Consider the following 188736-nt stretch of genomic DNA (forward strand, 5'->3'; position numbering starts at 1 on the left):
TTTCCTCATTCAGCGCATTTTCTGTGAACGGTTTGGGATTGATCGTGCTCGGTGGCGTTGAGGGGTCGTTATCCAAGTCGAACGGTTGCGCATCGTTGGGTAATCCAATGGCCTGGCGTTCAAAGTTTTCCACCGGTCCCGATTTGCCCGGCCCAAACGACTCCTGAGTCTCACCACTCAGGAACGTGCCGGTTGCGCCGTTGTAGGCATGGGCGATTTCATGGAAGAGCCCAGTCACCGGTACGGATATATTGGAGCGGTCCATACTTTCAAGCGTCGACGGCGGGTCGTAGTAAATCGTTGCGCGGTCGGCACGTGAGCCTGGCACCCCATTTTTGATGACGCCCAAGGCTGACTCGTCAATGTTTCCTTCGGCTTCAGCGGCAAGCTCTTCCAGTTCAGCGCTGTCAAAAACATAACTGGTGCCACCGAAACTGATCGGCTCGACAGTCACCTTGCCGCCGTTGACGCCAGCCAGCGCGTCCATTTGTGTGAGCGCTTGTTGCCCTGTGGGTGAACTGCGCAGGAACTCGAAATCGTCGGCGACCCGTTGCTTGAAGTCCGTTGAGTCTTGCGGCGAGACGCTGATCGTGAATCCCTGCTCGCCAGCGCTGCTGGGTATCACCGGCGTGAAGGTGGACCCTCGGGTTCGGTCAAAGTGATCGCTGGCATTGGCAAAAACGCGATCGCCGACCTTGTTCTGCCAGATTCTGTCGTGGCCTTTGCCTGTATAGAAGGTGGTGCGGTCGTGACCGATCAACTGGTCATCGTCATTGCCACCGTGCATGACAGTATGGCCGTTGCCTGCGTAAAGCCGGTCATTACCGTCACCGCCATCCAGGTGGCTTTGTTTAGTCGCGGCGCCTGCGCCTGCGTAAATGCGGTCATTGCCCTTGTTGCCGTACATGACGTTATTGCCGCTGCCACCCATCAGCGTATCGTCGCCGTCGCCGCCTTCGGCATAGCCCAGGCCGCTGCCCAGTCGCAGAACGTCGTTGCCGCCCTGTCCGTAAAGCCGGGTTCTGCCGCCGCCGGCTTGTACCTGATCGTCGCCATCACCGGCGTCTACATCCACGCGAATCTTTACGTCATCGTCGATCTTTATCCTGTCGTTGCCGCCTTTGGTCTTGATCCATAGGCCTTGCGGCGGGCCTTGCTGTTCTTCAGCGTTGAACAAATACGGCGTGCCATTGACGAAGATTTGCAGCTTGCCCCCAGGCCAGCTGCGCACATGGATATCGTCCGCGTTGTTGCCGGTTTCCACGACCAAACGGCTCGACATAATCTCCGGATCGTTGGGGTCCGATGGGTCCCAGACAATTTCCCGGCTGATCTTCACGTCTCCGTTGACGTGCAACGGATGCATTTTGACGTTGAGTCTGCCTGGCGTCAGATCGGAGGGTGTGGCATAGGGCGACGGCGCAGGTTTATCGAGGGCCGCTGGCGGGGTTGAATGATTGCGGGTTGGCGCGGAATAAGCGTGTGCAGACGAAAGCATCGGCTTGACCTTCACGTTGATTGGCAGTGGGTACCTGATTGCGCGTCAGGGCTACCCATTACGTGGAGGACTGTACGAAAACGTTCCCTGGCTCCGTCGGCGTCCTACTGCGCAAAGGGGCTTGCCCCTTGCGATAGGCGCCCGGCTGTTGCCCGGTGACTTTATGAAACGCCCGCGTAAACGCCGCCACCGACTGATACCCCACCGCTAGCGATACGTCTGCCACGGTCTGGTCAGCCTTGAACAACCGGCACGCGTGGCGCATGCGCATCATCAACAACACTTGCCCCGGCGACTGCCCGCTCAGTTCATTGAACCGCTTGAAAAACGCCGAGCGCGACAGCCCGGTGCAGGCCGCCATGCTTTCCAGGGTCCAGGCCTCGGCGGGGCGTGCGATCAGTTGTTCCAACAGGTTGGCGAACGCGGGTTGCCGGCCGAGTGCCGCCAGGCCTCCCAGGGTTGTGTTATCGAGCACTTGCTGGCGCAGCACATACAGAAACAGCAAGTGACAGAGGCGTTCGAGCAACGCGCAAGAGGGCGCCGGTGTGCATTCGCACTCCTGCAGGATCAGTTCGAACAGTTTGCGTGCTGCGGTCAGTGAAGGATCGCCGGCCCGCAGGATGATCCAGGCGGGCAGGGTGTCGACAATCATCGCCGACAGGCCGGACTGAAAATGAAAGAACCCGCAGACCAGGCCCACGCCGTTATCGGCCGCGACGTCCAGCGGCAACATCGGCCGGCGTGGGCACTGCTGTGCGCCCGCCGCCGTAGCTTCCCCGGACAGCCGATATTCAAGGTCGCGCAGCAGAAACACCGCATCCCCATTGTTGAGCAGTTGAGGGACCGGTTCGCCTTCGATATGCAGCCAGCACTGGCCTTGGACAATCAGATGAAAACTCGCACTCGCCAGGCCGTGGGTGCTTGCGTGCCAGTCGCCACAATAACGACCGACGTGAAACAAACGGGTGTTGAGTTCGAGGCTATCTAATAACCAATCGACAAGTGCACTGGACGAATTCATCTAATGGAAAGACTCAAGAGCAAGTAATCGCTACTTTAGCCTATTGAGGCGTTTTTTTATAACCAACAGACTTAGGACATCAACCCATCCATCAGGAGACCACTCCATGTCCCGTGTACCGTTGCTCACCCCTGAGACCGCCCCGGAAGCCGCCAAACCGTTCCTGGAAAACGCGCTGAAAGGCTCGGGGTTCATCCCCAACCTGCTGGCGGTACTGGCCAATGCACCGGCGGCGTTGGAAACCTACATCACCGTGTCGGGCCTGAATGCCAAGGCGGAGCTGAGCCTGGCCGATCGTGAAGTGGTCCAACTGATTGCCGCGACCACCCACGGTTGCGATTTCTGCGTCGCCGGCCACACGGCCGTAGCCCGCAACAAAGCCAAGCTGCCGGAAGACGTGATCGACGCCTTGCGCCAGCGTGGGGAATTGCCCAACGCCCGCTATGAGACACTCGCCGCGTTCACCCGTGAAGTGATCGCTACCCGTGGCGATGTGAGTGACGCAGGTTACGACGCATTCCGTGCCGCCGGGTATTCTGATGGTCATGCGCTGGAAGTTATTCTGGGTGTCAGCCTGGCAACCCTGTGCAACTTCGCCAACGTGTTCGCTCGTACCCCGCTGAACCCGGAGCTGGCGCAATTCCGTTGGGAAAAACCGGCAAGCTGAAGGCGCGCGCGCATCGGTGATGGTCCCTCTGCTTTAACAAGGAGAAACATGAATGCTTGACCCAATCTTGAGCCGTTGGCTCGATGTTCAAGCGCAGGCCCTGGACGTGGGCAGTTGCGATCCACAGGAAGTGCTGCCACGGCTGGCAGAAGCCAATGTGTTAAGAATCGGCGTGCCGAAATCGCTCGGTGGCCTGGGCGGCGATGTGAGCGGTGCCGTGGAGGCCATCGCCAACATCGCCAGTCATTCCCTGGCGGCGGCGTTTGTGTGCTGGGGCCAGCGTTCGTTTATCGAGTATCTGTTGCAGAGCCCCAACGAGCGGTTGCGCGAGCAACTGTTGCCCGACCTGCTCAGCGGCAAGCTGGCCGGGGCGACCGGGTTGTCGAATGCGATGAAATTTCTGTCGGGTATCGAGGCGTTGCAGATCAGCGCCGAGCCGAACGATCACGGCTGGACGCTCAACGGTCGGCTGCATTGGGTGACCAACCTGCGCAAGAACGGCTTCGTCGTCGCCGCAGCGATTGAGCATGCTGGAGGTGGCGCGCCGTTCATCCTGGCGATCCCGGATTCGGTGGCGGGTTTGCAGCGCTCTGGTGATCTTGAATTGCTCGGGCTGCAATCCAGTAACACTGCCGCGCTGGGCCTGGAAGGCGTAGAGCTGAGTCGCGACTGGTTGCTGCATGAGGACGCGCGCAAGTTCCTGCCGGCCGTGCGCCCGGCGTTCCTGGGCTTGCAATGCGGCATGTCGATTGGCCTGGCCCGTCGCTCGTTGGCCGAAGTCGCCCACCATCTGGGTGCGGCGCGCACGGTGTTGCGTGACGAGCTGGAAGCGCTGCGCGTGACGCTCGATCATCTGGTCACGGAACTCAAGAATGGCCTGCTGGCCGGGCGCTTTGCCGCAGGGCCGGTGCCGTTGTTCAAGCTGCGCATCGCCCTCGCGGAAACCGCCGCCAGCGCGGTGCAACTGGAACTGCAAGCCAGCGGCGGCAAGGCCTACCTCACCGCCCACGGCAGCGGCTTCGCGCGGCGTTGGCGTGAATCGGCGTTTGTACCCATCGTGACGCCGAGCCTGGTGCAACTGCGCACCGAGCTGCAACGTCAGGCTGCTCTATGAGCCAGGCGGTATTAAGTGCCCAGGGCATTTGCCTGGGGTATGCCAGCGGCCCGGTATTGCAAGGCTTCGACTTGCAGTTGCAGCCCGGCGAAGTGGTATCGATCCTCGGCCCCAGCGGCGTCGGCAAATCCAGCCTGTTGCGGGTGCTCGCCGGTTTGCAGGCGCCCCAGGGCGGTAGCGTGCGGGTGCTCGGCGAGCCGTTGAGCGGTCCGCACCCCCGCGTCGCGGTGGCGTTTCAGGACCCGAGCCTGTTGCCCTGGCTTAACCTGGAAAAGAACGTTGCCTTCGGCCTGGATTTCGCCCGTCAGCCTTACCTGACGGCTGACGAGCGCCGCCAGCGCGTCGACCACGCCATTGCGGCAGTCAACCTGGAACACGCGCGCCAGCAGTTCCCCGCGCAGTTGTCCGGCGGTATGGCCCAGCGCACTGCGTTGGCCCGCTGCCTGGCGCGCCAGCCACAAGTGTTGTTGCTGGATGAACCGTTCGGTGCCCTTGACGAAGTGACCCGCGCCGACATGCAGCACCTGTTGCTCAAGGTCAATCGCGAACAGGGCTCGGCAGCGGTATTGATCACCCACGACATCGACGAAGCGCTATTGCTGTCCGACCGCATCCTGCTACTGGGTAACCGCCCGGCGCGGACCCTGGGCGAATGGCGGATCGACCTGCCGCAACCACGCGAAGAGCAGGTCGAGGCCATTGGCGCGTTGCGTATCGACATTCTTAAAACCCTACGGCAGGCGAGCCGCCCTCAACCCAACCCCCTTGATCTGCTGGAGCCTAGCCATGTGTCTGGATGACCTGACCCACTCGCGCCGTGACTTTCTCAAACTCTCTGCGGTGCTCAGTGCCGCCGGTGCCTTGCCGCTGTTGAGCAGCCTGCAGGCCCGTGCCGCCAGCGACCCGGACGCACCGGTACGCATCGGCTACTTGCCGATCACCGATGCCACGCCGCTGTTGGTGGCGCATAACAATGGCCTGTTCGAAGCCGAGGGCATCAAGGCCGAGCGCCCTGTGCTGCTGCGCAGTTGGGCCCAGGTGATCGAGGCCTTTATTTCGGGTCAGGTCAACGTGATCCACCTGTTGTCGCCGATGACCGTTTGGGCACGCTACGCCAGCAAGGTGCCGGCCAAAGTGGTGGCCTGGAACCACGTCGGCGGGTCGGGCTTGACCGTGTCGCCAGGGATTACCGACGTCAAGCAACTGGGCGGCAAGTCGGTGGCGATTCCGTTCTGGTATTCGATCCATAACGTGGTGGTGCAACAGCTGTTCCGTGACAACGGCCTGACGCCGGTCGCGCGTGCGGCGGGCAGCGAGATCGCCGCCAATGAAGTGAACCTGATCGTGCTGCCCCCCTCGGACATGCCGCCGGCGCTGGCCAGCAAGCGTATCGACGGCTATATCGTCGCCGAGCCGTTCAATGCCCTGGCGGAAAACCTCAAGGTCGGTCGCGTACAGCGCTTTACCGGCGACGTGTGGCGCAACCACGCGTGCTGCGTGGTGTTCATGCACGAACACGACCTGACCAACCGCCCGGAGTGGTCGCAGAAAGTGGTGAATGCCATCGTCAAGGCGCAAGTCTGGACCCGCGACAACCGCGAAGAGGCGGTGAAACTACTGTCCAAGGACGGCCCGAACCGTTACACGCCGCATGCCGAACCGGTGTTGAGCAAGGTACTCGCACCTGCAGCAAGCGACCGCGCCGCTTACCTGGCTGACGGTGCGATCCAGCATGCCAACTGGGACGAACACCGCATCGACTTCCAACCCTATCCTTTCCCGAGCTACACCGAGGAACTGGTGCGGCGCCTGAAAGACACGTTGATCGAAGGTGACAAGAAATTCCTCGCGGACCTCGATCCAGCCTTCGTCGCCAAGGACCTGGTGGACGACCGCTTCGTGCGCAACGCGATTGCGGCGGTAGGCGGCATGAAGACGTTCGGCTTGCCTGAAGGCTTTGAGCGGACCGAGGAGATTGGCGTTTGAACAACGGCAAAACCGTAGCGTGGCCGGGCTGGTTGCTCGGTGTTGGCGGGCTGGGCGGGTTGCTGTTGCTTTGGTGGCTGGGGGTGAAGGTGTTTGGCGAGGCGGACGGCTTGTCCGCGCGTTTTTCCCTGGCCGCAACCCTCGGCAGCCTGTGGGAATTGCTTGGGCGCGGTGAGTTGTATCTGCACATCGCCGTGAGCCTGAAGCGCATTTTCGTCGGGCTGTTCCTGGCGCTGCTGGTGGGGGTGCCGTTGGGGTTGTTGGTGGGCAGTTCGCGCAACCTGGAAGCGGCGACCACGCCGGCCTTCCAGTTTCTGCGGATGATCTCGCCGCTGTCCTGGATGCCCATCGTAGTGATGCTGATGGGGGTAGGGGACCAGCCGATCTATTTCCTGTTGGCGTTTGCCGCCGTGTGGCCGATCATGCTCAACACCGCTGCCGGCGTGCGTCAGCTCGACCCGCGCTGGTTGCAGTTGAGCAAAAGCCTGAGCGCCACGCGGTGGGAGACGTTGCGCCGGGTGATCATTCCTGGCGTGGTGGGGCATGTGTTGACCGGGGTACGCCTGGCCATCGGCATCCTGTGGATCGTGCTGGTGCCGTGCGAGATGCTTGGGGTCAGTGCGGGGCTGGGCTATTACATCCTCGACACCCGTGACCGGCTGGCCTATTCGGAGTTGATGGCGATGGTGTTGCTGATCGGGTTGCTGGGGTTTGCCCTGGATGCGTTTGCGCGGTGGCTGCATCAGCGCTGGGTGCACGCGGGCTGATTACACGCCGTCTCGCGCTCCGGTGGGTGCGCGAGACGGCGAGGAGGATCAGCTATGGTAGTACCCCGGGCCGCCGCCATAGTAGCGATGGTCATGCCAGCCACCGCCACCGTGCGGGAAGATGATGCAGCCGCTCATGCTCAACATGATCAGCAAGGGAATCAGCAGTGTGATTCGACGGAACATTTCGAAAATCCTCCAGGGTACTCATAAGGTCAATCAGGCGCCGGACAAGCCAAAGCTTTTCATCGCCTGTAACATGAGACCCTGCCGACCCCGATCCATCCCCGCCACAGGGTATGTGCTTGGCATCGTCGGCGATACACAGTGGATACATTCTTAAGGTTCAGGAACCCGTCATGACCCAAAAGCAACGTTTGAAATACTCGATTCTGATTGCCCTGGTAGTGCTGGGCTCTATGTTTGGCCTGTCCTACCTGCAGAACACCGGGGCGATCAGCGAAAAAACGTTCCAGTACATCGCCATTGCGATCGCCGTGGTGGTGGTTGTGATCAACGGCGTGATGCGTCGCAAGGTCAAGCCTGGCGTCTGAGTCAGTCGCGGCGCTCGAGTACTTTGGCAGCCTCCTCATGGAGGCTGTAGCTTTTATCCGCATTGAGGGTGATCACGCCCTCGCTGCACAGGCGCTTGAGCACCTCACGCACGCTGAGAAACGACAACGGGATGCCCAGCTCCAGCAAATGGCTGTGCACGCCGCGCACACCCAGGGTGCGCTGGTTGTTGGCAGCAGTGAGTAAAGCGTCGATGACCTTCAGCCGAATCAGGCTGGTGCGCAAACCGAAACACTTGAGCAAATGGCGAATACGCTGGTTGCCTTGCTGTTCGGGCGCTTTGCCGAACGCTTGTGTGCCGTTGCCAAACGCGGCGTCGGCGAGCGGTGAATGTCCGTCCTTGGGCTGTTGCGAGTTGTACATGCAAAAAAACTCCTTATCAGAGCCTGATCAGGAAAATGATGGCGCTCTTATCTAATAAGACGAACGAGCAGCCGAAATCATGAAGTGCAGGATGTAGAAATTTTGTCGGTATCGGTTTTGTCACACCTCGGACATCCTGAATAAACGCGCTTCGCAGCTAAATTTTTCCCGGTCTTTTGCGTTCTTACGGTGGGGTGGTTGCCCCTGGTGAGGGTGTTCAATTTGACTGTGGAGTCTGCGTGATTATTTCCAACGGGTTGTCCAGGATGTGCGTGGCAGGGTTGCTGCTGGGGCTGTGCCTTGCAGCATCGGCGCGGGAACAGGCGACGCAGGCGTCGGCGGAAATCCGGCGTACCAGTTTTGGCGTACCACATATCCGCGCCAGCGATGAGCGCGGCCTGGGGTTTGGTATCGGTTACGCCTACGCCCAGGACAACCTGTGCCTGCTGGCCAATGAAGTGGTCACGGTGAATGGCGAGCGGGCGAAGTTTTTCGGGCCCGATCAGTCGACCCTGGAAGAGCGTAACAACCTCACCAGCGATGTGTTCTTTACCTGGCTGAATACGCCGGAGGCGGTCGCCACGTTCTGGAAGGCGCAGACCCCGCAGATCCGCCAGCGTATCGAAGGCTATGTGGCCGGCTACAACCGCTATCTGAAAGAGCAGGGCGCGCCGGCGCAGTGCCAGGCCGCGTGGGTACGGCCCCTGGTCGTTGAAGATCTGGTGAAGCTGACCCGCAGGCTGCTGGTCGAGGGCGGTGTCGGCCAATTCGCCGAAGCACTCGTCGGCGCGACGCCACCGCAAGCGACTGCCAGTGTGCAACCCAGCGCCAAAGCCTTTGAACTGGCTGCTGCCAATCAACAGCGCTTCAGCCTCGACCGTGGCAGCAATGCCGTCGCCGTGGGCCGCGATCGTTCGTTCAACGGCCGAGGCATGCTGCTGGCCAACCCGCATTTCCCGTGGATCGGCGGCATGCGTTTCTACGAGATGCACCTGACCATTCCCGGCCAGCTGGATGTAATGGGCGCCGCGTTGCCGGGCCTGCCGGTGGTGAATATCGGTTTCAACCAGCATGTGGCGTGGACGCATACGGTCGATACGTCCAAACACTTCACCCTGTATCGCCTGACCCTCGACCCCAAGGATTCAAAGCGTTATCTGCTGGACGGCAAATCCGTTCCGCTGGAAAAAACCTCGCTGAAGGTGCAGGTCAAACAGGCCGACGGCAGCGTCAAAGACGTCACCCATACGGTCTACAGCTCGCAGTTTGGCCCGGTGGTGCAATGGCCCGGCAAGCTGGACTGGGACAGCCATTACGCCTTCAGTTTGCGCGACGCTAACCTCGGCAATGACCGCGTATTGCAACAGTGGTACGCGATGAACCGCGCCACCAGCCTCAAGGAACTGCAAACCTCGGTGCAGACCCTGCAAGGCATCCCGTGGGTCAACACCGTGGCCGCCGATGACCAGGGCCAGAGCCTGTACATGAACCTGTCTGTGGTGCCCAACGTCAGCGCCGCCAAACTCGCCCAATGCAGCGACCCACGGGCCGGCCTGCAATTGATCATGCTCGACGGCGCCCACAGCGCCTGCGCCTGGGACGTCGACCCACGTGCCGCCCAAGCCGGCATCTTCCCGGCCGAGCAACTGCCGCAGCTGCAACGCACCGACTACGTACAGCACTCCAACGACTCAGCCTGGCTCGCCAACCCCAAGGCGCCGCTGACTGGCTTCTCGCCCGTGATCAGCCAGGACAACATCGGCCTCGGCCCACGCGCCCGCTTCGCCGTGCAACGCCTGCACTCCCTGGAAAAACACCCGATCAGCGTCGCCGACCTGCAAAACATGGTCATGGACAACCAGGTCTACCTGGCCAGCCAAGTCATGCCCGACCTGCTGGACTACTGCGCCAAACAACTCGGCACCGACGCCGTTGCATTGCAACCGCTGTGCACCAGCCTCAAAACCTGGGACCAGCGCGCCAACCTCGACAGCGGCGTGGGCCTGGTGCACTTCATCAACCTGCTGGAACACCTGCAGCAAAGCCCCGACGCCTGGCGTGTAGCCTTCGACCCGGCCCAACCCCTGACCACCCCACGAGGCCTGGCGATTGACCGCGCGCCCGTCGCCAAGGCCCTGCGCGAAGCCATGCTGGCGTCCACCGCCGACGTCGCCAAACTCGGCCTGACCGCCAACAGCCGTTGGGGTGACATCCAAGTCTGCGGCCAAACCCCCATCCACGGTGGCCCGCAAGAACTCGGTATCTACAACGCCATGCAAACCGTGCCCCGCGCCGATGGCAAACGCGAAGTCGTCAGCGGCAGCAGCTACCTGCAAATCGTCACCTTCGACAACAACGGCCCCAGCGCCCTTGGCGTGCTGGCGTTCTCCGAGTCCAGCAACCCAGCGTCCAGCCACGCCAAGGACCAGACGGAAGCCTTCTCCCAGAAAAAACTCCGCCCACTGCCGTTTACCGAAGCCCAAATCAAGGCCGACCCGCAGTACCAGCAACAGCTCATCAAGGAGTAGGGCAGACACGCAAACCCTTGATGCCAATGCGAAATATTTTTGAAATCAAGGGGTTGCAGGCAAAAGCAAATGAGTACATAATGACGCCCATCGAACGCAACGAAGTATTAAAAACTTCAATGTATTCAATGAGTTAGAGTAGAGGCAGGGTTTTATAGCCCACTCAAGTTTTTATGCGGTGAATGTCAGTGGTAGGGGCGTTGATCGTTTGAGGCCGAGTAGCAAAATGGTTATGCAGCGGATTGCAAATCCGCCTACGCCGGTTCGATTCCGACCTCGGCCTCCACTCTTAAAAACCCCGTAGATTAACGTCTACGGGGTTTTTTATGGCCTTAAGGAAAGTGCAGGAGTTCCGACAGTACCTTCTGGGTTGGAGGCCAAAAGCTACTACTGAAAGCAGGCAGTGCGTTACTGAGGACTCGTAAAGGCAACATCCATTAATCCAAATGAATGCTCCGCCAGCTAGTGTATGAGCGTATGGTTGATTGAACCCCTCAGATTAGGCATTCCACATGGACGGAAATTTAGGGACGCGCTTGAAGGAAGAGCGCAAACGGCTTCTTCTCTCCCAGCATGATTTTGGTGCGGCTGGCGGTGTGGCCGAGAATGCTCAAGGCCACTATGAGCGCGGAGAGCGGCTTCCAAAGTCAGACTACTTAATGGCCGTCCGCAAAATTGGGGCTGATGTCTTGTACGTGCTGACAGGTGAGCACGAGTCAGTCAGCTCTGCCAGCCTCAGTAATGCTGAAGCAAAGATTGTTGGCCATTATCGCGAGCTTGATTCGATCGATAAAAGTTCGGTCTCTCGCATCGCCTCGTCACTGTCTAAGGAGTAGCTCGCACTTCTTGCTTCCCGTACATGCTGTATGCCTGGCCAGGGTGGGGTCCATTAGGGCTGGGCATAGATTCCATTCAACACCACCAACTCCACAATCGCGACGAACGCACAAAGCGTGACAAACCCCGGCGTAAATACGCGTTTGCGGTTTTAGCTATAAGACTGCAAGTTCAGCGCATCAAGCAAATCACTCAGGATCGATAGAAAATCTATCAACCGTCGACCTCTGACCTGACGATACGCTGGTCCCTGACTTCCCCCGCGTAAGCGCCAATCCTTTCCTGCTGAGCAGCGAGCAACGCGCATATTTTCATCAGCGCCACCGCTTCACCGGGTGTCTTGTCACTCGCCGCCAGTGCAGTTAGTTCAACCACCGACCAGCCAATAACCGCCGCTGCGTCTTCAAGGTCGTAAAACAGTTCCTGCTGAGCCGTTCTGGGGCCATCGAGTCCCTGTATCAATTCTTCCATTTACTCACCCGTCGGTCGCTGTTTCAGTTGAAGCCCCATGACCACCATTCCGATTTCCGCCAGGTCCGTATTGAACGGTATTTCACCGATCTCTTGGAAGCCATATGCCTCGTAAAAGCGTCGGGCATTTGAATTGGTCTTGAGCACATCAAGCCACACCAAACGTTCTCCACGTTGTATCGCCCGGTCGCAAATGGCGTGCAGAAATTGTTTCCCGTATCCGAGCCCGGCGGCGGATTTGAGGAAATAGATTTTTTGCAGCTCTGCGCCCGGTTCAGTCGCCCCTCACTTGCCCCCAGTCACATCGAGAAACGTGCCGGTATAAAAGATGCCTCTGCGCTGGCCAGCCATAGTATCGCGCGGGCGACTTCTTCGGGTTGTCCGCCTCGGCCCATGGGGATCGATTCCTTGACGCGGTCCGCGCGTCCTGGCTCCCCGCACCGATGCACGCCTGCCGCCTGTGATCAGGATCAGCGGTGCTTGTGAGATTCGGAAGCCTTCTTGGGGAGAGGACATACGGGCGGCGTTCAGCCGATCAGGATCGTGCCGGTGGCAATCACCACACACGCGAGCACTTTTCGGACAGTGAGCGTCTCGCCCAGGAAAAAATAACCAATTAATGCCGCAAACAAGACGCTGGTTTCCCGCAGCGCCGACACTGCGCCCATTGGCGCGCCAGACATGGCGTAGATCACGATGCCGTAGGCCAGCAACGAGACCAGCCCGCCTATAAAGGCCGTGATGAATCCGGGACGCGGTGTGAACAAGCTCTTTGCGCTGCGCATGCCCACATAGACCATCGGCATCAGCACGCCCCACAGCGCGCACATCCACACCGTGTAGGCCAGCGGCGCGCCCGATAGCCTCGCGCCGACACCATCGGTCACGCTGTAGGCCGCAATAAAAACGCCGGTGCCCAGCGCGTATGGAAGGCTGGGGACGGCCAGCCGGCGCCCTTTGAAGGCCAGTGAAATGATGCCGCCTGACACCAATGCGATGCCCAGCAGCGCGCCAGGCCCGACCGTCTCGCCGGCAAAGAGCGAGGCGAAGAGCGTGATCAGGATTGGCGATGAGCCACGGGAAATCGGATAGGTTTGCCCAAGGTCGCCCACCTTGTAGCTGCGCACCAGGAAGAGGTTATAGCCAACATGCAGGACCGCCGACAACACCACATAAAACCAGCTGGCTGGGTCGGGCGCCGGCAGAAACACGGCGATGCCTGTGCTTGCGATAGCTACCGCCAGGCACATGACCGTCATCGACCAGAGCCGGTCGGCTCCGCCGCGCAGCAGTGCGTTCCAGCTTGCATGCAAGAGGGCGGCGAACAGAATGAGTAAAACGATGTGAAAAGGCATGCGCCATCCTAAGCAACCGGCTGCGCCGATTAAAGCGAAGTCCTTTCATTGCGTCACGAACAAATCCTCACACAATCAGCGATAACGCTGCTGCGCATGACCGGATTCTGCCAACAGCCAATCGGGCAAGCTGACGACATGGGGCAGGGATTCGATGCCTTTGGGGCAGACAACATGCACGGCAACCGATGCGATTGCCAACAAAATACTGGACACGTTCGACCTGGCGATCGCCAAGTCGGCTTAGATCATCGAAATCCCACCGGCAAAAAGTCGAACTGGATTCGACCAGGCAACGGCCGCAGAACCAAGTTAAGGGCCAGGGACTGAGTTGTACCATCGCCCATACAAACTCTACCAACGGGTTACACGAAACCTGTGACGCACTTCATTTTGAACGGTCATACACAGCGAGTATTAAAACTTGTTGAGTAGAGAGTATTTGCATGAAGTTGAATAACCTAACCAAGGCGGCTGTGGTTGTCGCGCTGTTGTCGTCCTTGTCGGGCTGCTGGATCTTCATGCCACCACCGGGTGGTGGTGGTGGTGGTGGTGGCGGCGGCCACCATGGTCAAGGCGGCGGCCCTGGCGGCCCGGGCGGTGGCGGGCAGCGTTAACGTGTAAGTGAAAGGGGCAGGCCACGACCGTCATTTTGATGAGTCGTGGCCTGCCCTTTTTTTGTCCGGCTCAAATCACAGGCAAAGAAAAGCCCGCGATGGGGAGTGCGGGCTAAAAGGTGTTCGCTTAGGAGCTGGAATGACCATAAGCACTCGCTCGTGAAAGGTTTGTGAAAGCGAAGTCGCAAAAGTGTATTCCTCGATCCGCTTCCAGCTGTACGGGGCGGTTGCACCCGTAAGCCACTACTGTCGCAGGCATACCACCACCGTTTGGATACCGCGCCATGTTTATGTCTACCAGCCTGCTGTCAGCCTTTGTGCTGTTCGCCTTTGTGTCGTCGATCACTCCCGGGCCCAACAACACCATGTTGCTGGCGTCGGGCGTGAACTTCGGGTTTCGCCGGTCGATGCCCCATGCGCTGGGGATCAGCATTGGGTTCATGCTGCTGGTGATTTCGGTCGGCCTGGGCCTGGGTGAAGTGTTCAAGGTGTTCCCGTGGGCCTACACGCTGTTGCGCTATGTCGGCGCAGCTTACCTGTTGTACCTGGCGTGGAAGATTGCGACGGCGGGAGGCATGTCCGACAGCAGTGATGAGCAGGCCAAACCCATGACCTTCCTCGGCGCGGCCGCGTTTCAGTGGGTCAATCCCAAGGCCTGGGTCATGGCGCTGGGGGCTATCACCACCTATACGCCGGCCGAAGGGTATGTCACCAATGTGCTGGTGATCGCGCTGGTGTTTGCCGTGGTCAACCTGCCGAGTGTGTGCGTGTGGGTCGGTTGTGGCAGCGGGCTGCGCAATGTGCTGCGCGAGCCACGCTGGTTGCGGCTGTTCAACGGGGCGATGGCTGGCTTGTTGGTACTGTCGCTGTACCCGATGCTGTTCGCGAGCTGACAGCCCGGCGATCAGACCGGCGAGATAGTCGCCAACAGACCAATACCGATGGTCAGCACCAAAAAGCCAAACAGAAAAATCGCCATCTTGGTCATAAGGCCTCCGAAGGGAAGGGGACGGCAGGAGCATTCCTGTCGCGCTCGACAAGGGTGTCGGGAGTGAGAGCATTGTCCGCCTCCGGCGCGTTTCGATACAGACGCAGATAGCAAAGAAAAAACCGTATCAGATACGGATCCGGGGCCTGAGCCTGGGGCTTCAGGAGCACTGATTATTTAAAGATCAGCCAATAAATCCGCCTTGTGGCTGAAGCGAACAGCACTGCGCACCACCTGAGACAGCTGCGGCATTTCCCCCTAAGATGGCGCCCACAGCCTCAACAATAACAGTGGGCCAACCCTCGATGGAAAGACGTCAATTCAGCGGTGGCATGAAGGGCAAGAACCTGCGCTACCTCAATGAGCACCCCACGCAGCTTGCGTCGGCCACCCGCGTCGGCTTCCTGCTGCTCGAACACTTCTCCCTGCCCGCATTCACCCAGGCCCTCGACACCCTCGTCACCGCCAACCTGCTGCGCCCCGAGCTGTTCGCTTCGCGCACCTTTGGCTGGGGCGACGGTGAAGTCATCAGCGACCTGGGCCTGGTCATCCGCCCCGACGCACGCCTCGACGTGACGGCCCTGCATGACCTGGAGTTGCTGGTCATCTGCGGCGGCTTTCGCACCGAACTCAAGGCCAGCGAAGACTTCATCCACGTGCTGCGCACCGCTGCCGAACTGGGCGTCAGCCTCGCCGGTGTGTGGAACGGCTCATGGTTCCTCGGCCGCGCCGGCCTGTTACAGGGCTACCGCTGCGCGATCCACCCCGAACATCGTCCGGCACTCGCCGAAGTCTCCAAGGCGGCCCACGTCACCAGCGAACCCTACGTGATTGACCGCGACCGTCTCACCGCCTCCAGCCCATCCGGCGCCTTCCATATGGCCCTGGACTGGATCAAAAGCCTGCATGACAAAGCGCTGGTCGAAGGCATCGAAGACATCCTTGCGTTCGAAGAGTCTCGCTACCGGCGCATCAAACCCACGGAAAACGTTTGCGTGAGCGCACCGCTGCGTGAAGTGGTGAAACTCATGGACGCCAACCTCGAAGAACCCCTGGAACTCGACCAACTCGCCGTCTACGCCGGCCGCTCCCGCCGTCAGCTCGAGCGCCTGTTCAAGGAACAACTGGGCACCACGCCACAGCGTTACTACATGGAATTGCGCGTGACCGAGGCGCGGCGGTTGTTGCAGCACACTGAATTGTCACAGGTGGATGTGCTCGTGGCGTGCGGGTTTGTGTCGCCGAGCCATTTCAGCAAGTGCTACAGCTCGTATTTCGGATATCGCCCCTCCAAGGAGAAGCGTTTGGTCAAGTAGAGTGCCCACCCAGGCGTGCGCCTCTGCACCCGCTTATTCAAGGAAGACCCATGTCCCTCACCCTTTCAGATCGTTATCGCGGCAGTTTGCTCGGCCTTGCCTGCGGTGACGCAGTCGGCACCACTGTTGAATTCATGCCGCGCGGCACCTTTGCGCCTGTCATTGATATGGTCGGTGGCGGCCCGTTCAACCTGAAGCCTGGCCAGTGGACGGATGACACCTCGATGGCGCTATGTCTGGCGGAAAGCTTGTTAAACAAGGGCGGCTTTGACGCGCAGGATCAGATGGGGCGCTACCTGAACTGGTGGAAGTGGGGGTATTGGAGTGCTACCGGAGAATGCTTTGATATCGGTATGACTGTTCGTGAGGCGCTGTCGGAATTTGAGCGCAATGGCAACCCCTTTGCAGGTTCAACCGATCCGTATTCCGCCGGCAATGGTTCGATGATGCGGCTTGCGCCGGTGGTGTTGTTCTACTTTCCTGATCGTCAACGCGTCCATACATTTACCGCCGAAAGCTCCCGCACGACTCACGCCGCCCAGGAGGCAATCGAGTGTTGCCTGGTGCTGGCGGAGGCCATCAGCAACGCCCTGGCTGGCGGCTCAAAAGCGCAGGTATTGCAACTGTCGAGTACGCACCTGATTGCCCCGAAAGTCGCAGCGATTGCGCGTGGAGATTATCGCGACAAGCAGCGCGCAGGCATCGTTGGCTCAGGCTATTCGGTGGCCTCGCTTGAAGCCGCGCTCTGGTGTTTCCATCATACGGACAGCTTCGCAGAAGCCGTATTAATGGCTGCAAACCTGGGTGATGATGCCGACACCACCGCCGCCATCGTCGGCCAATTGGCAGGCGCGCATTACGGTGTGCACAGCATCCCGCTGGCGTGGATGGATAAGCTATGGATGCGCGACGAGATCCAGGATATCGCTGACTCATTGCTTCAGGCAGCCCTAAAACCGGCCCAGCCGATAGGCCCCCAGCGCCGGTAAACCACTCGGCACACTTTCAACGCTCGCCAATTGCGCGATCAACTCAGCGGTGATCGCCGCCTGCGTGAGCCCCAAATGTTGATGACCAAACGCAAGCAACACCTTGCCCTCAACCACCCGATCAATGATCGGCAGCGAATCCGGCAAGCTCGGCCGAAACCCCATCCACGCTGTGGCATCAGCCGCGTTCAGATCCTGGCGAAACAAGCCCTGGCTCAGTCGATGCAACTGCCATGCACGTGCCATGTTCGGCGGGCAATCAAGCCCGGCGAACTCCACGGTACCGGCCAGGCGCAAACCCTGCGTCATGGGCGTCATGATGAATTTTCGCTCCAGGGAGGTGACAGCGAACGGCAACCGGCCGTGTTCATGGGGCAGCATCAGGTGATAGCCACGCTCGGTGTCCAGCGGGACCTTTTTCCCGGTCAGCGCGGTTGTGAGTTTCGCGGAGTGCGCACCGCAGGCGATCAGCAGCCGGCGCGCCGCAAAAGGGCCCTGATCGGTGATCAGCTCGACGCCCCGTGCTTCAACCCGCCCATCCAGCACCTGGCGTTTGAGAAACTGCACGCCGCTGGCCTTGGCGGCGGCCACTAACGCACCCACCACCTGATAGGGATCAATAAAGTGCCCGGTGCCGGGGAAGAACAGCCCGCCCTGGATTGCATCGCTCAACTGCGGCGCGACGGTGCGTATGGCATCACCCGACCAGGCATCCACCGGCACGCCTTGTTGCTTCATGCGCTGTTGCAGCGCGTCAATGGCTTGCCGCGAGTCGGCGCGTTCGAATACCAGCAACGAGCCGTCTTCGCGCAGCAGGTCCGGCCGTTCGATGGCTTGGAGCAACCGCTGCCATGCACCCAGGCTGGCTTCGTTGAGCGCACGAAGGCCCGCCACGGTCCGCAGATAGTGCGTCGGGCGCAGGTTCAGCAGCAGCCGAATAAACCAGGGCAGGGCGCGCGGCAGGTATTTCCAGTCCACACGCAGCGGCCCCATCGGGTCCATCAGCATGGCCGGCAGCCGTTTGAGGATCGACAGGTCAGCGATGGGGAACACTTGCTCAGTCGCCAGGTGGCCGGCATTGCCATAGGAGGCGCCCATGCCGGGATCCTGCTGGTCGATCACCACCACGTGGCGGCCCTGGCGCGCGAGCTGCAAGGCGCAGGCGACGCCGATGATGCCGGCGCCGACTACGACGAAATCCGCTTGGTTGCCCGCCACGGTCATGGCGTCAGCCTGTGTTCGGCCGACCAGCTGGCGTACCACTGACGGAACAACGCGTATTGGTGCTCGGCATACCGGCGCTGGGCGTCCGTCAGCACGTCGGTTTCATTGAAGTGCAGCGCGTAGCCCTGGTCACCGTTAAGCACCATCAAGTGCTTGTAAAACAGCACCAGGTCGCAGCCTTCATCGAACGACGACAGCACGCCCAGTGCGGCTTCCAACTCGCGGGCCAGGCGGCGGGCCTTGGCGTCGCCCTTGGCGGCTTGCTGGCTTAGCGCGACCAGTTGCAGCACTTCCCGTGGCAGGGCGTTGCCGATACCGGTGATGGCGCCGGTGGCGTTGCAGTTGACGAAGCCGTGCACCACTTGGGTATCGACGCCGACCATAAGGCTGACGTTATCGTCCTGCGAGGTGATGTTTTCAGCGGCGTAACGCAGGTCTGCGCCGCCGCCGAACTCCTTGAAACCGATCAGGTTGGGGTGCTCACGGCGCAGTTCGAAGAACAGGTCGGCGCGGGTCGCGAAGCCGTAGTAAGGGCTGTTGTAGATCACCGCTGGCAGGCTGGGCGCAGCGTTGAGAATCGCTGCGAAATGCGCCTTTTGTGCAGTGGCGGAGGCGCCGCGAGACAGCACGCGCGGAATCACCATCAAGCCATGGGCGCCGACCTTGGCGGCATGGGCCGCATGAGACACGGCTTCACGGCTGTTCACTGCACCGGTGCCAACGATGGTCGGCACGCCGGCGGCGACCAACCGCGCTACGCCTTCCTGCCGCTGGGCTTCGGTGAGCAAGGGCCAATCCCCCATCGAGCCGCAATACACCACCGCCCTCATGCCGATGTCGATCAATTCGCGACCCTTGGCGACCAGGGCGTCGAAGTCCGGCGTGCGCGCAGCGGTGCACGGGGTCATCAGGGCGGGGATGCAGCCGGTGAAGACAGTGTCGCTCATGGTGCTGACTCCTAGAAAAGGTGAGGGCTCAGATGCCCCAGGCGAAAGGGTCCTGCTCGTCGATCAGCAAGGTGCTGTCGGCGGTCATGTAGGCGCGGCCAGTGATGAAGGGGCGCACGCGGTCGCCGTCCCATTCATATCGGGCCTCGAATTGGCTACCGGTGATGCTGGCTTGCACCCACGGTTCACCGGGGCTCAGTTTTCCATCGGCGGCCAGGCAGGCGAGTTTGGCGCTGGTGCCGGTGCCGCAGGCCGAGCGGTCGTAGGCTTTGCCGGGGCACATGACGAAGTTGCGGCTGTCGGCGTGGTCGTCGTCGGCGAACAACTCTACATGGTCGATCAGCGCGCCGTGTTCACCGTGGACCCCTTGGGATTCGAGGGCTTTGAGCATCGCCCAGGTGTAGTCGGTGAGGGCGTCGACGTTGCTCATCTGCAACGTATGACCATGGTCCGACACCAGGAAAAACCAGTTGCCGCCCCAGGCTATGTCACCGTAGACCACCCCATGCCCCGGCACGTCCACCGGCACCTGTTGGCGATAGCGGTAGGCGGGAACGTTGCGCAGGGTGACCGCGCCGTCTTCGTGCAGCGTGGCTGCCACCGGGCCCACGGGTGTGTCGAGGGTGTGCACGCCGGGCGCGATGCGCCCCAGATGGTGCAGCGAGGCCACCAGGCCGATAGTGCCGTGCCCGCACATGCCGAGGTAGCCTGCGTTGTTGAAGAAAATCACCCCGCAGGTGGCGCCCGGTGTGACCGGCTCGCAGTACAGCGCGCCGACCAGTACGTCGTTGCCGCGCGGTTCCAGCAGGCAGGCGCGGCGCCAGTGATCATGCTCGGTGCGCAGCTGTTCAAGCTGCTCAGCGATGCTGGCGCCAGTGAGTGCGGGAAAACCGGTCAGCACCAGTCGCGTGGGTTCGCCGCCGGTGTGGGAGTCGATGACGTGCAGTCTTTTCATAGCGCGCTCCATTGAGGACTGGCCTATCGTGTACGCATCAGCCGTGCGCCGATTGATGTTTTACGCCCTCATGGATGACGAATTCAGCACAATTCCCCGCGCTCGACAGCGCACCGGGCATGCGGCAATCTGCTCGACGTCAACGCGAAAAATGGGGAGTGACCGTCATGCTGCACAGCGCATTTGCGACCCTGAGCCAAGGGAGCGAGGCGAATCGCCCGCACAGCATCGAGCAACTGTTGGCCGGTGTGGCGCAGCTGTTGCCCCTGCTGGATGTGATCCCCAATGCGGCGATCTTCATCAAGGATGTCGACGCCCGCTATGTGCTCGCCAACCGCACACTCGTGCAACGCTGCGGCCTCAAGCAGCTGCAACCGCTGCTGGGCAAGACCAGTGCCGAAGTGTTCCCTGTGCAACTCGGCCCCGGCTACACCGACCAGGACCGCCGCGTGCTGGAGCAGGGGTTTGTCCTCGAAGACCAGCTCGAATTGCACCTTTACGGCAGCCGCGAACCGGGTTGGTGCCTGACCCACAAATGGCCGCTGTACAACCACGTTGGCCAGATCATCGGCCTGGCCGGCATCTCGGTCGACCTGCAATCGGCCAGCGAAGCCCACCCTGCTTACCAGCGCCTGGCGGCTGTGGATGACTACATTCGCGCGCACTTCAACCGGCGCGTCACCTTGGGTGAGCTGACGCGCATCGCCGGGATTTCAGTCGCGCAGCTGGAGCGTTACTGCAAGCGCGTGTTCCACCTGACGCCCCGGCAAATGATTCAGAAAGTTCGGCTGGAGCACGCCCATTGGTTGTTGCACACCGAAATGCCGATCACCGAAGTGGCGCTGCACTGCGGCTACACCGACCACAGTGCGTTTACCCGCCAATTCAAGGCGTCGACGGGGTTTACGCCGAGGCAGTATCGGCAGGCGACTGCTGGCCAGGCGTCGTTGCTCTCGATGTAATGCAACGATTAGCCCCGTCGCCCCTCATATGCTTACGAGCAAACTTTTCATCACGACAGGTATCGGGCTTATGACGGCAACGGACAACGACCATGTGAACAGGCTGGTGCAACAGTCGATGCTGCACGCGGCCCGCCAGCGCGCGAAGCTCTATTCGGGGCAAGGGCGGTTGTGGCAACAGCCGTATGCGCATACCCGCCCGCGTGATGCGACTGCTTTGTCGTCGGTGTGGTTTACCGCTTATCCCGCCTCGATTGTCACCCGTGAGGACGGCACCGTGCTGGAAGCCCTTGGCGATGAAGCCTTGTGGCACGCGTTGTCGAAAATTGGCATCCAGGGTATCCACAACGGCCCGTTGAAAAAGTCCGGCGGCCTGTCCGGGACCGAGCACACGCCAACTATCGACGGCAATTTCGACCGCATCAGCTTCGACATCGACCCGCAACTGGGCACCGAGGCGCAGTTGCAGGCCTTGACGCGCATGGCCGCGGCGCACAATGCGGTGATCATCGATGACGTCATCCCATCGCACACCGGCAAAGGCGCGGATTTTCGCCTGGCCGAGATGGCGTATGAGGACTATCCCGGCCTTTACCACATGGTGGAAATCCGCGAGGAAGACTGGGCGTTGCTGCCCGACGTCGCCGAGGGGCGTGATGCGCAGAACCTCAGCCCGCTGCAGGTGGATGCGCTGCGCGACAAGCACTACATCGTCGGCCAGTTGCAGCGCGTGATCTTCTTCGAACCCGGCGTCAAGGAAACCGACTGGAGCGCTACGCCCGTGGTGCTCGGCGTGGACGGCAAGCCGCGTCGCTGGGTGTACCTGCATTACTTCAAGGAAGGGCAACCGTCGCTCAATTGGCTGGACCCTTCGTTCGCCGCGCAGCAGATGATCATCGGCGATGCCTTGCACGCTATTGATGTGATGGGCGCGAAAATCCTGCGCCTGGACGCCAACGGTTTTCTCGGTGTGGAGCGCAAGCTGGACGGCACGGCCTGGTCGGAAAGCCACCCGCTGTCGATCACCGGCAACCAGTTGCTCGGCGGGGCGATTCGCAAGGCGGGCGGTTTCAGCTTCCAGGAGCTGAACCTTACTGTCGACGACATCGCCGCCATGTCCCACGGCGGCGCCGATCTGTCCTATGACTTCATCACTCGCCCGGCTTACCAGCACGCGCTGCTGATGGGCGATACTGAATTCCTGCGCCTGATGCTGCGCCAGATGCATAACCTCGGTATCGACCCAGGCTCGCTGATCCACGCCTTGCAGAACCACGATGAACTGACGCTTGAGCTGGTGCACTTCTGGACCCTGCACGCCCACGACACGTTCCTCTATCAAGGCCAGACCTTCCCCGGCAACATCCTGCGCGAGCACATCCGCGAACAGATGTACGAGCGCCTGGCCGGTGAGCACGCGCCATATAACCTCAAGTTCGTCACCAACGGCGTGTCTTGCACCACTGCGAGCATCATCACGGCGGCCCTGGGCATTCGTGACCTCGACGCGATCACACCGGCGGATATCCAGCAGATCCGCCAGATCCATTTGCTGCTGGTGATGTACAACGCCATGCAGCCCGGGGTGTTTGCATTGTCCGGTTGGGACCTGGTGGGCGCGCTGCCGCTGGCAGCCGAAGAGGTCGCGCATTTGATGGAGGATGGCGATACGCGGTGGATTCATCGAGGTGCTTACGACCTGGTCGAGCTGAACCCGCAGGCCGAGTTGTCGGCAGGCCAGATGCCGCGCTCGAAAACCTTGTACGGCAGCCTTACCAGCCAACTGCAGGACCCGGAGTCATTCGCCTCGCAGTTGCAAAAAATCCTCGCCGTGCGCCGCGCCTACGACATCGCCGCCAGCCGCCAGATTCTGGTACCGGAAGTCGAACATCCGGGCCTGCTGATCATGGTTCACGAACTGCCGGCCGGCAAAGGCACGCAAATCACCGCGCTGAACTTCGGCGCCACGCCGATCACCGAAACCCTGCACTTACCCGACATCGCACCCGGGCCGGTGGTGGACATCATCAATGAACGGGTCGAGGGCGATCTCACGCCAGAGGGTGAGTTCACCATCACCCTGGATGCCTATGAAGGCTTGGCGCTGCGCGTGGTCAGCACTTCACCGATGATTTAGCGCGATCAACTGAGCGTGGGCGGCCCAGTCACAGGAGGATGTATCGGGTTTCGCCTGCGCCATGAATCATTCAAGCACCAGGAATTCCGGCAGGCCTGCGCGGCAGTAACGTTCTTGACCAGGTCCGGAATCCTTCGCAGTCTGGCAGCGTGCATTGCTCACCTACGCCGCGTCGCGCGTTGCACCGGACAAAGTGTTGTCGGGCTTGCCCACCTACGGCTACGACTACAGTCCCGAAAACCAGGTGCACCGTTCGTCCAGTGCCCGGCACTCTCGCCGCCAGGCCGTTTCTCATGTGTAAGCCCGGATACCCCCGCGCGTCACACTGGAGAGGCAGCATGGACATCGACAAGAACGCTCCCGGCAACAAATCCCAGCAGCCCGTCACACGCGATACAGACAATGAAACCGGCCTGAATCACACGACTGAGAAGGGTGGTACTGCGCGACCTCCTGAGGATGGCGCACCGCTTGAGGAAGATATGTCGGATGTTGACGCCGCCAGCTCGGTGTCGAGTGAGCATCCTGATTCGTGATGATTGCCTCGAGCTGATGAACCCGGCCGCTGTGCCGGGTTTTTTTTGAGCTTCGAGCAAGCATTGGGTGCACACTGAGTGTGGTGGATGGCGCATGGGTCGGTATTAGCATCGGGCCTGGCAGTGATGGAGGTGCATCGCGCGGATGTCCTCGATGTTTCTGCAAAGGTAACTTCAAAATGGGATTGCGCTTCGTTCGCGGCCGCATCCACTAAGCATGCTATCTTGCTCTTGCGAGCAGATGCAGTAGTTACATTAAGCGATTTACGCAAACACTCAATCGCACTCAGTTGTGCGCCCGCTGCCAATTATTAAGCAAATGGGCTGGAAGGTATGAAAAACGGATCGTCCAACCACCAAGCGATGGCGTATCTATGAAGATTTTCCCATTTTTCTCAAAGAGGCTCACACCCGCGGCCTTGCCCCGTGCGCTGATTTGCTTCATTGCTCTCGTCGGTTTGTCGATGGTTTTCGCTACTGGCTGGCAGATGAACCAATCCAAAATCGAGCGTATAGCGACCGTTAAAGTTTCGGTTTCTAATATCGTTCGAGCGGCGGAGCAGCAAGCACAAGACACTGTGAATCTGGCAGATAATACGCTGCGTGATCTCGCTGAACGCGTAGAGCATGACGGGATCGGCCCCGAGCAAAAAGCTCGTTTGGCAGCGCTGTTGGTTCAAGATGTAGCGAATATTAAGGGAATACAGGGACTGTTCATCTATGACGCCCAAGGTAACTGGGTCGCTAATTCCTTTTCCCAAGGCCTACAGACTAAAAACAATAGCGACCGTGCTTACTTCATTTATCACCGAGATAATGCTGATGAGTCCGTCCATATAGGCTCAATTGTGGAAAGCCGAACGACAGGGGACATGATTATCCCTATCAGCCGTCGCGTTAAAACCACGGAGGGTAAGTTCGCGGGCGTTGTCCTCGCTACGGTGCCAGTCTCGTATTTTCAGGCGTTCTTTGAGCGTATGGATGTCGATGATAACGGCGTCATTTTCCTCGCGCTTGACAATGGTGACCTGCTTGCTCGGCGACCAACGCCGGCCTCTCTGATGACGACCAACGTGTCCAAGGGCGATATTTTTAGCCTTTATCTACCGAAAAGTGACAGTGGCACAGCGATCATCAAATCCATAATCGATGGAGTCGAGCGGATATACGCTTATCGGCGCGTCTCTGGATTGCCCATCGTTGTAGCCGCCGGTGTGTCCTATCAGCATGTATTCGCACCCTGGTGGGCGTACGCATACCGATCCATTGCTTTGATCGGCGTGATCATTCTGACTTTATCTTTGCTGGGTGGTTTGTTGTACCGGCAAATTCGGCAGCTGATCGCCGCGGAGAACGATTTGAGTATCGCCAGGGCCGACTTGGAGATCATTGCTCGCACGGATAGCCTCACACAACTCGCAAATCGGCGCTGCTTCGACAGTGCGTTGCAAAAGGAATGGGCACGTGCCAGCCGGAACCACTCCGATATAGCGCTTATTTTATTGGATATTGACTGGTTCAAGCAGTTCAACGATCACTATGGGCACCTGCAAGGTGACGAGTGCTTGAAGCAGGTTGCGCAGCTCATCAGCGTCAATGTCAATCGGGCGGGCGACCTCGCGGCGCGTTTCGGAGGTGAAGAGTTTGTGATTTTGCTGCCGGAGACGGATCTGGCGGGGGCGCTCAGCATTGCCGAGAAAGTCAGGTCGGCCATTGCAAATACGCTGATAGAGCATTCAGCTAGCCCTATTGGCTGCGTCACAGTCAGTGCGGGCGTTGTGGCAACGTACGCCCCCGAAAAGGATGGGTATGAGGTTGCGTTGGCTGAGGCGGATCGATTCCTTTACTTCGCTAAATCAAAAGGGCGTAACCGTGTAGAGGGGCAATTAATACAAGGTAAAGGCGAATCTATTCATCTTGCCGAACCTTTGCCCTCAACGACCGACATCTGAAAATAGTGGTGTTTTGCTTTTGTAGATATTGAACTCACTCGCTGCGAAATCAGTTTGGCGATAGTTGGAACGTTTTCACTGCTCTTTTCGGTTTTCGAGTTATTTGCCGGAAGAGATGCCCTGTTTGCCGTGGCGAAATCAGCCGTGTTTGTGGTGATTGGCGTTTTGCTGGTCAGGAACTCAGTAAAGGCCTAGTTACACCCCCATGTGGCAGTTTCGCGCAAATGGCGACGTCCCCTAGCGGATGCAGCGAGTAGGGTGGGTTAAGCGGAACTAGAGTCGGCAATACCGTCTACATTTCAAGGGGTATTCCCTTTCGGAGAAGACGTTCATGTTTAGATCTCGCTCACTTGTAATCGCCGTTACCTGCCTTGCTTTGGCCGTAGGCTCAGTGACAGCTCTGGCCGACCCAGGCAATGGCAAGGGGCAGGGCAATGAAAAAGGCAACTCCCAAGGCGGCCAAGGGCATGGCAACCAAGGCAACAAGGGGAAAGGTTCCAGCGGAGGCGATTGGAGTCATGGTCCCAGCATTGATCGAGGCGGCGTATTGGGAGTGCTTGGCGGCTACCGTGACTATTGGAGCCCAGGTCCTTCACTGCCACCAGGGATACAAAAGAACCTAGCCAGAGGAAAGCCCCTTCCTCCAGGCATCGCCAAGAAGCTGGATGGCCGGTTGCTGGGCAGGCTGCCCCATTACGACGGCTACGAATGGCAGCAGGCAGGCACTGATCTGATCCTTGTAGCAATTGCTTCCGGCATAATTTACGAGGTGCTCAACGGAGCATTCGATTAAGGCGATAATGGTTCGATGATCTCGTCGCCAGGATCTTTCTGTATGGCCAGCAGACTTTTATTGCGGAATTCCCGCGCCACGTTTGCGGATATCTGGATATTGTGGCGCGGCGTATCAAGCAGGAATTGAGCTTTTGAGCCAAGCGCATGAAGATGATGAAACCTCAAAGTCCACCTCACTGCGTCGTAACGCCTCTAGCTGCGCCAAGCACTGAAAACCCTGCCGCCCACCCACCTATTTGGCATCGCGGCCCGGACTCACCGATCATTGGCAGCACGGGTGCGGCCATTTTGGGGTTCTGCTTTTCGGTGCTTGGGTTGTTGCCGGCCTTCGGGCTGGCGATATTGCTCATTATCGGGCTCGGCGCGATGCAGGGTGTGCCGTCCAGCGAAGAGTCGAGTTTCACAACGTCGTCGCTCATCCTGTTCCTGCTTGGCTTTGTAGTGCTTATGGGGTTTGTCTTTGCGTGGATTTTCTCTGAACCTAAAGTGCAGGCCTTCACGCTCGACGAAAGCCAGCAACTGATTACCCTCACTGTCACCCGTCGCGGCCGTAAACCCACCGAATTGCGTGTGCCATTTAGCGACATTATTCACATCTGTCCATACGTGCTCGCTACGTTTGACCGCGATGGCCATTTTAGCGTTGTGTATCAGGGACCGAAGGGCAAGGTGTTCGAATACCGATTTGCTGAGGGTACTTCTCTGGAAGAAATGGAGTTTCATGCTGCGTGGTTGCGAGGAGTAATAGGCGAACGGATGCACGAACTACTGAATCTGGACAAATGAACTACTACATCGCTTGATACGGGCTATGCGGCGCATGAATCGAATTTCACCTGGCGCCAGGCGCCGACCGCTTCGAAGATCCGCACGGCGTGCGCCTTATCCAGCGACAGGGCTTCGGGAATGGTGATCCAGCCTGACCCCACACGCTCTGCCCTTGAAATCGGAGGCTTGCGACGCTTCAGGAGGGTTTCTGGATCAATCTTTTCCGAACGTTTGGCCGGATCTGGATTGATCGACGGGCTCTCGCCGATGGTGAGCATTCGAGTGATCATCCGTTGCACGACGACCTGGGCGCCGGGCTCGCTGGCGGCATGTGCCAAGCATTCAAGCGCTTCATCGAGTGCTCATAGACCAGCATCCACGTCGTCTTCTGCCTCTTCCCGCTCCGCTGCTACAGCTTCGGCGGCGTACCTGCGTAAGTTGGGCCTGATCGCGCCTGAGCTAACCGACTTGCAGATCGACGGCGAATTGCAGGACCGTCTGAGCCGAACCAGACTCAGACTCAAACGTCTGCTATTGGCCCAGAGTGTGTAAAAACGCCTTCGCCAAAATTGAAGTGTGCGCGTCTACGTTAAATCTGAAATTTATCGGCACGTCAGCAGATGTGGATTTCGCGGAGAAGCGCGATTTTCAGTCCGGTTTTGAGTACCTGTCGCGCTCAAAAACGTTTTTACACTGCCTCGGCCGAAAGCGGTCCCGATGTGTCTCATAAATCATTGGTTTTTTGGTGGTTTGTGTTCGTTCGGCAGAACGCCGGGGGAATGAAAGTTGCGCAACAAAAAAGATAAGGGCCTGCATGAAGTTCATCATGCAAGCCCTTGATATATTTGGTGCCCGAACCCGGAATCGAACCGGGACGCCCTTACGAGCGGGGGATTTTAAGTCCCATGCGTCTACCAGTTTCGCCATTCGGGCGGCAGCGCGGTGCAGCAGGGTTGGGAATATATAGATCCAGAGGCTTCGGCGCAAGGTCGACGGGTGCTTTGTTGTCCAAATGCATCAATGAAAAAGCTCGATAGATCAGTGATCTACAGGCCCTTTCAAACAAAAATTGTAGCGTTGACCAGAGTGGTCTGTGGCGAGCGGGCTTGCCCCGCGTTGGGCTGTGAAGCAGCCCTAATAGCCTGACACTGAGTTTTATTGATTAAAACGCGGTGTCTTTAAGAGGGGCTGTTGCGCAGCCCAACGCGGGGCAAGCCCGCTCGCCACAACAGGCCCGCTAGCCACAGGAGGCCGGGCTGCCATAACAAGCCTGCCCGGCACAACAAACAGAATGACTAGACAAAAGGCTGACCACTGAAACCCCGTGGCAAGCGCTGCAACCCGGGCAGGTCGGTCAGGCGTTGTGTCCAGGCGCTGCGCCAGTCGCTGGAGGTATGGGTTTTGGCTTTGCGGGAGGCACGGCGAGCGGCGTTGCGCTGGGTGCGGCGCGCTTCCTTGTAGGCTTCGGTGTTGCGGCAGGTTCGGCATTTGACACGGTTCAGCTCGGTGCTGGACGTGAGGTTGGTGCCATGGTGGCCACAGGCTAGATGCCCGGCGACCTTGAAGTGAGTGACCATGTAAGCGTCTCCTTCTTATAGGGTACGCGCATCGGCAAACTCACGATGCACGCGGAGAGGGCGGGGCTGCAATTTATCCCGGCACCTATGTTTACGACCTCACTCGCAGGGCAGCGTTCGGTTTTTCGCGTGCCTGTTCAATCAGGGGGCGCGACGTTAACCTGCCACCACCCCAATCATAAAAAGGAGTGAGTGATGAGTGTCGAACCCCTGCCGCAAGAAGGTGGCTGCCGTTGCAACCGGGTGCGCTTCAGCGTAAGCCAGGCCCCGGTCATTACGATGGCGTGCCATTGCACCGGATGCCAGAAGATGACCTCCAGCGCGTTCTCCCTCAGCGCGCTGGTTCCCGCCAATGCGTTCACCGTCACCCAGGGCTGCCCGGTGGTTGGAGGCCTGCATGGGGTGGACCGCCACTACTGCTGCCCGCACTGCATGAGTTGGCTGTTTACACGCCCCCACGGCATCGATGAATTCGTCAATGTACGTGCGACCTTGCTCGATAACGCCCTGGTCTACGTGCCCTTTATGGAGACCTGGACCTGCGAGAAATTGCCTTGGGCCTCGACCCCGGCAGTCGAAAGCTTCGAGCAACTGCCCGAACCACAGGATTTCCCGCGCTTGCTGCAGGCGTATGCCGAGTTCAGCGCCCGCTGAGTTCAGTCGATCAATGCCAGCAGGTCCGTGTCGCCCACATCGTGCCCGGCCTGGGTCAGCAGCGTCGTCACCTGGCCCCGGTGGTGGGTCTGGTGATTGAAAAAGTGCAGCATCAGGCTGAAAAACGGTTTGTCGGCCGCCGCGCCGCGCATGTTGTGGTAATGCAGGCGCTGGTCTAGGTCGGCTTCGTTGATGCTGTGGGCCCAGTCGATGATCAGTTGATCCAGCCAGGCACGGCGGGTTGAGAGTTCGCCCAGATCATCGAAGGCCAACTGCCTCAAGTCGGAGGGCGTGGTGATGGCGCTCAAAGGGGCAAGCGCCGAATAGCCGGCAGGATGCTCGGCAAAGCGCTTGAGCCAGACGGTATCGCCCAGCACCAGATGGTTCAGCGTGCCGAGGATCGAGCTGAAAAACGCCTGCCGATCCTCGACCAGCGCTACGTGGCTCAGCTTGCCGGCGGCGTCATAGACCTTGCGGTTCATCCATTGGTTGTAGGTCGCCATCAGCACAATCTGTTCGATGCGGTGCACGTGTTTTATCCCTCAACGGAGCGTTGGCGCCATCATAAGGCGTGCCCGCCCGGCGGTCATGCTGTTCCAGCAGTGGCGGGCTATGGTTGTTGAACGCCAATACTGCGCCCCGGAGGGTGACACCATGAACACCAGCGATCTACTGGAACAGCTGCTGCGCGCCGGCAACACAGGCGGCGCGTCCTCGGGCGGTGGCCTGGGCGGGCTGCTCGGCGGGTTATTGAAAGGCACCAGCACCGGCAATGCCTCGGCCGGTGGCGGTCTGGGTGGGTTGTTGGGCGGCCTGGGCGGCATGCTGGGTGGTGCGTCTGCGACGCGTCCTGCGCAAGGAGGGCGTGCCGGCGGGATGAACTACGCGGCACTGGCGTCGCTGGGGATGATGGCGTTCCAGGCGTATCAGACCTGGCAGCGTCAGCAGGCTTCTGCGCCGCAGCAACCGTTGCAGACCGTGGATCAACTGTCGGGCCCCGAAGCCGAAGCCCATAGCCATGCGGTGTTACGCGCGTTGATCGCTGCGGCCAAAGCCGATGGCCGGATCGATGAAAAAGAGCACCAAATGATCTCCGCCGAACTGGGCAAGCATACCGACGATCCGCAATTGCAACAGTGGCTCGACGCCGAAGTCGCCAAGCCCCTGGATGCTGCGGATTTTGCCGAGTTTGCCCACGACCCGGCCGTGGCGGCCGAGGTGTATCTGGCCAGTGTGATGCTGGTGGACGACCAGCAGGACGCGGAGCGCAATTACTTGGATGACCTGGCGGGGCAACTGCAAATCGACCCGCAATTACAGCTGCACCTGGAGCAACAGACCAAAGCCTAGAACCTCACTGTGGCACCTGTGGTCAGCCATTGCGCACGATCACCGATCAGGCTGCGCCCGACCACCAGGTCCACGTCGACAAACTGCCCGACGTGGAACCTTGGCCCGGCTTGCCACGCCTGGTCACCACCCTCCTGGCCGTAGCGCTCGGCAATCAACGTCAGCGATTGCGCCACTCGGTATTCGAAGCCGGTGCCCCAGGTCAGGCGGTGTTTTTGCTCGCCGTCGTTGTAGGCATGGGTCCAGCCGGCGTTCAGATTCAGGCGCAGCGGCTCCCACGGTTGCCACGTCAACGGCACACTGAAATCCGCCCCGTCAAATGCGTGCTGCCGGTCGAGGGCAAAGTGCGCCCCGGCGGAGATGGCCATTTCCAGGCCAAGGTCTTGCCGCGACAGCAGCTGCGCCTTGAGCTGCGGGCTGATCTGAGTCTCGCCTTCGCCTGTGTTAGTGGCACGTGACAGCGCCGCGCCCCACTGCACCCAAGGCATCGCGCTGAACGTGCAGGCCGGGGACAGGGTTTCGTTGTGCGTACTGCCATCGTGGCGATTGGCGGCGTACCAGGCGTCGACGTTGCATGCTCCCGGCGCGTTGATGGCGCCGTCGTCGACCCCATACGAGCCACCCGCTGCATGAGCCGTGGAAAACACCGCGATAAGCAGCAGGCTGACCAGGGTCAAGCCGATAAAGACCAGGTTACGCTGCAACGCGCGCCGTTTTGCGTGCGGCAACAGCAGCAGCGTGGCCCGAGCCCCTCGATAGTTGCGCGCGCGGTATTTGGCAAACCCGTCGGGACGATGCGGGGTGTGTTTTTTGTGCATGATGCACCTCGCTTGAATTCAGCTTTCTACGGTCAGCACCGAAATGCCGCTGGCTTTGGCCTGGCAGACCAGCTCGGATGTGTCATCACCGCCCGGCAAGGCGATGACCACATCGGGGCGGCTGTCGGTCAGCATGAAATGGTTGCGCTGGCGTTCCGCCTGCTTGCCGTGGCGTTGCCAATTGGGTGGGTAACGCACCACATCGATGCCGATCTCCCGCGCCCATTCCTCGATGTCGCTGCCGAGGAACTGGTTGCCGCCGTGGATCAATACCTGCACCGGACGCAGGCGGTGGTAAGCGTCCAGCACTTGGCGAGACATTTTCGTGTCGGCGTAATGACGACCTGCACAGATCAAGACGCGCATGGTTGAAATCCTTGTAATGCACGGTAGCGGTCGGGCGACCGCCACCGTTTAAACGGCGGGGGTGATCAGTACCACTGCTTGAAGCGGCGGATGTAGATCGTCTTCATCAGTTGGGCGACGCAGCAGTAGCTGAGCAAGGTGCCCACCAGCCATGGGAAGTAAGCCAGCGGCAGCGGTTGCAGGCCCACCAGGCTGCCCAGCGGCGAGAACGGCACGTAGATCCCCAGGGCGATCACCACTCCCGTCATCATCAGCACCGGCCAGGCCGCCGTGCTCTGGAAGAACGGGATCTTGCGGGTACGCAACATGTGCACCACCAGGGTTTGCGAGAGCAGCCCCTCGATAAACCAGCCGGACTGGAACAGGGCCTGCATTTCCACACTGTTGGCGGCGAACACGTACCACATCAGCGCGAAAGTGGTGATGTCGAAGATCGACGAGGTTGGCCCGATCCAGATCATGAAGCGGCCGATGTTTTTCGCATCCCACTTGCGTGGCTTGGCCAGGTATTCCTTGTCCATCTTGTCCCACGGCAGGGCCAGCTGGGAGATGTCGTACATCAGGTTTTGCAGCAGCAGGTGAATCGACAGCATCGGCAGGAAAGGAATGAACGCACTGGCCACCAGTACCGAGAACACATTGCCGAAGTTGGAACTGGCGGTCATGTTCAGGTACTTCATGATATTGCCGAAGGTTTCACGGCCCTTGAGCACGCCTTCTTCCAGCACCATCAGGCTCTTTTCCAGCAGGATGATGTCGGCCGATTCCTTGGCGATGTCCGTGCCGCTGTCCACCGAGATACCCACGTCGGCATCGCGTAGCGCCGGCGCATCGTTGATACCGTCTCCCAGGAAGCCCACGGTATGGCCGTTGGCTTGCAGGGCTTTGAGCACACGGGACTTCTGCAGCGGTGTGAGCTTGGCGAACACGGTGCGTTCTTCCACGCGGCGCTGCAGGGTAGCGTCGTCCATCGCTTCGATTTCCACGCCCAGCAGCGGCTGACCGGGTTCGAGGCCGACCTGGCGGCAGATTTTGCGGGTGACCACGGCGTTGTCGCCGGTCAGCACTTTCACCGCCACGCCGATTTGTTGCAGCGCAGCAATCGCCGGGCCTGCAGTTTCCTTCGGTGGATCGAGGAAGGTCAGGAATCCCTGGATCACCAGGTTGCGCTCATCGGCAGTGGTGTACTGCTGACGCGCCAGCGCCTTGGGGATAGTGCGGGTCGCTACCACCAGTACGCGGAAACCATCTTCGTTGTAGTCGTTGGCAATCGCCAGCAACTCCTGGCGGCGGCGTTCGTCCAGCGCTACCGCAGTGCCAGCCTCCATCACATGGGTGGAAATGCTCAGCATCTCTTCCACGGCGCCTTTGCACACCAGCAGATGGTCGGCAGCCGCGTCCTTGACCACGATCGACAGGCGACGGCGTACGAAGTCGAACGGCAATTCATCGACCTTGCTGTAGGCAAACGGCACGTGGAACTTCGGGTTCTGCCCCGAGAACTGCACCACGGCCTGGTCCATCAGGTTCTTCATGCCGCTCTGGTGGTAGCTGTTCAGCCAGGCCAGGGACAGCACCGCATCGTCGCGCTGGCCGAAGGCGTTGACGTGATGCTCAAGGATGATCTTGTCCTGGGTCAGGGTGCCGGTCTTGTCGGTGCACAGCACGTCCATCGAGCCGAAGTTCTGGATTGCGTTGAGGCGCTTGACCACCACTTTGCGCTTGGCCATGGCCGTGGCGCCCTTGGCCAGGTTGGCACTGACGATCATCGGCAGCATTTCCGGGGTCAGGCCGACGGCAACCGCCAAGGCAAAGAGGAAGGCATCGCCCCAGTCGCCCTTGGAGAACCCGTTGAGGAAGAACACGATCGGCACCATCACCAGCATGAAGCGGATCAGTAGCCAGCTGACGCTGTTCACGCCACGGTCGAAGGCGGTTTGCGAGCGGGAGCCGACAATCGCTTTGGCCAGCGAGCCAAAGTAGGTGCGCGGCCCGGTCGCTACCACCACGGCTTTCGCCCGGCCGCTGACCACGTTGGTGCCCATAAAGCAGATGTTCGGCAGGTCCAGCAGGTTGCCTTGATCGGCGGCGAGCGGTGCGGCGGATTTTTGCGTGACATCGCCCAAGGTGTCGTACTTCTCGACCGGCAAGGCTTCGCCGGTCAGCACGGCCTGGCTGATAAACAGATCACGGGATTCGATCAGGCGGATGTCGGCCGGGATCATGTCGCCGGCGGACAGCTGCACGATGTCGCCGGCCACCAGCTCGCGCATCGGTACTTCACGCAGGGTCGGCTGGCTGCCCATTTGCTCGCGGCGCAGCACGGTTGCGGTGGTGCGCACCATGGCTTTCAAGGCTTCGGCGGATTTGGCCGAGCGGTGTTCCTGCCAGAAGCGCAGCAGGCTGCTGAGCAGGACCATGAGCATGATGATAATGACTTTGGTCGGATCGACCTCTTCGCCATCCTGCATCGGCAGCCAGATGTCGGTGAAGAAACTGATGGCCGCCAGGGTCAACAGCACGTAGATAAACGGGTTGTTCAGTGCCTGCAGGAACTGGACGATGGCGTGAGGCGGCTTGTCATGGGCGACTTCGTTGTGGCCTTCCCGTAGCAGACGGGCAGAGGCGTCCAGCTCGGTCAGGCCATCCTGGGTGGCGCGTACGTTGGCCAGGGTGGCCGACAGGCCGTTGTGGGCTTCGCGGGCGGCACGCATCGACAGCCTGGTGTCGGCGTCGGTGCCCTTTTTCTTGTGCAGTGGCGTGTTTTTTACGGCGCTCATTGTCTGTACTCCTGTCGCCAATTCTCGACAAAACATACCCGGTACTTACCTGAATACAGGCGAGCGAAAGCATGCCGAGCCGCGGACTTCGCGATCGGTTCAAATAGGGTGTTGAATAACTTTTATAGGGCCCGCTAACAGCGCGTTAATTAACTTGCGCGCAGCGGGCTACTACTGGATTGGTTCATAAAGAACTCCAGAACATCAATAAGGAAGTTGCTGTTTCCAGCCGGGTTAAGCGGCGCGAGCGCTCACGTAAAGACCGAGCAACAGGCTAGCTTGCGCCAGGCTGGAAACCTTCGGTCTCTGTGGGTCTTGCGTGTCGGTGTGATCCCAGTGCTGCTGCAGTTGGCCAGTGGTTGGGCAAATACGCCAGTGCGCCAGCGGGTGAGCCGGGCGCACTTGAGGGGAGGGTGTGGCAAAGGCCACGCGGGCAGGGGAAAAGCCTGCGGGCTCGCGGCACAGCTTGGCGCGCAGGGCTGCGGCCAGTGTACGTACATCGGGCAAAGCAAGGAGTTGGAAGGTCATAACACACCTCGGGACCGGACGGGCGACCGGCGAGGCAGTTACGGTGGAGCATCAAGCTCTAGCGCAGCTTACCGGACCTGGAAGGCGAGTCCTGTCATATTCTGGGTTTGTTGCCCGACGCCCGCAGAGGCGGTGCTCGGACAGCGACTAGATACTGTGTCCATTGGCTTCTTTTGTGAGGTTTAAAAAAGGCCCCAGTTGCGGGCAGGGGCAATCTACTTAGGCAGTTACAAAATGTCAACGCATGATTAATTAAAATCTTTGTTGTTCAGAGTTTATTCAGGCAAGAGGCACTCCCGAGTTGCCGGATATATAAGTTCATATGCCAAGGGCTGCGAGTATCGCCAGATAGATCAACACCAAACCGCAGAGCGCATAACTGATGCGCTGCCAGGTCGGTGACGCGTTCTGGCGTAACAGGTTCACCAGCGCTGCAATCAGAAAGCACGACAGCACAGAGGCCAACATGAACCCGGCAAAAAACATCAGCGTCTGCCCGTGGCTGGGCGTGGCGCCGACGATGCCGGATAAAGCGCTACCCAACGCGCCCCAATAAACAATGTTTTTCGGGTTGGCCAGGGAAATTGCCGCGCCCACCGCCAACGCGTTTTGCCGGGAGCTCGCGGGTGCGTCGCCTGGCTCGGGCAAGCGCCAGGCGTCGATCAGGCTGCGCACACCCAGCCAAGCCAGGTACAGCGCACACGCGATGGTCAGCGGCACGCGCACGGCGTCATGCTGGATCAGCAGGGCGATGCCGGTGAGGCCGATCACAGCCCATACAGCATCGCCCACCAGCGAGCCTATCTGCACCAGCAGGGCCGGGGTGAAACCGTGGAGCAAGCCACGGCGCAGGGTCTCCGCCAGCACGGCGCCGGGAGACAGGCAAAACACAAAACCGAATACCAGTGCGTAAAAAAAGATCGTCAGCATACCCGCGCTCCTTTAAATGATGACGGGCAGTGTGCGTAGTTGCATGGCCCATTGCCTGGGGCTCAGCCCGGTCTCCTTCTGGAAAGCGCGTAGCAGGTGAAATTTGGACAGCCCCAGCTGATCGCCGAGGTGGTCCAGGGGCAGCGACTCATGCAGGTGCGCGGCGAGCAATTCCTGGGCGCGGGTGATCATGTGTTTGCCGGTGGTTGTACTGGCGGGCAGGCGCACACCACTGAGCTTGACCACTTCAGCCAACAGCAGCACCAACGCTTCTTCATACCGCTCACGAACCAGGGCATCGCTGCTCAAGGCGCCTTTCACCGCATCTGCCAGGCGCTGCGCGAGGTCGGGTTGAAAGCACTGCGAACGGTCAAACTCCAGGTGCACCAGCCCCAGGTCAGCGGCCAACTGATCTGCCGTGGCGTACAGGCTGACAAACTGCCAGGGCGCGCCATCTGCTGCACCGCCGCCCTGAATCTGCCCGGGGTGGTACACAGTAATGCTGCCCGGCCCGGCGTCGAACTCGCGGCGGTCCAGCCAGACCTTTTCCTCGCCGACCAGGTTCGCGCCGATCACGCATTCGTCATGGCTGTGGCGGGCAAAGGTCAGGCCGGTGCAAGTGGTGGAGCTGACTTCATAATTGCCCAACCAGGCGTGTTGCATGACGCTCATCGATTCGGCTCGGTGAAAGGTTGGGCAAGAGCATACGCCGCCAGAGGGGCTCAGATCGACCGTTGATTGACCCGCTGCGACAGCTCATCGGCGCTTTCCTTGCGTTCCGAGTAACGGTCCACCAGGTCCGGGCGCTCACGCAGCAGCAGGGTGAATTTCACCAACTCCTCCATCACATCCACGACGCGGTCGTAGAGGGCCGAAGGCTTCATGCGGTCCGTTTCGTCGAACTCCATGAACGCCTTGGGCACCGACGATTGATTGGGGATGGTGAACATGCGCATCCAGCGCCCCAACACGCGAAGCTGGTTGACGGTGTTGAAGGATTGGGAACCGCCGGACACTTGCATCACCGCCAACGTCTTGCCTTGGGTCGGGCGTACGGCACCGAGCGCCAGCGGCACCCAGTCGAGCTGCGCCTTGAACACCGCCGACATCGAGCCATGTCGCTCAGGCGAGCACCACACCTGGCCTTCGGACCATTGCATCAGCTCCAACAGCTCCTGGACCTTGGGATGGTCGTTTGGCGCGTCGTCAGGCAGCGGCAAGCCGGACGGGTTGAATATCCGCGTGTCGGCGCCGAAGTGGCGTAGCAGGCGCGCGGCTTCTTCCACCAGCAGGCGGCTGAACGAACGGGCGCGTGTGGAGCCGTAGAGCAGCAGGATGCGCGGCGGATGCGCCGGCCCGGTATGCAAGGGTGTTGAAAGGAGGGTGTCGAGATTTGGCAGGGTGGTCATTGCATTCTCCGGCTACAACACGGCGATACGGTCGAGTTCAGCCTTCAGTTCAGCAGGGCTGAGGTCGGCAAAGGGCAGGGCGAAAAACGCCCGACAGCGGCTTTTAATGGTTTCCAGCGTGGCGTTGAAAGCGGCTTCAACGCTCGCCTCGTCGCCTTGTATTTCAGACGGATCTTCCAGCCCCCAATGCGCCTTCGTCGCGGGCCCGAAATACACTGGGCAGGCTTCGCCGGCGGCCTTGTCGCACACCGTGATCACCAGATCCGGCGGGTTGCCTTCAAAGGCGTCATTGCCCTTGCTGTACAAGCCCTCGGTGCTGATACCGGCAGCCTGCAACGTGCTCAAGCTACGGGGCAACACCTGGCCCTTGGGGAAACTGCCGGAGCTGATCGCTATGAAACCCTCGGGCGCCAGGTGGTTGAACACCGCTTCGGACAAAATGCTGCGGCAGCTGTTGGCGGTACACATGAACAGGACTTTCATCACAGGGCTCCTTCAGAGCGTCAGGCGCAAGGCGAGGGCGGCGAGGGTGACCAGCAGCACCGGCAAGGTCAGTACGATCCCGACCTTGAAGTAGTAACCCCAGGTGATGGTGATGCCTTTGCGCGCCAGGATATGCAGCCACAGCAAGGTGGCGAGGCTGCCGATAGGGGTGATTTTCGGGCCCAGGTCGCTGCCGATCACGTTGGCGTAGATCATTGCGTCCTTGACCACGCCCACGGCATGGCTGGACTCGATCGACAGCGCGCCGATCAACACGGTCGGCAGGTTGTTCATCGCCGAGGACAGCAAGGCCGTCAGCACACCGGTGCCCATGGTCGCGCCCCACACGCCGTAGGTGGCAAAGGTGTCGAGCCAGGTTGCCAGGTAAGTGGTGAGGCCGGCGTTACGCAGGCCGTAGACCACCAGGTACATGCCTAGGGAAAAGATCACGATCTGCCAGGGGGCTTCCTTCAGCACTTTACGCGTGGAAATCGTGTGACCTTTGGCAGCGATCACCAGCAGGAGCACGGCGCATACCGCAGAAATCGCGCTGATGGGAATGCCCAGGGGTTCCAGGGCAAAACAGCCGATCAGCAGGATGCCCAGCACCCACCAGCCGGCGCGAAAGGTCGCGCGGTCGTGGATCGCACTGGCGGGGTCCGCCAGGTCGGCCGGGTCGTAGGTCTGCGGAATATCACGGCGGAAAAACCACAGCAACACCGCCAGCGTGGCGGCGACGCTGACGAAGTTCACCGGGACCATGACGGCGGCGTATTCGTTGAAGCCAATCTTGAAGTAGTCCGCCGAAACGATGTTCACCAGGTTCGACACCACCAGCGGCAGGCTCGCCGTGTCAGCGATAAACCCCGCGCCCATGACGAACGCCAGGGTTGCCGCCGGGGAAAAGCGCAGGGCCAGCAGCATCGACATCACGATAGGCGTGAGGATCAGCGCCGCGCCGTCGTTTGCAAACAGCGCCGACACCAACGCCCCCAGCAATACCATATAGGCAAACAGGCGGCGGCCGCGCCCACGCCCCCAGCGCGCCACATGCAGCGCGGTCCAGGCGAAGAACCCCGCTTCATCGAGCAACAGGCTGATGATGATGAGCGCGACAAAGGTGCCGGTGGCGTTCCAGATGATGTGCCATACCACCGGGATGTCCGCGAGGCTGATCACGCCGCAGGCCAGGGCCAGTATCGCGCCCATCGTGGCGCTCCAGCCGACGCCCAGGCCCTTGGGCTGCCAAATGACCAGCACAAGCGTGAAGATAAAAATCGCTATGGCGACAAGCATGAATAAACGCTCCGATGGTTCAGCAGCAGGCGCTGGCCCGTTGTGGTCTGTCGCCCATGGCCTCAAGACGCTGCGCATCGCTGTGTAACCAGGGCTGATTGGCTTGCAGGGTGGTGTCCAGCACCTGAGTTACCCAGTCGGGCAGTGTCGGATTGATGCGGTAGTAGATCCATTGCCCCTGACGGCGATCCAGCAGCAACCCGCAACCGCGCAGTTGCGCGAGATGTCGGGATATTTTCGGCTGGCTGTCGTCCAGAGCATGGATCAGCTCGCACACGCAAAGTTCGCCTTCGCGCAGGATCAATAACGTCAGACGCGCCCGGGTGGCATCGGCGAGGCATTTGAACAGGGTGGGAGGAGAGAAGAGGTCTGACATGGCCAGGGCCTTTGTATATATGGTTATTCGAATATACGTATTTCCATATGTTTAGGTCAAACGCTGTTTCGATTGATGTGGATCAATCTCCGTGAAATCCGCCACAAGTGATTGAAATTAAAATGAAACATGAATGTCCTAAAGTGCCTACCCATCGCTGATGAAGGAAGAACCCGCGTGACCCGTGCCACTCGCAACCTGCGCAAGACCCTGGATTCCGTCGCGGAAAATAATGAAACCGCGGCGTTTGACCTGATGCGCGCCGTCGAAAAACTCGGCGATGAGGTGCTGCGCCAGCGCTTGCTCAACACCATTCACCGGCTCAACCAAGACGCCCACGAACTGCGTGAAGCGCGGGACTCGGTGGAGCAGGTGTCGGTCCGGCTCGCCTGAGCAATATCGTTCAAGACAGCCCGCTGAAAACGCTGTCATGCTTGTCGACTGTCTGTCGATGAGCCGTTTCCATGTCTACTGCCTTGCCTCATTACGCGTTCGCCCGTGGCGCGATTGCTGTTATTCCGTTATCCCTGGCTTGTGCGCCGTGGGGGCTGCTCGCCGGTTCCATGGCCATCGATGCGCAATTCACCCCGCTGCAAGCCCAGGGCCTGTCCGCCATCGTGTTTGCCGGTGCCGCGCAGTTGGTGGCAATTGGGATGGTCAAGAGTGGCGCGAGCCTGATTTCGATTGTGCTGACCACGTTGCTGCTGACCTCCCAGCATTTGCTCTACGGCATGCACCTGCGCCCGATTGTGTCGCCACTCAACGCCCGCTGGCGCATGAGCCTAGGGTTTCTGTTGACCGACGAATTCTTCGCGCTGGTCAGCCACTATGACCGTGAGACCTTCAATCGCTGGTACGCCCTGGGCGTCGGCCTGACGTTCTATATCATCTGGAACCTGTTCACCCTGGCCGGCATCGTGCTGGGCAGCAGCATTCCGGGCCTGGACCAACTGGGCCTGGAATTTTCCATCGCCGCGACCTTTATCGCACTGATCACTCCGGTGGTGCGGGATATTCCAACGGTGGTCTGCGTGGCGGTGTCGTTGCTGTTTTCGGTGTGGCTGAGCTTCCTGCACTGGGAGTCGGCGGTGGTGGTGTCGGGCGTATTGGGGATGAGCGCAGGGTTTGCCTGCAAACGACTGGGAGTGGGGCAGCGATGATCTACATCATGATTGTGGCCATGGGCCTGGCGGTCTTTCTCAACCGCTACCTGTTTCTCGAACCGCGCCTGCCGGTGCGGCTCAATCGTGGCGCGCGGGAGTTTCTCGGTTTTGCCGTGCCGGGCATGCTCACGGCGATTTGCGGACCGATTATTTTCCTCACCGACCACCAGCTCAACCTGAGCCCGGCCAACCCTTATCTGCTGGCGGCTATCTGTGCGGTGGCGTTGATGTACTGGACGCGTAATGTATTGCTCACCGTGCTGTTGAGCATGGCGTTGTTCTACCTGTTTCGCTGGTGGCTCTGATCGTTTTACTGCCGACGATGATCGTCAACGGTTATGCGGGCACCAGGATAAACACAGCGCCTGTACATTTTTCGCCAGCAAACCGGGGGCGAAAAAAAGCCCGCGGGAGGGCGGGCAGAAGGGAGACTTCTAAAAATGAGCCTGGCCAGTATCGGTGGCCGGTCCTCCCTTCACAGTGAAACTAAATTCATTCTGCAGCAGGTGCCGGCTTCTTTTTGGCTTTCGCCTCGGCCGCCAGGCATTCCAGCGCAAACTGTTCGGTGTAGGTCATCTGGATTGGCGTGCTTTCGCCTTTCACCGTGCGCTCGCCATCAAGGATGTAGCGAATCCGCTTGTCGGTGACGCCGATACGCTTGGCGATCCACGAAGGTGTCTGGCCGATGCGGCTAACCAGCTTGTCGGCGTAGTCGGTGGACGGGTTGTAGCGTTCGGCGTTGGGTGTCATCGGTTTTCCAGGTAGAAGCGAGCTCGTAAGTAGGCGACAGGGTGACGTAATAATCCTTGAGTGTCGCCTGCTAATGGTAGAGTCGCGTTTTTTTCCAAGGAGGCGATGGCATGCGCAAAGTAGTAATTGGCGCGTTGGTACTGGCTGCACTGGCGGGTTGCGCCGGTTCGAAAATGAAAGAAGCACGCTCCGGCACCCCCTACAAAACCCTGGCGTCGGACAAAACCCCGCTGTTGGTCGCCCAATGCATCCAGTTCGGCTGGCAGGATGAAGCGGTGTTTGGCGTTGACGCGGGCGGCTTCAAGGAGCCGGCAGAGGCGGGCGGCTTTACGGTTTACACCACCGGTGGCGACTACTTTGTCGACGTCCGCACGGCGGGTGCCGGCTCGACGGTGAATTACTACGCGGCCGAAGACACTATGCCTGCCAAGCGACGTCTTGCCGCACTCGCGACCTGCCTGTAATCCATTGCCTTAGTGTTTTTAGGAAATGCCCGGCGGGACAGGCGTCGGACATTGCCTTATGATTCACCCGGCTCGCTCGACGTGATGGCTCTTTACCAGTACACGGACGTCGAGGCCAAGACGTCGGGCGAGCCTCTATTTCTTCTTCAGCGTGGCATGTAACCCAGGTGCCAGCGCCGCGGAATCTTCAGCGATACCAGCCCCAACAATGCCGCCAATGCACCGCTGACCAGCAGCGCACGCAAGCCCATCTGGTGCTCCAGCATCGCGCCGATCACCGCGCCGACAAACATCCCTGCCCACGGGATCAGTTGTACGCGCCAGCCTTGGCGACGCTCGCCCAATATCCAGCGCCCCAGCCCACGGCCAAAGCGTGACAGCGCGCCCGTTACGTACGTAAGCCCTACCGGCAATCCGTTCACTTCCTCGACCGCTGCGTTAAGCATGCCCATGGCCACAATCGCCGCCAACAACGCCGGTAGCTTATCGGCAAAAGGCCACAGGGCGGCGGCGAACAGCAAGGCGGCGATGCACAACAGCAACGGCAGCGCATGGCGCCGACTGAAGCGGCTGACCACCACACCCAAGGCATTGCCGACAATAAAAGTCGCGACCAGCAACAGCAGGCGCCCGGTCAGGCCGAGGTCGCCTTCGCTGATCGCCACCGCCAGGCGCGTGGTGTTGCCGCTCATGAACGAGACAAAGTCGCCGCTGGCCATAAAACCGATCGCATCGGTCATGCCCGCCAGCACCGAAAGACTCGCTACCAGCATCAAGCCGACACGGCCACGCCACCGGTGTCGATGGGCGAGTACGGCATTGGTGTAAGGTTTTTGCGACGACGGCAGCATGGGGCCGAGTTCCTCGGTGAGATTATCCGGCCACTACCGTAGGACGCTTTGATTACCGGCGCAATGACCTCAGACACATTCCAGGCACCAACCTTCGTTTTGCCAGGCCAATCGGTGCGTTGGCGTGATCGCCTCTAGAAACGCCTCGTCGTGGGACACCGCTACAATTGCCCCGGTAAAACCTTTCAACGCCTGCTCGAACGCGACCACCGACTCGAGGTCCAGGTGATTGGTGGGCTCGTCCAGAAGCAACAATTGCGCGGGGCTATCGCGCCACAACGCAATCGCCATCGCGGCTTTCAAGCGCTCGCCACCACTGAGCTGCCCCGCCGGTTGCGTGACTCGCAGCGCATCCAGTTGCAGCAAGGCCAGGCGCGTACGCAGTTCGGCTTCGGCCAGCGGCGTGTCGAGCAGGTTGAGCTGTTCGACGATGGAACGGTGGTCATCCAGCCATTCCAGATGCTGATCGATGTACGCGCTGGGCACATGCACCGTGCATTCTCCGCTGACGGGCTGCCATTGGCCGGCGAGCAGCTTGAGCAAGGTGGATTTACCGCAACCGTTCGGCCCCGTGACAGCAACACGCACGGGGCCTGCCAGGCTCAGCGTGAGTAATTGAGGGCCCAGCCACGGTAGCTGTGCATCAAGCAAGGTCAACACTTGACGGCTATTGGGCAGCGCCGAACCCGGCAATGCCAGCACGGTAGGCGTCTCATCCGCTACCCGTTCGTAGGCGTGGCGCACCTGTGTATCCAACTGGTTTTTTTGCGCGTGATGAGCACTGCGCACCGTGCTGACGATTTGTTTGGCGGCGCTTTTCCAGCGGGCCTTGGTAAACCGATCGACGTTAGCGGTTTGTGCCTCTTTGTTCGAGCGGGCGGCTTTGCGTTGCAGGCTGTCATGGTCTTTTTGCAGGCGCCGACGCGCGCGACTGCGCTCCAGGCGGGCGTGCTCCCAGCTGGCGATGGCGGCCTGCTGCTGAGTATCGCGCTGTTGGCGATAGGCATCGTAGTTGCCGCCATACACCTGCGCGCCGAGGGGCGACAGTTCGACGATGCGGCCCATCGTATTTAGCAGCTGCCGATCATGGCTGACCACCACCAGGCCGCCGCGCCAGTTGCGCAGCACCCGCAGCAGCCAGTCGCGACCGGTGCTGTCGAGGTGATTGCTCGGCTCGTCGAGGATCAACAGATCCGGCATCGCCAACAACGCACCGATCACTGCAACCCTGGCCAGTTGGCCGCCGCTGAGTTGATCGGTCGGCGTATCAAGGCTGAGCGCTTCCAGGCCCGCCGCATCCAATGAAGTCCGCAAGCGTTCGGCCAAGTCCCAACGATCGTCGATCAGTTCCGGGTCATCGTCACGCGCTTCGCCCCGGGCCATGCGTTCAAGGGCCGCCAGGGCGCGGGCGGCTCCGCTGATATCGGCGACAGTGTCTCCAGGTTGAACGGCCAGGGTTTGCGGGACGTACGCCACGCTGGCCGAAGCCTTCAACGTACCGGAGGAGGGTGTGAGCACCCCGGCGATCAACTTCGCCAGAATACTTTTACCCCGTCCATTGCGGCCGACAATCCCGGTGGGGGTGTGGTCGATGGAAAGGTTCACGTCCTCCAACAAGGTTTCGCCATTGGCGAACTGGAAGGACAGGTGTTGCAGGGAAATAAGTGCGGGCAGCCGGTTGACGTCAGTCATCAGCACCTCCAAAAAAATGTCGAACAGGCCAACAAGCGCGCCAGGCGGCTTGTTGCAGATACATTTTGGAAGGCTTAGTTGTTCACGTCGGCGGTCGTCCCGGGAGTCAGAAGGGAGGCGAAGGCTAACCCGCCTTGGCGGTCTTCGGCAAGTCAGCGGCCAGTTGCTCGAGGAACATGGCGAGGGCGGCTTCCTCGGCTTTCAGGCCCTTGCGCATCCGGGGCTTGGGCAGCTTTGATAATTCACCGAGGCTGAAATGCTCCAGTACCGCCGGGTGGATGTAGCACTTGCGGCACACCGCTGGCGTGTTGCCGAGTTGCTTGGCGACGTCCTTGACCATCGCCACCACATGGCGTTTTGCATCGGACTCAGGCTGCCACTCCAGTTCACGCAGCACCGCCAGCGCCATGGCAGTGCCGGCCCAGGTGCGGTAATCCTTGGCGGTGAAGTCGGCACCGGTGAGGTTGTGCAGGTAGGCGTTGACGTCAGAGGAGCTGACGGTATGCCGCTCACCGTCTTCGTCCAGGTACTGGAACAGGTTTTGCCCCGGCAACTCCAGGCAGCGTTTGACAACGCTGGCCAGGCGTCGGTCCTTGACGCTGATCTGGTGTTCGACACCACTTTTGCCGCGAAACTGAAACTTGATTTCGCTGCCCTTGATATCGACATGGCGCGTGCGCAGGGTAGTCAGCCCGAAGGATTTGTTGTCACGGGCGTACTGGGTGTTGCCGACCCGGATCAACGTGGCATCCAGCAGCATCACCACCGTGGCCAAGACCTTTTCGCGGGTGAAGCCAGGCTCGGCGATTTGCGCTTCCAGTTGTTTGCGCAGCTTGGGCAAGGCGTCGCCAAACGCCTGTAGCCGCGCGTATTTGTCGGTGTCGCGCACCTCGCGCCAGCGCGCGTGATAGCGGTACTGCTTGCGCCCACGGGCATCGCGGCCGGTGGCTTGCAAGTGGCCGCGCGGGTCGGCGCAGATCCACACGTCGGTGTAGGCGGGCGGCACAGCCAGGGCATTCAGGCGCTTGATCTCATCGGCATCGGTGATGCGCACGCCCTTGTGATCGAAATACTGGAACTTGCCGCGCAGGGTTTTACGGCGGATGCCAGGTTCTGTGTCGTCAACGTAATGCAGGTCGCGGGGCAGGTCGGCAAGCAGCGCGGAGTCGGGCATGGTGCAAATTCCTTGGCAACGGATCAGGCCGGTATGTCTGATTGACCGCAGCCTTTTGCGGTCGTGCCAAATGCTTTCTTACGCCAATACGGCAACCGCCTTGATCTGTGCCCACAGTGTCTGGCTGGGGTGCACCTGCAACTGATCGCGGGAGAAGCGTGTGATGCGCGCCAGCAATGGCGTGCCGCCGGCGTCCAGGCGCACCAGCACATGGGCGCTGTTGTCCGCTGAAATCTCCTGGGTGACCGTCACCGGCAGGCGGTTGAGGATGCTGCTGTGTTCTTCCGCTTGCAGGCTGAGGCTCACGTCTCGCGCCTGAACCTTGATGCGCAGTTGCTTGCCCACTGCCAGCGGCGCATGGGCGACACGCATGTGCAAGGCGCTGCCAGGCAGTTGCAGGGTGAGCAATTGATAGTGGTCGTCGTAGGCGCTGACGGTGCCGTTGATTACCACGCCGGCGTCGTCACCGCGTGCCAGGGGCAAATCCAGCCGCGCGAGGGTTTCACCGATGGGGCCGCTGGCCAGCGCCTTGCCGTCGCTGAGCAACACAATGTGATCGGCCAGCCGAGCGACTTCGTCCTGGGCGTGGCTGACGTAGAGCACCGGGATATCCAGTTCGTCGTGCAGGCGTTCCAGGTACGGCAGGATCTCGCTTTTGCGTTTGCTGTCGAGGGCCGCCAGCGGTTCATCCATCAACAGCAACTGGGGACTGGTGAGCAGCGCACGGGCGATGCCGATGCGCTGGCGTTCACCGCCGGACAGGTGCTGGGGATGACGGTCGAGCAAATGCCCGATGCCCAGTAACTCAGTGGCCTGGGCCATATCGACGCGGCGCGCCTGGCGTGGAATGCGCTTGAGGCCGAACTCCAGGTTAGCTCGCACCGACAAGTGTGCAAACAGGCTGGCCTCCTGGAACACATAACCCAGCGCGCGTTTGTGCGGTGGCACGAACAGCCCGTTACGGCTGTCTTGCCAGACTTCACCGTTGATCTGGATGAACCCATCCTCGGCCCGCTCCAGCCCCGCAATACACCGCAGGCAGGTGGTCTTGCCGGACCCGGAATGCCCGTACAGCGCCGTCACGCCACGGCCGGGCAGGTGCAAGTCCACCTCCAGCGCAAAGCTGGAATAGTTGAGTTGCAGGCGTACATCAATCATCGACATCAGCTCCAGCCCACCTTGGTTTTACGGCTGGAGTAGAGCGCCAGCAACACGAGGAACGCGAACACCACCATGGCGCCGGCCAGCCAGTGGGCCTGGGCATATTCCATGGCTTCGACGTGGTCGTAGATCTGCACCGAGACCACGCGGGTCTTGTCGGGGATGTTGCCGCCGATCATCAGCACCACGCCGAACTCACCGACGGTATGGGCGAAACCGAGAATGGAGGCGGTGATAAACCCCGGGCGCGCCAGGGGCAGGATCACCGTGAAAAACGTGTCCCAGGGATTGGCGCGCAATGTCGCGGCCACCTCCAGCGGGCGTGTGCCGATGGCGGAGAAGGCGTTTTGCAACGGCTGCACCACAAACGGCATGGAATAGATCACCGAGCCGATGACCAGCCCGGCGAAACTGAAGGTCAGGGTGCCCAAGCCCAGCCATTGGGTGAACTGGCCGAAGTAGCCATGGGGGCCCATGGTCAACAACAGGTAGAAGCCGATCACCGTGGGTGGCAGCACCAACGGCAGGGCGACGATTGCGCCAATGGGGCCGCGCCACCACGAGCGGGTGCGCGACAGCCACAGGGCAATCGGAGTGCCGATGACCAGCAGGATCACTGTGGTCAGTGACGCCAGTTTGATGGTCAACCAGATAGCGGAAAAATCGGCACTCGATAGCGGCATTTAGAGCTCGTAACCGTAGGACTTGATAACGGCAGCGGCTTTTGGACCTTTCAGGTACTCAACCAGCGCCTTGGCAGCGGCGCTGTCTTTGCCCTTGTTGAGGATCACCGCATCCTGTTTGATCGGGTCATGCAGGGAGGAGGGAACGATCCATGCCGAACCACGGGTGACTTTGCCGTCTTTGTAGATCTGCGACAAGGCCACGAAGCCCAACTCGGCGTTGCCGGTGGAGACGAACTGATAGGCCTGGGTGATGTTCTGGCCTTCAACGAGCTTGTCCTTGACCTTCTCGGTCAGACCTTCCTTGGCCAGCACCTGGGTTGCTGCCAGGCCGTAAGGCGCGGCTTTCGGGTTGGCGATGGAGAGGTGCTTGAATTCATTTTTCTTGAGGACGTCGCCTTTCGCGTCGACGTAACCTTCCTTCGCCGACCACAGCGCCAAGGTGCCCACGGCATAGGTGAAGCGCGATCCCTTGACGGTGTCGCCTTCGCTCTCGAGTTTTTGCGGGGTGGTGTCGTCGGCGCTCAGGAATACTTCGAACGGCGCGCCGTTCTTGATCTGGGTGTAGAACTGGCCGGTGGCGCCGTAGGCTGCTACCAGCTTGTGGCCGGTGTCTTTCTCGAAATCAGCGGCAATTGCCTGGATCGGCGCGGTGAAGTTGGCGGCCACGGCCACTTGGACTTCATCGGCGTGGGCCGAGCCGAACGTGAAGGCGGCGACCAGGACGGCCAAGCGTGAGGCGCGAATCATCATGAAGCAGCTCCTTGGGAATGTACGGCATTTTATAGGTGAAAGGCTTAACCGCTATGTATGGGAATATATAGCGGTTGGCCATTGCCGGTACAGTGCAAAGTTGCCGCAGTGGCTAATACCGATCAGTTAAGGGCGAGCGCTGTAACTGTGGCGAGGGAGCTTGCTCCCGTTGGGCCGCGAAGCGCCCCCAAAGATGGGACTGCTACGCAGTCCAACGGGAGCAAGGTCCCTCGCCACAAGTACAGTGCGCCCCCTTAACTGATCGGCATTAGCCGCAGAGACCGCTTCTATTTGAGTTTCGCCAGGGTGTGCTCCACCAGTTCGCGGGTCAGGTCGTAGGTGCCGATGTCTTTGCCCAGTCGCAGGGCCTGGCCCGACCAGAGGTTGCTGAACCCCGCCTCATCCTTGGCCTTGAGCGGCATCAACGCACCGCCGGACTTCGGGAACGCCGGTGCGGCAGGATTAATCGCGCCCAATTCACGCATCACGCGGTTGACGATGCCGCGCGCCGGGCGGCCGGTAAACAGGTTGGTCAGGGCTGTTTGACTGGCTTGGGCGTGGCGCAGCGCATGGTGGTGGGACGGGGTTACGTTGGCTTCGGGCGTAAACAGATAGGCGGTGCCAATTTGGACGGCTGAAGCGCCCAGAGCGAATGCGGCGACAATACCGCGCGCATCACCAATACCGCCCGCGGCAATCACCGGCACGCTTACGGCATCGACAATTTGCGGCAACAATGCCATCAGACCGATCTGGGTATTGAGGTCGTCGCTGAGAAACAAGCCACGGTGCCCGCCAGCCTCAATGCCCATGGCGATGATTGCATCGCAGCCATGCTGTTCCAGCCAAATGGCTTCCTCCACGGTAGTGGCTGATGACAGCACCTTGGCGCCCGTGGCTTTTACCCGGTCGAGCAGGGCTTTTTCCGGCAGGCCAAAGTGAAAACTCACCACCTCGGGGCGGAACTCTTCGACCACCTGGCAAGCGGCGTCGTTGAAGGGGGCGCGGTTGGATACGGGGGTTGGCGCATCAAAGTCAGCGCCGAGTTCACGGTAGTACGGTTCCAGCAGAGCCTTCCATTTACGGTCGCGCTCGTCGTCGGCCTCTGGCGGCTGATGGCAAAAGAAGTTCACGTTGATCGGCCGCGTGCTTGCCTGGCGGATCGTGGTCAGGGCATCGCGCAGTTGCTCGATGCTCAGGGCCGCGGCGGGCATCGAGCCCAGCGCGCCCGCTTTATTGGCGGCGATGACCATGGCGGTGGTGGTGCCGACGGCCATGGGCGCCTGGATGATGGGCACTTCAATGCCCAGCAGGTCGAGGATTCGGGTGTCTGGCCAGGTGCTCAAGGGATGCGTCTCCAGCGTTAGTAGGGCGTTTCGCTGTTTTAGCAGGCCCCTTGGCGCCCGGCCAGTCTGTTTTATTCACTGGACGAAACTGGTGTTTCGTGAGCAGGCGCAAGCCGATTCAGGTCTTGCTCTCGCGTTCCAACAGTTGCCGCTTGCGCTCCACACCCCAGCGGTAGCCGGACACGTCGCCGTTACTGCGCACCACGCGATGGCAAGGAATCGCGACCGCCAGGCTGTTGGCGCCACACGCCTGGGCCACCGCACGAAAGGATGTGGGGGCGCCGATACGCTGGGCGATCTGCGCATAGCTGGCGGTGCTGCCCACCGGAATGTCGCGCAAGGCTTGCCATACGCGTTCTTGAAACGCCGTGCCGCGCAGGTCCAGCGGTAAATCGAGGCCCAGGGCGGGCGCTTCAATAAAACCCACCACTTGGGCAATCAGCTGCTCAAAGGTGTGGTCCGCCCCCAGCAGATCGGCCTTGGGGAATTGGTCCTGAAGGTCGCGGACCAATTTATCCGGATCGTCCCCCAGCAGAATCGCGCACACGCCACGGTGACTTTGCGCTACAAGAATCGCCCCCAGCGAACATTGACCCACCGCAAAGTGGATCTGGTTATGGGAACCGCCGGCTTTGTATTCGCTGGGTGTCATGCCCAGTAGCTGATTCGCTGACTCATAAAATCGGCTGTTGGAGTTGAAGCCGGCGTCGTAGAGCGCCTGAGTCACTGAGCGCTGATCCTTGAGCCCGTCGCGCATTTTGCGCGACCGATGGGCGCCGGCGTAACCCTTGGGGGTGAGGCCGGTGACTGATTTGAATACCCGATGGAAATGGAAGGGGCTCAACCCGGCCTGCTGGGCGAGGTCTTTGAGGCTGGGCGGTGTTTCGGCGAGTTCGATCTGCCGGCAGGCGCTGGCGACCAGTTGGGCGTGGTGCGCCGCGAGTTGAGTCTGGTCACCCGCGGCACGTTTGCTCGGGCGATAACCTGCAGCCTCGGCTAGTTGCGGCGTATCAAAGAACTCGACGTTCTCCGGGCGAGGCAAACGCGAAGCGCTGCTGGGGCGGCAGTACACGCCGGTGGTTTTCACCCCGTAGACGAACAGCACATCGGCTTTCGGGTCGCGAGCGAGAATGGCGGTCCAGCGGGGGTCTTGTTCGTTGATCATGGCCTGCACTCTTGACGGGTCAGGGCCAGATTAGTCGTGTGGCGCCGGCCTGGCACTCTGAAGCTTGCGGTCGAATTAGCCGGCGGTGCGAAACGTCAGGTTGATGCGCTGCGGCCCCATGATCGGATGCACGCCTTCCTTGACGGGCATCACGCCGTGAAAACGCAGGCGATCGACACCGCCCCAGACCACCACGTCGCCATGGAATAACGAGACTTTTTGCGTCTTGTCGCTCCTCTCATGGCCGCCAAACAGGAAGATCGCCGGCAGCCCCAACGACACGGATACCACGGGGGCTGAATAGCAACGCTCGTTCTTGTCCTGATGCAGCGACATCCTGGCACCTGGCACATAGCGGTTGATCAGGCAGGCGTCGGGCGCGAAGCCGCTAAACCCTGCTTCAGTTGCAGCCTGAACGGCCAGTTGCCGCAAGGCGTCCGGCAGGGCGGGCCAGGGTTGCTGGTTGCGTGGGTCAATGGCGGTGTAGCGGTAACCCGTAGCGTCGGTGGACCAACCCAGTTCACCACAACTGCTCAACGCTGCCGACATGGTAAAACCACCGGGCGTGACCATTTGCCGAAACGGCGACTGAGCCAGCACGCGACGCAGTTCTGGCAGAAGGCACTCAATCCAGGGCAGGGCATAGCCCCTTAGTAGGTAGGACTGTTCGCCAATCTGCTCGCGTTTCTGCGGTTGTTGCAGCGCATCGTCGGCGAACAGGTCGGCGGTCGGGCCGGCCATGGCTTACAGCGCCTTGCTCACATTGATGCCGGTGATTTCGTCGCTGGCATCGTGAATTTTCGCAAGGGCTTGCTTGGCTTCTTCGACGCTGCCGCTTTGCAGTTGCGCAAATTCAAAGCGGCGTTCGCCGTTGAGCTTGTATTTGATGACGTATTTGGTAGTGGTCACAGCTTTATTCCTGTCGAGTGTCCGTATCAGCTCAGCTTGGTGCTGGTGCGGCGAACGATGCGAATCTTGTGGGACAAGGCCGGCGTACGGGTGACGCTGATGGCGCGGCGTGTCACGACGTCCAGGGTGATGTTCCAGAAGCCGGTGCTGGGCGCGGTGATTTTGGCGGGAAACTTGTCGAACGCGCCGCCGTGGTAAGTATGGCGACCGCCATTTTTGAAGCTGCGAAAGTTGGCGTCGCTCATCAGGCGAATGTTGCAGGTCTGCGAGCATTCGATAACAACGATGTCTCCTTCGTTGAGGTGCTCGCGCTGGTGAATGAATTTCATGGGGTGTCTCCAGAAGGGCTTTTTCTGAAAAATCAGAACGATACGTAGGTTAAGATGGAGTTTATCAGCCCCAGCGCGTTTATTATCGGGCCGTCGTCGACGACTTCGACAATTTAAAACAGTTATTTACCGAGTTATCAGAGATAAATCCTACTTTGGCGGGAGAAATTTACCATCCCGGCTGTCGTAGGATCTTTATCGGAGGTTTTGTATGAAGTGGAGCGTGTTGGTTCTGGCCTTGGCGATAGGTGGGTGTGCTTCGGTTGCAGATATCAAGCAGACCCCGCCAACATTGGCGGTCATTTCAGGGAAAAAGCCGCAGGAATATGCAGCCTGTGTAGTACGTAAATTGTCCACCACACGCCGTCCGCCGCAGATCGAGCCACATAAGGAAGGTGTGCAGGTGATTGTGCCGCAGAAATTTTCGGCTGACCCGTCGGCAATCTTCGAGATTGAAGATCGCTCCAGTGGCAGCAGCATCAAGCTCTACGAGAGCATGTCCAATGTGCCTATTCGCCCGGGCGATATCAAGAAAGCCGGCGAAGATTGCATTTCCGGCTGAACCGTCCAGCCCCATGAATCCGATACAAGAAGCCTGACCTGCGGCCGCAGTGTCAGGCTTGTTTGGAAAAAACCATCATGAAACGTGAACACGTCAAAGCCCGCCACGCCGAAGGCCAGATCTCGGCGACCCATGTCATCCAGAACCCCGCCGACCCCGGCGAGTGGATTGTATTCTTCAAAAAAAGCGGCGGACGCAGCTTTTTCCTGGTCGATGATCAGGATGAAGTGGAGTCGTTCGAGCGTCTGGACGACCTGATCGAGACCATTCGCGGCCTCGGCATCAAGTTTGCCGAAATTCACATGTAGGCGGGTATCGCCTACTTGCAGACCACTACGACGCTGCGGCCCTTGAAGTTGCCCACGTCCTTGCCCAATGTCTTGTCATCTTCACTCAGTGCCGGCGTGCCTTCGGTGCCGACGATGCGATAACCGGTGCCGGCGCAGGAATCGTCTGCCTTCTCGTAGCAGCTGGCCCAGGAGTTGGCCTCGCCTGAGCAGTCGATGGTCAGGCCTTGCTCGCCGTTTTTGAGGTAGACGTCAGAGGTGGTGGTGCAGCCGGTAAGCGCCAGTACCGCAGTCAGTGCCAGAATTTTGTTCATGTGGGGTCGTCGTCGAGGGTGTTGAAGGGGAGCGCTGACACTGTCGTGGGGCGTTTGCGGAAGATTATAGCGATCTGCCACCTAGGTACAGACAAACACAAAAAAGCCCCGTTCAACGGGGCGTTTTGCGCAGGCTTTGTTGCTTACTTCGTTTTCGGACGTTTGCTTGACGCGTGGCCAGCTTCATCGACGAATACTTCGGCAACCGCAGTGGCTTGACTCTCGGTCGCGAATACCCCCGCGACGCTGTCGCCGTGGAAGTTGATCAAGTGCCAGCCGTCCGCTCGCTTTGTGATCAGGTAGCCGTTTACGCCTTTTGGTTCTGACATCTATTAACAATCTCGTGGTCTGGTTCAAGGCCGTAATGATAGCGCCAAATGCCGCAGGCCCGCCCAAGTTATTCCATGTCAGTGTCCTGGGTCGAAAAGCGTGCTAAAAGGGTTACAGCCCGTTTAAACACTGAGGCGCAGGCAGATATTGCAATGCCGGTGAGGGTGCTTGTCGGAAAATAAGCGGAACTTACGCCGACATTTTTTCTCTATGTTGACATCGCAACGCCAGCAGGACCCATTGTAAGGCGACTGCGGCCTGATTAGACTGCGCCGAATTCCGTACGCACAGCCCTTTGTAAGGACTCATATGATCAAGAAATGCTTGTTCCCAGCAGCCGGTTACGGCACTCGCTTCTTGCCAGCGACCAAGGCCATGCCCAAAGAGATGCTGCCGGTGGTGAACAAGCCACTGATTCAGTACGGCGTCGAAGAGGCACTGGATGCCGGTCTGAACGAAATCTCTATCGTCACCGGTCGTGGTAAGCGCGCGCTGGAAGACCACTTCGATATCAGCTACGAGCTGGAAAACCAGATCAAGGGCACCGACAAGGAAAAATACCTGGTCGGCATCCGTAAATTGCTCGACGAGTGCTCGTTCTCCTACACCCGTCAAACCCAGATGAAAGGCCTCGGCCACGCCATCCTGACCGGTCGCCCGCTGATCGGTGACGAACCGTTCGCCGTAGTACTGGCGGATGACCTGTGTGTGAACCTGGAAGGTGACGGCGTACTGACCCAAATGGTCAAGCTGTACCAGAAATACCGTTGCACCATCGTTGCGGTCCAAGAAGTTGATCCTCAAGAGACCAACAAGTACGGCGTGATCGCTGGTGATGATATCGGTGATGGCCTGATTCGCGTGCGTGACATGGTTGAGAAACCAGCACCGGAAGATGCTCCTTCGAACCTGGCAATCATTGGTCGTTACATCCTGACCCCGGACATCTTCAAGCTGATCGAAGAAACCGAGCCAGGCAAGGGCGGCGAGATCCAGATTACCGATGCCCTGTTGAAGCAGGCCAAAGACGGTTGCGTGATCGCGTACAAGTTCAAGGGTCGTCGTTTTGACTGCGGTGGCGCCGAAGGCTACATCGAAGCGACCAACTTCTGCTACGAGCACTTCTACAAGACTGGCAAGGCTTACTGATTCACGGTTGCCCGTCTGCTTTAAAGAGCGAAAGCTAGAGAAAGCCACCTACGGGTGGCTTTTTCGTTTTTCAGCCCCATCTAAGTCGGTATGCTGATGTCCTGCCGAGGAGAGTGAAATGGCCTACGATTTTGACCTGTATGTAATTGGCGCCGGTTCTGGCGGTGTTCGCGCGGCGCGTTTTGCCGCAGGTTTTGGCGCCAGGGTGGGCGTAGCGGAAAGCCGCTATCTGGGCGGCACCTGCGTTAACGTCGGCTGCGTACCGAAGAAGCTGTTGGTGTACGGCGCGCATTTTGCCGAAGACTTCGAGCAGGCCAGTGGCTTTGGCTGGTCCCTGGGTGAGGCGAACTTTGATTGGGCGACGCTGATTGCCAACAAGGACCGCGAAATCAACCGCCTCAATGGCATCTATCGCAACCTGCTGGTCAACAGCGGCGTGACCCTGCATGAAGGGCACGCACGACTGGTCGATCCGCACCAGGTTGAAATCAATGGCGAGCGTTTCACTGCCAGGCACATCCTGATCGCCACCGGTGGCTGGCCACAGATCCCGGAGATTCCGGGGCGTGAACACGCGATTGGTTCTAACGAGGCGTTCTTCCTCAAAGAACTGCCCAAGCGCGTGCTGGTCGTGGGCGGCGGCTATATCGCTGTCGAGTTCGCCGGGATCTTCCATGGCTTGGGTGCGCAAACTTCCTTGCTGTATCGCGGCGACCTGTTCCTGCGTGGTTTCGACGGTTCAGTGCGCACGCATCTGAAGGAAGAGCTGACTAAACGCGGCCTGGATCTGCAATTCAATGCCGATATCGAACGAATCGACAAGCAGGCCGATGGCAGCCTCAAGGCCACCTTGAAAGACGGTCGGGTGCTGGAAGCTGATTGTGTGTTCTACGCCACGGGGCGGCGCCCGATGCTCGACAACCTGGGGCTGGAAAATACGGGCGTCAAACTCGACAAGCGTGGCTTCGTTGAGGTGGACGACCTGTACCAGACGGCTGAATCGTCGATCCTGGCCATTGGTGATGTGATCGGTCGCGTGCAACTGACACCGGTCGCCCTGGCTGAAGGCATGGCGGTGGCGCGTCGCCTGTTCAAACCTGAGCAATATCGCCCAGTGGATTACGCGATGATCCCGACGGCGGTGTTCAGCCTGCCGAACATCGGCACCGTCGGCCTTACGGAAGAAGAAGCGAAAGAAAAGGGCCACAAGGTCCAGATCTTTGAGAGCCGTTTCCGGCCGATGAAGCTGACGCTGACGGACTGCCAGGAGAAAACCCTGATGAAGCTGGTGGTCGACGCCGACTCCGACAAGGTGCTTGGCTGCCATATGGTTGGCCCGGACGCTGGCGAGATCGTGCAAGGCCTGGCGATCGCGCTCAAGGCGGGCGCGACCAAGCAGCATTTCGACGAGACTATCGGCGTGCATCCTACGGCGGCGGAAGAGTTCGTCACCATGCGCACGCCTGTGGCTGACTGATCAGGCGTCGGGTGTTGCCTCTGGCGCCGTTGCAACGACGGCGGCCAGGCGCAGCGCTTCAATGCTGGACTGGGCCTTGATCAGGTCCAGTTCCAACGCCTTGGCGGCCTGCTGATGTTCACTCAGCGCGGCCTGGCGTGACTGGATATCCAGCGCGGCAACCCGCAGGCGCTCCTGAAGCAGGGTGCGCTCGTTGTCGATCAGGGTGACCTGCTCATTCAGCTTGAGGTGCTGGGCCTGGTCCTTGCGGACTTGATCCTGCAGCGCGCTCAATTCCTTCGCCGTCACTCGATGTTCGATCAGTAACCGCTCATTGTCGCGATGCAGTTGGGTGATCTCATCCTGACGCACCATCGCGCTTTGCTGGGCCTGGCGCAGCTCCGCCTGCACCTGCTGCAACTGGCCTTCGTGGCGGCGCTGTTCCTGTTCGCGCTGCTCCTTGACCGCATTGCGGTAGTGCTCAAGGGCATCCCGCGCATGCAGGTGCTTGTCTTCCAGCGAACGAATCTGTTCGTCCTTGTCGTTAATCCTCAGTTCGTAATCGCTGCATGCCTGGCTGAGTCCGGCATTGCGGGTTTGCTCGGTCTGCAGGCTGGTGCTGGTGGTCACCAGGGCGGCGCTTTCTTCCGCGAGTGCGCAGGCCTGTATATCAAACTGCTGCTGAAGCTGGCTGTGTGCGCCTTCGAGTTGTTCTATTTGGCCGAGCAGGGCGGTTTTCTGTTGCTCGAATTGCGCCAGGGCCAGGTCGATAGGCTCTTGGGCTTTCTCTTTCAAGCGTTGCGCCAGCCGTGCAACCAGCTCTGCGAGTTCGTCGTCGATCGGCGCTTCGGTGATGGACAGCCGGGTTTCGCTCTCGTCCAGCTCCTTCAAGTACCGATGGATCGTGGTTTTTGAGCCGGTGTTGCCCATCTCGATGCGTACGGCATCGATGCTGGGGTTCTCGCCGCGGGCGAGGATCGCCAGGCGGGCCGTTTGAACGACTGCTTTGTTTATGCCACCGCGAGCCATGGGGTCTCCGTCGATTTAGTACTGTGGTACGTATTATGTATTTACATACTATATCACGAATAAAATTACGTTAAAAATCATGATTTAACAGATGGGATATTGGCGTATTATCCCGTGTCATAACCCTTTTAACCGCCAATGCACCTGTCACCAGTACGAAAAGGCCCCCATGAGCGACCTGGATCGTTATCTCAACGCCGCCACCCGCGATAACACGCGCCGCAGTTATCGGGCGGCCATCGAGCACTTTGAAGTCAGTTGGGGCGGGTTCCTGCCCGCGACCAGCGATGCGGTGGCGCGCTATCTGGTAGCGCATGCCGGTGTGCTGGCGGTGAATACCTTGAAGCTGCGGCTCTCGGCATTGGCGCAATGGCATACAAGCCAGGGGTTTCCCGACCCGACCAAGGCACCGGTGGTGCGCAAGGTGCTCAAGGGCATCCGCGCCGTGCACCCCGTACGGGAGAAGCAGGCCGAGCCGTTGCAGCTCAAGCATCTGGAGCAGGTAGTGGCGTTTCTTGAGACGGATGCGCTGCAGGCGAGCGCCACCCAGGACCCACCCCGATTGCTGCGTGCCAAGCGCGATACTGCGCTGATCCTGCTGGGGTTCTGGCGGGGCTTTCGTAGCGATGAGCTGTGCCGCCTGTCGATCGAGCATGTGCAGGCGGTGCCGGGCGCCGGAATTAGTCTGTACTTGCCGCGCAGTAAAAGTGACCGCGACAACCTCGGCAGGACCTACCAGACCCCGGCGTTGCTGCGACTATGCCCGGTGCAGGCCTACAGCGAATGGCTGAGCGCCTCGGCCCTGGTGCGCGGCCCGGTGTTTCGCGGTATCGACCGTTGGGGCAACCTGGGCGAGGAGGGGCTGCACCCCAACAGTGTGATCCCGCTGCTGCGCCAGGCGCTGGAGCGCGCCGGCATCCCCGCCGAGCAATACACCAGCCACTCCCTGCGCCGGGGCTTTGCCACTTGGGCCCATCGCAGCGGTTGGGACTTGAAGTCGTTGATGAGTTACGTCGGCTGGAACGACATGAAATCCGCCATGCGCTATGTTGAAGCAACACCCTTTCTCGGCATGACGCTGGCTACCCCAGCGCTGATTTAAGTTTTCTTCTATTAATACAGTCCGTTGATAGGCAAAACCAATCGTCAGCATCAGGTTTGCCAATGAGCCATCGACCGAAAGAGTGGTTAGGATTCACCCCATCAACTTCTTAACCCCTGACGGAGAGTCAACGATGCCTATCATCAACAGCCAAGTAAAACCGTTCAAAGCGACCGCGTTCAAAAACGGCGCGTTCGTAGATGTGACCGACGCTGATCTGAAGGGCAAATGGTCCGTAGTATTTTTCTACCCTGCTGACTTCACCTTCGTTTGCCCAACCGAACTGGAAGACCTGGCTGACAACTACGCCGAATTCCAGAAACTGGGCGTCGAAATCTACAGCGTTTCCACCGACACCCACTTTGCCCATGCCGCCTGGCACAACACTTCGCCAGCCATCGGCAAAATCCAGTACACCATGATCGGCGACCCAACCCTGACCATCTCCCGCAACTTCGACGTACTGATCGAAGAAGCTGGCCTGGCAGACCGCGGTACTTTCGTGATCAACCCGGAAGGTCAGATCAAGATCGTTGAACTGAACGACGGCGGTGTTGGCCGTGACGCTTCCGAGTTGCTGCGCAAGATCAAGGCCGCTCAGTACGTAGCTGCCCACCCAGGTGAAGTGTGCCCAGCCAAGTGGAAAGAAGGCGAGGCTACTCTGGCTCCGTCCCTGGACCTGGTCGGCAAGATCTAAGTCTGTGAAGTACCAAGGGCGGGTTACCGCACTTAAGTAAGCTGCAACCGCCCTCAAAAAACGCCCGGGCGAGATTCGCTCGGGCGTTTTTTTATACCCGGAATTTAATAGGAAATCGCCCGTATGTTGGACGCCAATCTTAAAGCTCAGTTGAAGTCATACCTGGAACGGGTCACCCAGCCGATCGAGATCGTCGCCTCCCTCGACGACGGCGCGAAATCCCAGGAAATGCTTGCCCTTTTGCAGGACGTAACCAGCCTCACCACGCTGATTACTCTGAAAACCGATGGCGATGATGCGCGCAAGCCATCGTTCTCCATCAACCGCCCGGGTGCCGATATCAGCCTGCGTTTCGCCGGCATCCCCATGGGCCATGAATTTACTTCGCTGGTGCTGGCCCTGCTGCAAGTCGGTGGCCACCCGTCGAAGGCGAGTGTCGAAGTGATTGAACAGATCCGCGCCCTGAAAGGCGAGTTCAGCTTCGAGACTTACTTCTCGCTGTCCTGCCAGAACTGCCCGGACGTGGTCCAGGCGCTGAACCTGATGGCAGTGCTCAACCCGAACGTCCGTCACGTCGCCATCGACGGCGCACTGTTCCAGGCCGAAGTCGATGAACGCCAGATCATGGCGGTACCAAGCGTCTACCTCAACGGTGTGAACTTCGGCCAGGGCCGTATGGGCCTGGAAGAAATCCTTGCCAAGCTCGACACCAGCGGCATCGAGAAAGCCGCCGAGAAAATCAGCGCCAAAGATGCGTTTGACGTGCTCGTGGTCGGCGGCGGCCCGGCCGGTTCTGCGGCAGCCATCTACGCTGCGCGTAAAGGCATTCGTACCGGTGTCGCGGCTGAACGCTTCGGCGGCCAGGTGCTGGACACCATGTCGATCGAGAACTTTATCTCGGTGCAGGAAACCGAAGGGCCGAAATTGGCCAGTGCGCTTGAAGCCCACGTGCGTCAGTACGATGTGGACATCATGAATCTGCAGCGCGCCAGCAGCCTGGTACCGGCGAAAAAAGCCGGTGAGTTGCACGAAATTCGCTTCGAAAGCGGTGCGACCCTCAAGTCCAAGACCGTGATCCTGGCCACTGGCGCCCGCTGGCGTGAAATGGGTGTACCGGGTGAGCAGCAATACAAGGCCAAGGGCGTGTGTTTCTGCCCGCACTGCGACGGCCCGCTGTTCAAGGGCAAACGCGTGGCGGTGATCGGCGGCGGTAACTCCGGCGTTGAAGCAGCCATCGACCTGGCAGGTATCGTCAGCCACGTTACGTTGCTCGAGTTCGACAGCAAGCTGCGCGCCGATGCGGTGTTGCAGCGCAAGTTGTACAGCCTGCCGAACGTTGACGTGATCACCAGCGCACTGACCAGTGAAGTCAAAGGCGACGGTCAGAAAGTCACCGGCCTTGCGTACAAGGATCGCGACAGCGGCGAGTTCAAGACCATCGACCTCGAAGGCATCTTTGTGCAGATCGGTCTGCTGCCGAACACCGACTGGCTCAAAGGCACCGTGGAACTGACGCCCCGTGGCGAGATCATTGTCGATGCGCGTGGCGAGACTTCACTGCCAGGTGTATTCGCTGCCGGTGACGTGACGACTGTGCCGTACAAGCAGATCGTGATCGCGGTGGGCGAGGGCGCCAAGGCTTCCCTGAGTGCTTTTGATCACCTGATCCGCACATCCGCTCCTGCATAAACCAGGGACCGGAAATGAAAAAGCCCCATGAGTGATCATGGGGCTTTCTCGTTCCCACGCTCGGCGTGGGAATGCTGTTACATCGGCGCAGGCTGAATGATTTCAACCCAGTACGCGTCCGGGTCCTTGATGAACGCCAGGCTTTTCATGCGGCCATCGGTCAGGCGCTTCTGGAAGTCACAACCCAGTGCTTCGAAACGTTCGCAAGCGACGACGATATCCGGCACCGAGATGCAGATATGGCCAAAGCCACGCGGGTCGGTGTTGCCGTTGTGGTAGGCGAAGTCGGCGTCGTTTTCGGTGCCGTGGTTGTGGGTCAGTTCGAGGATGCCCGGAATCGACTTCATCCACTGGGTGCGCTCGGCGGTGTCAGCCGGGATCTGGGCCTTGTCCACCAGGGCCAGGAAATACAGGCTGAATTCAGCTTCCGGGAAGTCGCGCTTTTCAACCAGGGAGAAACCGAGGATGCGGGTGTAGAAATCCAGCGACTTGGTGATGTCCTTGACCCGCAGCATGGTGTGGTTGAACACGAAGTTCGAGGTGGCGGTGTCAGGTTGGGCGGTGACGCCCGGGAATGTGTTCAGATCGTGCAGGCTCATGGGCCCTCCAGAGAAAATCGGGCAAATGCGGCGTGAGGATAGGCGAGCTGTCCCTTGGCTGCGGCAAGCATCCATGCAGGTGGGCCATGATACGCAACGCCTCTACGCCGCGCCAAATGAAAAAGGTCACGCAGGCCTTGCGACTCGCCGGGGCCGGGGCTCAAACTTTGTCGCTTGAACCTAGGGGCGTTTGTAATGATCGAATTTCGTAAGCCGCTGTTGAGCGCTTTGTGTGTGTTGTTGGGCAGCCCCTTGGTACTGGCGGCCGACCCGGAAATTCATTGGCCCAGTGGCTGGCAGGTAGAGGAAGTCGCACCCGACGATCAGGCCCCCGCATCCTCTGCGCCCGTGTCACGCCAACGCGCAATCAAGAACGATGAAAATGGCACGACCTTGATGGTCATGGAGTTAACCGGTACGCCGATTGAGGCCGGGCATACAGTTAATCTTCAAGGCGTGTTGCTGGAAATGCGCAAATCCATCCAGAAGGAGTTTGCCCAGGGCGGTTATCAAAGCGTGTGCACCAAGATGCACCCGACGACATTGAGCCGTCTTGAAGCACTGGAAACTACTTGTGTGATTACCGAGAACGGGCGACACGTGCTATCACAAACATTGGTGGGCGCTGTTGATTCCGATAAAGCGTATGTTTTTTCATACGCGGGCCAGGCCGAAGCCTACGAAGCCGGCAAGGATGAAGTCAGTTCGGTGCGCAACAGTTTGAAACTTTGACGATGTGACAACCATCGAATTTGAACAAAGTGAAATGTTATTTAAGTTCGTATTCGAACGCCTGAATAAAAAGAGCCCCGCATCTGCGGGGCTCTTTGTTAGTGCAGTCCGATCAGCCGCGAAGCCAGGAATCTACAGTGGCGGCGCCGTACTGTTCTTTCCAGGCTTTCAGGCCGCGGTGGTTGCCGCCTTTGGTCTCGATCAGCTCGCCGGTGTGCGGGTTATGGTAAACCTTGACCACACGTGCGCGGCGCTGTTTGGGTGCGGCAGGGGCCGTAACACCGGCCTTGCTCAGGTTAGGGTCAAGGATAGAGATGATGTCGCGCAGGCCTTTGCCGTAGCTTTTCATCAGTGCTTGAAGCTTTTCTTCGAATTCGATTTCTTTCTTCAGGCCGGCGTCGTTCTTCAGGGATTCCAGCTGGGCAAGCTGCTCTTGAAGGGCTTTTTCTGCTGCGCGAAATTCGGCGAGTCTGGACAAAATCTGTACTCCAATAGTGTATTTGGCTGATATCAACTGCAGACAAAGCTATAAGCCAAGAGCTTTAAGGCGACTCAAGAAAGAAGCCTTCCTGCGAGTTCTGCACAGGTAGGAAAAATTGTAGTAGTTAATCCGTCGTGAGTAAATCATGTCTTTTGTCTGAATAACATAATTTCATCGTACTAGTGGATGGCTAATCAATGGCTGGCCAGGGATTTAATGAATTCATCGCAGGGCAATGGCCGTCCAAACAGGTAACCCTGCAGGAAGTCCACACCTTGTTCGGCGAGGTATTCACATTGCTCGGCTGTTTCCACGCCTTCTGCAACGATGCCCAAGTCGAGCTTGCCGGACAGTTCTATGATGCTGTCGAGAATATGCCGGGAGAGTGCATCTGCACCGATCATGGCGACAAAACTTTGATCAATCTTCAAGTAATCGACATTGAAGTTGCGCAAGTAACCCAGGCTTGAGTGGCCGGTACCAAAGTCGTCGATGGCAATCATCACGCCCAGCGCATGCAGCGCGTCGAACAGGCGGCGGGTGATGTCGGTGGGTACGATCAACTCGCGCTCGGTCAGCTCCAGTACCAATGTCACCTGGCCTGGCACGAAGGCAGCCAGAAATTCCCGGCAGTCCTCCACCAGGTCCAGGTCCAGGCAATGACGGGCGGTGATATTCACGCCGATATGGAAGCCAGGGCTGAAGCGATCGGCATGCGGCGCCAGTTGTGCTGCCGTCTGGCGGAGCAGGGCGCGGGTCATCGGTACAATCAGGCCGCAGTCTTCGGCCAGCGGAATGAACAGGTCCGGGCGAACCAGGCCCTCTTTAGGGTGCTGCCAGCGCATCAGCACCTCACAGCCCGCCCACTCGCGGGTGTTGCCGCGCACCACGGGCTGGAAATACGGAATGAACTCATTGGCGCCCAACGCACGCCGCAGCTCATGGGTGGGGGCTGAAGCGCGCTTTTGCAGCCAGTGCGCGAGCAGGCCCGCCAGCACGCCAAAGAACACCACCAGGCTGAACATCGCCGGATAGCGCGCCTGCATGTAGCGCCAGACTTCACCTGTCGGCATGCCTGCGTTGACGCTGTATTGATAACGCTGGGAGGCCAAGTGCTGATGGGCCACCGCGAACGTCGGCACCGCCGTGGCCTGCACCTTGCCGTCGGCGTCCAGCCAGTTTGGCCCCACTTGCAGAACCACGTGCGCGTAGCGACTGATCAGGCGCAAGGCGTTGGTCAGGTGGTAGCCATCAATCGAGGCAAAGGCGCCCTGGTCGCCTTCGACCAAGCGGTAAACCAGCAGCGCGGTATCCGGCGTCACCGGGTTGCCATTCATCAGCCACAGGCGCCCATCAACGTAGTCCTCCGGGTTGACCGGCGACTGGTAGTTGCTGCCGAACAGCGAGCTGCAGTAGATGTTTTTCTGCCAGGACAAGGTAGTGGCGCGCACAAATGGCCGGCGCGTGACCTGCTCACGGAGCGCCAATTGCGCAGCGTTGTCGCACGGTTGACCGGCCAGCGGCAGCAATGCCTGGGCGGCGAGGGCGGTGTTATCGAGCATCAGGTCAAACTGGCGCACGGCTTCTTGGGCAGTCTGGGCGGTGCTTTGCTCAAGGGTGCGCTCTGCTTGCAGGTGCAGAATAACTACGCCCAAGACAATCGGCAGCAACCCCGACAGTGCACTGATCGAGTAACGGGTAAGCGGCTTTCTAGGGCCTTTGACAGTCAGGGGCATGAGCTCGGCGGCCTGTTACGGAGTGGGGAATGCACCGGGAGGCCGGTCAGGGATGTTTCGATAATAGATGGCTGGATTGAAATGTGCTCGCCATTCCTGGCTCCTGGGCCATTTCGATAAACGCCTGGGTAGCAGGTGACGACTGGCGGCGATCCAGCACGGCCAGGCCAATCTGGCGCGGCACACGGGGCGACAGCGGCCGTACTAAGTAGTGCGGGTTGCCTGCCTGCGGTAACGACGCCTCTGCCACGATGCTCAACCCATCGCCCCGGCCTACCGCTTCCAATGTGCTCAGCAGTTGCGCGCACCGATAACGTACCTTCGGGCGCAACTGGGCCGCGCTGAACAGGCGGGCAACCAGCTCTGAAGAGCCTGCTTCAGTGAGAATAAAGGCGTCGTCACACAGATCTTGCAGGGCCACTGCATCTCGTTCGGACAGCGGATGACCTACGGGGAGCAGTACCACCATCTGGTCCTCAAACAACGCGAAAGTATCAAAGCGCTCTTGGGGCAACACCACAAAACCGACATCGATGCGCCGCTCATCCAGCCACTCGAGCACTTGTCGATCCGGCCCTTCGTCCACATGCACTTCAATTCCGGGATGCTCTGCGCGAAAGCGACTGAGGATCTTGGGCAGCAGGTGATTCGACGCGGTTGGCCCGAACGAACCGATGCGCAAGGTGCCACGCTTCATGCCCCGGGCATCGGCGGCTTCCTGTTGCAGGGTATTGGCGAGACCGAGCATGGCACGGCCGCGTCCGAGTAATTGTTGGCCGATATCGCTCAGTTCCACCAACGTCTGGTGGCGTCGGAACAGCTCCACGCCCAGCTCCTGCTCAAGGGCCTTGATGGCATGCGACACCGCCGATTGGCTGATGCCCAGGCGGTGCGCAGCGCTGGTGAAACCTTGCAGTTCGGCCACCAGCGAGAAGATTTCCAATTGCGTGAGGGTCATGAGCGATAACTCATTTTACGATGATTGATCATTAGCTGAAGAATACGCGAATTCTCCCGCACCTTGAGCACATCACCATGAACGCCGCGTCGGATCGACTGACTTATCTCAAACTTGCCGCCGTCACCATGATCTGGGGCGGGACCTTTGTGGCCGGTCGCTACGTGGCCGATCACATCAACCCGCTGCTCGCTGCGAGCCTGCGGTTTATCCTGGCGAGCCTGGCGCTGCTGTTGTTCATGGCGTTCTCGCGCACTCGCCTGGCATGCCCGAGCCCTCGGCAACTGGCGCAGTTGGCGCTGCTGGGGTTCTTTGGCATCTTTTTCTACAACCTGTGCTTCTTCTATGGATTGCAGTACATCAATGCGTCGCGGGCGTCGTTGATCGTCGCGCTGAACCCGGCGGTGATTGGTTTGGCGTCCTGGCTGTTGTTCAAGGAACGCCTGGGCCGGACCCGATTAATCGGTATCGCGCTGTGCCTGGCCGGCGCGGCAGCGGTGATCGTCAGTCGCAACCCGCAGTTGTTGCAGGGCGCAGTCAATGCCTGGATCGGCGATTTGCTGATCCTCGGCTGCGTGGCGGGGTGGGGTGTTTATTCGCTGTTTTCCCGTGGGCTCAACCAAAGCCTCGGCCCGTTGCAAACCGTCACCTGGTCGGTGTTGTTGGGCACGCTGATGCTGACCCTCACAACGCTGGTCACCGGCAGCTTCACCGTTGACGCGCTTGGCGGCCTGCACCTGCCCCAGTTGTTGAGCCTTTTATACCTCGGTGTGCTGGGTTCGGCCCTGGCGTACATCGGCTATTACGACGGTATCCGGCGCATCGGCGCGACGCGTTCGGGGGTATTTATCGCCCTCAATCCACTGACAGCGGTGATTTGCGGCGCACTGCTGTTGGGCGAGCAATTGACCTTGCCAATGCTGTTGGGCGGCGCCGTGATCCTGCTGGGTATCTACCTGTGCAACAAACCCCTTGCACCCGCCCGGGCATAGGGTTTTGATAAGAGTACGGACAAATACATTTACGCTGTGTAGAATCGATTTACGCATACAAGAATACGGACTTGCGCTCACGCAAGCCTCGGCCGTCAGAGACTGATGACACCATGAAGCTACTCGGCTCCCCCCTCATCTTTGGTGACTTCCTCGCCCGCAGTGTGCGAGGCCTCTCCTGTGCGCCACCTTCCGACCTCATCCTTGCTCGCAATTAACAAATTGTTATTACAAGAATGATGAGGTGCCACCATGGCAGATCTACAGCAACCACTCGAAAACCCAATGGGCCTGATGGGCTTTGAATTCATCGAATTCGCCTCGCCGACTCCGGGCACCCTGGAGCCGATCTTCGAGATCATGGGCTTTTCCAAAGTCGCGTCGCACCGCTCCAAGAACGTGCACCTGTATCGCCAGGGCGAGATCAACCTGATCCTCAACAACCAGCCCAACAGCATCGCGTCCTACTTTGCGGCGGAGCATGGGCCGTCTGTGTGCGGCATGGCGTTTCGCGTCAAGGACTCGCAACAGGCCTACAACCGCGCTCTGGAACTGGGCGCCCAGCCGATCCATATCGAAACCGGGCCGATGGAATTGAACCTGCCGGCCATCAAGGGCATTGGCGGTGCGCCGTTGTACCTGATCGACCGCTTCGGCGAAGGCAGCTCGATCTATGACATCGACTTCGTCTACCTCGAAGGCGTGGAGCGCAACCCACAAGGCGCCGGCCTCAAGGTCATCGACCACCTGACCCACAACGTGTATCGCGGGCGCATGGCCTACTGGGCCAATTTCTACGAGAAGCTGTTCAACTTCCGTGAAGCGCGCTACTTCGATATCAAGGGCGAATACACCGGCCTGACCTCCAAGGCGATGAGCGCTCCGGACGGCATGATCCGCATCCCACTGAACGAAGAGTCGTCCAAGGGCGCCGGGCAGATCGAAGAGTTCCTCATGCAGTTCAACGGCGAGGGCATCCAGCATGTGGCGTTCCTCACCGACGACCTGGTCAAGACCTGGGACGCGCTGAAAGGCATCGGCATGCGCTTCATGACCGCGCCGCCGGAAACCTACTATGAAATGCTCGAAGGCCGCCTGCCGAACCACGGCGAGCCGGTGGACCAACTGCAGGCACGCGGGATTCTGCTGGACGGCTCGTCGATTGAAGGTGACAGACGCCTGCTGCTGCAAATCTTCTCGGAAACCCTGATGGGCCCGGTATTCTTCGAGTTCATCCAGCGCAAGGGCGACGATGGGTTTGGTGAGGGCAACTTCAAGGCACTGTTCGAGTCGATCGAGCGTGACCAAGTGCGTCGTGGTGTATTGACCGCCGACTGAACCTGGCTAACGTAAAAGAACACGCCCGGTCGAGGCAACCCTCGGCCGGGCGTTTTTTTGCCTGAAAATCAGGCCTTGCGCTGGCGCACCAAGTGCTTGAATCCTTCATACACCAGCACCATCACCGCCAGCCAGATCGGAATGTAGGTCAGCCATTGTCCTGCCTTGATCCCTTCACCCAACAGCAGCGCCACGCCGAGCAGCAAAACCGGCTCCACATAACTGAGCAGTCCGAACAGGCTGAATGCCAGCAAGCGGCTCGCAATGATGTAGCTCACCAGGGCCGACGCGCTGATCAGGCCAAGCATGGGAATCAGCGCGTACAACTTCGGGTAGGCATCCAGCACCGCAAAACCCTGTTCGCCGCTTTGCACGAACCACCAGGCCACCGGCAGCATCAACGCCATGTCCAGCCACAGCCCGCCCAGGTTGTCGGTGGCCAGGTACTTGCGCACCACGAAATACACCGGGTAACCGATGATCACCACCAGCGTGGCCCAGGAAAAACCACCGGCCTGATACAGCTCGTTGAGTACGCCGAGGGCGGCAAAAAACACCGCGATCTGTTGCAGGCGCGACAGCTGATCGCCGTACACCAGGCGACCGGTCAGCACCATGGTCAGTGGCAGCAGGAAATAGCCCACCGACACATCCATGCTGCGCCCGTTCAGCGGCGCCCACATAAACAGCCACAACTGAACCCCGAGCAACGCCGAAGACACCAGCACGCCGCCGATCAGCCGCGGCTTCGCGGCCAGCATCCGGACCAACTCCCACACCCGCCGCCATTCGCCGCTGACGATCATGAACACCGTCATGCACGGCACGGTCAGCAACATGCGCCAGCCGAAAATCTCCAGGCCGCTCAATGGCGTGAGCAGCGAGGTGAAGTAATACATCACGGCAAACAACACCGAGGCCAATACCGATAACACAACACCTTTAGACACGCTGTCCTCGCGAAAACCGATTCATACAAAAGAGAGGGGAGTTTAAGGAGGGGATTATGGATCTTTTGGTGTAAGACGTTTGCGCTGTTTTGGGGCGTTTTGTGGGATTTTTTCTCACTGCCCTCATCGGGAGGGCAGTGGTCGACAGGTTTCAGGATGGTTTACGAGCGTGCGATTCGCCCGGACACGAAGTGGCCCACGTCATTGAACCCAGGTGTCGACGAGTGCCCCTGCGTCACCAACGAATCGATGAACGCTTCATCTTCTGGCGTGATCTTCACGTCCAGCGCGCCGGTGTAGGCATCCCACTGCGCCTCGGTACGCGGCCCGACAATCGCCGAGCTCACGGCCGAGTTGTTCAGTACCCAGGCAATCGCAAATTCGACAATCCCCACGCCACGGCCCTGGGTGTATTGCTGAATCTGCTGGGCGATGCGCAGCGACTCCACGCGCCATTCGGTTTCCAGGATGCGCTTGTCCTGGCGCGCCGCCCGGCTGCCGGCTTCGGGCGTTACATCGGGTGCATATTTACCGCTGAGGACGCCACGAGCCAGTGGGCTATAAGGCACTACCCCCAGGCCATACGCAGCGGCTGCGGTGATCTGCTCGACCTCGGCCTGGCGGTTGACGATGTTGTACAGCGGCTGGCTGATGATCGGCTTGTCCACACCCAGGCGCTCGGCCACGCGAATCACCTCGGCAATGCGCCAGCCTCGGTAGTTGGACAGGCCCCAATGGCGGATCTTGCCCTGGCGAATCAGGTCGCCGATCGCCGACACGGTGACTTCCAGCGGCGTGTCGTGGTCCTCGCGGTGCAGGTAATAGATGTCCAGGTAGTCGGTGTCGAGCCGTGTCAGGCTGGCTTCCAGTGCATTGAAAATCCGCTTGCGGCTCAAACCGCTGCGGTTGGGCACGCCGTCCACGGGGCCAATGCCGACTTTCGATGCAACTACCCAATCCTGACGATGCCGAGCGATCGCCTCACCGACGATTTCCTCGGAGCGCCCGCCGGTGTAGACGTCGGCAGTGTCGATAAAATTGATGCCCTGGTCCCAGGCCTTGTCGATGATGCGCAGTGAGTCTTCAGTGTGGGTCTGCTCGCCAAACATCATGGTGCCCAGGGTCAAGGCGCTGACTTTCAACCCGGACTTGCCCAGCGTACGGTAAATCATGCAAAGCTCCTCAAAACGCCAAAACGTGCCCTATGCAATACCAGACTCGCAGGCTCTGGAACAAGCCCCGCGCGCGTTTCTTCATTCGCTCAGCAAGGCCTGGCAACGCGCCTGTAAAAATCGGTGCAGCACCTTCACCCGTTCCGACACCTGCAGGCGGTGGGGGCACATCAGGTTGAACGGGGTAGGTTCGCCCTGCCAGTCGGGCAGCAACTGCACGAGGCGCCCGGCCTTGATATCGCGGGCGATGTCCAGGTTGGCTTTATAGGCGATGCCATGACCGGCCAACGCCCAGCGCCGCACGATTTCACCGTCATCACTCAGGTAATCGCCGCTTACCTCGACTTCCTGCAGCAGCGTGCCTTGGCGAAAGTACCAAGTGCTGTTCGCACGGCCCTGGCGCATGTAGCGCAGCGCGGTGTGTTGCGCCAGGTCTGCCGGCGTTTGCGGTGTGCCATGGCGCGCGAGGTAGTCGGGGCTGGCACAAGGGATGCGCTGGTGATCGGGCACCACCGGCAGCGCCACCAGGCTGGAGTCGCGCGGCACGCCAAAGCGCAGGGCGATGTCGACGGTGTCGCGGAACAGGTCGGCGTTGCTGTCGTTGAGCATCAATTGCAGGCGGATGTTCGGGTGTTCGAGCTTGAATTCATCCAGCCAGCCCAGCACCACATTGCGCCCGAAGTCCGACGGCGCGGCCAGTTGCAGCAAGCCGGTCAAGCCCTGGCTTTGCTGCTTGAGCGCCTGCTCACCTTCGGCCAATGCCGCCAGCGCCACGCGCACGCTGTCGAGGTAGCGTCGGCCTTCCTCGGTCAGGCGCATGCTGCGGGTGGAGCGTGCCAGCAGGCGAATACCCAGGCGGGTTTCCAGGCGCTTGAGCGCGATGCTTGCAGCCGCCGGGCTTAATCCCAGGCCGCGTGCCGCCGCAGACAGGCTGCCCGAGTCAGCCGTGCGCACAAAGACTTCCAGGTCGAGGATCGAGCTCATTTGTAAAAATCCTTTATAGATCCTGTCGTTTTACCGGGATTTTTCGCCGATTGCCAAGCTGGGAAGATAAGCGCTCACTTTCTCACCCAGGATATTTCCCCATGAGCTCCACCCTTAACGGCAAAACAGTCATCGTGATCGGCGGCAGCAGCGGGATCGGTGCGGCGGTGGCCAAGGCGGCCACAGCGCGTGGCGCACAGGTGGTGCTCGCCGGGCGGCGCTTGGCCGCAAGCGTTGAGAACGGTGTACGTAGCGAGCCGGTGGACGTCACCGATGCCGCTTCCCTGCAACGCCTGTTCGAAACCGTGGGGCGCTTTGACCATCTGGTCTACACCTCTGGCCCGTCGGTGCGCGCCAAGCCCCTGATTGAGACTGACCTGAGCGAAGCCCAAGACAACTTCAACGTGAAACTCTGGGGCTCGCTACGGGCGATTCAGTTGGCACTGCCATTTCTGGATGAGCGCGGCAGCATCTGTCTGACCTCCGGCCAACTCGGTCGCAAACTGGCGGCCGGGCAGTTCATCAAGACCGGCATCAATGCCGCCACCGAAGCATTGGGCAAGCAATTGGCCAAGGAGTTGGCGCCACGTCGCGTCAATGTGATCAGCCCCGGCGTGATTGATACACCGGCGTACGCGGGGTTGGGCGAAGAACAGCGCCTGGCAATGTTCGCCAAGGCGGGCGGCGCGTTGCCAGTGGGGCGCGTCGGGCAGGACGAGGAAGTAGCGGCGGGGTATGTGTTGGCCATGGAGAATGGCTTTGTGACCGGCGCCGTGATTGATATCGACGGCGGCGGCTTGCTCTAAAACACTGAACCCAATGTGGGAGGGAGCAAGTCGAATCGTCGCACCGCTCCTCCCACATGGACCGCGTTATACCTTGAGGGTACGCGTCATCCGCAACGCCAACACACTGCCGGCGACAATCACCGCCGCCAGCAGGTACAGCGCGATATCGGTGGACCCGGTGGTGTCTTTCACAAAGCCGACGATGTACGGGCTGAGGAAGCCGGCCATCTGGCCCATGGAGTTGATCAACGCCAGGCCACCCGCTGCCGCGCCAGCACTGAGCATGGCCGTCGGCACCGGCCAGAACATCGGCAGGCCGGTGAGGGCGCCCATGGTGGCGATGGTCAGGCCGAGAATGGCGATGGCCGGGGTCGTGGCGAAATTCACCGCGATCACCAGGCCGATGGCGCCCATCAACATCGGCACCACCAAATGCCAGCGACGTTCCTTGCGCAAGTCAGCCGAGCGGCCCACCAGCAGCATGAACACAGCCGCCAGCAGGTACGGGATCGCGCTGAGCCAGCCAATCATCAGGTTGTCGCTGAACCCCAGGCTCTTGATGATCGACGGCAACCAGAAGTTGATCGCGTACACGCCGCTCTGGATGCAGAAGTAGATCAAGCCAAACGCCCAGATCGCCGGGTTCTTGAACACGGCGGCGAGGGAATCGGTAGTGGTTTTCGGTTTGTTTGCAAGGTCTGTGGCCTGGTCGGCTTCCAGCACCGCGCGCTCGTGGGGCTTGAGCCACTTGGCATTGGCGAAGCTGTCACTGAGCAGGAAGTAGGCGAGGGCGCCCAGAATCACGGTCGGAATGCCTTGCAGCAGGAACATCCACTGCCAGCCGGCGAGCCCCCCTTGGCCAGCGGCGAAGTGGTTAAGGATCCAGCCGGAAAACGGACTGCCGAGCAGGCCGGACACAGGAATCGCCGACATGAACAGCGCCATGATCCGCCCACGGCGGAACGTCGGGAACCACTGCGAGAGGTACAGCACCACGCCGGGGAAGAAGCCGGCTTCGGCGGCACCGGTAAACAGACGCAGGGTGTAGAAATGCGTCGGCGTGGTGACAAACAGCAGGCAGGTCGACAGCGTGCCCCACACGATCATCATCAACGCAATCCAGCGCCGTGGACCAAACTTGGTCAGCGCAAGGTTGCTCGGCACGCCGCACAGCACATAGCCGATGAAGAAAATCCCGGCACCCAGGCCGTACACGGTTTCGCTGAATTTCAGGGCATCGAGCATCTGCAGCTTGGCAAAGCCAACGTTTACCCGGTCAAGGTAGTTGAACAGATAGCAGATGAAAATGAAGGGGATCAGGCGCAGGGTAATGCGCTTGTAGATGGCGTTTTTATCGTCATCGGTGGCCAGTGTGGCAGCGGCGCTCTGTGACATGGCGTTCTCTCTTTATTATGATTTTTTGCGATGCGAAGGTAACGTGGATCGCCCAACGAGTCTCGGCCACCTGGCAGGCTGCTGTCTTTGTGCCCGCGCACAGTGAAGTACGCTTTGCGCTGTGCTGATGAACAACCGTCGCTTTCAAGGACTTCTTTCAAGGAGATGGCCCCATGTTCGAGCTGGATCATGACCTGGCGCAGGATATCGTCGATCGCACCATGGCGATCCTGCCCTATAACGTCAACGTCATGGACAGCCAGGGCTTGATCCTCGGCAGCGGCGAGCCCGAGCGCATCAACACCCGCCACGAAGGCGCGCAACTGGTCTTGGCCAATGGCCGTGTGGTGGAAATCGACGGGCAAACCGCCAAACACCTGAAGGGTGTGCAGCCGGGCATCAACCTGCCGTTGATGCACGATCAGCGCCTGATCGGCGTACTGGGCATCACCGGCGAGCCCGAAGGCCTGCGCACGTACGCCGAACTCGTGCGCATGACCGCTGAAATGCTGGTCAGCCACCGTCACCAGCAAGTCGAGCAACAATGGCGGCGCCAGCGTTGCGACGACCTGCTCGCCTTGCTGCTGGCCGACAGCGGCGACTCACCGCGCCTGGTGGACGAAGCGCAGCAACTGGGCCTCAAGCCGCAGTTGTCGCGCACGCCGTACCTGTTTGAACTGGGCGTGGGGCAATCGGCCGAGGCGTTGAGTGCCTGGCTGACGTCCCGCTACCCGGACAGTTGGTGCGTCAGCTCCGCGCAGTTTTCCCTGCTGTGGTGCCGGCCCGCCGCCGTGCAGGTGGACAATCCACGGCTGCTGGAAAAACTCGAAGGCCTCGGTTGGACGGTCCTGCGGGTGGCCGTAGGCGGGCAGGCCGATGGGCTCGCGGGCTTACGCCGTTGCTACCGTCGAGTCGGTGACTTGCTGGCCTACGGTCGCGATGTGCTGCCTCAGTCGCGCCTGCTGACCCTCAACCGCTACCGCCTGCCGGTCATGCTCTGGCGCCATCGCAATGACGATGCCCTGGACGAATTGCTCAACCCGTTGCGCAAGGTATTGGCCAAAGACAGCAACGGCCAGTTGCAGGCGACCCTGCGCAGTTGGTGCGAGCACGACGGGCAAAGCCAGGCGTGTGCCGACGCCCTGGGCATCCACCGCAACAGCCTGCGTTACCGCATGGAGCGCATTGCCGAACTCAGCGGTGTCGACCCGCTGACCCTGGATGGCATGCTCGCGCTGTACCTCGGCGTGCAGTTATTGCCCCAGCCTTTGTCGGAATGAACAACAAACCTCACCCGAACTTGTGCATCGGACCGGCGTCATTGCCGGTGCCAACTGGCAGCATGGGCGTTATAAAAACCGGAGAAAGCCCATGAAAATCATCATCGCCCCCGACTCGTTCAAGGACAGCCTGAGTGCCGAAGGTGTCGCCCTGGCCATTGCCGAAGGGCTGGCGCAGGTCTGGCAGAGTGCACAGTTGGTTCAGTGCCCGATGGCGGATGGTGGTGAAGGCACGGTCGACGCAGTGCTCGCCGCCTGCCATGGCGAGTTGCGTCGGCAAACGGTACGCGGGCCGCTGGGCGTTGCGGTTGAAGCGCGTTGGGGCTGGTTGGCGGACAGCCACACCGCGATCATCGAGATGGCCGAGGCCAGCGGTTTGCAATTGGTCCCGCCAGCACAGCGCGATGCCTGCACCAGCAGTACCTACGGCACCGGTGAACTGATCCGAGCGGCCCTGGATATCGGCGCGCAACGCATCATCCTGGCGATTGGCGGCAGTGCTACCAACGATGGCGGTGCGGGGGCGATGCAGGCACTTGGGGTGCAACTGTTCGACGCTGAGGATCAAGCCCTGGCACCCGGCGGCCTGGCCTTGGCGCGACTGACGCGCATCAGCCTGGAACAGCTCGACCCACGCCTGGCCCAGGTACGTTTTGAAATCGCCGCCGATGTGAACAACCCGTTGTGCGGCCCCCACGGCGCCTCAGCGATTTTCGGCCCGCAAAAAGGCGCCAATCCACAGCAGGTGCAGCAACTCGACGCCGCCCTCGGCCACTTTGCCGACCATTGCGCCAAGGTGTTGCCCAAGGACGTACGCGATGAACCCGGCAGCGGCGCCGCCGGTGGCCTGGGCTTTGCCGCCAAGGCGTTCCTCGGCGCGCAGTTCCGCGCCGGTGTGGAAGTGGTGGCCGAACTGGTCGGCCTGGACGAAGCCGTGCGCGGCGCCGACCTTGTGATCACCGGCGAAGGCCGCTTCGACGCCCAGACCCTGCGCGGCAAAACCCCGTTCGGCGTGGCGCGCATTGCCCAGCAACACAAGGTTCCTGTGATCGTCATCGCCGGGACGTTGGGTGAAGGCTACGAGCAGATGTATGCCCACGGCGTAGACGCTGCATTTGCTTTGCCGTCCGGGCCGATGAGCCTGGAGCAAGCGTGCAGTGAAGCGCCGCGCCTGCTGCGTGAACGCGCCTCGGATATCGCGCGGGTATGGCGATTGGCAGCACGCTAATCGGTAGAACCCTGCGCCAACCGCTCGATCCACTGCGTCTGAAACGCCAGCAGCGCCGCCTTGGGCTGCTGCAACCGCAAGAACTCCAGCATCGGGTCGTCCACCGCCGTGCGTACTCCGCTCAACTCCTCGACGGTCGCCAGCCCGCAGAACGGCACATAGGCTTCGCTGTAGCCGCCTTCATGCACCAGCACCAGGCGGCCCTGGCACAGCCGGTCGGCGGCCTGGCGTACGACGCGGGTCATCAGGCGGAACGACTCGCTGTGCAGCAGCATGCGTGCGAGCGGGTCGACGGCGTTGGCGTCATAACCGCAGGCGACGATGATCAGCTCCGGCTGGAAACGCTCGAGTGCGGGCACCACGACGCGCGTCATGGCATGCAGGTAAGCGGCGTGACCGCTGCCCGGTGGCAAGGGGAGATTGATGTTCGCCCCGATGCCCGCGCCGTAGCCACGGTCCTGCTCGCCGCTGTAACCCGGCGGGTAGCAACCGTCCTGATGCAGCGAGACCGTCAGCACATCACCCCGCGCCTCGAAAATCGATTGCGTGCCGTTGCCGTGGTGTACATCCCAATCAATCACCGCGACCTTGCCCAGCCCGTTGCGCGCTTTGGCGGCTTCAATGGCGATGGCGATATTGGCCAGGAAACAGAAGCCCATGGCGCTGTCCGCCAGGCAGTGGTGCCCCGGCGGGCGCGACAGCGAGTAGGCGTTGTCCACCTCGCCGCAGAGCACTGCTTCCACAGCGGCCATCGTTAGCCCGGCGGAGAGCCGCGCGATCTCGTAGCTGCCAGGGCCGATAGGCGCCTCGGGGCCCAACTGGCCACCGCCGGCATCACTCAGGGCCTTGAACCGTTGCAGGTATTCGCTGCCGTGGACCCGCAGTAAGTCGTCTTCACTGGCGGGGTTTGCGCTGCGCATGAGCAAGTGGCGGCTCAATCCGGACACGTCCAACAGGCTTTTCAGGCGCCGCTTGGTCTCCGGCGACTCGGCATGCCCGACGCCGGCTGGCGGCTGCACCCATCCGCCGACAGGCAAGGTCAACGCATGGGCACCGGCGCTGTGCCAGAGGCTCAACTCATCAAAGAAAAACGCAGTGGTTCGGTTCATACAGGCTCCAGTTCAGCGGGAAGTGGGGGGCGGCTACCGAGGATCATTACCAGGGACACCAGGGTGATCACGGCGCCGCCAATCAACAGCGCGGTAAACCCGCCGCTGGCTTCGATCAGCCGGCCAGCGATGGCGGGGCCGATGGCCAGGCCGCCGCCGATCACCAGGTTGGAGGCGTTCATCAGCTTGCCGCTGTGATCGAGGTCGGCCAGGCAGGCGAGAATCAGCGGCAGGACGAAGGTCCAGGTGAACTTGAACAGCAGCGCCGCCAGGGCGAAACGCAGCAGCGCGGGCTGGCCGAGCAACAGCAGCACCGCTGCCGCCATCAGCGCATAACCCATCAGCAACAGCACTGCACGCGGCAGGCGCGCGCCGATCAGCGAGACGCTCGCCGCACCGGCGATGCCCATCACTGTCGCGATCGCCAGCACCTCGCCGCTTTGCTGGGGGGAAATCCCGGCACTGGTGGCGAGGGCGCCGATAAAGGTCCAAACGCCGCCAAGGCTGATGTAGAAGGCCAGGATTGCGCCTATCCCCAGCGCGGCTCTCCAGCGCGAACCGGGCGCAGAAAGGATATTGGTTGCCTCTGGTGCCGGACTGCCGCTGGGGAAGCCACGGACGAGGGGCAGCAATACCGTCATCAGCCCCGCGAGGATCAGGTAGCAGGCATTCAACCCATAGCGTTCGAATAACCCCGGCAGCACTGCAAGGCCAACCGCGCCGACCACCAGTTGCCCCATCACCCACAGCCCGTAGACTCGGCTGGGGTTGGCGGTGGTGGCGGCACTGGCCAGGCAAATGATCATCAATGAGCCGCCCGCCAGCGCACTCACGAAGCGCGCGAGCAGCAAATCGGTATAAGTCTCGGCGCCTGTCGACAACAGGTTGGCGACGATAAACAGCACCCCAGCGACCAACGCCGCCAGCCGCCAGTTCACGCGTTTGAGCCACCATAACGCGGGCAGTGTCGCCAGGCTCATTGCACCCAGCTCAACGGAAAACAGGTCACCGATGTGCGACGGGCTCAGTTGCCATTGGCTGGCCAACTGCGCCGCGACGGCGGGGGCGGTCATCAGGATGGTCGGGGTGATCGCGGCAAACAGCACGATGGCCGCGAGCATTTCCCAGGGTCGGGTTTGAGTGTTCATGGTCAATCTCCGGGGCAGGGGTTCAGAACACGTGGACCAGACGCAACAACGCGTCCGTCCCGGCATAGCCGTTGGACGCCGCAACGTTTTGCGAAAGGCTGAACATCAGTTGGTTCTGTTGATCGAGCCAGTGCCCGACTTCGAAACCGACCTGGGTATAGCGTTTGCGGGTGTCGTCGATCCGCTGGCGGTTGATGCGCAATGCACCGCCTTCGGCTTGTATCAGGCGCAATGCGCCGTAGGTGGCGGGAGTGAAGTCGTAGGAGGCGAAGGCTTGCAGGCGATACAGCGGGTCTTGTTTGAGTTCGCTGGCGAAGTAGTCATCGTTCTTGCCGTAGAGTTGGGCTTCCAGGTTGGCTTCCAACACCCATTTTTCGCCGATGCCCTGGGTGTAGTTGTAGACAAAGGTCGCGCCCCAGCGGTTGGCGCCGGGGGATACGTCCGGGTTGTTACGGTGGTATTCGCCGACCGGCACGGTGATCAGGCTCAGCAAGCCGCTGTAGGTGCGCGACGCGGGATCGTTGATGAAAAACAGCGTGCCGCCCACCTGCGGATCACCCAGCCCGCTTTCGCCGGTGCGCTGGCTGGCACCCGGCAAACGCGCGTTGATGTCGGCGAAGGGCACGATGAACTGCGGCGTGCACAAAGTCCCGCAGGCATCGGTGAAGTACACCTGGCGGTAGGCCACGGCGTTGACCTTCAGCTGGGCCTTGCCAGTGCTGTCGGCCGGGCCGTGGAACTCCCCGGCACGCGTGGTGGGCAGGTAGAACACGCCCAGTTGGGTGCCCGGCGGCGCACTGAAAAAGTCCCGTGCGTTGAGGTCGGCGGCCTGGCTGTCGAGGCACAGCAGGGTGCCGGCCAGCAGTAAGGTCAGGTCACGCAAGGTTGTGTGGGTCATGGCAAGGCGTCTCGTGTGAGGTGTATTTAATGGGCAAACGCTGCCCGTGACCGTCAAGACGGCCGAGTACAATCAGCGGGAACAGGGGTGTGGGTCAGTCGGGCGGGGCGTGCATCAAGTGCGCGATGTGTGCCTTGTCCTTGACCCCGAGCTTGCTGTAGATGGCGCGAATGTGATGGCGCACGGTGTTGGGCGCCAGGCCAAGGTCGCGGGCGACCTCCTTGTAGGTCTTGCCCTCGCCAAACCCCTGGGCCACGTCGTTTTCCCGAGGGCTGAGCAAGGGCAGGGCGCGGTTGACGCGAGCGACCACCAGGGTGCGGGTCTGATTGGCCGAGACCGCCGCCACCAGGTGCAGCATCAGGTGGTTGAGCAGCAGGCAATCCTGCTCGGTGAACCTCGGCGCACCCGGTTTGCGGTACAAGGTCAGGTGATCGCTGAGGCAGGTGTGCGGGTCGATATGGATCACGCACAACAACTCGCTGATGCCGTGCTGCTCGCCCAGCCAGTTCAAACCAGCACCACTGGCGGGTTTGCGCATATCGATGATCACGGCCTGGCCGGGCACCGCATGCACGCGCCCGAAGGTCACGTCCAGATGGCGGATTGACTGCCAGTGCGTCAAATACCCTGGCGGCAAGTGGTGCAGGTAGCTGCTGTGCTCTTCCGGCAAGCCTTCGATCACCGCCGCGCGGCCCCACCAGGCGCTGTCGAAAGGCAGCAACTGGCTGATGCGGGTCAGGGCATGCCGGTGAAAGTGTTCGATGTCCTGCTGGGCCAGTCGATGCAAGTCCAGGATCAGGGTACTGAAGGCCTGTAACAGGCCCAGGGGTTCAATACGGCTCATGGGCGTTCCTCTGTGGGACTTTTTTATTGTTCTCGTCACAGGGTTGAAGGCCGAAACGTGGGATGGACGTGGCAGGGCCTGGGCCAAGTATCAGCGCGGCCGGGTGATATCGCCATCCTGCAGATGCATGATGTAGCCCATTGATTCGTAGGAAAGTTCCGGACTCGTCAGACGGACGACTTTCACCCTACACTGAGCGGCCACTTGTCTTTCAAAGGATGAAACACAATGCACCCGCCTGAACCGCATATCGTGATCCAGCGTTTTACCGAAGCCCACCTTGAAGGTGTCGCCGCGCTCTATAACGACCCGGCCGTGTGCCGGCAGGTGCTGCAGATGCCTTTCCAATCGGTAGAGGCCTGGCGCAACAAGCTGGTGCAGGACAACGAGCGCCGGCTGCAACTGGTGGCGGTGCATGGGGGTGAGGTGATCGGCCAGCTTGGCCTGGAACAGTATCTGCGCGTACGTCAAAGCCATGTGGGCTCGTTTGGCATGGGCGTGGCCCCGGCCTGGCAAGGCAAGGGCGTGGGTTCGCGTTTGTTGACGGCCGCGCTGGACGTGGCCGACAACTGGATGAACCTGCACCGTGTGGAACTCAGGGTGTACGCCGACAACGAAGCCGCCCACCACCTGTACCGCAAATTCGGCTTCGAGGTTGAAGGCCGGTTGCGCGACTACGCCCTGCGTGACGGTGTATTTGTCGACACCCTGAGCATGGCGCGTCTGCGCAAGTCGGCTTAGTCCTGCAAGGCAAACGCCACCGCAGCCTGCGCATGCAGCTCGGTGGTGTCCAGCAGCGGCAGGTCGCTGTGTTCCGGCTTAATCAGCAGGCCGATTTCCGTGCAACCGAGGATGATCGCCTGGGCGCCGCGTGCGGCGAGGGATTCGATCACCCGCTGGTAGACCTGACGCGATGTGTCGCTGATCACGCCGACACACAACTCCTCATAGATTATCCGGTGCACGGCCTGGCGCTCGTCCGCCTCGGGCACCAGCACGGTCAGGCCCTGGGCGGCCAGGCGGGATTTGAGAAAGTCCTGTTCCATGGTGAACGCGGTGCCCAGCAGGCCGACTGTCAGCGTATTGGCCGCAACAGCCGCCGCGCCAGCGGCATCGGCGATATGCAGGAACGGAATCAACACCGCCGCTTCAATACGCGGTGCTACCAGGTGCATCGTGTTGGTACACAGCACCAAGCACTCGGCCCCACCGGCCTGCAAGCGGCGCGCGGCGTCTTCCAGGATCAGCGCCGCGTCGTCCCAACGCCCGGCATGCTGGGCCTGCTCCACCGGGCCGAAGTCCACGCTGTACATCAACAATTGCGCCGAGCGCAGCGGGCCGAGTTGGTCGCGCACGCGCTGGTTGATGATGCGGTAGTACTCGGCGCTGGATTCCCAGCTCATGCCGCCGATAAGGCCGATGGTGCGCATGCGATGCTCCTGGCAAGGGGAATGGCTTTACCTTACGCACTGACCGTTGATAAGTCATACGCAGTTGCCCGCGAAATGACCGGAGCAGTTATCAGGCGATCCGCGCATCAAGCTGTGCAACATTCAAATCCGTCACCCCACCGTGCGCCAGGTGTTGTGACCATCAGCAGCATGCCTGTGAGGAAGAACACGCCACCGACACACAACGGTTCCAAGTGGCGGACAGAGTAGGAAGCTGTGGCAAAACAAAACAGACTCAGAAAAACCGAATGACTACTGATCAGTTTTTAGCCGTACGTTGAATCGCTGCATCTGCCATGATCGGGCTTCGCAACATGGCTCACCCAAGGGAATCTGCAATGGACGATGTACAGCAACTGGGCGAGATGCTTCGTCATTACGCCGACAGCGAAGCGCATAAAAAACAGCAATTCGACGTGCAGTCGGCGCGCTGGGCGCAAAAGCTCGGTGAGCTGTTCCAGCAGATCGACCAGTGGCTGGAGCCGGTCAAGACCGCGGGCTTGCTGGAAGTCCATCGTGAAGCCTATGTCGCGAGCGGCCCGAGCCTGCCGGTGGAGACCTCAACCTTCAAGACTGAAAAGCTCACCGTCCACATTGCGGGCAAACCTGTGGATTTCGTACCGGATGTCATGGGTGCAGGCGGCTCGATCTCCGTCTCGGTGATGGGCCTGACCGCCGCCCGCCATGGCAGCGTATCGTTGGTACTGCCGGCTGAGAAAAACGACTGGCTCTGGAAGAAAACCAATGGCCTGAAAGACCCGGACACCTTCGCCTTCGACGCCAACTTCCTCGCGGCGCAATTACAGAGCCTGATCCCCCGCGAACGCGGCTAACACTTGATCAGCGCTTTTTTGCCAGGATTGTCTATACCTACAGCTCAACGTTCTGATGATGATTGCCAAGGAGTTCAAACATGAAACTTGGGCTAATGATCAGCTCGCTTTGCATCGCCTCGATCGGGATGGTGGGCTGTGCCAGCAAAGTCACACAACCGGATGAGTATTCGGGTTTCCTTTCCGACTACAGCCGCCTCAAGGAAGCCAGGTCGCCTTCGGGTGCCGAGGTGATGCGCTGGGTCGACCCTCAGCTGGACCTCAGCCGGTACAACGCGGTGTACGTCGAGCCGACCCAGTTCTATCCCAAACCTGCGGCCACGGCGAAAATCCCCGAGAGCACGTTGCGTGGCATCAACGACTACTTCAACCAGGCGCTCAAGCGCGAGCTGGGGAAGTCGTTACCCCTGGCTCAGGCGCCAGGCCAAGGTGTGTTGGTGGTACGCGCGGCAATCACGGCTGTGAGCAGCAAGACTCAAGGGTTGAAACCCTATGAGTTTGTGCCCGTCGCATTGGTTGCAGCAGCGGTCAGTACCGGCACCGGCATCCGCGACCAGGACACCACCCTGGGCACCGAGGCGCAATTTCTAGACGGCACCAGCGGGCGCGTAGTCGCTCAGGTGGTGCGAAAGGGCACCGGCAAGCCGCTGAAAAACGACTCCCAGGTCATGACGCCCAATGATGTGAAAAGCGTAATCGATGGGTGGGCGTCAGACCTGCATCAGTCGTACTTGAAGCTGAAAAAGTAACGAGCACCTGATGGCGCTTACTTGAGCGGCGTCAACGGTGGCAGTTTCCATTGCCCATTACCCACCTCAGGCTTGGGCAGGTAAATCCGCAGTACGGCGTAAAACGGACCGGGCGGGGCTGGTAACCAGTTGTTTTGTTCAGCTTTCGCAGGCTCGTGGTGCTGCAATGCCAGCGTGAGGCCCCCATCGGCGTCGCGCTTGAGGGTCGAGAGCATCCGCGAATTGATCAGGTAGCGTTTCTGGTGGTTGGGCACCAGCAGCTTGGTCTTGCCGTCGTACATGGTCAGCGACCAGAACGCGTCGGCCGGTGGCAACTGGTCCTTGGCGAAGTGCACGGTGTAGCTGTGGCGCGCACCGTTGGCGGGCTTGCCCTCGCTGTCGACGAAGTAGTCGAGGTAGGCGGCTTCATCGGTAGAGTTGCCGAAAATCCGCATGTCGGCGCCTGCGTAGCGGTACAGGTAGTTGTTGTTGAGGTGATCACGGCTGCCGAACAGGTCACCGCTGGACACCTGGTGAGTGTCGACCTTGTCTTTTTTGAACGCGGCAAACTCGGCCCGAGCGTCGGAGATACCTTCCTCCAGGGCCTTGCGCTGTTCGGCGCTCAATTGGCCGAGCTTGAAGGGTGCGCCTGGCGCAATACCGATCTTGGCAAGACGTGCCAGCAGGTCTTTCTCGCTGTCCTGCGGCGCGGCAAAAGCCAGCATGAAGTTCAGGTAGCGAAACAGCTGCGGGCCTTCAGTCATGGCCGCCATGGGCTTGGGCCATTCGACTTTCGGCGCCTTGGCCGGGGCGGCTTGCTTCACGTAGCTGCTCAGCGACTGCACCTTGTAGCCGTTCTGGATCTGCTTGACCTTGTTCAGGTCCTTCTCATCAAACAACTGCGTGCGGTACAGCGCATAGGCGATATTGCTTTCGCTGTAGATCACGCGGTCTACGTCGACCGGCTGCTGACCCTTCCAGTCAGGGCCGGCGATCATGTAGTGGCCGCCATTGTTGCCGGTGCTGCGCGTGCCCAGGTAGGCGACGTTCTGCGTGTAGAGGTCGATCAACTGCACCGAGTAGTAACGGTTGTCTTCGATCTTGGGCAGGGTCAGCACCAACGGCTCTCTGCGCAAATCCATCCAAACAAAGGAATACGGCGTGTCCAAGTTCGGGCTCACGAACGCGGTGTCTTTTGGGGTGAACACTTGGGCGGTATTGCCGATACGGTTGAACGGTGCCTTGAAGTTGGCACCGCCTTTATCAACGGCCTGGGTGTAGAGCGTCTTGTACATCTCCACGACCGGGTAGCCATACAAATAGGCTTCCTTGGCGATGGCCCGCGCTTCGCTCGGCGTTGCCGTGAAATCGGCCAAGGCGCCGGTACTCATGAGTATCGCGAGGCTCGCCGACAGCAGGCGCGTCGATTTTCCAATCATGTTGTTGCGTCCTTCCAGAGTTCTTTTGACTGACGAGGGAGTGAAGGCGACGAGTTTCCTGTTTTATTTCCCGAACGTCACGTTAATCCCTGCAAACAAGGTGAACTTCGCCCTGGCGCGCCACGGTGAATTGAGGTTCAACCCAGGCGTTGACGAGAGTGCTGCCGGACTTCCAGGCTTTGCCCCACCAGCCCCAATGGGATGGCGGCGGGCGTTTTCAGGTCAAATGTCCAGAGGTGGGTTGAGCAAGCCGAATGAATGAGTTGCCCACTGCAGGGGAAAAGCGCGAACGACTTGGCATACCGCTCCGGCGGGGCGGTATCGGAGGAAGGGGAGTATCAGGCAAGCATGGATTTAACTTTGTCACGCAGTTGGTCGATCGAGAACGGTTTGGCGATCACCTGCATGCCAGGGGGCACTTCAATGCTTTCGGCATAACCGCTTGCGAACAGGATGGGTAGGGCGGGGCGCAGCACGCGTACTTGGGTCGCCAGGTCCTTACCGCTCATGCCCGGCAGGCCCATGTCGGTCATCATCAGGTCGATCATCTGGTCGTTCCTTTCAACCATCTTCAGCGCCTGTTCGCCGTCCGCAGCTTCAAGCACCTTGAACTCCAACTCTTCGAGCACATCGGCAATCAGCATGCGCACGATCGCGTCGTCTTCGACTACAAGGATGGTGGAGGATGCGGGCATAGCGAGAATTCCTGAAAAATGGAGAAGGGTGCATGGAAAATCAAAAGGCAACTTGCTAGTGAGTCCTGGCGCTGCAGGCAAGTTCCCCTCGTGCCTGCATTGTGACCACAGCGGGGCATAAAGTCTCTTGCCGGAGCCAGAACCTGCGGGGTTTCGTCAAACAGGTCGCGCCAATGGCCCCTGGCACATTGGCGCGGCCAGCTCAATTATGACGTGAGCGTTTTACAATGGGTTGTTTATCATGTCGGCTAACTCCAGTGTGTAAACGTTAGCCGCTTTAAGGTCGTTGGGGCTGAACTCGCTGACGTAATACTCACGCGCGCCACGCTTGGAGCCATAAGCATTCAAATTCGCGGCAATTCCACCACTGTTGAGTACTTTTTCCATGCCGTTCTGCATTGAGGCTAACGTGTCGAACTTGACCATGCCGGAGTTGGGCTCATAGAAAAACCATTCGGTTTTGCCGGGCTCAACCGTTATGCCCGCGATCATTCCGTGGTCCTTGGTACCGATTCTCAATGTTTTCGACGTAGAGGAATTCGTCAGGTCATCAATGATGCTCTGGTGATCCTTCTTTATCGAAGGTTTACCCATGTGGAACGTGGTTTTCTGGCCCACGGCACGCTGTAGATTGTTCAGTTCCTGAATAAACTCGGCAGCGTCCGCGTCTGTCGGGTTTCTCGCGGCTCTATAGAGGTTTTGCATGAATATGTCGTCTTTGCCGGAATGGATGGCCAGGGCCATGAGATTCGACAGCCCCGCGCACTCGCCCTTGGATGACAAATCCACGTGAGCCAGGTAATCCAGTTGTGATACCGGGGTAACTTTGACCCCCGGCACGTATACGTCATTGTAGAGAACCCTGGAAGCGTACTGGGCATTTTGAATTTCCAGAGCCTTCAACTCCCTTGCCAGGATGCCCATTTGTTCCGGTGTCAGCGCGTTCTTCGACGCCAGAGTCCTTAATTCATCGGCACTCATATTGCTGCTATAACCTGGAAGATCCTGCGTACTCCCCCGGCTGACACCTCGGTTGAAATCGTTAATGTTCTTTGGCGTTTGGGCGTTTCTTAGACCCATCTGCAAAGATCCGTAAATAGTGTTCGTCCCTCCATTCACCAATGGCCGGGGTGCACCAATGGGTTTGAAGTCCCTGATCGGCGAGCCATAGGGCTGCTTCAAGACGGGATCATAGTGGTACCACTGATCGTTTTTGAGGACCGCAACCCCATCGATGTTGCGTTCTCCCGCCTTGAACGAGCCTATCAAGGCCGTGCCATGTTCCTGACTGATCGCCTTGAGCAGATCAGAGTTACCGCTCGCGGCCCTTAGCGTGTTGATCCACTCAGTGGCCTTGTTAAATCCTTTGCCGACAAATTTTGCGCCTCCGACGGCCAGATCACCCAAGCCGCCCAACGGATTTAGCGTGCTGAACGTCGCCATGCCGATGGCTTTGGCTGCCCGTGCCACCTTGCTCGCGGCGGACACTGCGGTGCCGGCGATTTTGACGACCTTTCCTGCAGTCGCTGCGCCAGCGGTCAGGAAACCGAATATGTCCAGGCCGAGATCAAGCAGACCATCGCCAACATTGCCCTTGATGAAGTTGTTGATCGCGGAACGAAACGGGATCAGGTCCAGTATGAAATCGCTGACAACATCGGCTCTCCCATGATTTTTGTCGGCAGTGGTGAGGCCTCGGGCCTGCTGCTTGAGCGCGGGATCATCGAGATTGACATGCTCGACGAAGGCGTCAGCGATGTGTTTGACGCGGTCTGAAGTAAAACTGTCGAGACGCCCCCCACTTGGAGGTGTCTGTTCATTTTCGAGATTGGCTTTGCCATTTTTTGGCACGAACACCTTCGTTTCATGCACGACATTCGCCTCTCTCCTAGACCTGGGCGCTGCCATCCATTTAGGAACAGGTGTAATCCCGCCGTCGTTGAAGCTGATTTTGTACGGACTTGTCACCCCATTGTGTTCAATGCTAACCAGCAACTCTTCGCCTTTTGGATGATGCGTTTTGCCTAAGAATCCGGTCCCCAGCGTATGGGAGTGGTTTTGATAAAAGGTCATTTTTCCATAGTGAAATTTTTTCTGGTCTTCCCAAGGCAGCTGGGAGACCAGATGCGTTATGTACGTGCCTATCGCGTCCTTCTTTTCCTCGATAACGCTGTTGAATTGCGCTTCGAACGGTTTGGCCACGCCAAATCGGGGATTGGCGTTCAGTGCCTCCAGCGGAACACGACTGTCGCTAGAGATATAAACCAGGTCAGTGCCGGCCAAATCCATCATGGCGATATCCAATAACGAGTGAGGACCGACCTCCACGGTGCGGTACTTGACATTCGGGGCGGTGCCCACATCGCGGGACACATGAATCAACTTTTCCTCAAACAGCGCTTCCTGGCCGGGAAAACGTTTTTTAAGCTCGGCCAGCGCCATTTCTCTACGAGAAGGGATGTCTTTGTCCAAGGCCTGCGACGCCGACGTCATCAACGATTTACGGTCATTGAAGGTTGTTACCAAGGTAGTCAATTCGTCGGCGGTATACTCCCTGTCATTCTTCTTCCCCAGCACGCCATTGGCCACGCCCCAATCGATCAAGGCTTCACGTTGAACCGTCGCAGTAACAGACGGGTCTGCCAAGCTAGCGCTCTCGGCCTCAAGCATGACCTGAGCGAAGGTCATGTTCGCGACTTTTCCGGGCGTCTGGGCGTCTATTGTCGCCGCAGCGACTGCCAGGTTGACCCAGGCCGGGCTGCCATAGGTCACGCTGCCGGGGATGTCTTTGATTAAAAATACCGGGGCGCGGGCTGCCAATAGCAAGTGCGTGCCAGCGCCTGCCAACTCGGGGCTGGTTTTTCCCTGCTTGACCAGGTGTTTGCCCAGTGCATCCACGACCTCGGACGCCGGCTTGCCCCAATGTTTATTGCTGGCCAGATCGAAACCGGCGACGGTGTTGCGGCTCGGAGCCGTGATGGATTCGGGGTCCAGTTGCAATGCCAGTGCCGCGAGGAGGTAGTCCATGCCACTGCTATCGGTGGCAACTCCCTGCATCTGCTCCTGAAGCGCTTTGCCCATCAGTTGCGCCTCCGGAGAACTGATCAGGCCGTTCAACGCATTGGCTGGGTCCTTGAGCACGTCAGGGGACAGCGGCGTGCGATGTCGCAAAAACTCCAGTAAAAGCCCTTTGGTTTGCATAACCATCGCCTTGTTTCCAAGCGGATCGGCGTAATTCATGGTCATGAGTTTCAAGCGGCGCTGCTCGTCTGCGCTTAACGGCACCGGCCAACTCAGTGCGCCGCCCTGGTTACCCAATGGGTGCTCCTGCGACCTCGCGATCACGGCATCTGACAAACTGGTCAGGGCGAAAGGGTCAGTGGGCACATACAAACCGAGGCTGCTGATGAAGGATTCCAGCGTGGCGTTACCACCCGCCCCCGCGTAATAAAGCGAGTCAGGATGAATCGCCATGGGCGTGGTTTTGAGCGCGGCCAGCATGGTTTGTGGGGTGGCATCAGCCCCTAACCGCTTGGCAACTTCGTCAAGCTTGCGTCCTAGCATGCTCAAGTTGATTTTATCTGCCAGTGCTTGCTTAAAACGGGACGCTTGAGCGACAGGGGCACTGGTTTTCGGTTGTGTTGTTTGCTCCGGCGTTTCTTCGTTCGCGGCTGGCGTCGCGGTAGACGGGGTTTTTACAGCGTCAGTTTTTTCGGCGGAGACATAAGCAAGTGTCGTGCGGGATACTGGAACCAAAGAAATAGTCATACAAGGCACCCTTTATCAGAAAGTAAACACGCGTCTTTCTAGCGGGGCCTCCCTTTTCCCAAGACGTCACCTTGTGTGGGAAATCGGTTTGCTAGGTTCCGACTTGGGTGCCGGTAGAGTATGAACAACTAAAACAATGACGGCGTGTAATCGACTGGCAGCGTAGTTTTTTCCATATTTCACGCGTCGGGCGCACGCTCAGATGGCAGAAAAATAGCGTTCAACCGCAACTTTGGGGCAAACTCCCGGTTTTTCCGTATTTGGCCAAGGCATGCCCATGACTCCCGCGTCGTCCGTCGATGAAAAGAGCTTTCGTAACCTGCTGAGCCGAAATGTCGCGTTGCCCTTGGGCGTCGGCGTGCTCAGTGCGGTGTTTTTCGTCTGTCTGATCACCTATTTGTTGTCGGTGATCCAGTGGGTGGAACACACCGACCGGGTCATCAACAACCTCAACGAGTCGTCAAAACTGACCGTTGACCTGGAAACCGGCATGCGCGGCTTCCTGATCACCGGCGACGAGCACTTCCTCGACCCGTATGAGGTGGCCAAGCCGCGGATCATTGCCGATTTGCGTAGTTTGCAGGAGCTGGTAGCGGACAACCCCCAACAGGTGGACCGCCTCAAGCGCCTGGAAGCCATGCAAGTCGAATGGAACAAATACGCCCAGTCGATGATTGATATGCAGCGCCAGAGCGGTGACTACCGCAGCGCGGTCAAGGCCGGGCGTGGCAAGCGCCTGACCGATCAGATTCGCAAGGAATACGACGATGCGGTGGCGATGGAGCAGCAGTTGCGCATCACCCGCAATGAGGAAGTTACCCGTACCACGGTGATCAGCGTCACCCTGTACCTGGCATTTGTACTGGGCTTGAGTGGGTTTCTGGCGTATGTAGGTCGGAAGAATTTAATTTCACTATCAGATAGTTACAGCGCAAACCTCGCGTCCCAACAGAAGATTGCGCGACGCCTCGAGCAGCAAGCCTGGCTACGTAATGGCCAGACCGAACTGGCCGAACAGGTGCTCGGCCAACTGAGCCTCAACATGCTCGGGCGCAATATCCTGCAGTTCTTCGCCCAGTACATGGGGTCGGCTGTCGCAGCACTGTATGTGCGCGAAGAACACGGCGGCCTCAAGCGAGTGGCTACCTACGGCTTCTCCCGCGAACAGGAACAGCAGGAACAGTCGATCTACAGCGATGAAGGTATCGTGGGCCAGGCCGCTCAGCTGGATCGCCTGATTCGCCTGGACGATGTACCGGTGGATTATTTCAAAGTCAGTTCCGGCCTGGGCGAAGGCGTCACTCGCAGCGTGCTGGTGATGCCGACCAGCGATGACGACCGCGTCAACGGCGTGATCGAACTGGGCTTCCTGCGCCCATTGGATGAGCGTGACGTCGAGTTGCTGGAGCTGATTGCCGGCAATATCGGCACCTCCATCGAAGCCGCCCGCTATCGCCAGCGACTCCAGGAAGTGCTGGCCGAGACCCAGCAGCTCAACGAAGAGCTGCAAGTGCAACAGGAAGAACTCAAGACCGCCAACGAAGAACTCGAAGAACAGTCGCGCATCCTCAAGGAATCCCAGGTTCACCTGGAAACCCAGCAGGCCGAGCTTGAGCAGACCAACGAGCAACTGGCCGAGCAAACCCAGACCCTGGCCCAGCAGCGCGACGCCATGGACCGCAAGAACGTCGAACTCAACCAGGCCCAGGTCGAGCTGGAAGACCGCGCCGAAGAGTTGCAGCGTTCCAGCAAGTACAAGTCCGAATTCCTCGCCAACATGTCCCACGAGCTGCGAACGCCGCTGAACAGCTCGTTGATCCTGGCCAAGTTGCTGGCGGAAAACCCCCAGGAAAACCTCAGCGCCGAACAGGTCAAGTTTGCCGAGTCGATTTATTCGGCCGGCAACGACCTGCTCAACCTGATCAACGACATCCTGGATATCTCCAAGGTCGAAGCCGGCAAGCTCGAAATGCGCCCGGAAAACTCCAGCGTGGCGCGGCTGGTCGACGGTTTGCGCGGCATGTTCGAACCGCTCGCGTCCGACCGCAAGCTGAGCTTCCAGGTCGACATCCAGCCAGGTTCGCCCACCATGCTGTTCACCGACCGGCAGCGCCTGGAGCAGATCCTCAAGAACCTGCTGTCCAACGCGGTCAAGTTCACTGAACACGGCGATGTGAGCCTGTCGGTATCCTGCGCGCCAGGGGAGGGCATCGCCTTCACCGTGCGTGATTCGGGCATCGGCATTGCCCCGGACCAGCTGGAAAGCATCTTCGAAGCCTTCCGCCAGGCCGATGGCACCACCAACCGTCGTTATGGCGGCACCGGCCTGGGCCTGTCGATTTCCCGCGACCTGGCCACCTTGCTCGGTGGCTATATCAGCGTGACCAGCGAACCGGGCAAGGGCAGTCTGTTTACCCTGGTATTGCCCGAACAGTACGTCGAACGCCAGGAAGACGCCCCACCCGTCGAACAACCGCGCCAAGTCGTTTTGGCCCCTGCGCCCAAGCCCGTCGCGGTATCACCGTTGCCGGTGGCAGACGCCAAGGTTATTCCGCGCTTTGCCGATGATCGCGATAAAGCGCCGTTCACCACCCGCTGCATCCTGGTGGTGGAGGATGAACCGAACTTCGCGCGTATCCTGTTCGACCTGGCCCATGAGCTGGGTTACAACTGCCTGGTGGCCCATGGCGCAGACGAGGGCTACAGCCTGGCCGAGGAGTTCATCCCCGACGCCATCCTGCTCGACATGCGCCTGCCCGATCATTCCGGGTTGACTGTGCTGCAACGCCTCAAGGAACACGCCAATACCCGGCACATCCCGGTGCATGTGATTTCCGTGGAAGACCGCGTCGAAGCCGCCATGCACATGGGCGCCATCGGTTATGCGGTCAAACCCACCACCCGCGAAGAGCTCAAGGACGTGTTTGCCCGTCTGGAAGCCAAGCTCACCCAGAAGGTCAAACGCATCCTGCTGGTGGAAGACGATGACCTGCAACGCGACAGCATTGCCCGCCTGATCGGCGACGATGACATTGAAATCACCGCCGTCGGTTTCGCCCAGGAAGCCCTTGACCTGCTGCGCACCAACATCTACGACTGCATGATCATCGACCTCAAGCTGCCGGACATGCTCGGCAACGAGCTGCTCAAGCGCATGGCCACCGAGGACATCTGCTCGTTCCCGCCGGTGATCGTCTACACCGGGCGCAACCTGACCCGCGATGAAGAGGCCGAACTGCGCAAGTATTCGCGCTCGATCATCATCAAGGGCGCGCGCTCACCGGAGCGTCTGTTGGACGAAGTGACACTCTTTCTGCACAAAGTCGAATCCCAGCTGTCCCATGAGCGCCAGACGATGCTCAGGACCGCTCGCAGCCGCGACAAGGTCTTTGAAGGGCGCAAGATCCTGTTGGTGGACGACGATGTGCGCAACATCTTCGCCCTGACCAGCGCCCTGGAGCACAAAGGCGCGGTGGTGGTGATCGGGCGTAACGGCCGTGAAGCCATCGACAAACTCAATGAAGTCGACGATATCGACCTGGTGTTGATGGACGTGATGATGCCGGAGATGGACGGTTACGAGGCCACGGCCTTGATCCGCCAGGACCCGCGCTGGAAAAAGCTGCCGATCATCGCGGTCACTGCCAAGGCGATGAAGGACGATCAGGAGCGTTGCCTCGCGGCGGGCTCCAACGATTACCTGGCCAAGCCGATTGACCTGGATCGTCTGTTCTCGCTGATTCGCGTATGGCTACCCAAGATGGAACGCATTTAAGTGGAGCAACGTTTTTTGGAGAAGAGCAGCGACATTGAGCTGCGCCTGTTGATTGAGGCGATTTACCTCAAGTACAGCTATGACTTTCGCGACTATTCCGGCGCGTCAGTCAAACGCCGTGTGGCGCACGCCTTGCGCCAGTTCAACTGCGCGACCATATCGGCGCTGCAGGAGCGGGTGTTGCATGACCCGGCGGCGTTCATGCAGTTGCTGCAATTTCTGACGATCCCGGTGAGCGAGATGTTTCGCGACCCGTCGCACTTCCTGGCGATCCGCCAGGAAGTGGTGCCGCTGCTCAAGACCTACCCGTCGATCAAGATCTGGATTGCCGGCTGCAGCACGGGCGAGGAGGTGTACTCCATGGCGATCCTGCTGCGCGAAGAAGGGCTGCTGGAGCGCACGATTATCTATGCCACGGACATCAACCCGGCGTCCCTGGACAAAGCCAAGCAAGGCATCTTCTCCCTGGAGAATGTGCGGGCCTACACCGCCAACTATCAGCAGGCTGGCGGGCAACGTTCATTTGCCGACTACTACACCGCGGCCTACGATTACGCGATATTCGACAAAACGCTGCGCGAGAACGTGACCTTCGCAGACCATAGCCTGGCGACCGACAGTGTATTCTCAGAAACTCAATTAATTTCATGTCGAAACGTACTGATTTATTTCAATAAAAAATTGCAGGATCGAGCGTTTGGATTGTTTCATGAGTCGTTGTGTCATCGCGGCTTCCTGGTGCTGGGCAGTAAGGAAACTCTGGACTTTTCCGCCTACAGCAAGCAATTCGAACCCTTGGTCAAGCAGGAACGGATCTACCGAAAATCATGAACGACGCTGCAGCCAACCCGATTCGCGGGATTGAAGCCATCGTCGTCGGCGCTTCTGCCGGCGGCGTTGAGGCGTTGCTGAATATTTTCGGCGAGCTGCCGGACACCTTTGGCCTGCCGATCATTGCCGTGCTGCATTTGCCGGATGAGCGCCGCAGCCAACTCGCGCAAGTGTTCGCGCGGCGCCTGCGCGTCCCCGTACGTGAAGCGCAGGACAAGGAAGTGATCCAGGCGGGCACGGTGTACTTCGCCGGCCCCGGTTATCACCTGTCGGTGGAACATGACCGCAGCCTGTCCCTGAGCCAGGAAGACCGCGTGCACCATTCCCGGCCGGCCATTGATTACCTGTTCGCATCGGCCGCCGATACCTACGGGCAAGGCTTGCTGGCGATTCTGCTGACCGGCGCCAATCAGGACGGCGCGCGCGGGCTGGCCCACGTCAAGCAATCAGGCGGCACCACGGTCGTACAGGACCCCAAGGAAGCACGGATAGCCGTGATGCCCCTGGCGGCGATGGCCGTGTGTGCCCCCGACCATATTCTGCCCCTGAGCCGCATTGCCTCATTGCTGGCTTCCCTGGAATCTTCCCCATGTTAAGTACTGTCCAGGCCAAACTGCTGATCGTCGACGATCTGCCGGAAAACCTGCTGGCCCTCGAAGCGCTGATCAAGCGCGAGGATCGCCAGGTGTTTAAGGCCTTGAGCGCCGACGACGCCTTGTCACTGTTGCTGGAGCACGAGTTCGCCATCGCGATTCTTGACGTGCAGATGCCCGGCATGAACGGTTTCGAGCTGGCCGAATTGATGCGCGGCACCGAGAAAACCAAAAACATCCCGATTGTGTTCGTCAGCGCTGCCGGCCGCGAACTCAACTATGCCTTCAAAGGCTATGAAAGCGGCGCCGTGGACTTCCTGCACAAGCCGCTGGATATCCATGCGGTGAAGAGCAAGGTCAACGTCTTTGTCGACCTGTACCGCCAGAGCAAGGCGATGAAGCTTCAAGTGGAAGCCCTGGAGCTCAGCCGTCGCGAGCAGGAGCTGCTGCTGACGCGCCTGCAGGCCACCCAGGCCGAGTTGGAACAGGCGGTGCGCATGCGTGACGACTTCATGTCGATCGTCGCCCACGAAGTGCGCACGCCCCTCAACGGGCTGATCCTGGAAACTCAGTTGCGCAAGATGCACCTGGCCCGTGACAACGCCGCGGCGTTTACCCTGGACAAGATGCACGCCATGGTCGACCGCGATGAGCGGCAGATCAAGAGCCTGATCCGCCTGATCGAAGACATGCTCGACGTGTCGCGCATCCGCACCGGCAAACTGTCGATTCGCCCGGCGCGCTTCGATCTCACCGAACTGGTGCGCAACCTGCTGGAAAACTTCGCCCCGCAGGTAGCTGCCGCCGAGTCGTCCATGCAGCTGGAGGCCGAAGGCCCGGTGGAAGGCAACTGGGACGAATTCCGTATCGAACAGGTGGTCTCCAACCTGCTGACCAACGCCCTGCGCTACGGGGCCAAGAGCCCGGTGGAAGTGCGCGTGTACACCGAGCATGGCGAAGCGTGTGTGGAAGTACGCGACCATGGCATCGGTATCAGCGAAGACAACCAGAAGCGTATTTTCCAGCAGTTCGAACGGGTCTCCGCCAGCCATGTGGCTGCGGGTCTGGGCCTGGGGCTGTTTATCTCCGAGCAGATCGTTGCGGCCCATGGCGGCTCCATCGAGGTCCAAAGCCAGATAGGCGAGGGCGCGCTGTTTCGGGTGTGCCTGCCCATTGGTAATTCGGTGTGAAAACAATCGTCACCTCGACGCAACCTCTGCGTGACCCCATGGTCGTAATTGCAGCAACTGACCGGACAAAGGCTTCCCATGAGTGAAGATGCACAAGATGTCGTTCTGATCGTCGAGGACGACGAATCCATTATGTTCGTGTTGGGTGAATACCTGTCCGGGCTAGGCTATCGGGTATTGAAGGCGATCGACGGAGAGCAGGCCTTCGAAATCCTCGCGACCAAACCGCACCTGGACCTGATGGTCACCGACTACCGTTTGCCAGGCGGCATTTCCGGCGTGCAGATCGCCGAACCGGCGATCAAACTGCGACCGGAGTTGAAAGTCATCTTTATCAGTGGTTACCCGCAGGAAATTCTCGACTGCAACAGCCCGATCACGCGCAATGCGCCGATCCTGGCCAAGCCGTTTGATCTGGATACGCTGCAAGAGCATATTCAGCGGTTGCTTGCCTGATAATCGCTAGGTGCAGTTCCCTCACCCGCATTAAGGGGAAGGGAACTACACGACTATCGGCTAACTTTAGAATTGACGAGCCTGGTAATTGATTGTTGTCAGTATGTGCTTAGGCGGTTCGCCAACGCCTGCAACGTTTACCAGGATTTTCTTGCCGTGATCCTTCAGCACCTGTGTGGTGACTTTACCAATGAAGTCCTGCTGCATTTTTATCTCAGCTAAACGCTCTGCCTTATGCGGTGGCGTTCCTGGCGCAATATTATTAATCTGATTGACCATGTCGTTTTTTGCGCTAGTCAATGATGTAGAACCATTGGTCATACTCAGCGTCCCCTCAAAAGCTTTTACCGGCTTCTTGATTTCCTGTTGAAACAAACTTGCGAAAGACTTGCTTCGGGTCCCTTCCGCAGAATGGCAGATCAACAGGCGAACGTTATCAAAGGTCGAAGGGTCGACACCTTTGCTTTTTAGCAAAGCTATGACCCCTTTCGGATCATAGAGCTGATTATCAATGCAAACCTGTGTGCCCTTGCCTAAAAACTTGTCGACCCAATCACGTTCCACGCCATGCGCAACGATGTTCAGGCGTGTGGTCCCTTTGAAACTGTCCGTAAAGACATGTATCTCAGGGGCAATAAGTTTCAAATCCTTCATTGGGCCGCCCATTCTTACGACATTGTCATGGGCCAAACCGGTATCAAGAAGATTCGGGCTCTGTTTGTTAGTGACGGCTGGGAGAGCGGATTGCGCAGCATCATCGACCCATTGGGAGGTCTCCGGTGCAAAGTTTTCAAGGGGTCTACCGTAAGATTTATTGGTGATGGGGTCAAAGTTAAACCACTTTCCTGTCTCATCATCAAATTTAGCCAACGTTTTTATATCGTCTGCGCGATTGGCTAGCTTGTACGTGCCATCAACAACATCGGCTCTTTTCGCAAGGCCTATCAAATCGACGGAGCGCGTTGACATACCAAGCGCCTTGCGCCCGCTATTCCAGAAGCCCCGTACGATGCCATCAACCCCGTCCAGCGGGTTAAGACTGCCAATGGCTGCGCGCCCGATAATCTTTGCTCCTCGGGCAAGTTTACTCGCGAAGGAAACGCCAGCCTGGAATGCTTTGGCACCTTTGGCTGCCACGCCTATGCCCAAGACAAAACCGAAGGCGTCTAGCGTCAAGTCTACGATGCCATCACCCATATTGCCTGCTTGAAAATTCTGGATAGCCGAACGCAGGGGAATCAGATTGGCCATGAATTCGCGGGCTTTTTTGTAGAATGGCACCTCGGTGTCGAAGGTGGTCGCGCCCTTTGCCTCCTCCAGATCCCGAATGCCGACTGTTTTCACCATGGCGTCGGCAATGTACCCGGTCTTCTCGCTGGCATAGCTGTTTGGCGTACTTGTTTGGATTTTTTCGTCGGTGACGTCCGACGAATAGCTGCCCGAAGGTTCGATTTCTTTCAGCATCGTCGAGTAGCGGGAGTGGCCATCGGAAAGCGTTCGAGGCCCTGACGGGAAGTCTCTTAGCGCATCACGCTGGCGAATGCTGTTTTCTTTCAAGTTGATTTCATAAACATTGACGACGCCATCAAGCGCCGTTTTTACCAGCAGGCTATTGGGTACTTTAGTTTCAGTGACTACTCGGCTGAAGGCACTTTGAGTGACGTGATATTCCTCGAGCGTGGTAATTTTTCCGTGCTCGATATTTTTTCTATCCTCAAGAGGAAGTGTTGCAATAAGGTTTTTGACGTGAGTGCGAGTCGCCTTTTCCGCAGACGCAAAGTACTGTGGAAGTTCGGTGCTAAAACGCTCATTGATGTCGGGAAGTTGGTGGGAGTTGTCCACGATTTGACGAATGTCGACATCATCGCTTGACGACGACCAATGGAAACCTGCATTGATCCGAAAATTATCCGCCAGATAAAGATCCAGCACCGAGTAAGGGCCGGGGTTATCCCTAAGGCCAGGGACCAGTGTGATGCATTTTTTCTCGAACGGGATCTGATCGCCGTAGGCACGCTTGAGTGTGCCAAGCGCCATCTCCTTGCGGTCGGGTATAGGTGTCGAGTGGGCCTGTGACGCTTCGCTCAACTCTGTAACCTGAGCGTTAAATGCTTCAAAAGCGCGACTCATCTGCTCGTCAGTGTAGTCATCCAGGGTGTTCAAAGGGATGACGCCGTTGGCAACCCCCCAGTCTTTAAGCGCATCCCGTTGGGCCATTTGTTCGACCTGCCGTTCCTGTTCGGTGACAGGCGCCAGATCGGCTCGCTGCACGACTTGCGCGAAGGTCATACGCGCAGTTGAGCCAGGTGCCTGGCTCTCAAGGCGCGCCACCGCCGTGCTGAAGCTGACCCAGGTGTGAGAGCCGTAAGTCACCTTGCCGGGGATCTCCTTGACCAAAAATGCAGGCGCCCGGCGTGACAGCAACAGGTGGGCTGCAATGGGTGCCATCTCGACGCTTGCATGCCCTTTGGCAACCAAGTGCCTGGTCAGCCCCACGACCACTGTTGAAGGATGCTGGCCCCAGTGTTCATAACGAGCCATATCAAACCCTGCAACGCCTGTCCTGACCGGAGCTGATGTGCTGCCTGATTCGGAATCTTTATCCAGGGTGGCGCCGAGCGCCGCCAGCGTCCAGTCGTTGATACTCTCTGGGGTTGATACCCCGTTGAATTTTCCCTGTAACGCCAGTCCCAGCGCCTGTGCCTTGGGTGTAGCGAGAAGCGCTTGAACAAACTGTGCCGGGTGATTCAGGTCGTAGGGTGGGAAACTCTGGTTTTGGGTCAGATACCCCAGCGCACCTTTGTTGTCGTCATAGTTTTGCAAATCACGCAGGCCAAACCTTAAGGTGCGCCGATCGTCATCGCTCAATGGCGTCGGCCAGGACAATGCTCCGCCAAAGTTCCCATGAGGTAGCCGGGAAAGCTGGGGGGTCGTCAGAAACCGGCCAAGATTGAGCAGTTCATCGCGGCTCTTGGGTACATCCCAACCATTATCGCCGATGACCTTTTCGAGGCCGACAGTGGGGCCTTCCTGCAACGCCCGGGAGGATGAGCCGGCGTGCAGTGTGATGCTGGCCTTGCTCAGTTCACTGTGGATCACTTGCGCCAACTGGTTTTTGACGTGTTCGGGCGACAGGTACAACGCGTCAATGCGCTGCAGTGTCGTGCGGTGCAGCAGCGTTTCAGATACCTCGTCGACCGACAGGATGACATCTACCAGTTTCAGAGCGACCTCTCTCTGGTCATGAACATCGGCCAGCTTGGCCTGTTCGTGTTGCAGAACTTCTTCGGATCGCTCAGGTGAGGGCAGTGGAGCAACGAAGGCTTGGGTTTGTTCGAGTGCTGCAGCACGCGCTGCGACTGAATCCCGGGATTGATCGTTGATGGCTTCGCCATAAAAGTCGGCGACCGCACGGTAAGGTGCCGACGTACTGCTTGTGGGGCTGTAAATATAGCCAGAGTGAGTGGTTAGAGCGTTTGCCGCCTGCATGATCGGCGCCATCATCGAGGTCCAGAGATGGCCGTGCTCGTAAGCCGAAAATGACTTGCGCTGACCGCCGACCATCGCACTGATGAGATTGGCTCCGGGGTTGATCTCAATCGCTTTGGAAAGGTCTATGCCCTGGCTGGTGGCCCAAACGACGAAGTGCGGGCTCTTCATCGCGTTGTGCAAATGTGACCACCATTGACCGAAGGCCGAGGTGGGGGGGATGTTATCAATGTCACCCAATTGCCCCGAGCCTTGTGCTGAGCGCAGCGCTTGCGCAAAAAGCGCTGCCAACGCACTGTCGCCTTCGGCCTGCGCACTGTCCCCCGTGGGTTTAACCGGGTCGCTCTCATGCTCGACAGACCGTATCCGACGGACTACGGGTGCTTCAGGTACAGCATTCGGGGGCAGTTGGCGCGGGAGGCTGACGTGGCTGGAATGGATCATGGTGGGGTGCACTCGGAAAATTATTTTCGGGCTAACCGCAGCGGTACTTCTCACGCTTCGGTGTAAACCTTCGTGTCCAATCCCCCGTTACCGTTCCGACCTTCCAGCCCTTCAGTGCTGCAGGACGTTGCAGCGCCTACCTCATGCCTGAATCATCTCCCTGACCTTCGCCGTCAACAAATCAAACGTAAACGGCTTGGTGATCAACTGCATTCCCGGATCGAGGAACCCGCCGCGCACCGCGGCGTGTTCGGCATAGCCGGTAATGAACAGCACCTTGAGGTCCGGCCGAATCTGCCGGCCGATTTCCGCCAACTGACGCCCGTTCATGCCGGGCAGACCGACGTCGCTGATCATCAGGTCGATGCGTTGCTCGGATTCGATGATCGGCAACGCCGTATCCGCATCCCCCGCCTCGACAAAGGCGTAGCCCAGCTCTTTGAGCACGGCGCTGACCAATACCCGCACTGCCGGGTCATCCTCGACAATCAATACTGTTTCACCGGCATTGGCGAACGGCTGCAACGTCGGGTTGAGAGGCTCTTGTGCCTGCACTTCGCCCACAAAGCGTGGGAGGAACAAGCTGACGGTGGTGCCTTTGCCGACTTCACTGTGGATCGTCACATGGCCGTGGGATTGGCGCGCAAAGCCGTAGATCATCGACAATCCCAGGCCGGTGCCCTGGCCAATCGGCTTGGTGGTGAAAAACGGGTCGAACACGCGCCGCATCAAATGTTCCGGGATGCCGCAGCCGGTATCGCTGACGCTCAGCTCCACGTAATCGCCGGGCTCCAGGGTGCCGTAGGCGGCAGTGAACACGCTGTCCAGATGGCGGTTGGTGGTTTCCACCACTAGTTTGCCGCCGCCGGGCATGGAGTCCCGCGCGTTGATCACCAGGTTAAGCAGGGCGCTTTCCAGCTGATTGGGGTCTGCTTCGGCGGTCCAGAGTGGGCCGGCGAGGCGCATGTCGAGGGCGATGCTTTCGTTGATGCTGCGCTGCAGCAACTCGCCCATGGAACTGACCAGTTGGTTGATCTCGACGGGTTTTGAATCCAGTGACTGGCGCCGGGAAAAGGCCAGCAAACGGTGTGTGAGGCCGGCGGCGCGGTTGGCCGAGGTGACGCCCAGGTCGATCAGGCTGTCGAGGTCATCCAGTTTGCCGCGAGAAACGCGCCTGCGCAGCAGTTCGAGGCTGCCGATGATCCCGGTGAGCATGTTGTTGAAGTCGTGGGCGATGCCGCCGGTCAACTGGCCGACGGCCTCCATTTTCTGCGACTGGCGCAGCGCCTCTTCGTTGTTGCGCAACTGGGCGGTGCGCTCCTCGACTTGCTGCTCCAGGGTTTCCAGCGTGCGCTGCAGGCGCAGTTCGCTTTGGCCCAGATCAACCAGGCGGTCACGGGCTTCGTATTGCCGGCGTCGACCGCGCAGTGCGGCGCTTACCAGGCTGATCAGCGTGACGGGGTGGAACGGTCGCTCCAGGAACGTCACGTTGCCCAGCAAGCTGCCGAGGTGGGATGAACCATTCTGTTCGCTGCCGCCGTGATGGGTCATCAATACGATTGGCATATCTGACCAGGCAGGCTGTTGATGCAGGTGCTCCAGCAACGGCTCAAGATCAACACCGCGCAGCGCTTCTGCCGCAATCACGAGCAGGCCCGCGCCAAGTTCCAGCGCCTCGCACAGCATCGTCAGGTTGCTGGCGACAATGCCGCTGTAGCCGGCTTCGTTGAGCATCATCAGCGCCAGTGAGCCGTCACGGCCCAATGGCGCCAGAATGATTGCGCGTTCGGAGAGGGGAGATAGAGCGATCACACGCCCTCGTCCTTGAGCAGGGGAGAGCCCGCACCCATGTAGATCGGGATGCCACGAAGTACGCCCTGGAAGTTATCCAGGGGCTCGCCGATGGTCAGGCCGCGCCCGCTGATTCGGTACTCACGAATCGTCGATTCGTGGGCGCCGGTGCGTTTCTTGATGATCGAAATCGCGCGGCGAACCTTGCCCAGTGCTTCGAAGTAACGCAGCAGGATCACCGTATCGGCGAGGTACGTGATGTCCACGGGGGCCTGCATGTCGCCGACCAGCCCGTGCTGGGCAACGGTCATGAACGTCGCGGCGCCGCGGCGGTTGAGGTACAGCAGCAACTCGTGCATGTGCAGGATAAGCGCGTTTTCTTCCGGCATCGCCGCCTGGTAACCGTTGATGCTGTCGATGACCACGGTTTTGATCCCGCGCTCATCAACACAACGCCGCACCCGGTGGGAGAACTCGCCCGGAGACAATTCGGCAGCGTCCACCTGCTCGATCAGCAGGTTGCCGGTGGCTTGCAGGGCGGCGAGGTCGATGCCCATGTTTTTCATGCGTTCGAACAGCAACCCCAACTCTTCATCGAAAATAAACAGAGCAGCTTTTTCACCACGGGCCACCGCAGCGGCGGCAAAGATCATCGAGATCAGCGACTTGCCGGTGCCGGCCGGGCCGAGGATCAAACTGCTGGAGCCGGTTTCGACTCCGCCCCCTATCAAGGCATCCATTTCGGGTATGCCGCTGCTCAGGGTTTCACGGAGGTAGCCGCCGCGATGTTCGGCCGCAATCAGGCGCGGGAACACGTGAATGCCGTCTTCCATGATGGTGAAGTCGTGAAAACCGCCGCGGTATTTCTGGCCCCGGTACTTCACGATGCGCACGCGGCGCCGTTCAGCGCCGTAGCTGGGCGTCAATTCTTCCAGGCGAACCACCCCGTGGGCCACGCTGTGTACGGTCTTATCCAGGGATTCGGTGGTGAGGTCGTCGAGCAGCAGCACGGTGGCGTCGTAGCGCACGAAATAGTGCTTGATCGCCAGGATCTGACGGCGGTAACGCAGCGAACTTTGCGCGAGCAGTCGAATCTCCGACAGGCTGTCGATCACCACGCGGGTCGGCTTGACCTTTTCGACCACTTCAAAGATCTGCCGCGTGGCCTCGCCCAGTTCCAGGTCGGAGGAGTACAGCAGGCTTTGCTGATGCTCGGCGTTGAGCAGGCTTTCCGGCGGGGTCAGCTCGAAGATATGGATATTGTCATCCAGGTCCCAACCATGGGACTCGGCGCCCTGACGCAACTCGCGCTCGGTCTCCGAGAGGGTGATATACAAGGACCGCTCACCATTTTTCGCCCCGGCCTGGAGGAAGTGCAGCGCCACAGTGGTTTTACCTGTGCCGGGTTCGCCTTCCAGCAGGAACAGGTGGCTGCGCGAGAGTCCCCCGGAAAGAATGTCATCAAGACCTTCGATACCGGTGGCCGCTTTTTCAGTGAACAGCGCTTTGGATGTAGACAAGAAGTACCCTCGGGTCACGTACAAATAGAGAAGGGCGCGCCACCCCAGGCACGCCATAAACTCTTGACCGTGGAGGATTGTGACGGTTCAACACTTCGTAATATTTGTACATTCACTCTTGGTTTGTAGGGGATAGTGAACGGTAACGCGGGTTTGCTGAATAAACGCGGGGACTGGTCGTTTTTTACCGGCAAGCGGCCTCCTACAAGAGGACGGCTTCAGAGGCCTTGTTGCAGGGCTGGATCGTCCGGGTTCTGCTGCTCCAGTTGTGCAAGCAATACCTGCACATTCTGCAACTGGCCGCTTTCTTGCCAGTAGTTGACCAGCAGTACCCGCGCCTTGCGATTGGCGGGGTGGCGCTGGATGATTTCTTCCAACTGGCGCTGGGCGGCTTCCAGTTCCTGCTGGGCGTGCAGGGTGGTGGCCAGGTCGTAGCGATAATCCTGATTGTCCGGCTCCAGCTCCACTGCCCTGGATAAACCGAGGAGCGCGTAAGGCCGCTCGCCATGGTGCAACAACCACAGGCCCAGGGCATGTTGCAGATAAGCCGACTCAGGGTGCGCCGCCAATTGCCGCGCCAGCAGTTGGCGGGATTCGTCGGTCTTGCCTTGTTTATCCAGCAGTTCGATTTGCGCCACCACTGCCTGAAGGTTGTCCGGCTGCAAACGCATCGCCTGCTCCAGCGCATGTTGCGCATCCGGCAGCAGCGCGCTGTGGATGTACAGGCGCGCGAGCTGGATCCAGCCTTCGGCCGTTTCGGGCTGAGCCTTGAGTTTTTTCACAAACTCCTCGAGCACCTGCTGCAACGGCCCGAAATACAGGCCCAGGGTATCCGGTGAAAGGCCAAGCAAGGCATTGGCGGCGGTAAAGCGTACGCTTTGCTCGGGGTCATCCAGCAGCGGGCCGAGCAATAGCGTGCGCTGGCCGCTAGGTACCAGGCCGACGATGCTGTGAATCGCCGCCTCGCGCACCCTCGGCGAGTCGTTTGCCAGGTCCTTGTCGGCCAGTTTCAGCGCCTGGGGGCTAGGGTAGTTGGGCAATTCGACATGCAAGGTCGCGCGGCGCTCATCGGACAGGTCCGGCCGGCCCAGCTGCTGATACAGCACGCGGGCAGCACCGGGTTCACCGTTATGCGCCTGTTTCAGGGCTTTCGAATAACCATGCGCAATGGCAGGAGGCACCGCCACCGGGGTGGAGCGGGAGAAATACCAGGTGATCAGCACAATCAACAACAGGGCGCACAGGCCGACGATGGAGTAACGGCGTGACTTTGACATTCAGGCGTCCGAAAGCTTGGGCAGCTAGGGCAAAGTCGCAAGCTTCGGTCAGACCACCGCGAGTGTCAAACCCGCATCAGGCGATCATTGGCGCAAGGCTTCTTCGGTGGCGCAGGCGCTCAGGTTAGAAGCTGGCGGGCAACCCGTCCAATCGCTTGGGCCGACCGGCTGATCGGCGGGGTCTATGATTAAAGCGCATTGGCCAAACCAGTCAGCCATGTTGATGGCTTTGACCATTGCCGCTCAAGAGCTCTAGAGCGACTATTTCCACGATTCGTGTCCTGAAAAGCGTCCTGACAATAACAATACTCAAGGATTTGAAACGATGCGTGATTATTTGGCTGCCACCACCGAGTTTGATTACCAGCACACCGTTGATGCCGCCTTGGCCGGCAACCTGCAGGGGCTCAACGCCTGTGTCGAATGCTGCGACCGGCATGCATTGCCCGGTCGCATCGCGTTGTTCTGGGAGAGCAAGGACGGGCGCAGCGCCACGTCGACCTTCAGCGACCTGCAGGACCAGGCTGCACGCTTCGCCAATTTCCTGCTGGCCCAGGGCGTAAAACGCGGTGACAAGGTGGCGGGGCTGTTACCCCGTACCGCCGAGTTGCTGGTGGTGGTGTTCGCCACCTGGCGCATTGGCGCTGTGTATCAGCCGCTGTTTACCGCCTTCGGCCCCAAGGCCATCGAACACCGCTTGAGCAGCTCCGGCGCAGCGTTGGTGGTCACCGACGCGGTGAACCGCCCCAAGCTCGCAGAAGTGGAAGGCTGCCCGACTATTGTCACGGTCACTGGCGCCAAGGGTGAAGGGCTGGTGCGCGGCGACTTCAGTTTCTGGGCCGAACTGCCTAATTATTCCAACCTCTGCGAACCCGTGTTACTGGGTGCCGAAGACCCGTTTCTGTTGATGTTCACCTCAGGCACCACCGGCCCGTCGAAAGCCCTGTCGGTGCCGCTCAAAGCGATCGTCGCGTTCCAGAGCTACACCCGTGACGCGGTCGACCTGCGCCCGGAAGACGCGTTCTGGAACGTCGCCGACCCGGGTTGGGCCTACGGCATCTATTTCGGCGTGACCGGGCCGTTGTCCATGGGCCACCCGATTACCTTCTACGATGGCCCGTTCACCCTGGAAAGCACCTGCCGGGTGATCAACAAATACGCGATTACCAACCTGACTGGCTCGCCGACTGCGTATCGCCTGCTGATTGCCGGGGGCGAACAGTTCGCCCGCTCCATCAAGGGCAAGCTGCGCATCGTCAGCAGCGCCGGCGAGCCGCTGAACCCGGAAGTGATCCGCTGGTTTGCCGACAACCTCGGTGTGACCATCCACGACCACTACGGTCAGACCGAGCTGGGCATGGTCCTGTGCAACCACCATGGCCTGGAGCATCCGGTGCACATCGGCTCTGCGGGCTTTGCCTCGCCAGGCCACCGCATTGTGGTGCTCGACGACGATCATCAAGAGTTGCCTGCCGGTGTGCCGGGCATTCTCGCCATTGACCGCGAGCAATCGCCGATGTGCTGGTTCGCAGGCTATGACGGCGTGAAAACCAAGGCGTTTGTCGGCCAGTACTACTTGAGCGGCGACACGGTGGAATTGAACCCCGACGGCAGCATCAGCTTTGTCGGGCGCAGCGACGATGTGATCACTACCTCCGGCTACCGCGTGGGCCCGTTCGACGTGGAAAGCGCGCTGGTCGAACACCCGGCCGTGATCGAAGCGGCCGTGGTCGGCAAGCCCGATGCGGAACGCACCGAGTTGGTAAAAGCCTTCGTAGTGATCAACGCGCAATACCGCGCCACCCCGGAATTGGCCGAGGAGCTGCGCCAACACGTGCGCAAGCGCCTCGCTGCCCATGCCTACCCGCGGGAAATCGAATTTGTCAGTGACTTGCCCAAGACCCCGAGCGGCAAGCTGCAACGCTTTATCTTGCGTAATCAGGAAATCGCCAAAGCCCAGGCTGCGGTGGCTTGATCCACTTTTAAGGAAACAATGATGCAGATTGAAAACAAGGTTTTTCTGGTCAGCGGCGGCGCCTCTGGCCTCGGCGCGGCCACCGCTGAAATGCTCGTCGCCGCCGGTGCCAAGGTGATGCTGGTGGACCTGAATGCCGACGCTGTCGCAGCCAAGGCCAAACAACTGGGTGACAACGCCCGCAGCGCCGTGGCCGATATCAGCCAGGAAGCCGCTGCCGAAGCGGCCGTGCAAGCCGCCGTTGCAGCCTTTGGTGGCTTGCACGGGCTGGTGAACTGCGCCGGCGTGGTGCGCGGCGAGAAGATCCTCGGCAAGAACGGCCCCCATGGGTTGGCCAGCTTTGCCCAGGTGATCAACGTCAACCTGATCGGTAGCTTTAACCTGCTGCGCCTGGCCGCTGCGGCCATTGCGCAAACCGAAGCGAATGCTGACGGCGAGCGCGGCGTGATCATCAACACTGCCTCGGTGGCTGCGTTTGACGGGCAGATCGGCCAAGCCGCGTATGCCGCCTCCAAGGGCGCGATTGCCAGCCTGACACTGCCCGCCGCGCGGGAACTGGCGCGCTTTGGCATTCGGGTGATGACCATCGCCCCTGGCATCTTCGAAACCCCGATGATGGCCGGCATGACCCCCGAAGTGCGTGATTCCCTCGCGGCAGGCGTGCCGTTCCCGCCACGCCTGGGCAAACCCGCCGAGTACGCCGCGCTGGTGCGGCACATCATTGAAAACAGCATGCTCAATGGCGAGGTGATCCGTCTTGACGGTGCCTTGCGCATGGCGGCCAAGTAAGGAGGATTTTTCATGACCGATCCCATTGTTATTGTCAGCGCCGTACGCACGCCCATGGGCGGGTTCCAGGGCGACCTCAAAGGCCTGACCGCGCCGCAACTGGGCTCCGCCGCGATTCGCGCCGCCGTCGAGCGTGCCGGGATTGCCACCGATGCCGTGGACGAAGTGTTGTTCGGCTGCGTGCTGCCGGCCGGCCTGGGCCAGGCGCCTGCGCGTCAGGCCGCGCTGGGCGCCGGGCTCGACAAGGCGACACGTTGTACCACCCTCAACAAGATGTGCGGCTCAGGCATGGAAGCGACCATCCTGGCCCATGACTCGCTGCTGGCCGGCAGTGTCGACGTGGTGATTGCCGGCGGCATGGAAAGCATGTCCAACGCCCCGTACTTGCTGGACCGCGCCCGCAGCGGCTACCGCATGGGCCATGGCAAGGTGCTCGACCATATGTTCCTCGACGGCCTGGAAGATGCCTACGACAAGGGCCGCCTGATGGGCACCTATGCCGAAGACTGCGCCCTGCATAACGGCTTTACCCGTGAAGCCCAGGACGCGTTTGCCATTGCCTCGTTGACCCGCGCGCAGGAGGCGATCACCCACGGCAGCTTCGCCGCCGAGATCGTCCCGGTGCAGGTCACAGTCGGCAAAGAGCAAAAAACCATCCTGCATGACGAACAGCCACCCAAAGCCAAACCGGACAAGATCGCCAGCCTGAAACCCGCATTCCGCGAAGGCGGCACGGTGACGGCGGCCAACTCCAGCTCGATTTCCGACGGCGCGGCGGCCTTGCTGCTGATGCGTCAGTCCGAGGCGCAAAAGCGTGGGCTCAAACCCTTGGCGGTGATCCATGGGCACGCGGCGTTTGCCGACGAGCCGGGACTGTTTCCGGTGGCGCCAGTGGGGGCGATCCGCAAGCTGATGAGCAAGACCGGCTGGAACGTGGACGAAGTCGACCTGTTCGAAATCAACGAAGCCTTCGCCGTGGTCAGCCTGGTGACCATGAGCAAGCTGGAAATCCCCCACAGCAAGGTCAATATCCACGGCGGTGCCTGTGCCTTGGGCCACCCAATTGGCGCGTCCGGCGCACGCATCCTCGTGACCTTGCTCTCGGCCCTGCGCCAGAAAGGCCTCAAGCGTGGCGTTGCCGCCATCTGCATCGGCGGCGGTGAAGCCACGGCCATGGCCGTCGAATGCCTGTATTAAGGATTGAACATGCTGCCCAATGACGAACAATTGCAAATCAGCGAAGCGGCCCGACAATTTGCCCAGGAACGCCTGAAGCCGTTCGCCGCCGAGTGGGACCGCGAGCACCGCTTTCCCAAGGAAGCCATCGGTGAAATGGCCGAGTTGGGCTTTTTCGGCATGCTGGTGCCGGAACAGTGGGGCGGTTGCGACACCGGCTACCTGGCCTATGCCATGGCCCTGGAGGAGATCGCCGCCGGCGATGGCGCCTGCTCGACCATCATGAGCGTGCACAACTCGGTGGGTTGCGTGCCGATCCTCAAGTTTGGCAACGACCAACAGAAAGAGCAGTTCCTCAAGCCTCTGGCCAGCGGCGCGATGCTCGGTGCCTTTGCCCTCACCGAACCGCAGGCCGGTTCCGATGCCAGCAGCCTGAAAACCCGCGCGCGCCTTGAAGGCGACCATTACGTGCTGAACGGCTGCAAGCAGTTCATCACGTCCGGGCAGAACGCCGGGGTCGTGATTGTGTTTGCCGTGACCGACCCCGCAGCCGGCAAGCGAGGGATCAGCGCATTCATTGTGCCGACGGATTCGCCGGGCTACACGGTGGCGCGGGTTGAGGACAAGCTCGGCCAGCATGCTTCGGACACCTGCCAGATCCTGTTTGAAGACGTGAAAGTGCCGGTGGCCAACCGTTTGGGCGAGGAGGGCGAAGGCTACAAGATCGCCCTGGCCAACCTCGAAGGTGGCCGTGTGGGCATCGCCTCGCAATCGGTAGGCATGGCCCGCGCCGCATTTGAAGCCGCGCGTGACTATGCGCGCGAGCGCGAAAGCTTCGGCAAAGCGCTGATCGAACACCAGGCCGTGGCCTTCCGCCTGGCCGACATGGCCACGCAAATCGCTGTCGCCCGGCAAATGGTGCATTACGCCGCCGCCCTGCGTGACAGCGGCAAGCCAGCCTTGGTCGAGGCCTCGATGGCCAAGTTATTTGCTTCGGAGATGGCCGAGAAAGTCTGCTCGGCCGCCTTGCAAACCTTGGGCGGTTACGGTTACCTGAGCGACTTCCCCTTGGAGCGGATCTACCGCGATGTGCGGGTCTGCCAGATTTACGAAGGCACCAGCGATATTCAACGCATGGTCATCTCACGCAATCTTTAAGGAGCCGATACATGAGTTACGAAACCATTTTGCTCGACGTTCAAGGCCGCGTTGGGCTGATTACCCTTAATCGTCCGCAAGCCCTGAATGCCTTGAATGCACAACTGGTCAGCGAGCTGAACCAGGCGCTGGATGGCCTGGAAGCCAACCCGCAAATCGGCTGCATCGTACTGACGGGCTCGAAAAAAGCCTTCGCTGCCGGCGCTGATATCAAGGAAATGGCCGAGCTGACGTACCCGCAGATCTACTTGGACGACCTGTTCAGTGACAGTGACCGCGTGGCCAACCGCCGCAAGCCGATCATTGCTGCGGTCAACGGGTTTGCGTTGGGCGGCGGCTGCGAGCTGGCATTGATGTGCGACTTCATCCTGGCCGGCGACACCGCCAAGTTCGGCCAGCCGGAAATAAACCTCGGCGTGCTGCCGGGCATGGGCGGCACCCAGCGCCTGACCCGTGCGGTGGGCAAGGCCAAGGCCATGGAAATGTGCCTGACCGGGCGCTTCATCGATGCCGTGGAAGCGGAGCGTTGCGGGATCGTCGCGCGTATCGTACCAGCGGATGAACTGCTGGAAGAAGCGCTGAAAGTCGCCACGCTGATTGCCGGCAAGTCGGTGCCGATCAGCATGATGGTCAAGGAAAGTGTGAACCGTGCGTTTGAAGTGAGCCTGTCGGAAGGCGTGCGTTTTGAGCGCCGGGTATTCCATGCGGCGTTTGCCACGCTGGATCAGAAAGAAGGCATGGCGGCATTCGTGGCCAAGCGCGCGCCTGAATTCAAAGACCAATAACCCTGCTTCGGGGGCGTTTACTCGATCGTCGATCGTTCCCACGCTCCGCGTGGGAATGCATCCTGTGACGCTCCGCGTCACGCCTTTAAGAGCGGACGCAGAGCGTCCAGAGCGGCGTTCCCACGCCGAGCGTGGGAACGATCAGTCTTCTATTACAGCTGGTAGTTCTTCAGCTCCCTGGCAATCACCATCCGCTGAATCTCGCTGGTCCCTTCGTAAATCTGCGTGATCCGCGCATCCCGGTAGTAGCGCTCCACCGGGTAATCCTCCAGGTACCCATACCCGCCATGAATCTGCATCGCCGAGGAGCAGACCTTTTCGGCCATTTCCGAGGCGAACAGCTTGGCCTGGGACGCTTCCGACAGGCATGGCTTACCGGCGCTGCGCAGGCGTGCGGCGTGCAGGATCAGCAACCGCGCGGCATTCAGCCTGGTTTGCATGTCGGCCAACAGGTTGGCCACGCTCTGGTGCTCGATGATTGCCTTGTCGAATTGTACCCGGTCACGGGCATAGGCCAGCGCGGCTTCAAACGCGGCGCGGGCGATACCGAGGGCCTGGGCGGCAATGCCGATACGGCCGCCTTCGAGGTTCGACAGCGCAATCGCCAGCCCTTTGCCGCGCTCACCCAACAGGTTGGCCTCGGGCACGGTGCATTGGTTGAGCGTGACGGCGCAGGTGTCCGACGCGCGAATGCCCATTTTGTGTTCGGTGCGATCCACCACAAACCCTGGGGTGTCGGTAGGCACCAGGAACGCTGAGATACCCTTCTTGCCCAACTCAGGGTCGGTCACCGCAAACACAATCGCCAGTTTGGCTCGCTTGCCGTTGCTGACAAACTGCTTGGCGCCATTGATTACCCACTGGCCATCACGCAGTTCGGCGCGGGTGCGCAGGTTGTGGGCTTCGGAGCCGGCCTGGGGTTCGGTCAGGCAGAAGCAACCAATCGCTTGGCCGCTGGCAAGGTCCGCGAGCCAGGTTTGTTTCTGTTCGAGTGAGCCGTAGTTGAGGATCGGCCCGCAACCCACTGAATTATGGATACTCATCAGCGCGCCCGTGGCGCCATCACCGGCGGAAATCTCTTCCACCGCCAAGGCGTACGCGACGTAATCGACGTAGGTGCCGCCCCATTCTTCCGGGACCACCATGCCTAGCAGGCCCAGTTCACCCATCTTCGCGACGAGGGCGTCGTCAATCCAGCCGGCTTTTTCCCAGGCCTGGGCGTGGGGGGCGATTTCGCCACGGGCGAAGTCACGCGCCATGTCACGAATCATCACTTGTTCTTCTGTGTATTCAATATCTTGCATGGCTTAGTTCGTAACCTGGGTGAAGTTGTGGAAGAAGCTCTCGACATGGGTGGCGTCCAGCCCATGGAGCGTCGGCGGGTTCCAGCGCGGGGCCTTGTCCTTGTCGATGATCAGGGCGCGGACGCCTTCGATCAGGTCGCCACGCTTGAACCACTGACGGTCCAGGTGCAGTTCCAGGGCAAAGCATTGTTCCAGCGGCAGGCGCCGACCACGACGGAGCATTTCCAGGGTCACGCCCATGGCCAGGGGCGAGCGGGTTTGCATCAGGTGGGCAGTATTCATGGCCCATTGATGGCTGTCAGCCACCGTGACTTCTTGCAGTTGCTCGACCATGCTTGGCACGTCCGGCAAGGCGAAAAAGTGGTCGATGGCCGGGCGCAAGGCCTCCAGCGGGGCGTCGGGCAGTTGTTGCACGGCGAGCTTGGCCAGCACGCCTTGCAGGTCCTTGAGCGGGGAGTCCTGCCAGGCCAGGCGATCGAGCTTCTGGTCCAGGTCTGCCAGCTTGGCACTGTCCAGGTACCAGTCCGCCAGCCCGCAATACAGCGCGTCAGCGGCACGGATCTGCACGCCGGTGACGCCCAGGTAGATGCCCAGTTCCCCCGGAATGCGCGGCAGGAAATAGCTGCCGCCCACGTCAGGGAAGTAGCCGATAGCCACTTCCGGCATCGCCAGACGGCTGCGCTCGGTGACCACGCGCAAATCCGCGCCTTGCACCAGGCCCATGCCGCCGCCCAGGACAAACCCGTCCATCAATGCCAACACTGGTTTGCGGTAATGGTGGATGGCCAGATCGAGGGCGTATTCCTCGACGAAGAAATCCTCGTGCAGCGTGTCACCGTTCTTGAAGCTGTCGTAGAGGGAACGGATATCGCCGCCGGCGCAGAAGGCTTTTTCACCCGCCCCGCGCAGGACCACCGCGTAAACCTGTGGGTCATCGGCCCAGGCCTGCAAATGACGGGTCAGGCTGCGGACCATGTCCAGCGTGATGGCATTCAAGCCGGCGGGGCGATTGAGGGTGAGGTGGCCAATATGGTTGCGGACGTCGGCCAATACTTCGTCCTGAAGATTGTCGGCCTGGCTTGCCTCGGATGAAACCTGAGCAGTCATCTGTAACTCCCTGCTTTTATTGTTCTTTATCAAGATGTTCGCGGGCGAACCTTCTCGTGATCGTACCAGTGCAAATTTGCCCAGTACAACCCGGAATCATGCAGGTCGTTTTTGCATTTATGCAGAAGTGCGGATCAGGCCAAAAGCGATTTGTACAACCCTAGCTGGCTCTCGAGTCATCGCCAGTCAGCCACCGCACCATTGGTCGCGAACGCTCTACGCCACGCGACTCGCCAGCACTTGCCCAATACTGCGGCGCCGTGCGTGGCCTTCGGCGGTGTGGATCAAGTGCTCCAGCTCAGAGGGCTCGATGTCGTAGAATTGCTCCATGTCGGCCAGGGCCAGTTTCAGATCGACGGCGGTGATGGCGGGGTCCTGCGCCGCATTGGCGTCAGGGAAGAGCAACGGCGGGGATTCAACGGCGCCCTTGGGATACCGCGTGCGGGTGACATTGTTGTAGGCCAGCGCGCACACCAGCAAGGCACCTGCGCCAAGCATCACCGCTGGCAGTTCCTGCCAACCCAGCGCGACGGAGGCGGGATCGGCCAGCACCAAGGTCATGGCCAGGCCTCCGGCCGGCGGATGCAGGCAACGCAGCCAGCAGATCAGGATAACCGTCATGCCCGCCGCCATGCAGGCACTGCCCAGGGTGCGCCCCAGCACCCGCGCGACCAACAGCGCAACCACCGCCGCGCACAGGTAGCTGCCGATGATCGACCACGGCTGGGCCAGCGCGCCGGATGACACCGCAAACAGCAGCACGGCGGAAGCCCCCAGCGGACCCAGCAAGTGCAGGGCGACCTCCATGCCAAACACTTGGGCGCACAGCCACACACTGAGCAGAGTGCCCAAGGCCATGCCGATGGCGGCGCGACTCCATTCGGCGGGACGGGTATTGATGGCAGCGGGTAACCAGCGAGCGAGCATTGAAAATCGGTCCATAAACAGCGGGCGAAAAAAAAGGCTTGCCTGGTTTCCCTGAGAAGCCCTTTGAAAGTTCCAACATTTGGGGGAGGAACACTGCGCAGTGTGCCGCCCCTGATCCAGGGGCGCCAATGCATATTAATGAAGGTTGAGTGCAAAAATAATGGAGTGAGTCAGGGTTGCACGGTTTTGCCCAAGTGCAGCAGTACGTAGGGATTCTTGTCGAACTCACCGGTGAACGTTGGGGTGATAGCGCTGAATCTAGGGTCCTTCAAACCTTCGAAGTCTGCTTCGCTCATCACCACCCACGCCGGCCCCTGCAAGGGCGCGAGGTCGGCGGGCAGCTGGGTAAACAGCGGCACCCGGTCGCAATCGAGGTTGACCATGAACTTGATGGCTTTCGCATCCTTGCCCAAGGCGTGCAATACCACGGGAGCGGGTTCCTGCTTGATGTGAGCCTGGACGTTCAAGCTGAATGTGCGGGTGTCATAGAGGCTGCGCTCCAGCGGCTCGACCACCACGATGTAAGTCGTCCATAGCGCCAGCACCGCTGCCAACGCCGGGCCTGCCGGGCGTAGCCGTGATTTGAACAATGCCAGCAGCGCGAGGACCTGGAGCACGCCAAGTATCCCGAAGATCAACTGAAGGCTGCCCAGTTGCTCTGGGTAACGCCGCCGCGCCACTATCAGCCCGATCGCCAACAGCGCCGGTAACAACGTCCAGACACCCAGCATCAAGCCACGCAGCCAGGCAAACATTCGCCCTTGTGCCACCTGGAACGGATACGCCGCAATAATCGCCGCCATGGGCAACATCGGCAGCACATAGCGGGCTTTTTTCGCCTGGGGAACCGACAGGCCGAGCATCACCAGCAAACCCGCCGCTGCGCAATACAGCACCAGCTTCAACGCCGGGTCCGGCGCGCGACGTCCGCCCAGCGCCACCGCCAGCAGCACCAGCAGGGCCACCGGGTAGGCCAGGGCGTAATTGCCCAGGGAACTGGTGAAGTAATACAACACACTGCTGGAGCCTTCGCTGCCATCCATGCGCCCGAGGAACTGCATGCGGATCACGTCCTGCATGAAGTCTTCGCCACCACTGAGCTTGGCCAGCAGCAACAGCAGCCCCACACACGCCCCGAGCAACGCCAGGGCCAACAGGCCGAAGCTGAACAGCTGGCGCCATTGCCGGTTGATCAAGTAATAGCTGCACAACACACCGGTTGGAATCACCAGGCCGATCGGCCCGCGAATCGCAAAGCCGACAATCAGCAACAGGTACACCCAGTGCAGGCGTTTGCCGGCGCCAAAGTGATCATGGGCGTAACCGAGGTAAAACACCGCGAGGGCGACTGCCGCGAGCATCTGGTCCAGCGACACCGCGCGGGTTTCGCTGATAAACGTGCTGCTGAGCAGCAACATTGCCACGCTCAACAGGCCCCAGCGCGGGGAATAGGGCGCCGTCAGGCGGTACACCAGCGTGACGATCAGCGCCGACGCGATCGAGGTCGGCAGCCAGGCGGTAAAACTGGTGACCTGGCCCAGGGGCAAGGACAGCAGCCAGGTCATCAGCGTCGAGGTCGCCAGGTAATCCGCATAGGGCTGCCCGTACGTCGTGGGGAAAAAGCCTGGCCCGTGGCGCAGCATCTCCTGGGCAAACACCACGAAGCGCGAGTCAAAGCCGATAATTGCCTGGTGCCAGTTGCCGGCGATAAACAGCAGCAACGCCAACAGCCCCAATCCGAGGGACTGTCGGCGAATCGTTGCTGTGAGCAGAGGCGGTTGCGCTTTGTTCACGTCTCAGGCTTCCACAACCTGCGGTACCCATTGCTGCTGGGGTATCGGCAACTGGCAGGAGTCGCCACGGCCCATTGGGTAGTACTGGAAGCCTTTGCGCGCCAGGCGTTCGCCGTCGTAGAGGTTGCGGCCGTCGAAGATCACCGGGTTTTTCAGGCGCTGGTGGATCAGGTCGAAGTCCGGCGCCTTGAACTGTTGCCACTCGGTGCAGACGATCAGCGCGTCGGCGCCACTCAAGGTGGACTCCGGCGTACCCATCAGCATCAGCCGGGATTCGTCGGCGTAAATCCGCTGGGTTTCCTGCATGGCTTCCGGGTCAAACGCGCGCACGTCGGCGCCGGCGGCCCACAGGGCTTCCATCAGTACGCGGCTGGGGGCGTCGCGCATGTCATCGGTATTGGGCTTGAAGGCCAGGCCCCACAGGGCGAAGGTCTTGCCGCGCAGGTTGCCCTGGAAGAATGCGTTGACTCGTTCGAACAGCTTGCTCTTCTGGCGCTGGTTGATCGCTTCAACGGCCTCCAGCAGGTCGCTGGAGCAGTTGGCCTGCTTGGCGCTGTGGATCAGGGCACGCATGTCCTTGGGGAAACACGAACCGCCGTAACCGCAGCCGGGGTAGATAAAGTGGTAGCCGATCCGCGAGTCGGCACCAATCCCCAGGCGCACTGCTTCGATGTCCGCACCCAGGTGTTCGGCCAGCTCGGCGATCTGGTTGATAAAGCTGATCTTGGTAGCCAGCATGCAGTTGGCGGCGTACTTGGTCAGCTCTGCGCTGCGCAGGTCCATGAAGATGATGCGGTCGTGGTTGCGGTTGAACGGCGCGTAGAGGTCGCGCATCACGTCACGCACTTCTTCGCGTTCGCAGCCGATGATGATGCGGTCCGGGCGGCGGCAGTCGGCAACCGCCGAACCTTCCTTGAGGAATTCCGGGTTGGAGACGATATCGAACTCCAGGTGCCGGCCAGCCAGGTGCAGGGCCTTTTCGATGTGCGCGCGCAGGGTGTCACCGGTGCCGACGGGCACGGTGGATTTTTCCACCAGGATCGCCGGTTCGACCCGATGGCGGGCCACCGCATCGCCCACCGACAGCACGTATTTCAGGTCGGCCGAGCCGTCTTCATCCGACGGCGTGCCCACGGCGATGAACAGCACTTCGCCGTGTTCGACAGCGAGCTTTTCATCAAAGGTGAAATGCAGTCGCCCGCTTTCCAGGTTCTCCTTGACCATCGCGGCCAATCCCGGCTCGAAGATGCTCACATGGCCCTGCTGCAGCAGCTTGACCTTGTTTTGATCAACGTCCATGCAGATGACATCGTGACCGACTTCGGCTAATACGGTGGCCTGTACCAGACCGACGTAACCACTACCAAATACACTGATTTTCATGGGGCATTCCTGGGACTTGTAGCGCTAGCACGACGAGAGTTGATGACCAGCACACCGAGGATGACCAAGGCCACCCCCAGGGTTTTTGAAAGCGAAAAGTGTTCGTTGAAGACCGGCAGGCTGGCCGCCAGCAGGTACACCAGCGCATAGCTGATGCTCAGCAGCGAGTACGCACGACCCAGCGGCAGGTGTTTGAGCGCGCCGAGCCAGCAGAGCATCGACAGTGCGTAGGCGAAGATCGCCAGGATCACCACGCCCAACGCGCCGAGATCGATTTGCACACTGAGCCATTCGTTGGGCAGCGGCAGGCGCGTCATGCTCCAGCGCATGCCCAACTGGGCGGCACTGACCAGGCCGACGCTGCCCATGGCCAGGGTAAACCCGCGTACCCGGCTCATACCTGGCGCCCCAGCAGCACGACACCGGCAATCACCAGCACCACGCCCAGCCAATGGCGGCTGTCGATGTGTTCCTTGAACACAAAGCGCGCCATCAGCGTGACCAGCACAAAGTTAAGACTGAGCATCGGATAGGCAATCCCGACTTCCAGGCGCTGCAACACCAGCAGCCACACCAGGAGGCCGAAGCCCAGGCACAGCAGCGCCGCCCATAGCCACGGTGAGCGCAGTTTCAGCGCCAGGCCGCTTGGCTGGTCGCGCCAGCTTTCCACGGCGAACTTTTGCGAGACCTGGCCCATGCAGGTGAGCAGGCAGGCAGCCAATAGCAGGATCAGGGTGATCATGGCGCGGCCTGCGGGAAGATCAGGATTACGATATTGCCTTGCTCATAACGCTGGCCGTCCTGGGGCAGCAGGTTCACTTCCGCGACCTCGTCGTCACCCTTGACCCGCATCACCACGCCGACCGGGCCGTGCTTACGCGCCTCGCTCATCCATTGCTGGACCTGCGGCATGTCGACCTTGCGCGCGGTAGCATCGGGGTAGGCGAGGCCGTATTTCACTTCGCCAACGGTGTTGTAGAGGGTCACGTCGGGCCGTTGCAGGCGCCACGCGAGGGCCGATGCCGCACCGAGGTCATTGCTCAGCAAGGCGGTCGCGGGTTTGAGTTCCTGCAGGTGATCGATGATGAATTGATCGGGGGTCTTGTTGTAGACCACCGAGTGCGGCAAGGCAGCAGGCACCATCGCCACCAGCAACCAACTGCCGATCGCGGGCGCAGCCCACAGCTGCAACGGTCGGGCAGCCTGCAGCAGGTTGACGATGATCCAGCCGAGCAGGAAGTTGAATACCAGCAGCAGGCTGACGATTTCGTGGCCGTGCTCGTACACCGGTTTTTTCAGTTGGAGCCAGGTCAGCGCGAGCAATGCTACGACACCCAGGATCAGGTTCAGCCAGCCATTGATTCGCAGTGCACGGCCACGACCCTCGGCCAGTTTGTCGGCCAGGGCATGGCCCATCAGCAAGGCCAGCGGCAACAGGCAAGGCATGATGTAGGACGGCAGCTTGCCCTTGGCCAGGCTGAAGAACGCCAGGGGCATCAGCAACCACAACAGCAGGAAGCCGATGTGCGGCGTGCGTTTTGCCAGCCACGCCTGTTTGAACGTCGAGGGCAGCAGCGCCACCCACGGCAGGCTGAACGCAACCAGCAGCGGCAGGTAGTACCAGAACGGCTCGGCGTGCTGGGCGTCGTCACCGGCAAAGCGCTGGATATGCTCGTGCCAGAAGAAGAAGTTCCAGTAATCCGGTTCCTGCAGGTGCACAGCGAGTGCCCACGGCAGGCTGACGATAATCGCCACGGCCACGGCAACCAGGCCGTAACCGAGCAGTTCACGCAAACGCTTCTGCCAGATCGCGTAGGGTAGGGCGATCAAAACCGGCAGCAACCACGCCAGAAAACCCTTGGTCATGAAGCCCATGCCGCAGGCAAGCCCCAGCAATGCCCACGACCACAAACGGCCGCTGCGGGTGACGCTGTCGAAGCAGAACCACAGGGCCACGCCGGTCAGGTTGACCCAGAAGGTGAACTGCGGGTCCAGATTGGCGTAACCGCCCAGCGCCGCGACGCTGACAAAGCTCATGTACAGCACGGTACTGATCAGGCTTTTTTGCCGGTCATTCCACAACCGGCGCGACACGGCGTACACCAGCAGGATGCTCAAGCCAGTGCTCAAGGCTGACGCTGCGCGCACACCGAACAGATTCTGCCCGAAGATCGCCTGGCCGAGCGCGATCATCCAGTAGCCAGCGGCGGGTTTTTCGAAATAACGGATGCCCATGAAGTGCGGCGAGGCCCACTTGCCGGTCAGCAGCATTTCCTGGCTGATTTGCGCATAGCGGGTTTCATCCGGAATCCACAGGCCATGGGTGGCCAGCGGCAACAGATAAAACAGGCCGAACGCCAACAGGAGCAGGGGCAATGCCCAACGGCGGATCATGCCTGCTGCACTCCGAGCCAACCCTCACGGCCGCTTAGGGCGCCGCGCACCAGGTGTTGCTGGGGCAGGGTGGCCAGGTCCGCCGGCAACAAGTCGCCCAGCGGAGTGAATTCAATGCCGCGCTGCCCTGCCTGGGCGAGCAACTGGCGGAAATCATTGGCCATCAGAATCCCTTCGACTTCTGCGTGGATCGTGTAGACGTTGAGCTTCGACGCCGCGAAGCGGTCGAGGATGTACCCGTTGAAATCCTTGGCGGCCACCACCGGCCCGACGACTTCGTCGAAGGTCGGCAGGTCGACCGGAATCTGTGGGGTGCCCGCGCTGCCATCGGCCAGTGTCGGCCTGAACAGGCTGGTGCCCCGACAATCGCTGTTGTAGCGAAAGTTGAAACCTTGCTTGGCTTGCACCACGCGCTCATCGGCGCGCCAACCGGCGGCCGCGGAACAGTCGATGCGCTCACCGAGGATGTCGCTCAACGTGTCGACGCCAAGGCGAACCTGTTCGATCAGCTGTGCTTCGCTCCAGCGCCCTGTGTTGGCCTGCCAGCCATGGTGATCCCATGCGTGCAAACCGACTTCATGCCCGGCGGCCTTGGCCTGGCGCATCAAGTGCCCCAGGTCGCGGCCGATCGGCTTGCCCGGCCAGGCGGTCCCGGCCAGCAGGATGTCCCAGCCATACAGGCCGGCAGCATTGGAACGCAGCATCTTCCACAGGAACTGCGGGCGGATCAGGCGCCACAAGTGGCGCCCCATGTTGTCCGGCCCGACACTGAAGAAGAACGTCGCTTTCACCGAGGCGTCATCCAGGGACTCGAGCAACCGGGGCACACCTTCACGGGTGCCTCGGTAGGTGTCGACGTCGATGCGAAGGCCTGCTTTCATTACTTCTTGTCCGCGATTTCGAGCATTGCTTCACGCAAGAAGAAATCCAGGGTGTTGCCGATGGTCTCGCTCATCTCCACGGTTGGCTCCCAGTTCAGCAGGCGCTTGGCGTTTTCGATGCTTGGCTTGCGGTGCGCCACGTCCTGGTAACCGGTACCGTAGAACGCCTTGCTTTCCACGTCGCGGAAACCGGCGAACGGAGGGAAGTTGCCGCGCAGCGGGTGCGCTTCGAACTGACGCAGCAGCTCTTCGCCCAACTGGCGGATGCTCGCTTCGTTTTCCGGGTTGCCAATGTTGATGATCTGGCCGTTGCAGGCATCGTTGTCGTTATCAATGATGCGCGCCAGGGCTTCGATGCCATCGGCGATATCGGTGAAGCAGCGTTTCTGCTCACCACCGTCGAACAGGCGGATAGGTGTGCCTTCCACCAGGTTGAGGATCAGCTGGGTGATCGCACGGGAGCTGCCGATACGCGCCGAATCCAGGCGATCGAGGCGTGGGCCCATCCAGTTGAAGGGACGGAACAGGGTGAAGTTCAGTCCTTTGGCGCCGTAGGCCCAGATCACGCGGTCCAGCAGTTGCTTGGAGACCGAGTAGATCCAGCGTTGCTTGTTGACCGGGCCGACCACCAGGTTGGAGGTGTCTTCATCGAAGTACTGGTCCTGGCACATGCCATAGACTTCGGAAGTCGACGGGAAGATCACGCGCTTGTTGTACTTGACGCAGTAGCGCACCAGCTTGAGGTTTTCTTCGAAGTCCAGCTCGAACACGCGCAGCGGGTTGCGGGTGTATTCGATCGGCGTGGCGATGGCCACCAGCGGCAGGACCACGTCGCACTTCTTGATGTGGTACTCGATCCACTCGGTGTGAATGCTGATATCGCCTTCCACATAATGGAAGTTGGGGTGGCTGCGCAGGCGCTCGATGGCGTCGGAGCCGATGTCCAGGCCGTAGACTTCGTAACGGTCGTCACGCAGCAGGCGCTCGGACAGATGGTTACCGATAAAGCCGTTCACGCCGAGGATCAGCACGCGGGTACGGCGTGGCTTGCGGCCCGACTCGGCGCCGCGCAGGACGGAACCGTCCACCAGGCCCAGCTCATTGGCCAGGGACGGGCCGGCCAGGTACAGGCCGTTATCGTTGCGCTGACCGAACTTGACCACCAGGGAGTCTTCACCGCAGGCAATGCGCAGCGGGTTGACGCTGATGACACGGCCCGGCGCCAGGCCTTCGTTGCCTTTGACGACTTCGGCCTGCCACACGATCAGTTTGTGCTCGCCCACGGCGCAGAAAGCGCCCGGGTACGGCTGAGTGACAGCGCGAACCAGGTTGAACAGCTCTTCAGCCGGTTTTTTCCAGTCCAGCTTGCCGTCAGCGGCGGTGCGGCGACCGAAGTAAGTGGCCTGGCTTTCGTCCTGGGCGGTTTCGCTCAGTTTGCCTTGGGCCAGTTGCGGCAGCGCGTCGCGCAGCAGGCTGCTGGCGGCGTCACGCAGTTTTGCGTGCAAGGTCAGGCCGGTGTCGTCGCGCTCGATGGCGACTTTTTGCTGGGCGAGGATCGCGCCGGCATCGGCACGTTTGACCATGCGGTGCAGGGTCACGCCGGTTTCGGTTTCGCCCTTGACCAGCACCCAGTTGGCTGGAGCGCGGCCACGGTATTTGGGCAGCAGCGAGCCATGCAGGTTGAACGCGCCCTGGCTGGCGGTGGCCAGCAGGGCTTCGCTCAGCAGGTTGCGGTAGTAGAAGGAGAAGATGAACGCCGGGTTCAGCTTGGCAATGCGCTCAATCCAAAGCGGGTGGTTGGCATCTTCCGGCGCATGCACAGGTATCCCGTTGCGGGCACAGAGTTGCGCGACGGAGCCGTAGAAATTGTTTTCCTTGGGGTCATCGGCATGGGTGAACACGGCAGCAATGTCGTAACCGGCAGTCAGCAGGGCTTCGATGCCTGCACAGCCAATATCGTGGTAAGCGAAGACAACGGCTTTTGAATTCATGACGAAACCTGATCGGAAGGAGAAGTAGTGGTGGTATGGGAGGACACCAGGCCGTCAACGACGACCACCGGTGCCGGTGCTGCCGGTTGGTTGCGCAGCACTTTTTCAATAAAGAAGCGTGGGCGGGCGCGTACATCGCTGTACATGCGGCCCAGGTATTCACCCAAAAGGCCCATGCCGATGAACTGGCCGCCGGTGAACACGAACAGCACCGCGAACAGCACGAACATGCCGTCGCCGGCCCAGTCAGCACCGAAGGCGAGGCGCAGGACGATCAAGGCCACGGCGAACAGCATGCCCAGCGCCGCGAGGCTGAAGCCAACGATGGAGAGCAGGCGCAGCGGGGTGGTGGTCATGCAGGTCAGCAGGTCGAACATCAGGCTGATCAGGCGCATGGCGCTGTATTTCGATTCGCCGTGTTCACGCTCGGCGTGGTGCACGAGGATTTCCGTGGTGTGACGGGCAAAGCCGTTGGCCAGGATCGGGATAAACGTGCTGCGTTCGCGGCAGGCGAGCATGGCGTCGACGATGGTGCGGCGATAGGCGCGCAGCATGCAGCCGTAGTCGGTCATGGCCACGCCGGTGGAGCGCTGCACGGCCAGGTTGATCAGGCGCGAAGGCCAGCGACGAAAGGCCGAGTCCTGGCGATTGTTACGCACGGTGGCGACCACGTCGTAACCGAGGGCGGCCTGTTCGACCAGGCGCGGGATTTCTTCGGGCGGGTTCTGCAGGTCGGCGTCGAGGGTAATCACCACTTCGCCCTGGCACTGCTCGAAACCGGCCATGATCGCCGCATGTTGGCCATAGTTGCGGTTGAGGATTACCGCCACCACGTTGCTGCCATCTTCAGCAGCGGCGTCTTCCAACAGTTGGGCCGAGTTGTCGCGACTACCGTCATCCACCAGGATGATTTCGTATTCGTAGGCCAGTTGCTTGCAGGCTGCGGTGGTGCGACGCAGCAATTCAGGCAGGCTCTCTTGTTCGTTGAAGACCGGAATAACAATCGACACGCAATGAATAGGGTAGGGTTTCAAAGATTCATGACCTCGGGGTTAGAGCAACTTGGCGCGTTAAAACAGCAGCAATCAGTGGGCGAAAGTGCAGGCAACTGATCAAAAAGCAGGGGTGTGCGTGGTGTTCATTCGACATTCCTGAAGGCTGGCCGCGTGTTCTTCCTGATGAACTGGAGTAAAGACGAAAATGCGCAAAGATCAAACCTAATCAATAACTTAGTTCGCAGAGCGCGCTGCGTGCTCAAGTCCATGGGCGCAAGATTAAGCGTAAATATGTTGAACGAATATGAAAGCCGGATGAAAAACTCGTTTATTTGACAGGTAGACAGCTAGGGTTCAGCTAATCAACTAAGGGGCTGAACGGTACGGAGAGTCGGCTAAGTAGGAGCGGGCTGACAGGTCATGGGTTCAACTGGGCGAGAAAAGCCTGCCGCCGCTGAATGTATTCAACAATCTTCTCTGCACCGCCCCTCAAGTGCCGGTAAAGTAAGCCATCTCTTGCCAGGGTACTCGGATGAATAGCGTGCAGCTTTTGCGTGGCCAGTTGCGGCCCGTTTTGATGGGGTTGTTGATGACCGTCGCGTGTGTCACGACCGTCAGGGCCGATAACGGGGTGGCACTCACTCCGGTGACTCAGGTGCCGGAGGGCGTTGAGGTACGCGGCAAGCAGGTCGCTGCGTATACCTGGGACGACAAACAGGGCAAGAACCTGCTGGTACTCGCCGAGCAACTCAGCGAGCGCGAGGATGACGGCACGCAGTCGGCATTTGTCTACGCGGCCCAGTACCTGATCGACGGCGACCGCCCCAAGCGCGTATGGATGCTCTACGACGACGTGCAGCATTGTGAATTCGACGCGGCGTTGCGCTTCGACATGACGGCCACCAAGGTCACCGACCTTTCCGGCGACGGCCTTACCCAGGCCACTGTGGGTTACTCGCGCACCTGTACCAGCGATGTCAGCCCCAATGAATTCAAGCTGATCATGCATGCTGGCAAGTCGCAGAAGTACCGCCTGCGTGGTGTAGACCGCGTGGGTGCCAGCTGGTGGGACGAGGAGGCCGGTGCATTGCGCGGCATGCCGTTGCCCAAGGATTGCAGCGTGGCCGGGCAGCAGGCGCTGGTCAGCCAGTACAAGGAGCAGGGCACCGAGTTGCCATTGCCGGGTTGCTATGGCGATGAGAAGGATTTTGCCAAGGCACCGGAGGCTTACCTGACGTTTATGCGCCAGCACTGGTTTGCGCTGATGCAGAAGCAGGACGCTGAATGGAGCCAATCCCTCGCTCAGCCTCAAGAACCTACCGAGGATGAAGAAACAGCCCCGTGATTTTGTGCACGGGCCGGTCCTGCGTTAGACTCGGCCCTCGCCAATTCACTAAATATATCGAATAAACAACGGTTTGCTCGATGTATTTAATCCAAAGGCTGATCTACCTTGACTGAGTCTATCCGCAACCCGCTGACCCTCTACCTCACCCGCCTGGCACCCTCCAGCCAGCTGACCATGCGCTACGTGCTGCAGGATGCCGCCGACCGCCTGGGCTTCGAGGACATCAACCTCGAAGACATCGACTGGCACCTGTTGCAACCCGAACACGTGATCGCGCTGGTCGCCGCCTTGCGTGAGGACGGCTACGCGCCCAACACCTCATCACTGTATGTCAACGCCGTGCGCGGGGTGATGAACGAAGCCTGGCGCATGAGCCTGATCAGCCAGGAACATCTGCTGAAAATGCGCACGGTCAAGGCTTCGCCCGGCACACGCCTGAGCCAGGGCCGTAACCTGCGCCGCACGTTGATTCGCGAAATGATGGAGGTCTGCGCCGCCGACCCGCGCCCTCAGGGCCTGCGCGATGCGGCGGTGATCGGCATCCTCTACGGTTCGGGTATGCGCAAGTCGGAGTCGGTCAACCTCGACCTGGCGCAGGTCAACGTTGCCGAGCGCAGCTTGCGGGTGATCGGCAAGGGCAACAAGGAACTGGTCAAGTACGCGCCTGAATGGGCGTTTGCCAAGTTGCAGGCCTGGCTGGCCTTTCGTCGTGAGCAACTCAAGGAAGGCGAGCAGGACGATACGTTTCTGTTCAACCGCATACGCCGGGGCAGCCATATCACCCGCGAGCGCATCACTAAACATGCGATTTACTACATCGCCCGGCAGCGCGGTGAGCAGGTCGGGGTGAAGATCATGCCCCATGATTTCCGCCGGTCTTTCATCACGCGGGTGATCGAGGAGCACGACTTGTCGATCGCGCAGAAACTGGCGCACCACACCAATATCCAGACCACCGCCAGCTATGACGTGCGTGACGACAATGAGCGGCGGCGGGCGGTGGATCGGTTTGATTTGTAGACGGTCAGCACGATTTTGCTGATGGGAGGGGCATGCTCCCACAAGGCGTTAGAGGATGGGTTTGCCGCCCGTGACGGCATACCGCGAACCGGAGATGTAGCTGGCTTCATCCGAGGCCAGCAGTACATAAATCGGCGCGACTTCCACCGGCTGGCCAGGGCGCCCCAGCGGGGTCTCGCTGCCGAAACTCTTCACGTCGTCATCGGTCATGGTCGCCACAATCAACGGTGTCCAGATCGGCCCCGGCGCGACGCTGTTGACCCGAATGCCCTTGCTACCGAGCAACTGCGCCAGGCCACCGGTAAAGTTGGCAATCGCGCCTTTGGTGGCTGCATAGGCCAGCAGCGTCGGCTTGGGCATGTCGGAGTTGACCGAGCTGGTGTTGATGATTGAACTGCCGGCTTTCATGTGCGGCAGCGCGGCCTTGCACAGGCGAAACATCGCGGTGATGTTGATATCGAAGGTTTTCACCCACTCTTCATCCTCGATCTCTTCAAGGGTTTCGTGGGTCATTTGGAACGCGGCGTTGTTCACCAATACATCGATACGGCCGAACTGCTCAACGGTGTTGTCGACCAGTGCCTGGCAGTGGTCTTTTTGCGCGATATCGCCCGGCAACAAAAGGCACTGGCGGCCGGCTTCTTCGACCCAGCGTGCGGTTTCCGTGGCGTCTTCGTGCTCATCCAGATAGGCGATCGCGACGTCGGCGCCTTCACGGGCAAAGGCGATTGCCACGGCACGGCCAATGCCGCTGTCGGCGCCAGTGATTAGCGCAATCTTGTTGGCTAACCGGCCGGAGCCCTTGTAGCTCTGCTCGCCGCAGTCGGGGTACGGCTCCATTTTCGTCTGGGAGCCGGGCACAGTTTGGGCTTGAGGGGCGAAGGGCGGGCGAGGGTAGTCAGTCATTTCAATCTCCATAGTTCTCAAGGGGTGCTATGGGATTAGTAGTTTTGCGCCCGGCGATAGTTGTAATGGATGCCGGGCGGCTCCGACGAATGGACAGGTCAGGAGGAGGGCGGGGCGCTTGCCAAGTGCGCAGGCAGGCGGCGCAATGTCCACAGGGTGGTAAGCATCGCAGCGACAGCACACAGTGCGATGCCGATCAACATGGGCGCCGGCGTGTGGTCGGCGAACACACCGACCAGAGTCATGGACGCGGCGGCGGTGATCATTTGAATGGCCCCCAGCAACGCAGACGCAGAACCGGCCACCGCCCCATGATCCTCCAGTGACAATACACCGGCTGCCGGCAGCAGAAGCCCCAGAAAACCGAAACCGATAAACAGTAGCGTCATCATCAAGGGCAGGTTGTCGACCCACAACGTGGTGACGGCAAGCAGTGTCATAACAGCGGCGACGGCCGTCACCGACCAGCGAATCAGCGGCGCCAGCCCAAAGCGAGCACTCAGGCGCGCCGTCAGCTGGCTCATGGCGAAAAACGACGCGGCGTTCAGCGCAAAACACAGGCTGAATTGCGTAGGCGTCAGGCCGAAATACTCGATGTATACGAACGGTGCGCTGCCGATAAACACAAAGAACGTGGCCAGGCCGAAACCGCAGACCACCGACAAACCGATAAATACCGGGTCACGCAACAAGGCGCCGTAGCTGCTGAACGCTTTGCCCAGGGTCTTGCCCATCCGGCGCTCGGCGGGATGGGTTTCCGGCAGTTGCACGATGGTCATTACCAGGCACAGCACGGCAACGACGGCCAGTACAGCGAACACTTCGCGCCAACTCCAAATGGCGATCACCAGGCTACCGGCCAGCGGCGCGAGGATCGGCGAGACACTCATCACCAGCATCAACAGGGCCATCAGGCGTGCGGCTTCATGGCCGGTGTACAGGTCGCGCACGATCGCGCGGGGAACCACCATCCCGGCGCATGCGCCAAACGCCTGCACGGCACGAAAGCCAATCAGCACTTCGATGGTCGGCGCCAACGCGCAGCCGATGCTGCCAATGGCAAAGATCACCAACCCGGCGTAGATCGGCGGCTTGCGCCCGAACACGTCGCTGATCGGACCGTAGAACAGTTGGCACACCCCGATGATCATGAAGAACACCGTCAGGCTCATCTGTACCGCCGCCGGCGAGGCATGCAGGCTGGCGCCCAGGGTCGGCAGGGCTGGCAGGTAGATGTCGATCGCGAACGGGCCGACGGCGGTGATCAACCCCAACAGCAAGGCAAGGTGGGCGATACGTTTAGACATGACAGTTCCGGGTGAAGCAAAGGCCGGTCAGCTTAAAGAAGCGTGTCCACGCAAACAAGGCGGCGTAGCGCTTTGAGATAAACCGCGCAGCTGCGCAAACTTAAGCTTCAATAACGGAGAGGCGATGCCGATAAAGTTGGTAGCGACAAGACAATCAAGCCGTTGGGTTGCCAACCGGCTCTCCAGGCCACGGGGAAAACCAGCATGACGATCAAATTACGCCTGATGCTATTGATTGCGACCGGGTTGCTCACCGCGTTGATCATGAGCCTGGCCAGTTACGTGGGAAATACCCGGATGGGCGACGCCGTGCAGGACAACGAGGTCAGCATGACCGCACTGCGCAACCACATGGAAGCCGACATGATGCACGACGCCCTGCGCGCCGACGTATTGTCGGCCATGTTGGTGGGGCTGGGTAAAAGCACCAGCACCAAGGCCGAGGTCAACACCTCACTGCAGGAGCATGCCGAACACTTTCGCCAGGTGCTGGCGGACAATCTCAAACTGCCCCTGGACGAAACCCTCAGGGCCAGCCTGGAGAAAATCAAACCGAGCCTGGATACCTACATAAGCGCCGCCGAGCGCATCGTCACGCTGGCGCTGGACAATCCAGACGCCGCCAGCAAGGAACTGGAGACCTTCAACACGGCCTTCAGCCAGCTGGAAGTTCAACTGTCGACCTTGAGCGAGTTGATTGAAGGCAATACCGAACAAACCAGCACCGGTATGCGGCAGACCATCAGCAACGCCAATTTCACGCTGGGCGCGGTGTTGATTGCCAGCCTCCTGCTGCTCCTGGCGCAGGGGCGCTGGGTCACGCTGAGTATCATGGGGCCATTACAGGCCGCCAGCCGTATTGCCGACAGTATCGCCCATGGCAACTTGAGCGAGCCGATCGCCGAGCCCAAGCGCAAGGACGAAGCCAGCGCCTTGATCCGCAGCCTCGCCACCATGCAGCGGGACTTGCGCGGCATGATTGAAGTGGTGCGCAGCAACGCCCACGGCGTCAATGGTATGAGCGAGCAACTGAGCCACGGTTGCCATGAAGTGGCGGGCAGCAGTCAACAGCAAAGCGCGGCGGCCAGTACCATGGCGGCGGCCGCGAGTGAAATGACCGCAAGCATTGAGGAAATCACTCGGCATGCCGGGCGCGCCTTGAACATGGCCAACCAGGCGGAGGCCTTGGCCAAGGATGGTGGACGGGTGATTCACCAAGTGGTCAGTGATATGGATGGCATTGCCCGGTCAGCGCAGCAATCGGCCCAAGTAATCCGCACACTGGACAAGGACTCCGAGGCGATATTCAGCATTGTCCAGGTGATCAAGGGGATCGCTGACCAAACCAACCTGCTGGCCTTGAACGCCGCCATCGAAGCCGCGCGCGCCGGTGAACAAGGACGTGGTTTTGCCGTGGTCGCCGATGAAGTGCGCAGCCTCGCCGGCCGTACCAGCGCGTCGACACAGGAAATTGCCAGCATGGTAGGACGCATCCAGCAGAGCACACGTGAGGCAGTAACCAGCATGGAGGAGGGCGTCGCTCAAGTGGACAAGGGCATGGCCGTGACCGCCGATGTTGAACGTGCCATTCGCGAAATTCTGCAGGCCACCCTGAATACCACAGAGTTGGTGAACGATATCTCCCGCACCATCAGCGAGCAGAGCCTGGCCAGCAATGAAATCGCGCACCAGGTGGAGATGATTGCGGGCATGTCGGAAAACAATAGCCGCGTGATCGCAAAGACGGCATCGACGACGGATGAGTTGTCTTTGTTGGCAGGGGAGCTTTCACAGTCGGTGGGCCGCTTTCGGCTTTGAGATATAACCTATTGATATAGCTCAACTAAATGACTATTTAGTTGAGCTATAACTAACAGTCATATGAGAAGGACTGGAACAGGGCATTCACTCACTTTCGCGAGCACTTGAACAGCGATTTTATGTGCTGCAGCGAAGTCTGGTCAGAGGGTTCAACTGTCACGAAATACTGGAGTTGCCACTGCTGAGTCTGCAATGCTTGCTTGGCAATAGGCCGGCTCCAGGGTGGATACACACGCAAAGCACGCTTGCCACCGACGCCATTTATGGACATCACGCCATGGGACAGCAACGTTGCACGGTCAAACACAAACTGACCACTTTGTTCGGTGCCAGCCGCGTGGATCAAAACGAAGTCGATATTATCGTTGCTATCAAGCGGAGCAATCACACTCGTTGCACAGGGTCGTTTCCACAGCGTCACGAACTGACCAATCTTGGTCGGCGTAGTTTTGGCTACACGAAAAACGATCTGGCGAGTACCCAGCATGAATCGACAACCGCCATACTCGCGAGCCTCAACGTCAGTTGAAATATCTTCCGAGCATTTCAAATCAGCCGGCAGATAAACCGCATCAATCGCAGCAAACAAACAACTCGGTACGACTGACGTGCCCATAGATGGGTGAACCTTGATGGATTGGATTGCAGCCGCTGCGAGTGTAGCGAGAGGCCGTGTGTATTGCAGCGAACACATGATGCAGATTCCACAGGGGATGGATACGTTTGAAACCTTGAAATCTGACCTCCACTGGCCCTGACCTCCAAACACCATAGTTCGCATAATGTATATTATGTTAAATTATGTACCATGTTAGAAGAGAAGAGCAAGAGCAGCAAAAGCTTGCGACTGCGTAAATGCTGCGCCAATCGCGGTTTACGTGGAAAGCCCCTTGCTATTCCCCTCAAACCTTTGATTCCCGAGGGCTGGAGCGAAGCCAGCATGCCAATGCGACAGGTTTTTTAACGAAATCAGTGGAAAAATCTGTTAGATGAAAATCCGTAAGCTACTGATTAATAACAATATCTACTAATTAATCTCAAATAGAATAGCTCCCTGGCCCAAGGAGAAATTAAAGTACTCGGAAGCAATTTTTGGTCTGGAACACGAAGTAATCGTTAGAACTAACGCGTTTTACACAAGACCAACAACTTGCTTCCAGGCTTTCGGCTGCACATCCTGCGCTGATGTCGTAGCTCACACCGCACCAACTTTTTCCTTCAGCGCTCATACAGATTCGTTTCTTTCCTTCCTCTCAAACTCGAGACCAATCTTTTACTTCCTAGACACACCCAGCTTCCGATAATTACTAACACATGGAAAGACCTTAGACTTTATCAGGTTTTCTCATAATCAACGTCCGACCCCTTCAAGACTTAGAGTGCATGAGAGAATGCCTGTGATGGTCCAGAACGTGTGCTTCGGAATGCATGGCCGGACTCCGCATCAGTTCTTTCCTTACTGAAAGCTCATACGCGTTCTTTCTCATTGCTTCCATATTTAATACCGCATTGAACAATTACTTCCGCACCCAGTATCACGCGGAAATCGTAATCGAAATATTTGACAGATAATAAATACCTAAATCCGTGGAACCTCCACAGGTTCGGGGTTTACTTGCCTGTGAACAGCTTGTTCGATGATCTTGTAATTCCTACACTGTATGTCCCATCAGGTCATGGTAACTAAGATATGGATCTGACACGAAAATCTCTGCACTACCCTTCGCTGGTGTTGAGGGGCGTCTCATGATGGTGAGAGCTACGGGCTACATATGAAGCATGGATAGGTGATCTCCCCTTTGGGACTCGTGACGATCATTTGCCGGCGACATCGAGAATCCTCAGTCCGTCAGCAGCACCTTCAACACGTGCGAAAATCGTGTAAGAACAGCCATTTACTCCCTTGCTGAGGGCTGACGACTGCCCTCCTCCTTAGGCCCAATTTCCGCCTTTGAGGATTGTCGGAAATTGCTATGGATGCAGCCATGCTGAAATCACTATTTGTTATCGCCACCGGTGCATCACTTGGTGCTTGGTTGCGCTGGCTCCTGGGCATGAAGCTCAACGCACTCTTCCCGACAATTCCCCCAGGCACTGTGGTGGCGAACATGGTCGGGGGGTACATCGTCGGCCTAGCCATCGCGTTCTTGGCCGCATCTCCCTCCTTAAGCCCCGAATGGCGCCTGCTAATCATCACGGGTTTTTGTGGGGGACTTACCACCTTTTCCACCTTTTCAGCCGAAACAGTTGCCCTAATCCAAGAAGGGAGATTGCTGTGGGCGCTCGGCTCAATTTCATTGCACGTCGCAGGTTCGTTAGCGATGACCGCTGCCGGACTACTGTCCTACCAAATGATTGGTACTCGCTGAGGAGATTAAAATGAAAGGTTATATGGTCGTTTTCTTCACCCAACAAAACCGTCGTTATCAAGGAAAGATGCTTGGCGAATGGATCGTCGACGTAGCTAAGGAAATGGGGCTGCGCGGTGCCACGCTATGTACTGGAATCGAAGGTTTTGGACACACTGGAAAACTACACTCATCGCACTTTTTTGAGCTGGCTGATCAACCCACGGAGATTCGCTTGGCAATCACGGAGGATGAGGCAGAGCGGTTATTCAAGCGACTGGACTGTGAGGAGATATCGGTGTTTTTCACCAAGACGCCAATCGAGATGGGCACACTTGGAAAAACGCCTTCCAGCGCAGCCCCTTCCAAAGCTTCGGAGCTATGAACATGAGCTATACGGACATTCCAGCTGGTAACGCGATCCCCGATGACTTTTTCACCGTTATCGAGATTCCTGCAAACCACTCTCCGATCAAATACGAAGTGGACAAGCCAAGTGGGCAGCTCTTCGTCGACCGCTTCCTCAGCACACCAATGTTCTATCCGGCCAACTACGGGTTTATTCCGAACACGCTAAGCGATGATGGCGATCCACTGGACGTACTGGTGGTCTGCCCCTATCCGGTCTCTCCTGGCGTTGTCATTCGCAGTCGTCCGGTTGGCGTGATGTACATGACAGACGAAGCAGGCGCCGATGCCAAAGTCATCGCTGTTCCTCATGACAAACTCAGCTCAATGTACAGCGATATCAAGGAGTGCGAAGACCTTCCCGCACTTCTGCTTGCGCAGATCCAGCATTTCTTGAGAACTACAAGGCGTTGGAGCCGGGTAAGTGGGTGAAGATGGGGCGCTGGGGTAGCGCAGATGAGGCTAGGGAAGAAATCCGCAGGTCAGTAGCAGCCTACGTTCCAAAAAGCCTAGTTTCTCACTAGAAAATCTGGACTGTTAGATGTGACCCCACTTATGCGGGAGTAGCTCAATAATCTCACTAGCCCGCTGTGTCGGCAGGCGGGTGAGGACGTCCTTCAAATAAGCATATGGATCATGCCCGTTGAGGCGCGCCGACTGGATCAAACTCATGATCGCCGCCGCACGTTTGCCGCTACGTAACGAGCCAGCGAACAGCCAGTTCGAGCGCCCAAGAGCCCACGGCCGGATTTGATTCTCGCACCAGTTGTTATCGATGGGCACAGCACCGTCATCGAGATAGCGCGTCAGCGCTATCCAGCGTTTGAGGCTGTAATCCAACGCCTTGGCGATGGCCGATCCCTCAGGCACAAGCTGCCTCTGGGCGATCATCCAGGTATGAAGTGCGTCGATGATCGGCGCTGCTTTTTCCTGCCGTATTCGCTGCCGGACACCCGGCTCCAGCTCGCGTGCCTCTCGTTCAACTTCGTACAAGGCCGCGATGTAGTGCAGCGCTTTTTCGGCGATCTGGCTCTTGTTGGTCGCGTGCAAGTCGAAGAACTTTCGGCGTGCATGGGCCATGCAGCCGATCTCCGTGACGCCCAGTTCAAAGCCTGCCTTATAGCCAGCGAAGTCATCGCAGACCAGCTTTCCGTTCCAGTGGCCGAGGAAGTTTCGAGCATGTTCGCCAGCACGGCTCGGGCTGAAGTCGTAAACGACCGCCGCCAGATCGGAGAACTGACTGGTGGCGTAAGCCCAAACATAAGCGCGATGAGTTTTTTTCGCGCCAGGCGTCAGCATTTGTACTGGCGTTTCGTCGGCGTGGACGACGCCGTGCGTCAGCACGGCTTCGCGCAGTGCATCAACCAGCGGCTGTAATTGCACGCCGCAGTTGCCCACCCATTGCGCCAAGGTCGAGCGAGCAATAGGCAGTCCAGCGCGGCCGAAGATTTTCTCCTGCCGATACAGCGGCAGATGATCGGCAAACTTGGCCACCATGACGTGGGCCAGCAGGCCCGCTGTCGGCATGCCTTTGTCGATGACGTGCGCCGGTACCGGCGCCTGGATCAGCGTTTCGCACTGTTCGCAGGCCCACTTTCCACGGATGTGGCGCTCGACGGTGAACACGCCTGGCGTGTAGTCGAGCTTTTCGCTGGAATCTTCGCCAATGCGCTTGAGGGCGCAGCCGCACTGGCAGTGGCTGTTGTCCGGTTCGTGATGGATCAGCGTGCGAGGAAACTGCGGTGGTAGCGGTGCGCGCTTGGGTTGCTGGCGCACTTTGGCTTCGACAGGTGCCGGTTGCAGCGCCTCAAGTTCGGCTTCGATAGCGGCGATATCCGTATCGATCAAGTCGTCGAGCAGGCTGGCTTGATTCGGGCTTAACTGCTCGCTGCGCTTGGCAAACTTGAAGCGTTTGAGCAGCGCGATCTCGTGGGCCAGTTTCTCGTTGACCGACTTGTGATGAGTGATTTGCTTGTCCATCGTCTCGACGCGCTGGATCAACTGCGCCGCCAAGGCACGCAGTTCTTCAGGGTTTAATTGATCGAGATTCGGATGCGAAGTCATGCCGCCGATTTTGCCAGAGAGGGCAAGTAGCGGCGATAGACTAATGGGCCAATTGCGCTGGCAAGCGCGCCATAGCAGACGAGTTAGAGCACCGTGATGGCTCCTCCGGAACCGACGCGTTGCCAAGGTAAACCGAGCACTAAAGCTTGAAGTTGCTCTGCATCCAACTCAACTTCAAAACCGTGCCGCACGCCTGGCCAAAAGAAACGACCTTGATTCAAGCGCCGGGCAGCCAACCAAATCCCCACACCGTCATGCACCAGCACTTTCACACGATTGGCGCGGCGGTTGGCGAACAGATAAGCACAGTGCGGCTTCGCCGCACCGAAGACCGCCACGACTCGCGCCAGAGCGGTTTCAGTGCCGGCCCGCATGTCCATGGGCTCGATGGCGAGCCAGATGGTGTCGATGCGGATCATCGCAGCAGGTCTCGCAGGAAAGCGGAACATGTCGCTGCATTTTCTGCTGGCCAGCTCAGCACGACTACGCCTTTTGAATGAGGCAGTTCGATTCGAATCGTGGCCGGAAGAACTTGAGGGGCCGCTGTCGAAGGCAAGGCCTTGACCGGAATAAAAGCAGTTTGCAGTGCCAGGTTTTTCTGCCCATGCACCCGAATCCATTTATGGACGAGGTTGGCATTGAGGTTGTGGGTCAAGGCGACATTGGCAATTGAGGTGTCAGCCTGCGCACACTCGGCGATGACCTGTGCCTTAAAGGACTTGGAATAGGAACGGCGTTCTTGTGGCATGGGCGTCCGCTTAAAAAGGCTAAAAATGGTGTCCACTTAAATTTAGGTGGACACCATCGCCATTAATTCTGGAGTTCGAAAGGTGTGTTTCCGGAACGCTTACGCGTGGCAGGCCTCAAAGGCTAATGTTTCACTCGGATCAGGGCCCAATATGGCAGCCGTCAGTTTCGCCAACGGCTCTGGCGTTACCGCATGCGCCAAAGCATGAGCCGTCGTGGAAACTGTTGGGATAATGCGCCGATGGAGCGTGTGTTTCGCAGCTTGAAAACTGAATGGATACCAACCGTGGGCTACATGACGGCTCAAGAAGCGCACCGCGACATCAGTCATTACCTGATGCATCGGTACAACTGGATTAGACCGCACCAATTCAACAACGGACTGGCCCCAGCTCAGGCCGAGAAAAAACTTAACGTCGTGTCCGGGATTAGTTGATGACTACACCTTGAGTGTCGGGTCGAAAGCCACCTCAATATTGCGTGTTAATTTCACGGATTGGCTTTAGCACTATCGATCCGTCAGCCAACTCGATGCTCAATGAATCACCTAAACCGACATCCATTGCTGCGAGAACATCCGGTGGGAGATCTATGATGATGTCCCCACTGCTATCGTCAGGATCCTGGCATATCACAGTCGTTGCCAATGAATCATTCATTAGATGCAAGCTCCGTTCTCGACCGAAAATCTAGACTATATCCTGAACACGGCACGTTAAAAATCCGCACCTTCCTCAACCCTGAGCATCCAGCTGTCTTTAGCACCGGCACAGGGATGATCAACAAGCCCGACAGCTATTGGTTGACCGCTATAGATAAACGACCGCCGCCAGATCGGAGAGCTGGCTGGTGGCATAAGCCCAGACATAAGCGCGATGAGTTTTCTTCGCGCCAGGTGTCAGCATTTGTACCGGGGTCTCGTCGGCGTGGACGACGCCATGCGTCAGCACAGCTTCGCGCAGCGCATCAACCAGCGGCTGTAATTTGCCCACCCACTGCACCAAGGTCGAACGGGCGATGGGCAGCCCGGCGCGGCCAAAGATTTTCTCTTGGCGATACAGCGGCAGATGGTCGGCGAACTTAGCCACCATGGCGTGGGCCAGCAGACCCGCCGTCGGTTTGCAGTGCAAGGTTTTTCTGCCCATGCACCCCAATCCATTTATTGACGAGGTTAGCATCAGGAAGGTGTGTTGCCCGGACGGTTACGGAAAATATCTGAATATATCCTGCTGACTATAAATTATAGTCAGCAGGATATATTCAGATATACACCAAATCTGCACGCCTGTTGGTGCGTCGCTAAATGACCCACAAGCCCCAGTAACAATCATCCCGAGCTCAGCATTGGTATGGTCTATGATGTAGTGACTTGGGTCAGTGATGTTTTCAGCATCTGGGTCAATCCTCTCTTGGCGATAATAGCTTCTGCTAGCCACCAGCAAGGCGGCAATGAGGTTCATGTTCGATTCCAAATTGCAAGGCCGCATCAAGAAATCTATGAGCTGCATCATTAGATCTATTTGCCACCATGCGCCGAGCTTCGGCCTCAGATTGAGCTTTTAAAAACCACTTAGAAGTTTTGACTTTACGTCTTCCTTTCATAGGCGCCTCTGGTGAACACAGCGGGGGGGCTTCGTCGTCGCGTTCGTCATAGCCTATCGTCGGCAGCGATGATTAGCCTGAAGGTGCTAAGTTTAAAAGACAGAGGTATCCGCACCCTCCTCCCCCTTATGCTTTTCAAAAAGGTCTCATTTGGAATTGAGCTACGGCACCAATGAAGAGTCAACAGCTACTCAGGGGCATCCTCCGCATCAACTAAATTTACCGCGTTGACCATCCGAGTGATGACGATAGACAACCAAGTTTGATGGGCGGCAAGCTCTGGATCAATTTCACCATTCGCATTGGACGTTTCATAGAGTGATCTCCAGCCCAGTATATCTGCTGGGTCGACCCTTGCGTTGTCTCTGAATACAGCCTTTGAAGCGAGCCGATAGGCGTATGTGTCTAAGCAAGTGTCATCCGCTATCCTTAGCTCTACGCGGCCAAAATCAAACACACTTTCAGCGATCCATCGCTGAGAGCCGTTAAATTCTGGAGGAACTGCCAGCAGGACACCAACGATGGCCTTATCTGAATTGGGCCGATCCATTTCGTTGAACAGGTCGATCAGATTTTGGCCGGAAATACGCTTGATAATCTCTACACCCTGCTCAGGCTGGGAGACGTTCGCCACTGCGACAATAAGCATAGTTGACGGACTTCGCTCATTCCTTGTGGCGGATAACTGACGGACACTCATCTGTACTCCGGCCATAAGAACCTCGCTAAATGAACACTATAGATTGTAGCCCTATAGAGCTCAAGAAGGCTTCATCGTTCCTTTTGTGGATTAAGCAAAATGGAGCTGCGAGAAGCGTTTGCCATTGCGTTGCGCAATACACGGATTCGCCACGGGTTGACCCAAGAAGATTTTGGAATCGTCAGCAGTAGGACATACCTCAGCACCCTGGAGCGAGGGCTCAAGAACGTCACTTTGGAGAAGGCATCGGAGCTTGCTAGCAGAATGGGTGTACATCCGCTGACCCTTCTTCTCGAGAGTTTTTTGCTCCTCGATCGTGATACGGATTTAGACTCGTTGCTTGAACGTATCAGACATGAAAGCCTTTCCTCTCAGGCTCGCAAGTCCTAGATAGAGGCCGGAACAGGCGCTGCGGCATGTGACGCGGATTTTTATAAGGTACGAACTGGACAAGTTGTGGGCCGCATTCCCGGGCTTTGGCTCTGGCGCCAGCATGATGCTCGGCCTGACGCTCATCGGGACTGATATTTTTTTGGTGCCACGGGCGAAGTGCATTTCGCTTGCTTGCCTTGCGCAGCCCGAGAAGTAATGGATGGCCCGGTGGCGAGACAAATCTTGGAGAGTTTGCGGAGTACCGTTTTCTTCGAGATAGGCGACAGACGCACAGGTCACCCAGCGAAACCGGTCGAGTTGGCGCGCAACGAGCTTTGAGTCATCGAGCTCGCGTGTACGAATAACGCAATCGACACGCTCTTGAACCAGATCAACCTGCCGATCACCTCAACTCACAAAAATCACCCATCATTTCCACCAATGCGTACCCCGCCGTCCCCCATCTGCATCAATGCACCTGCAGTGATCTGAATATATTCACGCATCCTTACCGTGCCCAACCAATCACCCGGAATACCTTGCACGCCATAATACGCACCAGCCACCTGCCCGACGATTGCCGCCGTAGTGTCCGCATCATCCCCCAGATTCACCAACATCAGCACCGCCTCGGCAAAGCTTTCTGAATGCTGGAAACACCACAGCGCTGCTTACAACGAAGCGACTGCATAACCTGAGCCTACAATGTCAGCACGTACCTTTCCCGGTAAGTCCCTTGAGCAATCGCTGTTACCTTTGGCTCGATCAAATCGGCGCTATCCACCTTCAGCTCCTGCGTTTTCGCCTCTCCAGGTAAGGCATTGGCGATCACCTTCGAAAGTACCAAACAGCACTCCACCGCCTCTTCAACGGCGTGTGTCGTAAGGGAGCTAGCGGCCGAAAAGGTTCGGATTCGATTGGTATCAGGGAAGTAAAACAGCACGACCGGGGCCAGACGCATGATGGAACCGTTGTCGGCCGAGTAACGGCCCGCCGAGCCGGCGTAGGGGTCGCCGTTTCTTTGAAAATCAGCCAATGCCTGGCGCACCGTCAGACCTATGTCGAAGCACACACCGGTAGAGCTCAAATATCCCGATGTTCACCAGCTTAGATAGCGCTCTATCTGATCGACAGTGTCAAAACTGCGCTTTTCCAGCAAGCTTTCCGCCAAGCAGAGCGCCATGAACGTGTCATCAGTCCATTGGCCAGGCTGAAGATCGAAAGGACATCCACCGGTCATGTCTGTGACAGGAGCAAATGAGCCGCGGGGCATAAACTCAACAGAGGTCCCTACGGCATCACCAAAGGCCAGGCGTAGTAAGCAGCCCCGAAAGCGATCCAGCGCAGAGATAGGCATTTGTGATCAGCTCATAGACATTCTAGGTTGCAGCACTATTCCAGTTCAGCCCTACTCGGTATGTAGGAAGCGACTGACTAGTTCGTGCGACGTGCGAGTCATTGCAACGCAGGGAGACACGACTATCACCTACTGCACTGACTGATCCAGATCACTTCGACAAAGCGATACTTTTTCCTCGCTGCCTTGGCAGCTTCTTGCTCAGCCACGAGGGAACTGAGCGTATCACCCTCATGCACTATTTCGTACATTCTCCCTTCAAACTAATTACCCACTCTGAGCGTCACCCGAAGTCTAGAGGTGAAAACCTATGGAATTATTTGTTTTTCAGACCTTAGACTCGGTATTGCTGAGATTTCCGGAGCAGGATCTTTTCTATATTTATTGGCCGCCGACACGACGGGCTCAGACACACCAAACAATGCCCGGCGCATCTCTTTTTTTTCGGTTATCTCATTCTTTATTATATCACTCGGCAAACATTAAAAAATAGCTTTTGACTGTGAATTAGAGATGCAGTCAATAAAAAGCTTATTCAGCACCTCGAGAAAGTGCAGATTGATGTTCCTCGGGCGAAATACAGAGGTCCATCATTCTGATATCCGAGAATGGCTTATTTGCATACTCCAGAGAGTTTGATCATCAGCGGCTTATGCACGCCGGGATCGACCGATGAGAAAACTGCCATACCTTGGACCGGGGCGCCTACTTTTAATTTTCCGACGGTGAGCACCTCATCCACAGTATTTAATTTGTATTCTTTTCCTTCGGCTCCATAAGCTTTCAAACAGTAGCCCGCCAAATCAAGTTCGCGTCCCTTTAGATTCCCCAGGGAAATTTCAAAACTTTGTGTATAGGCGCTTTTCTCGCCCACGGACATAGTGCCGGCAGATTTCTGTGTCGAGACTACTATTACGTGATCCAGAGATTTTGCATGTGCGGTGAAAGTAATGCAGCTCAGAGTGATCGAAGCAATGATACTTGAAAAATTCATAGCAGGTCCGCTTACCAAATTAAACGTCAATCTTAAACAATCGAGCTCAAAGCCATGCGTGAATTACACGCAACCCACCTATTTTTCAGAGCGCCAAGCTGCCATTCTTTAAAAAGGATGCTCGACTTATAAATGAGCGGAGTTATTTCCATAGCGACACCTTCCGAAGGTAGAGAGGAAAAATTCGCATCACACTACTTAATCGCACTGAATAACTTTGAAATCCTCCTGCGAGGCATAGCAACAGCCTTCGGTCGTATGAAGGCGGCCTTGTAATCGCTATAAGGTCATTGACGAAGCGCGCCATGTCGGACTCACTATGAATAACTCTGAATTCCGCTGAATAGCTGTATCAGAACTATTCTATTGGATGGCACTTTAATGTTTCTCTGATAACAACGTCAGCGTCTGTATGCCCCCTCACTGCCCTCGAAATGGAAGCGTCAAGATGCGCCATCACCAGCAAAAAAATTGCACTTGCGGCTTATCGCGCGTTGATGAAGACCGGGTTGAGCTGACACCTTATTTCGGTTGTCCCTGCCGCTACTGCATCAAGAGAGCCCGCAGTGTGCGCTGCGAGCCTCTATCGATGAGTGAGGAAAACCTCATTACTGCCGTAGAGTACATACGCAACGACACACGCATCACTCAAGCCTCGATCACTGGCGGCGACCCGCTGGTAAAACCAAAACAGCTGTTCGCGTTACTGGAAAACTTGGCGAGCATCCCCCATCTCAATAACATTCGTATCGCAACCAGGCATGCCCTGCTTCAACCAGAATGCATTAATGAAGCATTTATCGAACGCATTGCCAGCTATAACTACGTCGACTATGCCTATCCTCTGCGCTCCACAAGCGTATCTCTGGACGTTGCAATCAACCACGCCAGCGAGCTACAACCGGACGTCATCAGGGCGCTAAATGGCTTCAGCCGTCGGGGCATCAACGCACGTGGTCACGCAGTACTGCTCAAAGGGATCAACGACGATTTCCACAGCCTTAAAAATCTTATCGATCATTTCCTCGCGGTTGGAATCACGCCTTATCACTTAATGCACTGTGCAGACGGCCCAGGTGGCGCACCGCTGCGCACCAGCGTGAAAAAAGGCCACACCCTAATTACCCAATTGATGGCGTTTTCAGGCACCTATGCACTGCCTTATGGGTACGTCACGGCCGTGGGCACGCACTACATCACACCAGGCCAAGTCCTGCGCTACGAAAATATTGGCGGACAGCGTTTTATTCGCGCCCGCTCACCCTATCCAGCCGTGCGCTACAAAACACTTTCCGGTAACTCAAGCCTGCCGCCACTGCACGAAATTGATGCGCAAGGCTACATCGTCTCGCACTACCCAGATGGCAACGACGCCCTTCTCGTCTATTGACCCACTAAGCGCCCTATGAAACCACTCCCTGTTATCGTTATAGAAAACTTGATCATCCGCCTGCCAAACTTACATGCCATTGCCGTCGCGGCCACTCAAGCCGGGTTGACTATGATTGCCATCGTACCTGACACCCTCACCCCTGATGATATAGACGCCTTGCCATTTTGCGCCATCCCCATCCAGGACTGGAGCAGCGCCGGCCTAGAAAAAATGGTGTGCAGCCTGGAACGATACGCAACCGTGGTCGGCATCGGCACCTCTACTGGATTCTTCACGCCCAAAGGGCTATTGGGCGCCCATGTTGCAGAACTTTGCGCACGGCGCGGTTTGCCGCATCCTCCTGTCGACGCGTTGTACCTCGCCAACAACAAGTTCGCCATGCGCCAGCGCCTACGTGAACGCAATGTCTATACCGCACGTTACGCACGCGTTATCGGCGATGCCAGCCTTGTAGTCGCCGCCGAGCATGTGGGCTTCCCACTGATACTGAAACCCGTGGTGGGTTTGGGCTCAAGCTTTATTTCACGTTGTGAGAATATTGCCGACATGCGCCGAGTATTTCGCCATTACCAGAAGCATGCTCGTCATGGTTATTACACTGAATATTTTTGCGCCCACGACATTGGCGACGAACATTTCGAGCCCATGCGCGAGATGCTTGCCGAAGAGGCGATTGATGGCTATGAAATCAGTGTCGAGTGCTTATGCACCGGACATCAAATCCTGCTGCTGGTGATGCACGATAAGTTAGACGTAGAGCAGAGCTCATACTCATCCTATGAAAACCTCTTGGTCAGCCCCCCCGTTCGCCTTACGCTCAACGAACAGCAGCAAATTCTGATCTACACGCGCGTTGTATTGAACACGCTGGGTTTGAGGAATAGTTTCTGTCACGTTGAATTACGATACGACTCCAAAGGCCGTGCCAGCATCATCGAAGTTAATCCACGCGTTGGTGGAGTGCGTGGGCGGGAAAGCCTGCTAGCTTTGCGTGGTGTTGACTTTGCAGCTGTGTACGTTCAGCAGCTGCTGGGCAAACCGTTAGTTTCCCCGAGCCCCCCATGGCGTCCGGGTACCATGCAATGTCTGCGGTGTACCCACGAGTAAGTGGGATTTTAAGGGGGATCCACGGCGTCGAAGCGGCACGCCAACTGCCCGGTGTGCTGAGTGTGAATACCCATATAGCACCCGGTACGTCCATCGGCGGCGACTTTGAGGAGGTGTTTGCAGTGGATGCGTGGTTACGAGCAGATACACCGGCGGCTATCAAGGCGCTGGACCGGAAAGTCAGAGAACTGATCAAGATCGATATTGAATAGTGATACGACATTAAAAACGTGAACGCAAACCAGCCCGGCAATCGCCGGGCTATTTCTCCTTGAGATGTTCAGCGTCACTTGTAACGCGCCCGTTCTCTGGCAATCAGTTCCTCCGCCAGTGCCAAATGCACAGCGGGCTTGACACGTTGAAGCCAGCGGTCTCTACACCGCCCACTCCCATTCACGAAAACGCCCCGCTCTCTTGTGAGAAAGCAGGGCTTAAGACGATGGCGAATCAGAAACGGTAAGTAACCCCCAAGCCGAAACCATTAGCGCTGCTTTCGTACTTGGCCTTGTAGTACTGGCCAAGCGCGTTGGTGCGGTCAACCTTGACTGGCGCTTCCTTGAGATAAGCATAAGCCACATCTACGGTCATGTTCGGCGCAACATTGTAGCCAGCACCGAAACTGAAGATGGTCCGTTCCCCGGTAGGAATACGTGGCGAGCGATCCGTGTTGTTGGTCGGCGACTGGTCAACCGTCAAACCGGTACGCAGCACCCACTGTTTGTTCAGTCGGTAGGAGGTTCCCACGGCATAGGCCCAGGTATCGTGCCAGTTTTGCTCCTCTTTAATGGTACTGAGTAAAGCCTGGGCATACACACCATCGCTGTAAGTAACGCCCTCGTTCTTGACCGTAATGTCTTTCAGGCGACTCCAGCGTGTCCAGGTGGCCCCGGCATAGAGCTTCCAATCGGCATTCACATCTTGCGTCACAGAGAAATCCCAGGACTCTGGCGTGTCAATTTTGAGCGCCGCGTCGTAGCGTCCGCTGCTCAACACTACGTCGGGAACGTTGGCACCTTTAGTGACTTGAGTGTGCCCCTTCAGCTTGTACTTGACCTGCGAATGGTAAGTCAGGCCTACCCGCGTGGTGTCTGTTGCTTGAAGCAACACGCCAGCGTTAAAACCCAAGGCGGTGTCGTCACCTTTGATTTTGATATTGTTGGACGCAAGACTTGGGTTCGGAAGGTTGATATCCGACTCCAGGGTACCGAAAACCCGGTTGATGGTCGGGCCAAAGCCGATAGACACCTTATCGTTGATAGCATAGCTGACGGTTGGCTGGAGCGTGATGACTTTCACCTCGCTCTTGCTGCCGAAAGCTTTGCCCTGGAAGCCTTTTTCATAATCGGCGACCATGCCAAATGGCGCGTAGAGACCAAAGCCGACAGCCCATTGCTCGTTCAGTTTTTGGGTGTAGAAAGCGAAAGGCACGCCGGTAAGCGGCACCATGTTGCCCTTGTTACTGCCACTCGAACTGCCGCTGGCCTGACTGATGTTGCTCGTTGCATCAATAACGGCTAGACCACCGGTTATTTGCTGGCCGTCCAAGCGAACCATGCCGGCGGGGTTGCCATAGACAGTACTGGCATCTTCTGCCGATGAAGATCGTCCGGCAAAACCTGTTCCCATACCACTGATACTTTGTTCATTCAGTGCAAAGCCACTGGCAAATACTTGTGAAGATGCCAGAGTAATAGCCAGACCCAGTGTTTTTTTCAACATTACTTTTTTCATTAATTAAAGCTCCGTGGTGATCACCACAGAGGAAAGTAACAATATTCAAATGTCGGTGTTGTAGGGCAACTTGTAGGAAAAAAATCTGCACAAGCTAGTTTCGTCCTTGTCAGATTTCCCCGGGCAACACTTGGTTACGTACCCAGCGAATAAGGGCAACGAAACGTTCGCAGTAAGGCCCAAGGTCTTGTGCCCAGTTTTTTGTGAGCGTCACGGACTGGTGTGCATGTACCCAACCTTTACCTACGTTGACGACGTCACTAAGCAGGGGCCTTATCAGCAGCGGCAAAGTGCTCGTCAGTGAGTCCAAATGCTCAAGCGGATTGACGTCGGGTGGTGATAAACCCGATGCTGTTGAAGCTTCTCGGGCAGATAGATAAACCCCGGCGTAAGCCAGCGTTTCGCGCAGTTGATCCAGAAGGCCGGGCCGCCCCTCGACAGACTCGGTCAGCCGATGAAACGAAGCGAAGTGTTGCGTTACAGCACTTTGCTCCGATGCGTCATTGAGAATGTCCTTGGCGTTGTCCTCGACGCCCAAACGTGTCTTCAGTGCAACAGTGCGCTCGCGAAGACGCTTGAGTATGCCTTCATTGTCAGAATTGAGGCTTAGACGGGTTTCACGGTCGATTAACTGTAACAATCGACTTAATGCACCTTCCTGCTGTGACAAACGCTGCAGACGGCCCGGCAATTGTTCAGGCTCATTGAGGCCCACAACTTTCTAGTCAAAGACGAAGTGCTCCCAACGTCTCACATACTCACGTTCGTAAAGACTCGACACTTCGGCACGCACGTAGTGCGCATCTTGCTGACGAGCCGCTCCCATAACCGAGGCAGCTCACGCAACTAAGCTCGCCTTCTCATCCATAGCGCCATGATGACCAGCGCGGTTAAAGGCAAGCCATGGAATAAAATTATCACTTGGGCCGGAGTCCAGGCTAAATAGAACGGCCCAGCCACCAGCATCCCCACGCCGAAGCCCGCCATCTGAATCAGCGTCAATAGGCTGAACAGCGGCAAACGCAGACTATCAGGCTCGCTTTGCGCACGAGAGATCAGTGCCACCTCGGATAACCCATCCCCCAACCCAGCCCACACTACCAGCAGCAGTGCCAGCCATAGCTCGGTTTGCTGAAAGGTAAGGACAAAACCGCTGGACATCAGCGCCACGCCGAGCATGAACAAACGCTCCATGCCGTGGGTGCTACGGCCTCTCAATATGACGCTGGCCAGTCGCGCCCCAACGAACTTGCCACAAGCCCAGACCGCCAGCAGATAGCCCATGACCGTTTTCGCGGTGTCAGGCGAAATCAGCTGGGACAGTACCGGCCAGCCGACGTTATGCGCCGCGCTGCCGAGGGTGTCGAGCATGCTGATCAGCAACATGGCGGCCAGCACCGGCGCGCCACGTAGCCCCTTGGTCAACTCCTGCCATTCGGCGGCGAGCCCGCGATGGGCGGCAACGGTTGAGCGGTACAGCGCGCGCAAGGGCAAAACCAGGCAAGCAGCGATCACATAAGTACCGATGTTGGCGGCAAACACCGCTTCAAATCCTCCCGTGGCGATCAGCAGGCCGGAGAGCAAACTGCCGAAAACCGCACCGGTGGCCGCCGCCGAGGTGATCCAAGCATTAGTATTCACCCGTTGTTCTGGCGCGACCCAGGTGGGCAATTGGCTATTGAGGCCGATGGCGAACAGCGAATTGCACAGTCCGATACCAAAGGCGATAAAAGGCAACAGGTTAAGTTGATGGGCCGGTATCAGCACCAACAACGGCATCAGTAACAACGCCCTCGCCAAGTCCAGCCCAGCCAAGGTGCCACGGCCGGCGAAGCGGCGAAAAAAGGGGATGCCAAACAGGCTGGCAACAATTCCGCCGGTGACCCGGCACGCCAGGAAAATGCTGACAAACACCACGCTTTGACTAAGCCAGTACACATAGGTGGAGAGCGCTACCAGGTTGAGGAATGCACCGAAATCCGAAACACCGCGGGCAAAGATGATCAGGCGTGCGTTGCGGATCGATAGGTACAACTGTCGATCATCGCTCATGTCGGCTGCGCCTCTTCGACCCTACGTAGACTGACCAGCAGTACATCGCGCCAGGCGGGCCCGGTGTCTACCAGCGGTCGCACGTCACCGGCGCGGTGGTAGTAAGCACGATCATTGATCACGATGGTTTCGAGAAACTGCTCCATTGCCACGTTGAGCATGCAGCGTTGCTCCGTCTCGTCGGCAAACACCTGCGATACCACCGGCACTGTATTGCGCTCGCCTATAAAGTGCATGAACACCCAATCCAAACCGTCCTGATGAATCCCTGAGGTCGTCGGGCTGCTCGACTGCCCATCCGCCCGTACCCGGAACTGGTGAATATCAATCGTGCAGGCTTGATCGCCAAGATTCGGTGCAATCACCGCAAGGTCGGTGGCCAACAACTTCCGCATGAGTGGATGCTCGATGAAGCCCTCCTCGCAATAGCTTAGGTAGTTCACGCCCTGGCGGTAATCAACGGCATAGGTGACCGTCGATTTGAACGCGGCATCCCTGTCGATCTGTAACTGGCAGCACGGCGACAAGCGATAGCGCAAAATGCGCCGCTCGCGATGGGTGTAAGCCCTGAACGCCTCGTCGCGCACCAGATTGTTCCAGTAAGCGCGAAAGCTTTGCTCGTCGCCGGGCTGAGCGTCGATCAACTCGTGAAAGTCTCGGCGATGGCAGTACTGATGCTCGCGCAGGTGTGCTGAAATCTGTGAGATGTCCATAGCGCTATCCTGCGTCCGGCATATCGATGATCACGCGTAAGTGTTGTTTTATCGCATCATGCAAGGCATGGGCGTCTTCGGCATCACCAACCTTGGCCCAGCATTTGAGCAAGTAGTGTTCCTCGATATCTGCGTCGATATAGACGCCGGCGTCTTGCTGGGCATATTCGAGCACATGCTGGTTTTCATCCAGATAGCCCGTGCCTTCAATACCCTTGAAGTGACCACTGTGATCCGGATAGATCGCCAACATTGCGTAACGTTGCCGGGCGTCGGCGACCTTTTGCACAGCGGCACCCAGTTGCACATCTATCCCCTGCTCGCCCAGCAGTAGCGAGAGATACACCTGGTAAGGGTTGATTGCCGCAATGTCAAGGAATGCCGCGTTGACATAAAGGCCACCCAAGCGCGGGTTGATCTCAATGGCCACAGGCCCCGCCTCAGTCATCCGGAACTCGAAATGCACCACGGCGTTGGTCAACCCTGTAGCGTTCAAGCAGTCAACGGCATACTGGCGGATCTGTGCGCACTGAGCCTGGTTGAACGACGTCGGCGGAGAAATGAGCAAGTTCTCGAGGACCGTGCCGCTGCGCTCGGTCAGCAGCAATTTTTCATTGATCAGCAGCGGGTAGACCCGTTCGCCCGCAATCACACATTCCACACTGCCTTCGATGCCGGGAATATAGCCTTCCAGCAGGATGCTGCGCCCAGGCACATAGTCACGCCGCAGCCCATCCTCAGACGGCAGGGCGTGCGCGCAGCCGTAGAAGTCCGCATAAGCCGCGGCGCCATGATCACTTACAAAATGCGCGTAGTGGCTGCATAGCTCCGCCCAGTTAGAACACTTCTTGATAAACGCCGAGGCACCGCCAAAGGGAGGTTTGGCGATCAGTGGATAGCCTACCTGCGCGGCACCTTGCTGGAGTTCCTGTTCGTTGTTGCACAGCGCGGACGGCACCGAACGCAGCCCATGCTGTTCCAACACACCGCGCATCAGGAACTTGTTATTGCACACTGCAATCGCTTCTGGGCGGCTGTACACCAGACCGAGTTGCTTGCAGACCCGCGCGACTATACAACCCACCTCACCTTGAGCAGACGGATGACCTGCCTGGCAGAAGATCGCGCGCACGTTGTATCGCCCATCCAGTTCACCGATTAACTCAAGAATGGCCGTTTCACTGAGCGTTTCCAGCAAGAACACTTGATCACTGTCATCACACAGCCGTTGCAAGTGACGACGTTCCAATAATCCGGCCGTCAAACATTTCAACCCTTGCTCACGGGCGACGGCAAAGTGTGGTTCACGGTAGCGGTAACGAGTAGAAGCACTGTCATCGATATCAATAAAAAGAATAGCGTCTTGGTTCATCATGGGTCCTGCCTCACTCCGTAAGTCCGTTCAGGCGTCATGCCAACTGCACCATTGATTTTCCCAGTTACGAAAGCAGTAGTAGCGCTGCCCGTCGCGGACTTCGAAGTGCGGCAGTTCTTCAGGCTTTTCAAAATCCAGCAGCGGGACGGTGAACTTTCCTTGTGCGTGCGGCAGCACATATTCGGGCATTGCGATGTTGGAGACCCGTCGCTTGAGACGTTCCATGATGGCGATGGCATGGCTGATAGAAGCCTTATACTCGGATGAGCCGGGTGAGAACGGCATGAAGTGGTACAAGTAATACGGTTTTACACCCAAGCGATAAAGATCGATGAACAGCTTATGCAACGTGGTTTCATCATCATTGACACCCCGCAACAATGGCATATTGGAGAAGACAATCGGCACCACACTCTGGATACGTTTAACCGCCGCGGCAAAATCGTCGCTGAGTTCCAGCGGGTGGCACACATGTACGCCGAAGGCATTAACCTTGTACTTCTCCAGCATCGCGATCAACGCATCGGTGACGCGAAAGGGGTTGAAGCTCAAGGCACGTGAATGAATACGGATCAACAGGTCGTCACTGATCGAGCGTAACGCTGCCAGGTTCTCTTCCAATCGGCGGTCAGCCAGCATCAGCGGGTCACCACCGCTGAGGATGACCTCTTCAATGGCCGGGTTGTTGCGTACGTACTCCACCGAGTCTAGGAACGAGTTGGTGTTGGCATTGGCCTTTTCGGTATCGACCTGCAAGGTACGCAGGGCTTCGAAGCAGAACTGACAATACGCGTTGCAGGTGTTGGTCATCCGCAAAATGACGCGGTTATCGTACTTGTGCTGGCAGATGGGGGTTTTCATCTCATGATGCAACTCCCAGTTCTCCGACGTGCCGTCGTAGTCACCCGGCACATTGTTATTCCAGTAAGGCACGACCTGTCGCCACAGTGGATGGTCCGTCACCTGACCGCTATCGAGCGAACGCATAATCAAATCAATATAGTACGGCGTAATTTGCATCTTGCGATCTTGCAAGTTGCGCTCAATATGAGCGGTCACCTCTTCACTCCAACCGCCGCAAGCCTTGCGAAGCGAGAGCTCATCGCGCACGGCATTTTTCTGCTGCCAACGCCAATCAGTCCACTGAATCGAACGATGGGATATCTGATCCAAAATCGACATTTTCTCTGAAGTCTCTATAAGTGGCGCGTGTGCAGGGAGAGGTGGGATGAAAATGGACAGTTACGTCGAACCTGTAATACTCATGAGTTCAACTTGCGCCTCCGCAAGGTCAACGCTAAACTAACGCGCAGGCTGTCACTAATCATAAGTTGTGTAAAAAACAGGACGGGGTTGATACCACTGTCGAAATTTCGTAAAGCAACCTAGTCCGCGAAGCCGTTACGCTTGGCAACTTCGAACAAATGAACCAGAGAAAAGACATTGAGCTTTTCCAGTAGCCGTACCTTGTAGGTGCTAATCGTCTTGTTACTCAGCTGCAAATGGTTGGCTATCTCCTTATTACTCATCCCTCGCACAAGCAGCTCAAATGTCATTAACTCGCGGTTGGAAAGCGTATTGATAAGTAGGGCCTCATTGGCGAAACTGTCACTGACCGCAGGCAGTCGATCAATGCCATGAGGCACATAAGCCCCGCCTTTCATTAACAGGTTGACGGTCCTTTGCAACTCTTCAACCGTGCACGTTTTTGACAAAAACGCCGACGCGCGCGCCGCACGGCAACGGTTGTAATAATGGCGCGCCGAACAGGATGTCAGCACCAGGATTTCAATGCTCTTATCGAAGCTGTAAACCTTCTGCATCACCTCTAACCCCCCGATACCGGAGAGCTGGATGTCCAAAATCACTAAATCAGGTTTATGCTCACATACTAAGTCAAGGCCGTCGGTACCATTACTAGCCTCTGCTACCCAGGCGAAGTCGTCCTGACTTAAAATGGATTTAATAGCCGCTCGCACGAGCGGTTGTCCATCAATAACAATGACTTTAAACATCAGTACCCCAGCGTTTCAGATCAGATAAACTACAGAAAACTTACTATCTAGCAATCCTACACACGCGGGCGCCGTTAATTAACTAAAACACTAATCGATTGAAGAAATTAACAAGTTATCACGCTCCTTCATTGTGCACCCAGAACCGTCAAAGCCGCACAGGTCAATACGGCGACTGCACTGATGCCCGGATTTCGCAGTTGAGCCAGGCGCGTGCCAACCCCACATTAATTCTTAATTCACGGTTATTCATTTCGCAATGGGTGGATGTGTCTGATTCTATGGCGCGTCCTCACTGCCGATCAGAACAGGTGGGGACATGCCCCTGTGTTGTATAACTCACTCCCTGAGAAACTTATGAAGCTTATTAATATTCTGTCAGCCATCAGCCTGGCCTGCATTACCTCCCAGGTCTTCGCTAACCAGAGTGACTTGACCCTTACCAACTTCAAAGGCCCGCTCTACATCGTTGAAGACAAGGAGTATGTGCAGGAGAACTCAATGGTCTACATTGGCGAGCAACACATCACCGTCATCGGCGCAACCTGGACCCCAGCCACCGCTGAAAAGCTCGAGCAGGAAATCAGGAAAGTCAGCCCCCTGCCCATCAAGGAGGTGATCAACACCAACTACCACACCGACCGGGCGGGAGGTAACGCCTACTGGAGGGAGCTCGGCGCCAGTATTGTCTCCACACAGCTGACCTATGACCTGGAAAAAAGCCAGTGGCGCAGTATTGTCGACTTTACCCGGCAAGGGATGGAACATTATCCGGTCCTGGAACAAAGCCTTCCGGACCAGGTTTACCCGGGCGACTTCGCCTTGCAAAACGGTCATGTTCGAGCGCTCTATTTAGGCGCGTCTCACACCGAAGATGGGATTTTTGTGTACTTTCCAGAAGAACGTGTCTTGTATGGAAACTGCATCCTCAAGGAAAAGCTGGGTAACATGACGTTCGCCAATCGCAGTGAGTACCCGAAAACCCTGAAGAAATTGCAAGGGCTGATCAGCAGCGGTGAATTGCCCGTTGAAACGATTATCGCAGGACATAACTCACCGATACAAAGCGTTGAGTTGATTGACCATTATCTGAACCTGCTCGAACACGGCGAGCAGTAACACTTGCGGGGATTTTGCCAGTGTGGGTGAGCTCAGCGTAATGAAATATCGCGACTGCGCTCGCTGCCCAGACATAATACGCGCTCCAGCTCTTTGATATAGAAACACGGCGTGTCAGGGTTCAGGTCTAACTTATAAAAGGTCAATTGTGACGCATAACTGGATAAATAAGCGTAATTAAAGGCGACATCTCGATCCCGCACTGACATGCTTCTAAGCAGCTCATTACCGCCTACTGGGCTAGTCATAAATCGTGCACTACCGAAGAAGTTATTAACCAGCTCAAACGAAAACTTCTGGCTATCATAGTTGATTTTCTCAAAATCATGAATTTGATTTCCATGCGACTGAAGCCTGATCAGCACATTTAAGACTTCACCACTGCTCATGATCATCGAGCCGGTGGTGAAACAAGCGCCTTTAAGTAAATCTTTATGCGATGCTGATGAATACATCAAATGCAAGGCCACGAGTACCACGATGCCCACCAGCAGTCCAACACTGCGCTTGCTCACTTCAGGCACCTGTCTAACTGTTCGTCGGTCAAGAGGGCTAACTTCGAATTATGCACTGAAACAAATTCCACCGTACTGCCACTGATGCAAAGGATTTCGTAAAAGCTGTGCATCGTATTTAAAATCACTGTGCCGGGCACTTCCAACAAATTCTCCATGCGCCGTAGCACCGGTGCCATGGTGACTTTTAGCCTCTCGACTTCCGGCGTATTTGCACCGGTGTACCACACGGTCAGCAAGCCCTGCGTGTCTGTTTCTTTGACGAAGTCCGGCTGCAGCCAAAGGTTCCAATCAATCCGCCAAAGAAAACTCATCGCTAATATCAGCGTCGCTCCCATCAAGATATTCTCAGTGCTTAGCCGGCTTCTCAGCCATGAGAGCCTAACCTGCGGCACTTGCGGGCTTGGGGCGACGCTCGAAGTTAAAGGAACCGGAGTGCTCATGTTGCTAACTTGCCCGGGCGCAACCAAGAACTCGGAGTTAAACTGGTAACCCCTTCGCGGAATGGTCTGGATGATTTCACGATGCTCATCATCGGCCAGCAGCTCCCGAATCGTTGAAATAGCCTGGTTCAGGCTGTTCTGCCCAACGATACGGTCAGGCCAGCCAAAGGCAAAGATTTCATCGCGACTGACAATGGTGTCTGCCCGGTCAATCAGAATTTCCAGGATGCGACTGGAACTGTACCCCAGCTCAACTTTGCGCTGGTTATTATGTTCATGAATAACCAACGTATTGTGCGAGGGCCAAAATATAACTTGCCGCCCTTTAGAAGCACACAGGATTAATACTTTTTTAGCTTCCGTTTGAATACCCTTATCGCTCGACGTCGGGTCAATCGATGACTGCATGCTCTTTTCCTTGCAATGATAGCGGTGAGTACCTATTTCTTTAGATCACTCGGTTCATATCCGGATGAACTAACGAGAAATACCCATGCACCAAGTCTTCTGCAGTCAAGTCCTTTGAATAAAACCAACCTTGGGCGGTGACTGCCCCTAAGGCAAGCAGACGCTCCACTTGCTCGGGCGTTTCGACCCCTTCGACGATTACGTTGAGTTTCAGGTGCCTGGCCATATTCAGTAGATGAACCAAAATCGTATTGGCGCGTCCTTGATCTTTTTTGCTCACAAAGCAACGGTCAATCTTAAGAATGTCCAGAGGCAGGAAATCCAGATAAGACAAATTGGAATAGCCCGTACCGAAGTCATCCAGGGCGATCTTATGGCCCTGGTCGCGCAATTGATTCAAATGCAGGATGGCTTCGTGTTTATCAAGTACGACACCTTCAGTGATCTCAAATACAATGCGTGACGCGGGGATGCGATATTGACTCAATAATTGTTGAATAAACGCGGGAAACGTGGGGTCGGATACATCTTGAGAAGACAAGTTAATATTGATGTAAAACCCGTCACATGCCCATAGCAGGCACGAGTAATCTTCAATCACGCGCTGACAAATCCAACGGGTTGTCAACGGCATGATGCCGGTACGTTCGATCAACGGTATAAATACCGCAGGGCTTATCACCCGTCCTTTATGGGTCCAGCGTAGCAATGCCTCAGCGCCTACCCAAAGGCCAGTGTGCATATTCACTATCGGCTGATAGTGCACGCTCAACTCACCGTTAACCAAGCCTCTGCAAAACCTAGCTTGCATCGAAAAGTAATACGTATAGACCGAGGTGATAAACTTATAAAGGCCAATAATGGCACATACCCCAGCGGCCGACACAAACAATAAAATACAATACTCTATAAAGGCATAGGTTTTAGCCAATAGCGAAGGCCACTCCTCACCGAGGGCCTTATAGTTACCCAAGCTTTTCAACTCACTCAATATGCCGGGCTCAAAACCAGAGAAGTTACCATTGCTCAAATCGACAATACCGCTCAGGCGCTCAAAAATATACATTTGCGCCAAATGTTCCACCGAGTACAGCGACGCCCAAACCATCAGTAATGCGACGATCAACCAAAGCGCGACTTGCGCGACTGCTACCTGGGACCACATTGAAGACATAGAGTTTGCCCATGAGCGCTCAACAGAACGCCCACGCTTAAGAACGCGCTTGATTGCTTTCACGTATCAACCTGTTAGGTAAAGTCGTTTCTAGAACTGCGGGGCTAAATCTGAATAACACTCACAAGCAGGGGAATGAAGTGAGCCCGGTCGCTTCATGGCTACGGTAATGATTTATTGACTGCCCGATTTGGATGCTGAGGATAAAGCAGATTGGCGTAGAGGCGAGGTGATGAGTGGTGAATTCATAATTATTCACCACTCAAGCTTACTATGGACGCAGCCAAAATGCCGCGGCGTCCTGCGAAGGCCACCCATCCCACCTCCGTTATGCGTGGGTTCTCAGCAACACCTAGTAAATAGGGCAACTGTCATTGCGCACTTGGAGGGTATATCTCAATTTAAAAAGGTTAGCGTTCAGCACCAAAGCAACGTACCGTCTCCAACTCTTTTACATAAAAGCACTGACTGCCTATACGCGCCTTTATTTTATACAGGCTTAATCTGGAAAATTCGTTCGAATAGTAAGCGTAATTAAAGGCAATATCCCGATCTATGTTGATTTTATCTTTAATCCATTCGCCGTCCCGCTCTTGATTCGTCACAAACCGAGCATTACCGAATAGACTACTCACTTGAGTCAGAGAAAAATCCTGGCTATTTTTATTAATTGCTTCAAAGTCGTGCAGTTTATAGCCATGGGACTGTAAGCGCTGGCTGCTGTCATACACAGCGCCACTGCTCATGATCAGCACTCCCGAGGCAAAAAACGTGCCTTGCAATATCTGCCTACTCGACTGAGCCGAATAAATAATATGCAAAATCACTAATATCACGACTAACCCAGACCAAGTGAACGCCCATCGAATGTTTAATGGTTTCAATTGACGCACCTGTTCAGTTGCTCATCTGTCAACTGGGACAATTTGGTTTTATGCACCGTCACAAACTGCACAGATCGTCCTTGATCAATACAGACGATCTCATAAAAACTATGCATTTTATTGAAAATGATGGTTTCCGGTTGTTTGACAACCGTCTGCAAACGATCAAGCAAAGGCTTGATATCGGCCTGCAACTGCGTCAGCTCTTCTGGGCTTTCCGAGACATACTGAACGTCTAACTCGCCCAATGCTTCACTTGCACTGAACAAGCCGTGCTGCAACCAAAGCGCCCAGTCGATACGCCAGACTAACGTTGCTGCTAGTGTAATCGTCAGCACAGCGAGCAGCAGGTTGGTAGAGCGTGGTAGACGCCCTAATGCAAAAAACGCTTGCGGCTGAGTGATACCTTCAGCAGCATCTGCTGCTACCGGAGGCGCTGGGGCAGAGTCGTCGCTGACGTTAAACTCTTCACGGTTCTCGCTCAGGTATGCCGAGTTAAATCGATACCCACGCCGGGGGACCGTCTGGATGATCGTTCGCTGTACATCATCGCCCAGCAGATCACGAATATTGGAAATCGCCTGGTTCAGGCTGTTCTGACCCACCACCCTGCCCGGCCAACCGTAGGCAAACATTTCCTCGCGCCCGACGATAAGGTCGGCGCGGCTGATCAGCAGTTCAAGCAGTCGGCTTGAGCTGTAACTCAACTCGTGTCCAGTGATAACGCCCCCCTCACTTACCCTCAACAGGTGTTGGCTGGGGGAAAACTCTGCATACCGCGAAACCTCATGAAGCCTGAGTATGACCTTTGTGGGGACCACCGACGAAAGAGCACTGCCATCGGCAATTTCAATGGGTTGCATTAATGTCAATACCCCGCGTCTGTCTTTCAACCACGTCAATGGACCACGCGTGCCCAGAAGCACTCGGTAGCCGACGTATCAGCGGGAGTATAGACAGGTTTAAACGGGCCTCTAAGTGCTGTTTTTGTTTATTGATAGTTGATTGTAAAAATCGCCGTCGCATTCGCCGGGCCACTGTGTACCGTTGAGTTAGACAGCCTGAGGTAACGTGCCTTGAGCGCAATGACATAACTGCCGCCCTCTTTGGGCTGGAGTGAAATGCCACTGTCGAGCAACGTCGAGAGCCTGATCGGCCGGGAATTCTCCAGAGCAAGTTGTACACCGACACCTTGCGCCGCCCTCTCAAGCCCTGGGCCCTGCACTGTGAGGCTCAAGATTCCCTCGTCAGTGGACACCGCCCGCTGGGTGGGGTCGATACGGAATGCAATTTTATTGGTTTTGAATACTACGCCTGGCTCAAGTACGTTGACCCCTACGGAGTAGTACCCGTAAAACCCCGGGCACTGATTGAGCACGATAGAAAAGTCTTGCCAGGGCGTGTAGCCAGTTTTCTCAAGGGTACCCACAGAGTGCTGGCCCAGATTGACCTGAATGTTCGGCGCCTGGCAGGTTTGCGACACCACCCTCAACTGGCCCGACGGCCGCACCCTGCGCACCGGCAACTGCCGCCCACGGATTTCGTAGCCGATGTTCACGATTGGCAACGACGCACTCAAGACGGGCCCCGCTTCGACATGCGCACTGACCTTGACAAACGACAGGGTGAATTTATCCAGGTTCGTATCACGAAACACGCAGGCTTGCGGTCCTGGGCAGTCAGGTAGTTTTGCAGTGAACGGAAAGGCGCGGTTATCGACGTCCAGGATGCGCACCCCGATGCCTGCAAGGTTGGTGGGATAGGTATTGCCGTTTGCACCGGATTGATAACCGGGGATAGGCCCAGAGACCATCTCCAGGTTGCGCTTGAGGTTAATATCCCGGGTTCCGGGTGTACATCGGATAGATGCGACACCACCTGGGGTGAAGACTTGACGATATACCTCGGTGCCGACGGGGATATCGCGGCCGACGGTAATCTGGCTGATGCGCAGCGGCATTGTCGAATCAATTGCCCCGCCCGCCTCGACCCGTTCGCAGTCCGCCAAGGCGTTTCCGGCTATCCATACGAGGCTCCACACCAAAAGCGATTGAGCCGCGAAGTTGCCAAACATATTTTATCTCCTCAGGCCAAACCGGATTAGGGTTGAACCGCTGTGCATAGGCTGTTTCGGCTTTGCAAGCCTGACCCACCAGCGTCGGGCGCCGGCAGCAGCAACAGGCACTGCTGAGTGGCCTCTCGCCCCCAACTGACCCTTACTTGGTCCACCCCTTCTGGTACCCGCGCGTAGAGCTGCCCTCCCTGCCCGACCAAGCCTAACGACGGACCGGCGGCAAGGCTCACGGTGGCACCAAAAGGTACGGGGCTGCCGTCAGCTAAATGCACTGTGAGCAACAGCGCGCGTCCCGAATTGGTTGCAAAATCCACCGCTAAAACAGCCCCGGCAGTGGGCACCACTTTGCGGCTTGATTCGTTCAGATCCACACTCGAGGATGCGCCGCGAGGGTCGATGCCCACCTCGTTGAGTTCATAAGGGCGCAGGTAAGGCACCACGGCATTGCCCTGACCATCCAGCTTGATGCCCGGAAATCCCACCACTTCAGCCCCTTGGGCGCCCTTGGCACTGATTAACGCAATGGTGTCGCTGCGAAAAGGACTCAGCGTAAGCCCCTTGGGATGCCCAACCAGACCGCCGCCTACACTGACACCCAAGGTGGCATAGTCATCGCCCTGACTCAGCGAGCCGCCGAGGGAGGTTTTGGCGCCTTGGTACTGGCCGTTCCACGAAGTGCCCGACGTGCCACTTGCCCCATCACGCTGGAGCCCAACGCCGTAACTGTATTGATTGCCCTCGCTGGCGCTACCGCTGAGGTATAGATCTTCGCTGAGTTGCCCTTGGGCATCGCGTGCCAAGCGCGCCGACAGTTGAGCGTAATTACGCGTTGAGCCAAATGCCAATGGCAGGTTAGCGGTGAGCAGGTAGGTGGTGTCCATTGCCCCGAGCGCCTGGCGGCTGCGGTTGGCATTAAGACTCAACCCCACACGCCCCAGTCGGGTGCTGTAGCTGAGTTGATACTGCAAGTCACTTCCCGCCGTGTTCCTGTACCACTGGAATGACGCGCTGACCCCTAGCTGCCCCCACTCTCCGATCTGCTGATTGGCGCTAAGTGTCACACGGCGGCTCATCCGCGAAGCCAGGTCCATGGACGAGAGCACGTTCTTCTCAAACTGTAAGCGCTGCGACGCATCGTTGAGATTGTGAGCGCCAGTGGCCGAATACCAATAGGATGCTGCCGTGAAGTAACTGCCGGTCTCCAGCACACTCTTGCTGTACAACAGGCGCAGAGTGTTGCCGTGCTCTGTACCACTGACGAAACGGGTCTTGGACTGCGTCAGGTCCAGCGCCAGTGCGCCCAACTGCGTATTCAGGGCCACGCCGGTCAACAACGCGGTGTATTTGTCGCTCGCCTGCAGCCCGCCTTCTCCAGTGAACATATTGTTCAAGCCATGCTGGAAGGTGGCTTGGGTAAAGTTGGGCGGATCGTCGAGGTACTGATTACGTAACTGCCCCGCCGTCAAGCTGTAACGCGATACGCCGGGGCGCAACAGTTGACTGACCGAAGCGTAGGGTACGGTGAAGCGTTGCTGGCTACCATCGGCCTCAATAACGGTCACGCTCAAGTCGCCGCCATAGCCACTTGAGTAGAGGTCGTCGATCACAAACGGTCCAGGCGCGACAAGGATCTCGCGCAAAATGTTGCTCTCCTGACGGATGACCACGCGCGCGCTGGTGCGTGCGATGCCGCGAATCATCGGCGCATAACCGCGTAGCGATTGCGGCAGCATCCGATCATCCGAGGCCAACTGCACGCCTCGGTAGAGCAAACCGTCAAATAACTCGCCCGTTGTATGGGTCTCCCCAAGCGTGAGTTGGCTTTTAAGGCCCGCCAGATCACGTTGCAGGTACGTGTTCAGCGCCTGGTACGCGGCTCCATCTGTCGGTTGCCAACTCACTGAGCCATTATGGCGAGCACGCCAATGGCTCAGGTTTATTCCGGCGTCAAAGCTCAAGTAGGCTGAATCTTGGCCATGCCCCTTGAGAGTGCGGGTTGCGTTAGCGGAGTAGCCGAAAATCGCTGCGGTGGTGCCGCGGCTCCATAACTCAGAGCTGACATACCCTTGGGCATCACGGCGCAATGCGACTTGGGGAACACTCACGCGTAAGATCAGGTCTTGCAGGTTGAACGTCGCACTGGCGCCCCTCACTGTTTCAGGTAACACCAAACAGGACGGGTCTCCTAAAGGCGTCAGGTAGGCTGTCGGGCTGACGCCCAATTCATCCAGCAATTGCGGGGTGAAGCAGGGCTGGACGCCCCACTCCGATGGGGAGAAAAAGATATTTTTGCGCCCGATGGGCTGCTCATTAACAAATACGTCCGCCCTGTATTGCCCCGGCAACACCGCATTACCCTTTTGAAAAGGCGCCAGGTCCAGGCTCTCTGAGCCTTCAGGCAGAAAAGCACGGTTAAAAAGCACCTCCTCTGCGAAAATCTTTTGCCCACACGACATGCCCAGAGCCAACAGCCAACCAACAACAAGTTTGGATAAACGCGAGACACAGAAGTACCGAGCCACTTCAGCCCAGGAGTCAAAAAAAGTGTTCATGGATTACTCGTATGCACTGTTCGCAGCGATCGCCACTACCGCGACTAAGGCGTTAGCGGCCGCTTGACCAACACATCCGCGCCATAGTCATTGATAGCGCTGAGTTCCACTAGAGCCTGAGGCCCCGGCAGGTTTTTTAGCGTGGGCAAAGCAAAGGAGTGCTTGGACTTAGGCGCGAGCATTTCACTACCGGCCATAAACCGCTGTTTGCCATCCACCACACCCACTTTGGCTACGGTGACATAGAACGCCGTGGGGTTATGCCCTTCCAGTGCCAGACCACCGGCCTGGCGGATGATGCGCCATTGAACCTGATCAATAGCGTCGGATGCGTTGCCGCTCAACGTTTCAGGACGATAGAAAATCTTGATTCGCGAGCGAAAAGCCATCTGCAACAAATTAACCGGCGTGTCAGCCGCCGCAGGCGCGGTGGGCACTTCGAGCAGGTTGAAATAATAAACCGACTCTTTATCTTCGGGCAGGCTGGCACCGGTAAACATTAACCGCACACTTTGGCCCTGGTTTGGGTCCATGCGAAATACGGGGGGGGTTAACAAAAAAGGAGCAGTTGAATGGGTGGGGCTGGAGTTAGGGTCTCCGCTGTCGACCCAAGTCTGCACCAGTACCGGGAGCGCTCCGTTATTGTCCAGCGTTACGGTAATTTCTGCTTCTTTTGCCGGGTAGATCAAGCGTGTACCGGTAATGACCACACTGGCACTCACCTGACAACACACCATTGACATCAGCACCACGGCCATTCCGTAGCGTATCGATATAAGGTAAGCCATAGAATCCCTTGCTTGGCTGATCAAGTTCCCAGCGCTGTCTTTACTTATAAAGGCAGCACTGAGAGTACGAGCGGTTATAGCTTATAGATAGCTGATTGAGTACGTGACAGCACCCGCGAAACTACCCGCCTGCACCGGTATACTGGTGGTTAGATATTGAACAGTATATGACTTCGTCATACCGCTGCTGGCAAGAGGACTGTAGTCAGAGGACGCTGGTGCGTTACCAATAACCACTGCCTCGTTATTGGAATTTTTAATTTGCAGCACGACGCCCATCGCAGCAGAAGCCACTGGTGTGTATCTATTAAGCACATTACCGCCCGCGATGCCGTCACCGCCCTGGAAAGCGATTGCGGCACTCCCTGCTGTTGTTCCCGTTGTAGCCGAGCAATTCGTCAGCGCAAAATTCAGTGCCGTAGCGCCTTTAATAGCACCTACGGTATCCATGCCAGTCGAACTTATCGTCGGCAATGCAACGGTTGTTGTACCCGCAGCAGCACCATTCACTGTGATGGTGCAGGTGGTAGAACTGATACCACCGCTAAAATTAATAGTACCGTCAGAGGCTGCATTCGCAACCTGGATAGACGATGCGATCATCAACAACGAGACAGCGATTACTTGACGTTTCATTTTAATAACTTCCCTTGTTAAACTTAAGTCGAGTGTGGCGCAACACAAGTGAGCCATACGCACTTCCTATTGCGCAACACAATCAGCCAAACACATGCAACAACATCAAGCAACTCAAAAGTTATAAAGCATGTTTTTCACACGTTTCCTGACTCACCCCTCCCTCAGCGCAAAGGTGCAGCATTTTTACCTTGATCAGCATGCGACACATATCAGATCACATCCCGCTTACTCGTAACTGATTGAATACGTCACACTGGTTTGAAATGGACCAGAACCTATCGCATCACTATCAGCGATATACCGAACGTAATACTCCATCAAGTCAGCCAAGGGCATGGCGGTCTGGTTTAGTTGAGAGGGGTCTCCTACCCTGATGGGGTTCATCGACGCGTCGTATAACTGGAGTGCGACCCCAGTAGCTGCGTGGGAAGTCAGTTTGTTTTCCAGAGTACCGCTCTCGCTTACGTTCGATCCACTCTGGAAATACACACGGGCCTTAGTCACCAAACTGGACAAGCACCCCGAGAACTTAAACGTGAACCTTGTCCCTCCCTTGGTTTCTCCTTCCACCGACATTCCTTTACGGCTCACTCTGGGTAATTGAACTAAAGGCGCAACAGATGTTGAGTTATTGACAGCGATCGTACAGGTTTGCGCCACCAACCTACCGCCAAAGTTAAGGGTACCTTCACCCGCAACCGGTGCGGCTACTACTGGCTGGACAAGCGAAATCAACGTCGCTATTAGCGCCATAACCCTTACACCGGATTTATATATCATCACTCTACCTCCCTGGCTGCATTTAAACGCTTCGTTTAGCAGGCTGTTAGGCACAACCTTAGCCCTCAGCCAGTACACCGCCAATGAAGAAGAGTGATTCACGATTAGTCACGCGAGATTACCCCAGCTTATTGCGAGCCGCTAACGCCTGCAGTTGCGATATCGAACGCAATAACATTTTTTCAAAAATATTGGTTTTATACACACTGATATGACGCCTGCCAACATTCATGTTTTCGGCGATTTGCCTATTACTCAAACCCCTCGCCAACCCTTGAAATACCATTAGCTCGCGATCCGTCAACGTAGCAATCAAATCAGTTTCATTGGCAAACGACCGCTCGCGCGTTTTGAGGGGTGCTTTAATAAAGTCGAAATAAGCGTAGCCCGAGCGTATGGCCCGAAGAATAAATGCCAGCCCCCGCACATCCCTTGAAACGCGTAACGACACCGTGGCCCCCGCACGGCTGTAACGCGCAGAAAAATGCTTGGAGTCTTGCTGTGTCAGCACAATAATTTTCAGTTCGCGGTTGCCGGCACGCAGCTGCCTGATCAACTCAAGGCCCTCAATATTGAAGGTGGCAAGGTCCAAGATTGCAATATTCGCAAGCCGTGTTCGCGCAGCCTCAACAACCTGTGCCGCGCACACTGTGTTGATCAATACGTTGACAGATTCCGCCTCTAAAATATCGGCCATTTCGCCGCCTATACACCAACAACCCGACAGCACAACGGCTGATATTGTTTCCATCACTCTTTCCGCCTCTAGCACATACTTTTCGAGAACGCTATGACCAGGCAAGCGCTCGACAAGACGCTCAGCCTAATTCAACACACGCTCCGATTAACCTAAAACATGCCTCTTTTGGCTCATTCACATTGCGCCGCACTTCAAATCCAATCACGTCAACGTGCAAGGAGTTATACAGACCACATGACAGGCTTTTCATGCTTTTTGACTTAAGTTAAACGATAGCCAGGTAGATCATGTGTAAATGGAAAATGTCATGGAGGAATCACACGTGAAAATTATTACATTCAAGGTCGGTGACACCGGTTGTCTGGGTAGCGACATCAAGATCCGGATATTGACGATCCAAGGTAAGCAGGTCCAATTAGGGTTTGAAGCGCCAAGAGATATCCCTATTTATCGCGCAGAGCTGGTCCTGGCTCCGAAAAAACGCCAGCGGCAAAACGATAAGTTAAAGAGTGCAACCTCCGAATAGCCGCTTCTTAGCCTTGCACCCTATCCTGGTCGTTAATCGACCAAGATAGGGTATTTTTCCCTTGCAGGATGATGGCAAGTAAGCCGCAGATTGCTGTTCTTGCTTAGTTAACCCTCAATGCTCAGGAATACGCATCTGCAATCCTCTGCACCGGTAACTATCTATTGTCGTTCGACAAGAGCGTACCAAGACTAAACCTCGAGTCAATCATAGGCAAAGGTAATGCTGGCTACTGCGTTGGCTTCGCCAGGGGTGATGGAACTGGCAGTCTGAATATACTGCGGCGTCAGGACAAACTGGGCAGTGTTGCTCAGCGTGGATTTATCCTTCACCCGCCATTGGGCTGTGGAGTTTGAATCGACAAAGCTCGAACTGGGTCCATAAGTCACCAGTGAGCTACCATCCCTGAGAAACTGAACGCCTACTCCGGTGGCAGTAGTAGTGGCTCCGGGTGTCAACTGCAGTGTCTGTGTAGAGTTACCTGAATCATTTTGATCCGTCATGGTTGCCAAAACCCCGATGTCAGGAGTGCTGCATTGAAGGCTCACGGTTACCGGCGCGTTTGAAGCGACTGTAGTGCCGACCCCTTTAAACCCTAGAGGGGAAACGACTCCCATATTAATGACAGCCGGCGAAAGACTCGCCGTACAACCGCTCTGTTCATAAGTCAGTCTGAACGGACCTAAAAACACATCACCATCAGCTCTAAAGGTAGAAAAAAAATTAGCTTGTCCGACAATATTCCCACCCAGGACATATGAACCAGCCGTTATATTCGCACTTGTTGCAATGAACTTTATTTCATATGAATAAGCAACGTTGAAATTTGCTAGAACTCCATCTTGAAACTGCTTGTACCCGTTACCTGTATTCTGTATATGCGGCCCCGTATTGGTACAGCCAATTATAATAGCACATTCTTGCGAGAATGTTCTCAAGATAAATCCAATACCTGATAGCTCTCCCCCCGGCAGGTACACGTCGTATACGCTATAGTTATATCCAGATTCAGAGTAAGATATATTTGACACGGGCGTATTAATGGTCAGACCAAACTGTCCATAAATAGTACCTTGACTATTCATCACTTGCTTCGGACCACCCTTAATCCAACCGGTTAACGCCTCACCTATTATCGAGTTATTGAGCACAGGCTTTTGTATGACAACGTCCTGGGTATCTATGGATGTACTACGGGCTCCCGCCGAAGCGCTGTTAGACATAAATAACAGTAGCATCGAAAGAACAAGAGCACTGCCTTTGCTTATCAGCCTCATGAAAGTCCTCATTACTGATACTCCAAAACAAAATTTGCGGTCGCGTTGGCGGGTCCAGCGGTAACCGTACTCGCAGTGGAGCGATACTGCGCATAAAACAACAGTTCATTCGTCACTACTGCCGGGGTGATCGTAAAAGCCGATGACTGGGTATTAATTGGAATGGCTTCACTGTTCACGTCGAGTATTTCAATCGCCAGGCCCGTGGCAATGCCGTCCCCTTGGGTAAGTTGCAGAAGATAGGCGTTATCTGTGTCGGCAGCGCCTTGAAAAGACACTTTCACTGCCGTTGCATCACCACCACATCTTTCAAGGCCAATCACGAACTTCTGCTTACCCCAAGGGATGTTACTTGCATAAAACTGTTTAGTGGCAACATTACCAAAGTCCACCGTCATCTGCTGCGAAGCGAACGAAACCATACAACCGTTAGCAGCGATCGCCCCGTTGATATTCACCAGCACGTCATAGGCCGCGGCGTGATGACAGAAGGTCCACCCTGCAATCACCCAAAGAAAGCGCTTTCCCATTACACACACTCCGCCGCCAGTTTACTGATGTCCTTAAGTTCACTGCCCTCGTCCAGCTGGTAGTTAACCGTGCACTGCCCTCCAGGGCCGTCTTGCCACCACACCTTCAATTGCCCCTCCAGAGCAAGGCCGGACAGGAACACCTGACCGTTGTTACCCACAATGTTATCGCCTGGGTTTGCCGCCTGGGTCACACTTGCACCAAAGGGCACGGGCATACCTTTGTAGGTAATATTCATAAGTGCACGCACCCCTACCCGCACAGCGAAGGTGCTGCGCACCAGAGCACCTTGAGTCGGCACGGCGTAGGCGACCGGGTTGTCCAACTCGATGTTATTGGCCAGGGAATTGATATCCAGGGCTACCCTGTTTTGTCGGTAGGTCGAAGCTGAAGGCACCACGGCATAACCGCGAGAATCGGTTTTTATCCCCACACCGCTGGCAAGCTTCACTTCCTTGGCCAGTGGAGCTTTCACCAGGATGTTGGTTTCCCCCAGCGGCTGACTGAACGTCATACCATCCTCATGAGCCACGATACCGCCACTGAAACCATAATTAAGGCGACTACTGCTGTTGCGATTGTTGTAGCTGTAGCCGACATTGGCGTTACCGGAAGCACCCCGATAATGTGCATTCACGTTACTGCTGGCTACATGATCCTTGTCGCTATAATTCTGTTGTGCGCCATAACTCAGATTATTGTGTTCCAGCGCAGTGCCGGTCACACCCGCGCTGTATAGCGCATGACCTTTGTTATTGAGTGTCTGCCCATAATTGGCATACGCAGAATTATTTCGCGGACCTCTTTTACCCGTCCATGCGCCGTCACCCAATGGCAGGGAGACACTCAGCGCAAAGACCTGATCCGTGCTGTTAACCCAAGCGCTTTTATTATAGCTATAAGAAAGGGAATAATTGACCCCTTTCAGCGACGTGTGATAGCCAGCCTGCAGCAGGTCGGTAACTTCCTGGGTGTTCCAAAATGTCTGCCGATGACCGCTGACATACACAGAACCAAAGCTGCCCAATGGTTGAGAAATATTGAGCTGTGCACTGCTGCGCTTTGGGTAGTTCAAATTGTAATAATCGTAGAACTCAGGTTTTTGATAAACCTCGCCGTCTTGAGTTATAACCGACGGTCGCCTTTCCATCATTTTACTAGCCGTGTCACTAAAGTTATAAAAGCCGCGAGTGGAATACTGATAACCCGCCAACTTGAAATTGGTACCGGAGCCTATCAGGGTTTTGGCATACAACATGCGGATCGAATAACCGGTATGCTGGCTATCGTCCGCCAGAATGCTGTGGGCCGAAGTCACATCCAGCGACAACGCCCCCCAGTCTCCCAGGTTCTGGCCCGCGCCTAAGGAGTACGCTTTGTATTTCTCTGCATTCTGTACTCCGCCGTATAGGGTCAGGCCGTGGGGCAGCCCCCATGCCAAGGTGCCCTGGAGGATAGTTGGGCTGCTCTGGTAATCAGCGCCCCGTAGCGTACCGGCAACCAGATCGTATTTGAGCCGACCTTCGCGCTGCAAAACCGGCAGCGAAGAATACGGCACGCTGTATTGATTCACTCGACCATCCGCTTCACGCACACTGACTTGCAGATCGCCATTGGACGAGCTCGGATAGAGGTCGTTGATCGTAAAAGGCCCGGCCGCTACGTAGGTTTGATAGATCACGTTCCCGCCCTGACGGATAGTCACTTCGGCGTTGCTGTTGGCAACCCCTCTGACGACCGGAGCAAAACCTCTCTCACTGTCCGCCAGCATGTTGTCATCCGACAACAGCCGTGCCCCTTCAAAGTTGAAGTTGTTGAAAACCGTGTTCGATGTCGATGTCTGCCCCAGTATCAGGCTGCTTTTGATCCCCGGTAGCGCACGCTGCGCATAACTGTTCAGGGTTTTCCAACTGACACCGGCATCCGAGTAGTAGCCATTGCCCTTGTCAACCGTCGAATCATTCCTCAAGCGCCAGGCACCGATATTCAGTCCGGTATTGAGGTTCAAGAAATAGTTATCACTGGATGCACTGTTGGAAGCGGTACTGTGGGCCCCTGTGAAGTTGTAACTGACCAAGAGTGCACTAATTCCGTTGTCCCACTCTTCTACAGGTACGAAGCCTCTGGCCTTGCCGGTTAACATTGCCTGGGGCACGCTGACGTCCAGCCGCAACTGTTCCAGGTTCAAGCGACTTTGCGCTTCAGCCATTAGCGACTGTAATTGAACGCAGCTGCCCGGCAATACGGATTCCAACCCCGGAACAGCGGCAGGGTTGATATTGAAGTCCTTGATCTCCTGAGCACTGAAACACGCAGCAAGCGCAGGAGCGCCGTCTGTCGAGTATGTATTTTCCTCAAACACCACATCACGAGTATTGATAAACGCGCCATTCAAGTAGACGTCGACTCGATAGGTGCCTGGCTGAATGGTGTCCGCCGCTGAAAATCTGGAAAGGTTTGCAACTTTCGTTTTGGTGTCGGACAGAAAGGCCGGATCAAAGTACTGATCGGCATGTACCCAGCCACCATAAATCGAGGCAATCAAATATACATATATCTTGGCATAACGAAAAGCAGTCACGTTGACTGCAGAATGCTTAGTGGCTAAATCCATATTAGCCGGTCGGGGACACCATCTCATTCCGCACACCCTAGTTATTCTATCCATATAAATATCGAGATTAATAAATCTTCATCCAGCAAACTATCTGACAGGTACCTCACACTAAGTGCCCAGCTTCAATCCGTATCATTTTCAGTAGTGGCCCATGGCTTATTCAAGGACGAACAAATACTAGCCGCCATTAAGAAGCTGATTGAACAAATGCAGAAAAACCAGGATTTACCGCTGCTTTATTTCAGCTTGATCAAAGCGCCGTAATCATTTACAAAGGAATAGTGAAGTTCACCTTTGGCATTTTCCGGCACACTGACCTTCCCTTGTCCATAAGGTGCGACCATGGTGTTGTCCAACACATGCTCGCCAACTGATACTTTGATTAGACTGATAAAATAAGGTGTTGGATTATTGATCGCCAAGGTGTTACCCACACGTTTGACCTCTACTTTCGATGCGGAGTCCTGAAGCCCGTTTGCCAACTCTTTAGGTCGGTAAAGAAGCTTGATGCGACTGACCACCGCCAGCCGGAGTTTGCTCTGCCCATCATCTGCATCCCGCTTTGTCGAAGGGATCGCCTTGACATTGACCCAGAACAGCGTCTCACGATCCTGCGCCAAGGGCGGACCAGCGTAGACCAGGCGCAAGGTATTCTCGGCGGGTGCGCTTTCTGTTGCTTGCTTGATAACGAACAGGGGGGGCGTCATCATGAAGTCTTGGGTGACCCCACCTTCAGCGTTATCGATCCAGGATTGCAGCAAATAGACATTGTTTTTATCTGTATTACTAACAGACAGAGAAACCTGCTTGCTGTCTGCCGGATAAACAACCCGTGTCGCTCCCAGCCCTACCCCTCCGGCGAAAGATGCGGTCGAGACTAACGACAACAAGAGTGCAGCACCTGCAACCATCTTTTTTTTGTACGCATTAAAAACGTCCAAAATCTATTCCTCATCAATTTCCACGATGCATTTTTACATCTTTGCGCTTACTGATAGACCAGGGTGAAGTCGGCTGTCGCGTTGGCAACCCCAGGACGCAAAAATTGCTCTACTAATCGATACTTCGCAAAAAAACTTAAAGTATTGATACCTTTGCTCAACGACGCATACTCAATGGGGTTGGCATTGACTGCTAGCAACTGGTTGTCAGCATCAAATAACGCCAGACCAATACCTTGCGCTGCGTCGGCTCCTCCATTAATTGCCAATACCTGCAAATCCTCCTCATTGGCGATGCCGCTAAAGCTGACTCCGACTGACTCACTGACATTACTGTTACAGTCATCCAACTGAATGGAGAAGGGTACTGCCTGGCTGTCACTCCCAACCCCCATGAATTGATTACTTGTCACAGTACCCATGAGCACTATCTTGTCGGAATTACTGATACTGACGGAGCAGGCCCCGGTGACCACGGCGCCAAACACCGCGACTCTTCCACCGGGGAGTGTTACGACAGTATTAGAGCCACCTGCAGCATTGACCACTGAATGGGCCGAAATCGTCAAAAAGGCTACCAAAACGCTGACCCATATAGACACTCTATAGACGTTCAAGCTTATACACTCCCTGCCAGCAAGTTAGTTTAGTTATAAAATGCCCGTCCGGGCACTTTATAACCATTTTTCGCCTCCTTTACTGATAGTTCACCACGAAATCAATATTGGCGCTTGCATCGCCTGCTTCAACAGCACCCAACACAGAAATATAGCTCACGCTAAATGGTAAAATGTTACGACCTGGAATTAACTGAGTCTGCGTACTTACCCCGGCATTTGGAGCAACAACAATATTATTCTGGTCCCTGATCTGCAGACCAATGCCCGTCGCTTTGCCAGCCCCGATACCCGCATCAAATGCTTGAGAGTTAGCGCTGGCGGTTGCTTGAAATTTTATAGTCGCAGTTTGCGAAATGGCTGTATCGCAGTCAAGTAGCTCAATGTTGAAGCGCGTTTTGGATGCCTCAACACCCAGTCCCGTAAAAGACGCGAGTCGTACCTGCCCCATATTTACTGTCAATTCCGAAGATGCTGCACTCACTGCACAGGCCGCGTTGACCACGGAACCGGTGAATTTGATTGTGCCTCCCGTTACGCTCGTTACAGCGCTGGCCATGCCACAAGACATTGCTAAAGCCACACCACAGAATGCCGAGATTCCTTTATTCATTACTGATTTTCATCCATTATTGATTGTCATTAAGGGTGTAAGCACCCCCCTTGATATGAGCACGGACACCAATATAGTGTGATCTCCGACCTCATAAATATGACAGCCAAACAACGCACAAAGAAATCAATAAAAACATTTTCACAGCTTTTCACATCAAGACGCTTCTTTCTCAACGCTTTTAATGCGCTTTATCGAGCGCAGACGCTAAAAAGTCTCTGCGTTCGAGGGAGCGACGAAGGTCGTTATCGATTTGTTATTTATTTACGCCAACACGCAGTGAGAACTGCCGACGTAATAGCGTAACCACGCCCGTCGCCAGCACAATGGTCGACAGCGGCAATGCCAGTAATATTCCGGTAACTCCGAGCCAGGGCGCTAGTATCAGCAAAAACGGAATTTGAATGCACATATTTGCCAATGTAATCATGGTCGCCCTTCTGCTATCGCTGACCGCTTGATAATACGCTGCGGCGAGCACTAAGAATCCGTCCAGAAACAGCACAAACAGATGGAGGCGAACAGCGTCAATGGCCGCCACATCCAACGCAGGGTCTTCGTCGCTGATAAATATTCGCGTGCCAATGTATGGGAAGATGAGAATCATTAGTACCAACACCACGCCCGTGCCCATCACCCAGCGCATTGCGAGAAAGAACACCTTGCGGACTAAAGCCGATTGCCCCGCACCATGAAAGTAGCTGACCAGAGGTTGCATACCACTGGCCAAGCCTTCGGCCAGCAGATAATAAACCGTCATTAAATACCCGGTTATGGCGTAGGCCGCCACGTTCACGGTGCTGCCGTAATGCATCAACGCGGTGTTGTGCAATAACGCTGCGAAGCTGGCGTAAAGGTACATCAATAAACTTGAAAACCCATTAAGCAGAATCTGCCGACAAGGTAAGGGCTGTAGGCAAAACTCGCGCAGGGCCAGGCTTAATGGCAGGGAACTGTAACGGGAGAACAGAAACACCAAGCCGATCACTGCCGAGAGCGACTCGCCGGTGACTGTCGCAATTGCCGCCCCCTGCAGCCCCCAGCCCAACTGAACGATAAATACGTAGTCAAGAACTATATTAGTGAGTGCGCCTACGAGCATCATGATGGTGGCCAACATGGGAGCACCCAAGTTTCTGACCAGAATGGGCATGGCAATACTGGCCATTACCAACGGTGAGGACCAACCGATAATTTGCAAATAGCCACTGCTATGGCGCTGCACGCTGGCATTGGCACCTTGCAAAGCAAGCAAGCTATCGCGCCCGGCGATGATCAAGACGCTGACTACAACACCTAATAATACCAACAGCCACATGCCTTGTATGAGAAAGCCCTTGGCCCTTTGGAAGTGCCCTTCGCCCTGGGCGATTGAACAATGAGTGCCCGCCCCTGCACCAATCATAAGGCCAACACCGGCCATCAGGCCGATCCAGGGCCACGCCATGTTAATGGCTGCCAGCCCTTCGGCGCCCACGACATGTCCAATAAAGATTCCGTCGACGATCTGATACAAACCACTGACCAACATTGCCATGACCGTGGGCAAGGCATAACGCCAATAGGCTGCAGTCACGTTATCAGACGTAATAGCGATTGAGCGCCTGTTCATAGTGCTGACCTGAGCTGATTTGAGAGTAAGGAGTTCCAGTCGCTTGCCATATGCATCGCCCAGTGTTGCTTTGGTTGAAAATAGATTCACCTAAACTCAAACAACGTAAACGCGCAGCTCAAGTTACATTAATTTCGAGCGAAAAAGGCTCAAAAGTCATTAATTCACAATTACTCACATGCCTGGCCAGTGATGCCGTTTTATACGCACCATCGGGACGCTTTCATAGAAAATAGAGTCCGCCATTGAAACCAACCACCAGCCCCCCATTCACCGCCAATAATAATTCTTCATAAGATTATAGAAGGCAAATCAAAAACTCAGCCTACACTGCGCATAGCTCGAAGAGTTTACGATTCCCCGATTTATGTGCGCCCAATAAGTTTCGAGAAATGCAGAGCAAAATCCACCCGCCCTCGCAGTTATTACGTTGATTCTAAAAAGAGCAGATACGTTAACGCCCTCGCCTTCTAAATCATAAATCAATTAGCATTCTATTCCTATGCTGCCACCCACCAGCGGGCTCTCTGAATGTTCTGCCTTGGCGATATTATCAAACTGGAGCGGTCATACTTACCATAGGCGCACACTGCTGCATTTAGTGGGCAGTAGCCTCGACAGCGAATTGTGGTGTATAAATGCCTAATCTGTAATCTTACGACTTAAAACCTTACTAACCGCTGGTGGAAAAATCATTCTTGTGGGCGGTCTTAGTTCGCAATCCAATTACGGGCTAGCATTTACTGTTGGGCATCAAAAAACTCGCACATCATGCCTTTAGTAGATCTTTTAAAACAAGAGATGTATCAATCGTCATAGCCGGCGCGTCTTCCATTGCAATAAGTCCCAACGGAGAATTTGATCTGCTCCACAACTGGCGAGGGGTATTAAGCGAGGCCGAAGCAAAAGCTGTTTTTGATTACATCTGACCACAGGCCAAAACAACGCATTAGTCTTCAGGAGCAAGCATACTATGGATTCTCAAGCCAAATTGACCTGGCAGTATTTCCCCACTGACTTACAGGGGTTTTTCCGGGCGCCTGTTCTAATTTCCGGCGAGCGCGAGGCTATTCTGATTGACGGTGGGTTTACCCTTTCGGATGGGAAGCTAATTGCCGAAGCCATTAGAAACAGCGGAAAGGTCCTGACAACGATTTATATCAGCCAAAGCGATCCCGATTACTACTTCAGCCTACAGCCCATCAAGGCTGCGTTCCCAGAGGCCAGAGTAATCGCTGCTTCGGCGACTATTGCCGCCATCAAGGACAGCGTCGAAATCAAGCTGGCGACCTGGGGGCCTCAGCTCAAAGAGAACGGCCCGCAAACCCTGGCAGATGTAGTGATTCCCGAAGCCTTTGACGAGCCTGCCCTCAACCTGGAAGGCCGTACCATTGAGGTCGTCAAGGCCAATGGCCTTGTCAATCGCAGCTATCTGTGGGTGCCATCGCTCAGCGCCATTTTCGGCGGCGTTCTGGTATTTGCAGGGGTTCACGTATGGACCGCTGATACCAAAAATCCTGGTGCCCGTGCGGCTTGGGTGAACAATCTTAACGCCATGATCGCACGCAAGCCTCAGGTAGTCGTGCCTGGTCATTTGGCCCTCAATGCTCAGGTAAACGCCTCAGCAATCCACTATACCCGCGATTATCTACTCGCATTCGAGCATGAGCTTACAAAGGCCGCCGACAGCGCGGCAGTGATTGAAGCCATGACCCAATTGTATCCCGATGCCGGTATGGGTATTGCGCTACAACTTGGGGCCAAGGTTGCCAAAGATGAAATGGAGTGGGGTTGAAAGCAATAACAAACCCAGGGCAACGATCCGCTATTTCACTTAACAAGTGACGTTGGCGAAAGCACCTTTTCTCCCCTTCAGAAAGCTAAGCTACTTTTTAACTGGAGAACATCAATGAGCAAAGCAATTAAGATACTTCTCGTCGGCTCGCACCCCGATGCAGTGGATTACAGCAAATGGCCAGGACTCACGCGCGAGAAACTTCAGGCCGCTCTGGACACCGATAAAAACACCTTTGAAAGCCTCGGCTACGCGACTGAACTAGGCTTAATTCAAAGTGAACAGACCGCAGAATCGCTCCTTCTCAGCCTACTTCAGGAAAAACCACGTGATTGCATCTTGATCGGAGCAGGCATCCGTACTGATGCAGCGTACCAAAGCCTCTTTGAACGCCTCATCAACACAGTTCATGAACATGCACCCAACGCAAGAATATGTTTCAACAGCGGGCCATACGATTCGCTTGAGGCTGTGCAGCGGTGGGCCCCTTGAGCACAACCGCCAATATGCAACGCCACCGTTTGGGAATCCGTTGTTGTACCGGGTGCTGCTCATACCGTTTGGATAAAACGGCACCCGCTCATTGTTAAAAGTGCCGGGACACAGATTAGCAGTCCGCTCATGACGGGAACCGTCAGAGCTAGAAGGCTTTAAGCAAACAGTAGCGAATGAGGGCCCGGTCGACGCTTTGCTTATCTCTCAAGACGGCCGCAGCCTGCAAGCGGCCTACTAGATCCTCGCGTGCTACTCGCCCACCATCACGAACGTATTCAAGCTCCGACGCTGTGATCAATATCATTGGAACCAACCTGACCGGGGATAAAGGCATGTCATCCAGTCGGGTAGGGAAATCCGGTTCAGGGGCTCCCAGCAAGACGCCGGTAGAGTCGTCGTCGGTAACGGAGAGTTTTGGCAGTTGATCACTCATATGGTGCGACCGGCTGAACCCCGGAACTTCGAGGGATAGCGCTCCGTGCCGTGCGAGTTGGTGGGTGATTCCCCCAGCGTCTGCCACCGCTTTGGCAACGTGTTCCACCAGCTCGAATGCCCAGCTGCGCTTGAAAGGATTGACCTCACCCAAGGGACCACGGGCGTGTGCGGGTATATCTGCTGTTTCTATGAACAACTCCATCTCAAAACCATTGCCCATCCCTTCAGCGTCATCGAATGGGTCTGACAGGCTTCGGTTGCAGTGATTACTGTGTCGCACGGCGAACTACTCGGTAGGCCTGACGGGTCGACGGCCAGTAAGGGCCAACCGCTCCCACCATTAATCCAGTAGGGCCCCAACGCGCGCCGGGCTGCCTCGGCCTAGTTCCAGTCGCACCCTCTCCACCGTGGGCCGCTCACTGCGGCCCAATACCGCGTCCGCGGCGGCGAACACGTCGTTTCCGGTACGCCTACCGCCATGCCTTCCGCTATATTAGGTCTGATAATTAAATGTTATCCGACCTTATCTTTCAAAATATGGATTTAAAATACGTTGAACGTATTAAATATTACAAACGAGATTTCGCAGGTCGACGAAACGCCGTTGGACCTGCATTTTCTGACGCTCAACTCACAGGAAGCAGCTGCAGCTTTCATTGCCGCCGGCACGGCGGATAACACTGTGCGTAGCTATCGCAGCGCCCTCGCCTATTGGTCGGCGTGGTTACAACTGCGCTACGGACACGCGCTAAGCGATGCGCCATTGCCCACGGCAGTGGCGGTCCAGTTTGTGGTTGATCACCTAGCCCGTCCTACGGACAACGGCAAATGGGTGCATTTATTGCCGGAGTCCATTGACGCTGCGCTTATCCGCGCAAAAGTCAAAGCCAAGCCGGGTGGACTGGCCTATAACACCGTCAGTCATCGACTTTCGGTGCTGGGCAAATGGCATCGACTGAATAGCTGGGATAGCCCCACCGATGCACCGGCGCTCAAGAACTTGCTACGCGAGGCACGCAAGGCGCAGTCACGTCAGGGGCTATCGGTGCGTAAGAAGACCGCCATCGTACTTGAGCCTCTACAGGCACTGTTGGCCACCTGCACCGATGGTCTTCGCGGTCAGCGAGACCGAGCCCTCCTCCTGCTGGCCTGGAGCGGCGGTGGCCGACGGCGTTCCGAGGTGGTGAATTTACAAATTAGCGATGTACGCCAGCTGGATACCGACACCTGGCTATATGCACTGGGTGTGACCAAAACCGATACCGGCGGGATTCGTCGGGAAAAACCACTCCGCGGACCTGCGGCCGAGGCGCTAACGGCTTGGCTAAAGGCTGCGCCCGCAGAGTCAGGGCCCTTGTTTCGGCGCATGTATAAAGGTGATAAGGTCGGAGCAAGAGGTTTGTCGGCCGACCAGGTAGCGCGGATTGTTAAGCGTCGTGCAGTGCTGGCGGGTTTGAATGGGGATTGGGCGGCACACAGCTTGCGTTCAGGGTTTGTGACCGAGGCCGGCCGTCAGGGAGTGCCTCTAGGTGAAGTGATGGCGATGACTGAACATCGAAGTGTGAGTAGCGTAATGGGCTACTTCCAAGCCGGTGCACTACTCGAAAGTCGAGCCACAACCTTACTCAAGTCGTCACCAATTGATGATCACGGGACCCCGGAGGGCCTACACGTTGGTGCAAACGAGGATACCGAAAATTCCATGTTATCCGGAGTGCGTATGGGCTCTCCTTCCGTGCAAGCTAGCTAGTCACGAACTTTCGTGCTCCGTTCGCTGCGGACTTTCAGCCCTCGTATTCTAAATGTGGACGGATGCAACCGCTCCGCCCTTCTAATCTTATTAAAATCTAGACCTACGAGCGGCTGTTTTTGGCCATTTTATTGCCTGGCGCCGCCGACCACTATGGGTCGTTCTCTGCCGGTCATGGTCACGACTTGTGTAAATCAAATCCGATGCAAATGACCGGTCAGGTCTAATGCTAAGTGGGTGGGGAAGCCTGCGCAATCACTCACCTACGTTTAAGGATGCGTTGGATTTAATCTGACGCTTGGATCCTTACTCGGGAAAACGGTGACACTTAGCGCGACTTTTTCTGGTGGCTGCCCTCCTAGAATGATTAGGATCGGCTCACGGCATGAGTAATTTGAATTGGCAGCAATGGATCGCATAGCACGTATGTCGGGGCCACTCGGTTCCGGTGAACCTCCCGGATGGAAGTGCCATTCACCTACGTAATGAAATCCTTCTTTCCAACGGGAGGCGAGTATCTCTTTCAGTCCAACAGCTCCGCGTTGGAAGGTTGTAGTGCTGAAAATCGAGTCCTTAGGACACGATGTAATCTCTGTGATTAGAGCGAGAGATTGGTCACTCGTGTACCGACCGATCAAGATGCCGCCTGTTTCATTTGTACCTGCGTTGATGCAGTCATTTACCATAGTGCTCCATGCCGCGAGCTCAAGGTTCACAGCGTACTGAGTATCAGGACATGTGAAGTAGAGCGGAGTGGACGTCTTCATTTTCTGCGCTCGACTGTACCATCTGACATCTGTTGAAAATATTCGTAGCGTCGTCCCGGATTCAGAATCGCCCTACGTATGAATTTGGTACCAATCGCCCCCCAAAGATGCACATCGTCGGCGGTCGCTGGAAAGACGGCATGCCAGCATCCAATGCCTTCAATCTGTGCATCTGCCTCGTTGAGCGCCGGGCTTGGCGAGTCGGCGAATTGAGCTTTGGCATCTACGGCCGGAAAGCTCGTTTCGGAAGCCGCATAGGCAAACAGCCCCTCCGCTCGCCAAGTCATGGCCAGGCTCACAAACAGCTTTTCACTCTGCCAATTGAACAAAGCAAGTGCATCCAATACTTCGTCGTCTCCCGTGCAGTCAATGATCACGTCATAGCTTTTGACCGCTTGCTTGAGTTGTTCGTTTTGCGGAGGAAATACGGTATCGAGCGGTCTCACTTTAGCGTCTGGCATACATTGATTTAGGTGATCTGCCAAGGCGGTGGCTTTCTTGTGGCCTACACTTGGCATGGAGAGCGTATGGCGGCTGAGATTGCCCATCATCAGCCAGTCGAAATCCAAAATGCCCATTTCGCAAACGCCCATGCGAAGAAGGTTTTCTGCAACTGTGCTCCCGAGTGAGCCTGCCCCAATCAGCAGAATCCGGCGCTTGCAGATTTCGTTCTCCGCAGCGCCTCGCGTTCGTAGTTGGTCCGGTGCCCAGTTGGCTGTTCGAAGCCAAGCCAAGGGCTGCATGGATGTTGCAATCTCGGCGTCCCACTGGCGGTGGTTGCGCTCGCATGCCCTAAAACCATTTCTCAACGTCGTTTTGCTGGCGAGATCGGGGCACTTAACAGAGAGCCAATGTAATCGGGATGGAGCAACTCCGAATCGCTCGGCGATCGGGAATCCCAGGAGCAGAATCCAGGGTGGATCTGTACGAGGGCTCTTTCTAGCGGCTGCACCAATTTCAACAAGTATCTGTTTTAGATTGACTTGGTCTGCTGCCAATCGCTGGCTCAGTTCCAACCAGGTCGAAGGCACTTGCCAGGGATGTAGGACCGGAATCTCAGGCAGGACGATCCATACGGCATCCGATACACGTCCTTTGGTTCGCATTGAGGATGACCATTCCAAGGACCTGATGATTTCACCATCGCTTTGGTCGAAACTCTTTATGAACCGTGTGTTGCTGGTTCCTTGAAGGCGAGCAGTGCTTGCATAGCCCCAAGTCGCTTGACGACTTAGCCAATGTGGCAGCTCGGCAGCGAGTTCACGAAATGCCAATAGTGGAAATAGCGATTGTTTAGGCAGGACTGGCAGCTCAAGTGGGTCTCCTGCTACGAGGAGTGAGTCAGTAGCTGCCGCGTCAATCCAGACTAATAATCGCTGCAGCAACCAGAGTAAGCGTTCAGCTAGGTCTAGGGGTTCGTCCGACCAGTTGCTACGATTGAAAACGTCAACGGGCTTTTCTAGACACGGTTTTCCGAGTCTCCAAGCACGTGCTGTGTCTACTTCACCGTTGCAATCCTGGTGTGGAAAAGTAGCGCTGATGCCATGGGTAGCGTCAGGATAAACGTGTGCAACCTCCCCATTCAAAGTTGCCCAGACCACTAGGTGCCAAACCGACTCGAGAGGCATAAAGTCGGTCTCAGATACCGAAAGACATGCAGTGAACCTGAGCGACCATTCTCCTTCTGAATGCTGAACCCAACTGCTGTCAGTGTAGGTGCGTGCATCGTTGTTGATGGCATCGACAACGGACATCAAAACTTGGGGCGTCAGCGATTGAAGAGCCGTCAAGCGAATCGCTCAGTTTTTTCAGGCTTGGCAGGCTGAGTTGGGGCCGTGAAGCCGCCACTCGATCTGTCACCACCCTGAGGCCCAGGCAACGGGAATTTGCTTCCCAACAGATTCCGCCAGAGCTGTCCGCTCTCCTTAGCGTCTGTGCTATCCAGTGCTTCCCGTGCAGCCTTGGCTGCTTCACAAACCGCCTTGTAGAAAGCCTTGAAATCCTCAACCGGCAGACGTGCTAGAACGTTATGTTCGGGGACACCATGATCCGTAAGCGTAGGTACTACGTTGAGTAGGTCATAGGTGTACCAGGTATCTCTGAAACGCTCCAATGCTTGGACCAAGCCTGTTGCCATGGAGCTGGTTCCTTCGGCCAGGACATGCCCGATCATGTGCTCCAATGGGTAGCCCTTCGGGTACTTAGGAAGCTTGTCTGCGTTATCCTGACGCCACCACTTGACCGCTCGAACCAAATTTACGTAGTGACCGTTACACGCTCGATTTTTTGCAGCTGTCCATTGAATCTGAGCCAGGGGGTGAGTGCGCCCCCATTCTCCGGCATCACGGTCAGGAAGAAACAGCGGATGGGGCTTCCATTCGTCAATTGGGGCGTCTTGAAGTGGTGCTGCATTCCCGAGCAATCCGCTTGGCGGTACCCAACTGCGGTTCAATCGCCAACTACCCTCTTCTTCAAGCGAGTTGGTAGTCAGTACCGCTTGTGAACGATACAGCTGCTCCATAAGACGGTGGCCGGAGCCATCAATTGGGAGGGCTGTTATTACTAGGTCTAGATCCACATACGAAAGCTCGATTCCGAAAGAGCGTCCTTGCGGTCGCCATTTGCCCTTGTAGTAACGTTCCAAGAACGGCTCGAAAAGGTCCATGGCCTCTTTCGGCGTGAGGCGGTTGTAGTCGAGGTTAGTCACAACGACGATGTCGACGTCCGGCCGTTTCTCACCCAAAGTACGGATGGCGGTCGACCTGCGGACGCTGCCCTGTAGAAAGGTGGCAACTACGATATCCTTGAGATCCAAATCGGCCTCGAGGCGGCTCCGCAAGGTCTTCGATCCTACCTTCCAATCTTCCTGCTGTGAGGCCGTTGGCCGGATGCCGGTGAGAAACTCCGCAAACTGAGGTTTGAGTTCCATGTCCTTAGACCTTGAAGGTGGGGTGATAGGAGCCGTCGATGCGTCGGTTGAAATCAAATTCGTAGAAGATGCAGAAACCCATGGATTCAGCATGTTGACCCACGAAAAAATTCACAGCATTCGGGGCCGCGCTGAAGACATGCACATTGGCCCCAAACGGAATTCGGGCTTTCGCCACTGCATTGGCCACGTCATCCGCAAGGCGGGCAGCATGGGCTCCACCAGCCACAGAGCCTTGGCCGGCGCCGCCCGGAGGGGTAATGTTTAAAATCCTTCCAATGCTTGTTTGCTTGGTAATCACATAATCCCGCACATCATCCATGGCATCTCTTGAAAAGCTCAATACGAGCGCGATGTCTGGGCCATCATGCAGTTGTTCAACAGTCACATTGGCTGTGCCCTTGTCTTTTCCATCATCTGCTCGCCAAACGGTCGTCCCTGAGCGCCCCTTTTGGACAAGCTCAACGTTCAGACCGGACTTCAACCCGAGGCATCGGCCTGCCAGAAATGCGATGGAGGTATGAACATCCAAGAATAGTCGAATGCGTCGTTCAGACTGCTTTACTCGCGCGAAGAAGGACTCGACTAATGGCTGGACAGCCGAGGTCCAGTCTGCCCCGGGCTTAAGGTGGCGACCGTCGAAGTGCTGCAGGAGCGAGAGAGTATTTTCCGGGAGAGCATCTATTCGGTCCGTTGGCCCATCGGTGAATGAGCGCAGGGCCACGTTGAGGAAGTCTTCAGGTGGATCGGCGCGTAGCCAGCCTTCAACTTTACAAAGCGTGTCGAATTGCTCACGGGTAAACTGGTAAAGACCTTTGCTCTTTAGTGCACGAGCCGCAGCATCGAAGCGAAACTCTGAGGTGTCATAGCAACCGATCAGGCCAACGACGCGGAAGCGAAGGTTTACCTCCTGCCGTAACTGCTCCAAAGAGCGCTGCGCTGTAGCGATGTGGAGGCCCATCAATATTTTCTTTAACTCGTCGTCCGACGAGAGCTTGAGATGTTCGCGCCATAGCTTTCGTACTTTGCCCATTCTGCTGCGGTCGGTTTTACCCTCCCAGAGTTTATCCAGTCGTAGGGAGTGGTCTACAGCCGATATAATCTCACTCAGCGGATCGTCGTCTTTGACGCTATCAATCGTAACGAGGTGGAATGCCGAACGATCAGGAGCGTTCTCTTTGGCTTGCTTCAATCGTTCTAATAGGGATACGGATTCTGCGCCGATAAAGGTGGGGTCAATGAGATCGGAATAGCCGAAGCGACCGGCGCCCGTGACATGGAATTTGATCTGATGATAGTCCACTGAAATGCGCGTGGGCCCGCTGCTGACTCGAGGAGGGTCATAGCGGATGATTACGTCGTCGAACGCTTTGGGACCGTCCGCCTCATACGAAACCTCGATCACGTGTGACTGATCCGGATCCCTTAAGGCGGATGCGTGTATCCAGAAGAAGCGCGCTTGGTAGTCATGTCCGTGCCATCCAGCCGATACCGAGTTGGCCATGCTCAATTCCCTAAGTGGCGTACCGGCAAAACGCTATCGCTTCTACGTTTTATAATCAAGCCGGATTGCACGTTCTCGATCGCTAATTGCTTTGTTAGGTAATTGCATAGGCTTGCCCAAGCATTTGCGTTCGATCTGACCAACCATCTTCATCGGATTTGACCAGCAAGCTACGTGGCCATGACAGTCAGAGAACGACCCGTTGCATTTGGTCGTAACCGGCAGAAGTTGACCGATGGCTGGCGGTCATAGTTGCCAAGGGCGGATTCATACGTTGCGAATGGCTGGTAGACTGCAAATAGGCCGTCAATTCATTGTAATATCATTATGTTAGCGGATCTGGACACATGGCTCCAGCCAGCGGAGAAGTCAGCTAGTCTTCCCACACCAGTTACTCAGGACGATCCCATGCCAAATAACTCTGAAGCGAACATAGCCACAGCGGACGCTCTCACACTGTTACTGCACAACCAGCACGCGTTAGCGGCGGCCCTCGAAGAAGTGACCAAATGGATCTCAGTGAACGGAGTTGAAAGTGTCGCCGCTAACGCAGTCGGGGCCATGGACACGCTGGATAAGAATGCACGAGCCATCACAAATGCAATTATGCGCCTACGCCAATTATAGACCTCACCTAACCCCCGGCTCCCCTTGCAGCTACCGAAATGATTCTGCAAAATCCACCCTCAATCTGTCACTCGAGTCGCTGGATCTGATCATTTGAGATGTAAGGACGGCTATTCCGCCAGCGGTTGTGGCGATACCATATGCGCCAGAGCATGAGTCAACGAGGAAACTGAGGCGATAACGCACCAATAGAGCGGGTACTCCGCAGCTAGAAAACAGAATGGATACCGACCTTGGGCTATCGATCTGCGCAGGAAGCACAGCGCGATGTCAGCCGTTTCTTGAGGCATCGTTACAACTGGATTTGGCCTCACCAATTCAACTATGGGTGGGTGCTGGCGCGGGCCTAGGAAAACTTAACTTCGTATTTGTAATTAGTTGATCACTACATACGGGGCAGCGCTCATGCTAGAATAAGAATTTTCAGATATAGACCGTTTCAGACTTTGACCGGCCGACAGCACTGGGAAAGTAAAGAAATAAAAACTCTTCCCGCCTGAGATTCGCGTAGCCTATATCATTTGGCGCGCCGCTATGGATCATTCCTTTAGATCCTCGAAAACTGCACCGTTTTTTACTTCGGGCCGCCAACGACACGTGTGATATGTAATAACCATCTTCGATATCGGAATCAGGTTTCCGCAGGAAGAAAGAGTAGGGAGGCCTGAAAAATTCCGCCCCCCGCTCAATTCGGATATGCACCCTAATACTATTAGCGCCCGAGAAATTGTCGGTACAAAATTCCAGGGCGGACCACGCCGCATGAAACGACATCCATCCGCGTAACAAAAACGTACGGAGGTCCAGCCCCACGGTATTCCTGTAGAACTCCCCCCCCGGGGAATAAGGATTGATTTTAGGACTATTTAAGTCAGTCATCGTGTATAAATTCAAAAAAGTTACGAGCCAAGTGTAATAACCAAGAACGCAACTACAACGCCACTCGCCAACAAGTGACGAGCAACTACTGACACCGAACCGCTTTATCAGGTTATGACATCGCTTGTGCTTTTTGACGTACAGATTAAAGACATGACGTCTGAGGGACTTCGCACAAGCGACTAAATTTGCGGAACTATCTGCGTCGTTTAACATATGCAACATACGAACCCTCGCTACTGCCACCTTCGGAAAACCTATATCAATCGACGATTCTCCTACCAAGTTCTCAAGGTATCTCCAATAAATAAATAACGGCCTAGATGACCAATGAGCCGCCGAGTTACGCGCAATCTCCAGCAAATGAAGTCCAGAAACTTTCATGACTTTATTGATCCAAGATGTAATTTTCTGATTCCACTGATCCCACCGCAGCGCTGACACATGATCGAGTTTGGGTTGCGGGAATTTCTCGCCTCGGTACAGTTTCAAATGCTCGCAAAAGTACTCGTCAGACTGAAGTCTAGCGACGCCTGTGGGGGTCAACGCATTACTGCATGACTTGCAGGGTTGCAGCGTCAGGCTATGAATTGGACACTTCTCAAGCCAAGGAAAAAAAAACCAAGTCGAGTGAAATAACTGTTCGATGCACATAGAGCAGTGTCGAACTTCACTGAGCGCATGATTTTTTGGTGAGCCAAAAGCAAGATCGACGAATGCCGTACTGGCTGCCTTTTCAGAAATACCTAGAGCATGGCTAAATGAATCTAGGTTAAACTGTTTGCTGCAGAACCAATTTACTCGATGCAAGGATGTCCCTGAAGCAGTCGATCCGACCTGTCTGTAATACTGCACAAGATTAATGTCGTTAATGAGCAGAAGTCGGACTTGCATCCCCCACGCTGATTCGTAGAGGTAGACGTGACGTGGAAAAGTCAGGACATATTTCATTTGCTTGCTCCTGGCCTTGAGGAAGATTGCACAAATTCCGCCATCATTGAGCGATCAATGGCCTCTTTGATATCCTCAACCCTAATTTTGAAATTAGTGCTGTCATTAGCTGACGCTCTGATCAGTAGGTTCTGGAGGGCGCGAAAGAGATGTTCAGTTGGAATGGGCACTCGCGCGGCGGCGGCATCAGTCACCGCTTGCCGGACAGCTGCATAAATGGAGCTAGCGTAGTTACTTAGTCGAAAACCGCTAGCAAATGCCAAAGGTACGAAAAAGTTAGTATAAGAGCATCCCGACTCCGGCGGATAGATCAAGGTGGTATCATAATCTTGAAGAAGTTCGTTGAGCCATGTAGCACTATCGCAACCCTGAAACCTGACCCGCTGACTAAGAAATCTCGCAACAATCGCATCTTCCCCTGCGAGCCGAAATGCGCTTATTCGATTGGCGATATCAGGTTGTGCAAATCCGACTGAGGTGAGCGTTATTTCCGATAACTTAAAATGGTTTTGAATCATCTGGAGCACCTTAAACTGCGCAAGTGTAAGGCTTTGCAATTCATCTAAAATGAGCACAAAATGCGCTCCGCCACGGGCCAGAATTTCACATTCTAAGTGCTTTATCAGCCTATTACGTAGTTTGGATTGGCTCTCCCTATACTTTGGGAGTAGCCCAGTTGCATTAACCAATGTATTAACAATCGTATCGTCCTCGCTCATATCGCACGAAATATGGATCGCATATTTTTTAGGAAACTCCTGCTCGAGTAAAAATCTTACCATGGATGCAGATGCCGTCTTCCCCATGCGGGGTGGTCCGTCGAAACAAATGCTCGGATGTCCTAACCAAACACTTTCACGCACCCTTGCGTAAACTCCTTGTATGGTATTTGTAATCGCCTTAACTTTAGCCTCAACGACCGGATGCCCGTCAATCATGGAATTACGCTGATCGATGTTCGCGGGATCAAAAAAAATCATCATTGAACTACCCCTTGCTCAGAAGCTTTCTGAAATCCGGCATTTCTTTTTTCATCAGGGACTTGATTGGATCGCTGGTTGACGAAGCAACGGGCTGGGGCTCTGAGATATCTTCTGTCGCTATTTTTTCGCCATCTAACGCCCCCGCTCCCACCGCGAGGCTAAGATGCAAGTCATCCTTAATCTCATGCTTCAAACGATTGAACTCACTACTGGTTTTCTTGCTATCTCGCTTGTCTGCTCCAGCCTCCGGCGCTAACAACTGTTTATTAAGATAATTCAAATAATACTCAACCGGATCTTGCATTTCCTGGATGGTTGCGATTTTGTCAGCCAGTAACGAATTGATCTGTTGCCGAGTCTTGCGGCTATGTTTTGTCTTGGCCCACTTACCAGCCGCCATGAGGTGCCCTAGCGACTCACCATTTGGCAAATATGCCTCTACGACTCGCATATCTTCTTCATCTAGGAGGACGGTCAGGGTCTCTTTTGCGAGCCAGCTGGACTCTCTCAACAATGCGTTTGAATACCGCACCCGGTCGATGGTGATGTATGGCCTCATTCCTTTTTTTTGGTAGTAAATAACTTTGCAGGCTATTTTTACCTTGTAAGTCATTTTATCCTCCATCTTATCAGCCAGTAGTCGGCGGACAAGAAAGTTACCATTATCCATTCTAAGCTTTTGCTGGATAAATTCTAAAGGCGTTAAAAAACCTAATCCCTCGTTAGGTGTGGCGTTATATTGAGCGAAGTGATGGTAAGCCAGTTCCTCCACGATGTCGGATTCGATTTTATATGTTTTTGCGACTTTTTCTGCATCCCGTGCACGTCCTTTGGTTGGACTAGAGCCAGTAGTGCTAGGAAATCGTTGGAAGATTGCCTGCGTAACCCCTTCAAATGTTCGCTCTATATTTGGTCTGCTCTCAAAGTGACCTGGAGGACCATAGTTAAGTGCGAAGCCCGATTCCCGCCGCAGCACAGTAGATACTTTAGCTGATAAGTTACACAGCGCGTTGTCTGCCATCAGCACCGCAGGAAGAGCATGTGTCAACTCACCGAACCGCTCGCTTGGATAACCAGCCTCACCTTGGATGAACATATTCAACTTATTGCTCGTTGGCGCTGGAAGCGTAGCGCCTAGGCTTCGCGTAATCAGCCTCACAACATCACTCGCAGTCACCTCAGGGCCATATACAATCAAAAACCATATAGCAGCTTTTGAACCTCTATCGACTAACGCGAGCAGATTTATTCTTTTTACCGTGAAGTAAGATAGCAAACTGTCTGCATTGCGTACTCCGACCACAAACTGCGCATCAATCTTATGGCTGTCAACTTCCCAAGCGTCGTATACCTCATCGAACCTGAGAGACGCCTCGCTGCCAGTGCCAACTGACAAATGCGCACGCGCAGCACTGTCGCCATATACCCTCACCTGCTGGTCTGCATTCAGGTGGATGATTTCCTTCATGAAGGCTGAAATACTGCGTTGTCCTTGGTATCTCGTATTGAATGGCCACTCGGCGTCGGTTGCTCCTAGCTCCCTCAAACTGTCCCTGAATATTTTGCCGAGCTTCTTCGGAGCAATCTTGTACTCAAATACAGTTCCGGGGGGCTGATCTTTAGCTCTCGTCTTCAGTATCTTATTGACCAGTTTATCGTAAAGATCTGGATACTTTGAAAGGGTCTGATTCAAAACTCCAGCATACCCAGACCTAGTGCCAGGGATGGTTTTTTTAAGCACCGACGTGCGCTCATAAGCCTTTATCCTGAAACCTGGAATGAGAGCCCTGAACCCCCAGACAGTACCATCTGACGCAGTACCCCCACATCTGGCTATGAGCCGGGTAAGCTCTGAAGGCCTGATCCTTGTGAGATCGGCAATAATCTCAACCGGATCTCCGTTCAGATACAAGTCAATCGCCGCCATTCGCCTATTAAACAAATCACGCTGTTCAGCAGTCATGTTACTGGTGTGAACCGGTGCCCACGGCCGAGTTTCAAGAATCGAAATTTGTATCTCTCGCCTGCTACGCACGGATCAATCACCTCTTAATGTCCACCTAGTATTTCTGCCGAAGACGTTCGACACGAACTCCAATTCAATATCCCCCATGAGAGCCGCCCGAGCGAAAACGCCGAGAATTTTCATCTGATCGTACACCATTGAACTCATAATTAATTGCTGTACGTCGCCAGCTCTGTTGGTTCGTAAGAACAAGTTAACCCAATTTGTTTCGACCAAGCATAATTCATCGCGAATTTGAGCCGCGAAAGATATAACTTTTAGCCAATTACCCGAGCGCCTTACTGCGCTGGCTACGTTTTTAGTATCAAAAAAATTAATAGGCACTTCGCCGGCACTGATACCGCCCTCAAAAACAGTGACCATTTCTCTCTGCTCGCCCTTCATCCCTGAAATAAGCTGATGAAACTCAGCAGTCCCGGTGTGAGTTTCGGTAAGAATGACTTCTCGTTTACGTGCAGTCTCTTCCCAGGGGTACTGGATTACGACCTCCACTCCAAAAAGGAAGTCCTTAATATATGGATTCGGCTCTAGCTCCGAAGCCCAATAAATGCATTCGTTATTACTCGCTAACGTAATATCTCCACTTTTTTTTAAGCTGTAAGAAAGCCAGATATGGTTTTTTGAGTTCTTTCGCTCACCATGTGACTTCAACAGTTTTCCGCGCAGCTTAGACTTCAGTGAAGACATTCTTTAACTCCTGTCGCATACTCAGTTGACCACATTTAATTACATGAACGCTTTACTGATCGCTTTGGCTTTTCAGGCAGATGACTAAGCTCGTGGACTTCTCATAACTCACGACAGCATCTGAAGCCACTCCAAATGGAAACAAGCGACCAGTTTAGTTGGCAAGCACAACTGGATTGTCAAAAATTGCAAGTTGAAACAAAAATCACGGCAGCAAGAATACTTACTTATAACCGCATTGACAAATGCACCAGAGCATAACCTCAGGAATTGTATTTCTTACTTATCCTGGTTTGATTGTATTTATTTTCTACTGTTTAGAAATTACGTCAGCTACGCCGCTGCGGCGCGATCCCAAGGGCCTCACCCCGAACAAAATTCAAACCCAACTCTTCGTTTTGTTAATTCGAATAACGGAACCTCAAACGTTTCCTACTAGCAGCCTGCCTAAGTGACCTAGGGTGGGGGTATACCGAGATTTCACCACTGATCCTTAGTCCTTATAACGACGCCGTACTTTTCGTAATACTGCGATTGATGCTTTTCGCCAGCGCTTCAGTTTTGGTAAGTTTCATCATGTTATGATTCATACCGGGATGTCACGCAAGAAAACCATAGCCGCGAGGGTGTGTCAAAGTGGAAGAAAACAAAATTTTTTACGCCCCCTTTGAAAATCAACCTATTGATAGCAATAGTGTTTTATGTACTGAAATTGATTTTCCAATAGCATTGCGAAATTTGTCGAAAGCCCCTATCTGCACAACGTTTACCCCGATGCGGAAACTCAGCATTCTGTGTTGGTACGGATATCTGGGTCGTTCCATCGGTACCATGAAGGCGGGCAGCCTTGAACGATATTTTGAACCTAGTGCGATATCTATAGGACCCGACGGATGCACGAAGCAGAAAAAAAATAAATGGCGTAACTATCGCGACGGCCTTCATAAACCACATGTAAAGCTGGTGCGTGATGTTGATAGCCGAGCACGAGGGTCTGCGCGTATTTTGGAACACCCTCTATGGAAAGTCTGTGACCCCAATAATCAAACTGTGGCAGAAGATTCCGAATTCATTAGGCAGTCGAACCCAAAAATTCAGCAAATTATCTGCCCTAACGAGGCGCACAACCAGTATTTTCAATCTGAACTAGACCTATCCCGTAACCACCGACGATCTCTTTGTAAAATCCCAAGTTTGGACTCTCTAGCGGCCGTTACTTGGATCATCAGGTCTTCCCAGAGACTCACAGTCGCCGAACCTTCTCAGGCGTTCTATGCGGCCCATGATATATTGATGAACCTCTCGTCAGAGCTACACCAGCTTGGAATCGCGTCACACTTGCTAAATCATTATATAAAATGGATCCTACCCTTGGCTCTGCCGAAGGGCTTTATAGTTGACCTTGCCCCCTCAGACTACATACTGATATCACTATTTACTACCACCTTTATGAAAGCAGGAATTCTCTCAAAAGGCATAATGCACTCGAATGAAAAGATTTATAAGGAGGTGTTCCTGGCGCAGGATCTGAAAAAAGACTTCAATATTTTTTTTGCTCTTTCCGCTCGTTTCGCTTATATCAGTAACATTGACGAAAACAGTCGCATTTATGACTTCGATACTCATAACAAAATCAGGCATAAAGCTATAACTAGCTTTATGGGTCCTTCATGGGTCGGCCATCTCACCAATGGGGCATCCAAAACTCTAGCAACCTGAACAACGGCGATTTATCGTAGTGCACATTATTGTGCACCCTGCCGGATGTAATAACTCTAAGCTGAACATCGATATAGTTCAGTGCCTGCGAACATCCGCAGCGTCACTCACTGCCAGTTCATTACTAGTTTACCTGTTGAGTGGTCATACGCTCCCCATTGACCTGAAGTGCGCCCGGCCCACCGTCTCTGCCACCGACTCGCTTGCTACTGCCAAACTCTCCTCCTCCCCCCCCAAAAATACGAGTTCATAATATTACTTCCATCCCCATTTATTGTAAGCGCTCCATAAACCCCACCGACTTCAAGATGGGTAATGCGCCTAGCTAGGCGATGCCGGCGAGCAGTTCCACGGTAACAGCGCTTCGTAATCTTCAACCGAGGTCGCCATTGGCAGCCGTTCTAATGCGTGGCGCAGCCACGCATAGGGCTCTTGGCCGTT

The 188736-nt window shown here is 57.4% G+C and carries 179 protein-coding genes, 2 tRNA genes and 13 pseudogenes (1 of these 194 cut by a window edge); 72 read left to right on the top strand and 122 right to left on the bottom strand.

Features of this window, described 5'->3' with window-relative positions:
• Together ACR52_RS31535 and ACR52_RS24495 are read right to left on the bottom strand one after the other, a co-directional pair.
• Positions 1 to 1513 carry the 5' portion of a M91 family zinc metallopeptidase gene (locus tag ACR52_RS31535; protein ID WP_269084202.1) on the bottom strand. It extends 62 nt beyond the left edge of the window, so only the first 1513 of its 1575 coding nucleotides appear in the window; it begins with the start codon at positions 1511 to 1513; its stop codon lies off the left edge, out of view.
• A gap of 43 nt (positions 1514 to 1556) precedes the next feature.
• On the bottom strand, positions 1557 to 2519 hold the full coding sequence (locus tag ACR52_RS24495; protein WP_048730367.1) for an AraC family transcriptional regulator: 963 nt from the start codon (positions 2517 to 2519) through the stop codon (positions 1557 to 1559).
• Between the two features lie 106 nt (positions 2520 to 2625).
• Here ACR52_RS24495 and ACR52_RS24500 point away from each other — a divergent pair, with 106 nt between their 5' ends.
• Genes ACR52_RS24500 through ACR52_RS24520 form a run of 5 tightly spaced genes read left to right on the top strand, consistent with a single transcriptional unit; the run spans position 2626 to position 7053 of the window.
• The gene (locus ACR52_RS24500; RefSeq protein WP_048730368.1) at positions 2626 to 3186 is read left to right on the top strand and encodes a carboxymuconolactone decarboxylase family protein; all 561 of its coding nucleotides are present in this window, start codon (positions 2626 to 2628) and stop codon (positions 3184 to 3186) included.
• Between the two features lie 52 nt (positions 3187 to 3238).
• Positions 3239 to 4300 (top strand): acyl-CoA dehydrogenase family protein, encoded by a 1062-nt coding sequence (locus tag ACR52_RS24505; RefSeq protein ID WP_048730369.1) that lies wholly within the window; start codon positions 3239 to 3241, stop codon positions 4298 to 4300.
• Positions 4297 to 5100, top strand: coding sequence for an ABC transporter ATP-binding protein (locus ACR52_RS24510; RefSeq protein WP_048730370.1), 804 nt, complete (start codon positions 4297 to 4299; stop codon positions 5098 to 5100). The genes ACR52_RS24505 and ACR52_RS24510 overlap by 4 nt, the downstream gene beginning before the upstream one ends.
• Positions 5087 to 6286 (top strand): ABC transporter substrate-binding protein, encoded by a 1200-nt coding sequence (locus ACR52_RS24515; protein ID WP_048730371.1) that lies wholly within the window; start codon positions 5087 to 5089, stop codon positions 6284 to 6286. The genes ACR52_RS24510 and ACR52_RS24515 overlap by 14 nt, the downstream gene beginning before the upstream one ends.
• Complete coding sequence (locus tag ACR52_RS24520; RefSeq protein ID WP_048730372.1) at positions 6283 to 7053, top strand: ABC transporter permease; 771 nt, start codon at positions 6283 to 6285, stop codon at positions 7051 to 7053. Before ACR52_RS24515 ends, ACR52_RS24520 begins: the two co-directional genes overlap by 4 nt.
• A gap of 48 nt (positions 7054 to 7101) precedes the next feature.
• Here the strand turns inward: ACR52_RS24520 and ACR52_RS31015 are convergent, their stop codons facing one another.
• A complete protein-coding gene (locus tag ACR52_RS31015) occupies positions 7102 to 7239 on the bottom strand; it encodes a hypothetical protein (protein ID WP_173439335.1) in 138 nt (45 codons plus the stop codon).
• A 173-nt stretch (positions 7240 to 7412) separates the two neighbouring features.
• Between ACR52_RS31015 and ACR52_RS24525 the strand changes: the two genes are divergently transcribed.
• Positions 7413 to 7607 (top strand): hypothetical protein, encoded by a 195-nt coding sequence (locus ACR52_RS24525; RefSeq protein ID WP_048730374.1) that lies wholly within the window; start codon positions 7413 to 7415, stop codon positions 7605 to 7607.
• A gap of 1 nt (position 7608) precedes the next feature.
• On the opposite strand, the gene ACR52_RS24530 is transcribed toward ACR52_RS24525, so the two are convergent.
• The gene (locus ACR52_RS24530; RefSeq protein WP_048730376.1) at positions 7609 to 7989 is read right to left on the bottom strand and encodes a hypothetical protein; all 381 of its coding nucleotides are present in this window, start codon (positions 7987 to 7989) and stop codon (positions 7609 to 7611) included.
• Between the two features lie 239 nt (positions 7990 to 8228).
• Here ACR52_RS24530 and pvdQ point away from each other — a divergent pair, with 239 nt between their 5' ends.
• The 3 genes from pvdQ (at position 8229) to ACR52_RS24545 (ending at position 11353) form a co-directional block, all read left to right on the top strand.
• Entirely contained in the window at positions 8229 to 10517 is a 2289-nt protein-coding gene (gene pvdQ / locus ACR52_RS24535; RefSeq protein ID WP_048730377.1) for a bifunctional acylase PvdQ, read from the top strand.
• 212 nt (positions 10518 to 10729) lie between these two features.
• Positions 10730 to 10803 (top strand) — tRNA-Cys (locus ACR52_RS24540).
• Positions 10804 to 11029: 226 nt separating this feature from the next.
• Complete coding sequence (locus ACR52_RS24545; protein WP_048730378.1) at positions 11030 to 11353, top strand: helix-turn-helix domain-containing protein; 324 nt, start codon at positions 11030 to 11032, stop codon at positions 11351 to 11353.
• A gap of 214 nt (positions 11354 to 11567) precedes the next feature.
• Here the strand turns inward: ACR52_RS24545 and ACR52_RS24550 are convergent, their stop codons facing one another.
• From ACR52_RS24550 to ACR52_RS24560, 4 genes and pseudogenes are all read right to left on the bottom strand, one after another.
• Entirely contained in the window at positions 11568 to 11825 is a 258-nt protein-coding gene (locus ACR52_RS24550; protein ID WP_048730380.1) for a hypothetical protein, read from the bottom strand.
• Positions 11826 to 12089: pseudogene (locus ACR52_RS24555) on the bottom strand (GNAT family N-acetyltransferase); the annotation flags it as partial.
• A gap of 21 nt (positions 12090 to 12110) precedes the next feature.
• A pseudogene (locus ACR52_RS29770) lies at positions 12111 to 12262 on the bottom strand (SDR family oxidoreductase); the annotation flags it as partial.
• 90 nt (positions 12263 to 12352) lie between these two features.
• Positions 12353 to 13180: a DMT family transporter gene (locus tag ACR52_RS24560; RefSeq protein ID WP_048730382.1), complete on the bottom strand. Its 828-nt coding sequence runs from the start codon at positions 13178 to 13180 to the stop codon at positions 12353 to 12355.
• A gap of 446 nt (positions 13181 to 13626) precedes the next feature.
• Between ACR52_RS24560 and ACR52_RS31020 the strand changes: the two genes are divergently transcribed.
• From ACR52_RS31020 to ACR52_RS24575, 4 genes are all read left to right on the top strand, one after another.
• On the top strand, positions 13627 to 13797 hold the full coding sequence (locus tag ACR52_RS31020) for a hypothetical protein (protein ID WP_173439333.1): 171 nt from the start codon (positions 13627 to 13629) through the stop codon (positions 13795 to 13797).
• 284 nt (positions 13798 to 14081) lie between these two features.
• On the top strand, positions 14082 to 14690 hold the full coding sequence (locus ACR52_RS24565; RefSeq protein WP_048730385.1) for a LysE family translocator: 609 nt from the start codon (positions 14082 to 14084) through the stop codon (positions 14688 to 14690).
• A gap of 427 nt (positions 14691 to 15117) precedes the next feature.
• Positions 15118 to 16101, top strand: a complete 984-nt coding sequence (locus tag ACR52_RS24570; protein WP_048730387.1) for a GlxA family transcriptional regulator — start codon at positions 15118 to 15120, stop codon at positions 16099 to 16101.
• A gap of 50 nt (positions 16102 to 16151) precedes the next feature.
• Positions 16152 to 17090, top strand: a complete 939-nt coding sequence (locus ACR52_RS24575; protein WP_048730389.1) for an ADP-ribosylglycohydrolase family protein — start codon at positions 16152 to 16154, stop codon at positions 17088 to 17090.
• Here ACR52_RS24575 and ACR52_RS24580 read toward each other — a convergent pair.
• Genes ACR52_RS24580 through ACR52_RS24590 form a run of 3 tightly spaced genes read right to left on the bottom strand, consistent with a single transcriptional unit; the run spans position 17052 to position 20216 of the window.
• Positions 17052 to 18314 (bottom strand): NAD(P)/FAD-dependent oxidoreductase, encoded by a 1263-nt coding sequence (locus ACR52_RS24580; protein WP_048730390.1) that lies wholly within the window; start codon positions 18312 to 18314, stop codon positions 17052 to 17054. The genes ACR52_RS24575 and ACR52_RS24580 overlap by 39 nt on opposite strands.
• Positions 18311 to 19261 (bottom strand): dihydrodipicolinate synthase family protein, encoded by a 951-nt coding sequence (locus ACR52_RS24585; RefSeq protein WP_048730392.1) that lies wholly within the window; start codon positions 19259 to 19261, stop codon positions 18311 to 18313. Before ACR52_RS24585 ends, ACR52_RS24580 begins: the two co-directional genes overlap by 4 nt.
• Positions 19262 to 19289: 28 nt before the next feature.
• On the bottom strand, positions 19290 to 20216 hold the full coding sequence (locus ACR52_RS24590) for a 4-hydroxyproline epimerase (RefSeq protein WP_048730393.1): 927 nt from the start codon (positions 20214 to 20216) through the stop codon (positions 19290 to 19292).
• Positions 20217 to 20383: 167 nt separating this feature from the next.
• On the opposite strand from ACR52_RS24590, the gene ACR52_RS24595 reads away from it, so the two are divergent.
• The 7 genes from ACR52_RS24595 to ACR52_RS24620 all read left to right on the top strand — a co-directional run bounded on the left by ACR52_RS24595 (position 20384) and on the right by ACR52_RS24620 (position 27384).
• Positions 20384 to 21178, top strand: a complete 795-nt coding sequence (locus ACR52_RS24595) for an AraC family transcriptional regulator (RefSeq protein WP_048730395.1) — start codon at positions 20384 to 20386, stop codon at positions 21176 to 21178.
• Positions 21179 to 21248: 70 nt separating this feature from the next.
• Positions 21249 to 23315, top strand: a complete 2067-nt coding sequence (gene treS / locus ACR52_RS24600) for a maltose alpha-D-glucosyltransferase (RefSeq protein WP_048730397.1) — start codon at positions 21249 to 21251, stop codon at positions 23313 to 23315.
• Between the two features lie 154 nt (positions 23316 to 23469).
• Complete coding sequence (locus ACR52_RS30810) at positions 23470 to 23616, top strand: hypothetical protein (protein WP_161799316.1); 147 nt, start codon at positions 23470 to 23472, stop codon at positions 23614 to 23616.
• A gap of 37 nt (positions 23617 to 23653) precedes the next feature.
• A complete protein-coding gene (locus tag ACR52_RS24605; RefSeq protein ID WP_048730399.1) occupies positions 23654 to 23851 on the top strand; it encodes a hypothetical protein in 198 nt (65 codons plus the stop codon).
• 374 nt (positions 23852 to 24225) lie between these two features.
• Positions 24226 to 25803 (top strand): sensor domain-containing diguanylate cyclase, encoded by a 1578-nt coding sequence (locus tag ACR52_RS24610; protein ID WP_048730401.1) that lies wholly within the window; start codon positions 24226 to 24228, stop codon positions 25801 to 25803.
• 331 nt (positions 25804 to 26134) lie between these two features.
• Entirely contained in the window at positions 26135 to 26596 is a 462-nt protein-coding gene (locus tag ACR52_RS24615; RefSeq protein WP_048730402.1) for an anti-virulence regulator CigR family protein, read from the top strand.
• Between the two features lie 146 nt (positions 26597 to 26742).
• The gene (locus ACR52_RS24620; RefSeq protein ID WP_330219126.1) at positions 26743 to 27384 is read left to right on the top strand and encodes a hypothetical protein; all 642 of its coding nucleotides are present in this window, start codon (positions 26743 to 26745) and stop codon (positions 27382 to 27384) included.
• A gap of 23 nt (positions 27385 to 27407) precedes the next feature.
• On the opposite strand, the gene ACR52_RS24625 is transcribed toward ACR52_RS24620, so the two are convergent.
• The 3 genes from ACR52_RS24625 to ACR52_RS24635 all read right to left on the bottom strand — a co-directional run bounded on the left by ACR52_RS24625 (position 27408) and on the right by ACR52_RS24635 (position 28943).
• Positions 27408 to 27644 carry a hypothetical protein gene (locus ACR52_RS24625; RefSeq protein ID WP_048730404.1) on the bottom strand — a complete coding sequence of 79 codons (237 nt, stop codon included), beginning with the start codon at positions 27642 to 27644 and terminating at the stop codon, positions 27408 to 27410.
• Between the two features lie 568 nt (positions 27645 to 28212).
• A tRNA-Leu gene (locus tag ACR52_RS24630) sits at positions 28213 to 28299 on the bottom strand.
• Between the two features lie 362 nt (positions 28300 to 28661).
• Positions 28662 to 28943, bottom strand: coding sequence for a hypothetical protein (locus ACR52_RS24635; RefSeq protein WP_048730405.1), 282 nt, complete (start codon positions 28941 to 28943; stop codon positions 28662 to 28664).
• A gap of 195 nt (positions 28944 to 29138) precedes the next feature.
• On the opposite strand from ACR52_RS24635, the gene ACR52_RS24640 reads away from it, so the two are divergent.
• Positions 29139 to 29597 (top strand): GFA family protein, encoded by a 459-nt coding sequence (locus ACR52_RS24640; RefSeq protein ID WP_048730406.1) that lies wholly within the window; start codon positions 29139 to 29141, stop codon positions 29595 to 29597.
• A gap of 2 nt (positions 29598 to 29599) precedes the next feature.
• Here ACR52_RS24640 and ACR52_RS24645 read toward each other — a convergent pair whose 3' ends face one another.
• The gene (locus ACR52_RS24645; protein ID WP_048730408.1) at positions 29600 to 30127 is read right to left on the bottom strand and encodes a DinB family protein; all 528 of its coding nucleotides are present in this window, start codon (positions 30125 to 30127) and stop codon (positions 29600 to 29602) included.
• A 124-nt stretch (positions 30128 to 30251) separates the two neighbouring features.
• Here ACR52_RS24645 and ACR52_RS24650 point away from each other — a divergent pair, with 124 nt between their 5' ends.
• Positions 30252 to 30947, top strand: coding sequence for a tellurite resistance TerB family protein (locus ACR52_RS24650; protein WP_048730641.1), 696 nt, complete (start codon positions 30252 to 30254; stop codon positions 30945 to 30947).
• On the opposite strand, the gene ACR52_RS24655 is transcribed toward ACR52_RS24650, so the two are convergent.
• From ACR52_RS24655 to ACR52_RS24700, 10 genes and pseudogenes are all read right to left on the bottom strand, one after another.
• Positions 30944 to 31765, bottom strand: coding sequence for a hypothetical protein (locus ACR52_RS24655; RefSeq protein WP_048730409.1), 822 nt, complete (start codon positions 31763 to 31765; stop codon positions 30944 to 30946). The genes ACR52_RS24650 and ACR52_RS24655 overlap by 4 nt on opposite strands.
• 18 nt (positions 31766 to 31783) lie before the next feature.
• Positions 31784 to 32131 carry a DUF2493 domain-containing protein gene (locus ACR52_RS24660; RefSeq protein ID WP_048730411.1) on the bottom strand — a complete coding sequence of 116 codons (348 nt, stop codon included), beginning with the start codon at positions 32129 to 32131 and terminating at the stop codon, positions 31784 to 31786.
• Positions 32132 to 32196: 65 nt separating this feature from the next.
• Positions 32197 to 34911, bottom strand: a complete 2715-nt coding sequence (mgtA, locus tag ACR52_RS24665; RefSeq protein WP_048730413.1) for a magnesium-translocating P-type ATPase — start codon at positions 34909 to 34911, stop codon at positions 32197 to 32199.
• A gap of 234 nt (positions 34912 to 35145) precedes the next feature.
• The gene (locus ACR52_RS24670; protein ID WP_048730415.1) at positions 35146 to 35439 is read right to left on the bottom strand and encodes a hypothetical protein; all 294 of its coding nucleotides are present in this window, start codon (positions 35437 to 35439) and stop codon (positions 35146 to 35148) included.
• A 318-nt stretch (positions 35440 to 35757) separates the two neighbouring features.
• Complete coding sequence (locus ACR52_RS24675) at positions 35758 to 36369, bottom strand: LysE family transporter (protein ID WP_048730417.1); 612 nt, start codon at positions 36367 to 36369, stop codon at positions 35758 to 35760.
• Positions 36370 to 36399: 30 nt separating this feature from the next.
• A pseudogene (locus tag ACR52_RS24680) lies at positions 36400 to 37041 on the bottom strand (AraC family ligand binding domain-containing protein); the annotation flags it as partial.
• Between the two features lie 50 nt (positions 37042 to 37091).
• Positions 37092 to 37778 (bottom strand): arsenical resistance protein ArsH, encoded by a 687-nt coding sequence (gene arsH, locus ACR52_RS24685; protein ID WP_048730420.1) that lies wholly within the window; start codon positions 37776 to 37778, stop codon positions 37092 to 37094.
• 12 nt (positions 37779 to 37790) lie between these two features.
• Complete coding sequence (locus tag ACR52_RS24690) at positions 37791 to 38261, bottom strand: arsenate reductase ArsC (RefSeq protein ID WP_048730421.1); 471 nt, start codon at positions 38259 to 38261, stop codon at positions 37791 to 37793.
• A gap of 12 nt (positions 38262 to 38273) precedes the next feature.
• The gene (locus tag ACR52_RS24695) at positions 38274 to 39557 is read right to left on the bottom strand and encodes an arsenic transporter (protein ID WP_048730423.1); all 1284 of its coding nucleotides are present in this window, start codon (positions 39555 to 39557) and stop codon (positions 38274 to 38276) included.
• A 19-nt stretch (positions 39558 to 39576) separates the two neighbouring features.
• A complete protein-coding gene (locus ACR52_RS24700) occupies positions 39577 to 39933 on the bottom strand; it encodes a metalloregulator ArsR/SmtB family transcription factor (protein WP_048730425.1) in 357 nt (118 codons plus the stop codon).
• Between the two features lie 177 nt (positions 39934 to 40110).
• Between ACR52_RS24700 and ACR52_RS24705 the strand changes: the two genes are divergently transcribed.
• The 3 genes from ACR52_RS24705 to ACR52_RS24715 all read left to right on the top strand — a co-directional run bounded on the left by ACR52_RS24705 (position 40111) and on the right by ACR52_RS24715 (position 41401).
• Entirely contained in the window at positions 40111 to 40326 is a 216-nt protein-coding gene (locus ACR52_RS24705; protein WP_025856028.1) for a hypothetical protein, read from the top strand.
• Positions 40327 to 40397: 71 nt separating this feature from the next.
• On the top strand, positions 40398 to 41093 hold the full coding sequence (locus ACR52_RS24710; protein ID WP_048730428.1) for an AzlC family ABC transporter permease: 696 nt from the start codon (positions 40398 to 40400) through the stop codon (positions 41091 to 41093).
• The gene (locus tag ACR52_RS24715; protein ID WP_048730430.1) at positions 41090 to 41401 is read left to right on the top strand and encodes an AzlD domain-containing protein; all 312 of its coding nucleotides are present in this window, start codon (positions 41090 to 41092) and stop codon (positions 41399 to 41401) included. The genes ACR52_RS24710 and ACR52_RS24715 overlap by 4 nt, the downstream gene beginning before the upstream one ends.
• Positions 41402 to 41588: 187 nt before the next feature.
• On the opposite strand, the gene ACR52_RS24720 is transcribed toward ACR52_RS24715, so the two are convergent.
• Positions 41589 to 41846 carry a hypothetical protein gene (locus tag ACR52_RS24720; RefSeq protein WP_048730431.1) on the bottom strand — a complete coding sequence of 86 codons (258 nt, stop codon included), beginning with the start codon at positions 41844 to 41846 and terminating at the stop codon, positions 41589 to 41591.
• A 110-nt stretch (positions 41847 to 41956) separates the two neighbouring features.
• On the opposite strand from ACR52_RS24720, the gene ACR52_RS24725 reads away from it, so the two are divergent.
• Positions 41957 to 42310, top strand: coding sequence for a hypothetical protein (locus tag ACR52_RS24725; protein WP_048730434.1), 354 nt, complete (start codon positions 41957 to 41959; stop codon positions 42308 to 42310).
• Between the two features lie 146 nt (positions 42311 to 42456).
• On the opposite strand, the gene ACR52_RS24730 is transcribed toward ACR52_RS24725, so the two are convergent.
• The 11 genes from ACR52_RS24730 to ACR52_RS24775 all read right to left on the bottom strand — a co-directional run bounded on the left by ACR52_RS24730 (position 42457) and on the right by ACR52_RS24775 (position 52373).
• Complete coding sequence (locus tag ACR52_RS24730; RefSeq protein WP_048730436.1) at positions 42457 to 43161, bottom strand: YoaK family protein; 705 nt, start codon at positions 43159 to 43161, stop codon at positions 42457 to 42459.
• Positions 43162 to 43230: 69 nt separating this feature from the next.
• Complete coding sequence (locus ACR52_RS24735; RefSeq protein ID WP_048730439.1) at positions 43231 to 44853, bottom strand: ABC-F family ATP-binding cassette domain-containing protein; 1623 nt, start codon at positions 44851 to 44853, stop codon at positions 43231 to 43233.
• 124 nt (positions 44854 to 44977) lie between these two features.
• Complete coding sequence (locus tag ACR52_RS24740; protein ID WP_048730440.1) at positions 44978 to 46027, bottom strand: DNA topoisomerase IB; 1050 nt, start codon at positions 46025 to 46027, stop codon at positions 44978 to 44980.
• A gap of 78 nt (positions 46028 to 46105) precedes the next feature.
• Positions 46106 to 47191: a molybdenum ABC transporter ATP-binding protein gene (gene modC, locus ACR52_RS24745; protein ID WP_408003351.1), complete on the bottom strand. Its 1086-nt coding sequence runs from the start codon at positions 47189 to 47191 to the stop codon at positions 46106 to 46108.
• Complete coding sequence (gene modB, locus ACR52_RS24750; RefSeq protein ID WP_048730442.1) at positions 47191 to 47871, bottom strand: molybdate ABC transporter permease subunit; 681 nt, start codon at positions 47869 to 47871, stop codon at positions 47191 to 47193. Before modB ends, modC begins: the two co-directional genes overlap by 1 nt.
• The gene (gene modA, locus ACR52_RS24755) at positions 47872 to 48624 is read right to left on the bottom strand and encodes a molybdate ABC transporter substrate-binding protein (RefSeq protein WP_048730443.1); all 753 of its coding nucleotides are present in this window, start codon (positions 48622 to 48624) and stop codon (positions 47872 to 47874) included.
• A gap of 287 nt (positions 48625 to 48911) precedes the next feature.
• The gene (locus ACR52_RS24760) at positions 48912 to 49970 is read right to left on the bottom strand and encodes an NAD(P)H-dependent flavin oxidoreductase (protein WP_048730445.1); all 1059 of its coding nucleotides are present in this window, start codon (positions 49968 to 49970) and stop codon (positions 48912 to 48914) included.
• 118 nt (positions 49971 to 50088) lie between these two features.
• Entirely contained in the window at positions 50089 to 51135 is a 1047-nt protein-coding gene (gene ada, locus ACR52_RS24765; RefSeq protein ID WP_048730447.1) for a bifunctional DNA-binding transcriptional regulator/O6-methylguanine-DNA methyltransferase Ada, read from the bottom strand.
• A gap of 75 nt (positions 51136 to 51210) precedes the next feature.
• Positions 51211 to 51876 (bottom strand): DNA oxidative demethylase AlkB, encoded by a 666-nt coding sequence (alkB, locus tag ACR52_RS24770; protein ID WP_048730449.1) that lies wholly within the window; start codon positions 51874 to 51876, stop codon positions 51211 to 51213.
• Between the two features lie 3 nt (positions 51877 to 51879).
• Positions 51880 to 52044: a hypothetical protein gene (locus ACR52_RS31025; protein WP_173439337.1), complete on the bottom strand. Its 165-nt coding sequence runs from the start codon at positions 52042 to 52044 to the stop codon at positions 51880 to 51882.
• 26 nt (positions 52045 to 52070) lie between these two features.
• Complete coding sequence (locus ACR52_RS24775; RefSeq protein WP_048730451.1) at positions 52071 to 52373, bottom strand: DUF1883 domain-containing protein; 303 nt, start codon at positions 52371 to 52373, stop codon at positions 52071 to 52073.
• Positions 52374 to 52584: 211 nt separating this feature from the next.
• Here ACR52_RS24775 and ACR52_RS24780 point away from each other — a divergent pair, with 211 nt between their 5' ends.
• Together ACR52_RS24780 and ACR52_RS24785 are read left to right on the top strand one after the other, a co-directional pair.
• Positions 52585 to 52935 (top strand): hypothetical protein, encoded by a 351-nt coding sequence (locus ACR52_RS24780; protein WP_048730452.1) that lies wholly within the window; start codon positions 52585 to 52587, stop codon positions 52933 to 52935.
• Positions 52936 to 53012: 77 nt separating this feature from the next.
• Complete coding sequence (locus ACR52_RS24785) at positions 53013 to 53243, top strand: hypothetical protein (protein ID WP_048730454.1); 231 nt, start codon at positions 53013 to 53015, stop codon at positions 53241 to 53243.
• Positions 53244 to 53254: 11 nt separating this feature from the next.
• Here ACR52_RS24785 and ACR52_RS24790 read toward each other — a convergent pair whose 3' ends face one another.
• Together ACR52_RS24790 and ACR52_RS24795 are read right to left on the bottom strand one after the other, a co-directional pair.
• The gene (locus tag ACR52_RS24790) at positions 53255 to 53536 is read right to left on the bottom strand and encodes a hypothetical protein (RefSeq protein WP_048730457.1); all 282 of its coding nucleotides are present in this window, start codon (positions 53534 to 53536) and stop codon (positions 53255 to 53257) included.
• A 143-nt stretch (positions 53537 to 53679) separates the two neighbouring features.
• Entirely contained in the window at positions 53680 to 53865 is a 186-nt protein-coding gene (locus ACR52_RS24795; RefSeq protein ID WP_048730459.1) for a hypothetical protein, read from the bottom strand.
• Positions 53866 to 54175: 310 nt separating this feature from the next.
• Between ACR52_RS24795 and galU the strand changes: the two genes are divergently transcribed.
• Positions 54176 to 55015, top strand: a complete 840-nt coding sequence (gene galU, locus ACR52_RS24800) for a UTP--glucose-1-phosphate uridylyltransferase GalU (RefSeq protein WP_003212579.1) — start codon at positions 54176 to 54178, stop codon at positions 55013 to 55015.
• Positions 55016 to 55133: 118 nt separating this feature from the next.
• A complete protein-coding gene (gene gorA / locus ACR52_RS24805; protein ID WP_048730462.1) occupies positions 55134 to 56492 on the top strand; it encodes a glutathione-disulfide reductase in 1359 nt (452 codons plus the stop codon).
• Here the strand turns inward: gorA and ACR52_RS24810 are convergent, their stop codons facing one another.
• On the bottom strand, positions 56493 to 57500 hold the full coding sequence (locus tag ACR52_RS24810) for a DNA-binding protein (RefSeq protein ID WP_048730463.1): 1008 nt from the start codon (positions 57498 to 57500) through the stop codon (positions 56493 to 56495).
• 169 nt (positions 57501 to 57669) lie between these two features.
• Between ACR52_RS24810 and ACR52_RS24815 the strand changes: the two genes are divergently transcribed.
• The 3 genes from ACR52_RS24815 (at position 57670) to ahpF (ending at position 60988) form a co-directional block, all read left to right on the top strand.
• A complete protein-coding gene (locus tag ACR52_RS24815; protein ID WP_048730465.1) occupies positions 57670 to 58602 on the top strand; it encodes a site-specific integrase in 933 nt (310 codons plus the stop codon).
• Between the two features lie 133 nt (positions 58603 to 58735).
• Positions 58736 to 59299 (top strand): alkyl hydroperoxide reductase subunit C, encoded by a 564-nt coding sequence (gene ahpC, locus ACR52_RS24820; RefSeq protein ID WP_048730466.1) that lies wholly within the window; start codon positions 58736 to 58738, stop codon positions 59297 to 59299.
• Positions 59300 to 59422: 123 nt separating this feature from the next.
• Positions 59423 to 60988, top strand: coding sequence for an alkyl hydroperoxide reductase subunit F (gene ahpF, locus ACR52_RS24825; protein ID WP_048730467.1), 1566 nt, complete (start codon positions 59423 to 59425; stop codon positions 60986 to 60988).
• Positions 60989 to 61065: 77 nt separating this feature from the next.
• Here ahpF and gloA read toward each other — a convergent pair whose 3' ends face one another.
• Positions 61066 to 61587, bottom strand: coding sequence for a lactoylglutathione lyase (gene gloA / locus ACR52_RS24830; protein WP_048730468.1), 522 nt, complete (start codon positions 61585 to 61587; stop codon positions 61066 to 61068).
• A 195-nt stretch (positions 61588 to 61782) separates the two neighbouring features.
• On the opposite strand from gloA, the gene ACR52_RS24835 reads away from it, so the two are divergent.
• Entirely contained in the window at positions 61783 to 62319 is a 537-nt protein-coding gene (locus tag ACR52_RS24835) for a DUF4946 domain-containing protein (protein ID WP_048730469.1), read from the top strand.
• A gap of 112 nt (positions 62320 to 62431) precedes the next feature.
• Here ACR52_RS24835 and ACR52_RS24840 read toward each other — a convergent pair whose 3' ends face one another.
• From ACR52_RS24840 to ACR52_RS24850, 3 genes are all read right to left on the bottom strand, one after another.
• Positions 62432 to 62797 (bottom strand): histone-like nucleoid-structuring protein, MvaT/MvaU family, encoded by a 366-nt coding sequence (locus tag ACR52_RS24840; protein ID WP_048730470.1) that lies wholly within the window; start codon positions 62795 to 62797, stop codon positions 62432 to 62434.
• Positions 62798 to 62994: 197 nt separating this feature from the next.
• Entirely contained in the window at positions 62995 to 64536 is a 1542-nt protein-coding gene (locus tag ACR52_RS24845) for an EAL domain-containing protein (protein ID WP_048730472.1), read from the bottom strand.
• A gap of 46 nt (positions 64537 to 64582) precedes the next feature.
• Positions 64583 to 65494, bottom strand: coding sequence for a LysR family transcriptional regulator (locus ACR52_RS24850; protein WP_048730475.1), 912 nt, complete (start codon positions 65492 to 65494; stop codon positions 64583 to 64585).
• Positions 65495 to 65571: 77 nt separating this feature from the next.
• Between ACR52_RS24850 and ACR52_RS24855 the strand changes: the two genes are divergently transcribed.
• Both ACR52_RS24855 and hppD read left to right on the top strand, forming a co-directional pair.
• A complete protein-coding gene (locus ACR52_RS24855) occupies positions 65572 to 66486 on the top strand; it encodes a DMT family transporter (protein ID WP_048730477.1) in 915 nt (304 codons plus the stop codon).
• A gap of 252 nt (positions 66487 to 66738) precedes the next feature.
• On the top strand, positions 66739 to 67824 hold the full coding sequence (hppD, locus tag ACR52_RS24860; protein WP_048730480.1) for a 4-hydroxyphenylpyruvate dioxygenase: 1086 nt from the start codon (positions 66739 to 66741) through the stop codon (positions 67822 to 67824).
• 68 nt (positions 67825 to 67892) lie between these two features.
• On the opposite strand, the gene rarD is transcribed toward hppD, so the two are convergent.
• From rarD to ACR52_RS24875, 3 genes are all read right to left on the bottom strand, one after another.
• Positions 67893 to 68774 (bottom strand): EamA family transporter RarD, encoded by an 882-nt coding sequence (gene rarD, locus ACR52_RS24865; RefSeq protein WP_048730482.1) that lies wholly within the window; start codon positions 68772 to 68774, stop codon positions 67893 to 67895.
• 161 nt (positions 68775 to 68935) lie between these two features.
• Positions 68936 to 69946, bottom strand: a complete 1011-nt coding sequence (locus ACR52_RS24870; RefSeq protein WP_048730485.1) for an aldo/keto reductase — start codon at positions 69944 to 69946, stop codon at positions 68936 to 68938.
• 81 nt (positions 69947 to 70027) lie between these two features.
• Positions 70028 to 70930 carry a LysR family transcriptional regulator gene (locus ACR52_RS24875; protein WP_048730487.1) on the bottom strand — a complete coding sequence of 301 codons (903 nt, stop codon included), beginning with the start codon at positions 70928 to 70930 and terminating at the stop codon, positions 70028 to 70030.
• A 101-nt stretch (positions 70931 to 71031) separates the two neighbouring features.
• Here ACR52_RS24875 and ACR52_RS24880 point away from each other — a divergent pair, with 101 nt between their 5' ends.
• The gene (locus ACR52_RS24880; RefSeq protein ID WP_048730490.1) at positions 71032 to 71736 is read left to right on the top strand and encodes an SDR family oxidoreductase; all 705 of its coding nucleotides are present in this window, start codon (positions 71032 to 71034) and stop codon (positions 71734 to 71736) included.
• A gap of 66 nt (positions 71737 to 71802) precedes the next feature.
• Here ACR52_RS24880 and ACR52_RS24885 read toward each other — a convergent pair whose 3' ends face one another.
• Complete coding sequence (locus ACR52_RS24885) at positions 71803 to 73113, bottom strand: MFS transporter (protein ID WP_048730492.1); 1311 nt, start codon at positions 73111 to 73113, stop codon at positions 71803 to 71805.
• A 173-nt stretch (positions 73114 to 73286) separates the two neighbouring features.
• On the opposite strand from ACR52_RS24885, the gene ACR52_RS24890 reads away from it, so the two are divergent.
• Both ACR52_RS24890 and ACR52_RS24895 read left to right on the top strand, forming a co-directional pair.
• Complete coding sequence (locus ACR52_RS24890) at positions 73287 to 74393, top strand: sugar diacid recognition domain-containing protein (protein WP_048730493.1); 1107 nt, start codon at positions 73287 to 73289, stop codon at positions 74391 to 74393.
• A gap of 91 nt (positions 74394 to 74484) precedes the next feature.
• The gene (locus ACR52_RS24895) at positions 74485 to 75621 is read left to right on the top strand and encodes a glycerate kinase (protein WP_048730495.1); all 1137 of its coding nucleotides are present in this window, start codon (positions 74485 to 74487) and stop codon (positions 75619 to 75621) included.
• Here ACR52_RS24895 and ACR52_RS24900 read toward each other — a convergent pair.
• From ACR52_RS24900 to ACR52_RS24915, 4 genes are all read right to left on the bottom strand, one after another.
• A complete protein-coding gene (locus tag ACR52_RS24900) occupies positions 75618 to 76730 on the bottom strand; it encodes a class II histone deacetylase (RefSeq protein ID WP_048730498.1) in 1113 nt (370 codons plus the stop codon). The two genes, ACR52_RS24895 and ACR52_RS24900, sit on opposite strands and share 4 nt — an antisense overlap.
• Positions 76727 to 77878: an MFS transporter gene (locus tag ACR52_RS24905; RefSeq protein ID WP_048730500.1), complete on the bottom strand. Its 1152-nt coding sequence runs from the start codon at positions 77876 to 77878 to the stop codon at positions 76727 to 76729. The genes ACR52_RS24900 and ACR52_RS24905 overlap by 4 nt, the downstream gene beginning before the upstream one ends.
• Positions 77879 to 77900: 22 nt before the next feature.
• A complete protein-coding gene (locus tag ACR52_RS24910) occupies positions 77901 to 78776 on the bottom strand; it encodes a transporter (protein WP_048730502.1) in 876 nt (291 codons plus the stop codon).
• A gap of 94 nt (positions 78777 to 78870) precedes the next feature.
• The gene (locus tag ACR52_RS24915) at positions 78871 to 79620 is read right to left on the bottom strand and encodes a helix-turn-helix transcriptional regulator (RefSeq protein ID WP_048730504.1); all 750 of its coding nucleotides are present in this window, start codon (positions 79618 to 79620) and stop codon (positions 78871 to 78873) included.
• A 228-nt stretch (positions 79621 to 79848) separates the two neighbouring features.
• Between ACR52_RS24915 and ACR52_RS24920 the strand changes: the two genes are divergently transcribed.
• Complete coding sequence (locus ACR52_RS24920; RefSeq protein WP_048730507.1) at positions 79849 to 80361, top strand: GNAT family N-acetyltransferase; 513 nt, start codon at positions 79849 to 79851, stop codon at positions 80359 to 80361.
• On the opposite strand, the gene ACR52_RS24925 is transcribed toward ACR52_RS24920, so the two are convergent.
• The gene (locus ACR52_RS24925; protein ID WP_048730509.1) at positions 80358 to 81050 is read right to left on the bottom strand and encodes an aspartate/glutamate racemase family protein; all 693 of its coding nucleotides are present in this window, start codon (positions 81048 to 81050) and stop codon (positions 80358 to 80360) included. The genes ACR52_RS24920 and ACR52_RS24925 overlap by 4 nt on opposite strands.
• A 359-nt stretch (positions 81051 to 81409) precedes the next feature.
• On the opposite strand from ACR52_RS24925, the gene ACR52_RS24930 reads away from it, so the two are divergent.
• Together ACR52_RS24930 and ACR52_RS24935 are read left to right on the top strand one after the other, a co-directional pair.
• On the top strand, positions 81410 to 81904 hold the full coding sequence (locus ACR52_RS24930; protein ID WP_048730511.1) for a hypothetical protein: 495 nt from the start codon (positions 81410 to 81412) through the stop codon (positions 81902 to 81904).
• A gap of 80 nt (positions 81905 to 81984) precedes the next feature.
• Positions 81985 to 82653, top strand: coding sequence for a DUF3313 domain-containing protein (locus ACR52_RS24935; protein WP_048730512.1), 669 nt, complete (start codon positions 81985 to 81987; stop codon positions 82651 to 82653).
• A gap of 17 nt (positions 82654 to 82670) precedes the next feature.
• Here ACR52_RS24935 and ACR52_RS24940 read toward each other — a convergent pair whose 3' ends face one another.
• From ACR52_RS24940 to ACR52_RS24950, 4 genes and pseudogenes are all read right to left on the bottom strand, one after another.
• Positions 82671 to 84071, bottom strand: a complete 1401-nt coding sequence (locus ACR52_RS24940; RefSeq protein ID WP_048730513.1) for a DUF1254 domain-containing protein — start codon at positions 84069 to 84071, stop codon at positions 82671 to 82673.
• 63 nt (positions 84072 to 84134) lie between these two features.
• Positions 84135 to 84316, bottom strand: a pseudogene (locus ACR52_RS31410) (hypothetical protein); the annotation flags it as partial.
• Between the two features lie 93 nt (positions 84317 to 84409).
• Positions 84410 to 84766: a response regulator gene (locus ACR52_RS24945; RefSeq protein ID WP_048730514.1), complete on the bottom strand. Its 357-nt coding sequence runs from the start codon at positions 84764 to 84766 to the stop codon at positions 84410 to 84412.
• A 222-nt stretch (positions 84767 to 84988) separates the two neighbouring features.
• Positions 84989 to 88534 (bottom strand): hypothetical protein, encoded by a 3546-nt coding sequence (locus ACR52_RS24950; protein ID WP_236692186.1) that lies wholly within the window; start codon positions 88532 to 88534, stop codon positions 84989 to 84991.
• A gap of 277 nt (positions 88535 to 88811) precedes the next feature.
• Between ACR52_RS24950 and ACR52_RS24955 the strand changes: the two genes are divergently transcribed.
• The 5 genes from ACR52_RS24955 (at position 88812) to ACR52_RS24975 (ending at position 95379) form a co-directional block, all read left to right on the top strand.
• Positions 88812 to 92309 carry a response regulator gene (locus tag ACR52_RS24955; protein WP_048730515.1) on the top strand — a complete coding sequence of 1166 codons (3498 nt, stop codon included), beginning with the start codon at positions 88812 to 88814 and terminating at the stop codon, positions 92307 to 92309.
• Complete coding sequence (locus ACR52_RS24960; RefSeq protein WP_173439339.1) at positions 92310 to 93140, top strand: CheR family methyltransferase; 831 nt, start codon at positions 92310 to 92312, stop codon at positions 93138 to 93140.
• Positions 93137 to 93736, top strand: coding sequence for a chemotaxis protein CheB (locus ACR52_RS24965; RefSeq protein ID WP_048730516.1), 600 nt, complete (start codon positions 93137 to 93139; stop codon positions 93734 to 93736). The genes ACR52_RS24960 and ACR52_RS24965 overlap by 4 nt, the downstream gene beginning before the upstream one ends.
• Entirely contained in the window at positions 93730 to 94923 is a 1194-nt protein-coding gene (locus tag ACR52_RS24970) for a hybrid sensor histidine kinase/response regulator (RefSeq protein ID WP_048730519.1), read from the top strand. Before ACR52_RS24965 ends, ACR52_RS24970 begins: the two co-directional genes overlap by 7 nt.
• A gap of 78 nt (positions 94924 to 95001) precedes the next feature.
• On the top strand, positions 95002 to 95379 hold the full coding sequence (locus ACR52_RS24975) for a response regulator (RefSeq protein ID WP_010171103.1): 378 nt from the start codon (positions 95002 to 95004) through the stop codon (positions 95377 to 95379).
• A gap of 66 nt (positions 95380 to 95445) precedes the next feature.
• Here ACR52_RS24975 and ACR52_RS24980 read toward each other — a convergent pair whose 3' ends face one another.
• The 4 genes from ACR52_RS24980 to ACR52_RS24995 form a co-directional block, all read right to left on the bottom strand.
• The gene (locus tag ACR52_RS24980; RefSeq protein ID WP_048730525.1) at positions 95446 to 99312 is read right to left on the bottom strand and encodes a hypothetical protein; all 3867 of its coding nucleotides are present in this window, start codon (positions 99310 to 99312) and stop codon (positions 95446 to 95448) included.
• Positions 99313 to 99453: 141 nt separating this feature from the next.
• The gene (locus ACR52_RS24985) at positions 99454 to 101124 is read right to left on the bottom strand and encodes an ATP-binding protein (protein WP_048730528.1); all 1671 of its coding nucleotides are present in this window, start codon (positions 101122 to 101124) and stop codon (positions 99454 to 99456) included.
• Positions 101121 to 102623 (bottom strand): ATPase domain-containing protein, encoded by a 1503-nt coding sequence (locus tag ACR52_RS24990; RefSeq protein WP_048730649.1) that lies wholly within the window; start codon positions 102621 to 102623, stop codon positions 101121 to 101123. The genes ACR52_RS24985 and ACR52_RS24990 overlap by 4 nt, the downstream gene beginning before the upstream one ends.
• Before the next feature lie 218 nt (positions 102624 to 102841).
• A complete protein-coding gene (locus ACR52_RS24995) occupies positions 102842 to 103900 on the bottom strand; it encodes a tetratricopeptide repeat protein (protein WP_048730530.1) in 1059 nt (352 codons plus the stop codon).
• A 325-nt stretch (positions 103901 to 104225) separates the two neighbouring features.
• Between ACR52_RS24995 and ACR52_RS25000 the strand changes: the two genes are divergently transcribed.
• Genes ACR52_RS25000 through ACR52_RS25020 form a run of 5 tightly spaced genes read left to right on the top strand, consistent with a single transcriptional unit; the run spans position 104226 to position 109783 of the window.
• Positions 104226 to 105875 carry an AMP-binding protein gene (locus ACR52_RS25000; protein ID WP_048730532.1) on the top strand — a complete coding sequence of 550 codons (1650 nt, stop codon included), beginning with the start codon at positions 104226 to 104228 and terminating at the stop codon, positions 105873 to 105875.
• 21 nt (positions 105876 to 105896) lie between these two features.
• A complete protein-coding gene (locus ACR52_RS25005) occupies positions 105897 to 106664 on the top strand; it encodes an SDR family NAD(P)-dependent oxidoreductase (RefSeq protein WP_048730534.1) in 768 nt (255 codons plus the stop codon).
• 12 nt (positions 106665 to 106676) lie between these two features.
• Positions 106677 to 107861 (top strand): acetyl-CoA C-acyltransferase, encoded by a 1185-nt coding sequence (locus tag ACR52_RS25010; RefSeq protein WP_048730535.1) that lies wholly within the window; start codon positions 106677 to 106679, stop codon positions 107859 to 107861.
• Between the two features lie 9 nt (positions 107862 to 107870).
• The gene (locus ACR52_RS25015) at positions 107871 to 108998 is read left to right on the top strand and encodes an acyl-CoA dehydrogenase (RefSeq protein ID WP_048730536.1); all 1128 of its coding nucleotides are present in this window, start codon (positions 107871 to 107873) and stop codon (positions 108996 to 108998) included.
• Positions 108999 to 109009: 11 nt separating this feature from the next.
• Positions 109010 to 109783 carry an enoyl-CoA hydratase gene (locus tag ACR52_RS25020; RefSeq protein ID WP_048730537.1) on the top strand — a complete coding sequence of 258 codons (774 nt, stop codon included), beginning with the start codon at positions 109010 to 109012 and terminating at the stop codon, positions 109781 to 109783.
• Positions 109784 to 109935: 152 nt separating this feature from the next.
• Here ACR52_RS25020 and ACR52_RS25025 read toward each other — a convergent pair whose 3' ends face one another.
• The 11 genes from ACR52_RS25025 to arnC all read right to left on the bottom strand — a co-directional run bounded on the left by ACR52_RS25025 (position 109936) and on the right by arnC (position 122597).
• Entirely contained in the window at positions 109936 to 111087 is a 1152-nt protein-coding gene (locus tag ACR52_RS25025) for an acyl-CoA dehydrogenase family protein (RefSeq protein ID WP_048730538.1), read from the bottom strand.
• Positions 111088 to 111090: 3 nt separating this feature from the next.
• Entirely contained in the window at positions 111091 to 112194 is a 1104-nt protein-coding gene (locus ACR52_RS25030) for an enoyl-CoA hydratase/isomerase family protein (RefSeq protein WP_048730539.1), read from the bottom strand.
• A gap of 216 nt (positions 112195 to 112410) precedes the next feature.
• Positions 112411 to 113121, bottom strand: coding sequence for an HPP family protein (locus tag ACR52_RS25035; RefSeq protein WP_048730540.1), 711 nt, complete (start codon positions 113119 to 113121; stop codon positions 112411 to 112413).
• A gap of 170 nt (positions 113122 to 113291) precedes the next feature.
• A complete protein-coding gene (locus tag ACR52_RS25040) occupies positions 113292 to 114914 on the bottom strand; it encodes an ArnT family glycosyltransferase (protein WP_048730541.1) in 1623 nt (540 codons plus the stop codon).
• A gap of 3 nt (positions 114915 to 114917) precedes the next feature.
• Positions 114918 to 116297 carry a UDP-glucose dehydrogenase family protein gene (locus ACR52_RS25045; RefSeq protein ID WP_048730542.1) on the bottom strand — a complete coding sequence of 460 codons (1380 nt, stop codon included), beginning with the start codon at positions 116295 to 116297 and terminating at the stop codon, positions 114918 to 114920.
• A complete protein-coding gene (gene arnF, locus ACR52_RS25050) occupies positions 116294 to 116695 on the bottom strand; it encodes a 4-amino-4-deoxy-L-arabinose-phosphoundecaprenol flippase subunit ArnF (RefSeq protein WP_048730543.1) in 402 nt (133 codons plus the stop codon). The genes ACR52_RS25045 and arnF overlap by 4 nt, the downstream gene beginning before the upstream one ends.
• On the bottom strand, positions 116692 to 117039 hold the full coding sequence (gene arnE / locus ACR52_RS25055; RefSeq protein ID WP_048730544.1) for a 4-amino-4-deoxy-L-arabinose-phosphoundecaprenol flippase subunit ArnE: 348 nt from the start codon (positions 117037 to 117039) through the stop codon (positions 116692 to 116694). Before arnE ends, arnF begins: the two co-directional genes overlap by 4 nt.
• Entirely contained in the window at positions 117036 to 118691 is a 1656-nt protein-coding gene (gene arnT, locus ACR52_RS25060) for a lipid IV(A) 4-amino-4-deoxy-L-arabinosyltransferase (protein ID WP_048730545.1), read from the bottom strand. Before arnT ends, arnE begins: the two co-directional genes overlap by 4 nt.
• Complete coding sequence (arnD, locus tag ACR52_RS25065; RefSeq protein ID WP_048730546.1) at positions 118688 to 119572, bottom strand: 4-deoxy-4-formamido-L-arabinose-phosphoundecaprenol deformylase; 885 nt, start codon at positions 119570 to 119572, stop codon at positions 118688 to 118690. The genes arnT and arnD overlap by 4 nt, the downstream gene beginning before the upstream one ends.
• Positions 119572 to 121563 carry a bifunctional UDP-4-amino-4-deoxy-L-arabinose formyltransferase/UDP-glucuronic acid oxidase ArnA gene (gene arnA, locus ACR52_RS25070; protein ID WP_048730547.1) on the bottom strand — a complete coding sequence of 664 codons (1992 nt, stop codon included), beginning with the start codon at positions 121561 to 121563 and terminating at the stop codon, positions 119572 to 119574. The genes arnD and arnA overlap by 1 nt, the downstream gene beginning before the upstream one ends.
• Entirely contained in the window at positions 121560 to 122597 is a 1038-nt protein-coding gene (arnC, locus tag ACR52_RS25075; protein ID WP_048730548.1) for an undecaprenyl-phosphate 4-deoxy-4-formamido-L-arabinose transferase, read from the bottom strand. The genes arnA and arnC overlap by 4 nt, the downstream gene beginning before the upstream one ends.
• Positions 122598 to 123090: 493 nt before the next feature.
• Here arnC and ACR52_RS25080 point away from each other — a divergent pair, with 493 nt between their 5' ends.
• The gene (locus tag ACR52_RS25080) at positions 123091 to 123903 is read left to right on the top strand and encodes a M949_RS01915 family surface polysaccharide biosynthesis protein (RefSeq protein ID WP_048730549.1); all 813 of its coding nucleotides are present in this window, start codon (positions 123091 to 123093) and stop codon (positions 123901 to 123903) included.
• A 108-nt stretch (positions 123904 to 124011) separates the two neighbouring features.
• Positions 124012 to 124926 (top strand): site-specific integrase, encoded by a 915-nt coding sequence (locus ACR52_RS25085; protein ID WP_048730550.1) that lies wholly within the window; start codon positions 124012 to 124014, stop codon positions 124924 to 124926.
• 48 nt (positions 124927 to 124974) lie between these two features.
• Here ACR52_RS25085 and ACR52_RS25090 read toward each other — a convergent pair whose 3' ends face one another.
• Positions 124975 to 125832, bottom strand: a complete 858-nt coding sequence (locus ACR52_RS25090; RefSeq protein ID WP_048730551.1) for an SDR family oxidoreductase — start codon at positions 125830 to 125832, stop codon at positions 124975 to 124977.
• A 98-nt stretch (positions 125833 to 125930) separates the two neighbouring features.
• Positions 125931 to 127139: a multidrug effflux MFS transporter gene (locus ACR52_RS25095; protein ID WP_048730552.1), complete on the bottom strand. Its 1209-nt coding sequence runs from the start codon at positions 127137 to 127139 to the stop codon at positions 125931 to 125933.
• Between the two features lie 204 nt (positions 127140 to 127343).
• Here ACR52_RS25095 and ACR52_RS31890 point away from each other — a divergent pair.
• A pseudogene (locus ACR52_RS31890) lies at positions 127344 to 128099 on the top strand (MCP four helix bundle domain-containing protein); the annotation flags it as partial.
• A 132-nt stretch (positions 128100 to 128231) separates the two neighbouring features.
• Positions 128232 to 128957 (top strand): methyl-accepting chemotaxis protein, encoded by a 726-nt coding sequence (locus tag ACR52_RS31895; protein ID WP_408003354.1) that lies wholly within the window; start codon positions 128232 to 128234, stop codon positions 128955 to 128957.
• A 91-nt stretch (positions 128958 to 129048) separates the two neighbouring features.
• Here ACR52_RS31895 and ACR52_RS25105 read toward each other — a convergent pair whose 3' ends face one another.
• Entirely contained in the window at positions 129049 to 129576 is a 528-nt protein-coding gene (locus ACR52_RS25105) for a MepB family protein (protein ID WP_048730650.1), read from the bottom strand.
• A 1369-nt stretch (positions 129577 to 130945) separates the two neighbouring features.
• On the opposite strand from ACR52_RS25105, the gene crcB reads away from it, so the two are divergent.
• The 3 genes and pseudogenes from crcB to ppa all read left to right on the top strand — a co-directional run bounded on the left by crcB (position 130946) and on the right by ppa (position 132240).
• Positions 130946 to 131329, top strand: coding sequence for a fluoride efflux transporter CrcB (gene crcB / locus ACR52_RS25110; protein WP_048730554.1), 384 nt, complete (start codon positions 130946 to 130948; stop codon positions 131327 to 131329).
• A gap of 10 nt (positions 131330 to 131339) precedes the next feature.
• Positions 131340 to 131693, top strand: a complete 354-nt coding sequence (locus ACR52_RS25115; protein ID WP_048730555.1) for a DUF190 domain-containing protein — start codon at positions 131340 to 131342, stop codon at positions 131691 to 131693.
• A gap of 2 nt (positions 131694 to 131695) precedes the next feature.
• Positions 131696 to 132240, top strand: a pseudogene (ppa, locus tag ACR52_RS25120) (inorganic diphosphatase).
• A gap of 13 nt (positions 132241 to 132253) precedes the next feature.
• On the opposite strand, the gene tnpC reads toward ppa, so the two are convergent.
• From tnpC to tnpA, 3 genes are all read right to left on the bottom strand, one after another.
• Positions 132254 to 133780, bottom strand: a complete 1527-nt coding sequence (tnpC, locus tag ACR52_RS25125) for an IS66 family transposase (RefSeq protein ID WP_048730556.1) — start codon at positions 133778 to 133780, stop codon at positions 132254 to 132256.
• 83 nt (positions 133781 to 133863) lie between these two features.
• The gene (tnpB, locus tag ACR52_RS31415) at positions 133864 to 134199 is read right to left on the bottom strand and encodes an IS66 family insertion sequence element accessory protein TnpB (RefSeq protein ID WP_048730557.1); all 336 of its coding nucleotides are present in this window, start codon (positions 134197 to 134199) and stop codon (positions 133864 to 133866) included.
• A complete protein-coding gene (tnpA, locus tag ACR52_RS25135; RefSeq protein WP_048730558.1) occupies positions 134196 to 134528 on the bottom strand; it encodes an IS66-like element accessory protein TnpA in 333 nt (110 codons plus the stop codon). The genes tnpB and tnpA overlap by 4 nt, the downstream gene beginning before the upstream one ends.
• Positions 134529 to 134632: 104 nt before the next feature.
• Between tnpA and ACR52_RS25140 the strand changes: the two are divergent.
• Positions 134633 to 134963: pseudogene (locus tag ACR52_RS25140) on the top strand (integrase core domain-containing protein); the annotation flags it as partial.
• A gap of 34 nt (positions 134964 to 134997) precedes the next feature.
• Here ACR52_RS25140 and ACR52_RS25145 read toward each other — a convergent pair.
• From ACR52_RS25145 to ACR52_RS25160, 4 genes and pseudogenes are all read right to left on the bottom strand, one after another.
• Positions 134998 to 135186: an AbrB/MazE/SpoVT family DNA-binding domain-containing protein gene (locus ACR52_RS25145; RefSeq protein WP_048730559.1), complete on the bottom strand. Its 189-nt coding sequence runs from the start codon at positions 135184 to 135186 to the stop codon at positions 134998 to 135000.
• Positions 135187 to 135342: 156 nt separating this feature from the next.
• Positions 135343 to 135645 (bottom strand): annotated as a pseudogene (locus ACR52_RS25150) (IS66 family transposase); the annotation flags it as partial.
• 84 nt (positions 135646 to 135729) lie between these two features.
• Positions 135730 to 135987 (bottom strand): hypothetical protein, encoded by a 258-nt coding sequence (locus ACR52_RS30620; protein ID WP_152687687.1) that lies wholly within the window; start codon positions 135985 to 135987, stop codon positions 135730 to 135732.
• Between the two features lie 329 nt (positions 135988 to 136316).
• Positions 136317 to 136829 (bottom strand): hypothetical protein, encoded by a 513-nt coding sequence (locus ACR52_RS25160; protein WP_236692187.1) that lies wholly within the window; start codon positions 136827 to 136829, stop codon positions 136317 to 136319.
• A 99-nt stretch (positions 136830 to 136928) separates the two neighbouring features.
• On the opposite strand from ACR52_RS25160, the gene ACR52_RS25165 reads away from it, so the two are divergent.
• Entirely contained in the window at positions 136929 to 137219 is a 291-nt protein-coding gene (locus ACR52_RS25165; RefSeq protein ID WP_048730563.1) for a helix-turn-helix domain-containing protein, read from the top strand.
• Here the strand turns inward: ACR52_RS25165 and ACR52_RS29795 are convergent.
• The 4 genes and pseudogenes from ACR52_RS29795 to ACR52_RS25180 all read right to left on the bottom strand — a co-directional run bounded on the left by ACR52_RS29795 (position 137157) and on the right by ACR52_RS25180 (position 139552).
• Entirely contained in the window at positions 137157 to 137591 is a 435-nt protein-coding gene (locus ACR52_RS29795) for a LysR substrate-binding domain-containing protein (protein ID WP_082143230.1), read from the bottom strand. The genes ACR52_RS25165 and ACR52_RS29795 overlap by 63 nt on opposite strands.
• A gap of 32 nt (positions 137592 to 137623) precedes the next feature.
• Positions 137624 to 138558 (bottom strand): annotated as a pseudogene (locus ACR52_RS25170) (ADP-ribosylglycohydrolase family protein).
• A gap of 125 nt (positions 138559 to 138683) precedes the next feature.
• Positions 138684 to 139022, bottom strand: a pseudogene (locus ACR52_RS31900) (hypothetical protein).
• A 149-nt stretch (positions 139023 to 139171) separates the two neighbouring features.
• Positions 139172 to 139552, bottom strand: a complete 381-nt coding sequence (locus ACR52_RS25180) for a DUF4354 family protein (RefSeq protein ID WP_048730564.1) — start codon at positions 139550 to 139552, stop codon at positions 139172 to 139174.
• A gap of 448 nt (positions 139553 to 140000) precedes the next feature.
• Between ACR52_RS25180 and ACR52_RS25185 the strand changes: the two genes are divergently transcribed.
• Genes ACR52_RS25185 through ACR52_RS30815 form a run of 3 tightly spaced genes read left to right on the top strand, consistent with a single transcriptional unit; the run spans position 140001 to position 142264 of the window.
• Positions 140001 to 140942 (top strand): radical SAM protein, encoded by a 942-nt coding sequence (locus tag ACR52_RS25185; protein ID WP_152687688.1) that lies wholly within the window; start codon positions 140001 to 140003, stop codon positions 140940 to 140942.
• A 15-nt stretch (positions 140943 to 140957) separates the two neighbouring features.
• On the top strand, positions 140958 to 142052 hold the full coding sequence (locus ACR52_RS25190; RefSeq protein WP_048730566.1) for an ATP-grasp domain-containing protein: 1095 nt from the start codon (positions 140958 to 140960) through the stop codon (positions 142050 to 142052).
• Positions 142028 to 142264, top strand: coding sequence for a hypothetical protein (locus ACR52_RS30815; RefSeq protein WP_048730568.1), 237 nt, complete (start codon positions 142028 to 142030; stop codon positions 142262 to 142264). Before ACR52_RS25190 ends, ACR52_RS30815 begins: the two co-directional genes overlap by 25 nt.
• Positions 142265 to 142499: 235 nt before the next feature.
• On the opposite strand, the gene ACR52_RS25200 is transcribed toward ACR52_RS30815, so the two are convergent.
• The 7 genes from ACR52_RS25200 to ACR52_RS25230 all read right to left on the bottom strand — a co-directional run bounded on the left by ACR52_RS25200 (position 142500) and on the right by ACR52_RS25230 (position 149938).
• On the bottom strand, positions 142500 to 143783 hold the full coding sequence (locus ACR52_RS25200; RefSeq protein ID WP_048730570.1) for an OmpP1/FadL family transporter: 1284 nt from the start codon (positions 143781 to 143783) through the stop codon (positions 142500 to 142502).
• Positions 143784 to 143892: 109 nt separating this feature from the next.
• Positions 143893 to 144474: a hypothetical protein gene (locus ACR52_RS25205; protein WP_048730572.1), complete on the bottom strand. Its 582-nt coding sequence runs from the start codon at positions 144472 to 144474 to the stop codon at positions 143893 to 143895.
• A 155-nt stretch (positions 144475 to 144629) separates the two neighbouring features.
• Entirely contained in the window at positions 144630 to 145835 is a 1206-nt protein-coding gene (locus ACR52_RS25210; protein WP_048730574.1) for an MFS transporter, read from the bottom strand.
• Positions 145832 to 146548, bottom strand: coding sequence for a 2OG-Fe dioxygenase family protein (locus ACR52_RS25215; RefSeq protein ID WP_048730577.1), 717 nt, complete (start codon positions 146546 to 146548; stop codon positions 145832 to 145834). The genes ACR52_RS25210 and ACR52_RS25215 overlap by 4 nt, the downstream gene beginning before the upstream one ends.
• A gap of 4 nt (positions 146549 to 146552) precedes the next feature.
• Entirely contained in the window at positions 146553 to 147923 is a 1371-nt protein-coding gene (locus ACR52_RS25220; protein ID WP_236692188.1) for an ATP-grasp domain-containing protein, read from the bottom strand.
• 27 nt (positions 147924 to 147950) lie between these two features.
• Positions 147951 to 149105: a KamA family radical SAM protein gene (locus ACR52_RS25225; RefSeq protein ID WP_048730581.1), complete on the bottom strand. Its 1155-nt coding sequence runs from the start codon at positions 149103 to 149105 to the stop codon at positions 147951 to 147953.
• A gap of 203 nt (positions 149106 to 149308) precedes the next feature.
• Complete coding sequence (locus ACR52_RS25230; protein ID WP_048730584.1) at positions 149309 to 149938, bottom strand: response regulator transcription factor; 630 nt, start codon at positions 149936 to 149938, stop codon at positions 149309 to 149311.
• 357 nt (positions 149939 to 150295) lie between these two features.
• Between ACR52_RS25230 and blaPFM the strand changes: the two genes are divergently transcribed.
• Positions 150296 to 151057: a PFM family subclass B2 metallo-beta-lactamase gene (gene blaPFM / locus ACR52_RS25235; protein WP_053221259.1), complete on the top strand. Its 762-nt coding sequence runs from the start codon at positions 150296 to 150298 to the stop codon at positions 151055 to 151057.
• A gap of 32 nt (positions 151058 to 151089) precedes the next feature.
• On the opposite strand, the gene ACR52_RS25240 is transcribed toward blaPFM, so the two are convergent.
• The 11 genes from ACR52_RS25240 to ACR52_RS25285 form a co-directional block, all read right to left on the bottom strand.
• Positions 151090 to 151572 carry a hypothetical protein gene (locus tag ACR52_RS25240; protein WP_048730586.1) on the bottom strand — a complete coding sequence of 161 codons (483 nt, stop codon included), beginning with the start codon at positions 151570 to 151572 and terminating at the stop codon, positions 151090 to 151092.
• Positions 151569 to 152423: a winged helix-turn-helix domain-containing protein gene (locus ACR52_RS25245; protein ID WP_048730587.1), complete on the bottom strand. Its 855-nt coding sequence runs from the start codon at positions 152421 to 152423 to the stop codon at positions 151569 to 151571. The genes ACR52_RS25240 and ACR52_RS25245 overlap by 4 nt, the downstream gene beginning before the upstream one ends.
• Before the next feature lie 40 nt (positions 152424 to 152463).
• Positions 152464 to 153660 (bottom strand): EAL domain-containing protein, encoded by a 1197-nt coding sequence (locus ACR52_RS25250; protein ID WP_152687689.1) that lies wholly within the window; start codon positions 153658 to 153660, stop codon positions 152464 to 152466.
• A 347-nt stretch (positions 153661 to 154007) separates the two neighbouring features.
• Positions 154008 to 154343, bottom strand: coding sequence for a hypothetical protein (locus ACR52_RS25255; protein ID WP_152687690.1), 336 nt, complete (start codon positions 154341 to 154343; stop codon positions 154008 to 154010).
• Positions 154344 to 154477: 134 nt separating this feature from the next.
• A complete protein-coding gene (locus ACR52_RS25260; protein ID WP_048730591.1) occupies positions 154478 to 155344 on the bottom strand; it encodes a winged helix-turn-helix domain-containing protein in 867 nt (288 codons plus the stop codon).
• A gap of 128 nt (positions 155345 to 155472) precedes the next feature.
• Entirely contained in the window at positions 155473 to 156555 is a 1083-nt protein-coding gene (locus tag ACR52_RS25265) for a fimbrial protein (RefSeq protein WP_048730594.1), read from the bottom strand.
• A 26-nt stretch (positions 156556 to 156581) separates the two neighbouring features.
• Entirely contained in the window at positions 156582 to 159107 is a 2526-nt protein-coding gene (locus ACR52_RS25270) for a fimbria/pilus outer membrane usher protein (protein ID WP_048730595.1), read from the bottom strand.
• A gap of 44 nt (positions 159108 to 159151) precedes the next feature.
• Complete coding sequence (locus ACR52_RS25275) at positions 159152 to 159865, bottom strand: fimbrial biogenesis chaperone (RefSeq protein WP_236692189.1); 714 nt, start codon at positions 159863 to 159865, stop codon at positions 159152 to 159154.
• Between the two features lie 111 nt (positions 159866 to 159976).
• Complete coding sequence (locus ACR52_RS29800) at positions 159977 to 160531, bottom strand: fimbrial protein (protein WP_161799317.1); 555 nt, start codon at positions 160529 to 160531, stop codon at positions 159977 to 159979.
• Between the two features lie 228 nt (positions 160532 to 160759).
• On the bottom strand, positions 160760 to 161314 hold the full coding sequence (locus ACR52_RS31905; RefSeq protein WP_082143234.1) for a fimbrial protein: 555 nt from the start codon (positions 161312 to 161314) through the stop codon (positions 160760 to 160762).
• A 118-nt stretch (positions 161315 to 161432) separates the two neighbouring features.
• A complete protein-coding gene (locus tag ACR52_RS25285; RefSeq protein WP_048730600.1) occupies positions 161433 to 162011 on the bottom strand; it encodes a response regulator transcription factor in 579 nt (192 codons plus the stop codon).
• Between the two features lie 325 nt (positions 162012 to 162336).
• Between ACR52_RS25285 and ACR52_RS25290 the strand changes: the two genes are divergently transcribed.
• The gene (locus tag ACR52_RS25290; protein WP_161799318.1) at positions 162337 to 162540 is read left to right on the top strand and encodes a carbon storage regulator; all 204 of its coding nucleotides are present in this window, start codon (positions 162337 to 162339) and stop codon (positions 162538 to 162540) included.
• Between the two features lie 203 nt (positions 162541 to 162743).
• Here ACR52_RS25290 and ACR52_RS25295 read toward each other — a convergent pair whose 3' ends face one another.
• From ACR52_RS25295 to ACR52_RS25325, 7 genes are all read right to left on the bottom strand, one after another.
• Positions 162744 to 163817 (bottom strand): fimbrial protein, encoded by a 1074-nt coding sequence (locus ACR52_RS25295; protein WP_161799319.1) that lies wholly within the window; start codon positions 163815 to 163817, stop codon positions 162744 to 162746.
• 11 nt (positions 163818 to 163828) lie between these two features.
• Positions 163829 to 164347, bottom strand: coding sequence for a fimbrial protein (locus ACR52_RS25300; protein ID WP_048730606.1), 519 nt, complete (start codon positions 164345 to 164347; stop codon positions 163829 to 163831).
• On the bottom strand, positions 164347 to 166962 hold the full coding sequence (locus tag ACR52_RS25305) for a fimbria/pilus outer membrane usher protein (RefSeq protein ID WP_048730607.1): 2616 nt from the start codon (positions 166960 to 166962) through the stop codon (positions 164347 to 164349). The genes ACR52_RS25300 and ACR52_RS25305 overlap by 1 nt, the downstream gene beginning before the upstream one ends.
• Positions 166963 to 167201: 239 nt before the next feature.
• Positions 167202 to 167906, bottom strand: a complete 705-nt coding sequence (locus ACR52_RS25310) for a fimbria/pilus periplasmic chaperone (RefSeq protein ID WP_082143238.1) — start codon at positions 167904 to 167906, stop codon at positions 167202 to 167204.
• A gap of 47 nt (positions 167907 to 167953) precedes the next feature.
• Entirely contained in the window at positions 167954 to 168523 is a 570-nt protein-coding gene (locus ACR52_RS25315; protein ID WP_161799320.1) for a fimbrial protein, read from the bottom strand.
• Positions 168524 to 168602: 79 nt separating this feature from the next.
• A complete protein-coding gene (locus ACR52_RS25320; protein WP_082143240.1) occupies positions 168603 to 169136 on the bottom strand; it encodes a fimbrial protein in 534 nt (177 codons plus the stop codon).
• A 256-nt stretch (positions 169137 to 169392) separates the two neighbouring features.
• Positions 169393 to 170838 (bottom strand): MATE family efflux transporter, encoded by a 1446-nt coding sequence (locus tag ACR52_RS25325; RefSeq protein WP_201779002.1) that lies wholly within the window; start codon positions 170836 to 170838, stop codon positions 169393 to 169395.
• Positions 170839 to 171721: 883 nt separating this feature from the next.
• Between ACR52_RS25325 and ACR52_RS25330 the strand changes: the two genes are divergently transcribed.
• Entirely contained in the window at positions 171722 to 172543 is an 822-nt protein-coding gene (locus tag ACR52_RS25330) for an MBL fold metallo-hydrolase (protein ID WP_152687692.1), read from the top strand.
• 114 nt (positions 172544 to 172657) lie between these two features.
• On the top strand, positions 172658 to 173035 hold the full coding sequence (locus tag ACR52_RS25335) for a hypothetical protein (RefSeq protein WP_048730615.1): 378 nt from the start codon (positions 172658 to 172660) through the stop codon (positions 173033 to 173035).
• Between the two features lie 148 nt (positions 173036 to 173183).
• Here ACR52_RS25335 and ACR52_RS31910 read toward each other — a convergent pair.
• Together ACR52_RS31910 and ACR52_RS29810 are read right to left on the bottom strand one after the other, a co-directional pair.
• Positions 173184 to 173799, bottom strand: a pseudogene (locus ACR52_RS31910) (suppressor of fused domain protein); the annotation flags it as partial.
• A 17-nt stretch (positions 173800 to 173816) separates the two neighbouring features.
• A pseudogene (locus tag ACR52_RS29810) lies at positions 173817 to 173953 on the bottom strand (DNA-binding protein); the annotation flags it as partial.
• Positions 173954 to 174026: 73 nt separating this feature from the next.
• Between ACR52_RS29810 and ACR52_RS25345 the strand changes: the two are divergent.
• Positions 174027 to 175223: a site-specific integrase gene (locus ACR52_RS25345; RefSeq protein ID WP_048730617.1), complete on the top strand. Its 1197-nt coding sequence runs from the start codon at positions 174027 to 174029 to the stop codon at positions 175221 to 175223.
• A gap of 269 nt (positions 175224 to 175492) precedes the next feature.
• On the opposite strand, the gene ACR52_RS31915 is transcribed toward ACR52_RS25345, so the two are convergent.
• The 4 genes from ACR52_RS31915 to ACR52_RS25360 are packed head-to-tail and all read right to left on the bottom strand — an operon-like array spanning position 175493 to position 180423.
• The gene (locus ACR52_RS31915) at positions 175493 to 175990 is read right to left on the bottom strand and encodes a Mov34/MPN/PAD-1 family protein (protein ID WP_082143242.1); all 498 of its coding nucleotides are present in this window, start codon (positions 175988 to 175990) and stop codon (positions 175493 to 175495) included.
• Entirely contained in the window at positions 175987 to 177780 is a 1794-nt protein-coding gene (locus ACR52_RS29820) for a HesA/MoeB/ThiF family protein (protein ID WP_082143243.1), read from the bottom strand. The genes ACR52_RS31915 and ACR52_RS29820 overlap by 4 nt, the downstream gene beginning before the upstream one ends.
• The gene (locus tag ACR52_RS25355) at positions 177777 to 178919 is read right to left on the bottom strand and encodes an SMODS domain-containing nucleotidyltransferase (RefSeq protein ID WP_048730621.1); all 1143 of its coding nucleotides are present in this window, start codon (positions 178917 to 178919) and stop codon (positions 177777 to 177779) included. Before ACR52_RS25355 ends, ACR52_RS29820 begins: the two co-directional genes overlap by 4 nt.
• A gap of 4 nt (positions 178920 to 178923) precedes the next feature.
• Positions 178924 to 180423 (bottom strand): SAVED domain-containing protein, encoded by a 1500-nt coding sequence (locus ACR52_RS25360; protein ID WP_048730622.1) that lies wholly within the window; start codon positions 180421 to 180423, stop codon positions 178924 to 178926.
• Between the two features lie 408 nt (positions 180424 to 180831).
• On the opposite strand from ACR52_RS25360, the gene ACR52_RS31425 reads away from it, so the two are divergent.
• Positions 180832 to 181050 (top strand): hypothetical protein, encoded by a 219-nt coding sequence (locus ACR52_RS31425; RefSeq protein WP_048730624.1) that lies wholly within the window; start codon positions 180832 to 180834, stop codon positions 181048 to 181050.
• A 107-nt stretch (positions 181051 to 181157) separates the two neighbouring features.
• Positions 181158 to 181400: pseudogene (locus ACR52_RS29825) on the top strand (integrase core domain-containing protein); the annotation flags it as partial.
• A 73-nt stretch (positions 181401 to 181473) separates the two neighbouring features.
• On the opposite strand, the gene ACR52_RS30625 reads toward ACR52_RS29825, so the two are convergent.
• From ACR52_RS30625 to ACR52_RS25380, 4 genes are all read right to left on the bottom strand, one after another.
• On the bottom strand, positions 181474 to 182880 hold the full coding sequence (locus ACR52_RS30625) for a hypothetical protein (RefSeq protein WP_152687693.1): 1407 nt from the start codon (positions 182878 to 182880) through the stop codon (positions 181474 to 181476).
• Positions 182877 to 183863, bottom strand: a complete 987-nt coding sequence (locus tag ACR52_RS25370) for an ATP-binding protein (protein WP_048730626.1) — start codon at positions 183861 to 183863, stop codon at positions 182877 to 182879. Before ACR52_RS25370 ends, ACR52_RS30625 begins: the two co-directional genes overlap by 4 nt.
• A gap of 4 nt (positions 183864 to 183867) precedes the next feature.
• Positions 183868 to 185826, bottom strand: a complete 1959-nt coding sequence (locus ACR52_RS25375) for a hypothetical protein (protein WP_048730628.1) — start codon at positions 185824 to 185826, stop codon at positions 183868 to 183870.
• A 75-nt stretch (positions 185827 to 185901) separates the two neighbouring features.
• Complete coding sequence (locus ACR52_RS25380) at positions 185902 to 186576, bottom strand: hypothetical protein (RefSeq protein WP_048730630.1); 675 nt, start codon at positions 186574 to 186576, stop codon at positions 185902 to 185904.
• A 636-nt stretch (positions 186577 to 187212) separates the two neighbouring features.
• Here ACR52_RS25380 and ACR52_RS30630 point away from each other — a divergent pair.
• A complete protein-coding gene (locus tag ACR52_RS30630) occupies positions 187213 to 188295 on the top strand; it encodes a hypothetical protein (protein ID WP_152687694.1) in 1083 nt (360 codons plus the stop codon).
• Between the two features lie 321 nt (positions 188296 to 188616).
• Here the strand turns inward: ACR52_RS30630 and ACR52_RS29830 are convergent.
• The coding region (locus ACR52_RS29830; RefSeq protein WP_152687695.1) for a transposase domain-containing protein at positions 188617 to 188736 on the bottom strand (120 nt) is incomplete at its 5' end.

Source organism: Pseudomonas fildesensis, from assembly GCF_001050345.1.
Taxonomy (GTDB): Bacteria; Pseudomonadota; Gammaproteobacteria; order Pseudomonadales; family Pseudomonadaceae; genus Aquipseudomonas; species Aquipseudomonas fildesensis.

Excerpts from the sequence above, each read along its gene's own strand:
- ACR52_RS24495 (WP_048730367.1), bottom strand. The coding sequence starts at position 2,519 with ATGAATTCGTCCAGTGCACTTGTCGATTGGTTATTAGATAGCCTCGAA.
- ACR52_RS24500 (WP_048730368.1), top strand. The coding sequence starts at position 2,626 with ATGTCCCGTGTACCGTTGCTCACCCCTGAGACCGCCCCGGAAGCCGCC.
- ACR52_RS24505 (WP_048730369.1), top strand. The coding sequence starts at position 3,239 with ATGCTTGACCCAATCTTGAGCCGTTGGCTCGATGTTCAAGCGCAGGCC.
- ACR52_RS24510 (WP_048730370.1), top strand. The coding sequence starts at position 4,297 with ATGAGCCAGGCGGTATTAAGTGCCCAGGGCATTTGCCTGGGGTATGCC.
- ACR52_RS24515 (WP_048730371.1), top strand. The coding sequence starts at position 5,087 with ATGTGTCTGGATGACCTGACCCACTCGCGCCGTGACTTTCTCAAACTC.
- ACR52_RS31015 (WP_173439335.1), bottom strand. The coding sequence starts at position 7,239 with ATGTTCCGTCGAATCACACTGCTGATTCCCTTGCTGATCATGTTGAGC.
- ACR52_RS24525 (WP_048730374.1), top strand. The coding sequence starts at position 7,413 with ATGACCCAAAAGCAACGTTTGAAATACTCGATTCTGATTGCCCTGGTA.
- ACR52_RS24530 (WP_048730376.1), bottom strand. The coding sequence starts at position 7,989 with ATGTACAACTCGCAACAGCCCAAGGACGGACATTCACCGCTCGCCGAC.
- ACR52_RS24545 (WP_048730378.1), top strand. The coding sequence starts at position 11,030 with ATGGACGGAAATTTAGGGACGCGCTTGAAGGAAGAGCGCAAACGGCTT.
- ACR52_RS24550 (WP_048730380.1), bottom strand. The coding sequence starts at position 11,825 with ATGGAAGAATTGATACAGGGACTCGATGGCCCCAGAACGGCTCAGCAG.
- ACR52_RS24560 (WP_048730382.1), bottom strand. The coding sequence starts at position 13,180 with ATGCCTTTTCACATCGTTTTACTCATTCTGTTCGCCGCCCTCTTGCAT.
- ACR52_RS31020 (WP_173439333.1), top strand. The coding sequence starts at position 13,627 with ATGAAGTTGAATAACCTAACCAAGGCGGCTGTGGTTGTCGCGCTGTTG.
- ACR52_RS24565 (WP_048730385.1), top strand. The coding sequence starts at position 14,082 with ATGTTTATGTCTACCAGCCTGCTGTCAGCCTTTGTGCTGTTCGCCTTT.
- ACR52_RS24570 (WP_048730387.1), top strand. The coding sequence starts at position 15,118 with ATGAAGGGCAAGAACCTGCGCTACCTCAATGAGCACCCCACGCAGCTT.
- ACR52_RS24575 (WP_048730389.1), top strand. The coding sequence starts at position 16,152 with ATGTCCCTCACCCTTTCAGATCGTTATCGCGGCAGTTTGCTCGGCCTT.
- ACR52_RS24580 (WP_048730390.1), bottom strand. The coding sequence starts at position 18,314 with ATGACCGTGGCGGGCAACCAAGCGGATTTCGTCGTAGTCGGCGCCGGC.
- ACR52_RS24585 (WP_048730392.1), bottom strand. The coding sequence starts at position 19,261 with ATGAGCGACACTGTCTTCACCGGCTGCATCCCCGCCCTGATGACCCCG.
- ACR52_RS24590 (WP_048730393.1), bottom strand. The coding sequence starts at position 20,216 with ATGAAAAGACTGCACGTCATCGACTCCCACACCGGCGGCGAACCCACG.
- ACR52_RS24595 (WP_048730395.1), top strand. The coding sequence starts at position 20,384 with ATGCTGCACAGCGCATTTGCGACCCTGAGCCAAGGGAGCGAGGCGAAT.
- treS (WP_048730397.1), top strand. The coding sequence starts at position 21,249 with ATGACGGCAACGGACAACGACCATGTGAACAGGCTGGTGCAACAGTCG.
- ACR52_RS24605 (WP_048730399.1), top strand. The coding sequence starts at position 23,654 with ATGGACATCGACAAGAACGCTCCCGGCAACAAATCCCAGCAGCCCGTC.
- ACR52_RS24610 (WP_048730401.1), top strand. The coding sequence starts at position 24,226 with ATGAAGATTTTCCCATTTTTCTCAAAGAGGCTCACACCCGCGGCCTTG.
- ACR52_RS24615 (WP_048730402.1), top strand. The coding sequence starts at position 26,135 with ATGTTTAGATCTCGCTCACTTGTAATCGCCGTTACCTGCCTTGCTTTG.
- ACR52_RS24620 (WP_330219126.1), top strand. The coding sequence starts at position 26,743 with ATGAAGATGATGAAACCTCAAAGTCCACCTCACTGCGTCGTAACGCCT.
- ACR52_RS24625 (WP_048730404.1), bottom strand. The coding sequence starts at position 27,644 with ATGCTCACCATCGGCGAGAGCCCGTCGATCAATCCAGATCCGGCCAAA.
- ACR52_RS24635 (WP_048730405.1), bottom strand. The coding sequence starts at position 28,943 with ATGGTCACTCACTTCAAGGTCGCCGGGCATCTAGCCTGTGGCCACCAT.
- ACR52_RS24640 (WP_048730406.1), top strand. The coding sequence starts at position 29,139 with ATGAGTGTCGAACCCCTGCCGCAAGAAGGTGGCTGCCGTTGCAACCGG.
- ACR52_RS24650 (WP_048730641.1), top strand. The coding sequence starts at position 30,252 with ATGAACACCAGCGATCTACTGGAACAGCTGCTGCGCGCCGGCAACACA.
- ACR52_RS24655 (WP_048730409.1), bottom strand. The coding sequence starts at position 31,765 with ATGCACAAAAAACACACCCCGCATCGTCCCGACGGGTTTGCCAAATAC.
- ACR52_RS24660 (WP_048730411.1), bottom strand. The coding sequence starts at position 32,131 with ATGCGCGTCTTGATCTGTGCAGGTCGTCATTACGCCGACACGAAAATG.
- mgtA (WP_048730413.1), bottom strand. The coding sequence starts at position 34,911 with ATGAGCGCCGTAAAAAACACGCCACTGCACAAGAAAAAGGGCACCGAC.
- ACR52_RS24670 (WP_048730415.1), bottom strand. The coding sequence starts at position 35,439 with ATGACCTTCCAACTCCTTGCTTTGCCCGATGTACGTACACTGGCCGCA.
- ACR52_RS24675 (WP_048730417.1), bottom strand. The coding sequence starts at position 36,369 with ATGCTGACGATCTTTTTTTACGCACTGGTATTCGGTTTTGTGTTTTGC.
- arsH (WP_048730420.1), bottom strand. The coding sequence starts at position 37,778 with ATGACCACCCTGCCAAATCTCGACACCCTCCTTTCAACACCCTTGCAT.
- ACR52_RS24690 (WP_048730421.1), bottom strand. The coding sequence starts at position 38,261 with ATGAAAGTCCTGTTCATGTGTACCGCCAACAGCTGCCGCAGCATTTTG.
- ACR52_RS24695 (WP_048730423.1), bottom strand. The coding sequence starts at position 39,557 with ATGCTTGTCGCCATAGCGATTTTTATCTTCACGCTTGTGCTGGTCATT.
- ACR52_RS24700 (WP_048730425.1), bottom strand. The coding sequence starts at position 39,933 with ATGTCAGACCTCTTCTCTCCTCCCACCCTGTTCAAATGCCTCGCCGAT.
- ACR52_RS24710 (WP_048730428.1), top strand. The coding sequence starts at position 40,398 with ATGTCTACTGCCTTGCCTCATTACGCGTTCGCCCGTGGCGCGATTGCT.
- ACR52_RS24715 (WP_048730430.1), top strand. The coding sequence starts at position 41,090 with ATGATCTACATCATGATTGTGGCCATGGGCCTGGCGGTCTTTCTCAAC.
- ACR52_RS24720 (WP_048730431.1), bottom strand. The coding sequence starts at position 41,846 with ATGACACCCAACGCCGAACGCTACAACCCGTCCACCGACTACGCCGAC.
- ACR52_RS24725 (WP_048730434.1), top strand. The coding sequence starts at position 41,957 with ATGCGCAAAGTAGTAATTGGCGCGTTGGTACTGGCTGCACTGGCGGGT.
- ACR52_RS24730 (WP_048730436.1), bottom strand. The coding sequence starts at position 43,161 with ATGCTGCCGTCGTCGCAAAAACCTTACACCAATGCCGTACTCGCCCAT.
- ACR52_RS24735 (WP_048730439.1), bottom strand. The coding sequence starts at position 44,853 with ATGACTGACGTCAACCGGCTGCCCGCACTTATTTCCCTGCAACACCTG.
- ACR52_RS24740 (WP_048730440.1), bottom strand. The coding sequence starts at position 46,027 with ATGCCCGACTCCGCGCTGCTTGCCGACCTGCCCCGCGACCTGCATTAC.
- modC (WP_408003351.1), bottom strand. The coding sequence starts at position 47,191 with ATGTCGATGATTGATGTACGCCTGCAACTCAACTATTCCAGCTTTGCG.
- modB (WP_048730442.1), bottom strand. The coding sequence starts at position 47,871 with ATGCCGCTATCGAGTGCCGATTTTTCCGCTATCTGGTTGACCATCAAA.
- modA (WP_048730443.1), bottom strand. The coding sequence starts at position 48,624 with ATGATGATTCGCGCCTCACGCTTGGCCGTCCTGGTCGCCGCCTTCACG.
- ada (WP_048730447.1), bottom strand. The coding sequence starts at position 51,135 with ATGATCAACGAACAAGACCCCCGCTGGACCGCCATTCTCGCTCGCGAC.
- alkB (WP_048730449.1), bottom strand. The coding sequence starts at position 51,876 with ATGGCCGGCCCGACCGCCGACCTGTTCGCCGACGATGCGCTGCAACAA.
- ACR52_RS24775 (WP_048730451.1), bottom strand. The coding sequence starts at position 52,373 with ATGAAATTCATTCACCAGCGCGAGCACCTCAACGAAGGAGACATCGTT.
- ACR52_RS24780 (WP_048730452.1), top strand. The coding sequence starts at position 52,585 with ATGAAGTGGAGCGTGTTGGTTCTGGCCTTGGCGATAGGTGGGTGTGCT.
- ACR52_RS24785 (WP_048730454.1), top strand. The coding sequence starts at position 53,013 with ATGAAACGTGAACACGTCAAAGCCCGCCACGCCGAAGGCCAGATCTCG.
- ACR52_RS24790 (WP_048730457.1), bottom strand. The coding sequence starts at position 53,536 with ATGAACAAAATTCTGGCACTGACTGCGGTACTGGCGCTTACCGGCTGC.
- ACR52_RS24795 (WP_048730459.1), bottom strand. The coding sequence starts at position 53,865 with ATGTCAGAACCAAAAGGCGTAAACGGCTACCTGATCACAAAGCGAGCG.
- galU (WP_003212579.1), top strand. The coding sequence starts at position 54,176 with ATGATCAAGAAATGCTTGTTCCCAGCAGCCGGTTACGGCACTCGCTTC.
- gorA (WP_048730462.1), top strand. The coding sequence starts at position 55,134 with ATGGCCTACGATTTTGACCTGTATGTAATTGGCGCCGGTTCTGGCGGT.
- ACR52_RS24810 (WP_048730463.1), bottom strand. The coding sequence starts at position 57,500 with ATGGCTCGCGGTGGCATAAACAAAGCAGTCGTTCAAACGGCCCGCCTG.
- ACR52_RS24815 (WP_048730465.1), top strand. The coding sequence starts at position 57,670 with ATGAGCGACCTGGATCGTTATCTCAACGCCGCCACCCGCGATAACACG.
- ahpC (WP_048730466.1), top strand. The coding sequence starts at position 58,736 with ATGCCTATCATCAACAGCCAAGTAAAACCGTTCAAAGCGACCGCGTTC.
- ahpF (WP_048730467.1), top strand. The coding sequence starts at position 59,423 with ATGTTGGACGCCAATCTTAAAGCTCAGTTGAAGTCATACCTGGAACGG.
- gloA (WP_048730468.1), bottom strand. The coding sequence starts at position 61,587 with ATGAGCCTGCACGATCTGAACACATTCCCGGGCGTCACCGCCCAACCT.
- ACR52_RS24835 (WP_048730469.1), top strand. The coding sequence starts at position 61,783 with ATGATCGAATTTCGTAAGCCGCTGTTGAGCGCTTTGTGTGTGTTGTTG.
- ACR52_RS24845 (WP_048730472.1), bottom strand. The coding sequence starts at position 64,536 with ATGCCCCTGACTGTCAAAGGCCCTAGAAAGCCGCTTACCCGTTACTCG.
- ACR52_RS24850 (WP_048730475.1), bottom strand. The coding sequence starts at position 65,494 with ATGACCCTCACGCAATTGGAAATCTTCTCGCTGGTGGCCGAACTGCAA.
- ACR52_RS24855 (WP_048730477.1), top strand. The coding sequence starts at position 65,572 with ATGAACGCCGCGTCGGATCGACTGACTTATCTCAAACTTGCCGCCGTC.
- hppD (WP_048730480.1), top strand. The coding sequence starts at position 66,739 with ATGGCAGATCTACAGCAACCACTCGAAAACCCAATGGGCCTGATGGGC.
- ACR52_RS24870 (WP_048730485.1), bottom strand. The coding sequence starts at position 69,946 with ATGATTTACCGTACGCTGGGCAAGTCCGGGTTGAAAGTCAGCGCCTTG.
- ACR52_RS24875 (WP_048730487.1), bottom strand. The coding sequence starts at position 70,930 with ATGAGCTCGATCCTCGACCTGGAAGTCTTTGTGCGCACGGCTGACTCG.
- ACR52_RS24880 (WP_048730490.1), top strand. The coding sequence starts at position 71,032 with ATGAGCTCCACCCTTAACGGCAAAACAGTCATCGTGATCGGCGGCAGC.
- ACR52_RS24885 (WP_048730492.1), bottom strand. The coding sequence starts at position 73,113 with ATGTCACAGAGCGCCGCTGCCACACTGGCCACCGATGACGATAAAAAC.
- ACR52_RS24890 (WP_048730493.1), top strand. The coding sequence starts at position 73,287 with ATGTTCGAGCTGGATCATGACCTGGCGCAGGATATCGTCGATCGCACC.
- ACR52_RS24895 (WP_048730495.1), top strand. The coding sequence starts at position 74,485 with ATGAAAATCATCATCGCCCCCGACTCGTTCAAGGACAGCCTGAGTGCC.
- ACR52_RS24900 (WP_048730498.1), bottom strand. The coding sequence starts at position 76,730 with ATGAACCGAACCACTGCGTTTTTCTTTGATGAGTTGAGCCTCTGGCAC.
- ACR52_RS24905 (WP_048730500.1), bottom strand. The coding sequence starts at position 77,878 with ATGAACACTCAAACCCGACCCTGGGAAATGCTCGCGGCCATCGTGCTG.
- ACR52_RS24910 (WP_048730502.1), bottom strand. The coding sequence starts at position 78,776 with ATGACCCACACAACCTTGCGTGACCTGACCTTACTGCTGGCCGGCACC.
- ACR52_RS24915 (WP_048730504.1), bottom strand. The coding sequence starts at position 79,620 with ATGAGCCGTATTGAACCCCTGGGCCTGTTACAGGCCTTCAGTACCCTG.
- ACR52_RS24920 (WP_048730507.1), top strand. The coding sequence starts at position 79,849 with ATGCACCCGCCTGAACCGCATATCGTGATCCAGCGTTTTACCGAAGCC.
- ACR52_RS24925 (WP_048730509.1), bottom strand. The coding sequence starts at position 81,050 with ATGCGCACCATCGGCCTTATCGGCGGCATGAGCTGGGAATCCAGCGCC.
- ACR52_RS24930 (WP_048730511.1), top strand. The coding sequence starts at position 81,410 with ATGGACGATGTACAGCAACTGGGCGAGATGCTTCGTCATTACGCCGAC.
- ACR52_RS24935 (WP_048730512.1), top strand. The coding sequence starts at position 81,985 with ATGAAACTTGGGCTAATGATCAGCTCGCTTTGCATCGCCTCGATCGGG.
- ACR52_RS24940 (WP_048730513.1), bottom strand. The coding sequence starts at position 84,071 with ATGATTGGAAAATCGACGCGCCTGCTGTCGGCGAGCCTCGCGATACTC.
- ACR52_RS24945 (WP_048730514.1), bottom strand. The coding sequence starts at position 84,766 with ATGCCCGCATCCTCCACCATCCTTGTAGTCGAAGACGACGCGATCGTG.
- ACR52_RS24950 (WP_236692186.1), bottom strand. The coding sequence starts at position 88,534 with ATGACTATTTCTTTGGTTCCAGTATCCCGCACGACACTTGCTTATGTC.
- ACR52_RS24955 (WP_048730515.1), top strand. The coding sequence starts at position 88,812 with ATGACTCCCGCGTCGTCCGTCGATGAAAAGAGCTTTCGTAACCTGCTG.
- ACR52_RS24965 (WP_048730516.1), top strand. The coding sequence starts at position 93,137 with ATGAACGACGCTGCAGCCAACCCGATTCGCGGGATTGAAGCCATCGTC.
- ACR52_RS24970 (WP_048730519.1), top strand. The coding sequence starts at position 93,730 with ATGTTAAGTACTGTCCAGGCCAAACTGCTGATCGTCGACGATCTGCCG.
- ACR52_RS24975 (WP_010171103.1), top strand. The coding sequence starts at position 95,002 with ATGAGTGAAGATGCACAAGATGTCGTTCTGATCGTCGAGGACGACGAA.
- ACR52_RS24980 (WP_048730525.1), bottom strand. The coding sequence starts at position 99,312 with ATGATCCATTCCAGCCACGTCAGCCTCCCGCGCCAACTGCCCCCGAAT.
- ACR52_RS24995 (WP_048730530.1), bottom strand. The coding sequence starts at position 103,900 with ATGTCAAAGTCACGCCGTTACTCCATCGTCGGCCTGTGCGCCCTGTTG.
- ACR52_RS25000 (WP_048730532.1), top strand. The coding sequence starts at position 104,226 with ATGCGTGATTATTTGGCTGCCACCACCGAGTTTGATTACCAGCACACC.
- ACR52_RS25005 (WP_048730534.1), top strand. The coding sequence starts at position 105,897 with ATGCAGATTGAAAACAAGGTTTTTCTGGTCAGCGGCGGCGCCTCTGGC.
- ACR52_RS25010 (WP_048730535.1), top strand. The coding sequence starts at position 106,677 with ATGACCGATCCCATTGTTATTGTCAGCGCCGTACGCACGCCCATGGGC.
- ACR52_RS25015 (WP_048730536.1), top strand. The coding sequence starts at position 107,871 with ATGCTGCCCAATGACGAACAATTGCAAATCAGCGAAGCGGCCCGACAA.
- ACR52_RS25020 (WP_048730537.1), top strand. The coding sequence starts at position 109,010 with ATGAGTTACGAAACCATTTTGCTCGACGTTCAAGGCCGCGTTGGGCTG.
- ACR52_RS25025 (WP_048730538.1), bottom strand. The coding sequence starts at position 111,087 with ATGCAAGATATTGAATACACAGAAGAACAAGTGATGATTCGTGACATG.
- ACR52_RS25030 (WP_048730539.1), bottom strand. The coding sequence starts at position 112,194 with ATGACTGCTCAGGTTTCATCCGAGGCAAGCCAGGCCGACAATCTTCAG.
- ACR52_RS25035 (WP_048730540.1), bottom strand. The coding sequence starts at position 113,121 with ATGCTCGCTCGCTGGTTACCCGCTGCCATCAATACCCGTCCCGCCGAA.
- ACR52_RS25045 (WP_048730542.1), bottom strand. The coding sequence starts at position 116,297 with ATGAAAATCAGTGTATTTGGTAGTGGTTACGTCGGTCTGGTACAGGCC.
- arnF (WP_048730543.1), bottom strand. The coding sequence starts at position 116,695 with ATGAGCCGGGTACGCGGGTTTACCCTGGCCATGGGCAGCGTCGGCCTG.
- arnE (WP_048730544.1), bottom strand. The coding sequence starts at position 117,039 with ATGATCACCCTGATCCTGCTATTGGCTGCCTGCCTGCTCACCTGCATG.
- arnT (WP_048730545.1), bottom strand. The coding sequence starts at position 118,691 with ATGATCCGCCGTTGGGCATTGCCCCTGCTCCTGTTGGCGTTCGGCCTG.
- arnD (WP_048730546.1), bottom strand. The coding sequence starts at position 119,572 with ATGAAAGCAGGCCTTCGCATCGACGTCGACACCTACCGAGGCACCCGT.
- arnA (WP_048730547.1), bottom strand. The coding sequence starts at position 121,563 with ATGAATTCAAAAGCCGTTGTCTTCGCTTACCACGATATTGGCTGTGCA.
- ACR52_RS25080 (WP_048730549.1), top strand. The coding sequence starts at position 123,091 with ATGAATAGCGTGCAGCTTTTGCGTGGCCAGTTGCGGCCCGTTTTGATG.
- ACR52_RS25090 (WP_048730551.1), bottom strand. The coding sequence starts at position 125,832 with ATGACTGACTACCCTCGCCCGCCCTTCGCCCCTCAAGCCCAAACTGTG.
- ACR52_RS25095 (WP_048730552.1), bottom strand. The coding sequence starts at position 127,139 with ATGTCTAAACGTATCGCCCACCTTGCCTTGCTGTTGGGGTTGATCACC.
- ACR52_RS31895 (WP_408003354.1), top strand. The coding sequence starts at position 128,232 with ATGGCGGCGGCCGCGAGTGAAATGACCGCAAGCATTGAGGAAATCACT.
- ACR52_RS25105 (WP_048730650.1), bottom strand. The coding sequence starts at position 129,576 with ATGGGCACGTCAGTCGTACCGAGTTGTTTGTTTGCTGCGATTGATGCG.
- crcB (WP_048730554.1), top strand. The coding sequence starts at position 130,946 with ATGCTGAAATCACTATTTGTTATCGCCACCGGTGCATCACTTGGTGCT.
- ACR52_RS25115 (WP_048730555.1), top strand. The coding sequence starts at position 131,340 with ATGAAAGGTTATATGGTCGTTTTCTTCACCCAACAAAACCGTCGTTAT.
- tnpC (WP_048730556.1), bottom strand. The coding sequence starts at position 133,780 with ATGACTTCGCATCCGAATCTCGATCAATTAAACCCTGAAGAACTGCGT.
- tnpB (WP_048730557.1), bottom strand. The coding sequence starts at position 134,199 with ATGATCCGCATCGACACCATCTGGCTCGCCATCGAGCCCATGGACATG.
- tnpA (WP_048730558.1), bottom strand. The coding sequence starts at position 134,528 with ATGCCACAAGAACGCCGTTCCTATTCCAAGTCCTTTAAGGCACAGGTC.
- ACR52_RS25145 (WP_048730559.1), bottom strand. The coding sequence starts at position 135,186 with ATGAATGATTCATTGGCAACGACTGTGATATGCCAGGATCCTGACGAT.
- ACR52_RS30620 (WP_152687687.1), bottom strand. The coding sequence starts at position 135,987 with ATGAACCTCATTGCCGCCTTGCTGGTGGCTAGCAGAAGCTATTATCGC.
- ACR52_RS25160 (WP_236692187.1), bottom strand. The coding sequence starts at position 136,829 with ATGAGTGTCCGTCAGTTATCCGCCACAAGGAATGAGCGAAGTCCGTCA.
- ACR52_RS25165 (WP_048730563.1), top strand. The coding sequence starts at position 136,929 with ATGGAGCTGCGAGAAGCGTTTGCCATTGCGTTGCGCAATACACGGATT.
- ACR52_RS25180 (WP_048730564.1), bottom strand. The coding sequence starts at position 139,552 with ATGAATTTTTCAAGTATCATTGCTTCGATCACTCTGAGCTGCATTACT.
- ACR52_RS25185 (WP_152687688.1), top strand. The coding sequence starts at position 140,001 with ATGCGCCATCACCAGCAAAAAAATTGCACTTGCGGCTTATCGCGCGTT.
- ACR52_RS25190 (WP_048730566.1), top strand. The coding sequence starts at position 140,958 with ATGAAACCACTCCCTGTTATCGTTATAGAAAACTTGATCATCCGCCTG.
- ACR52_RS30815 (WP_048730568.1), top strand. The coding sequence starts at position 142,028 with ATGTCTGCGGTGTACCCACGAGTAAGTGGGATTTTAAGGGGGATCCAC.
- ACR52_RS25200 (WP_048730570.1), bottom strand. The coding sequence starts at position 143,783 with ATGAAAAAAGTAATGTTGAAAAAAACACTGGGTCTGGCTATTACTCTG.
- ACR52_RS25210 (WP_048730574.1), bottom strand. The coding sequence starts at position 145,835 with ATGAGCGATGATCGACAGTTGTACCTATCGATCCGCAACGCACGCCTG.
- ACR52_RS25215 (WP_048730577.1), bottom strand. The coding sequence starts at position 146,548 with ATGGACATCTCACAGATTTCAGCACACCTGCGCGAGCATCAGTACTGC.
- ACR52_RS25220 (WP_236692188.1), bottom strand. The coding sequence starts at position 147,923 with ATGATGAACCAAGACGCTATTCTTTTTATTGATATCGATGACAGTGCT.
- ACR52_RS25225 (WP_048730581.1), bottom strand. The coding sequence starts at position 149,105 with ATGTCGATTTTGGATCAGATATCCCATCGTTCGATTCAGTGGACTGAT.
- ACR52_RS25230 (WP_048730584.1), bottom strand. The coding sequence starts at position 149,938 with ATGTTTAAAGTCATTGTTATTGATGGACAACCGCTCGTGCGAGCGGCT.
- blaPFM (WP_053221259.1), top strand. The coding sequence starts at position 150,296 with ATGAAGCTTATTAATATTCTGTCAGCCATCAGCCTGGCCTGCATTACC.
- ACR52_RS25245 (WP_048730587.1), bottom strand. The coding sequence starts at position 152,423 with ATGCAGTCATCGATTGACCCGACGTCGAGCGATAAGGGTATTCAAACG.
- ACR52_RS25255 (WP_152687690.1), bottom strand. The coding sequence starts at position 154,343 with ATGAGCAGTGGCGCTGTGTATGACAGCAGCCAGCGCTTACAGTCCCAT.
- ACR52_RS25260 (WP_048730591.1), bottom strand. The coding sequence starts at position 155,344 with ATGCAACCCATTGAAATTGCCGATGGCAGTGCTCTTTCGTCGGTGGTC.
- ACR52_RS25265 (WP_048730594.1), bottom strand. The coding sequence starts at position 156,555 with ATGTTTGGCAACTTCGCGGCTCAATCGCTTTTGGTGTGGAGCCTCGTA.
- ACR52_RS25270 (WP_048730595.1), bottom strand. The coding sequence starts at position 159,107 with ATGAACACTTTTTTTGACTCCTGGGCTGAAGTGGCTCGGTACTTCTGT.
- ACR52_RS25275 (WP_236692189.1), bottom strand. The coding sequence starts at position 159,865 with ATGGCCGTGGTGCTGATGTCAATGGTGTGTTGTCAGGTGAGTGCCAGT.
- ACR52_RS29800 (WP_161799317.1), bottom strand. The coding sequence starts at position 160,531 with ATGAAACGTCAAGTAATCGCTGTCTCGTTGTTGATGATCGCATCGTCT.
- ACR52_RS31905 (WP_082143234.1), bottom strand. The coding sequence starts at position 161,314 with ATGATATATAAATCCGGTGTAAGGGTTATGGCGCTAATAGCGACGTTG.
- ACR52_RS25285 (WP_048730600.1), bottom strand. The coding sequence starts at position 162,011 with ATGGCCGATATTTTAGAGGCGGAATCTGTCAACGTATTGATCAACACA.
- ACR52_RS25295 (WP_161799319.1), bottom strand. The coding sequence starts at position 163,817 with ATGAGGCTGATAAGCAAAGGCAGTGCTCTTGTTCTTTCGATGCTACTG.
- ACR52_RS25300 (WP_048730606.1), bottom strand. The coding sequence starts at position 164,347 with ATGGGAAAGCGCTTTCTTTGGGTGATTGCAGGGTGGACCTTCTGTCAT.
- ACR52_RS25305 (WP_048730607.1), bottom strand. The coding sequence starts at position 166,962 with ATGGATTTAGCCACTAAGCATTCTGCAGTCAACGTGACTGCTTTTCGT.
- ACR52_RS25320 (WP_082143240.1), bottom strand. The coding sequence starts at position 169,136 with ATGAATAAAGGAATCTCGGCATTCTGTGGTGTGGCTTTAGCAATGTCT.
- ACR52_RS25330 (WP_152687692.1), top strand. The coding sequence starts at position 171,722 with ATGGATTCTCAAGCCAAATTGACCTGGCAGTATTTCCCCACTGACTTA.
- ACR52_RS25335 (WP_048730615.1), top strand. The coding sequence starts at position 172,658 with ATGAGCAAAGCAATTAAGATACTTCTCGTCGGCTCGCACCCCGATGCA.
- ACR52_RS31915 (WP_082143242.1), bottom strand. The coding sequence starts at position 175,990 with ATGAAGACGTCCACTCCGCTCTACTTCACATGTCCTGATACTCAGTAC.
- ACR52_RS25355 (WP_048730621.1), bottom strand. The coding sequence starts at position 178,919 with ATGGAACTCAAACCTCAGTTTGCGGAGTTTCTCACCGGCATCCGGCCA.
- ACR52_RS25360 (WP_048730622.1), bottom strand. The coding sequence starts at position 180,423 with ATGGCCAACTCGGTATCGGCTGGATGGCACGGACATGACTACCAAGCG.
- ACR52_RS31425 (WP_048730624.1), top strand. The coding sequence starts at position 180,832 with ATGCCAAATAACTCTGAAGCGAACATAGCCACAGCGGACGCTCTCACA.
- ACR52_RS30625 (WP_152687693.1), bottom strand. The coding sequence starts at position 182,880 with ATGAAATATGTCCTGACTTTTCCACGTCACGTCTACCTCTACGAATCA.
- ACR52_RS25370 (WP_048730626.1), bottom strand. The coding sequence starts at position 183,863 with ATGATGATTTTTTTTGATCCCGCGAACATCGATCAGCGTAATTCCATG.
- ACR52_RS25375 (WP_048730628.1), bottom strand. The coding sequence starts at position 185,826 with ATGACTGCTGAACAGCGTGATTTGTTTAATAGGCGAATGGCGGCGATT.
- ACR52_RS25380 (WP_048730630.1), bottom strand. The coding sequence starts at position 186,576 with ATGTCTTCACTGAAGTCTAAGCTGCGCGGAAAACTGTTGAAGTCACAT.